Origin of the sequence: Citreicella sp. C3M06 (assembly GCF_018860705.1) — a bacterium.
In the GTDB taxonomy this organism is placed as follows: Bacteria; Pseudomonadota; Alphaproteobacteria; order Rhodobacterales; family Rhodobacteraceae; genus Salipiger.
Window position 1 is genome coordinate 55,801 of sequence record NZ_JAHKQA010000047.1, and the last position, 226,581, is coordinate 282,381.

215 protein-coding genes and 6 pseudogenes (2 of these 221 cut by a window edge) are annotated in these 226,581 nt (G+C 65.4%); 110 read left to right on the forward strand and 111 right to left on the reverse strand.

Annotated elements, in window-relative coordinates; genetic code table 11:
* Positions 1-365, forward strand: the 3' end of a protein-coding gene (locus KO516_RS10555; RefSeq protein ID WP_216003752.1) for a formimidoylglutamate deiminase. Its footprint begins 952 nt before the window's first position; only the last 365 of its 1,317 coding nucleotides appear in the window; the start codon falls outside the window, past its left edge; the stop codon is at positions 363-365.
* A 7-nt stretch (positions 366-372) separates the two neighbouring features.
* Here the strand turns inward: KO516_RS10555 and KO516_RS10560 are convergent, their stop codons facing one another.
* From KO516_RS10560 to KO516_RS10585, 6 genes are read right to left on the reverse strand one after another with little or no spacing between them, the layout of a single operon-like run.
* Positions 373-1,374, reverse strand: coding sequence for a LacI family DNA-binding transcriptional regulator (locus tag KO516_RS10560; protein ID WP_216003753.1), 1,002 nt, complete (start codon positions 1,372-1,374; stop codon positions 373-375).
* On the reverse strand, positions 1,371-1,943 hold the full coding sequence (locus KO516_RS10565) for a dual specificity protein phosphatase (RefSeq protein ID WP_216003754.1): 573 nt from the start codon (positions 1,941-1,943) through the stop codon (positions 1,371-1,373). The genes KO516_RS10560 and KO516_RS10565 overlap by 4 nt, the downstream gene beginning before the upstream one ends.
* A gap of 3 nt (positions 1,944-1,946) precedes the next feature.
* The gene (locus tag KO516_RS10570) at positions 1,947-3,014 is read right to left on the reverse strand and encodes an MBL fold metallo-hydrolase (RefSeq protein ID WP_216003755.1); all 1,068 of its coding nucleotides are present in this window, start codon (positions 3,012-3,014) and stop codon (positions 1,947-1,949) included.
* Complete coding sequence (locus tag KO516_RS10575) at positions 3,002-4,738, reverse strand: iron ABC transporter permease (RefSeq protein WP_216003756.1); 1,737 nt, start codon at positions 4,736-4,738, stop codon at positions 3,002-3,004. Before KO516_RS10575 ends, KO516_RS10570 begins: the two co-directional genes overlap by 13 nt.
* A gap of 4 nt (positions 4,739-4,742) precedes the next feature.
* Positions 4,743-5,708, reverse strand: a complete 966-nt coding sequence (locus tag KO516_RS10580; protein WP_216003757.1) for an ABC transporter substrate-binding protein — start codon at positions 5,706-5,708, stop codon at positions 4,743-4,745.
* A gap of 30 nt (positions 5,709-5,738) precedes the next feature.
* Positions 5,739-6,809 carry an ABC transporter ATP-binding protein gene (locus KO516_RS10585; protein WP_216003758.1) on the reverse strand — a complete coding sequence of 357 codons (1,071 nt, stop codon included), beginning with the start codon at positions 6,807-6,809 and terminating at the stop codon, positions 5,739-5,741.
* 185 nt (positions 6,810-6,994) lie between these two features.
* Here KO516_RS10585 and KO516_RS10590 point away from each other — a divergent pair, with 185 nt between their 5' ends.
* A complete protein-coding gene (locus KO516_RS10590; protein ID WP_216003759.1) occupies positions 6,995-7,318 on the forward strand; it encodes a PRC-barrel domain-containing protein in 324 nt (107 codons plus the stop codon).
* A gap of 107 nt (positions 7,319-7,425) precedes the next feature.
* On the opposite strand, the gene KO516_RS10595 is transcribed toward KO516_RS10590, so the two are convergent.
* The 5 genes from KO516_RS10595 to uxuA form a co-directional block, all read right to left on the reverse strand.
* Entirely contained in the window at positions 7,426-8,733 is a 1,308-nt protein-coding gene (locus KO516_RS10595) for a TRAP transporter large permease (protein ID WP_216003760.1), read from the reverse strand.
* Positions 8,730-9,224, reverse strand: coding sequence for a TRAP transporter small permease (locus tag KO516_RS10600; RefSeq protein ID WP_216003761.1), 495 nt, complete (start codon positions 9,222-9,224; stop codon positions 8,730-8,732). The genes KO516_RS10595 and KO516_RS10600 overlap by 4 nt, the downstream gene beginning before the upstream one ends.
* 88 nt (positions 9,225-9,312) lie before the next feature.
* A complete protein-coding gene (locus KO516_RS10605) occupies positions 9,313-10,308 on the reverse strand; it encodes a TRAP transporter substrate-binding protein (RefSeq protein ID WP_216003762.1) in 996 nt (331 codons plus the stop codon).
* A 156-nt stretch (positions 10,309-10,464) separates the two neighbouring features.
* Positions 10,465-11,955 carry a mannitol dehydrogenase family protein gene (locus tag KO516_RS10610; RefSeq protein WP_216003763.1) on the reverse strand — a complete coding sequence of 497 codons (1,491 nt, stop codon included), beginning with the start codon at positions 11,953-11,955 and terminating at the stop codon, positions 10,465-10,467.
* Positions 11,952-13,169, reverse strand: coding sequence for a mannonate dehydratase (uxuA, locus tag KO516_RS10615; protein WP_216003764.1), 1,218 nt, complete (start codon positions 13,167-13,169; stop codon positions 11,952-11,954). Before uxuA ends, KO516_RS10610 begins: the two co-directional genes overlap by 4 nt.
* Before the next feature lie 112 nt (positions 13,170-13,281).
* Here uxuA and KO516_RS10620 point away from each other — a divergent pair, with 112 nt between their 5' ends.
* The 3 genes from KO516_RS10620 to KO516_RS10630 all read left to right on the forward strand — a co-directional run bounded on the left by KO516_RS10620 (position 13,282) and on the right by KO516_RS10630 (position 15,654).
* Positions 13,282-13,989 carry a GntR family transcriptional regulator gene (locus KO516_RS10620; protein ID WP_252737528.1) on the forward strand — a complete coding sequence of 236 codons (708 nt, stop codon included), beginning with the start codon at positions 13,282-13,284 and terminating at the stop codon, positions 13,987-13,989.
* On the forward strand, positions 13,986-15,203 hold the full coding sequence (locus KO516_RS10625; RefSeq protein WP_216003765.1) for an AGE family epimerase/isomerase: 1,218 nt from the start codon (positions 13,986-13,988) through the stop codon (positions 15,201-15,203). Before KO516_RS10620 ends, KO516_RS10625 begins: the two co-directional genes overlap by 4 nt.
* Before the next feature lie 127 nt (positions 15,204-15,330).
* Positions 15,331-15,654, forward strand: coding sequence for a hypothetical protein (locus KO516_RS10630; protein ID WP_216003766.1), 324 nt, complete (start codon positions 15,331-15,333; stop codon positions 15,652-15,654).
* Between the two features lie 197 nt (positions 15,655-15,851).
* Here the strand turns inward: KO516_RS10630 and KO516_RS10635 are convergent, their stop codons facing one another.
* From KO516_RS10635 to KO516_RS10660, 6 genes are all read right to left on the reverse strand, one after another.
* Positions 15,852-16,568 (reverse strand): GntR family transcriptional regulator, encoded by a 717-nt coding sequence (locus KO516_RS10635; protein ID WP_216003767.1) that lies wholly within the window; start codon positions 16,566-16,568, stop codon positions 15,852-15,854.
* 178 nt (positions 16,569-16,746) lie between these two features.
* Entirely contained in the window at positions 16,747-18,261 is a 1,515-nt protein-coding gene (locus KO516_RS10640; RefSeq protein ID WP_216003768.1) for an aldehyde dehydrogenase (NADP(+)), read from the reverse strand.
* Between the two features lie 2 nt (positions 18,262-18,263).
* The gene (locus KO516_RS10645; RefSeq protein ID WP_216003769.1) at positions 18,264-18,998 is read right to left on the reverse strand and encodes a ribonuclease activity regulator RraA; all 735 of its coding nucleotides are present in this window, start codon (positions 18,996-18,998) and stop codon (positions 18,264-18,266) included.
* Positions 18,999-19,039: 41 nt separating this feature from the next.
* Entirely contained in the window at positions 19,040-20,566 is a 1,527-nt protein-coding gene (locus tag KO516_RS10650; protein ID WP_216003770.1) for a tripartite tricarboxylate transporter permease, read from the reverse strand.
* Positions 20,567-21,049, reverse strand: coding sequence for a tripartite tricarboxylate transporter TctB family protein (locus tag KO516_RS10655; protein WP_216003771.1), 483 nt, complete (start codon positions 21,047-21,049; stop codon positions 20,567-20,569).
* Positions 21,050-21,120: 71 nt separating this feature from the next.
* Positions 21,121-22,125, reverse strand: a complete 1,005-nt coding sequence (locus KO516_RS10660; RefSeq protein ID WP_216003772.1) for a tripartite tricarboxylate transporter substrate binding protein — start codon at positions 22,123-22,125, stop codon at positions 21,121-21,123.
* 248 nt (positions 22,126-22,373) lie between these two features.
* On the opposite strand from KO516_RS10660, the gene KO516_RS10665 reads away from it, so the two are divergent.
* Positions 22,374-23,375, forward strand: coding sequence for a Gfo/Idh/MocA family protein (locus tag KO516_RS10665; protein ID WP_216003773.1), 1,002 nt, complete (start codon positions 22,374-22,376; stop codon positions 23,373-23,375).
* 22 nt (positions 23,376-23,397) lie between these two features.
* Positions 23,398-24,093, forward strand: coding sequence for a FadR/GntR family transcriptional regulator (locus KO516_RS10670; RefSeq protein WP_216003774.1), 696 nt, complete (start codon positions 23,398-23,400; stop codon positions 24,091-24,093).
* A gap of 40 nt (positions 24,094-24,133) precedes the next feature.
* Here KO516_RS10670 and KO516_RS10675 read toward each other — a convergent pair whose 3' ends face one another.
* Both KO516_RS10675 and KO516_RS10680 read right to left on the reverse strand, forming a co-directional pair.
* Positions 24,134-24,859, reverse strand: a complete 726-nt coding sequence (locus tag KO516_RS10675) for a class II aldolase/adducin family protein (RefSeq protein ID WP_216003775.1) — start codon at positions 24,857-24,859, stop codon at positions 24,134-24,136.
* Positions 24,856-26,004 carry a TauD/TfdA family dioxygenase gene (locus KO516_RS10680; RefSeq protein ID WP_216003776.1) on the reverse strand — a complete coding sequence of 383 codons (1,149 nt, stop codon included), beginning with the start codon at positions 26,002-26,004 and terminating at the stop codon, positions 24,856-24,858. Before KO516_RS10680 ends, KO516_RS10675 begins: the two co-directional genes overlap by 4 nt.
* A gap of 132 nt (positions 26,005-26,136) precedes the next feature.
* On the opposite strand from KO516_RS10680, the gene KO516_RS10685 reads away from it, so the two are divergent.
* The 7 genes from KO516_RS10685 (at position 26,137) to KO516_RS10715 (ending at position 33,963) form a co-directional block, all read left to right on the forward strand.
* Positions 26,137-27,027 carry a LysR family transcriptional regulator gene (locus KO516_RS10685; protein WP_216003777.1) on the forward strand — a complete coding sequence of 297 codons (891 nt, stop codon included), beginning with the start codon at positions 26,137-26,139 and terminating at the stop codon, positions 27,025-27,027.
* A gap of 373 nt (positions 27,028-27,400) precedes the next feature.
* Positions 27,401-27,760 carry a hypothetical protein gene (locus tag KO516_RS10690; RefSeq protein WP_216003778.1) on the forward strand — a complete coding sequence of 120 codons (360 nt, stop codon included), beginning with the start codon at positions 27,401-27,403 and terminating at the stop codon, positions 27,758-27,760.
* Positions 27,757-29,346, forward strand: coding sequence for an ABC transporter substrate-binding protein (locus KO516_RS10695; RefSeq protein WP_216003779.1), 1,590 nt, complete (start codon positions 27,757-27,759; stop codon positions 29,344-29,346). The genes KO516_RS10690 and KO516_RS10695 overlap by 4 nt, the downstream gene beginning before the upstream one ends.
* Before the next feature lie 4 nt (positions 29,347-29,350).
* Positions 29,351-30,310, forward strand: coding sequence for an ABC transporter permease (locus tag KO516_RS10700; protein ID WP_252737544.1), 960 nt, complete (start codon positions 29,351-29,353; stop codon positions 30,308-30,310).
* Positions 30,307-31,125: an ABC transporter permease gene (locus KO516_RS10705; protein WP_216003780.1), complete on the forward strand. Its 819-nt coding sequence runs from the start codon at positions 30,307-30,309 to the stop codon at positions 31,123-31,125. Before KO516_RS10700 ends, KO516_RS10705 begins: the two co-directional genes overlap by 4 nt.
* Positions 31,118-32,749 carry an ABC transporter ATP-binding protein gene (locus tag KO516_RS10710; protein WP_216003781.1) on the forward strand — a complete coding sequence of 544 codons (1,632 nt, stop codon included), beginning with the start codon at positions 31,118-31,120 and terminating at the stop codon, positions 32,747-32,749. The genes KO516_RS10705 and KO516_RS10710 overlap by 8 nt, the downstream gene beginning before the upstream one ends.
* A gap of 221 nt (positions 32,750-32,970) precedes the next feature.
* A complete protein-coding gene (locus tag KO516_RS10715; protein WP_216003782.1) occupies positions 32,971-33,963 on the forward strand; it encodes an NAD(P)-dependent oxidoreductase in 993 nt (330 codons plus the stop codon).
* A gap of 90 nt (positions 33,964-34,053) precedes the next feature.
* Here KO516_RS10715 and KO516_RS10720 read toward each other — a convergent pair whose 3' ends face one another.
* Genes KO516_RS10720 through KO516_RS10730 form a run of 3 tightly spaced genes read right to left on the reverse strand, consistent with a single transcriptional unit; the run spans position 34,054 to position 38,364 of the window.
* Positions 34,054-35,496: an aldehyde dehydrogenase family protein gene (locus tag KO516_RS10720; protein WP_216003783.1), complete on the reverse strand. Its 1,443-nt coding sequence runs from the start codon at positions 35,494-35,496 to the stop codon at positions 34,054-34,056.
* 12 nt (positions 35,497-35,508) lie between these two features.
* Positions 35,509-36,717 carry a mandelate racemase/muconate lactonizing enzyme family protein gene (locus tag KO516_RS10725; RefSeq protein WP_216003784.1) on the reverse strand — a complete coding sequence of 403 codons (1,209 nt, stop codon included), beginning with the start codon at positions 36,715-36,717 and terminating at the stop codon, positions 35,509-35,511.
* A gap of 24 nt (positions 36,718-36,741) precedes the next feature.
* The gene (locus KO516_RS10730) at positions 36,742-38,364 is read right to left on the reverse strand and encodes a GMC family oxidoreductase (protein ID WP_252737529.1); all 1,623 of its coding nucleotides are present in this window, start codon (positions 38,362-38,364) and stop codon (positions 36,742-36,744) included.
* Positions 38,365-38,508: 144 nt separating this feature from the next.
* On the opposite strand from KO516_RS10730, the gene KO516_RS10735 reads away from it, so the two are divergent.
* Positions 38,509-39,390 carry a LysR substrate-binding domain-containing protein gene (locus tag KO516_RS10735; protein WP_216003785.1) on the forward strand — a complete coding sequence of 294 codons (882 nt, stop codon included), beginning with the start codon at positions 38,509-38,511 and terminating at the stop codon, positions 39,388-39,390.
* A 31-nt stretch (positions 39,391-39,421) separates the two neighbouring features.
* On the opposite strand, the gene phnE (KO516_RS10740) is transcribed toward KO516_RS10735, so the two are convergent.
* The 10 genes from phnE (KO516_RS10740) to KO516_RS10785 form a co-directional block, all read right to left on the reverse strand.
* Positions 39,422-40,234 (reverse strand): phosphonate ABC transporter, permease protein PhnE, encoded by an 813-nt coding sequence (gene phnE, locus KO516_RS10740; RefSeq protein ID WP_216003786.1) that lies wholly within the window; start codon positions 40,232-40,234, stop codon positions 39,422-39,424.
* Positions 40,231-41,037, reverse strand: a complete 807-nt coding sequence (gene phnE / locus KO516_RS10745; RefSeq protein WP_216003787.1) for a phosphonate ABC transporter, permease protein PhnE — start codon at positions 41,035-41,037, stop codon at positions 40,231-40,233. The genes phnE (KO516_RS10740) and phnE (KO516_RS10745) overlap by 4 nt, the downstream gene beginning before the upstream one ends.
* Positions 41,034-41,837, reverse strand: a complete 804-nt coding sequence (phnC, locus tag KO516_RS10750) for a phosphonate ABC transporter ATP-binding protein (RefSeq protein WP_216003788.1) — start codon at positions 41,835-41,837, stop codon at positions 41,034-41,036. The genes phnE (KO516_RS10745) and phnC overlap by 4 nt, the downstream gene beginning before the upstream one ends.
* Before the next feature lie 65 nt (positions 41,838-41,902).
* The gene (phnD, locus tag KO516_RS10755; RefSeq protein WP_216003789.1) at positions 41,903-42,859 is read right to left on the reverse strand and encodes a phosphate/phosphite/phosphonate ABC transporter substrate-binding protein; all 957 of its coding nucleotides are present in this window, start codon (positions 42,857-42,859) and stop codon (positions 41,903-41,905) included.
* Positions 42,860-43,358: 499 nt separating this feature from the next.
* Entirely contained in the window at positions 43,359-44,312 is a 954-nt protein-coding gene (locus KO516_RS10760; RefSeq protein WP_216003790.1) for a LysR family transcriptional regulator, read from the reverse strand.
* On the reverse strand, positions 44,309-45,289 hold the full coding sequence (locus KO516_RS10765) for an ABC transporter ATP-binding protein (RefSeq protein WP_216003791.1): 981 nt from the start codon (positions 45,287-45,289) through the stop codon (positions 44,309-44,311). The genes KO516_RS10760 and KO516_RS10765 overlap by 4 nt, the downstream gene beginning before the upstream one ends.
* On the reverse strand, positions 45,279-46,289 hold the full coding sequence (locus tag KO516_RS10770; protein ID WP_216003792.1) for an ABC transporter ATP-binding protein: 1,011 nt from the start codon (positions 46,287-46,289) through the stop codon (positions 45,279-45,281). The genes KO516_RS10765 and KO516_RS10770 overlap by 11 nt, the downstream gene beginning before the upstream one ends.
* A complete protein-coding gene (locus KO516_RS10775) occupies positions 46,286-47,185 on the reverse strand; it encodes an ABC transporter permease (protein ID WP_252737530.1) in 900 nt (299 codons plus the stop codon). The genes KO516_RS10770 and KO516_RS10775 overlap by 4 nt, the downstream gene beginning before the upstream one ends.
* Before the next feature lie 10 nt (positions 47,186-47,195).
* Positions 47,196-48,206 carry an ABC transporter permease gene (locus KO516_RS10780; RefSeq protein ID WP_216003793.1) on the reverse strand — a complete coding sequence of 337 codons (1,011 nt, stop codon included), beginning with the start codon at positions 48,204-48,206 and terminating at the stop codon, positions 47,196-47,198.
* Between the two features lie 64 nt (positions 48,207-48,270).
* Positions 48,271-49,842 carry an ABC transporter substrate-binding protein gene (locus KO516_RS10785; protein WP_216003794.1) on the reverse strand — a complete coding sequence of 524 codons (1,572 nt, stop codon included), beginning with the start codon at positions 49,840-49,842 and terminating at the stop codon, positions 48,271-48,273.
* 397 nt (positions 49,843-50,239) lie between these two features.
* Between KO516_RS10785 and KO516_RS10790 the strand changes: the two genes are divergently transcribed.
* The 12 genes from KO516_RS10790 to KO516_RS10845 all read left to right on the forward strand — a co-directional run bounded on the left by KO516_RS10790 (position 50,240) and on the right by KO516_RS10845 (position 61,527).
* Positions 50,240-51,361 (forward strand): DUF917 domain-containing protein, encoded by a 1,122-nt coding sequence (locus KO516_RS10790; RefSeq protein ID WP_216003795.1) that lies wholly within the window; start codon positions 50,240-50,242, stop codon positions 51,359-51,361.
* A complete protein-coding gene (locus KO516_RS10795; RefSeq protein ID WP_216003796.1) occupies positions 51,358-52,914 on the forward strand; it encodes a hydantoinase/oxoprolinase N-terminal domain-containing protein in 1,557 nt (518 codons plus the stop codon). The genes KO516_RS10790 and KO516_RS10795 overlap by 4 nt, the downstream gene beginning before the upstream one ends.
* Positions 52,911-53,591: an AroM family protein gene (locus KO516_RS10800; protein ID WP_216003797.1), complete on the forward strand. Its 681-nt coding sequence runs from the start codon at positions 52,911-52,913 to the stop codon at positions 53,589-53,591. Before KO516_RS10795 ends, KO516_RS10800 begins: the two co-directional genes overlap by 4 nt.
* A gap of 47 nt (positions 53,592-53,638) precedes the next feature.
* Complete coding sequence (locus KO516_RS10805) at positions 53,639-54,289, forward strand: flavin reductase family protein (RefSeq protein ID WP_216003798.1); 651 nt, start codon at positions 53,639-53,641, stop codon at positions 54,287-54,289.
* A gap of 267 nt (positions 54,290-54,556) precedes the next feature.
* The gene (locus tag KO516_RS10810; RefSeq protein ID WP_216003799.1) at positions 54,557-55,264 is read left to right on the forward strand and encodes a GntR family transcriptional regulator; all 708 of its coding nucleotides are present in this window, start codon (positions 54,557-54,559) and stop codon (positions 55,262-55,264) included.
* Positions 55,265-55,266: 2 nt separating this feature from the next.
* Positions 55,267-56,271, forward strand: a complete 1,005-nt coding sequence (locus KO516_RS10815) for an ADP-ribosylglycohydrolase family protein (RefSeq protein ID WP_216003800.1) — start codon at positions 55,267-55,269, stop codon at positions 56,269-56,271.
* A complete protein-coding gene (locus tag KO516_RS10820; RefSeq protein WP_216003801.1) occupies positions 56,268-57,170 on the forward strand; it encodes a PfkB family carbohydrate kinase in 903 nt (300 codons plus the stop codon). Before KO516_RS10815 ends, KO516_RS10820 begins: the two co-directional genes overlap by 4 nt.
* A gap of 52 nt (positions 57,171-57,222) precedes the next feature.
* On the forward strand, positions 57,223-58,257 hold the full coding sequence (locus tag KO516_RS10825) for a PotD/PotF family extracellular solute-binding protein (RefSeq protein WP_216003802.1): 1,035 nt from the start codon (positions 57,223-57,225) through the stop codon (positions 58,255-58,257).
* Positions 58,258-58,341: 84 nt separating this feature from the next.
* Positions 58,342-59,205, forward strand: a complete 864-nt coding sequence (locus tag KO516_RS10830; protein WP_216003803.1) for an ABC transporter permease — start codon at positions 58,342-58,344, stop codon at positions 59,203-59,205.
* Positions 59,202-59,987: an ABC transporter permease gene (locus KO516_RS10835; protein ID WP_216003804.1), complete on the forward strand. Its 786-nt coding sequence runs from the start codon at positions 59,202-59,204 to the stop codon at positions 59,985-59,987. Before KO516_RS10830 ends, KO516_RS10835 begins: the two co-directional genes overlap by 4 nt.
* The gene (locus KO516_RS10840; protein WP_216003805.1) at positions 59,987-60,997 is read left to right on the forward strand and encodes an ABC transporter ATP-binding protein; all 1,011 of its coding nucleotides are present in this window, start codon (positions 59,987-59,989) and stop codon (positions 60,995-60,997) included. Before KO516_RS10835 ends, KO516_RS10840 begins: the two co-directional genes overlap by 1 nt.
* Positions 60,994-61,527, forward strand: coding sequence for a cysteine hydrolase family protein (locus tag KO516_RS10845; RefSeq protein ID WP_216003806.1), 534 nt, complete (start codon positions 60,994-60,996; stop codon positions 61,525-61,527). Before KO516_RS10840 ends, KO516_RS10845 begins: the two co-directional genes overlap by 4 nt.
* Before the next feature lie 95 nt (positions 61,528-61,622).
* On the opposite strand, the gene KO516_RS10850 is transcribed toward KO516_RS10845, so the two are convergent.
* Both KO516_RS10850 and KO516_RS10855 read right to left on the reverse strand, forming a co-directional pair.
* Positions 61,623-64,010, reverse strand: coding sequence for a hypothetical protein (locus KO516_RS10850; RefSeq protein ID WP_216003807.1), 2,388 nt, complete (start codon positions 64,008-64,010; stop codon positions 61,623-61,625).
* A gap of 380 nt (positions 64,011-64,390) precedes the next feature.
* Entirely contained in the window at positions 64,391-64,819 is a 429-nt protein-coding gene (locus KO516_RS10855) for an organic hydroperoxide resistance protein (RefSeq protein WP_216003808.1), read from the reverse strand.
* Positions 64,820-64,924: 105 nt separating this feature from the next.
* On the opposite strand from KO516_RS10855, the gene KO516_RS10860 reads away from it, so the two are divergent.
* Positions 64,925-65,359: a MarR family winged helix-turn-helix transcriptional regulator gene (locus KO516_RS10860; protein ID WP_216003809.1), complete on the forward strand. Its 435-nt coding sequence runs from the start codon at positions 64,925-64,927 to the stop codon at positions 65,357-65,359.
* Positions 65,360-65,503: 144 nt separating this feature from the next.
* Here the strand turns inward: KO516_RS10860 and KO516_RS10865 are convergent, their stop codons facing one another.
* The 10 genes from KO516_RS10865 to KO516_RS10910 form a co-directional block, all read right to left on the reverse strand.
* A complete protein-coding gene (locus KO516_RS10865) occupies positions 65,504-65,899 on the reverse strand; it encodes a CBS domain-containing protein (protein WP_216003810.1) in 396 nt (131 codons plus the stop codon).
* On the reverse strand, positions 65,896-66,069 hold the full coding sequence (gene nqrM / locus KO516_RS10870) for a (Na+)-NQR maturation NqrM (RefSeq protein ID WP_216003811.1): 174 nt from the start codon (positions 66,067-66,069) through the stop codon (positions 65,896-65,898). Before nqrM ends, KO516_RS10865 begins: the two co-directional genes overlap by 4 nt.
* A gap of 74 nt (positions 66,070-66,143) precedes the next feature.
* Positions 66,144-67,367: an NADH:ubiquinone reductase (Na(+)-transporting) subunit F gene (gene nqrF, locus KO516_RS10875; RefSeq protein ID WP_216003812.1), complete on the reverse strand. Its 1,224-nt coding sequence runs from the start codon at positions 67,365-67,367 to the stop codon at positions 66,144-66,146.
* Positions 67,364-67,966 (reverse strand): NADH:ubiquinone reductase (Na(+)-transporting) subunit E, encoded by a 603-nt coding sequence (nqrE, locus tag KO516_RS10880; RefSeq protein ID WP_216003813.1) that lies wholly within the window; start codon positions 67,964-67,966, stop codon positions 67,364-67,366. Before nqrE ends, nqrF begins: the two co-directional genes overlap by 4 nt.
* Positions 67,963-68,625 (reverse strand): NADH:ubiquinone reductase (Na(+)-transporting) subunit D, encoded by a 663-nt coding sequence (locus KO516_RS10885; RefSeq protein ID WP_216003814.1) that lies wholly within the window; start codon positions 68,623-68,625, stop codon positions 67,963-67,965. The genes nqrE and KO516_RS10885 overlap by 4 nt, the downstream gene beginning before the upstream one ends.
* The gene (gene nqrC, locus KO516_RS10890) at positions 68,622-69,431 is read right to left on the reverse strand and encodes an NADH:ubiquinone reductase (Na(+)-transporting) subunit C (protein ID WP_216003815.1); all 810 of its coding nucleotides are present in this window, start codon (positions 69,429-69,431) and stop codon (positions 68,622-68,624) included. Before nqrC ends, KO516_RS10885 begins: the two co-directional genes overlap by 4 nt.
* Entirely contained in the window at positions 69,424-70,206 is a 783-nt protein-coding gene (locus KO516_RS10895; protein WP_216003816.1) for an RnfABCDGE type electron transport complex subunit D, read from the reverse strand. Before KO516_RS10895 ends, nqrC begins: the two co-directional genes overlap by 8 nt.
* On the reverse strand, positions 70,203-71,459 hold the full coding sequence (locus KO516_RS24745) for a hypothetical protein (protein WP_216003817.1): 1,257 nt from the start codon (positions 71,457-71,459) through the stop codon (positions 70,203-70,205). Before KO516_RS24745 ends, KO516_RS10895 begins: the two co-directional genes overlap by 4 nt.
* Positions 71,460-71,472: 13 nt before the next feature.
* Entirely contained in the window at positions 71,473-72,552 is a 1,080-nt protein-coding gene (locus tag KO516_RS10905) for a cytochrome c3 family protein (RefSeq protein ID WP_216003818.1), read from the reverse strand.
* A 639-nt stretch (positions 72,553-73,191) separates the two neighbouring features.
* On the reverse strand, positions 73,192-73,707 hold the full coding sequence (locus tag KO516_RS10910; RefSeq protein WP_216003819.1) for a helix-turn-helix domain-containing protein: 516 nt from the start codon (positions 73,705-73,707) through the stop codon (positions 73,192-73,194).
* Between the two features lie 160 nt (positions 73,708-73,867).
* Here KO516_RS10910 and KO516_RS24195 point away from each other — a divergent pair.
* The 5 genes and pseudogenes from KO516_RS24195 to KO516_RS10935 form a co-directional block, all read left to right on the forward strand.
* Positions 73,868-73,972 (forward strand): annotated as a pseudogene (locus tag KO516_RS24195) (IS110 family transposase); the annotation flags it as partial.
* 580 nt (positions 73,973-74,552) lie between these two features.
* A complete protein-coding gene (locus KO516_RS10920; RefSeq protein ID WP_216003820.1) occupies positions 74,553-75,479 on the forward strand; it encodes a TAXI family TRAP transporter solute-binding subunit in 927 nt (308 codons plus the stop codon).
* Between the two features lie 76 nt (positions 75,480-75,555).
* Positions 75,556-77,439 carry a TRAP transporter fused permease subunit gene (locus tag KO516_RS10925; RefSeq protein WP_216003821.1) on the forward strand — a complete coding sequence of 628 codons (1,884 nt, stop codon included), beginning with the start codon at positions 75,556-75,558 and terminating at the stop codon, positions 77,437-77,439.
* 13 nt (positions 77,440-77,452) lie between these two features.
* On the forward strand, positions 77,453-78,046 hold the full coding sequence (locus KO516_RS10930) for a cupin domain-containing protein (RefSeq protein WP_252737531.1): 594 nt from the start codon (positions 77,453-77,455) through the stop codon (positions 78,044-78,046).
* A gap of 43 nt (positions 78,047-78,089) precedes the next feature.
* On the forward strand, positions 78,090-78,776 hold the full coding sequence (locus tag KO516_RS10935) for a GntR family transcriptional regulator (protein WP_216003822.1): 687 nt from the start codon (positions 78,090-78,092) through the stop codon (positions 78,774-78,776).
* 10 nt (positions 78,777-78,786) lie between these two features.
* On the opposite strand, the gene KO516_RS10940 is transcribed toward KO516_RS10935, so the two are convergent.
* Positions 78,787-79,818, reverse strand: coding sequence for a YHYH protein (locus KO516_RS10940; RefSeq protein WP_216003823.1), 1,032 nt, complete (start codon positions 79,816-79,818; stop codon positions 78,787-78,789).
* 62 nt (positions 79,819-79,880) lie between these two features.
* Here KO516_RS10940 and KO516_RS10945 point away from each other — a divergent pair, with 62 nt between their 5' ends.
* Positions 79,881-80,339: a MarR family winged helix-turn-helix transcriptional regulator gene (locus KO516_RS10945; RefSeq protein WP_216003824.1), complete on the forward strand. Its 459-nt coding sequence runs from the start codon at positions 79,881-79,883 to the stop codon at positions 80,337-80,339.
* A gap of 4 nt (positions 80,340-80,343) precedes the next feature.
* Here KO516_RS10945 and KO516_RS10950 read toward each other — a convergent pair whose 3' ends face one another.
* The 6 genes from KO516_RS10950 to KO516_RS10975 all read right to left on the reverse strand — a co-directional run bounded on the left by KO516_RS10950 (position 80,344) and on the right by KO516_RS10975 (position 85,765).
* Positions 80,344-81,210: a dioxygenase gene (locus KO516_RS10950; RefSeq protein WP_216003825.1), complete on the reverse strand. Its 867-nt coding sequence runs from the start codon at positions 81,208-81,210 to the stop codon at positions 80,344-80,346.
* 9 nt (positions 81,211-81,219) lie between these two features.
* Positions 81,220-82,524, reverse strand: a complete 1,305-nt coding sequence (locus KO516_RS10955) for a TRAP transporter large permease (RefSeq protein ID WP_216003826.1) — start codon at positions 82,522-82,524, stop codon at positions 81,220-81,222.
* Entirely contained in the window at positions 82,521-83,081 is a 561-nt protein-coding gene (locus KO516_RS10960) for a TRAP transporter small permease subunit (RefSeq protein WP_371742073.1), read from the reverse strand. The genes KO516_RS10955 and KO516_RS10960 overlap by 4 nt, the downstream gene beginning before the upstream one ends.
* Entirely contained in the window at positions 83,078-84,145 is a 1,068-nt protein-coding gene (locus KO516_RS10965) for a C4-dicarboxylate TRAP transporter substrate-binding protein (RefSeq protein ID WP_216003827.1), read from the reverse strand. The genes KO516_RS10960 and KO516_RS10965 overlap by 4 nt, the downstream gene beginning before the upstream one ends.
* Positions 84,146-84,245: 100 nt before the next feature.
* Positions 84,246-84,896 (reverse strand): malonic semialdehyde reductase, encoded by a 651-nt coding sequence (locus tag KO516_RS10970; RefSeq protein ID WP_216003828.1) that lies wholly within the window; start codon positions 84,894-84,896, stop codon positions 84,246-84,248.
* Positions 84,893-85,765, reverse strand: coding sequence for a fumarylacetoacetate hydrolase family protein (locus KO516_RS10975; protein WP_216003829.1), 873 nt, complete (start codon positions 85,763-85,765; stop codon positions 84,893-84,895). Before KO516_RS10975 ends, KO516_RS10970 begins: the two co-directional genes overlap by 4 nt.
* 83 nt (positions 85,766-85,848) lie before the next feature.
* Here KO516_RS10975 and KO516_RS10980 point away from each other — a divergent pair, with 83 nt between their 5' ends.
* From KO516_RS10980 to KO516_RS11010, 7 genes are all read left to right on the forward strand, one after another.
* Complete coding sequence (locus KO516_RS10980; protein WP_216003830.1) at positions 85,849-86,235, forward strand: YciI family protein; 387 nt, start codon at positions 85,849-85,851, stop codon at positions 86,233-86,235.
* Positions 86,236-86,376: 141 nt separating this feature from the next.
* Positions 86,377-87,669 carry a malonyl-CoA decarboxylase gene (locus KO516_RS10985; RefSeq protein ID WP_216003831.1) on the forward strand — a complete coding sequence of 431 codons (1,293 nt, stop codon included), beginning with the start codon at positions 86,377-86,379 and terminating at the stop codon, positions 87,667-87,669.
* Between the two features lie 9 nt (positions 87,670-87,678).
* On the forward strand, positions 87,679-89,187 hold the full coding sequence (locus KO516_RS10990; RefSeq protein ID WP_216003832.1) for a malonyl-CoA synthase: 1,509 nt from the start codon (positions 87,679-87,681) through the stop codon (positions 89,185-89,187).
* A gap of 35 nt (positions 89,188-89,222) precedes the next feature.
* Positions 89,223-90,248 (forward strand): TRAP transporter substrate-binding protein DctP, encoded by a 1,026-nt coding sequence (dctP, locus tag KO516_RS10995; RefSeq protein ID WP_216003833.1) that lies wholly within the window; start codon positions 89,223-89,225, stop codon positions 90,246-90,248.
* A 54-nt stretch (positions 90,249-90,302) separates the two neighbouring features.
* A complete protein-coding gene (locus KO516_RS11000; protein WP_216003834.1) occupies positions 90,303-90,905 on the forward strand; it encodes a TRAP transporter small permease in 603 nt (200 codons plus the stop codon).
* Position 90,906: 1 nt separating this feature from the next.
* On the forward strand, positions 90,907-92,235 hold the full coding sequence (locus KO516_RS11005) for a TRAP transporter large permease (RefSeq protein ID WP_216003835.1): 1,329 nt from the start codon (positions 90,907-90,909) through the stop codon (positions 92,233-92,235).
* Positions 92,236-92,246: 11 nt separating this feature from the next.
* Positions 92,247-92,732 (forward strand): heme-binding protein, encoded by a 486-nt coding sequence (locus KO516_RS11010; RefSeq protein ID WP_216003836.1) that lies wholly within the window; start codon positions 92,247-92,249, stop codon positions 92,730-92,732.
* A 269-nt stretch (positions 92,733-93,001) separates the two neighbouring features.
* Here KO516_RS11010 and KO516_RS11015 read toward each other — a convergent pair whose 3' ends face one another.
* Complete coding sequence (locus tag KO516_RS11015; RefSeq protein ID WP_216003837.1) at positions 93,002-93,679, reverse strand: GntR family transcriptional regulator; 678 nt, start codon at positions 93,677-93,679, stop codon at positions 93,002-93,004.
* 116 nt (positions 93,680-93,795) lie between these two features.
* On the opposite strand from KO516_RS11015, the gene KO516_RS11020 reads away from it, so the two are divergent.
* The 12 genes from KO516_RS11020 to KO516_RS11075 all read left to right on the forward strand — a co-directional run bounded on the left by KO516_RS11020 (position 93,796) and on the right by KO516_RS11075 (position 108,106).
* Positions 93,796-95,895 carry a hydantoinase/oxoprolinase family protein gene (locus KO516_RS11020; RefSeq protein WP_216003838.1) on the forward strand — a complete coding sequence of 700 codons (2,100 nt, stop codon included), beginning with the start codon at positions 93,796-93,798 and terminating at the stop codon, positions 95,893-95,895.
* Positions 95,892-97,481 carry a hydantoinase B/oxoprolinase family protein gene (locus KO516_RS11025; RefSeq protein WP_216003839.1) on the forward strand — a complete coding sequence of 530 codons (1,590 nt, stop codon included), beginning with the start codon at positions 95,892-95,894 and terminating at the stop codon, positions 97,479-97,481. Before KO516_RS11020 ends, KO516_RS11025 begins: the two co-directional genes overlap by 4 nt.
* 61 nt (positions 97,482-97,542) lie before the next feature.
* Entirely contained in the window at positions 97,543-99,075 is a 1,533-nt protein-coding gene (locus KO516_RS11030) for an ABC transporter substrate-binding protein (RefSeq protein ID WP_216003840.1), read from the forward strand.
* A 9-nt stretch (positions 99,076-99,084) separates the two neighbouring features.
* Positions 99,085-100,041 (forward strand): ABC transporter permease, encoded by a 957-nt coding sequence (locus KO516_RS11035; protein ID WP_216003841.1) that lies wholly within the window; start codon positions 99,085-99,087, stop codon positions 100,039-100,041.
* A gap of 1 nt (position 100,042) precedes the next feature.
* Positions 100,043-101,893, forward strand: coding sequence for a dipeptide/oligopeptide/nickel ABC transporter permease/ATP-binding protein (locus tag KO516_RS11040; protein WP_216003842.1), 1,851 nt, complete (start codon positions 100,043-100,045; stop codon positions 101,891-101,893).
* Entirely contained in the window at positions 101,890-102,885 is a 996-nt protein-coding gene (locus tag KO516_RS11045) for an ABC transporter ATP-binding protein (RefSeq protein ID WP_216003843.1), read from the forward strand. Before KO516_RS11040 ends, KO516_RS11045 begins: the two co-directional genes overlap by 4 nt.
* Positions 102,882-103,595: an SDR family NAD(P)-dependent oxidoreductase gene (locus KO516_RS11050; RefSeq protein ID WP_216003844.1), complete on the forward strand. Its 714-nt coding sequence runs from the start codon at positions 102,882-102,884 to the stop codon at positions 103,593-103,595. The genes KO516_RS11045 and KO516_RS11050 overlap by 4 nt, the downstream gene beginning before the upstream one ends.
* A 117-nt stretch (positions 103,596-103,712) precedes the next feature.
* A complete protein-coding gene (locus KO516_RS11055; protein ID WP_216003845.1) occupies positions 103,713-104,522 on the forward strand; it encodes a creatininase family protein in 810 nt (269 codons plus the stop codon).
* A 52-nt stretch (positions 104,523-104,574) separates the two neighbouring features.
* Positions 104,575-105,567: a TRAP transporter substrate-binding protein gene (locus tag KO516_RS11060; RefSeq protein ID WP_216003846.1), complete on the forward strand. Its 993-nt coding sequence runs from the start codon at positions 104,575-104,577 to the stop codon at positions 105,565-105,567.
* The gene (locus tag KO516_RS11065) at positions 105,564-106,127 is read left to right on the forward strand and encodes a TRAP transporter small permease subunit (protein WP_216003847.1); all 564 of its coding nucleotides are present in this window, start codon (positions 105,564-105,566) and stop codon (positions 106,125-106,127) included. Before KO516_RS11060 ends, KO516_RS11065 begins: the two co-directional genes overlap by 4 nt.
* A 3-nt stretch (positions 106,128-106,130) precedes the next feature.
* A complete protein-coding gene (locus KO516_RS11070) occupies positions 106,131-107,417 on the forward strand; it encodes a TRAP transporter large permease (protein WP_216003848.1) in 1,287 nt (428 codons plus the stop codon).
* An 11-nt stretch (positions 107,418-107,428) separates the two neighbouring features.
* Entirely contained in the window at positions 107,429-108,106 is a 678-nt protein-coding gene (locus tag KO516_RS11075; RefSeq protein ID WP_216003849.1) for an RraA family protein, read from the forward strand.
* A gap of 3 nt (positions 108,107-108,109) precedes the next feature.
* Here KO516_RS11075 and KO516_RS11080 read toward each other — a convergent pair whose 3' ends face one another.
* Positions 108,110-109,015 carry a LysR family transcriptional regulator gene (locus KO516_RS11080; protein ID WP_216003850.1) on the reverse strand — a complete coding sequence of 302 codons (906 nt, stop codon included), beginning with the start codon at positions 109,013-109,015 and terminating at the stop codon, positions 108,110-108,112.
* 50 nt (positions 109,016-109,065) lie between these two features.
* On the opposite strand from KO516_RS11080, the gene KO516_RS11085 reads away from it, so the two are divergent.
* Positions 109,066-109,998, forward strand: a complete 933-nt coding sequence (locus KO516_RS11085) for a glyoxylate/hydroxypyruvate reductase A (protein ID WP_216003851.1) — start codon at positions 109,066-109,068, stop codon at positions 109,996-109,998.
* 37 nt (positions 109,999-110,035) lie between these two features.
* Here the strand turns inward: KO516_RS11085 and ggt are convergent, their stop codons facing one another.
* The 4 genes from ggt to KO516_RS11105 all read right to left on the reverse strand — a co-directional run bounded on the left by ggt (position 110,036) and on the right by KO516_RS11105 (position 116,054).
* On the reverse strand, positions 110,036-111,691 hold the full coding sequence (gene ggt, locus KO516_RS11090) for a gamma-glutamyltransferase (RefSeq protein ID WP_216003852.1): 1,656 nt from the start codon (positions 111,689-111,691) through the stop codon (positions 110,036-110,038).
* Between the two features lie 353 nt (positions 111,692-112,044).
* Positions 112,045-113,442 (reverse strand): FGGY family carbohydrate kinase, encoded by a 1,398-nt coding sequence (locus KO516_RS11095; protein WP_216003853.1) that lies wholly within the window; start codon positions 113,440-113,442, stop codon positions 112,045-112,047.
* Positions 113,443-113,445: 3 nt separating this feature from the next.
* The gene (locus KO516_RS11100; protein ID WP_216003854.1) at positions 113,446-114,669 is read right to left on the reverse strand and encodes an NAD(P)/FAD-dependent oxidoreductase; all 1,224 of its coding nucleotides are present in this window, start codon (positions 114,667-114,669) and stop codon (positions 113,446-113,448) included.
* On the reverse strand, positions 114,666-116,054 hold the full coding sequence (locus tag KO516_RS11105) for an NAD(P)/FAD-dependent oxidoreductase (protein WP_252737532.1): 1,389 nt from the start codon (positions 116,052-116,054) through the stop codon (positions 114,666-114,668). Before KO516_RS11105 ends, KO516_RS11100 begins: the two co-directional genes overlap by 4 nt.
* Positions 116,055-116,234: 180 nt before the next feature.
* On the opposite strand from KO516_RS11105, the gene KO516_RS11110 reads away from it, so the two are divergent.
* Complete coding sequence (locus tag KO516_RS11110; protein WP_252737533.1) at positions 116,235-119,069, forward strand: FAD-binding and (Fe-S)-binding domain-containing protein; 2,835 nt, start codon at positions 116,235-116,237, stop codon at positions 119,067-119,069.
* Here the strand turns inward: KO516_RS11110 and KO516_RS11115 are convergent.
* The 7 genes from KO516_RS11115 to KO516_RS11145 form a co-directional block, all read right to left on the reverse strand.
* Positions 119,066-119,875 carry a DeoR/GlpR family DNA-binding transcription regulator gene (locus tag KO516_RS11115; RefSeq protein WP_252737534.1) on the reverse strand — a complete coding sequence of 270 codons (810 nt, stop codon included), beginning with the start codon at positions 119,873-119,875 and terminating at the stop codon, positions 119,066-119,068. The two genes, KO516_RS11110 and KO516_RS11115, sit on opposite strands and share 4 nt — an antisense overlap.
* Before the next feature lie 195 nt (positions 119,876-120,070).
* Positions 120,071-121,900, reverse strand: coding sequence for a heavy metal translocating P-type ATPase (locus tag KO516_RS11120; RefSeq protein WP_216003856.1), 1,830 nt, complete (start codon positions 121,898-121,900; stop codon positions 120,071-120,073).
* 65 nt (positions 121,901-121,965) lie between these two features.
* Positions 121,966-122,925 carry an N-carbamoyl-D-amino-acid hydrolase gene (locus KO516_RS11125; RefSeq protein WP_216003857.1) on the reverse strand — a complete coding sequence of 320 codons (960 nt, stop codon included), beginning with the start codon at positions 122,923-122,925 and terminating at the stop codon, positions 121,966-121,968.
* A gap of 149 nt (positions 122,926-123,074) precedes the next feature.
* Positions 123,075-124,865: an IlvD/Edd family dehydratase gene (locus KO516_RS11130; RefSeq protein ID WP_216003858.1), complete on the reverse strand. Its 1,791-nt coding sequence runs from the start codon at positions 124,863-124,865 to the stop codon at positions 123,075-123,077.
* 10 nt (positions 124,866-124,875) lie between these two features.
* A complete protein-coding gene (locus KO516_RS11135) occupies positions 124,876-126,189 on the reverse strand; it encodes a TRAP transporter large permease subunit (protein ID WP_216003859.1) in 1,314 nt (437 codons plus the stop codon).
* Positions 126,189-126,749, reverse strand: coding sequence for a TRAP transporter small permease subunit (locus KO516_RS11140; protein ID WP_216003860.1), 561 nt, complete (start codon positions 126,747-126,749; stop codon positions 126,189-126,191). The genes KO516_RS11135 and KO516_RS11140 overlap by 1 nt, the downstream gene beginning before the upstream one ends.
* Positions 126,750-126,818: 69 nt before the next feature.
* Positions 126,819-127,847 (reverse strand): TRAP transporter substrate-binding protein, encoded by a 1,029-nt coding sequence (locus tag KO516_RS11145; protein WP_216003861.1) that lies wholly within the window; start codon positions 127,845-127,847, stop codon positions 126,819-126,821.
* 204 nt (positions 127,848-128,051) lie between these two features.
* Between KO516_RS11145 and KO516_RS11150 the strand changes: the two genes are divergently transcribed.
* The 3 genes from KO516_RS11150 to KO516_RS11160 are packed head-to-tail and all read left to right on the forward strand — an operon-like array spanning position 128,052 to position 130,707.
* Positions 128,052-129,083 carry a LacI family DNA-binding transcriptional regulator gene (locus KO516_RS11150; protein WP_216003862.1) on the forward strand — a complete coding sequence of 344 codons (1,032 nt, stop codon included), beginning with the start codon at positions 128,052-128,054 and terminating at the stop codon, positions 129,081-129,083.
* A 56-nt stretch (positions 129,084-129,139) separates the two neighbouring features.
* Complete coding sequence (locus KO516_RS11155) at positions 129,140-130,069, forward strand: 2-dehydro-3-deoxygalactonokinase (RefSeq protein ID WP_216003863.1); 930 nt, start codon at positions 129,140-129,142, stop codon at positions 130,067-130,069.
* The gene (locus KO516_RS11160) at positions 130,066-130,707 is read left to right on the forward strand and encodes a 2-dehydro-3-deoxy-6-phosphogalactonate aldolase (RefSeq protein ID WP_216003864.1); all 642 of its coding nucleotides are present in this window, start codon (positions 130,066-130,068) and stop codon (positions 130,705-130,707) included. Before KO516_RS11155 ends, KO516_RS11160 begins: the two co-directional genes overlap by 4 nt.
* On the opposite strand, the gene KO516_RS11165 is transcribed toward KO516_RS11160, so the two are convergent.
* Entirely contained in the window at positions 130,698-132,470 is a 1,773-nt protein-coding gene (locus tag KO516_RS11165; protein ID WP_216003865.1) for an SLC13 family permease, read from the reverse strand. The genes KO516_RS11160 and KO516_RS11165 overlap by 10 nt on opposite strands.
* Before the next feature lie 261 nt (positions 132,471-132,731).
* Here KO516_RS11165 and sbmA point away from each other — a divergent pair, with 261 nt between their 5' ends.
* A complete protein-coding gene (gene sbmA, locus KO516_RS11170) occupies positions 132,732-134,057 on the forward strand; it encodes a peptide antibiotic transporter SbmA (RefSeq protein ID WP_216003866.1) in 1,326 nt (441 codons plus the stop codon).
* 12 nt (positions 134,058-134,069) lie between these two features.
* On the opposite strand, the gene KO516_RS11175 is transcribed toward sbmA, so the two are convergent.
* On the reverse strand, positions 134,070-135,236 hold the full coding sequence (locus KO516_RS11175; protein WP_216003867.1) for an iron-containing alcohol dehydrogenase: 1,167 nt from the start codon (positions 135,234-135,236) through the stop codon (positions 134,070-134,072).
* Positions 135,237-135,247: 11 nt separating this feature from the next.
* Positions 135,248-136,561 (reverse strand): glutamine synthetase family protein, encoded by a 1,314-nt coding sequence (locus KO516_RS11180; protein WP_216003868.1) that lies wholly within the window; start codon positions 136,559-136,561, stop codon positions 135,248-135,250.
* Positions 136,562-136,730: 169 nt separating this feature from the next.
* Here KO516_RS11180 and KO516_RS11185 point away from each other — a divergent pair, with 169 nt between their 5' ends.
* The gene (locus tag KO516_RS11185; RefSeq protein ID WP_216003869.1) at positions 136,731-137,390 is read left to right on the forward strand and encodes a helix-turn-helix domain-containing protein; all 660 of its coding nucleotides are present in this window, start codon (positions 136,731-136,733) and stop codon (positions 137,388-137,390) included.
* Here KO516_RS11185 and KO516_RS11190 read toward each other — a convergent pair.
* From KO516_RS11190 to KO516_RS11205, 4 genes are read right to left on the reverse strand one after another with little or no spacing between them, the layout of a single operon-like run.
* On the reverse strand, positions 137,359-138,966 hold the full coding sequence (locus KO516_RS11190) for a hypothetical protein (RefSeq protein ID WP_216003870.1): 1,608 nt from the start codon (positions 138,964-138,966) through the stop codon (positions 137,359-137,361). The genes KO516_RS11185 and KO516_RS11190 overlap by 32 nt on opposite strands.
* Entirely contained in the window at positions 138,963-139,991 is a 1,029-nt protein-coding gene (locus KO516_RS11195) for a glycosyltransferase family 2 protein (RefSeq protein ID WP_216003871.1), read from the reverse strand. The genes KO516_RS11190 and KO516_RS11195 overlap by 4 nt, the downstream gene beginning before the upstream one ends.
* Positions 139,969-140,361 (reverse strand): GtrA family protein, encoded by a 393-nt coding sequence (locus KO516_RS11200; RefSeq protein ID WP_216003872.1) that lies wholly within the window; start codon positions 140,359-140,361, stop codon positions 139,969-139,971. The genes KO516_RS11195 and KO516_RS11200 overlap by 23 nt, the downstream gene beginning before the upstream one ends.
* Positions 140,362-140,364: 3 nt before the next feature.
* Positions 140,365-141,060: a class I SAM-dependent methyltransferase gene (locus KO516_RS11205; RefSeq protein ID WP_216003873.1), complete on the reverse strand. Its 696-nt coding sequence runs from the start codon at positions 141,058-141,060 to the stop codon at positions 140,365-140,367.
* Positions 141,061-141,310: 250 nt separating this feature from the next.
* Between KO516_RS11205 and KO516_RS11210 the strand changes: the two genes are divergently transcribed.
* The 4 genes from KO516_RS11210 (at position 141,311) to KO516_RS11225 (ending at position 143,800) form a co-directional block, all read left to right on the forward strand.
* Complete coding sequence (locus KO516_RS11210) at positions 141,311-141,499, forward strand: hypothetical protein (RefSeq protein ID WP_216003874.1); 189 nt, start codon at positions 141,311-141,313, stop codon at positions 141,497-141,499.
* A 344-nt stretch (positions 141,500-141,843) separates the two neighbouring features.
* Positions 141,844-142,113, forward strand: coding sequence for a type II toxin-antitoxin system ParD family antitoxin (locus tag KO516_RS11215; RefSeq protein WP_216003875.1), 270 nt, complete (start codon positions 141,844-141,846; stop codon positions 142,111-142,113).
* Complete coding sequence (locus KO516_RS11220; protein WP_216003876.1) at positions 142,103-142,450, forward strand: type II toxin-antitoxin system RelE/ParE family toxin; 348 nt, start codon at positions 142,103-142,105, stop codon at positions 142,448-142,450. Before KO516_RS11215 ends, KO516_RS11220 begins: the two co-directional genes overlap by 11 nt.
* A gap of 138 nt (positions 142,451-142,588) precedes the next feature.
* Positions 142,589-143,800, forward strand: coding sequence for an MFS transporter (locus tag KO516_RS11225; RefSeq protein ID WP_216003877.1), 1,212 nt, complete (start codon positions 142,589-142,591; stop codon positions 143,798-143,800).
* A gap of 277 nt (positions 143,801-144,077) precedes the next feature.
* On the opposite strand, the gene KO516_RS11230 is transcribed toward KO516_RS11225, so the two are convergent.
* The 4 genes from KO516_RS11230 to mdeB all read right to left on the reverse strand — a co-directional run bounded on the left by KO516_RS11230 (position 144,078) and on the right by mdeB (position 151,173).
* On the reverse strand, positions 144,078-145,283 hold the full coding sequence (locus tag KO516_RS11230; protein ID WP_216003878.1) for a ferredoxin reductase: 1,206 nt from the start codon (positions 145,281-145,283) through the stop codon (positions 144,078-144,080).
* A 324-nt stretch (positions 145,284-145,607) separates the two neighbouring features.
* A complete protein-coding gene (lpdA, locus tag KO516_RS11235) occupies positions 145,608-147,254 on the reverse strand; it encodes a dihydrolipoyl dehydrogenase (protein WP_216003879.1) in 1,647 nt (548 codons plus the stop codon).
* A gap of 8 nt (positions 147,255-147,262) precedes the next feature.
* Positions 147,263-148,501 (reverse strand): 2-oxo acid dehydrogenase subunit E2, encoded by a 1,239-nt coding sequence (locus KO516_RS11240; protein ID WP_216003880.1) that lies wholly within the window; start codon positions 148,499-148,501, stop codon positions 147,263-147,265.
* Between the two features lie 11 nt (positions 148,502-148,512).
* Positions 148,513-151,173: an alpha-ketoglutarate dehydrogenase gene (gene mdeB / locus KO516_RS11245; RefSeq protein WP_216003881.1), complete on the reverse strand. Its 2,661-nt coding sequence runs from the start codon at positions 151,171-151,173 to the stop codon at positions 148,513-148,515.
* A 137-nt stretch (positions 151,174-151,310) separates the two neighbouring features.
* Between mdeB and KO516_RS11250 the strand changes: the two genes are divergently transcribed.
* From KO516_RS11250 to KO516_RS11260, 3 genes are all read left to right on the forward strand, one after another.
* On the forward strand, positions 151,311-151,775 hold the full coding sequence (locus KO516_RS11250) for an Lrp/AsnC family transcriptional regulator (RefSeq protein WP_216003882.1): 465 nt from the start codon (positions 151,311-151,313) through the stop codon (positions 151,773-151,775).
* A 303-nt stretch (positions 151,776-152,078) separates the two neighbouring features.
* A complete protein-coding gene (locus KO516_RS11255) occupies positions 152,079-152,831 on the forward strand; it encodes a FadR/GntR family transcriptional regulator (protein WP_216003883.1) in 753 nt (250 codons plus the stop codon).
* 55 nt (positions 152,832-152,886) lie between these two features.
* A complete protein-coding gene (locus KO516_RS11260) occupies positions 152,887-153,207 on the forward strand; it encodes a cupin domain-containing protein (protein WP_216003884.1) in 321 nt (106 codons plus the stop codon).
* A gap of 204 nt (positions 153,208-153,411) precedes the next feature.
* On the opposite strand, the gene KO516_RS11265 is transcribed toward KO516_RS11260, so the two are convergent.
* The 3 genes from KO516_RS11265 to kduI all read right to left on the reverse strand — a co-directional run bounded on the left by KO516_RS11265 (position 153,412) and on the right by kduI (position 156,904).
* Positions 153,412-154,272, reverse strand: coding sequence for an amidohydrolase family protein (locus KO516_RS11265; protein WP_216003885.1), 861 nt, complete (start codon positions 154,270-154,272; stop codon positions 153,412-153,414).
* A gap of 1,067 nt (positions 154,273-155,339) precedes the next feature.
* On the reverse strand, positions 155,340-156,080 hold the full coding sequence (kduD, locus tag KO516_RS11270; RefSeq protein ID WP_216003886.1) for a 2-dehydro-3-deoxy-D-gluconate 5-dehydrogenase KduD: 741 nt from the start codon (positions 156,078-156,080) through the stop codon (positions 155,340-155,342).
* Entirely contained in the window at positions 156,080-156,904 is an 825-nt protein-coding gene (gene kduI / locus KO516_RS11275) for a 5-dehydro-4-deoxy-D-glucuronate isomerase (protein WP_216003887.1), read from the reverse strand. The genes kduD and kduI overlap by 1 nt, the downstream gene beginning before the upstream one ends.
* Positions 156,905-157,259: 355 nt before the next feature.
* Here kduI and KO516_RS11280 point away from each other — a divergent pair, with 355 nt between their 5' ends.
* The 5 genes from KO516_RS11280 (at position 157,260) to KO516_RS11300 (ending at position 162,485) form a co-directional block, all read left to right on the forward strand.
* Positions 157,260-158,570 (forward strand): extracellular solute-binding protein, encoded by a 1,311-nt coding sequence (locus KO516_RS11280; RefSeq protein ID WP_216003888.1) that lies wholly within the window; start codon positions 157,260-157,262, stop codon positions 158,568-158,570.
* A gap of 69 nt (positions 158,571-158,639) precedes the next feature.
* Positions 158,640-159,521 carry an ABC transporter permease subunit gene (locus tag KO516_RS11285; protein ID WP_216003889.1) on the forward strand — a complete coding sequence of 294 codons (882 nt, stop codon included), beginning with the start codon at positions 158,640-158,642 and terminating at the stop codon, positions 159,519-159,521.
* A 7-nt stretch (positions 159,522-159,528) separates the two neighbouring features.
* Positions 159,529-160,419 (forward strand): ABC transporter permease subunit, encoded by an 891-nt coding sequence (locus KO516_RS11290; protein ID WP_216003890.1) that lies wholly within the window; start codon positions 159,529-159,531, stop codon positions 160,417-160,419.
* A gap of 24 nt (positions 160,420-160,443) precedes the next feature.
* A complete protein-coding gene (locus tag KO516_RS11295) occupies positions 160,444-161,487 on the forward strand; it encodes an ABC transporter ATP-binding protein (protein ID WP_216003891.1) in 1,044 nt (347 codons plus the stop codon).
* Entirely contained in the window at positions 161,484-162,485 is a 1,002-nt protein-coding gene (locus KO516_RS11300; protein ID WP_216003892.1) for an endonuclease/exonuclease/phosphatase family protein, read from the forward strand. The genes KO516_RS11295 and KO516_RS11300 overlap by 4 nt, the downstream gene beginning before the upstream one ends.
* 18 nt (positions 162,486-162,503) lie before the next feature.
* On the opposite strand, the gene KO516_RS11305 is transcribed toward KO516_RS11300, so the two are convergent.
* The 9 genes from KO516_RS11305 to KO516_RS11340 all read right to left on the reverse strand — a co-directional run bounded on the left by KO516_RS11305 (position 162,504) and on the right by KO516_RS11340 (position 171,134).
* On the reverse strand, positions 162,504-163,844 hold the full coding sequence (locus tag KO516_RS11305) for a sigma-54 dependent transcriptional regulator (protein ID WP_216003893.1): 1,341 nt from the start codon (positions 163,842-163,844) through the stop codon (positions 162,504-162,506).
* 13 nt (positions 163,845-163,857) lie between these two features.
* Positions 163,858-163,983 carry a hypothetical protein gene (locus KO516_RS24565; protein ID WP_256444170.1) on the reverse strand — a complete coding sequence of 42 codons (126 nt, stop codon included), beginning with the start codon at positions 163,981-163,983 and terminating at the stop codon, positions 163,858-163,860.
* Positions 163,984-164,064: 81 nt separating this feature from the next.
* A complete protein-coding gene (locus tag KO516_RS11310) occupies positions 164,065-165,288 on the reverse strand; it encodes a formate dehydrogenase subunit gamma (protein WP_216003894.1) in 1,224 nt (407 codons plus the stop codon).
* Between the two features lie 168 nt (positions 165,289-165,456).
* Entirely contained in the window at positions 165,457-166,050 is a 594-nt protein-coding gene (fdh3B, locus tag KO516_RS11315; RefSeq protein WP_216003895.1) for a formate dehydrogenase FDH3 subunit beta, read from the reverse strand.
* A 12-nt stretch (positions 166,051-166,062) separates the two neighbouring features.
* Positions 166,063-169,047 (reverse strand): formate dehydrogenase subunit alpha, encoded by a 2,985-nt coding sequence (locus tag KO516_RS11320; RefSeq protein ID WP_216003896.1) that lies wholly within the window; start codon positions 169,045-169,047, stop codon positions 166,063-166,065.
* A gap of 135 nt (positions 169,048-169,182) precedes the next feature.
* Positions 169,183-169,377: a twin-arginine translocation signal domain-containing protein gene (locus tag KO516_RS11325; RefSeq protein WP_216003897.1), complete on the reverse strand. Its 195-nt coding sequence runs from the start codon at positions 169,375-169,377 to the stop codon at positions 169,183-169,185.
* A gap of 64 nt (positions 169,378-169,441) precedes the next feature.
* Complete coding sequence (locus KO516_RS11330; protein ID WP_216003898.1) at positions 169,442-170,050, reverse strand: molecular chaperone; 609 nt, start codon at positions 170,048-170,050, stop codon at positions 169,442-169,444.
* The gene (locus KO516_RS11335; RefSeq protein WP_216003899.1) at positions 170,047-170,601 is read right to left on the reverse strand and encodes a DUF3306 domain-containing protein; all 555 of its coding nucleotides are present in this window, start codon (positions 170,599-170,601) and stop codon (positions 170,047-170,049) included. Before KO516_RS11335 ends, KO516_RS11330 begins: the two co-directional genes overlap by 4 nt.
* Positions 170,598-171,134, reverse strand: a complete 537-nt coding sequence (locus KO516_RS11340) for a DUF3305 domain-containing protein (protein WP_216003963.1) — start codon at positions 171,132-171,134, stop codon at positions 170,598-170,600. The genes KO516_RS11335 and KO516_RS11340 overlap by 4 nt, the downstream gene beginning before the upstream one ends.
* Positions 171,135-171,506: 372 nt before the next feature.
* Between KO516_RS11340 and KO516_RS11345 the strand changes: the two genes are divergently transcribed.
* From KO516_RS11345 to KO516_RS11360, 4 genes are read left to right on the forward strand one after another with little or no spacing between them, the layout of a single operon-like run.
* Entirely contained in the window at positions 171,507-173,453 is a 1,947-nt protein-coding gene (locus tag KO516_RS11345; protein ID WP_216003900.1) for a 4Fe-4S binding protein, read from the forward strand.
* 14 nt (positions 173,454-173,467) lie between these two features.
* Positions 173,468-174,541 (forward strand): Mrp/NBP35 family ATP-binding protein, encoded by a 1,074-nt coding sequence (locus KO516_RS11350; protein ID WP_216003901.1) that lies wholly within the window; start codon positions 173,468-173,470, stop codon positions 174,539-174,541.
* Positions 174,538-175,242: a biotin/lipoate--protein ligase family protein gene (locus KO516_RS11355; protein WP_216003902.1), complete on the forward strand. Its 705-nt coding sequence runs from the start codon at positions 174,538-174,540 to the stop codon at positions 175,240-175,242. The genes KO516_RS11350 and KO516_RS11355 overlap by 4 nt, the downstream gene beginning before the upstream one ends.
* A 2-nt stretch (positions 175,243-175,244) precedes the next feature.
* Positions 175,245-175,736: a DUF6505 family protein gene (locus tag KO516_RS11360; RefSeq protein WP_216003964.1), complete on the forward strand. Its 492-nt coding sequence runs from the start codon at positions 175,245-175,247 to the stop codon at positions 175,734-175,736.
* A 248-nt stretch (positions 175,737-175,984) separates the two neighbouring features.
* Here KO516_RS11360 and KO516_RS11365 read toward each other — a convergent pair whose 3' ends face one another.
* The gene (locus KO516_RS11365) at positions 175,985-176,566 is read right to left on the reverse strand and encodes a TetR/AcrR family transcriptional regulator (protein WP_216003903.1); all 582 of its coding nucleotides are present in this window, start codon (positions 176,564-176,566) and stop codon (positions 175,985-175,987) included.
* Between the two features lie 95 nt (positions 176,567-176,661).
* Between KO516_RS11365 and KO516_RS11370 the strand changes: the two genes are divergently transcribed.
* The 16 genes from KO516_RS11370 to KO516_RS11445 all read left to right on the forward strand — a co-directional run bounded on the left by KO516_RS11370 (position 176,662) and on the right by KO516_RS11445 (position 192,113).
* Entirely contained in the window at positions 176,662-177,117 is a 456-nt protein-coding gene (locus tag KO516_RS11370; protein WP_216003904.1) for a cupin domain-containing protein, read from the forward strand.
* Positions 177,118-177,413: 296 nt separating this feature from the next.
* Positions 177,414-178,526, forward strand: coding sequence for a zinc-binding dehydrogenase (locus KO516_RS11375; RefSeq protein ID WP_216003905.1), 1,113 nt, complete (start codon positions 177,414-177,416; stop codon positions 178,524-178,526).
* A 709-nt stretch (positions 178,527-179,235) separates the two neighbouring features.
* Complete coding sequence (locus KO516_RS11380; RefSeq protein ID WP_216003906.1) at positions 179,236-180,843, forward strand: ABC transporter substrate-binding protein; 1,608 nt, start codon at positions 179,236-179,238, stop codon at positions 180,841-180,843.
* A 62-nt stretch (positions 180,844-180,905) separates the two neighbouring features.
* The gene (locus tag KO516_RS11385; protein ID WP_216003907.1) at positions 180,906-181,598 is read left to right on the forward strand and encodes a cysteine hydrolase family protein; all 693 of its coding nucleotides are present in this window, start codon (positions 180,906-180,908) and stop codon (positions 181,596-181,598) included.
* Entirely contained in the window at positions 181,595-182,281 is a 687-nt protein-coding gene (locus tag KO516_RS11390) for a cysteine hydrolase family protein (protein ID WP_216003908.1), read from the forward strand. The genes KO516_RS11385 and KO516_RS11390 overlap by 4 nt, the downstream gene beginning before the upstream one ends.
* Complete coding sequence (locus KO516_RS11395) at positions 182,278-183,291, forward strand: ABC transporter permease (protein WP_216003909.1); 1,014 nt, start codon at positions 182,278-182,280, stop codon at positions 183,289-183,291. The genes KO516_RS11390 and KO516_RS11395 overlap by 4 nt, the downstream gene beginning before the upstream one ends.
* A complete protein-coding gene (locus KO516_RS11400; RefSeq protein WP_216003910.1) occupies positions 183,284-184,162 on the forward strand; it encodes an ABC transporter permease in 879 nt (292 codons plus the stop codon). The genes KO516_RS11395 and KO516_RS11400 overlap by 8 nt, the downstream gene beginning before the upstream one ends.
* Entirely contained in the window at positions 184,159-185,130 is a 972-nt protein-coding gene (locus tag KO516_RS11405; RefSeq protein WP_216003911.1) for an ABC transporter ATP-binding protein, read from the forward strand. The genes KO516_RS11400 and KO516_RS11405 overlap by 4 nt, the downstream gene beginning before the upstream one ends.
* Entirely contained in the window at positions 185,127-186,098 is a 972-nt protein-coding gene (locus tag KO516_RS11410) for an ABC transporter ATP-binding protein (RefSeq protein WP_216003912.1), read from the forward strand. The genes KO516_RS11405 and KO516_RS11410 overlap by 4 nt, the downstream gene beginning before the upstream one ends.
* The gene (locus tag KO516_RS11415) at positions 186,095-187,555 is read left to right on the forward strand and encodes an amidase (protein WP_216003913.1); all 1,461 of its coding nucleotides are present in this window, start codon (positions 186,095-186,097) and stop codon (positions 187,553-187,555) included. Before KO516_RS11410 ends, KO516_RS11415 begins: the two co-directional genes overlap by 4 nt.
* Positions 187,556-187,558: 3 nt before the next feature.
* Positions 187,559-187,768 (forward strand): hypothetical protein, encoded by a 210-nt coding sequence (locus KO516_RS11420; RefSeq protein ID WP_216003914.1) that lies wholly within the window; start codon positions 187,559-187,561, stop codon positions 187,766-187,768.
* On the forward strand, positions 187,765-189,177 hold the full coding sequence (locus KO516_RS11425; RefSeq protein ID WP_216003915.1) for an AtzE family amidohydrolase: 1,413 nt from the start codon (positions 187,765-187,767) through the stop codon (positions 189,175-189,177). Before KO516_RS11420 ends, KO516_RS11425 begins: the two co-directional genes overlap by 4 nt.
* Complete coding sequence (gene hpxZ / locus KO516_RS11430) at positions 189,174-189,572, forward strand: oxalurate catabolism protein HpxZ (RefSeq protein WP_216003916.1); 399 nt, start codon at positions 189,174-189,176, stop codon at positions 189,570-189,572. Before KO516_RS11425 ends, hpxZ begins: the two co-directional genes overlap by 4 nt.
* Positions 189,569-190,258, forward strand: coding sequence for a GntR family transcriptional regulator (locus KO516_RS11435; protein ID WP_216003917.1), 690 nt, complete (start codon positions 189,569-189,571; stop codon positions 190,256-190,258). Before hpxZ ends, KO516_RS11435 begins: the two co-directional genes overlap by 4 nt.
* Before the next feature lie 15 nt (positions 190,259-190,273).
* Positions 190,274-190,687: a hypothetical protein gene (locus tag KO516_RS11440; protein ID WP_216003918.1), complete on the forward strand. Its 414-nt coding sequence runs from the start codon at positions 190,274-190,276 to the stop codon at positions 190,685-190,687.
* A gap of 10 nt (positions 190,688-190,697) precedes the next feature.
* Positions 190,698-192,113: an amidase family protein gene (locus KO516_RS11445; protein WP_216003919.1), complete on the forward strand. Its 1,416-nt coding sequence runs from the start codon at positions 190,698-190,700 to the stop codon at positions 192,111-192,113.
* Here KO516_RS11445 and KO516_RS11450 read toward each other — a convergent pair.
* The 3 genes from KO516_RS11450 to KO516_RS11460 all read right to left on the reverse strand — a co-directional run bounded on the left by KO516_RS11450 (position 192,110) and on the right by KO516_RS11460 (position 195,058).
* The gene (locus tag KO516_RS11450) at positions 192,110-192,739 is read right to left on the reverse strand and encodes an HAD family phosphatase (protein WP_216003920.1); all 630 of its coding nucleotides are present in this window, start codon (positions 192,737-192,739) and stop codon (positions 192,110-192,112) included. The two genes, KO516_RS11445 and KO516_RS11450, sit on opposite strands and share 4 nt — an antisense overlap.
* Positions 192,736-194,217 (reverse strand): FGGY-family carbohydrate kinase, encoded by a 1,482-nt coding sequence (locus tag KO516_RS11455; protein ID WP_216003921.1) that lies wholly within the window; start codon positions 194,215-194,217, stop codon positions 192,736-192,738. Before KO516_RS11455 ends, KO516_RS11450 begins: the two co-directional genes overlap by 4 nt.
* A gap of 73 nt (positions 194,218-194,290) precedes the next feature.
* Positions 194,291-195,058: a DeoR/GlpR family DNA-binding transcription regulator gene (locus tag KO516_RS11460; protein WP_252737535.1), complete on the reverse strand. Its 768-nt coding sequence runs from the start codon at positions 195,056-195,058 to the stop codon at positions 194,291-194,293.
* Between the two features lie 153 nt (positions 195,059-195,211).
* Between KO516_RS11460 and KO516_RS11465 the strand changes: the two genes are divergently transcribed.
* The 5 genes from KO516_RS11465 (at position 195,212) to KO516_RS11485 (ending at position 200,228) form a co-directional block, all read left to right on the forward strand.
* Positions 195,212-196,012 carry an SDR family NAD(P)-dependent oxidoreductase gene (locus KO516_RS11465; protein WP_216003923.1) on the forward strand — a complete coding sequence of 267 codons (801 nt, stop codon included), beginning with the start codon at positions 195,212-195,214 and terminating at the stop codon, positions 196,010-196,012.
* Positions 196,013-196,062: 50 nt separating this feature from the next.
* Complete coding sequence (locus KO516_RS11470) at positions 196,063-197,169, forward strand: ABC transporter ATP-binding protein (RefSeq protein ID WP_216003924.1); 1,107 nt, start codon at positions 196,063-196,065, stop codon at positions 197,167-197,169.
* Entirely contained in the window at positions 197,166-197,969 is an 804-nt protein-coding gene (locus KO516_RS11475) for a carbohydrate ABC transporter permease (protein ID WP_216003925.1), read from the forward strand. The genes KO516_RS11470 and KO516_RS11475 overlap by 4 nt, the downstream gene beginning before the upstream one ends.
* Positions 197,970-198,053: 84 nt before the next feature.
* Complete coding sequence (locus tag KO516_RS11480; RefSeq protein WP_216003926.1) at positions 198,054-199,292, forward strand: ABC transporter substrate-binding protein; 1,239 nt, start codon at positions 198,054-198,056, stop codon at positions 199,290-199,292.
* A gap of 54 nt (positions 199,293-199,346) precedes the next feature.
* Positions 199,347-200,228 (forward strand): carbohydrate ABC transporter permease, encoded by an 882-nt coding sequence (locus tag KO516_RS11485; protein ID WP_216003927.1) that lies wholly within the window; start codon positions 199,347-199,349, stop codon positions 200,226-200,228.
* Here the strand turns inward: KO516_RS11485 and atzF are convergent.
* On the reverse strand, positions 200,225-201,592 hold the full coding sequence (gene atzF, locus KO516_RS11490; protein WP_216003928.1) for an allophanate hydrolase: 1,368 nt from the start codon (positions 201,590-201,592) through the stop codon (positions 200,225-200,227). The two genes, KO516_RS11485 and atzF, sit on opposite strands and share 4 nt — an antisense overlap.
* A gap of 120 nt (positions 201,593-201,712) precedes the next feature.
* Between atzF and KO516_RS11495 the strand changes: the two genes are divergently transcribed.
* The 4 genes from KO516_RS11495 (at position 201,713) to KO516_RS11510 (ending at position 205,222) form a co-directional block, all read left to right on the forward strand.
* Positions 201,713-202,603, forward strand: a complete 891-nt coding sequence (locus KO516_RS11495; RefSeq protein WP_216003929.1) for a LysR family transcriptional regulator — start codon at positions 201,713-201,715, stop codon at positions 202,601-202,603.
* Between the two features lie 96 nt (positions 202,604-202,699).
* Positions 202,700-203,380, forward strand: coding sequence for a cysteine hydrolase family protein (locus KO516_RS11500; protein ID WP_216003930.1), 681 nt, complete (start codon positions 202,700-202,702; stop codon positions 203,378-203,380).
* A complete protein-coding gene (locus KO516_RS11505; RefSeq protein WP_252737536.1) occupies positions 203,377-203,718 on the forward strand; it encodes a cupin domain-containing protein in 342 nt (113 codons plus the stop codon). Before KO516_RS11500 ends, KO516_RS11505 begins: the two co-directional genes overlap by 4 nt.
* 703 nt (positions 203,719-204,421) lie before the next feature.
* Positions 204,422-205,222 carry a BtpA/SgcQ family protein gene (locus KO516_RS11510; protein ID WP_216003931.1) on the forward strand — a complete coding sequence of 267 codons (801 nt, stop codon included), beginning with the start codon at positions 204,422-204,424 and terminating at the stop codon, positions 205,220-205,222.
* A gap of 95 nt (positions 205,223-205,317) precedes the next feature.
* Here the strand turns inward: KO516_RS11510 and KO516_RS11515 are convergent, their stop codons facing one another.
* The 5 genes and pseudogenes from KO516_RS11515 to KO516_RS11535 all read right to left on the reverse strand — a co-directional run bounded on the left by KO516_RS11515 (position 205,318) and on the right by KO516_RS11535 (position 208,294).
* Positions 205,318-205,953, reverse strand: a complete 636-nt coding sequence (locus KO516_RS11515; RefSeq protein WP_216003932.1) for a transposase — start codon at positions 205,951-205,953, stop codon at positions 205,318-205,320.
* A gap of 239 nt (positions 205,954-206,192) precedes the next feature.
* Positions 206,193-206,915 (reverse strand): annotated as a pseudogene (locus KO516_RS11520) (transposase).
* Between the two features lie 165 nt (positions 206,916-207,080).
* Entirely contained in the window at positions 207,081-207,479 is a 399-nt protein-coding gene (locus tag KO516_RS11525) for a hypothetical protein (protein ID WP_216003933.1), read from the reverse strand.
* On the reverse strand, positions 207,476-207,880 hold the full coding sequence (locus tag KO516_RS11530; protein ID WP_252737537.1) for a hypothetical protein: 405 nt from the start codon (positions 207,878-207,880) through the stop codon (positions 207,476-207,478). Before KO516_RS11530 ends, KO516_RS11525 begins: the two co-directional genes overlap by 4 nt.
* Before the next feature lie 48 nt (positions 207,881-207,928).
* Positions 207,929-208,294 carry a hypothetical protein gene (locus KO516_RS11535; RefSeq protein WP_216003934.1) on the reverse strand — a complete coding sequence of 122 codons (366 nt, stop codon included), beginning with the start codon at positions 208,292-208,294 and terminating at the stop codon, positions 207,929-207,931.
* A 9-nt stretch (positions 208,295-208,303) separates the two neighbouring features.
* Between KO516_RS11535 and KO516_RS11540 the strand changes: the two genes are divergently transcribed.
* Positions 208,304-208,564, forward strand: coding sequence for a hypothetical protein (locus tag KO516_RS11540; protein ID WP_216003935.1), 261 nt, complete (start codon positions 208,304-208,306; stop codon positions 208,562-208,564).
* A 42-nt stretch (positions 208,565-208,606) separates the two neighbouring features.
* Here KO516_RS11540 and KO516_RS11545 read toward each other — a convergent pair whose 3' ends face one another.
* The 5 genes from KO516_RS11545 to KO516_RS11565 form a co-directional block, all read right to left on the reverse strand.
* Positions 208,607-208,837: a hypothetical protein gene (locus KO516_RS11545; RefSeq protein ID WP_216003936.1), complete on the reverse strand. Its 231-nt coding sequence runs from the start codon at positions 208,835-208,837 to the stop codon at positions 208,607-208,609.
* Positions 208,834-209,160, reverse strand: coding sequence for a DUF6525 family protein (locus KO516_RS11550; RefSeq protein ID WP_256444171.1), 327 nt, complete (start codon positions 209,158-209,160; stop codon positions 208,834-208,836). The genes KO516_RS11545 and KO516_RS11550 overlap by 4 nt, the downstream gene beginning before the upstream one ends.
* Complete coding sequence (locus KO516_RS11555; RefSeq protein ID WP_216003938.1) at positions 209,157-210,368, reverse strand: GTP-binding protein; 1,212 nt, start codon at positions 210,366-210,368, stop codon at positions 209,157-209,159. Before KO516_RS11555 ends, KO516_RS11550 begins: the two co-directional genes overlap by 4 nt.
* Positions 210,365-210,526 (reverse strand): hypothetical protein, encoded by a 162-nt coding sequence (locus tag KO516_RS11560; protein WP_216003939.1) that lies wholly within the window; start codon positions 210,524-210,526, stop codon positions 210,365-210,367. The genes KO516_RS11555 and KO516_RS11560 overlap by 4 nt, the downstream gene beginning before the upstream one ends.
* A 203-nt stretch (positions 210,527-210,729) precedes the next feature.
* Positions 210,730-211,773 (reverse strand): zinc ABC transporter substrate-binding protein, encoded by a 1,044-nt coding sequence (locus tag KO516_RS11565; RefSeq protein ID WP_216003940.1) that lies wholly within the window; start codon positions 211,771-211,773, stop codon positions 210,730-210,732.
* A gap of 56 nt (positions 211,774-211,829) precedes the next feature.
* Here KO516_RS11565 and KO516_RS11570 point away from each other — a divergent pair, with 56 nt between their 5' ends.
* Genes KO516_RS11570 through KO516_RS11580 form a run of 3 tightly spaced genes read left to right on the forward strand, consistent with a single transcriptional unit; the run spans position 211,830 to position 213,900 of the window.
* Positions 211,830-212,348, forward strand: a complete 519-nt coding sequence (locus KO516_RS11570; protein ID WP_216003941.1) for a transcriptional repressor — start codon at positions 211,830-211,832, stop codon at positions 212,346-212,348.
* A complete protein-coding gene (locus tag KO516_RS11575; protein ID WP_216003942.1) occupies positions 212,345-213,112 on the forward strand; it encodes a metal ABC transporter ATP-binding protein in 768 nt (255 codons plus the stop codon). Before KO516_RS11570 ends, KO516_RS11575 begins: the two co-directional genes overlap by 4 nt.
* The gene (locus KO516_RS11580; RefSeq protein WP_216003943.1) at positions 213,112-213,900 is read left to right on the forward strand and encodes a metal ABC transporter permease; all 789 of its coding nucleotides are present in this window, start codon (positions 213,112-213,114) and stop codon (positions 213,898-213,900) included. Before KO516_RS11575 ends, KO516_RS11580 begins: the two co-directional genes overlap by 1 nt.
* 52 nt (positions 213,901-213,952) lie before the next feature.
* Here the strand turns inward: KO516_RS11580 and KO516_RS11585 are convergent, their stop codons facing one another.
* On the reverse strand, positions 213,953-214,330 hold the full coding sequence (locus KO516_RS11585; RefSeq protein WP_252737538.1) for a hypothetical protein: 378 nt from the start codon (positions 214,328-214,330) through the stop codon (positions 213,953-213,955).
* A 289-nt stretch (positions 214,331-214,619) separates the two neighbouring features.
* On the opposite strand from KO516_RS11585, the gene KO516_RS11590 reads away from it, so the two are divergent.
* Complete coding sequence (locus KO516_RS11590; RefSeq protein ID WP_216003944.1) at positions 214,620-215,060, forward strand: hypothetical protein; 441 nt, start codon at positions 214,620-214,622, stop codon at positions 215,058-215,060.
* On the opposite strand, the gene KO516_RS11595 is transcribed toward KO516_RS11590, so the two are convergent.
* The 4 genes and pseudogenes from KO516_RS11595 to KO516_RS11605 all read right to left on the reverse strand — a co-directional run bounded on the left by KO516_RS11595 (position 215,057) and on the right by KO516_RS11605 (position 217,386).
* A complete protein-coding gene (locus KO516_RS11595; RefSeq protein WP_216003945.1) occupies positions 215,057-215,536 on the reverse strand; it encodes a phosphoribosyl-AMP cyclohydrolase in 480 nt (159 codons plus the stop codon). The two genes, KO516_RS11590 and KO516_RS11595, sit on opposite strands and share 4 nt — an antisense overlap.
* Before the next feature lie 26 nt (positions 215,537-215,562).
* A complete protein-coding gene (locus KO516_RS11600; RefSeq protein ID WP_252737539.1) occupies positions 215,563-216,024 on the reverse strand; it encodes a hypothetical protein in 462 nt (153 codons plus the stop codon).
* Between the two features lie 13 nt (positions 216,025-216,037).
* Positions 216,038-216,130: pseudogene (locus tag KO516_RS24750) on the reverse strand (hypothetical protein); the annotation flags it as partial.
* A 107-nt stretch (positions 216,131-216,237) separates the two neighbouring features.
* Positions 216,238-217,386 (reverse strand): GTP-binding protein, encoded by a 1,149-nt coding sequence (locus tag KO516_RS11605; protein WP_216003947.1) that lies wholly within the window; start codon positions 217,384-217,386, stop codon positions 216,238-216,240.
* A 270-nt stretch (positions 217,387-217,656) separates the two neighbouring features.
* Between KO516_RS11605 and KO516_RS11610 the strand changes: the two are divergent.
* Positions 217,657-218,395, forward strand: a pseudogene (locus KO516_RS11610) (transposase); the annotation flags it as partial.
* On the opposite strand, the pseudogene KO516_RS11615 reads toward KO516_RS11610, so the two are convergent.
* Positions 218,376-219,021 (reverse strand): annotated as a pseudogene (locus KO516_RS11615) (transposase); the annotation flags it as partial. The pseudogenes KO516_RS11610 and KO516_RS11615 sit on opposite strands and share 20 nt — an antisense overlap.
* A gap of 750 nt (positions 219,022-219,771) precedes the next feature.
* Between KO516_RS11615 and KO516_RS11620 the strand changes: the two are divergent.
* Together KO516_RS11620 and KO516_RS11625 are read left to right on the forward strand one after the other, a co-directional pair.
* Positions 219,772-219,915 (forward strand): hypothetical protein, encoded by a 144-nt coding sequence (locus KO516_RS11620; RefSeq protein WP_216003948.1) that lies wholly within the window; start codon positions 219,772-219,774, stop codon positions 219,913-219,915.
* 15 nt (positions 219,916-219,930) lie between these two features.
* On the forward strand, positions 219,931-220,191 hold the full coding sequence (locus KO516_RS11625) for a transposase (RefSeq protein ID WP_216003949.1): 261 nt from the start codon (positions 219,931-219,933) through the stop codon (positions 220,189-220,191).
* A 461-nt stretch (positions 220,192-220,652) separates the two neighbouring features.
* Here KO516_RS11625 and KO516_RS24755 read toward each other — a convergent pair whose 3' ends face one another.
* Together KO516_RS24755 and KO516_RS24205 are read right to left on the reverse strand one after the other, a co-directional pair.
* The gene (locus KO516_RS24755; protein WP_371742076.1) at positions 220,653-220,883 is read right to left on the reverse strand and encodes a transposase domain-containing protein; all 231 of its coding nucleotides are present in this window, start codon (positions 220,881-220,883) and stop codon (positions 220,653-220,655) included.
* A gap of 3 nt (positions 220,884-220,886) precedes the next feature.
* On the reverse strand, positions 220,887-221,183 hold the full coding sequence (locus KO516_RS24205; protein ID WP_371742075.1) for a transposase: 297 nt from the start codon (positions 221,181-221,183) through the stop codon (positions 220,887-220,889).
* Between the two features lie 115 nt (positions 221,184-221,298).
* Between KO516_RS24205 and KO516_RS24210 the strand changes: the two are divergent.
* A pseudogene (locus KO516_RS24210) lies at positions 221,299-221,466 on the forward strand (IS5/IS1182 family transposase); the annotation flags it as partial.
* Positions 221,467-221,584: 118 nt separating this feature from the next.
* On the opposite strand, the gene KO516_RS11635 reads toward KO516_RS24210, so the two are convergent.
* Positions 221,585-226,581, reverse strand: the 3' portion of a protein-coding gene (locus KO516_RS11635; protein ID WP_216003950.1) for an autotransporter outer membrane beta-barrel domain-containing protein. 2,680 nt of this gene lie beyond the right edge of the window; the window shows 4,997 of its 7,677 coding nt (coding positions 2,681-7,677); its start codon lies beyond the right edge, outside the window; the stop codon is at positions 221,585-221,587.

A 226,581-nucleotide genomic window follows, 5' to 3' on the forward strand; every position in this document is an offset into this window, starting at 1 on the left:
TGGACGAGGAATTGCGCCTGCTGGAATACGGCCAGCGCCTGACCCACCGGGCGCGCAACCTGCTGACCGATGGCGGCGGCGTCGGCACGCGGCTTTATGCGCGGGCGCTGAGCGGCGGCACGCAGGCGCTTGGCGCGCCAGCGGCGCAGATCGCGCCGGGCGCACCGGCAGATCTGGTGGCGCTGTCCGATCCGCTCGGGTTGGGCGAAGGGCTGATCGAACGCTGGATGTTCGGCAATGACGGTGCGGTCAGCGACGTCTGGGTCGCCGGGCGGCAGGTGGTGACAGAGGGTCGCCACATCGCCCGCGAGCGCGTGGCCGAGGCCTTTGCCCGCACCGTGCGGCGGGTGGTGGCTGAGGCCTGAGCGCGCTTTACAGCTGGTCGCGGATCGCCGGGGCCACGCTGCTGCGTTCGACCAGCGACACCGGCAACAGCACCCGGCGCGGCGTGCTGCCCGCGCCGCGCTCGATCGCCGTCAGCGTGGCCTCGGTCAGGGTTTCCAGCGATTGGCGGATGGTGGTCAGCCCATGGCTGGCCCAGTCCGACACTGGCGCATCGTCAAAGCCGATGACCGACAGATCGCCCGGCACCTTGCGCCCCATTTCGGCGCGGGCGGTGTTCAGCACCCCAAGGGCCAGCTCGTCGGTGACGCCGAAGATGCCGTCGATGCCCGGCTTTGCCAGCAGCGCGCGGGCGGCGGCGCAGCCGGTTTCGTAGCTGTTTGGGCCTTGGGTCCAGCGGGTGACGGAGCGGCCCGCCTGCGCCATCTCGGCGCAGAAGGCCTCGGCGCGGTCCTGCTTGGCACTGGTGCGCGAGGCGGAAATCACCACGGCGACGCGTCGGCACCCCGCCGCGATCAGGCGACGCGCCGCGATGCGCCCGCCGCTGGCGCTGTCGGCAAGGATCAGATCGGCTGGCAGGCCCTCGGGCGGGGCGGGCCTGCCGATCAGCACCATATGCGCGCCGTTGCGGGCGCACAGGCGGATCAGCTCTTCGGGCGCCGCACCGGACAGCAGCACCACCGAACGCACGCGATAATCGAGCAGCGCCGCAAGGTCTCCGTTGCCGCCGCTGTTGAGCAGCAGGCATTGCAGCCCGCGCCGTTGCAGTCCGGCGCTCAGCGCATCGAGCTGCGCCGAGATATAGGGGTTGCCCAGATTGCCCCCGACCACGCCCACCAGATCCGAGCGGGTCTGGTGCAGCGTGCGCGCCAGCCGGTTGACGCGGTAGCCAAGCGCGTCGGCGGCCTCGTGAATGCGCTCGCGGGCGGTCTGCGACACCTGCGCGCCGGGGGTAAAGGCGCGCGACACCGCTGAGCGCGACACCCCTGCCAGCCGCGCCACATCGGCAGCCGAGACAAAGCGGCGGCTCATCGCAGCAGGCCTTGCGCCAGCACCTCGCGGGCCAGCGCGATCATCGGCGGCAGCGGGTAGCTGTCATCCTGCCCGCGCAGCGCACGCATCGCGTCCAGCGCGCTGTCGAGCGAGGGATAGCGTGCGCGTTGGCGCCAGTGCAGCCACAGCGCCAGCACCCCGACCGAGCGCGACCGCCCGCCCCGGCAATGCACCAGCAACCCGCCGCGCCGATGCCCCGGGTAATGCGGCTTGCCAGCGGTGTAGCACTGGGCCAGCCCGTCGATCAGCATCACTGCGGCGGCAAGCGTTTGCGGCGCATTGCCCGGCCCGTCGATCATGCCGATCTGGTAGCGCCGCATATGGGTGCCATCGGGCAGGATCAGCGGCCCGGGAAAGATGTTCATCGCAAGGTTCACCGAGCCGGTGATGCCAGCTTGCGCCAGCGCCGGGGCATCCTCGGCGGCGGTCAGGTTGCCCAGCCACAGGGCGCTGAGGCCGGGGGTCTGCGTGTCCGGAACCGCGAACAGCAGCGGGGTTTCATCTTCGGCGCGCTCAAGGGCCGGGGTGTTGCTTGGCAGGAAATGCATGGATCAGACCTCTAGACTGCTGTCTTGGCACAGGCGCGCCCCCAGCGCCTGCGACAGGCGCGGTGCCTGCGCCAGATCGACAAAGGCGGGCAGGATGCGGCGGGCACCGGTTTGTTCGGCAAGGGAAAGGATGTCGCGCAGCCTTGGGTGAACGTTCCAGCCGCTCCACTGCGCGCGGCCGCTGTCGATCATCGCCCATGCCGGGCTGCTGCGCGGCACATGGCTGGAAAACACGAAGCGAAAGCCGGGGGTGTTGCGCAGCGCCGCCGGAAGCCCGCGTTCGGCATTGGGGCCGGTGGCGATGATGATGTCGCGCGGGCTAGCCGTGGCTGGCGAGACGGTGTCGGGGCGGGTGCCGGTAAGACGGGCGCAGTCGTCGGCCACCTCGGCGCAGGTTTTTACGCTGAGGCCACGCGCGCTGAGCGCCGTCACCATGTCGGCGCCGCGCCCATGCGGCGGGCAGGGCAGGATCGCCCCGTCGGCGCAAAGGCTGGCCAAGGCGTCGATCTGGCCGCGCAGGGCCTCGTCGCGATCGCCGTAAGAGGCATCGGCAATCACCACCTCGGCCCTCGGGAAGGGATCGCAGGGCAGCAGCGGCGCCTCGACGCTGAAATCGCCGGTATAGAGCAGCCCGCCACGGGTTGGCAGCCGCATCCAGATGCCGCCGGGCGCGTGACCGGATCGGCCAAGCAGCAGCGGCAGGCCCAGCACCTCGGCCTCGCCCTGTTCGGGCAGGGCGTGGGCGGCGGGCAGGCGCTGGCCGAGCTGGCGCAGGGTTTCGGCGCTGGCAAACACCGGGGGGCTGCCGATCTCGGGCAGGCGATCCAGCCCGCCTGCGTGGTCTTCATGGGCGTGGCTCAGGATCACCGCGTCGATCCTGCCAGCGCCGCTCAGGTCCGGGCGCTCGCCCGCCTCCAGCCCATCGCCCAGATCCAGCAGCAGGCGGCGGCCCTCCAGTTCGAGCAGGAAGACGGCGGCGCTTTTGCGGCCCATGCCGCTGAGCGCGGTCAGGCGGGCGTTTGCAGCCGCGCTCTGCGGTGCGGGCGCTGAAAATGCGGTCAGTCCCGCCATGGCAACACTCCTTCGGGCAGGCGTCGCCCCAGCAGCAGGCTTAGCCCCATCAGCGCCAGCACCAGCGCCACCATCAGGCAGCCCACGGCGGCGGCGAGGGTCGAAGAGCCTGCCTCGTCGAGAAAGATGATCATCGGCCCGATGGTCTGCGCGCGCGATGACACCAGCAGCACCGAGGTCTGGATCTCGTTGATCGCGGTCATGAACACGAGGATCGCGGCGGCCATCACCGAGGGCGCCAGCGAGGGCAGCACCACGTCGCGCAGCCGCGCAAAGATGCCCGCCCCGGCCAGCTGCGCCGCCTCGTCTAGGCCGCGCTCGATCTGGGCATAGCCGCCAAGGATTGGCCGCAGCGCGAGGGCGAGGAAATTTGACAGGTAGGCGGCAAAGATCACCCAGACCGTGCCGTACAGCCCGGTGCCGATGAACGGCAGGGGGCGCAGGAAGAACAGGATCATCGCCACGCCGATGATGATGCCCGGCAGCGCATAGGCCAGCTCGGAGGCGACAGCCAGCGCCCGCGCCACCCAGCCGGGCCGCCAGCACAGCACATAGCCAAGCGCCACCGCCACCGGGATCAGCACCGCCACCGTGCCCAGCGTCAGCAGCAGCGAGGTGCCAAAGGCCTGACGGATGCCATCGTGGTGAAACAGCGCGTTGCTGAAATTTTCCAGCGTCACCGTGTCGCGCGTCAGCGGCTGGCCGACGCCGCGCACCAGCGCCGTGCCCAGCAGCGCCGACAGCGGCAGCGCAAGACAGGCCAGCAGATAGGCCCAGGCCGTGGCCTCGATCGGCAGCCGCCAGCGCCCCAGCGCGCGGCGCGGCGGGCGGCGGGTGGCATCGACGCGCTGGTCGCTGCGCCGCCCAAGCCATGCGGTCAGCGCCATGCCTAGCACCGTCAGCCCGGCCAGCAACAGCGCCAGCAGCGCCATGTCATTGAGCGCCGAGGAGCCATAGGAATTGAGCTGCCGGTAAATCAGTGTGATCAGCGTCGGCACGCGGGCGGGGATGCCCAGCATCGCCTGAATGCCGAAATTGCCAATCGACGAGACAAAGGCCAGCGCCGCCCCGGCAAAGATCCCGCCCCGCGCCAGTGGCAAAACGATGTCGCGGATCAGTGGAAAGCCGCGCGCGCCCTGCGCCTGCGCCGCCTCGAGCATCGACGAGGGCACCCGGTAGAGGCTCGCGCGCACCGACAGGAACACCAGAGGCGCGTTATACAGCCCGAGCAACAGGATGATGCCGCCCATGGAATACAGCGGATGGCGGGTGCCCGCAGGCAGCGCAAGGCCAAGCGGGCCAAGGATCGGAGAGGCGGGCGAAAACGCCTGAATCCACGCCAGCGCAATGACTTGCGGCGGGATCATCAAGGGGAGCACGAAGCCGAAAACCCACAGCGTGCGCGCCCGCATGTCGCTGAGTGCGCTCAGCAGCGCCGCCAGCGTGCCGACGACGGTGGCCAGCAGCGTCGCGGCGATGGAAATCCATATTGTGTTGAGCGTCGCTTCGAAGATCCGGCGATTGCCGAGGATCTCGACGATGCGCGTCGCGTCAAACACGCCCTTGGGGAACAGCGCCGCATAGGCCAGCCGGCCCAGCGGCAGGATCGACAGCGCGCCCACGAACAAGGCCAGCGCGATCAGCAGGCCGCGCTCGCCGCGCAGGGCTGCCGGCAGACGAAGCGCCCGCAGGGGGCGCTTCGCAAGGCTATGTGCGAGGGGCACCTGATCAGAGCCCGAAGATATCGGCGAACTTGGCGCGCACGTCTTCGTTGGACTTCACCGCCGCGTCGGCATCGTAGCCAAGCAGGGTCATGTCTTCGAGCGCGGGAAAGCCTTCGGGCGCGGCGACGCCGGGCAGCAGCGGCAGGTTGCCTTGTTCGGCGACCAGCTTCTGGGCCTCTTCCGAGAGCAGGAAGTCGATGAACAGCTTGGCTTCTTCCGGGTGCTCGGTGCTGGCCATGATCGCGGCGGGTTCGGTGATGAAGCTGACGCCATCGTCAGGCACGATGTAATCGACGGGCGAGCCGTCGGCCTTGGCGCGCAGGGCGTTGCCATCGACGATCAGCGCGTATTTGACCATGCCGGTGGCGACGGCGTTGGTCGCCGGGCCGTTGCCGCCCTCGGGCACGATGTCCAGATCGTTCAGCCCTTCGTAGAACGCCCAGCCGATATCGGAATTGATCAGCGCGTGCAGGTGGTTCAGCGCGGCGCCCGAATACAGCGGCGAGGGCACGGCGATCTGGCCGCGGTTTTCTTCGCTCAGCAGCTCGGCCCATGTCGAGACCGGCTCGGCGATGTTGGTGTTATAGGCGATGCCGGTGGTCAGCGCCTTGGTGCCAAAGAAGGTCATGTCGGGGTCATAGGTTTCGGGCGCATAGGCTTGGATCGGCGCCTCGGGATAGGCCATCAGGTGGCCGCCGGCCTTCAGCTCGCCAAGGTTGATGACGTCGGCCACCAGCAGCACGTCGGGCTGGATCTGGCCGGCCTCGATTTCTGCGCGCATGACGTTCATCAGCGCCGAGGTGCCGTTGCGGGTCCATTCCACCTTGATGTCGGGATGGGCGGCCTCGAAGGCATCGACGGTCTGCTGGGCGGTCTCGGGGGCCTGGCTGGTATAGAGGGTGAGGGTGGTGTCGGCATAGGCGGCGCTGGAAAGCAGCGCGGCGGCAAGCGTCAGGGAGAGGCGCATCATGTCTGGCGTCCTTTTGTGGGGGAGAAAGTATCAGGCGGCGGCGGGAAGCACCCAGCCGTCGCGCAGGGCGATGGTGATCCGCTGGCCCTGCGTCAGCGACGCGGGCGCAGGAATGTTGAGTGTGAACGGAATGTCGGCGCGCGGCCCGGCCATGACCTCGGCGCGCAGGAAGGCACCGCGATAGCTGGCGCGGATGACATGGGCGGGGATGCCCTCGGCCTCGGGCACAAGGTGCAGATCGCCGGGATGAAAGCTGACCCGCGCGCGGGGTTGGGCGCGCTGATCGGGTCGACAGCGCAGCGGCGCGTTGCGCCCGAGCAGCTCGGCGCGGGCGCGCCCGGCGCCCATCGGCTCTAGGCTGCGCACGTCGATGACGCGGCCCTCGCCGATGAAATTCGCCACGGTCTCATCGGCCGGTTCGCTATACAGCGCGCGGGGCGCGGCGAATTGCAGGATGCGGCCCTTGTCCATCACCGCGATGCGATCGGCGAGGGCCAGCGCCTCGGATTGATCATGGGTGATGTAGAACATGGTGGCGCGCGATTGCGCATGGAAGCGGGCGAATTCCTCTTCGAGCGCGGCGCGCAGATGCACGTCGAGATTGGCCAGCGGCTCGTCCAGCAGCACCACCCGGCTTTGCATCGCAAGGCAGCGCGCAAGGGCGACGCGCTGGCGCTGACCGCCCGACAGATCGGCGGGGCGGCGATCGGCCAGCGGGCCAAGCTCGACGGTGTCGAGCACCTTTGCGACCCGCGCCGCGCGCTCGGCCTTGGCCAGACCGGCGATCTTCAGCCCGTAGGCGACGTTCTGCGCCACCGTCATATGCGGCCACAGCGCATAGTTCTGGAACACCACGCCGATGCCGCGATCTTCGGGGGGCGTATGGCGCCCCGGGCTGGAAACGGTCCGCCCACCAACGGCGATGGTCCCGGCGGACAGGCGTTCGAACCCGGCGAGACAGCGCAGCAGTGTGGTCTTGCCGCAGCCAGACGGCCCCAGCACGGCGACGAATTCGCCCTCGTTGATGGCCAGTGACACGTCGTGCAGCACCTGTGTGTTGCCGAAACGTTTGCCAAGAGTATCGATGCGAATGTCGCTCATCTGCCGGTCCTGTCCAAGGCACTGCACAGCTGTGCAGTCGCGGCGACAGATGCCCCGCCGAGTTAAAACCGGCGCGACAGTTTGCTGAAGCTTTCATGACAGTTGGCGGCTTTGCGGTGTCAGGTGGAACCTTGACGCCGCGCATCGGTTGTAGGGGCAGAGACATCCAGAAGAACGGAGATCACATGACCCGCACTATCCTTCCCGCGCTCGCCCTTATCCTTGCCGGTGGCGCTGCCACAGCTCAGGGCCTGAACGTCGATCTGCTGCGCTCGGTGGATGATATCGACATCATCGGCCCTGATGGCAATCAGGTCGGCGAAGTCGAGGATATCCTGATCGATGCCGACGGCGCGCCGGTGGCTGCTGTTATCGAAGTTGGTGGCTGGCTCGACATCGGCGACGAGGACGTGGTCATTTCGCTGAGCGAGCTGACCTATCAGAACGGCGCCTACACCACCACCATGACCAGCGACATGCTCGAGACCCTGCCCAAGTGGGACGACTGAGCCGGATGCCTACGGATTGCACTGGCCCGGCATGACCCGCTGACGATGCTTGCCAATAAAAACGCGCCCCCGGCCGGAACCGGGGGCGCGTCTGGGCGTGGGGGAGGTTAAACCGCGCCCGGCATGAGCTTGCGTGGGAGCCACAGCGCAAGCTCGGGAAACAGGATCACCAGCAGCAGGATGATCAGCATCGGGATCAGGATGATGATGACGTCGCGCATCACCTTCATCACGCTGATCTCTCCGATCGCCGCCGAGATCAGCAGGCACAGCCCGTAAGGCGGTGTCACAAGGCCAAAGGCCAGCGAGATGATGCCGATGATCGCGAAGGTCACCGGGTGGATGCCCGCGGTGGCCGCCACCGGCATCAGAACGGTGCCGAGGATGATGATCGTCGGGATGGCGTCGATGAACAGGCCGAACAGCAGGAACAGCAGCGCGATCAGCAGGCCGGTTTCGAACGGCCCGGCTTCGAACATGGTCAGCCAGCCGACGATGAGGCCCGGCACCTTGTAAAAGGCCAGCAGCCAGCCAAAGGCCGTCGCGGTGCCGATGGCGAACAGCGAGATCGAGGCAAAGCGCCCGGTGTCGTAGAAGATCTCGCCAAGCTGGCTGAAGCTCACGGTGCGATAGACGAACAGCCCGAGGATCATCGAATAGAACGCCGCGATGATGGCGCTTTCGGTCGGGGTCACGATGCCGCCTATGATGCCGCCAACCACAAAGATCGGGGTGAGCATCGCAAGGATCGCGCCTTTGAACGCGCTCCAGAAGCTCGACAGGGTGGGGCGGTCGCTGATCGGGTAGCCGTAAATCCGGGCGTAGACATAGACGGTGCCCAGCAGGGCAGCGCCGATCAGCAGCCCCGGAATGGCACCGGCAAGGAACAGCCCGCCGACCGAGATCTGCATGACCCCGCCCCAGACCACCATCAGGATGCTGGGCGGGATGATCACCCCCATCACCGACGAACAGGCGGTGATGGCGACGGCAAAGCGCAGATCGAAGCCTTCGCGCTTCATCGCCGGAATCAGGATCTTGCCGCAGCCCGCCGCATCGGCGGTCGAAGAGCCGGAAATGCCCGCGAACAGCATCGAGACCATGACGTTCACATGGCCCAGACCGCCCGGCATCCAGCCGGTCAGCACCCTAGCGAGGTTGATCAGCTTGTCGGTGATCTGGCCTGAATTCATCAGGTTCGCCGCCAGCAGAAAGAACGGCACCGCCAGCAGGATGAAGGAATTGTAGGACTGGAACATGCGGTCCAGCAGGATGAACGGGGTCAGGCGCAAATCAAGCAGCACCACCGGCACCGTGGCCAGCCCGAGGGCAAAGGCAACGGGCACGCGCAGCATGACAAGCAAGAGGAAACCGCCCACGAGCAGGGCACAGGCCAGTGCGGTCGAGACGATCATTGTGCGGCGCTCCTTGCATCGCGATAGGTGGCGACGGCTTGCGCCAGCCGGTAGGTTGCAAAGATCGCCCATGCGGCGCCAGCGATGGGCACGGACACATGGGTCAGCGCCATGTTGGCGTTCATCATCACCGAATGCTGGATCGCGCCGAATTTGGTGTATTCGATGCCGTAGATTGCAAAGATCGCGCCGAAGATGATCAGCAGCACAAAGACAAAGCCGTTCTGGATCAGCGTGCCAAGCGGAGAGGTCGCGTCCGGGATCACCAGCACCGCGAAATGCGTCCCGTCCCAGACCGCGATCATCGAGCCGATCATCACGACCCAGACGAAGATGAAGGTCGCCAGCTCTTCGGTCCACAGGTAAACGGGGATGATGCCGGTGTAGCGCGCCAGCACCTGCGCCGCGACGGGGATGGCCAGCGCCATGGTGAGGATGCCGATGATCACCCTCAGACCAAGGCAGAACCGCTCGAGTATCTTGCCGATCATGTCGTATTGCCTTTGTGTTCAGCGGCGAAGCTCGCCGGGGCAGGGGCAATCGCGCCGGGGAAATGCCCGGCGCGACCGGTCTTGCGCCTTACTTCGCGCGGATCGCGCTCAGCAGCTCGGTGGCGCCGAGCTCTTCGGCATAGGCGTCCTGCACCGGAACCACGAGATCAAGCATCGCATCGCGGCCCTCGAATTCGGTGACGGTGATCTGGCCCGCGTCGACCATCTGCTGCAGCTTCTCGCCGTCCTCGCGGCTTTCCAGCTCGCGGCCATAGGCACCGGCGGCGGCACCGGCATCAAGCACGGCCTGCTGCAGATCCTCGGGCAGCTTGCGGAAGGTCTTGCCGCTCATCACCACGGGGCGCACGGTGATCGTGTGCTTGGTCAGCGTGACGTTCGGCGCGACCTCGTAGAACTTGAGGTTCTGGATCGACGCGGCCTCGTTTTCGAAACCGCCGATCACGCCGGTCTGGATGGCGTTATAGACCTCGTTATAGGCGATGGCCGAAGGCGCCGCGCCAAGCGCCGAAAAGATCTTGGCCTGAATCGGCGCGCCCATCACCCGCATCTTGTGACCGGCCAGCTCGTCCATGTTGGAAATCTCGCCGTCGGACACCAGATTGCGCGTGCCGCCCCCGGCATAGCCGATGACCTTGATGTCGGCCTTATCATAAAGCTCGTCTTCAAGCGGCTTGAGCACGTCCGAAGACAGCACGGCGTTCCAGTGATCGAGATCGCGGAACAGGAACGGCATGTCCATCAGCGGGATCGACGGTGCAAACACCGCCATGTTCGCCGGGGCCATCACCGCGTAATCAATCGCGACGCCCTGCTGCAGGAAGGTGACGAAATCGCTCTCGTCGCCCAGTTCACCGTTGAGGTGCATCTCGAATTCCAGCTCGCCGTCGTAGTTTTCGGACAGCTGCTTTTCGAATGCGCGCAGGGTCTTGGTGTAGGCGTGCTGTTCGTCGAACATGCTGGCGCCGCGCAGCGTGATCTCTGCCGAGGCCGCGCCGGTCAGGCTCGCGGTTACGGTCGCGGCAAGCGCGATGGCCTTCGCAAGGCCCGTTGCTTTGATGGTCATGGAGTTCCTCCCTTTGGAAAAGTCTGGCAGTCCGTTGGCTGCCGGTTGTGCCCTGTCTGGCCTGTCCCTCCTCAGGATACAGCGCCGGGCGGTGGTGAGCATTCTAGTATACCAGATCAGTCTTTGACGCGACGCACAATCGTTTTTGCCCCTGTTTCAGACGTGACTGTAAGTGTTTGCGCTCGCAGCTTCCTGTTCCACACAGGCAAGGCTACCCTGTTCAAGCGCAACCGTCAGTATCTCTTCGATGGCGGCGCGCCAGTCCGGGTTCTTGCCCAGGGTTTCGGGAATCAGTCCGGGCAGGCCATGCAGCGCGGCGGACAGGCTTGCGGCGTCGGGCTGCTCGGGCAGGGCCGCCTTGATCTGGGCCGCGCGCGGGTCGCGCAGCTCGTAAAGGGTGCCATCATCCTGCCGCCCGAGGCAAAAGCGCATCCACATCGCCGCCGCAAAGGCAAAGGGGCGCAGCGGGCGGCCTTGCGCAATGGCCAGCAGCGCCGGTTCAAAGATCCGCTGCGGCAGTTTCTGCGTGCCATCGGTGGCGATCTGAAAGGTCTGATGCGCGATCGACGGGTTGGCAAAACGCTGCGCCAGCGCCTCGGCATAGGCGTCGAAGGGGGCGCCGGGCAGCGGGTCGAGCAAGGCCGCCGCGGCCGCCATATGACGCCGGACCAGCGCCGCAAGCGCCGGGGTCTGCATGACATCGCGCACGTAGGTGCAGCCGGTCAGATGCCCGGCATAGGCCAGCATCGAATGGCTGCCGTTGAGCATGGTCAGCTTCATGCGCTCGTAGCCCGCCACATCCTTGACGAACAGCGCGCCGCCCGCGTCCCACTGCGGGCGACCGGTTGGAAAGCTGTCCTCGATCACCCATTGCACGAAAGGTTCGGTCTCGATGGCGGCGCGATCCTCGCAGCCGGTCAGCCGCAGCGCCTCGCTTGCGGTCTCGGCAGAGGGGGCCGGGGTGATCCGGTCGACCATCGAGCAGGGAAAGGCGATGGTCTGTGCGATCCACTCGGCAAGGGCATCGCCGCGCGCCGCGCGGGCAAAGCCGATTACGCCGTCGCGCAACACCACGCCATTGGCCGGAAGATTGTCGCAGGACAGGATGGTCAGCGGCAGATGCCCGGCCTCGCGGCGCAGGCGGCTTGCCTCGACCAGCAGGCCAAGCACGCCGCGCGGCGCCTCCGGCGTTGCAAGATCGGCGGCCACCGCCGGGTCAGCGCGGTCGGGCGCATGGCTGGCCAGATCGATACCATAGCCTTTTTCGGTGACGGTGATCGTCACGATGCGGATTTGCGGGGCGCAAAGCGCGGCGAGCGTGGCGGCGGGGTCGGCGGCGATCACCCGGCTTACGGCGCCGATGATCCGGGCGCGGCTGCCCGAGGCATCGCGTTCGATCACCGTGTAGCGCGCATCCTGCGCGTTGATCTCGCGCGCAATATCGGCAGAGCGCAGGCTGACGCCGACGATGCGCCAGTCTGCGGGGGCTGCGGCCAAGGCATCATCGGTGTACACCGCCTGATGCGCCCGGTGAAACGCCCCGAAGCCAAGATGCACGATGCCTTCGCCGCGCTGCTCGGGATCATAGGCCGGCGCCTGCACCAGCGGCCCAAGCGCGGCCTTGGTGCCAAGTCTTGCGGCGCTCATTGGATGGTTCCTTCTTGCGGGTGGCTCAGCGCGGTCATGATGCCGCGCAGCTCTGCCAGCCCCTTGAGCCGCCCGATCGCCGGATAGCCCGGCTGGGTGCGCCGGGTGAGATCGTCGAGGATGTTCTGCCCGTGATCGGGGCGGAACGGGATCGACCAATCGGCCCGGCCTGCTTCGCGGCGCTTGCGTTCCTGGCGCAGCACGGCGGCGACCAGCGCCACCATGTCGGTGCCGCCGCCCAGATGTTCGGCCTCGTGAAAGGAATTCACCGCGGCGTCGCCTTCGATGCGCACGTTGCGCAGGTGCAGGAAATGCACGTGATCGCCAAGCCGGTCCATCATGCCGGGCAGATCGTTGTCATGACGCGCGCCAAGCGAGCCAGAGCACAGCGTGATGCCGTTTGCGGGCAGATCCGCCATGTCGAGCAGGGCGCGATAATCCGCTTCGGTCGACATGATGCGCGGCAGCCCAAGCAGCGGGAAGGGCGGATCGTCGGGGTGGCAGCACAGCCGCAGGTTCAGATCCTGCGCAACGGGGGCGATTTCGGCAATGAAATCCGCCATATGGGCGCGCAGCCGCTCTGGCGCGATATTGGCATAGACCGCAAGCCGGGCGCGCAGATCGTCCAGTGTCAGGTGTTCGGCGGCGCCGGGCAGGCCGCTGACGATATTGCCGGTCAGCGCGACCTTGTCGGCATCGGTCATGCCCGCATGGCGGCGTTCGGCCTCGGCGACCACGTCTTCGGCAAAGCTCTCGGCGGCGCCGGGGCGCTGCAGAATGTGGATGTCGAAACAGGCGAAATCCACCAGATCAAAGCGCATGCAGGTCGCGCCGCCCGGTAGCCGATGCGCAAGGTCGGTGCGGGTCCAGTCGATCAGCGGCATGAAATTGTAGCAGACCACCTCGATCCCGGCCTGTGCCAGATTGCGCAGGCTTTGCTTGTAGGTGTCCAGATGTTCGCGCCAGTCGCCGGTCTGGCGCTTGATGTCCTCGGAGACGGGCAGGCTTTCGACCACATCCCAGCGCAGGCCCGACGGGCTGCCGTCGTGCAACTGCGCCACGTCGGCCTGACGCTGCGCAATGTCCTCGGGCTGCCAGAGCGCGCCGGGCGCGATCTGATGCAATGCCGACACGATTCCCTCGACCCCGGCCTGCCGGATGTCATCGATGGAAACCGGGTCATTTGGCCCGAACCAGCGCCATGTTTGTTGCATTGCGTCTTTCCTTCCCTCGTGCAGGCGGCGTCGAATTGTCGGTCAGCCTTGCACAAAGATTTCTAGTATGGAAGTATGCAAGCTGTCAAACCCGATCTTGAAAGGACGCGGCATGATGCCCGGCATTCCGATGATCCAAACCGCCGAAGGCGCCGTTTCCCCGCAGGTTTACGGGCGGCTGCGCGAGCGGATCGTGCGCGGGGCGCTGGCGCCGGGGCAGCGGCTGTCTGAAACCGAGGTCGCGGCAATCTACGACGTGTCGCGCCAACCCGTGCGCGAAGCCTTCATCCGTCTCGCCGCCGAGGGGTTGCTGGAGATTCGCCCCCAGCGCGGCACTTTCGTGCGCAAGATCTCGGTGGCGGCGGCGCTGACCTCGCGGCTGATCCGCGAGGCGGTCGAGGCAGACCTCGTGCGCGCCGTCGTGGCGCGCCGCACCCCCGAGATCGAGGCCGAGCTGCGCGATCACATCGCCCGCCAGCAAGACATTGCATCAACCGGCAGGCCGGCGGAATTCATGATGCTGGACGAGGCGTTTCACCGGGCGCTGGCGCAGGCCGCCGGGGCGCCGGATGTCTCGACCTATCTCGAGGCGCTGAACGTGCAGCTGAACCGGGTGCGCCACATGACCGCCCGCGAATTCGCGCCGGATATTCTGGTGGCGCAGCACAGCGCCATTGTCGATGCCATCGCGGCAGGCGACGCCGACGCCGCCGATGCGGCGATGCGGCGCCATCTGCGCCAATTCAATCAGGATCTGCCGACCATCGTGCAGAGCTATCCCAACAGTTTCGACGATATCGAGGCATTGAAGACCGAATGACACATGATCTGACGCTCGGGGCCGTTGCGCCCCAGACCCTGCCCGCCGATGCAGACCCGGCCGCATGGGTCGACTGGTACTGGTGCGAGGCGCTTCCGGCCTGGGTCGAAGCGGCCCGCGCGCCGGGGGCCATCGGCTTTCACGATGTGCTCGACGAGCGCGGCGCGCCGACCAACCCGCGGCGGCGCACCATTCTGGCGCAGGCCCGGCTGTTGTTCGCCTTTTCCCACATTGCCCTGCAAAGTGGGGCGCCGCGCTGGCACGGCGCGGCGCAGATCGCCCGCGACGCCGTGGCGGCCTTGCGCAAGGCGCCCGGTCTTTATTGCCTTGCCCGCAGCGAAACCGAGGCGCCCACCGGCGATCCCGCCGATGAGGTGATGCGCAGCTACGATCTGAGCTTCGTGATCCTTGGGCTGGCCACATGGGGGCGGCTGTCGAAAGAGGATGTGTCGGGCGAGCTCGAGGCCTGCTGGCGCGCGGTTGAAACCGTGCTCACCGATCCGGCCACGGGGCTGATGCTGGAACATGATGCGCTGAGCGATCCAGCGGCGCCGGATGCGCCGCCGCGCGCGCAAAACCCGCATATGCACCTGTTCGAGGCCTGCCTTCAGGCCTTCGAGATGACCGGCGCGCCGGACTGGCTGCGCCGCGCGGGGCGGATGCGCGCCAAGGGGCTGGAGTATTTCTTCGACGATGAGACCGGCACGATTGCCGAATTCATCGCGCCCGACCTGTCGCCGCTGCCCTCGCCCGAGGCAGAGCGGCGCGAGATCGGCCATCAATGCGAATGGGCGTGGCTGCTGCTGCGCGAGGCCGATCTTGGCGGCGATCCGGCCTCGCGGCAGATCGCGGCGCGGCTGCTGAGTTTTGCCGATCGTGTCGGATATGAAAGCAGCGGGCCGATGGCCGGTGCCGTCTTTGACGCGGTGTCGGCGGATGAGACGTGGCGCGAAGATCGTTTCCTGCTCTGGCCGCAGACCGAGGCGATCAAGTCCTGCGCCGTGCGGGCACAGGACCCGGTGCAGGCGGATCGGGCGCGAGCGCTGGCGGGGCGGATGTTCCGCAGCTTCTTTGCCGGGCGCTGCCATTACGTGAACCAGCTCGACCAGCAGGGCGGGGTGATCTGGCCTGAGGCGCTGTCGCGGCTGCAATATCACACGGTGCTGGCGCTGACCGAAGGCGCGCGGGCGGGGCTGTGGCGCGGCCCGGCCTGAGCATCGCTGCGCGCCGGGGCTAACCTGCATCCTGTCTTCACATTTCCTGCAAACCGGCTGCACCGGATGGTGCGACTGGCGGGCAGGGCACCGTCTGGTGCCGCATCATAACGTGGAGTCCCATCCGATGAGTCAGAACCCTGTCCGCCCCGCGCGCCTCTTTGCAATCATTGCCCTTGCGGCGGCCAGCCTGACGGCGCTGCCGGTGAGCGAGGCCCGGGCCGATGCCTCTGACAGCTGGGTGCAGCTCGCCCAGTCGGGCGAAAAGCCAGCCCGCCCGCCCAAAGAGGCCATCGATGCCTGTTCGGGCAAGAGCAACGGCGCATCCTGCAAGGTTTCCGGCAAGGATGGCAAATCCATGAGCGGCACCTGCAAGGCGCCGGATTCCAAGGCTCCGGCAGCCTGCGCCCCGGAAGGGGCCCCGGCGGGAGGCGCCCCCAGCAAAGGCTGATCCGCCAACAACGAACGTCCTTGTGGCCCTCTTCGCCAGAGGAGAGGGCCGCTTGACCGGCTGGTTTCGCGCGCCGCCATGATGCCGCTCCGCAGACCGGCGCGCCGGGATTCGCGGGCGCCGATTGCGATCAGAGCAAACCTGCACAGGCAGGCCGCGATGCCCCCTCCGGAAGGGGGCTCAGCGCTCCGGCAATGTTACAGGGGCCGGGCCGGTGCCTGTGGCTCTTCATCCGGATCGAAATAGGCGCTGTTCTTCTCGCGGATCGCCGCGATGGTCGAATCGAGCCGCGACAGGTGCAGCTTGCCGGCCGCGACCGCCGCATCGGGGTCATGGGCGATGACGTGACGGGCGATCGCCGCGTGATCCTCGATCAGAAGCGGCATGCCGCGCTCTTTGGACAATGCCAGCATGCACAGCCGGTCGAGTTTCGATTTCTCGCTCCGGATCACGTCGAAGGCATATTCCGTGCCGGCAATTTCGCACAGCAGCCTGTGAAAGTCGTAATCCATCTGTCCGAATGCGTCGAAATCCGCGTTCTCCATCAGCGCTTTTTGCGCCGTGATCGCCGCGTCAAGCGCTGCGGCTCCGGCGCTGTCGCAATGGGTTGCGGCGCGGCGCAGCACCTCGGCCTCGATCGTGGCCCGCACGAAACGGGCTTTTTCGATGGTGCGGTTCGAAAAGCGTTTGACCTCGGTCGCCTTTTGCGGCCGGATCAGCAGAAGATCCATGTTGGCAAGGCGGGTGAAAGCGTCGCGCACCGGCTGGCGCGACACGCCGAAACGGGTCGCGATCTCGGCTTCGGAGATCTTGCTGCCGGGCAGCAACCGCAGGGAGACAATCTCTTCATATAGATGGCTGGTGACGATATCGACGCCGGTGCGCCGGTCCCAAGTCTTGGTCATATCTGCCATTTAGCTCTCCTGATAGCGTCTCATAGCCACAAGGTCTGATGAAATCCAGACGTCAGAAGGCTCGGTGTTGCGCCAGCGCCAGGGCGAAGGCGCTTTTGGCACAGGGCTTGCAAAAAGGCCCGGCGCCACCTTGGGGGGACGCCGGGCCTGAGATCAGAGCGATGCCGGGGCGTCGCCTTTAGCGCAGATCCTCGGGCAGCAGCGCCGCAGGGATGTTCTGGTAGCACACCGGGCGCAGGAAGCGCCGGATCGACAGGGTGCCGACCGATGTGGCGCCAAAGTTGGTCGAGGCCGGGTAGGGGCCGCCATGCACCATGGTATCAGACACTTCGACGCCGGTGGGGTAGCCATTGGCCAGCACCCGTCCCGCCATCTTTTCAAGCACCGGCAGCAGGGTGCGGCCAAGCTCGGTGTCGCCATCGTCCAGTTGCAGCGTCGCGGTCAGCTGGCCGACAAAGCTGCGGGCGATCTCGTCCATCTGCGCCGCATCCTTGACGCGCACGATCAGGCCAAGCGGGCCAAAGACCTCTTCGGCGAGCGCATGATCCGCCAGCCATGCCTCTGCCGAGACCTCGAACAGCTGCGGCAGCGCGGCCCGGCCTTCGCAGGGCTTGCTGAGCAGCGTGGTCACCCCGGCGCTGGCCGCAACGCGGGCGGCGCCATCGTCAAAGAACGACGCCATGTTGTCGGTGAGCATGGTCTGCGGCGCGGTGGCTTTGAGCGCGGCAACGGCCGCGTCGCGGAACGCATCGGCCTCGGGGCCGTCGATGATTACGGCAATGCCGGGGTTGGTGCAGAACTGCCCCGCGCCCATGGTCAGCGATCCGGCCCATGCCTTGCCGATGTCGGCGCCGCGGGCGCTGGCCGCCTGCGGCAGCACGAACATCGGGTTGACGCTGCCAAGCTCGCCGTAGAATGGGATCGGCTCGGGGCGGGCGGCGCACAGATTGAAAAGCGCGCGACCCCCGCCGAGGCTGCCGGTGAAACCAACCGCCTTGATGCGCGGGTCTTGCACCAGCGCTTCGCCGACAGCGCGGTTGCCGCCCTGCACGAGGCTGAAGATGCCCGCATCCATGCCAAGCTCGGCAATGGCGGCGGTGACGGCATCGGCGACGATCTCGCCAGTGCCGGGATGCGCGCCATGGCCCTTGACCACCACCGGGCAGCCTGCGGCCAGCGCGGCGGCGGTGTCGCCCCCGGCCACCGAGAAGGCCAGCGGGAAGTTCGACGCGCCAAACACCGCGACCGGGCCGATCGGGCGCTGCATCATGCGCAGGTCGGGGCGCGGCAGCGGTGCACGGTCGGGCAGCGCCGCATCGAAGCGACGATCCAGATAGGCGCCGTCGCGGATATGCGCCGCGAACAGGCGCAGCTGGCCGGTGGTGCGGCCACGCTCGCCCACAAGGCGGGCCTCGGGCAGGCCGGTTTCCGAACTGCCGACGGCGGTGATGGCATCGCCGCGCGCATCGATCTGATCGGCGATGGTTTCAAGCAGCACGGCGCGCCGCTCGCGGCTGGTGGCGGCAAAGCCTTCAAAGGCGGCATGGGCAGCGGCGCAGGCGCGCGCGACCAGATCGGGGCTGCCAGAGGAGAAGGCCGCGCCCATGCCGGTGGCCGGCGACGAGGAGAAGGTCGTGTCCGAGGTCACGCGCTCGCCGGCAATCAGGTGGGATCCGTGGAAGTGATAGGTCATGTTCAGCGTCCCGTTCGCTCACGCCATTCGGCGTATTTGGTCAGGTTTTCTTCGTCGGTCGCGGGGTAAAGGCCGATGATCCCGGCCCCGCCCTCGACTTGCTCGAGCACGAAATCCTCGAAGGATTCCATGCCGGTGCATTCCTCGGCGATCTCGTCGGCAAGATCCGCCGGGATCACCATCACGCCGTCGCCATCGCCCAGCATCACATCGCCCGGAAACACCGGCGCATCGCCGCAGGAGATCGGCACGTTGATGTCGATCGCCTCGTGCAGCGTCAGGTTGGTGGGCGCAGACGGGCAGGCGAAATAGGCCGGCATGTCCAGCGCGCCGATGCCAGCGGCATCACGCACCCCGCCATCGGACACCACGCCAGCAGCGCCGCGCTTGGCAAGGCGGGTGATCAGGATCGACCCGGCAGTGGCGGCGCGGCTGTCCTTGCGCGCATCCATCACCAGCACATGCCCCGGCGGGCAGGTTTCGATGGCCACGCGCTGCTTGTGCTCGCGGCTGCGGAAGGCGGTGATCGGGTTGCGGTCTTCGCGCGCCGGGATGTAGCGCAGGGTGAAGGCCTGCCCCACCATGGTGACCGGCTTGCGCTCTACCGGCACCACGCCTTGCACGAACTGGTTGCGCAGGCCGCGCTTGTAAAGGGCGGTCGCAACCGAGGCGGTCGAGACCTTCATCAGCTTGTCCCGCGTTTCATCGGACAGGATGTAGTCTGCCTGGTCTTTCATTTTGGGGTCCATCCTTCGATAGGGGGGTAAGGGTTACGGGGTCAGTGCGTCTGATTGACGGGCGGCGTGGCGGGTTTGCGGCGCTGGCGCACCGCCTTGTAGATCGAGACCGCCCAGAGCAGCAGCACGCAGACCCCGAGGGTGGCCGCGATGGGCCGCTCGAAGAAGGCGAGCAGATCGCCGTTGGACTTGATCATCGAGGTCATGAACATGCGCTCGAACATCGGCCCAAGCACCAGCCCGAGGATGATCGGCGCGACCGGCACGCCGTTTTCCTCAAGGATCCAGCCGGTGATGCCCATGCCCAGCATGATGACGATGCCGAACACCGAGTTGGTCATTGCAAAGGCGCCGACGATGCACAGGCTCATGACGATGGGCAGCAGCACGCGCGAGGGCACGCGCAGGGTCTGCTTGGCCACTTTCACCGCGCCCCAGCCCAGCGGCACCATCATCAGCGTGGTCAGCACGAAGATCATGAACACCGCGTAGATCAGCTGCGGGTTCTGCAGGAACACCGTCGGGCCGGGGTTCATGCCCTTCATGTAGAGCACGCCGATGACGATGGCGGTGACGCTGTCGCCGGGGATGCCGAACACCAGCGCCGGGATCCACGAGCCACCGATGGCGGCATTGTTGCCGGCAGAGGCATCGACCAGCCCTTCGACATGGCCGGTGCCGTATTTCTCGGGGGTCTTGGAGAATTTCTTTGACACCGCATAGGACATCCATGCGGCGATATCGGCGCCAGCGCCCGGAAGCGCCCCGATCAGCACGCCCATCAGCGAGCCGCGCATGACGTTGGTGGGATGGCGGCGGATGATGCCGCCGACGCCCTTGAACAGCGGGCCGGGCGTGACGCGCATCTCGGTCGGTGCCGCGCGGCCATGCAGGCGGATGACGCCGCGCATGACCTCGGCCAGCGCAAACAGCCCGATCATCGCGGGGATGAATTCGATCCCGGCCAGCAGGTCGGTCATCCCGAAGGTAAAGCGCGGCACGCCGGTGGTCGGGTCAAGCCCCACCGTCGCCAGCGTCAGCCCCAGCAGCAGCGCGACGGCCGCTTTCAGCGGATCGCTCGAGGCCACGAAGATGGCGCAGGACAGGCCCAGCGTCGCCAGCCAGAAATATTCGTAAGAGGTGAAGCGCAGGGCGAATTCGGCCAGCATCGGTGCCGCGACCACCAGCACCGCGATGCCGATCAGCCCGCCGATGCAGGACACTATGAGGTTGGTCCCAAGCGCCTCGTTCATCTTGCCGCGCATGGTCAGCCGGTAGCTGTCCTCGACATAGGCGGCAGAGGCCGGTGTGCCGGGAATGCGCAGCAGTGCGCCGGGGATGTCACCGGCAAAGATCGCCATGCTGCTGGCCGAGACGATGGCCGCCAGCGCCGGGATCGGATCCATGAAGAAGGTCAGCGGCACCAGCAGCGCCGTGGCCATGGTGGCGGTCAGCCCGGGCATGGCGCCCACGAACATGCCGAAGGCTCCGGCCAGCAGCGCGGTCAGCAGAACTTCGGGTGACATCACCAGAAGGAAGGCTTGCGAAAGAATATCGAGTCCGGGCATTTACAGCACCCCGTCCAGAAAGCCGCGCGGCAAGGGCACGCGCAGAAGGTCGACAAACAGCCACCAGCAGACCACCGTTGTCGCCAGAGCGAGCAACAGCGCCTTGATGGCGGACAGGCGCAGCACCAGAAACAACACGCTTAGCCCGATCACCGACACCGGCAGGAAGCCCAGCATCGGAGACAGCCAGATCTGTGCCAGAATGTTGCCGAGCACGGCAAACAGCGCCGGGGCACCGCCCTCGCGCAGGTCGGGAACCAAGGCGAACGCCGGCCCCGCGCCGCCAGCCGCGCTGCGCCGCAACCGCAGCTCGCGCAGCATCATGATGGCGCCGCACAGGATGAAGCCCACCGCAAGGATCGACGGCAAAAGCGCCGCGCCGTAAGGCTGGCCCTGAAAGGACGGAAACTGCGACGCCAGCCACAGCACCGCGATCCCGAGCAGGACGAAAAAGCCGCCCAGCAGAGCGTCGGAAAGTTTCATGGAGTCCCCCCGGGGTCATTCAGAACGGGCGACCGGGCCGCGGGGCCCGATCGCGCTGCATTGGATGGCGATCAGCCGGGCTGCTTGATCAGGCCGGCGGCGGCCATGGTCTCGCCCATCTGCGCGTCGGCGTCGGCCATCATCTGGGCGTGTGCCGCCGGGTCGAGATAAGAGATGTTGAAGCCGCGCCCGTTCATGAATTCGACGAATTCGGGGTCGACCACGATCTCGGCCAGCGCAGAGGATACCGCGTCGGCGGCCTCTTGCGGCATGTCCTTGGGGCCGCAGATGCCGCGCCATGTGGCAAGGGCGAAATCGGCGGCGCCGGTTTCGATCAGCGTCGGCACATCCGGGTGGCTCGAGGCGCGCTCGGAGCCCATCAGCGCGACGTTGACGGCGCGGCCAGCGTCGACCATCGCCTTGGTCTCGCCCAGAGACACGGTCACGATGTCGATGCCGCCCGCGATCAGATCCTGCATCGCCGGGGCCGAGCCTTCGGAGGGCACCCAGATCACGTGGTTGCCATCAAGCCCGAGCGATTGCAGCCAGCCCACCAGCGCAAGGTGCCAGATGCCGCCCTGCGAGGTGCCCGATGCCTTGAACGTGCCCGGCTCGGAATTCACCACGGCTTCGGTCAGGCTTTCGATGTCCTGATAGTCGCTGTTCGACGATACGGTGATCGCCGGGCTGTCGGCGTTCATCAGGCCAAGCGGCGTGTAATCTTCGTGGGTCAGCTGGGTCAGGCCGAGGTGATGCATCATCGCGATCTCGACCGTGACAACGCCAAGGTTGTAGCCATCCGCCGGAGCGGTGGCGATGGCCGAGTGACCGATGACGCCAGCGCCGCCAGTGCGGTTGACCACGGTGATCGGCTGGCCAAGGCGCCGCTCGAGCAGCGCCGAGATCATCCGTCCGGTGGCATCGGTGCCGCCGCCCGCACCCCAAGGCACGATCATCGTGACCGGGCGCGTCGGGTAATCCGCGGCCAAGGCCGGACCGGCCATCAGGCCAAGCGCCGAAACCGATGCGGCACCAGCCAGAAAGCCCCGGCGCGAGGTATTATAAGAATCTGTCATGTCATCCTCCCATGGATCACGTGCCCGGCTTGGGCAAATTGGACGGCCCGCTCTGTGTCCTCGCGCGGTCCGGCCAGTTTCATACCGCCGCAGCCAAAGCTCCCCCTCGGCTGCGACAGGCGTCGCACACCGCCGGCTGGAGACTCTCCGTTCGGCGATATTTGTAAGGATGTGTCACATGTCGCCTTGATATGTCAAGACTAGTATTCTAGTACTCGCTGAAAGAACGGTTCAGGGGAGGTCCGGCAATGGGCTACGACAGGCTCAAGGTTGCAATCACGGGTGCGGGGGCGATCAGCCAGTTTCACCTCAAGGGGTGGCAGGCGCAGCAAGGCGTCGAGATCGTGGCGATCTGCGATCCCGACCAGAGCAAGGCAGAGCAGCAGGCGGAGGCCTTCGGCATCCCCGAGGTGTTCACCGACATGGTGCAGATGCTGGACGCCACCCGCCCCGATGCGGTCGACATCATCACCCCGGTCGGCAGTCACGCGCCGCTGGTGCGGCTGGCGGCGGATCGCGGCGTGCATGTGATGTGCCAGAAGCCGATGACCCCGACGGTGGCCGAGGCCGAGGCGCTGATTGGCGATGTCGGCGAGCGGGTGCGATTCATGATCCACGAGAATTACCGCTTTCGCCCGCATTACGCCGAACTGGCGCAGCGCATGGCTGCGGGGCAGGTGGGCCGGTTGCGCCACGCCCGCCTGACGGTGCGGGCCTCGGCGGTGCTGGACTATCCGGGCAAGCAGCCGTTCCTGCTGGGCCGTCAGCCCTATCTTGCCGATTTCCGCCGCCTGCTGGTGTTCGAGGTGCTGATCCACCATCTGGATGCGCTGCGCGCCATTCTCGGAGAGATGCGCGTCGAAAGCGCCACGCTCGACCGGATGAACCCCACGCTCAAGGGCGAGGACGTGGCGCTGATCCAGCTGCGCTCGGACGACGGGGCGCTGGTGGTCATCGATGCCGATATTGCCGCGCCCGGTCATCCGCCGCTGCCAGCGGACCGGCTGGAATTGCTGGGCGAAACCGATACGCTGATCTATGATCGCGACCGCATCACGCTGCTGTCGAGCCCCGATGACGTGTCGCTGCATGACCTTGCCGCGAATTATCAGGCCTGTTTCACCGGCGCTGTGACGGATTTCACCGAAGGGCTGCGCAGCGGACGGGCGTTCCAGACCGATCGGCTGGACAATCTGAAGACGTTGCGGCTTATGGAAGACATCTATCGCGCGGCGGGTGTCGCGATCTGACCCCGCCAAACAGGAGGAAACGGTGACCGACGCCGGGAAACCATCGCTGGCCGACCAAGTCTACGATCAGCTCTTGGCGCGGATCACCGACGAAACCTACGAGCTGCACAGCCGCCTGCCCAACGAAGAGGCCCTGCGCCACGAATTCGGCGTCTCGCGCCCGGTGGTGCGGGCGGCGCTGGCAAGGCTGCGCAGCGATGGCATGATCCAGTCGCGGCGCGGCTCTGGCAGCTATGTCATCCGCCGCCCCGACAGCAAGGTGGTCAGCTTTGTGCCGCTTGGCTCGATCACCGACATCCAGCGCTGTTATGAATTTCGCATCGACGTCGAGGGGGCGGCTGCCGGATGGGCGGCGCGGCGGCGCACCGACGACGACCTCGTTCAGATCGAGCAGGCGTTTCAGGCGCTGGAAACCACCTACAACGACAAGCAGCCCGGCATCGACGCCGACCAGCGCTTTCACCTTGCGGTGGCGCGGGCGACGCACAACCTGTTCTTTGTCTCGACGCTGGAATCGCTGCGCCAGCAGATCGCCTTCGGGGTGGAGCTGTCGCGCTCGCTGACCATGCTCGATGCGCCGCAGCGGCAGGAACGGGTTCTGGCCGAGCATCGCGCGGTGATCGAGGCGATCCGGGCAGAGCAGCCAGTGCAGGCCGAGGCGGCAATGCGCGCCCATATCACCGCAGCCAAGAATCGCATGTTCATCGGGCAGGAATAGGCGCAAGCCAGCGGCCCCCCGAAAGGGGCCGCCGCGAAGCTCAGGTCAGCGCTGGCAGCTTGCTGCGCAGATAGGCGAAATGCTTTGCCGCCATGCCCCGGTAGGGGCGCCAGCCATCGGCGGTGTTCTGCGCCACCGCATCGGACAGCACCGCCAGCGGCGCCCCGGTGGAGCGGGCAAGGATCAGCGTCTGCGCCGCCTTTTCGAAGAAATACAGATCCTCGAACGCATCGGCGACGGTCTCACCCACGATGGTGACGCCGTGGTTGCCCATCACCAGCACGGATTTGTCGCCGATGGCATCGGCAATCCGCTCGCCCTCTTCGGTGGCATCGGCAATGCCGCCGAAGGACAGGTCATAGGCGGTGCGCCCGTAAAAGCGCGCGGTGTTGTTGTCGATCGGCACGATGGTGGGATCGGCAAGGCAGGCCAGCGCCGTGGCATAGGGCGAATGGGCGTGCAGCGCCACGCGCGCCTCGGGCAGGCGGCGGTGCAAGGTGCCATGCACGCACCAAGCCGAGGCATCGACGCCCTCGGGGGTGGCTTCGTTGCGGCTGTCGAGCAGCAGCAGATCCGCGGGCGCGATGGTGTCGAAATGCTGCCATTTCGCGTTCAGCAGGAATTGCTGCCCATCCGCCGACACAGCAGCGCTGAAATGGTTGCCGACGCTCTCGGACCAGCCGAGCATGTGGCAGATGCGAAACGCATCTGCCAGCTCGGCGCGCAGCTGCGCCTCGGTGTTGGTGGGGGTTACCGGGGCGTTCATGCCTTGAACCGCCCTTCGCTGACCAGCGCGCGATAGGTCGAGCGCATTTCCGAACGGTCGACATAGCAGCCGCGCAGGTAGCGATCACCGCTGGTCGCGGTATAGGCGGCGCGGCCATGCACGATGCGGTGGTTGTCGAACACCATGCATTCGCCGCCCTTCATCAGGAAGCGCATCATGTACTTGTCTTCCTGCAGCATCCGGCCAAAGCGGCAGAAGGCCGGGTAGTAATCATCCAGCAGCTTCTGGTCGAGGTCGAAGATATCCGCCATGTGCTGGCTGATGGTCAGGCCGGACACTTCGCCATACTGGTCAAGCTCGATCACGTATTGCCGCGAGCGCGCGTCATAGGTGTCATGCTCGCAAAAGAAGGGGATGGCGATCTCGGACAGCAGCTTGAAGCCTTCGGGGTCGCGCTTGCGGAAATCATTGGCCACGGCGACGCCATCGGCATAGAGGCTCTCGCCGCCCTGCACGGTGTTGGCGCGGCAATGCAGGAACTGGATGCCCGGCGCGAATTCCTCGGCGGGGGTGTCGGTGTGCAGCTCCAGCGCGCCAGCGGTATAGGCGGTGTTGGTCGGGTTGATGTGGGTTTTCACATCGAAATAGGTGCCAAAGAAGGTCGGGCGCACAAAGCCCATCAGCTCGGCGGTCTGGGTTAGGCCTTCGTCGCTGTCGGGCATGTCGGTGACGATGGTGAACCCGTGCACCAGCATCGCCTCGATCCACTTGGCGCGGGTCTCGTTGCTGGCGACCAGCTCGGGCTGCGAGAAGCGCGGCACCGACGGGTAATGATCGCCGAACCACGGGGTGCGCGACAGGTCGGCCGGGTCCTTGCGGGTGCCGCCATTGGCATAGGTTTCAAGCCAGGAGAGCGGCATCCGGGTGACGTGGTCTTCGCCGTCCCATGCGATGACCAGCGCCTCGCCCTCGACCACGGCGGAGGCAGCGCGCGGTGCCGTCTCGAGGTGGAAGATGTCGAAGCTGCGCTCGCGCGTCACCGGGCTGAACGAGCTGGGGCAGTTGTCGCGCAGCCAGTAGTAGTTGAAGTAATGCGCCTTGCCGTCGGGCAGGGTGATGTCGAGCCCCTTTTCGCCAAGCGTGATGGCATGGGAAGCGGTGATCGGAGAGCTGAGGTCGTTCATCTGCGGATCTCTCTGCGTTTCATGAGGGAGGAGGGAGGCGGTTTTGACAGGGTGGAGCATTCCATCAATTCCCGTTCGCCAACAGATCGGTTAGTCTGAAGATAATATAAGCCACAGCTTAAACTGGACCGCATGGAACGCCTGCCCCCCCTTCGTCTTCTGGTGACTTTCGAGGCGCTGTCGCGCCATGGCTCGATGCGCGATGCCGCGGCCCGTCTGAACGTGACGCAACCGGCTGTCAGTCAGGCGTTGCGGGCACTTGAGGATCATGTGGGGGTGGGGCTGATCGATCGCTCGGTGCGACCCGCGCGGCTGACCGAAGCTGGCGAGATGCTGGCGCGGGGGGTGCGCGAGGGGCTGGCGCGGATCTCGTCGACGCTGGAAGACATCCGGGCGCTCAACACATCGGTCGATCGTCAGGTCACCGTATCCTGCACCTTCGGCATGGCAACCTATTGGCTGATGCCGCGTCTGCCGTCTTTTTACGCAGCGCATCCGGAGATCACCGTGAACGTGCAGGCCCCCGCGACGGATCTGCCGGTGCTGACACCGGGGATCGACGTCGCCCTGCGCTACGGCACCGGCGGGTGGCGCGAAGGGAAGACGCGCAAGCTGTTCGACGAGCTGGTCTGCCCGGTCGGGGCGCCCGCATTGGTAGAGCGCCTGCTGGCCGAGGGGGTCGGGCTTTCGACGGCACCCTTGATTCATGTGCGCAGTCCGTATAATCAGCATTGGGCCGGTTGGGAGGATTACTTTCAAGCAACTGGCACCTCGCGCCCTCGTGGTGGCGGGCAGAGTTTCAACAACTACGTTCAGGCCGCACAGGCGGTCTATGATGGGCGTGGGCTGATGCTGGGCTGGCGCTCGATCACCGGGCGGGCCGTACAAGAAGGCGCGCTAAGGCACTGGCCGGGGGGAACGGTCGATCTTGGCACTGCCTATTATGTCTCGACCGCGGCCGTGCCATCGCAAGATACGCGCGTCTTCGTCGACTGGGTCTGTGAGGAAACGGATACGCAATGATCCCGACGCAGACCGCCGCCGGGCTGCGTGGTCTGCGCATGGCACGGGCTGCGACAAGGGGGCTGGCCCAACCAGAGCGACCCCATTGGGTCAAATGACATTGCTTTACTGGGTTTTGGATCTGTCTCAGGTTCATCGCCAACCCGACAACAAAGAGAACGAAAGCCCGTGCGCCTGACGAAATTCAAATACTTCGCCATTGGCGCCTTGCGGCACGATCTTTGGAAAAGCACGGTTCTGCCCCGCCTGATACGGCTGGCCGGAACGGGCAACGGGTCCATCACACGGTGCCAGCTTTGATCGCCTGCGGTGTCCTTTTTGGCGGCGCTGCGCCATGCCCGGCTGCCACGTCTTGCGCGCAGGGGGGCACCCGGTGAGCGCAACGGCAGATCCTCCTCTGGCTTATATTGAAACACCCTTTCTGCGCGGTGCCCTGCCAACCGCAAGCGCGAGCGCCCCGGGGCGAGGCCTGTGCGGCCCGCGCCAAACCGCCCAAAGACTGCGCATCGGCCAGACGCCGCAGCGGATCAGGGCACAGTTGCAGCCCCTCGGCGATACCCTCGCCTTGAAAGCCCGGCTGCGCGGCTTTGAAAATGACCATGACATCCCCCCGCGTCTTTATGATGACGCCATTCCACGTCTTTATGGACAGGTCCACATGCCCCCGGAACACCGCGACAGGGCGACGCGCAAACAGATCAACAATCCAACAAAAACAGGGAAAAAACCATGACTGACAAACTGAAAAACCTTCGGGACACAACTGCGCTGCCCGGCATCAGCCGCCGTGGATTTCTTGGAACCGCGTCTGCCGCCGCCATGACAGTGGCCGGTGCCAACCTGATGTTCGCCGGCAAGGCCAACGCGCAGGAACCGGTCAAGGGCGGCACGCTCAAGATGGGCCTTGGCGGCGGGCAGAGCAGCGACAGCCTTGATCCGGCGCTGGCGGCCAACTCGGTTACCTTCCACGTGCTGCGCACCTTCGGGGAAACCCTTGTCGACGTAAGCCCCGACGGTTCGCTCGACATGCGCATTGCCGAAGAGATCGAAAGCTCGCCCGACGCCAAGACATGGCGCTTCAAGATCCGTCAGGGCGTCGAATTCCACAATGGCGAGATGGTGACCCCCGAAGACGTGCTGGCCACGCTCGAGCGCCATTCCGACGAAGAGTCGCAATCGGGTGCGCTTGGCGTGATGCAGGGCATCGAGTCGATGAGCATCGATGGCGACTGGCTGGTGGTGAACCTTGACACCGCCAACGCCGACCTGCCCTACCTGTTCTCGGATTACCACCTGCAGATCCAGCCCGGCGGCGGACGTGACAATCCGGCGGACGGCATCGGCGCTGGCGCCTACAAGCTGGTCAGCCACGAAGCCGGCGTGCGCTATACCTTCGAGAAGCACGAAAACTACTGGGATGACACGCGGGGCCATTACGATGGCGTTGAATTCCTGATCATCAACGATTCCACCGCCCGGATGGCGGCGCTGCAATCGGGTCAGGTGCATATCGCCAACCTCGTCGAGCCCAAGGTCGCCAGCCTGCTGTCGCGCGCGCCCAACATCAATGTCACCAATGTCGCGAGCCGCGGACATTACGTGTTCATCATGCATTGCGACACCGCGCCCTTCGACAACAAGGACCTGCGGCTGGCGCTGAAATACGCCATCAACCGTCAGGAAATGGTCGACAAGATCCTTCAGGGATATGGCACGATCGGCAACGATACCCCGATCAACGCCGCCTATCCGCTGTTCTCGGGCAAGCTCGCGCAGCGCAACTACGACATCGAAAAGGCCGCAGAGCATTACAAGGCGTCCGGCCATGATGGCAGCCCGATCGTGCTCAAGGTCGCCGATGGCGCCTTCCCGGGGGCCGTCGATGCCGCCGCGCTGTTCCAGCAATCTGCCGCCGCCGCGGGCATTCCGCTGGAAATCCAGCGCGTGCCCAATGATGGCTACTGGTCGGAAGTCTGGAACAAAGAGCCGTTCTGCGCCTCGTACTGGGGGGGCCGCCCGGTTCAGGACCAGATGTATTCGACCGCCTATCTGTCGACCGCCGACTGGAACGATACCCGCTTTTCCAACGAGGCGTTCGACGCGCTGCTGCTCGAGGCACGGGCCGAGCTGGACGAGGAAAAGCGCATCGGGCTTTACGATCAGATGGCGGAAATCCTGCATGACGAAGGCGGCGTGATCTGCCCGATGTTCAACGATTTCGTCGAAGGCATGAGCACCAAGGTTCAGGGCTGGGTCGCCGACGGCGGCCAGGACACCATGAACGGCCTCGCTCCGCACAAGACCTGGCTGGTCGGCTGACGTGTTGCGACATCCTATCGTGAAACTTCTGGCCCAGCGTCTTACGCTGGGCCTGCTGCTGCTGCTTGCCGCCTCGGTGCTCATTTTCATGGGCACCGAGATCCTGCCGGGCGATGTGGCGCAATCGATCCTAGGGCAAAGCGCCACTCCTCAGGCGCTGGCCAATCTTCGTGAACAGCTGGGCGTGAACGAACCGGCGATGACGCGCTATTTCGACTGGCTGTTCGGGGTTTTGCGCGGAGACCTTGGAACCGCGCTGACCAATGGTCAGGATATCGCCACCGCCATGGCTGGCCGCCTGTCCAACACGCTGTTCCTTGCCTGTTCCGCCGCGGTGATCGCCGTGCCTCTGGCCATCATCCTTGGGGTGATCGCGGTGCGCTATCGCGGGCAATGGCCCGACAAGCTGATCTCTGGCGTCACGCTGACCTCGGTGTCGATCCCGGAATTCATGCTCGGTTACATCGCCATGTATTTCCTGACGGTGAAATTTCAGATCTTCCCCTCGGTCTCGACGATCCACGAGGGCATGAGCTTGCTCGACAAGTTTCAGGCCATCGCCATTCCGGTGCTGGTGCTGGTGCTGGTGGTGCTGGGCCACATGATGCGGATGACGCGCGCCGCCATCCTGAATGTCATGCAATCGGCCTATATCGAAACCGCCGAGCTCAAGGGCCTGCGCCCGATCACGGTGATCGCCCGCCACGCCTTTCCCAATGCTATCGCGCCGGTGGTCAACGTGGTGATGATCAACCTTGCCTATCTTGTGGTCGGGGTTGTCGTGGTCGAGGTCGTCTTCGTGTTTCCCGGCATGGGGCAATATCTGGTCGACCATGTCACCAAACGCGATGTGCCGGTGGTTCAGGCCTGCGGTCTAGTGTTTGCCGCCGTCTATATCGGCCTGAACATGCTGGCCGACATTGTATCCATCCTTTCCAACCCACGTTTGAGGCATCGAAAATGAGGAGCATCCCCTTATCCGCTCTGGTCGGGCTGCTGTTCGTGGCCCTGTATTTCATCGGGGCGATCTTTGCTGATCTCATCGCCCCTTATGGCATGGCCGAAGTCGTCGGCGATGTGTGGGAGCCGTCCTCGGCAGAGCATTGGCTCGGCACTGACAGCATCGGGCGCGACCTGCTCAGCCGGCTGATCTATGGCGGGCAGACCACGATTCTGGTCGCCACCGCCGCGACCCTGCTCAGCTTTGCCGTCGGGGCCACGCTTGGCCTGACGGCTGCGGTGATGGGCGGCTGGGCCGATCAGGTGCTGTCGCGCTTCATCGACCTGATGATGTCGATCCCGACGCTAATCTTTGCGCTGGTGGTGCTGTCGGTGATGCCGGTGACACTCCTCGTGCTGATCCTCGTCATGGGCCTGCTGGATTCCACCCGGGTGTTTCGCCTCAGCCGCGCCGTGGCGGTCGATATCAACGTGATGGATTACGTCGAGGCGGCCAAGCTGCGCGGCGAAGGCCGCCGCTGGGTGATCTTCCACGAGATCCTGCCCAATGCCCTGTCGCCGCTGGTGGCCGAAATGGGCCTGCGCTTCATCTTTATGGTGTTGTTCATCTCGACCCTGTCGTTCCTTGGCCTTGGCGTGCAACCGCCGCTGGCCGACTGGGGCGGCATCGTGAAGGAAAACAAGGATGGCATCATCTACGGTATTCCCGCCGCGCTGATCCCCGCCTTTGCCATCGCGACGCTGGCCATTTCGGTCAACCTCGTGGCCGACTGGATCCTGAACAAGACGACCAGCCTGAAAGGAGGCCGCGATGGGTGAGATCCTGCTTGATGCCCGAGACCTGAAAATCGGCGCAACGGTCTATCCGGCTGGCGAGCCGCCAAAGGACATCACCATCGTGCATGGCGTGTCCTTCACCCTCGAAAAGGGCAAGGTGCTGGGGCTGATCGGTGAATCCGGCGCTGGCAAATCCACCATCGGCCTGTCGGCCATGGCCTACGGGCGCGGCGGCGTGCGGATCACCGGGGGGCAGATGTTCCTCAATGGCCGCGACATCCTGAGCGAGGGGCCGAGCGGCCTGCGCGAGCTGCGCGGCGGCGAGGTGACCTATGTGGCGCAATCCGCCGCTGCGGCCTTCAACCCGGCGATGCGGCTGATCGATCAGGTCATCGAAACCACCCTGCGCCGTGGCCTTGCCAACCGGGAAGAGGCGGAAAACCGGGCGATCGACCTGTTCCGTCAGCTCGGCCTGCCGAGCCCCGAAACCATCGGCAAGCGCTATCCGCATCAGGTCTCTGGCGGCCAGTTGCAGCGGGTGATGACGGCGATGGCCCTGTGCCCGCGCCCGTCGCTGGTGATCTTTGACGAGCCGACGACGGCGCTGGATGTGACCACCCAGATCGACGTGCTTGCCGCGATCAAGAAGGCGATCCACGACACCGGGGTGGCGGCGCTGTACATCACCCATGACCTTGCGGTGGTGGCCCAGGTCGCTGACGAGATCATGGTTCTCAAGAGCGGGCGGACGGTTGAGCACGGCGATGTGCAGCAGATCATCGAGGCCCCGCGCGAGGATTATACCCGCGCGCTGGTTTCGGTAAGATCCATCGACCACGAGGCCAAGCCGCCTGCGGCCGAGCCGCTGTTGCAGATCAAGAACCTGACGGCGCGCTATCCCGGCCTGTCTCAGGATGTGCTCAAGAACGTGTCGGTCGAAATCGCGCAGGGGCAGACGCTGGCCATCGTCGGGGAAAGCGGATCGGGGAAATCGACCCTCGCCCGCGCCATCACCGGGCTGCTGCCCCCTAGCAAGGGGGCGATCACCTTTGCGGGCCGCAGGCTTTCGGACAAGCTGGAAACCCGCACGCGGGATGATCTGCGCGAATTGCAGATGATCTACCAGATGGCCGATGTCGCGATGAACCCGCGCCATACCGTCGGCACCATCATCGGCCGGCCGCTGGAATTCTACTTTGGTCTGCGCGGGGCGCAAAAACGCAAGCGCGTGCAGGAGCTTCTCGACCAGATCGAGATGGGCAAGAATTTCATCGACCGCTACCCCGCCGAACTGTCGGGCGGGCAGAAACAGCGCGTGTGCATCGCCCGCGCGCTGGCCGCCAAGCCCAAGCTGATCATCTGCGACGAGGTCACCTCGGCGCTTGATCCGCTGGTGGCCGACGGCATTCTGAAGCTGTTGCTGGATCTGCAGGCGCAGGAAGACGTGGCCTACATGTTCATCACCCACGATCTGGCCACGGTGCGGGCAATTGCCGATGGCATTGCGGTGATGCATCGCGGCAAGGTGGTGCGCTACGGGCCCAAGGCGCAGGTGCTGAGCCCGCCCTTCGACGATTACACCGACCTGCTGCTTGCCTCGGTCCCCGAGATGAAGCTGGGCTGGCTGGAATCGGTCATCGAGCATCGCGCCGGCGCGCAGGACTAGGCCCGCCGCCAAGATCAAGCCAGCGCCCGCCCCGGAACCCGGTGGCGGGCGTTGGTGTTTTCAGGGCCGCCCTAGCAGGGGCGGGCCGTTTCCGGCCAGCGCCCCTGCCCGCAACAGAACTGGCCCCATTGGGCCAAATGCCGTTGCTTTACGGATGTTTCGAACTGCCTCAGGCTGCGGGGCGAAGAACATACCAAACCTTACAAAAGGACTCTCCACAGATGAAAATCGGCTTCGTCGGTCTTGGCAATGTTGGCGGCAAACTTGCAGGCAGTTTGCTGAGAAACGGTTTCGACCTTACCGTGCATGATCTTGACGAGACGCTGGTGGCGAAATTCGTCGCGCGTGGCGCAAAACCCGGCACCACGCCGCTGGCGCTGATGCAGGATTGCGACGCGGTGATCACCTGCCTGCCCTCGCCCGCGGCCTCTGCGGCGGTGGTCGAGGCGATGCTGCCGGCGGTGACGGCGGACAAGATCTGGATGGAAATGTCGACCACCGATGCTGGTGAGGTCAAGCGCCTGTCGGATCTGGTCAAGGCGCAGGGCGGATCGGCGATGGAATGCCCGGTTTCGGGCGGCTGCCACCGGGCCGACACTGGCAATATCTCGATCTTCGCGGGCTGCGATCGCGCCACGTTCGAGCGTATGCTGCCGACGCTGACCACGCTTGGCCGCCGGGTGCTGCACACTGGCGATATCGGCACCGCGTCGATCCTCAAGGTGATGACCAACTACCTTGCCACCGCCAATCTGCTGACCTGCTGCGAAGCGCTGGTGACGATGAAGGCGGCGGGCATGGATCTCAACACCACCTACGAGGCGATGAAGATCTCGTCGGGCACCTCTTTCGTGCATGAAACCGAAAGCCAGGTCATCCTGAACGGCTCGCGCGACATCTCCTTCACCATGGATCTGGTGAAGAAGGACATCGGCCTGTTCCAGAAGATCGCCGATCAGGCCGGTGTGCCGCTGGAAATCAGCCCGCTGATGGTTGAAATCTTCAACGACGGAATCGCCCGTTTTGGCGAGCGCGAACTGTCGCCCAACATCATCCGCCGCCTCGAAGAGGCCACCGGCCTGTCGATCACCGCGCCGGGCTTCCCCGCCGAAATGACCGATGACGAACCCGAAGAGCAGGGCTACGAGGTGATCCCGACCGGCCTGTCAGCGCCGCTGGCCACGCTGATCGGCGCGAAAACCGCCGCGGAATGATCCCATGCCCCCCGGCTGCGATGCCGGGGGCGCGCAACAGGAAACGGGCGCAAGATCACTCTTGCGCCCGTTTTTGTTTCTGGGCGGGGGTTACACCGCGAAGGGTGGGCGCACCTTGACTTCAAGGTAGTCTTCGAGCCCGAAGCGGCCGCCTTCGCGCCCGTTGCCCGATTGCTTGAAGCCGCCGAAGGGCGAGCCGTAATCCGATCCGCGCCCGTTGATATGGATGCCCCCGGCCCGCAGGCGGCGCGCCACGCGCAGGGCGCGGGCCTCGTCGCCGGTCGACAGATAGGCATCAAGGCCGTAATCGGTGTCATTGGCCAGCGCGATGGCCTCTTCCTCGGTGTCGAACGGCGCCATCACCAGTACCGGGCCGAACACCTCTTCGCGCCAGAGCGTCATCTCGGGGGTGACATCGGCAAAGATGGTCGGGCGCACGAACCAGCCGGTTTCAAGCCCCTGCGCCAGCCCGTCGGGCCGCCCGAGACCGCCCGCGAGCAGCCGCGTGCCCTCGTCGATGCCGGTCTGGATCATCGCCTGCACCCGGTCATACTGGATCTGATCGAACAGCGGGCCGATGTGATCGCCCTCAAGCGCCGGATCGTCCACCGCCTGATGTTCTGCCGCGCTGCGGGCGACCTCTAGCGCGCGGGCATAGGCGCTGCGTTCCACCAGCATCCGGGTGGGGGCGTTGCAGGACTGGCCAGTGTTGTCGAAACATTCCGCCACGCCTTGGGCCACCATGGCATCCACATCGGCATCAGCAAAGATGATATTGGGGGATTTTCCGCCCAGCTCCAGCGTCACGCGCTTGATGGTGGCGGCGGCGTCGCGCGACACCGCGCTGCCAGCGCGGGTCGATCCGGTGAAGGACATCATCGCCACGTCGGGATGCTGCGACAGGGCGGCGCCGACGGTGGGGCCTTCGCCAAAGACCAGATTGAACACGCCCGCCGGGTAGCCCGCCTCGTGGATGATCTCGGCATAGATCTGCGCCGACAGCGGCGTGTGCTCGGACGGTTTAAGCACGCAGGTCGCCCCGGTGGCCAGCGCCGGAATGACCTTGAGCGCGATCTGGTTGATCGGCCAGTTCCACGGCGTGATCAACCCGCAGACACCGATCGGCTCGTAGCTGACGATATCGCCATTGGGCAGGGTTTCTTCCTCGTCATGCGCTTCGAGCGCGGCGATGAACGCCTCAAGATGGCCCAGCCCGGATTCCGCCTGCACCGCGCGGGCCATGGTGGCGGGCGCGCCCATCTCCATCGAGATCGCCCGGCCCAGATCATCAAGCCGCGCCCGCGTGACGTCGGCCAGACGGCGCAGCAGCGTCAGGCGATCGTCCTTGCTGGTCAGGGAAAACGTCTCAAAGGCGGCCTTGGCGGCGGCGACGGCGCGGTCGACATCGAGCGCATTGCCAAGCGACACCACCCCGACCTGCGCATTGGTCGATGGCGTCAGGATCGGCATGTCCTGCGGCGCGTGCGGGCTGACCCATTCGCCGTTGATGTAGAATTTATCGAGGGTAATCATATTCTTCCTCCGTCAGGGGGTGACGTGCGATTGGTCCATGTTCAGATGGAGATCGGTTTCGGTGTAGGGCATGCGTGCGATGGCCTCGTCATCGAGTTCCAGCCCGAGGCCCGGCTTGCGCGACGGGATGACATAGCCGTCTTCCCAGTCGATCCCGCCCTTGACCGCCTGCATGTAAGGGCCATCAAAGGTGCCGATGCTTTCAAGGATCAGGAAATTCGGCGAACAGGTGGCGATCTGGATATTGGCGGCGGCAACGATCGGCCCGCAGTACAGATGCGGCGCGATCTGCGCCTGCCGGGTTTCCGCCATGCCAGCGATCTTCTTGGCCTCAAGCAGGCCCCCGACGCGGCCAAGGTTCATCTGCAGGATCGACGCGGCGCCGGCTTCCAGCAGGCGGGCAAATTCATATTTGGTGCACAGCCGCTCGCCCGCCGCCACCGGGATCGAGGTAAAGGCGGCGACCTGCGCCATGTCGGCAGGGCTTTCGGGGGGCAGGGGTTCTTCGAACCACAGCGGATCGAACGGTTCGAGCGCCCGCGCCATACGCTTGGCCCCCGACACGGTGAACTGGCCATGGGTGCCGAACAGCAGATCGGCCCGCTCGCCCACGGCGGCGCGGATTTCGCGGCAGAAGGCAACGCTGAGGCTGATGTCTTCCAGCCGCGGCTGGTGGCCATCGAAGATGGTATAGGGGCCGGCGGGGTCGAATTTCAGCGCGGTGAAGCCCTGATCGCACATATCCGATGCGATCTGCGCCGCAATCGACGCATCATTGTAGCTGTTGGGGGTGTTGGGGTCGGGATAGACGTCGCCGCTTTGCGGATAGATGTAGGAATAGCTGCGCAGCCGGTCGTGCACCCGCCCGCCCAGCAGATCGTAAACCGGCTTGTCGGCGGCCTTGCCCAGAATGTCCCAGCAGGCCATTTCCAGCCCGCTGAACGTGCCCATCACGCTGACATCCGGGCGATGGGTGAATCCCGCGCCATAGGCCTTGCGGAACAGCAGTTCGATCTGCTGCGGATCGGCGCCTTCGAAATGGCGCGTGAACATGTCGCGGGCCATGGCGCAGCAGACATCCGGGCCAAAGGTGGCGTTGTAGATCTCGCCCACGCCGGTGATGCCGCAGGCCGTGGTCAGACGCACGAAGATGAAATAGCGCCCGCCATGGCGGGGCGGCGCGTTGCCGACCACGAAGGTTTCAAGTTTGTCGAGGCGCATGTGCCCTCCTGTCTTTGGCGCGGCTCAGCCCGCGTCCTGTAGAATTATGTCCGCCGCCCGCAGCGCAAGCATCATCGTTGGGGCGTTGGTATTGCCCGAGGTGATGTTGGGAAACGCCGAGGCGTCGGCGATGCGCAGGCCGGGCACGCCATGCACCCGGAGCCGCGCGTCGATCACCGAGTCCTGCGCATCCCGCCCCATCCGGCAGGTGCAGCTGGGGTGAAAGACCGTCGAGGCCCGGTTGCGGAATTCGTCCAGCATGGCGGCATCATCCATGGTCTCAAGCGATGGCAGCTTGGCCGCAGATGTCACCGAGCGCAGCGCATCGGTTTGCGACAGCGCATGAAGCACCCGGCTGGCGCGCACCGCCGCGTCGCGATCCGCCTGTGTGGCCAGCGAATTGGGGCGGATCGCCGGGGCCTCGCGGGGATCGGCCGAGCGGATCCGCACCGAGCCGCGGCTGGTCGGGCGGCAGGGCTGCGCCGACAGCAGGTAGCCCGGATCGCGGTCCAGAACCACCTTGCCGTCGGGGGTGACCTCGTAAGAGGCCGGGTTGCAAAACAATTGCACATCCGGGGCCTCCGCCCCAGCCGAGCGCACAAAGCCCCCGACCTGATTGACCGGCACCGCCAGCGGGCCGCGCCGCGTCAGGACATAGCGCATGCCCGCCAGCAGGCGCCCGCTGCGCCGCCCGAGGATGGCGTTGAGCGTGTCTTGCGCGGCGCGGAACTGGTATGACACCGCCAGATGATCCTGCAAGCCTTCGCCGACCTGTGGCAGATCGCGGTGTACCTTGATGCCATGTGCCTTCAGCAAAGCCGCCGGGCCAAGCCCCGACAGCTGCATGAGCTGCGGCGAATTGATCGCACCGGCGCTCAGGATCACCTCTTTATGGGCCGTGACGCGATGGATCTTGCCGCCTTGCTCGTAGCTCAAGCCGTTGACGCGCGCGCCGTCGAATTCCAGCCGCAGCACATGGGCGCGCTGTTCCAGCGTCAGGTTCGCCCGTTTCAACGCCGGGCGCAGGAAGGCATCCGCCGCCGACCAGCGCATGCCGTTGCGCACATTGCTGCGGTAAAACCCCAGCCCTTCGGAATTGTCCTGATTGAGATCATCGAGCGTGCGGTAACCGGCCTCGCGCGCGGCGGCGAGGAAATGATGCGAAAACGGGTTCATCTGGTCCGTCAGGTTCTGCACCCAGACCGGGCCACCGGTGTTGGGGCGATCCGACTGTGTCTCGATCCGGGCATAGGCGGCGCGCACCGCTGCCCAATCCCAGCCCGAGGCCCCGGCGGCGGCCCAGTCATCGAAATCCCGCGCCTGACCGCGCATATAGGCCATGGCGTTGATCGAGCTTGACCCGCCAATGACCCGTCCGCGCGGCCAATAGCTGGCGCGCCCGTTCAGCGCGTCTTCGGCATCGCTGTGATAGCCCCAGTTCAGCGCCGGGTTGGCGTAGTTGATGGCGTAGCCGACCGGCACCTTGACCCAGAAACGCCGGTCGCTGCCGCCCGCTTCCAGCACCAGCACCCGCAGCGCCGGGTTTTCCGAAAGCCGGTTGGCCAGCACGCAGCCAGCCGATCCCGCCCCGACGATCACATAGTCATAGTCACTGGTCTTCATCGCATCGCCTTCCGCATGGCGCATTCGCCGCCTCTGCAACAAGACAGCTGCCCGGAATAAGTACAAACAACGGCTTTGACCGCTGAGGCCCCATAGGTTTTTGAGCAGATCGCGTTGCCAATCCGGGGCGCACGCCCCATGATCGCGCCGAATTACAGCGGATCCTTCATGCGCAGGTTGCCCCACGTCACTTGGCTTCGCTCCTTCGAGGCGGCGGCCCGTCACAGCTCGTTCAGCTCGGCCGCGGATGAGCTTAGCCTGACCCCCGCGGCGGTCAGCCAGCAGATCCGGCTGCTGGAACAGCATCTGGGGATTCAGCTGTTCAAACGGCTCGCCAAGGGGGTGCAGCTGACCGATGTCGGGCTGGCCTATGCGATTCCGATCCGCAAATCCTTTGTGGAAATGCAATCGGCGACGGATGGGCTGTTTCGCATTCAAAGCAAATCGGTGGTGCGGGTGCGCTGTTCGATTTCCTTTGCCGCGCTGATCCTTGCGCCGCGCCTGCACGAGTTCTCGCGCCTGCATCCGGAGATCGACGTCGAACTGTCGACCGCCGTCTGGTCCGACCGGATCACCGGCGCGGGGGTCGATCTTGATATCCGCTTCGGAGAAGACGGCTGGAGCGAGCAGAACGTGCATCCGATCCCGGTGCGCGATGCCACCATCGTCTGCCACCCCGATTACGCAGGCAGCCTTGGCACGACGCTGAGCCATGAGGCGCTGCAGGATGCGGCCATCGTCACCATCGTTGGGTCCGAAACGGACTGGGACCGGTTGTTCCTGAAATATGGCCTCGACGGGCCGCGCCATGATCATTGGATCAAGGCGGATTCCTCGCTGATCGCCTTGCAGATTCTTTCGGCCGGGCGCGGCTGCGCCATCATCAGCCGCAGCTTTGCCCAGAGCGATCTTGACGCGGGCCGCCTTGTGGCGCCGTTCGACCTTGATCTGTCGATGTCGTCGAACTTTACGCTGGTGGAACGCGATGACATCCGGGGCCGCAAGGATATTACCGCCTTTGTCGACTGGATGCTGGCGCAATCGCTGTAGCGGGCGCAACTCACGCCCGCCCCGTTGAGGATCAGATGATCGCCTTGCGCAGCTTGGCCGACAGCGCTTCGCTCAGCACGACGGTGCCAAGGATCAGCAGCAGGATCACGGTGATCTGATCCCATGCCAGAACCGCCAGTGAGGCATTCATCTTGAGCCCCAGCCCCCCGGCGCCCACCAGCCCGAGGATGGTGCTTTCGCGGATGTTGATATCCCAGCGAAACACCGAGATGCCCCAGAACGACGGCATGATCTGCGGCACGATGCCATAGGTCAGCACCTGCGCCGGGCCAGCGCCGGTGGCGGTGATCGCCTCGATCTGGCGGGCGTCGGTTTCCTCGATCGCCTCGTAAAGCAGCTTGCCCACAAAGCCGATAGAGCGCAGCGCGATGGCGATGATCCCGGCCAGCAGGCCGGGGCCGATGATCGCCACCAGCAACAGCGCCCAGATCAGCGAGTTGATCGAGCGCGACGCCACGATGATGAACAGCGCGACAGGGCGCAGGAAAGTGGCCGATGGCGTGGTGTTGCGCGCCGCCAGAAACGCCACCGGCACCGCCATGATGACGCCGCCCACCGTGCCCAGCGTGGCGATGTTCAGCGTGTCCCACAGCGGCAGCATCAGCTCGGGCAGGTAGCCCCATTCGGGCGGCAGCATCCGCGATCCGATGTCCGCCGCCTGATCGGGGGCATCCAGCACAAAGGCCCAGATGGTGCTTTGTGTCATCACCTGCCAGCACCAGACGAACAGCGCCACCAGCGCCAGCCAGCCGAGCCAGAGCAGCAGGGACTGGCGCGATGTGCGGCGCATCCAGACGGGGGGAATATGCGCAGGCGTGCTCATTGCAGGAACTTTCGCAGATAGCTGGAGCTGTATTCCGCCACCATGACGATGGCGATGATGATCAGCAGGATCGCGCCCGCACTGTCGTATTCATAACGGTCGATGGCGGTGTTCAGCGTGGCGCCAATGCCGCCCGCGCCGACGATGCCGATCACCGCGCTTTCGCGGAAATTGATGTCGAGCCGATAGAGCGACAGGCCGATGATCCGGGGCATCACCTGCGGTTGCACCGCATAGACCAGCAGTTGCGGCCATGTGGCGCCGGTGGCGCGGATCGCCTCGACCTGAGAGGCGTCGATTTCCTCGATCTCATCCGCAAGCAGCTTGCCGATAAAGCCGATGGTGGCAAAGGTCAGGGTCAGGAACCCGGCAAACGGGCCAAAGCCGAACATCGCCACCAGAAAGATCGCCACGATGATTTCCTGCAACGCGCGGCTGACCGCGATGATCGAGCGGCAGACCAGATAGACCGGGCGCGGCACCATGTTGCGCGCCCCGCCGATGCCGATGGGGATCGACAGCGCCACCCCGATCACCGTCGAGGTCAGCGTCATGGTCAGGCTTTCCACCAGACCTTGCTGGATGTCGCGCCAGCGGCTGGTGAAATCCGGCGACAGGAAGCCCATGACGAAGCGCTGGCCGCGCTCTAGGCCCTCGAAGACCCGCAGCCAGTTGACCTCGATCGACCCGACCGCCAGCACGAGATAGATCAGCACGCCGATCTGGATGGCGATGCGGATGCGCCGGTTCGCAAGGATCTGCGGCGGGCGGCGCCAGGTCTTGGGGTAGGCGGGGGCCGTCATGCGGGAACCTCGACCGGCGCTCGGGCGGGTTCGGCGGGGGTTTCGGGGCGCAGGGCGTTCCAGTCCTCGGCGCCGTAGATCTCGGTCAGCACGGTTTCATCCAGCGCCTCGGCGACGCCGTCAAACACCACCGTCCCGGCGCGCAGCCCGATGATGCGCTGCATGAAGTGCTGCGCCAGCGGCACGTCATGGATGTTGACGATGGCCGGCAGCCCGCGTTCAGAGCAGATTTCCGTCAGCAGCCGCATGATCTGGCGGCTGGTCTTGGGATCGAGGCTGGCGGTGGGTTCATCGACCAGCAGCAGGTCGGGGTCCTGCATCAGGGCGCGCGCGATGCCGACCCGCTGGCGCTGACCGCCCGACAACGCATCGGCGCGCTTGTCGGCATGTTGCAGCAGCCCGACCCGGTCGAGCAATTCATAAGCGCGCTGGATGTCGTGGCCTTCGAAACGGCGCAGCCAGCTGCGCCAGAACGGCACATAGCCAAGGCGACCGGACAGCACGTTTTCCATCACCGACAGCCGCTCGACCAGCGCATATTCCTGAAAGATCATGCCGATGCGCCGCCGCTGCCGACGCAGATCGGATTTGCCAAGCGTCACGAGGTTGACCTCGCCCAGCCGCACCTCGCCGCCCGTGGGTTCGACCAGACGGTTGATGCAGCGGATCAGGGTGGATTTCCCGGCGCCGGAGGGGCCGATCAGACCGATGATCTGGCCCTTGTGGACCTCGAAACTGACATCGTTCAGCGCCTTGTCCCCTGTCCGATAGGTTTTCGACAGGTTGGTCAATCGAAGCATGGCGGTTTTCCCGAATTGAAAACAGGCGGGCATGGGGCCCGCCTGCCGGTGTGTTGTGAACGCGCTTATTGGCAGTCGTAGGCGACGCCATTGGCATCGTCGATCTTGCGGATCACATCCCAGTCTTTCTGGAACGAGATCTCGATGAACTGCGCTTCGCCGCTTTTGCCGAATTCCTCGGCCAGCGCGGAACCTTCCCAGTCGAAGCTAAAGAAGGCGTCCTTGATCTTGTCCTGAAGCTCGGGCGTAAGGTTATGCGCCACGCCGTAGCCGGTCGTCGGGAAGGTCTGCGAGGTGTAGATGACGTTGAACTGATCTTCGCTGACCACATCGCGTTCGATCATCCGGCCCTTGACCGAATTGGCGACGGCGGCGGCGGGGTAATCCTTGTTGGCAACGCCGAGGATCGAATTGTCGTGCTTGCCGGAAAAGACCGGTGTGAAATCGCGGCCCGCTTCCATGCCGAAATCGGCCTTGAGGATCGCGGAGGGGGCCTTGAACCCGGAATTGGAGGTTTCGGTGGTAAAGGCCAGATCGCCGCCGGCGATATCCTTGACCTCTTCGATGCCCGAGCCGGGGTAGGTGATGATTTCCATCTCATACCCGAAAGAGCCATCTTCGGCGGCCATCATCGCAAACGGGCGCAGACCGGCGCAGGCCACGGCCAGCGGGTTCGATCCGGTGTTGAACCCGGCGACATGCAGGCGACCGGCGCGCATGGCTTCGATCTGGGCGGCGTTCGACTGAACCGGGAAGAACTGGACTTTCTTGCCGGTCACCTCGCTCATGTGATCAAGGAACCCCTGCCAGACCTCGGCGTAAACAGCGGGGTCTTCGACCGGGGTATAGGCAAAGATCAGCGTCGAGGGATCGAGCAGATCGGCGGCATCGGTGGGGATATCGGCGATCAGGTCGCCATCGGCATCGCTGTAGCGATCGCTGAGCTGGAAATCCGCAAAGGCAGGCGCGGCCATGGCCGCAAGAATGGCGGCCGCCGAAGCAGCATTGGTCAGGTAAGTCATGGTGTCTCCGAGAAAATCAGAAAATTTGCGAAGCGGTGACGCGCGGGGTTCTGGGGGATTGCACCGGGTGTCTGCAGGTGTCCGGCGCGATTTCTAGTTAATTCAATAATTCATAAAATATTGATACGTCAATCGGGCAGGGGCCGCAAAACCCGTGGAAATCCCTATTTTACAAAAACTTCACAGAGCCGCCTTGGTGCGGGCAGCGTCGTCGAAACGCGCTTTGGGTGCTGCGCTTGATCTCGGCTTGGCCGAGGCCGTTGACGCGGGTCATGAGGGCGATGCGGGGGATTGCGGCGGTTTGGCCCTTGCCGGGCAGTGCATCACGACGTGATGTCACGAGAGGGGATCAACAGGTTCAGATTCCGGCGCTGATGGTCTTTTGCCCAGCCTCGCTGACAGCGCCGCGCCAGTATCCGCCGCGTTCGCATCGGCGGGCGCAGATATCCGCCCGCCGATGCCCAGCCCAGCCCAGCCCGGAGCGCTTGGTCAGGGCCGCTCAGCTTTCCGAGCGCGGCACCGGTCTTGCCGCCAGCCCGGCGGCCTTGAGGTGGTCGAGCAGCGCGGCTTCCACCGGGATCATGTGGCGTTCGACATCGACCAGCGAGAAAACGTCGATCAGCGGCGCCTGCGCTGGCACGGGAATCTGCCACAACCGCGCGCCGTAGCGCAGCGCGTGGCCCCGCGCCATGCAGCCGATGGCGGTGCCGCTTTCCACCAGCTCTGACAGATCGTCGATCCCGGTTGCCGCAGCGATGACCCGCTCGCCGACCCCGTGACGCACCCGCCACAGCGCCAGCGCCGAGAGGGCGCCTGCCATGCGGTCTTCTTCGTAGCCGACCACATCAGAGGCGGCGAGGATTTCGGGGTCGACCGGCGATCGCCGGTACAAGGGGTGGCGCGGCCCGCAATAGACGCCGAATTCCTGCGCCTGCAAGGCTTGTGCCCGCAACCTCAGGATGGTCGGGTCGATCTGCGTGCAAAAACCGACCGAGGCCACCCGCTGTTGCAGCGCCTGCGACACCTCGCGGCAAGAGGCGGAGCGGATCGACAGGGTGACCCTTGGGTGCTGCTGGCGAAACTCCTCGAGGGCGGGGGTGATGGCATCCATCTCGAGATGCGAGGAGCGATAGATCACCACGTTGCCCGACAGCGACTGGCCCTCGTTGGCGGTCAGATCGTTCAGCCGCACGACGCCGCCGTAGATTTCCAGCGCCTCGCGGTAGACGAATTCGCCCGAGCGGGTGATCACGAAGTTCTGCCCGCTGCCCCGTTCGACCAGCCGCAGATCCAGCCGCTCTTCGAGGCGGCGCAGGGCGGCAGAGACCGATGGCTGCGACAGGTTCAGCCGCAGGGCTGCCGCGGTGATCGAGCGTTCCTGAACGATGACCATATACGTCCGCAGCAGGTTCCAATCGAGTTGGAGCGCCAATCGGTCGAGCGGGAAGCTCATTCCTGTCCTACACCTTTCGTGTGATCCGCAAAGTGACACCGTGCCTGCCGATCCGGGCCAAGGGCGACCGGAACCGGGGCGATGGTATCGCAGGTTCCCTTCTTAGCGATCGGGCAGCGGGTGTGAAAGGCGCAACCTTTCGGGATGTCGGTGGGGCTGGGAATGTCGCCGGTCAGGCGAATGCGGTCGGGGCGTTTCACCGCCGAGGGCACCGGCACCGCCGACAGCAGGGCGCGGGTGTAGGGGTGGCGCGGGTCTTCGAACACCTGCTCGACCGGGCCTTCCTCGACGATCTTGCCAAGGTACATCACCGCGACGCGGTCGCACAGAAAGCGGATGACCGCCAGATTGTGCGAAATGAACAGCTGGGTCAGCGCCGGGCGGGTGATCCGCAGATCCTTCAGCACCCCGAGGATCTGCGCCTGCACCGACACGTCCAGCGCCGATGTCGGCTCGTCCAGCACCAGCAGATCGGGGTCAAGGACCAGCGCCCGCGCGATGCAGACCCGTTGTTTCTGCCCACCCGACAGCTCGTGCGGATAGCGGTGATGGAACTGCGCCGGAAGGCCCATGGATTCCAGAATGGTCGACACCTTGTCGTGCAGCGCCGCGCCGCGCAGGCTGGTGTTCAGGATCAGCCCCTCGGCCACGGCCCGGTGGATCGTCATCCTTGGATTGAGCGAGGAATGCGGATCCTGAAAGATGATCTGGGCCTTGCGCCGCAGGGTCTTCAGCCCTTTGAGGCTGGCCTTGCGCACATCGACATCGCCGATGCGGATCTCGCCCGAGGTCGCTTCGACCAGCCGCAGCACGGTCTTGCCCACGGTGGTCTTGCCCGACCCGCTTTCCCCAACCAGCCCGACGGTTTCACCCGGTTTCAGCGATAGCGAGACGCCATCGACCGCGCGCACCACCTGCCCGTTGGGCATCGGGAAATGCACGTCGAGGCCGCGGATGCTCAGCATGTCAGTGCTCATGAACGGGGTCTTTCATCGGGGTGTCTTCGAACAGGGTGCAGGCCACCGTGTGCTGCGGTGCCACGCGGCGCAACCCGACCGGGGCATCGCAGGCGGCGTGGGCGCTGGCGCAGCGTTGGGCGAAGCGGCACCCCTTGGGCGGGTTCAGCAGGTCCGGCAGGGTGCCGGGGATCGATGCCAGCCGCTCGACCCGCTTGAACGGGTGGGGCAGGGCGTCGAGCAGGCCCTTGGTATAGGGATGGGCGGGGGCGTCAAAGATCTGGCCGATGGGCGCGTCCTCGACGATCTTGCCCGCATACATCACCGCCACCCGCGAGCAGACCTGCGCCACCACGCCCAGATCGTGCGAGATCATGATCATCGTCAGGCCCATGTCCTCGACCAGCTCGGCCATCAGGTCGAGGATCTGCGCCTGAATGGTGACATCCAGCGCCGTGGTCGGCTCATCCGCGATCAGCAGCTTGGGCTTGGCGGCCAGCGCCATGGCGATCAGGATGCGCTGGCGCATGCCGCCCGACAGCTCGTGCGGATAGGCTTTGAACTGGCGTTCGGGGTTGGGCAGATGCACCTTTTCCAGCATGCCAAGCGCGATGTCGCGGGCTTCGGCGCGTTTCACCTTGCCGCCCGATTGCGCCCGGATCGCATCGGTCAGCTGGGTGCCGATGCGGAACACCGGGTTGAGATAGGTCATCGGGTCTTGAAAGATCATCGCGACATCCTTGCCGCGCACGCCCCGCAATTCGCGATCCGACAGGCCCAGAAGCTCGCGCCCATCGAGCCGCACCGAGCCCGAGGTGATCCGGGCGGGCGGGCTTGGCACCAGCCCGAAGGCGGCGCGGGTCAGCACCGATTTGCCGCAGCCGGTCTCGCCGACAAGGGCCACCGCCTCGCCTGCGGCCAGCGAAAGATCGACCTTGTCGATGGCGTGATAGGCGCCGTCGAACGTGTCGAAGACAAGCGAGAAATCCCGGATGTCGAGGATCGGTGTGCTGTCCATCATCGTTGCCTCGGGTCCAGAACGTCACGCAGCCCGTCGCCCATCAGGTTGAAGCCAAGGACGGTGAAATAGATCGCCAGACCGGGGAACAGCGTGCACCACCACCAGTCCGGCAGGTAGGAGCGCCCGGTCGAGACCATCGCGCCCCATTCGGGATAGGGCGGCTGCGCGCCCAGCCCGAGAAAGCCCAGCGAGGCCGCCGCAAGGATCGCCAGCCCCATGTCCATCGACGCCTTGACGATGATCGGCGACAGGCAGTTGGGCAGCACATGCACAAACACCACCCGCAGCGGCCCGGCGCCAAGCGCGCGGGCGGCATCGACATAGGTTTCGTTGCGCTGGCTCAGGGTCTTGGCCTGCACCAGCCGGACGTAGCCGGGCCACCACACCAGCGCGAGGGCAACCATGGCATTGCCGATGCCCGGCCCCAGCGCGCCGACAATGGCAATCGCGAGGATCAGCCCGGGGATGGACAGGAAGATATCGGTCACGCGCATGATCGCTTCGGGAAGCCAGCCGCTGGTCATGCCGGCGATCATCCCCAGCGGCACGCCGATCAGGATGGCGATGCCGGTCACGGTCAGGCCGATCTGCAACGTGGTGCGGGCGCCAATCAGAACCCGCGACAGGATGTCCGAGCCAACCTGATCGGTGCCGAACCAGTGCTCGGGCGAGGGCGGCAACAGCTTGGCCGAGAAATCCACCGCGCCGTAAGCATCCTCTGGATAGGGCGCAAGCAGCGGGCCAAAGGCGGCGATCAGCAGGAACAGCGCCACGATCACCAGCCCGACCATCGACGAGAAGCTGCGCGAATAGGTGCGGATCAGCCGGCGGGTCTCGCGGTATTTCATCGGTCGGCGGGCGGTCGGCGTGGCCGAAGCGGAACTGGCGGATGTCATCTGTTCTACCTCAGACTTGGTTGCGCACGCGCGGATCAAGCACTGCATAGGCAAGGTCGATCAGCAGGTTGGTGAACATGAAGGCGGCGCCAAGGATCAGCGTCACCGCCATGATCGGCTCGAAGTCCGACGAAACAGCGGCCTTGGCGGCATAAAGCCCGATGCCGGGAAAATCGAAGACCCCCTCGACCAGCACGGTGCCGCCCAGCATCCAGCCAAAGCGCAGACCGATCATCGCCAGCGACGGCAGGATGGCGTTTTTCTGGGCATAGATCGCGGTGATGCGCAGCGGGCCTATGCCCTGCGCCTTGGCGTTGATGACATAGTCGCGGCCCAGCACCTCGAGCATCTCGGCGCGGTTGACGCGGATGATCGCCGCCAGCGCCGGCAGGCTGAGCGCGGCGGCAGGCAGAACCATGTACCAAAGCGCGGTAAGCGCGGTGCGCGGATCGCCGTTCAGCAGCGCATCGATGGTGATCATGCCGGTGATCTGCGGGGGCACGTCGTCGAACACCCCCAGCCGCCCGCCAAGCGGGAACCAGCCAAGTTCCAGCGCAAGGTACCATTGCAGCATCAGGCCCAGCCAGAACATCGGCAGCGCCGCGCCGGACACCGCGATCAGCCGGATGCCGTGATCGGGAAAGCGGTTCTGCCAGAGCGCGGCCAGCGTGCCCAGCGGGATGCCAAAGACGATGGCGATGGTGATCGCGAAAAAGACCAGCTCCATCGTTGCCGGCAGGAACTGGGCAATGTCATCGGAGACCGAGCGCCCGGTATAGACCGAGGTGCCCAGATCGCCGCGCACCAGCTGCCCGACATATAGGGCAAATCGCACCGGAAGCGGTTTGTCAAAGCCGCGGGTTTCGCGGATCTGTTCGACCATTTCCGGGGTGGCATCAGGACCGGCGGCAAGACGCGCCGGGTCTCCGGGCGCGATGTTGGCGATAGAGAAGGTGATGATGGCGAGGCCCAGCAGCATCACCACCATCATTCCCAGGCGCTTGAGGATCAGTCTTGTCATCGCGGTCTCGATTCTGAGGGGTCCGGGCAGCCCGCCAAGGCCGCCCGAAGCGGTGTTTGTGGGATCAGGGCTGGATGTAGATCGGGTAGAGGTCGATCTCCGAGGACATGCGGATCGGGGTATCGACAAAGCCTTTCACATAGTCGCGGTGGGCGAACTGGCGCATCCGCAACATGCCGAAGATCTCGGGCTGGATGTCGACGATCTTTTGCTGGATCTCGGCATAGATCGGCGCGCGCTCTTCCCAGTCGGACAGCTTGCGGCCTTGATCGATCAGCGCGGTCAGCTCGTCATCCTGAATGAAATGCGAGCCATAGTATTTGCCGTTCGAGATCGGGTGATACTGGATCGCCACCGCGTCGGGGTCGGTCGACACCGGCGTGGCAAAAACCGCCATCAGGTCGGGGCTGGTTTCGGCGCTCGAGGCGCGGGCCACCATGTTGGACCATGTCAGCGGCACCATCTCCAGCTCGATGTTCAGCTCTTTCAGGCTGTTGAGCAGCGACAGGCCCATCTGGCGCTGTTCTTCGAGCCCCTGCACATAGACATATTCCAGCGTGATGCCACCTTCGGGCCAAGGCGTCTTGGACAGGTAGTCCTTGGCCTTTGCCATATCCTGACGCGGCATGTCGATATCGACCTTGCCCTTGATCGCATCCGCGAAAGGCGAGGTCTGAAGCGTTGCCTTGCCGTTGTAGATCTGCAGCAGCGTCTCGTAGTCAAAAGCGTAGGCGACAGCCTTGCGCAGGTTGATGTCAGACATCAACTTGCCCTGCGTGTTGATCTTGAGACCAAAGGTCGCCAGCATCGGCGAGGCGGTGACCTCGATGTCCGGGCGCCCGGCCACGACGTCGAATTCCTCGGGGGTCAGATCGCTGACCAGATCGGCCTCGCCCGACATCAGCGCGGCGCGCTGCGACGAGCTTTCCTGAATCATGCGATAGATGACGCCGCCCATCTCGTCGGACTCATAGGGAAAGCCCTTCCAGTAATCCGCATCGCGCGCCAGCCAGTACGCGGTGCCCTGATCGAAGCGCTCCATCTCGTAGGGGCCGGAGCCGGCGTCGTTTTCCGCCAGCCACGCCTTGCCGTAATCGCCATCGACGACATTGGCTTCGACCTGCGCGGGGTTGACGATGAACCACCACGGCAGGAACGACAGGAACGGCGCATAGGCGCGGTCCAGCGTGAATTCGACGGTATGCGCATCAAGCGCCTTGATGTTCTCGGGCTGAAGAATGTCCGAAAGCATCCAGGATGCGCCCTCGTTCAGCTCCAGAACGCGCTTGTAGGAATAGACCACGGCCTCGGCCGTCACCGGATCGCCGTTGTGGAACGTCGCCTCGGGGGCGAGGTTGAAGGTCCAGACAAGGCCATCCTCCGAGGTGGTCCAGTCGGTGGCCAGCCACGGTTCGACCTCGGGCGGGTTGCCGGTGTATTTCACCAGCCCGTCATACAGGGCGAGGGTCATCATGCGGATGGAATAATCATAGGACTGGCCGGGATCGATATGCGACACCGCCTGCCGGCTTCCGATTACCATCCAGTATTTGCCGTCGCGTTTCTCTGCCGCCGATGCTGGGGATACCAGCATGGCGAAAAGGGCAGCGGCCGAGGTCAACAGTTTGAGTTTCATGTCTGCTCTCCGTCTTCGGGGCCCATCGGTGGGCCGGTCTCGTCGAGGGAAGCTCACCTTGCCGAGCCCGCCTGCAGGGCCCATCAATTCAGAACAGACCCTTCAGGAAAAAGAGCAATCCCCAATGCCTATCATCAGCCTGAGCTATGATTGGATTTTTGGGTGCCTGAAAAACAGGCGAGCACAGGGCGTTTGATCGCATTGCAGGCATCGTTCGCCTTATGTTCTGTTTCGAATGGCCGCATCATAAGCCCGGGGGATCGTCTTCATAGTCAAACGCTATTTGCGAAGAGGGGGTATGGAAGCGGAAGTTTCGAGCAACGATGGCCCGAATTGCGAGCCGACATGAGCTGGGGCCACGGCACTGACGGCCGTCGCCCCTACGAGAGGATGACACATGAACACCCTTGTCCAGAGGTCTCCCAGCCAGACCCACAGAACCCTGACGGCAGATGACATCGAAGCGCTGGCCGTCGGCGCGTGGATCCTGGGCACTGGCGGCGGCGGCGACCCCTATCAGAAGCTGCTCAACATGCGGCTGCTTTACGACGCTGGCCGTCAGGTCACGCTGATGGACCCGCTTGCGCTGGATGACGATGCGCTGGTCGCGGTGCTGTCCAACATGGGGGCGCCGCTGGTCGGGCAGGAACGGCTGTCGGACCCGGAATTCGCGCTGAAGCCGCTGCGGATGATGGAAGAATACCTTGGCCGCAAGTTCGACGCGGTGATGTCGCTGGAAATCGGCGGCGGCAATGGCGTGCACCCGATGATGGTCGCCGCGCTGACCGGATACCCGGTGGTGGATGCCGATACCATGGGCCGGGCCTATCCCGAGGCGCAGATGACCTCGGTCGCGGTGGCCGGGCTGCGCTGCTACCCGCTGACCATGGCCGATATCCGCGACAACGAGGTGATCATTCCCCGCGCCGCCTCTTGGCGCTGGATGGAGCGGATCTCGCGCAAGGCCTGCACCGAGATCGGATCGATCGCCGCCACCTGCAAGGCGCCGCGCTCGGGCGCCGAGGTCAAGCAGCATGGCGTGCTCTATTCGGTGTCCAAGGCGATCAACCTTGGTGTCAACGTGCTGAAGGCCCGCGCCGAACATTCCGACCCGATCGAGGCGGTGCTGTCGGCGGCCAACGGCCTGCGCCTGTTCACCGGCAAGGTCGTGGATATCGAACGGCGCACCACCGAAGGCTTCCTGCGCGGTCAGGCCCGGATCGAGGGGCTGAATGATTTCGCCGGACAGGAAATGGTGGTGCATTTCCAGAACGAATTCTCGGTGGCCTATCTTGATGGCGAACCGATCGTGATGACGCCGGATCTGATCTGCCTGCTCGACACGGTGTCGGGCGATGGCATCGGCACGGATTCACTGCGCTTTGGTCAGCGGGTCAGCGTGCTGGCGCTGCCGGCCCCGGCGGTTTTCCTCAGCGAGAAGGGCATCGCCGCCGTCGGGCCGCGCGCCTTCGGCTTCGATCTGGAATTCAAATCGGTCTTCGAGGAGTCCAACACATGAAACGCATCGGGATCGATGTCGGCGGCACCAACACGGATGCGGCGCTGCTGGATGGCGACAAGGTGATCGCGGCGGTCAAGACCTTCACCACGTCGGATGTGACCAGCGGTGTGCGCACCGCGCTCAAAGAGGTGGTCGCCAAGGCCGGCGACGCCGCGCAGGATATCGTTGCGGTGATGATCGGCACCACGCATTTCACCAATGCCGTGGTGCAGCGCCGCGATCTTGGCCGCGCTGCGGCGATCCGCGTGTCGCTGCCGGCCTCGGCCAGCCTCGTGCCGTTCTGCGACTGGCCCAAAGACCTCGCGTCGAAGGTGAACGGTGGCGTCTATCTTGTTGAAGGCGGTCACGAATACGACGGTCGCCCATTGTACCCGATGGACGAGCAGGCGATCGCCCGCGCCGCACGCCAGATCGCGCAGGACGGTGTCAAAGCCGTGGCGATTTCGGCCACCTTCTCGCCGCTGACCGCAACCTGCGAAGAGCGCGCGGCCGAGATCGTGCGCAACGAAGCCCCGGATGTGCATGTCACCATGTCCTCGACGCTGGGCCGCATCGGTCTGCTGGAACGCGAGAACGTCGCGCTGATGAATGCCTCGCTGATCGGGCTGGCGCGCGAGACGACGCAGGCTTTTGTCGATGCCGTGGCCGACAGCGGTCTGGGCGCGCAGCTCTATATCACCCAGAACGACGGCACCGTGGTGCGCGCCGATGCGGCGCGGGAATACCCGGTGTTCTCGTTTGCGTCGGGGCCGACCAATTCGATGCGGGGTGCGGCGCTTTTGGCCGGGGTCGAGAACGCCATGGTCTGTGACGTTGGCGGCACCACTGCCGATATTGGATGTCTGATCAATGGCTTCCCGCGCGAAGCTAACAATGTGGTCGAAGTTGGCGGCGTGCGCACCCTGTTCCGTATGCCCGACCTGCTGTCCATCGCCGTGGGCGGTGGCACCAAGATTGGCCGCGACCCGCTGACCGTCGGGCCGGAATCGGTTGGCTACCGGCTGGCGCAAGAGGCGCGGGTGTTTGGCGGCGCGCAGATCACGGCGACGGATATCGCGGTGGCGGCGGGGCTGATCTCGCTTGGCGATGCGTCGAAGGTGGCGGATCTGCCGGCCGATTTCGTCGCGGCGGCGCTGGCGCGCATCCATGCCGATATCGCCGAGGCGGTGGATCGCATGAAGACCGACGCGACCGAGGTGCCGCTGCTGGCAGTGGGCGGTGGCGCGCGGCTGATCCCGCAGGAGATGCCCGGCATTTCCGAGGTGATTCAGGTCGAACACAGCGGCGTTGCCAATGCCGTCGGCGCGGCCATGGCGCAGATCTCGGGCGAGACCGACCGGATCTACCGCGACATGGATCGCGACGATGCCATCGCGGAGGCACGCAGCGCGGCGATTGCTGCGGCCATCGCGGCTGGGGCAGATGAAAAGACCATCAAGGTGATCGACGTCGAGGATCTGCCGCTGTCCTACCTGCCGGGCCGGGCGATCCGCGCCCGGGTGCGTGTTGTCGGCGAAGCCGCCGCGCTGACCGAGGCGGTGCCAGCGTGAGCCGCCCCGTCGTTGGGCTGCTGGTTATCGGGCAATCGCCCCGCCCGGCCTTGCAGGAAGAGTTTCGCCACGTGTTGCCTGCGGGCGCGGCCGAGCTGAAGCTGCTTGGCGCGCTCGACCATCTTGACGAGGCGGGCCTTGCCGCCGCCGCCCCGACAAGCGACGCCGACACGCTGTATACCACGCTGCCCGACGGGCGCTCGGTGTTTGTCAGCAAGGCCGCCGTCACCGAAGGGATGCGCGCCCGGCTGGACGATCTGGCGCGCGAGACCGTCGATGTGGCGCTTATCGCCTGCACCGGCAAATTCCCCGGCCTTGAGGCCCCCGGCGTGCATTTTGCCTCGGACCTGATCACCGGGGCGGTGGATGGTTGCCTGCCCGGCGCTGGCCGGCTTGGCGTCTTCATCCCCTCGCCAGCGCAGGCCGCCGCTTGCCTGAAGCGCTGGGAGCGGCCGGGGCGGACCTGTTTCGCCGTGCCGCTGCAACCCGACGCCGATGAGGCGAGTGTGCGCGCGGCGGCGCAAGAGATGGCCGCGCAGGCCCCCGACCTCGTGGTGCATGACTGCATCAGCTACACCCGTGCCAGCCGCCAGCTTGCGGCCAGCATCCACGGCAAGCAGGCGATCCTTGCGGCAGCGATCTGCGCCCGCTTTGCCGCCGAGCTGAGCGGGGCCTGAACCGCCCTGCAAGACCTTCCTTCACTCATCTGAAAGCGACGACGCCCATGGAACTTGACCTCGCCCGGCTGAACCCGAAAGACCGCTACAAGCTGCTGAGCGCCACGGTCACGCCGCGCCCGATCGCGCTGATCTCGACCGTCGATGCCAATGGCGTGCTGAACGCCGCGCCGTTCAGCTTCTTCAACGTCTTCGGCGAAGATCCCGCCACCTGCGTGATCGGCTTCGCGCGGCGCGACGACGGCACCAAGCGCGACACCGCCCGCATCATCGAGGAAAGCGGCGAATTCGTGGTGAACATGGTCGATATGGACATCGTCAACGGCATGAACATCTGTGCCATTGATTTTGCACCGGAGGTGGACGAGTTCGAACGCGCCGGTTTTACCCCCGTCGAAAGCCGCTTCGTGGCGCCGCCGCGGATCAAGGAATCGCCGGTATCCTTTGAATGCCGCCGCACCGTGACGCTGCAACTGAGCAAGGGGCGCGACCTTGTGGTGGCAGAGATCCTGACCATGCATGTGCGCGACGGGCTGATCGACCCCGAAAAGCTGTATCTCGACCAAGAGCAATACAACGCCGTTGGCCGCCTTTATGCCGACCTCTATACCCCGGCGAACGAGGTGTTCTCGAAGCGCCGCTGGCAGCCCGAAGACTGGGAGGCCGGTCTGGTGCAAGAGGTCGAAAAGGCCGGGTGACCCTTAGCGGGCATCGCGCGCAGGCGAACCCATATCGCCACCTTTGCCCGGCAGAGGTAGGGCAGGGGTTTGCCGCCCTTTCATGGCGCGGTCCCTTGGGTCTGTGTGCCGGGGCCTGCCAAGGCAGGCGATGTTTTCAGCGCTCGTAACATCGCCGCGTGATGCGATACCGGGCATGGTTCGAAAAACTTTCAGCCCGCCGCCGTATTTCTTGGACAGACCTGTCTGCACCTGTTTAGCATACAGGTATAGACAGGAGTGTTCGAGATGCACGGGATCGGACCAGAGAGCAAACCGCAGAAGATCGCGCGTCTTCTCGAAGAGGAAATCCGCTCTGGCGCGTTGCATGACGGCGCGGCTCTCTCCAGCGAAAACGCCCTTGTCGAACGCTTTGCCGTGTCCCGCGCGACGGTGCGCAAGGGCCTTGGCATCCTGTCGGCCAAGGGGCTGATCCAGACAAGGGTGGGCATCGGGTCTTTTGTGACCTACGGCGGCGCGGTGCTGGACAACAGCGCTGGCTGGAGCATCTCGCTGTCCGACAGCGGGGCGCGGCTTGGCGCGCGGATCATCAATATCGCCCGCATTCCGATGGATCTCAGCGCGCCGGGCTTTGATGCGCCCGAGGTGCTGGCGTTGGACCGCATCCGCTTTCGCGAGGAAACCGGCGTCGCGCTGACGCTGGAACGCTCGCGGGTGCCGTGGCGGGACGGGTTTGCCAGCATCCTGACCGAGGGTCTGGAAGAGGGCTCGCTCAGCCGCACGCTGGAAAATCGCAACATCGTCGCGGCCTCGGGCGAGGAATGGGCCAATGTGCTGCCCGCCCTGTCTCACGAAGATGCGCTGTTGCTCAAGCGCCCTGCGGGCTCGGCGATGCTGCGCCTGCGCCGCCTGACCCGCACCGCGTCGGGCGAGGTGATGGAATATGTCGAAAGCCTTCTGGATCCAGAGCTTTTCGGCCTGCACATGGAGTTCTGAAGATGACCACGACCGCCGCCGCGCGCGCCCGTGCGATATCTACCCTGCTGGGCCTTGCGGCGGGCGATGCGCTTGGCATGCCCGCCCAGACCTTGCCGCGCGCCGAGGCCCGCGCCAGATATGGCCGCATCGAGCGCTTCCTTGCGCCTTTCGAGGGGCATCCGGTGTCGCACGGGCTGAAGGCCGCGCAGGTCACCGACGATACCGAACAGACGCTGCTGCTGGCCAAGCGGCTGATCGCGCAGCCCGATACCTTTGACGATGCCGGCTGGGCACGCGATCTGCTGGAATGGGAGGCCGAGATCCGCGCCAAGGGGTTGGCCGACCTGTTGGGCCCGTCTTCGCGGCGTGCCATCGACGCGCTGCTGGCCGGAGCATCGCCAGAGGAAACCGGCAAGGCGGGCACCACCAACGGCGCCGCCATGCGGATTTCCCCCATCGGGCTGATGATGCCGCCAAGCCGGCCCGCGCTGGTGGCGCGGGTCGCCCGCACCTGCCGGGTTACCCACAACACCGGAGAGGCCATCGCCGCCGCCGCCGCCGTTGCCATGCTGATCAGCTGCGGCATCGCCGGGCAATCGCTGGAGCAGGCGCTGAGCGCCGCGCTGCTGGCCTGCCGCGACGGGCAGGCCCTTGGCTTTGCCGTGGGCGAGCCGGACATGGCGGCGCGGATCGAGCTGGCGCTGACGCTGGCGGAACAGGGCGAAGAGGCGCTGATTGCGGGCATCGGGACCTCTGTTGCCAGCCGGGAAAGCGTGCCGGTGGCCTTTGGCATCCTGAAACTGGCAAGGGGCGATCTGTGGACCGCGCTGGTGATCGCCGCCAACGCGGGCGATGACACCGACACCATTGGCGCCATCGTCGGTTCGATGTGCGGCGCGCTTGGCGGAACCGTCCCGGCGCAGGCTGCGGCGCAGGTGATGGCCGCCAATGATCTGGACATCGAGCGCATCGCCGACGGCCTGCTGGCCTTGCGCGCGCACGCCGTGCAGGGCGCCGTGGCATGAGCCTGCTGTTGCAGCTGACCGGGCCGGTGGTCGACATGATCTACAACGTCCGGGCGCTGCCCCCGTCGGGGGGCGAGGCCGAGGTCAGCGGGTTCTCCATGGCGCCGGGCGGCGGGTTCAACGCCATGGTTGCGGCCCGCGCCGCTGGCATGGCGGTGCGGCTTGGCGGATCGCTGGGCAGCGGGCCGATGGCGGCGATGGTCGCGGCAGAGTTGCAGGCGCGGGGGATCTCGCTGGCCCGCCCAGCCCTGAAGGATCGTGATCAGGGCTGCTGCACCGTGCTGCTCGAACCCGATGGCGAACGCAGTTTCATCAGCTTTCCGGGCGCTGAAGGCGACATCAGCCGCGCGGCGCTGGATCAGATCGACCTGTCCGCGGTCAGCCATGTGATGCTGTCGGGATATTCGCTGCACTACCCGCAGGCGCGCCGCGATCTGGCGGGATGGATCGCCCAGCTGCCGCGCGCAATCACGGTGGTCTTTGATCCCTCGCCGGTGGCGGGGCTGCTCGACCCGGCCTATCTGCAACCGGTTCTGGCGCGCGCCGACTGGATCAGCGCCAATGCCGATGAGGCCGCCGTGCTGAGTGGCGAGAGCGAGGCTCTGCCCGCCCTGCGCGCGCTGGCCGCGAACCGCCCGGGCGCGGTGCTGCGGCAAGGCGCAAACGGCTGCCTGCTGTGCACCGGGGATCAGGTCAACCAGCTGCCCGCCCACCGCGTTGCCGCCATTGATACCAACGGCGCTGGCGATTGCCATATCGGCAGCTTCATCGCCGAGCTTGCCGCCAGCGGCGATGCCCTGCGCGCCGCCCGCTACGCCAATATCGCTGCCGCCCTGTCCACGACCCGGCCCGGCCCGGCAACCGCCCCCGCACGCGCAGAGGTCGAGCCCCTGCTGTGAGACCAAGAGAGGGGCGCCAAGCCCCCGCAACCCCCAATCTGGAGACCCAAAGATGAAGACCTTCCTGCTTTCCCTGTCCGTTGCCGCGCTAAGCGCGACCGGCGCCTTGGCGGATGAGATCCGCGTGCTGAACTGGCAGGGCTACGGCACCGATCAGGACTTTGCCACCAAGCCCTTCGAAGAGGCCACCGGCCACACCGTCGTTCATGAATATTTCAACTCTGAACAGGAGATGCTGACCAAGCTGCGCACCAATCCCGGCGCCTATGACGTGGTGATGATCAACGCGACCTTCACCGAGCAGGCCGCCGCCGAGGGGCTGATTGCCCCCATCGACACCGCCGCCCTGCCGAACTTCGATGGCATCCCCGCCAAATTTGCCGATGACCCGATGCAGAAGATCGACGGCGCGCAATATGGCGTGCCCTGGACATGGGGGCTGACCTCTTTTGCGATCAACGCCCAATCGGTCGACGAGGCCCCGAGCAGCATCGAGGCGCTGTGGGATCCCAAATACGAAGGCCATGTCTCGATCCGCGATGACGCCATCGAGGCGATGCAGATCGGGGCGCTGGCCACCGGTCAGGACATCAACGACATCAAGGATATCGAGGCGGTCAAGGACAAGCTGGCGGCGCTGTTGCCCAACCTGCTGACCTTTTGGGGCAGCGAGAACGACTGGAACCAGTCCATGGCCTCGGGGCAGCTTGATATTGCGACCTACTGGTCCGGCTCGGCAGTGCGCTCGATCGCGCAGGGGCTGGAGATCGAATTCGTCATCCCCGAGGAAGGCGCCATCGGCTGGCTGGATGCCCTGTCCATTCCCGCCACTTCCGAGCACAAGGCGGCGGGCGAAGCCTTCATCAACTGGATGATCGACCCGGAATTCTACGTCGCGTGGGACAAGGCAGGTTCGCCGGCCCCCGCCAATGCCAAGGCCGCCGCAGCGCTGCCCGAAGAGGCGTTCAACCGCCGTGTGCTGGGCGATCCCGAGGTGCTGGCCCGCGTCCAGTTTCAGGTTCCTGTCGAGGATGCCACCAAGGAGCAGTATCTGGAAATCTGGCAGACGCTGAAGGCGCGCCAGTAACGCAGGCGCCTGCCAAAGCGCTGGGTCCGGGCGTTCAGCCCGGGCCCGCCCCACTAGACCGCCCCGCAATGCAAGGAGATCGGCATGACCGAACTCACCGCTTCGGCGGACCGCAGACGCCTGTTCGCGCTTTTGTCGCCGGCCTATCTCTGGCTGACGCTGGCGGTGTTCCTGCCGCTGTCCGCCATGCTGTTCTTCAGCTTCCTGACGGATCTGCCGCAGGACAACCCGGACTGGAGCGCCACGTTCGACAATTATGCGCGCTTTCTGACCAATCCGACCTATGCCATCCTGATGTGGAAATCGGTGAAGCTGGGGCTGATGGTCACGCTTGGCTGTGTGCTGATCGGCTATCCCTGCGCGCTGGTGCTGGCGCGCACCATCAAGGGCCGGGCGCGCGAGACGCTGTTCCTGCTGGTGATCCTGCCGTTCTGGTCCAACTCGCTGGTGCGGATCTTTTCTTGGGCCATCGTGCTGCGGGGCAACGGCATGCTGGAACACGCGCTGAACTGGCTGCTGCCCTTCGAGCTGCGGCTCGAGCTGATGTTCACCACCCATGCCGTGGTGATCGGGCTGATTCACAGCTACCTGCCCTATGTCATCCTGACCTCGTATCTGGCGCTTCAGGCCATCGACGACGATCTGGTGGATGCCGCCCGGTCCATGGGGGCGTCGAAGCTGACGATCCTGCGGCGCATCCTGCTGCCGCTGTCGCTGCCGGGGCTGCTGGCGGGCGCCGTTCTGGTGTTTGTGCCGGTGGTTGGCTCTTTCATGGAGCCGCGCATCCTTGGCGGGCGCATGGGCACCTATTACGGCACGCTGATCGAGGATCAGTTCGTTTCGGTCTACAACTGGCCGCTTGGCGCGGCGCTGTCCTTTACCCTGCTGGCGGTGGTTCTGCTGATCCTTGCCTGTGCCAGCCCCATCCTTGGAAAGGCCCGGACATGAGCCGCTCTCTGCTGCCGCTGATCGGGAAACTCTGGCTTTTCGCGATCCTGTTCTTTCTCTACGCGCCGATCCTTGTGATGGCGGCGATGTCGTTCAACGCCTCGCCGTTCTACCAGCTGCCCTTTGAACTCTCGACCCGCTGGTATCAGCAGATGGCGGGCAATGGGCAGATCCTCAGCGCGGCGCTGCGTTCTGTCGGTATTGCCATGGTCACGACGCTGGTGGCGACCGCCCTTGGCACGGCGGCGTCGATTGGCCTGTTCCGCTATGATTTTGCCGGCAAGAAGGTGCTGATGGTGCTGCTGTTCCCGCCGATCGCCATTCCGTGGCTGATCACCGGCACCGCCATGCTGATCTTTTTCTTTGCCATCGGCATCGGGCGCGGCACGCCTGCGGTGATCATCGGCCATGTCGCGCTAGCGCTGCCCTATGTCATCGTCACCGTCACCGCCCGGCTGTCGAGCTTTGACATCACGCTGGAAGAGGCGGCGCGCTCGATGGGCGCAAACAGCTGGACGGTGCTGCGCCGGGTGACGCTGCCGTGGATCGCGCCGGGCGTGGTGGCGGGGGGGCTGTTTGCCTTTGCCGTCAGTTTCGATCAGTTCGTGGTCAGCTACTTTCTGTCGGAACCGGGCGACAGCACGCTGCCGGTGCTGATCTACACCGCCATCCGCAAGGGGTTCACCCCCGAGATCAACGCGATCTCGACCATCATCATCGCCGTCTCGATGCTGATCATGTTCCTTGCCACCCGCTATTCCAGATTCGCAGGAGACCGCTGATGTCCGCCGTCGACGTACAGAATGTGACCAAGAGGTTTGGCCAGACCGTGGCGCTGGACGATGTGTCCATCAGCTTTGAGGATGGCGGGTTCTTTGCCCTTCTGGGCCCCTCGGGGTCGGGCAAGACCACGCTGCTGCGCACCATCGCGGGGTTTCACTTTGCCGAAACGGGGGCGATCCGCATCGGTGATCGCAACGTCGAAAACGTGCCGGTGGAAAAGCGCGACATCGGCATGATGTTCCAGAACTACGCCCTGTTTCCCAACATGAGCGTGGCCGACAACGTCGGTTTTGGCCTGCGGGTGCGCAAGGTTGCCGCCGCCGAGGAAAGACGCCGCATCGCCGAGGCGCTGGAGCTGGTGCAGCTGGGCGCCATGGCCGAGCGCCGCCCAAGCCAGCTTTCGGGCGGGCAGCGGCAGCGGGTGGCGCTGGCGCGGGCCATCGTGACCAACCCCAAGGTGCTGCTGCTGGACGAGCCGCTTTCGGCGCTCGACAAGACCCTGCGCGTGGATATGCAGATCGAACTGAAACGCATCCAGCGCGAGATCGGCATCACCACGATCTTTGTGACCCATGATCAGGAAGAGGCGCTGACCCTGTCGGACCGCATCGGCATCCTGAAGGACGGGCGCATCGTTCAGGTCGGCCCGCCGCGAGAGGTCTATGACAAACCGGTCGACGCTTTCACCGCCGGTTTTCTGGGCGATGCCAACTGGGTTCCCGAAAGCTGGCTTTCGGCGCTGAGGCTGCCGCAGCCTGCCAACGGCCACAGCTTTGCGGTGCGGCCAGAAGCGCTGTCGATGGCTCAGGCGCGGCTTGATGGCATGAACGCCGTGGCGGGGCGGCTGACGCAGCGGGTCTTTGCCGGGGCCATGGCCACCTGCCTGATCGAGGTCGAGGGCCAGAAGTGGAAGCTGATCGCCCGCGATCGCGACATCCCCGAAATCACCGGCGATGGCGCGGTCTGGCTGAACTGGCGCCCCGAAGACACGATGGCGGTGCGGGCATGAACGACTGGCTGCTGGTGATCGACATGCAGCCGGGCTTTGGCGCGGCTGAAAGCCCGTGGTGCACGCCGGGCTATGAGCGCTGCGCCGAGCGCATCGGGCAGATGCTGCCACTGTTCGAAGACCGGGTGCTGTTCACCCGCTTCGTGCCGCCAGAGTCCCCCACCGGCGCATGGCGCGCTTATTACGCGCAATGGGAGTTTGCGGTTGCGCCCGGATCGGACTGGCTGTGGCAGGTCGATGGGCGCTGGCAGGGCTATCGCTCGATCGCCAGCCATCGTTTCGCCAAGTGGCGCGAGGCGGAACAGGTTCTGCCCGCCGATGCCAGCCTGACCCTGTGCGGCGTCGCCACCGATTGCTGCGTGCTGGGCACCGCTGTCGAGGCGGTGGACGCCGGGCGCAACCTGCGGCTGGTCGAGGATGCCTGCGCCGCCGGGACCGAGGCCTTGCACCGCGCGGCAGTGGCGGTGATGGCGGATCGCGCCCCGATGTGCCGTGTGGTGTCGACCGCGCAAGTTCTGGCGGGCGCTTAGGCGCGCGCGCGACACCAGATCTTACGACGCGAACGGCCCTGCCGCGCCTTTGCCGCCGCGCATTTTGGGGCAATGGCGCTGCGGCGTACAACGCATCAACTGGCGCCGTCGCGGATCAGCAGCGGAGGCTGCGTCAGGCCGCTGACATCCGGCCAGCCCGGGCCTGCAAATGGGGTATCGGCGTAAAACGCGTTGGCCATGGTGTTGAACACCGCGATCCGCAGCAGGTGCGGGCCGGGGGCAAGCAGCCCGAGGCGGACGCGGAACGGCGCGTGGTAACATAGCCCCATGTCGCGCCCGTCGAGCGTGACGCGCGCCGCGCAGGCAAGCCCCGGCAGCAGTAGCGCCAGATGCTCCGCCGCCTTAATGACAAAGTGGCATTGGTAATGGCCGGTGCCAGAATAGGCCGGATAGCCCTGCGCCTGCCATCCCGATGTCACCCTGACGGGCTGGGTCCGCCCGCCGATCTTTAGCGTCCAGCCGTCGTCGAGCACCTGCGCCACGGATGACGCAGCAGAGGGCGCCGGGATCCGGGCGCCGCCATCGGCGGGCAGCGTCAGGCAGCGCAATTCCTGCGCTTCCAGCGCCAGCTCGCGCGCTGCACCGGCGAAGGCGATCTGCGCGGTCAGCGGGGCCGTGCCTTCGTTGAACAGCACGATGCGCCACTGGCCCGCCGCATCAACACCCGCCACCAGCGCGCGCAGGCCGGGCTGCGCGGCGACGAGGGGCGAGGCGCTCAACAGCGGCTCCTCTGGCGGGGAAGTATAGGTCGCAAGGCCATGCCGGACCGGATCGCGCAGGGTGACCGGCCCGGGCAGGGCAAGGGCGGCAAGGCGCGTGCCGTAAAGCCTGCCGCCCTGCACTTGCGCCAGCCCGTGCTCATCCACGATCAGCGGGCGATGGCCCTGCGCCAGAAGCCAGTCACACCAGCCCCCGAAACGGCGCGCATGGTCATGGCGCGGCCCTTTGCGCAGCGCCGTCTCATAGGGGTAGAGCAGCGCCACCTGTTCCGGCGGGCTGGCACCTTCGATGAAATCCGCCAGCCTTGCGGCCTCGGCGCCGATCGCGCCCATCACCGGCCACCAGGGTTGCAGGTTGTAGCCCGGCGCGAAATCAAAGCGCATATTGGCCAGCGGCTCTGGCCGCGCATCGCCCGCCTCGGCGAACAGCGCATGCAGGATCACCCGGCTGGCCCCCAGCATGTGCAGCCGGATCAGCTGCGCGCGCAGCGCCTGCGGGGTGATTTCCCACTGGCCGATGGCGCGGTGCTCGCTGCGCTGCGAGGTCAGGTAGAGCTCTGTCCACGCGCCGCGCCGCCCAGAGGCCCGCGCGATGCTGTCGCCAAGCAGCGGGGCCAGCTGCGCCCCGAGATTGTTGGCATCGACCGAGGTCTGGTCCCGCCACAGATCGGTGCCGAAGAAATCCGCCGCCATCGCCACCCGCGGGTCGATCGCCGAAAACCCGCCGTTCAGCGCCATACTGGCGACATGGGGCAGGATTTCATGGCCGGTCAGGGTCAGGCCATGGGCCTCGCAGAACGCCCGCAGCGGAGCAAAGAACGCCTGCTGCATCATGCTGGTCACGGTCCGATAGACACGTGCCCGGATGAGGCCTTTGCCCGGCGCGCCATCATCGAGCAGCGCCCAGAGCTGCGGCGCGAGCGGGCCGTGCATTGCCAGCTTTTCGGCCAGCGCGTCGCTCCACGGCAGGGAGTTGCGCAGATTGCCAAACCGCCCCTGCCAGTCAAGCAGGCTCGGGGCGGGCTGGTCGTAGAACAGGCAATCGACGGTGCGGCCCAGATGATCGCCCAAGGCCTCGGCATAGGGGCGCAGGCCGGTTTCGACAAAGCGCGCGCCAGCCTCTGGCATCAAGTAGTTGATGATCCGCGAATTGCGCAGCCGCGCCGCGGCAAAGACCGTCCAGCGCGCGCCTTCGGGCAGCGGACGCGACAGGCGGAACCGGCCAGTGTCGCCCTGCGCGGTGACATGGGCGCTCACGTCCTCGGTTCTGCCATCGGCATGTTCCAGCACGGCGCCCACGGGCTGCCACGCGTCGCAATCCACCGTGCCGCCCTCATGCGTCCAGTCGCGCACCGCCGGGCCAAGCGCGGCCCCAAGCGTGGCGCGGATCTGGTGGATCGTTAGCTCTGGCACAGCGCCGCGGGTCCAGAAGACATGGCGTTCGCGCAGGTGATCGCCGCCCTCGACGGTGCGCCCTCCGGCCTGTCCGCTGGTCCATGCGTAATCATCGTAAAGCCCGGCCTTCAAGCCGAGATCTGCCATGATCTCAACCGCCTGTGCGTAGGTCTTAAGGTAGGCCGGCGACAGGTAGACGGCTCTGGGCATGGACAGCCGGGCCTGAATGTAGATCCGGGCAAAGCCCTGATCGCGGAACGCCGTCAGTTGGCGGCGCAGCCTGTCCGGCGAGGGCAGCGCCCCCCAGAAATAATAGGCATCAAGGCGGGACGCAGCATGGGCGGGCACGGGCTAAGACCTTTTTCTGGCATCCGGTTGGGTGGGTCCGGCGGGGGTGCGATTGTTGTCTGTCAGGTTGACGGACGGCAGGGCCGGTTTGATGCAAGTGGGTTTCATCACCCGGACCTTTGACGAGGCGTCAGGCAATCTCTCCAGTGAAGAATACTCAAAGATATTCGTATGCAAATGGATTTTCGCAGGATTTCAAGCGCGGTGACGCCGGGCAGCAGTTTGTGAAACCGGAAGACAAAGCCGATGGCGCGGTTGCGGGGTTGGTGACCATAGCTTGTTAATCCATCGGATTAAATACGCCCCGCAAAGTATTGCGGAGCGGTATGAAATGAGATTCCGACGGTGCAGCTTGCGCCGATCCTTGAGACAGGCGCTGGTCACAGCAACGAGGTTGTGACCTCGATATTGCCGCTGACAGCGTTGGAATAGGGGCAGATGGCATGTCCGCGCTCGACGATCTTTTCGCCGGTGGCGCGCTCGACACCGGGCAGGGTGACCGACAGCGCGACCGTCAGCCCAAAGCCGCCGTCGCTGCGCGGCCCGATGCCGACTTTCGCCTCGACCCGGGCGTCCTGCGGGACGGTCCCGAGCTTTTCGCTGCGCGCCGCGAAATGCATCGCGCTGAGGAAGCAGGCCGCGTAGCCGGTTGCGAACAATTGCTCCGGATTGTGGCCTGCGCCCGATCCGCCGAGCTCCTTGGGGCTGGTCATCGTTACGGTCAGGGTTCCCGACGTCAGCCCGGCGAGACCATTGCGTCCGCCGCCCGTTGCATAGGCTTCTGTCCAGTATTTCACATCGGTGGTCATGGGGTATCCTTCGTGGTCGATTAGATTGTGTGCGATACATATGGCGCGCCCTTGAGAGCATTCAATAGCTTGCAAATGAATAGCGCGCGATATAAATTGCCCACCATGACCAGACCCATTGATGACATGCTCTGCCACGCGCTTTATTCGGCCAGCCTTGCCATGCAGCACGCCTATCGCGATATGCTGGCGCCGCTGGGTCTGACCTATCCTCAGTTTCTGGTCATGACAGTGCTCTGGACCGGCCCGGAATCTCCGACGGTCAAAGAGATCGGCGCGCAGGTTCATCTTGAATCCAGCACGCTGACCCCGCTTCTCAAGCGGCTGGAGAAAGCCGGACTGCTCAGCCGCCAGCGCGATACGGTGGATGAACGGCAGGTGCGCATCGCCCTGACCCCCGCCGGACGCGCGCTAGAGGCCCGTGCCGAAGGGGTGACCCGCTGCCTTGAGGATCGGTTGAGCGGGCAGTCTGACGATTTGCGCCAGACACGGGATGTGCTGCTGCGACTGGCCGGGCATCTGCGCGCCCTGGACAGCTGAGCGCGCGGAGGCAGACATCCCGCTGGCCTCTGGGGTCGGGCGGATCAGGTCTGCCGGCGCAAAATCGGCCCCGGATTTGCAAGACCGTCTTGCGGGTCTGGCCCCTGCGCGTCATCGCGCCGTGATGAGCGACGAGGCTGGGCGCTACCACTGTTCCAGCAACGCACGCAGAAGATCGCCGCGGCTGACCTGCCCGACAAGCTTGCCGTCGCGCAGCACCGGAAACCGGCGGAACTCGCTGGCGAGGAACCGCTCGGCGGCGGCCACCAGATCGAGATCGGCGTCGAGCGTCACGGGATCCTTCGTCATGTAACGCGCGACCCGCCCGCCCCATTCCTGATGATAGGCGCCATGCAAGGCGGCGCGCAGGCAATCCTTCGTGGACAGCACCCCGATGAGGCGTTCCTTGGCGTCCACCACGGGCGCGCCAGAAATTCGGTGTTCCAGCAGGGTCTTCATCGCATGCAGGATTTCCAGATCCGGCCCGAGCAGGATGAGATCGCGCGTCATGTAATCTGCAATGCGTGGCCGCTTGGTCATGGCTGATCGCCCCTTTTGGTGCGGTTCGGGCAGGCCGCGCAATCCGCGCCCGCAATGCAGGACAGCCCGCCGCAAGACCCTTTGATCGGCGCGCGGCCAAAGATCGCTCCGATGCCAAGCCCGGCGAGGGCGCAGAGCAGCACGCCAAGGGTGATCAGGAACTCTGCCATTGCCGCCCCAACCCCAGATGATCCGGCCCGTGAACCGGTATGTCACAAACCCAAGCTTGGCACAGCGGCATGGGTCAGGCTCCGAAATCGTCGTTGAAGATCCGCTCGCGATCAACGCCCAGCTCGTCGAGCATCGACAGCACCGCCTTGATCATCATCGGCGGGCCGCACAGGTAGTAGTCGCAGTCATGCGGGGCGGGATGCGCGGCCAGCCCACCGCGCAGCGCCACCTCGTGGATAAAGCCGGTTTCGCCGTGCCAGTCGTCATCCGGCGCCGGATCGGACAGCGCCACGGTCCAGCGGAAATTGGGGAATTCTGCCTGCAACCGCGAGAATTCCTCGTCATAGAACAGGTCCACGCGGCTGCGCGCGCCGTACCAGAAGCTGATCTTGCGGGTGCTGCGTTGGCGTTCGAGCTGGTCCGAGATGATCGCGCGCAGCGGTGCCATGCCGACGCCGCCGCCGATCAGGACCATCTCGCGCGTGCTGTCCTGCGCCGCGAAACTGCCGAACGGGCCGGTCACGCTGACAGGATCGCCGGGACGACGCCCGAACAGCCATGACGACACGACGCCCGGCAAGGCGTCCGGCGCCCCCGGCGGTGGCAGGGCCAGCCGGATCAGCAGCACGATGTGACCGGCATCCGCTGCGGCGTGGTTCGCGATGGAATAGGCGCGTGACACACCGCCCGGGCCTTGCGCGCGCAGCGCATCAAGGCCCTGCTGATCCCACGCGGCGCGATGCTCGGGCGCGATGTCATAGTCGCTGAAGGCCAGATCATAGGCCGGGGCCTCGACCTGCACAAAGGCACCGGGGGTGAAGGTGAATGGCGCATCGCCCATCGGCGCCAGCACGATCTCGCGGATGATCGGGGCCACCGTGCGGCTGGAAACGACCCTGCACGCCCAGCTGCGGGCGCTCAGCATGGTTTCGGGCAGGGTCACGGCCAGATCGGCGCGAAGCGTTGTCTGGCAGGCCAGCCGCAGTCCGGAGGCAAGATCGGCGCGCGACAGCAGGGCGGCCTCGGTCGGCAGGGCAGGGCGGCGGCCTTCGTCGATCCGCACCCGGCACTGCCCGCAGGTTCCGCCCCCGCCACAGGCCGCAGGCACGGCGATGCCGCCGTCGGCCAGAGCCGTCAGAAGCCGCTCGCCGCTGCGCGCGCCAATGTCCATGCGATCATTGATCCGAATGGTAACCGGGGCCGAGGGCAACAGAAACGCCCGTGCCAGCAAGATGACGCAGGCCACGATCAGCACGATGGCGACAAAGACCGCGCTGCCAAGAGCCACTTCGCTCATGGCTGGCCCAGCCCGGCAAAGGCCGAGAACCCCATCGACATCAGGCCGGTGACGATGAAGGCGATGCCCAATCCGCGCAGACCTTCGGGAATATCGGCATAGCGCAGCCGTTCCCGGATCGCGGCAAAGGCGATGATGGCCAGCGCCCAGCCGATGCCGCTGCCCAGACCATAGATCACGCTTTGCGGCAGATCGTAGCGCCGGTCGACCATGAACAGGCTGCCCCCGAGGATGGCGCAGTTCACCGTGATCAGCAGCAGGAAGATCCCGAGGCTGCGGTGCAACCCCGGTGCGAACCGATCCAGCGTCATTTCAAGGATCTGCACGATGGCGGCGATGACGCTGATGAAACAGATCAGTTTGAGATAGCTCAGATCGACCTCTGGCAATCCCGCCCAGGCCCAGGCGCCCTCGATCAGCAGGCCGCGAAAGATCAGGTGGTTCACCGGAACCGTGACCCCCTGCACCACGATCATCGCCAGCCCGAGCCCCAACGCGGTATCAACCCGCTTGGACACCGCCAGAAAGGTGCAGATGCCCAGAAAGAACGACAGTGCAAGGTTCTCCTGAAAGACGGATCGCAGGAACAGCTCGCTCATGGCCGATCCCCGCCCGACCGCTCGCGAAGCGGAAATTCATCGGGTTCGACCTGCTCGGGGCGGCGGGTCCGGATCGCCCAGATCAGCAGGCCGATGATGAAAAACGCGCTGGGGGCAAGCAGCATGAACCCAAGCGGCTGAAACCAGCCACCGCTTGAGGCCAGTGGCAGCAGCTGCACCCCAAACAGCGCGCCCGCGCCAAGCCCCTCGCGGATCGCGGCAACAAGCATCAGCACAAGGCTGTAGCCAAGCCCGTTGCCAAGCCCGTCCAGAACGCTGGGCCAGACCGGGTTGCGCATGGCAAAGGTTTCGGCCCGGCCCAGAACGATGCAATTGGTCACGATCAGCCCGACAAAGACCGACAGTCTTTGGCTCATCTCGAAGGCATAGGCGCGCAGGATCTGGTCGGCGACGATGACCAGAGAGGCAATGATGGTGATCTGCACCACCAGCCGGATCGCATTGGGCAGATGATGGCGCACAAGGCTGATGAGCGCGCTGGCGGTAGTCAGCACAACGGTCAGCGCAAGGCTCATGGTCAGGGCGGTGGCCATCGAGGTGGTCACGGCGAGCGCCGAGCAGATCCCGAGGATCTGCAACGTGATCGGGTTGCCGTCGATCAGCGGCGCGGTGAGGTGATGCAGGGCGCGCTTGCTCATCTTTCTTCTCCCGAACGCAGGGCGGCAAGGAACGGGCCAAAGCCATCGGGGCCGAGCCAGAACTGCACAAGCCGCGCCACGCCCATGCTCGAGCGCGTGGCGCCGGAAATACCGTCGATCTCGCGCAGGCCCGTGGCCCCGCCGCGCACCACGGCGATGACGATCTCTCCCGAGGCGTCCACGGCCTGTTTGCCTGACCAGAGCGCCTGCCAGCCCGGATCGGTGATCCGCGCGCCCAGCCCCGGCGTTTCGCCCTGTTCATAGATGCTGAGGCCCGCGATGGTGGTCAGATCGGCCGCTAGGGCAAGATAGGCGCGGATCGTCGATTGATAGCCGGCCCCGTAGACCGGCAGCACCACCAGCGCCAGACCATCCCGCCCGCGCAGCAGATAGGCCGGGGCAAGGTCCGGGCGGCGTGCGATCCCGGCGATGTCCTGTTCGGGGCTCAGCGCCGTTATCCGGGCGGCATCGCTCTGCGCGGCGAGGAAATCGTAGCTGTGCGGATCGGCGTCTTGGCGGATCGTGCCGCTTGCCAGATCGACCAGAACGGCCTCCAGCGTTTCGGCCCCGGTCTCGCGCAGCAGATCGCCCAAGCCCGGCAGCGCAGCGATCATTCCCGCCAGCTTTGCCTCGCGCGCCGCGTCAAGATGGGCCTGCTGGCGTGGTTCGAGCAGCACCGAGGTCACCGAGACGCCAAGCGCCGAGATCAGCGCCACGAGGAACGCAACGCCCAGCGTCTTGCCCCGGCTGTCATTGGGCAGCGCCAGAAACCGGCGCCACAGGGAGAGAGGGGACCGCTCAGCCATGTCGCTGCCTGCGCGCGCGTCGCCGCACGTTGTCCCAGATCACCCCCTGATCGATCAGCGACGCAAAAATCCCCGCCAGCAGCGCGGCAAAGACCACCGAGGACAGCGCGCCGCCGCCAGCCGTTTCCAGCAGCGCGACCAAGGCCCCCGCCAGCGCTCCATAGACCCAGCGCCCAGCATTCGTGCAGGCAGCCGCCACCGGATCGCCGATCAGAAACACCAGCCCAAGGATCAGCGTCGCCCCCGGCAGGGCGGGCCAGCCCGGCTGCAGCAGCTGCAACGCGGCCATGGCCAGCGCAAACCCGGCAACCACCCGCCACGACAGGACCCGCGCGAGCAGCAGCGCCGCGCCGCCTGCCAGCGCGGCAATGGCGCTCGCGGGGCCGGGGGCGGCGCCTGCGCTCACCGGGAAAGAGAACAACGCAAAGGCCAGAGCAACCGCCGCCGGGCTGAGAAAGCCGCGCCCGCGCCCGCCAAAGACCAGATCGCCCATCACCAGCCCGAAGGACAGCGCCAGCCCCTGTTGCCAGAGCGGCAGCGCCTCTGGAACCAGAACCGCAAAGATCGCGGCCGTCACGAGGCCATCCCAGCCCGTCCAGCGCCGCCTGATCCGGGCAAAGACCAGATGCCAGAACGTTGCCAGCCCCAGCCCGAGCGCCAGAAAAACCAGCCGCGCCGGCCCCTGCTGCAGGATCGTCGCGACGAGCGGGGCGGAGACGGCCACAAGGGTGACAAGCGCCTCGCTGCCGCTCCAGAGGCGGGGGGCATCGCTCATGGCGCGCGCTCCTCGGCGAGCCTGTCGAGCGCACGGCGCAACAAGCTGCCGTAATCGCTGCCGGACGGGCAGCGCCAGCTTAGCAGGGCCAGATCCTCTTCCAGCAGTTCCAGCCCGCCGAGCCGCTCCACCGTCTCGATATCGCCCACCGCAAGGGCGCGCATCAGGGGCACTGGCAACAGATCAAAGGGAAACAGTCTTTCAAAAGCCTCGCTTGGCAGGGTTGCCCCGGTTCCGCTCTGGCGCAGCCAGGCAACAAGGCCCCGCACTGCCCCGCGCGGCGCGTCTGAAGCCGGGGTCATCACCGTCACCTCAAGATCGTGGCGCCCCAGAAACCGCTGCTCGCGCCCGGTGAGGGCCGACCCCGAGATCAGCCGCTTTTCGCTCTGCTGCGTCTCGTCCAGCAGCCCGGCCAGTTCGGCGCCAAGCGGCGCGCGCAGCAGCCTCGCCCTGTCACAGCCGGGACCCGCCACCGAGATGCTGCGGTCGACGCTGATCCGGCCGGTGCTCAGCAGATCGCCGATCGCTGCCACATCCTGATAGCCGATCTGCCAGACCGAACGCTGCGCCGACACCGGCCAGAGGCGGTGGATATGCGGCCCCGGCAGCCCGCAGGGCTGCGGACCGCAAATCGAGGCGATCCGCAGCCGTTCCCTTGGCGTCACCAGCGCCGGGCCGGGGGGCTGGCAGACAAACACCGCGCCTTGGGTCAGGCGTAGCAAGGCCTCAAGCCCGCGCGCGAAGGCGTCCAGTTGCGGTGCAAGAACCTGCGCCGGATCGGGCGCAAGCGGGGTGCCTGCGGTCGCGGTGACAAAGATCGCCGAAGGTTGATCTGCGGGGGCGGGGATGCGACCGAACGGGCGGGTGCGAAACGCCACCCAAGCGCCGCTTTGCAGCAGCAGAGCCCGCAGCGCCGCATCATCCGTCTGCGCCGGTTCAACGTCAAACCGGCACTCCTCGTCGCCCTCTACCGCGATCTCGATGGTCTCGATCCGGCGCCGCGCGCCCTTGCGAATGCGGCTTACCCGCCCCGCCGCACTGGCGACAAAGGCAATCTCGGGGTGATGTCGGCTGACGCACAGGGTCTGGCCCCGGCGCAGCGGGTCGCCCTCGGCCACAAGCGCATCGACGATCAGACCGGGAAACCCCCGAAACTCCAGCCCGACCCGGCGCACCGCGCGCACCGCCGCGGGCGTATTGGCCGCAGCCGGACCCATGTCGAAATCGCGCCCCTTGCGAAACCTGATCTGCACCGGGCGGGTCCCCTCAGGGCCGGACCAGCCCGGTCACGTCGACCGGTGCGACCTCGGCGAGGTCGGTGATGCTGTCGATCAGCAGCTGCATTGCGTAATGCGGGTTATGCGCAAAAGCGCCCCGATCCTTGCTGACGAACTGGTAATTATAGGCGGCCCGCAGCAGCCGCGGTGTCCAGCTCTGGTAGCGGTTGGGGTAGGCTGCCTCGCCCTCCGTCACGGCGCCGTCGGCGTTCAGATCGTTGAAGAAATAGGGGTAGGCGTGGTCAGCATAGATGATGGGCGCGCTGCCAACCCCAGAGGCATAGGCCATGATCGCAGCCTCGAGCCGCGCGTGCAGATCGTCGATGACGATGGCGATACCGCTGCTGATATCGCCGGTGCCCAGCACATCGGTCGGCGTGGTGCGAATGGCGCGCAAATCGCTCACGCCCTGATGGCAGCTTGTGCAGGCGCTCAGCTCGATCGTGATTTCATGGGCGTCATGGCAGCTGACGCAGGTGTTCAGCCCCTCGACATGGGCGAAGGCCCCGGCATAGTCCTGCCCGGGATATTCGAACCCACCGCGCACCACGCTGCCAAGCTGCGTCGAGGCGGCGGCAGCGTAGTGGATATTGATGAAGGCAATGTCGGCCGAGACCTCATCCTCGGCGCGCCCGCCTAGCGCCGCGGCAACGGTGTCGGCCGAGGTCCGCCCCTGATGGCAGACCGTGCAGATGGCCGAGCCGTCGGCCATCGCGATGGTCTGCCCGCTGGGAAACAGCACCTCGCGCAGCGCCTCTGCGCCGGGATTATGGCAGGCTGCGCATTCGACGGTGGTGCCGATCGGGACCGGGTGATCGATCACCCCGGCGACGGTGGGAAAACTTGCAAGGTAATCCGTGACACCCGTGGTCGAATGGCAGACGGCGCAATTGCCGGGGATCTCACCTTCGGTATCCCAATGCCGGAACGCCTCGCTTTGCGAGTTGGCATGCGGAGAGGTGAGCCATGCGCTCAGGATCTCCTCTGGAGACGGGGGCGTCTGGCCAGACGCGATACCGGCGCAAGCGGCAAAGAGACCTGTTATCAAAGCAGACGGGACACGGTTCACGGGGCTGGTCCTTTCGCGAAGATCAAAAACGCTAGCCGTGACCAAAGGATCGCGCTGCGTAGAGAGGCAGCCCGATCCGCGCAACCCCGACAGGCTCGGGGCAGACAGCGGCAGCTAACAGAAACGTTTACAGCACTCACACCCGGCCAACCTGCCTGACGGGCCCGGCAGCGAAATGGTCGCTCATCAGAGGCGTCGCGACATTGATCTATGACATTGCGCAATCGACATTGCTCTGAAGAGCACCTTGCGTCAGCACTTCACGGCGAATAACCGCGTGAGGCGCCGGGGCCGAATTCCGGCCATTGCCGCGCGAGGGGGGATCGCGGTCGCGACACTCCCCCTCCCTGTCTGAGAGTTTGCGCCAGGTAGCGGTGCCGATGCGCACGCACCGCCACCGGGTTTGCCGCAGGCCATTGCTTGCCCCGGCCCCGGCATTGTCGCAGGATTCCCCGACAGGGTTTGGCCTACTTGAAGCGCGGCTTCCATTGCCTGCGAAGGTAGGGGCGTCGGCAGATCTCTTGCACGCTCTTTTCGCGGAAGACCTCCCCCGCGGGTCTCCAGCCGAGGCATTTGCGGGGCGTATTATTGGGCTGGTCGCAGAGTTGCTTCGGCACGAGCTCTGTCGTGACAGCAACGTCACGCTGCCTTGGAAGCCAGCGGCGCGCCCGCCGGTTGGCGGTCTCGACGGTGCCTTTTTGGCAGGGCACAGCCGGATGGTAAAACCACGTCTGCGGGCCAATCTGGGCCTGCGAGCGTAGCCATGGCACCAAGGGGGACTGTTTCTGGCGCCGTCTGCAGACGGATCGCCGCGGGATCTGACTTGGCAGCGTCTTTCAGGCGCTTCTGCGTCTCCCTGATCTTGGTGTCGAGACTGTAAATCGATTCCTGCGGCGGCCGACAAAAGTCCATGACGCCCGATGGGAGAACGCTTTCAGAAAAATCGCCCTGCGCCTCCAGCTTCCTGACCAATGTCCGCCCCGGAGGCGCAATCCAGTTCCGCTTGATCTCGCGGTGGCTCGTGGCTTTTGAACGCTGCAACACGCCCGCCATCTCCCGGACGTGGATTTTCACCAGCTTCCAGCGTTCGATCTGGACAGGTTCCTTGACGCTCAGTTGCCTGTTGCCCAAGTTGGCGTGGCAGACTCCATCCATTGGATAAGCATCTGTTTTTATATAGGGAGCCGCAGTTGAAATCGGCGCGCATCTGCTGGTCTGCCTCTAGCGTCTAATCCCAATTATGTAATATATTGTATATCGTCACAACGATGATGCCCTCTGAATAAAGCAGATGGGGTGGATGGCTCTCGCTTGGGATTTCGTCCTGCGCCAGCGCACCCAGTTAATCAACATGCTGCGGAGCTTGGCGGCAGAGTTCGGCATCGCCATCGCTCGGAGCATCGCGCGCGCCATCGATTTGTGAAAGGGATCATCGATGGCAAGCAGCCCGGGCTGACTGATCTGGCCCAGGACGTTTGGCTGACGAAGCTGCTGCAGAGAAAGCCCGCAAGGCATGCGATCGTCGCCATGACGAACAAGACGGTCCGGGTCATGTGGTCTGTATTGACCAGAGACGAGCCCTGCAAGCCGCACGCCGTATGAGACGGCGTGCGCCCACGAGATCGCAAGACCAACGATGTGATGGTGTGCCCTTCAGCCGCAACGATCAGGACGCTGCGAAGAATGTCCCGGGCGCCATTGCCCGCAAAGCAGATAGGAACCTGATCCGCGGATCCCATCCACTGCCCGGCAGTGCTTGTTTACACGCACGAGAGGGAGGGCAAGCGGCAATGACCGCGTCAACAGGCCGGACACAAACCCTCTTCTGAAAAGCTACACGCAGTCTCACTTAAGCCTTGCTATGCGGGAGCCGTACACAAAGGGCATTCGATGCGGGCCGCGAGTGGCGGAGGGTAAATTTCTCGACACGTAAAAAATCGATAATGTGTGTTGCTATGACATAAACTCGGTATTACCCTCGCTACTCAGGGAGGATCATCATGAAAAACACCATTCGCGGGGCATTTGTCGCCGCATCTTTCGCCGTGCTGGCACAGACCGCGCAGGCCGAGGAATACCGCATCGGGACCGCCAGCCTTGGTGGCGCGTTCTTCCCGATGGGACAAGGCATTTCCAACCTCGTCAACAAATACGCCGGCGATGGCATCGACATGGTGCCGATCGTCACGCAAGGCTCGGTGCAAAACCCCCGCCTCGTGGCGCAGGGCGAGGTTGAGCTGGGCATCACCAGCGCCAATCTTGCCGCCGATGCGGTGGCCGGGGCTGGCGCCTATGACGGCAGCCCGATGGACCTCAGCGCGCTCGGCCCCCTGCACCCCAGCGTGCTGCACATGGTGGTCACCGATGGATCCGACATTCAGACCTTTGCCGATCTCAAGGGCAAGCGCGTCGCGGTTGGCCCGGCGGGCGGCGGCACGATGGGCTTTCTCAACAACATGCTGCCGGTCTACGGGCTGAGCCTTGATGACATCACGCCCAGTTTCCTCAGCTACGGCGACGGGTTCAGCCAGTTGTCGGACGGCAATGTCGACGCGGCGCTGGCACTGTCGGGCTATCCGGCGGCGGCGGTGATGCAGGCGGCGGCCTCGGGCAAGCTGCGGATGATCGGCATGGAGGCCGACAAGCTGGAGCAGATCCTGTCCGGCAATCCCGCCTACAGCACTTTTGATATTTCGGCCGATGTCTATGACATGGACGAGGATGCGCAGGTTCTGGGGGTCACCAACATGCTGGTGGTGCCCGCCGACATGGACGCAGGCATCGTCGAGAGCATCGCTGCGGCGATCTACGATCACCTTGATGAATTCGCTGCCGAAAACGCCAATGCGCGCCAGATCGACAAGGCACGGGCAAGCGCGCTTGCTATCGATCTGCACCCGGGCGCCGCGGCCTATTTCGCCAAGTAAGCCGCCGAGCAAGCAGACCCCCCGGCAGGGGTGCAATGCCCCTGCCCCATCCCCCTTTTTCCAGAAAGGACGCGCCATGACTGCGTTGCGCGATATGATCACCCCTGCCCGGGTGCTGGCCGTTGTGGCCTTTGCCTTTGGCGCCTACCACCTGCTGATCGTGTCCGGCCTGATTTCCATGTCGACGATGGAGATGCGGCTGACCCACCTGATGCTTGCGCTGACGTTGTTGTTTGCCCGCACACCGGCAACTTCGGCGGTGGATCGCAGCCGGGTGTCTCTGGCTTTTGACGGCGTGTTGATCCTGTCGGGCATCATCGCCAGCGTGTGGCTGTTGTCGCGCTGGAAGGCGATTGCCTTCAGCGGTGGCATGACCAACACGCAGGATTACTGGGCCGGGCTGGTCATCGTTGCGCTGGTGTTCGAGGCCGCGCGGCGCGGCATCGGCAGCATCCTTGCTGGCATCACGCTGGTGTTCTTTGTCTACCCGTTCCTCAGCCCCTACCTGCCGGGCGTGCTGAATGGGCGCGGCTATGGGCTGGAACGGGTGGTGACCTTTCTGACCACCGACACCCAAGGCATCTATGGCATTCCGATCGGCGTGGCGGCGACTTATATCATCACCTTCACCATCTTTGGCGCGCTGTTGTCGCGGCTGGGCGCGGGGGAATTTTTCTTTGAAATCTCGTTCCGCCTGACCCATGGCATGCGGGCGGCCTCGGCCAAATCGGCGGTGCTGTTTTCGGCGCTAATCGGCATGGTGTCGGGCTCGGCGGCGGGCAATGTCGCGGTGACCGGCACGCTGACCATTCCGCTGATGAAACGCGAAGGCTACGCCCCGCACCAGGCCGCCGCGGTCGAGGCGGTTGCCTCCACCGGCGGGCAGATCATGCCCCCGGTGATGGGCGCCGCTGCCTTCATCATGGCCGAGGTGGTCGGGGTGAGCTACACCGAGATCATGAAGACCGGCCTGCTGCCGGCGCTGCTGTTCTTTGGCACCGCCTTTGCGGTGGTGCATCTGCGCGCGGTGCGCAGCGGCATCGCGCCGGTGACAACCCCCACCACCGATCCGCGCAGCACGGCGCGAGTGTTGTGGGACGGGATGCCGTTCATCATCGCCTTTGCGCTGCTGCTGGGCATGATGCTGATGGGCTATTCGCCGTTCAAGGCATCGCTCTGGGCGATGGGGGCGATGATCCTCTCCACGGTGATCTGGAACCGCAAGATCGACACCGACCTGCTGCGCAAGATCAGCGGCGCGGTGACCGAAGGCGCGCAGGGCGTGGTGACGATTTCCGCCGCCTGCGCCGCTGCGGGCATCATCGCCGGGGTGCTCGGGCTGTCGGGCCTTGGATCGAAGATCGCGGTGCTGATCGACATGGGCTCGGGCGGCAGCTTGCTGATCGCGCTGGTGCTGACCATGTTCGTATCGATCATCCTTGGCATGGGCCTGCCGACAACGGCGGCCTACCTGATCCTTGCCACCGTGGTTGCCCCGGCGCTGGTCAAGATGGGGGTGCCGGTGCTGACCGCGCATTTCTTCGTCTTCTACTTCGGCTGCATTTCCACGATCACCCCACCGGTGGCGCTGGCCGCCTATGTGGCGGGAGGCATCGCCAAGGCCGACATCAACAAATGCGGCTGGACCGCCGCCGCCTATGCCGCGCCAAGCTTCCTGCTGCCCTTTGCCTTTTGCTACGGCCCCGGCCTGCTGCTTCAGGGCGGCTGGTTCGAGAACATCGAAGCCATCGTCACCGGTATTCTGGGCGTGTTCGCCATCGCCGTCGCGGTGATCGGGGTGCTGGGCCACCGGCTGAACGCGCTGGGGCGCGGCGCGGCGGCGCTCGCCGGGTTGCTGCTGCTGTTTCAGGACCTGCTGAGCGCCGCGCTCGGGCTTGCCCTGCTGCTTGGGCTCTATGCCATCACCGAATTGCGTGCCCGCAAGGGCCAACTGATCTGAAAGGACACCTCTCATGAACATGACCGAATTCCGCCGCGTGGTCACGGGCCACGACGCCACCGGCAAAGCCATCATCGAAAGCGATCAGACCGCCAGCCAGTTCCTTGAACGGCCCAACCGGCCCGGTGTGCGGCTGACCAATTTCTGGATCTCGGATGGCACGCCGGCCGAATATGACGGCGCCACCGAAACCTGCACCGGTGATTTCACCCTGCACCCGCCCGCCATGGGCAGCGTGTTCCGCTGCGTCGAATTCCAGCCCGAAGACCCCGAGGTGATGGCCAAGCTTGACGGCCCCAGCGCTTTCGCCGAAATGGGGGCTGCCGCGAATATCGTGCAAAACGCCCGCCACCCGTTCATGCATCGCACCAACAGTGTCGATTATGCCATGGTGATCACTGGGGAAATCTGGATGCTGATGGATGATCCGGCGGATGATGTGCTGCTCAAGGCGGGCGATATCTGCGTGCAGCGCGGCACCAATCATGCCTGGTCGAACAAGGGGACGGAAACCTGTATCATCATGTTCGTGTTGAACGATGGCGTGACGACGCGCGCGGCGACGGGCGATGCGCGGGTTGGCATCCCTGCCCGCCCCGCACCGTGAGCGCGCCCTGTCGGCCCGCGGGGGCCAAGGTTAAGAGGACGGTATGAGTATTCAGGATTTCGATGTCGGGGCAGACCCGGTGGCCCCGACATCGGCCACGCAATCGACCTATCAGGCCATCCGGCGCATGATCATCACCGGCGCGCTTGCGCCGGGCGAAAAGCTCAAGATCGAAACCCTCAAAGAGCGCATTCAGGTCGGCGCTTCGCCGATCCGCGAGGCACTGACCTTGCTGGTGGCCGACAAGCTGGTCGAACGCATCGACCAGCGCGGGTTTCGCGCCTCGCCCGTCAGTCAGGACAATTTCGCCGAGATCCTGCGCCTGCGCTGCGCTTTGGAAGACATGGCCCTGCGCGAATCCATCGAAGCCGGGGACGAGGCATGGGAAGAAGCGCTGGTGCTGGCCCATCACCGCATGGCGCGGGTCGGGGGCGCGGATGTGGCGATCTTCGAAGAGGCGCATAAGACCTTTCACATGGCGCTGCTGGCGCGCTGTTCCTCGCCGATCCTGCTGGGCTATTGCAGCCAGCTCTATGATCTGAACGTGCGCTATCGCTACCTTGCGGGGCGCTCGCGCCATTACGGCACCCGCGACGTGCCCGCCGAACACCGCGACATCCTTGCGGCGGCGGTGGCGCGCGACGTCGATCTGGCCTCGACCCGGTTGCTGCACCACTACCAGCAGACCGGCATGTTCCTACGCGAAACGCCCGATCTGCCAGAGGGTTAGACGGCTTAGTTTAGTCTGCCGGCGGCGGCGGCGGCGCGGGGCGATCGCCATTGGCGCCCGGAGGCGGGCCGCGGCGGGCGTCAAGCGAGGCATTGCAGGTGCCGCCTTCTTCCAGCGTGCAGCCGACCTCGGCCACATGGCAGCCAAGGATGGCGTTGCTGCCCGGCGCACCGGCGTAATAGTGATAACCGACGCCGTCGATCATGATGCCGTTGCAGGCGTCAAGCTCGTCATCGATGCCCTCGATATGGCCCATGATCGGAAACCCGTCCATCGCGATGCCGATCTGCGTGCCGTGATTTTTCAGCGCGGTGGTGCTTGCGGGGGGCGTGTTCAGGCAATCGGTCACGGCATGGTAGTGATAGCCGACATGGGTGTTCACATGGCCGCCGCAATCGTCGAAGGGCGCGATTGTATGGGCCGACGTGATCGCCTCCAGCGGGGCCGGCCCGTCAAGGCGCACGCCGTTATAGGCCACCCCTGCGCCGCCGCGCGTGCTGTCCGCCGGCTCGTCTAGCATCACCGGGCGCAGCGGGATCACATAGGTGACCGAGGCCTCCTCGGGCAGGTATTCCGGCAGGCACTGGACGCAGTAATTGTTATAGGCCTCGTCGACATCGGGGCGGGCCGCGGCCTCGCAGGCCTCAAGCGTGCCGGTGTAGCGCACATCGCCGGTGGCCTCGTCATAAAGCTTCCACTCGGTGTCGCCGTAGATCTCGGCGAGACGGGTGATAAACGCGCCATCCACGTCATTGGCCTCGCCATCGACGATCCAGATACCGCCCGCCTCGGCGCCATCCGCGATATTGGTCGGGCACCATGGGCCGGGGGTGTAATCCTGCGGATCCGGCTTGACGGTGATGGAAAAGCAGGTGGTTTCGGTGCCGCCCGACAGCGTGCAATCGACCAGTTCAGGCCCCGACACGACGTTGGCATCGGCAAAGAACGCCGCGACATGGGCCAGCGGATCGTCATGGGCCGCAGCGGGAAGGGCCGCCACGGCGGCGATCAGCGTGGCAGCGGCGCGGTTTGGTCGAATCATCGGATCATGGCTCCGTTATGGAAGGATTGTCGCCTTTTGCTTAGTATGCTATCTATATCAGAATGAACAGCCGACGCTACCTTTTTCATCTTCTGCTGCATTCCGCCGATCTGATCGAGGCAGAGCTTGCCGCGCGGCTGCATCCCCTTGGGCTGCGTCCGCGTCAGGCGCTGGTGATCGATGGGCTGGCCCGCATGGGCACGGTGTCGCAGGCGCGGCTGGCGCGGGAATTCACCGTGACGCAGGCCAGCATGAGCACGATGACCGCGCGGCTGATCTCGGGGGGGTACATCCTGCGCCGCCCTGATCCCGAAGACGCGCGCGGCAATCTGCTGAGCCTGAGCGACAAGGGCTGTGCGCTGCTTTCGCAAATCCATCAGGTCTGGGCCGAGATCGACGCGCTTGGCGCGCAAACCCTTGGGGCCGAACGTTACGGCGCCCTGATGCACGGCGCCGGGGCGCTGCGCGACGGGCTTGGCGGGGTGGGTCCGGGCGACAAGGCCGCGCCGCCCGAACCGTGACGCCCTAGCGCGCCACCAGTTTGAAATCGAAATCCACCCGCGACCACGCGTCATCGACCTTGCCCGACAGGGCGAAGCCTTCGGGAAAGCTTCCCGCCGGTTGCGGCGCGTAATGCATCACCAGATCTTCGCGCACGCCAAACACCGTATCCTGATCAAGATAGGGATCATCGGCGGGGAACACCTCGGTCACCAGATCGCGAAAGCCGGGCGCCTTGATGATGAAATGCAGGTGCGAAGGCCGCCACGGATGGCGCCCCGCCGCGTCGAGGATCTGGCCCACCGGGCCATCGGTCGGCACGGTGTATTCGACCGGGCGCACCGTGGTGAAGGCGTAATAGCCATCTTCATCGGTGGTCATCAGCCCGTGAAACGACATGATGTCCTGATCCGGGTCCTGGCTGGAATATAGCCCGTTGGGCGCGGTCTGCCAGATATCCAGCTGCGCGTGCGGGATCGGTTTACCGTTCAGGTCGCGCACATGGCCCTGCACCAGCACCACCTCGCCGGGGAAATCGGCGCGCAGGTCGGCGCCAAGCGCCATCGGCGGCGCATCTGACACATGGAACGGCCCCAGCACGCTGGAACTGGTGGCGCCGGGGTGCGAATTGATCATGTCGACCAGCGACGACAGCCCCAGCACATCCGACATCAGCACGAATTCGTTGCGCTCGGGCGTGGTGATCTGCCCGGCCCATTCCATCGCCTTCAGCCCGGCGCGCCATTCGTCATGGGTCAGCCCGACCTCTTTGGTGAAGGCGTGCAGATGGCGGGCCAGCGCGCCCATGATCTCGGCAAAGCGCGGATCGGTGTCGGGGCCGAAATAGCCGGTGAAGACCTCGGTGATATTGTCGGGTGTTACGTTGCGCATGTCAGCTCCTTACAGAAGGGCAAGGGAAAGAGAGGGAAAGGCGATCAGCAGCGCCAGCACCAGCAGCATCACCCCCGCAAAGGGCAGCGCGCCCATGAACACGTCCTTGAGCGTGATGCGCGGGTCATCCAGCGTCGCCTTGATGACGAAGCAGGAAATCCCCAAAGGCGGTGTCAGCAGGCCGATTTCAGCCCCGATGACGGTGATGATGCCAAACCACACAAGGCTAAGGCCCATGGGTTCGATCAGCGGCAGGAACAGCGGCACCACGATCAGGATGATCGACGAGGTGTCGAGGATGGTGCCCAGAAACAGCATCAGGATCACATAGAACACCATGATCAGCACGAAGCTGAAATCGCTGGCGGCAAGGATCGCCTCAAGCTCGCGGGGCAAACCGGCAAGACCCAGCATCCGGCTGTAGATCGACGCGGCGGTGATCAGGAACAGGATCGCGGCGGTGATATGGCCGGTTTCGATCAGCGTCTCCCAGAGGTTGCGCCACGACATGGTCCGGCGCACCGCCGCGATGATCAGCCCCAGCGCCGCGCCCGCCGCCCCCGCCTCGACCGGGGTCATCCAGCCCAAGTAGATGCCGCCGATCACCGTGACGATCAGCAACAGCATCGGCAAGGTGCGGCTGGTGACCTCGCGCCACGGCATCGGCTCGTAATCATCCGCCGGGCGCCCGCCAACAAAGCCCGGCGTAAAGCGGCCCATCAGCCAGATCGCGCCGATATAGGCCACGGTCAGCATCAGGCCGGGGATGACACCGGCGATGAACATCTCGCCCACCGATTGCTCGGCGACAAAAGAATAGATGATCAGCATCGCCGAGGGCGGGATGATCATCCCCAGCACCGACGAGCCCGCCACGACCCCCACCGCAAAGCGCGGGTTGTAATCGTATTTCTGCATTTCGGGGACGGCGACCTTGGCAAACACCGAGGCCGAGGCGATGGAGCTTCCGGTGACGGCGGCAAAGGCGGCGTTGGCCCCCACCGTGGCCATGCCGATGCCGCCCTTTACCCGCCGAAATCCCGATGACATGACGGCATAGATATCCGTCCCAAGCCCCGCCTTGGACACCACCAGCCCCATGAAGCTGAACAGCGGGATCGTGGCAAAGGGGTATTCCATCGCGCTTTCGCCGATGGTGATCTTCAGCAGGTTCATCGCCAGCGTGAAGTTGTCGCGCATCAGCCAGATCGAGACAAACGATACGGCGGTCAGCGCGATAGGGATATAGACGCCCAGATAGATCAGCAGCACGATGGCTCCGACCGAGATGGCGCCGACTTCGATGGGGGTCAAGGCTCTTGCTCCGGTCCGGGTCTGAGGGTTTTGAGGGCGAAGATGATCGCGCACAGGGCCGTGCTGGCCAGAACGGTCAGCTTGATCGGCCACCACGGGGCGGTGAACACGCCCGGAATGCCGAAGTAATCCTGCGAATGCCACATCTCGATGAACAGCGGAAAGGACGCGATGGCGAGCAGCGCCATGATGGCAAAGGACAACAGGTCGATCAGCCGTTGCAGCAGGCTTGCGGCGCGCGGGGCGCGGATGGCCAGCATCCCCAGAAACCCGTCAGAGCGGGTCAGCCGCCCGGCCCGGATCACGTCGGGCAGTTGCAGGAACACGATCAGCACCATGGCGAATTGCACCAGCTCGATGGTGCCATGCAGCGGACGGCTGGCCAGCGTGCGCGCCAGCATGTCGTAATTCACCACCACCACCAGCGCGAGCACCATCAGCGTGCCCGTCGCGTTCGCCCCCAGCGCCGTGCCGCGCACCAGCGTTGACAGCGCGCCGTGCAGCCGCCGGTAGCCTTTCGCTACCGGCGCGCCGCCTTGATCAGGGGCGCCTGTCACTGCCCGAGGCCTGCCGTCCAGTCGCGCAGCGGTGCATCATCGCCGCTGAGCTTTTCAAGATAGGTCGCCAGCATCGCCGATCCGGGTTGCCCGTCGGCATCCAGATCCGCCGCCCATTCCGCCGCGATGTCGGGCAGCGATGCCGCCCATGCGCCGCGTTGCTCGGCGCTCATCGGCACGATTTCTCCGCCAGCATCGGTATAGGCCGCGCGGGCTTCGGCGGCGCGGTCCATCGCCACTTCGGCGACGTGATCGCGGTAGGCGGCGGCGCTTTCGCGGATCGCGGTCTGAACCTCTTCGGGCAGGGCGTTCCAGAAATCCTTGTTGGCGGACAGGGTCTTGGTGTTCACCGCGCCCAGATCGGCGGCCAGCATGAACGGCCCCACCTCGGAGATCTTGAAGGTTGCCGCCGCCTCGGGCCAGAGCATCGCATGTTCGACCATCCCGGTTTGCAGCATGTTGTAGAAATCGGTCAGCCCGCCGCGCACGCCGGCGGCGCCGGGGATGCCCTCGACGTAGCGCAGGTTCATGCCCGCGCCCGCGATTTTGGCACCTTCGAGATCGGACAGCGTTTCGACCCTTTGCGACGAGAACAGCTGATAGGTGTCCAGCACCACGCCGGTGGTCAGGTAGACTTGGTTCTGCGCGTCGAATTCCGCCTGCATGGTGGGGAATTCCTGCGCGATCTCATCCACCGCCTTGGCCACGAGGCGGGCATCGGACGAGACAAAGGGCGTCACCGCCGAAATCGCCTGACTGGGCAGTTTCGAGCTGTGGAAGATCGTGGTGACGATGCCGATATCGCCAAGGCCCAGCTGAAGCCCTTCGAGCACGCCGCCCGGCTTGACCACGGTGCCGCCGTAGCTTTCGCGCCAGTCGATGCTGTAATTGCCGGTTTGCGCAAGGCGCTTGTCGACCTCTGGAATGAAATATTCGGTCAGCTCCTGCACCCACATGGCGCGCGCCGGGTAGCCATCGATCACGTTGATGGTGATGGAATCCTGCGCGAGCGCGGGCGCAGCCGCCCCCGCAAACAGCAGGGCTGTCACAGTCATGAAACGCATTTGGGGTTCCTCCTCCCGTATGGTTCAAAGTGCCGGATCTGCTCCGGCGGTCAGTGCGATGCGGGCGCGGCTCCTCTTCCGCGCCCGCATCGATGGTTTGTCAGATCACGCTGCACACCTCGTCAAAGCCAAGGCGCGGCAGCTTGCCGAACAGCGCGGTCTCATCGGCGTAGCCAATGTTGCACAGGAAATTCGATTTCCAGCCATTTTCCGCAAAGAATTCCGCATCGACGGCGGCGTTCGAAAACCCAGACATCGCCCCCACATCCAACCCCAGCGCCCGCGCCGCGATCATGAAATACGCGCCCTGAAGCGATGAGTTGCGCAGGGCGGTGATGTCGCAATGCTCGGGCTTGCCCTCGAACAGTGGGCGGCGGTCCTCGTGCGGAAAGGTCTGCGGCAGGCGGGTCCAGAACATCGGATCATAGGCGATGATCGTCGTCACCGGGGCCTGCCGCATCTTGGCGATGTTCTTGTCCTTGAGCGCCTTGGCCAGCCGGTCCTTGGCCGCCGCGCTGCGCACATGCACAAACCGCGCTGGCAGCGTGTTCATGCTGGTCGGCCCGTTGATGGTGATCTCGTGCAGCTCGCGCAGCAGGGCGTCTGGCACCTCGCGATCGGTCCATGCGTAATGCGAGCGGGCATCGCGCAGGATCAGATCGATCGAGGCCGCATCCAGCGCCCCGATGCGCTGGCGCAGCGACCGCACGGCCGCCTGCGCCTGCTGCCGAGGATCGGCCAGCGCCGTCATTGTGCCGCCTTAACCAGATCCGCCTCGTCCCTGATCGGGCTGGCGCAGATGCCGATGCCTTCGATTTCGATCTCGACGATCTCACCGGGCTTGAGCCAGCGCGGCCCCGGCTTTTTCGCGTGGCCAACCCCCGGAGGCGTGCCAAGCGCAATCAGATCGCCCGGTTCCAGCGTGGTGAACTCGGACATGATGGCGATGGTCTGCGCCACGCCCCAGATCATGTTGCCGGTGTTCGAGCTTTGCAGGATCTCGTCGCCGACCCGGCTTTCGATCTTCAGCCCCTTGGCGCCTTCGGGCAGGTCTTCGGGGGTGACCACATAGGGGCCGATGGCGCCGGTCTGGTCAAAGTTCTTGCCCGGCGTCCACTGGTGCGTCTTGCGCTGGAAATCGCGCACCGAGCCGTCGTTGAACACGGTATAGCCGAACACGTGGTCAAGCGCGTGGGCTTCGGAGATATGCCGCCCGCCCTTGCCGACGATCAGCATCAGCTCGGCCTCATAGTCCAGCTGCTCCGAACAGGTCGGACGCACCAGCGGCGCACCGGCGGCCATGATCGACTGGCGCGTGCGCAGGAACATCGCCGGGTAGTCGGGGATGTCGTAGCCGCCTTCCTTGATGTGTTCGATGTAGTTCAGCCCAAGGCACAGGATCTTGCCCGGCGCATCCACCGGCAGCTCTGGCGTGATCTCGGCCAGCGGCACCGCATCGCCCGTGACCTTCGCCGCCTGTGCCAGCAGATCATCAGAGCCGATCAGCGCCTGCAAATCGCTGCCGATCTGCGGCAGGGCGGCTGTCAGATTGATAGCGGTATCGCCCTCGACGCGGAACACCGACATCTCTCCGCCCATGGTCCCAACCAGAAGTTTCATAGTCTCTCCTCTCACATTTCCCTTTCTTTTGACGACAAAAAAGGTGTACGTCAATAAATATCGATTTTCTGGGAGGAGAAAAGATGCCGGACTGGAAGACATACCAAGACAGCGCCAAGGCCCGCGGGGCGCTGGCGCTTGAGCTGTTCATGGTACACACGGTGCCCATGGCGGGCGGGCCTGCGGTGCCCGAGGTGCTGCCCGCGCATCTGGAATATCAGCGCAAGCTCGAATCGCAGGGCAGCCTGTTTCTGGCCGGTCCGCTGTCGGATGAGACCGGAACGCAGATCGAGGGCGCCGGGCTGGTGATCTTGCGCGCGGAGTCGTTGGAGCAGGCCCGCGCCCTTGCCGACGCCGATCCGATGCACAGCCGCGGCGCGCGCAGCTACACGCTGCGTCGCTGGCTGGTGAACGAGGGCAGCCTGACGCTGACGGTCGGGGTGTCGACCGGGACGGTCGCACTGTCATGACTGCCCGGGACGGTCGCGCTGTCATGAACGCCCGGGACGGTCGCGCTGTCATGAACGCCCGGGACGGTCGCGCTGTCATGACTGCCCGCAGCGGCCGCGCACTCATCACTGCCCCCTCCCTGATCTGACGGAGCACGAGCCATGCAATTGATCCAATCGACCTATCTGATCGACCTGCTGTCCACGATCACCCAGCGCAATCGCCCCGCGCCGCGTGGCAGCGACAGCCGCACCCCGCGCGAGTTGGCCGAGCTGTTGCTGACCGATCTGGGGGATGTGTCCTCGTCCAAGGTCTCGCGCGCCTTGCTGGCGCAGTACCGCGATATGAGCGAGGATCAGAAACACGCCTTCTTCGACATGCTGGCCAGCGATTTCGACATCAACGGCCCGGTGCTGGCCGATCTGGCCCGCGCTTATGGCGAAGACCCCCAGCCCGAGACCCTCGCCGCGCTGACCGAAGCCGCAGAGCCGCGCCGTCAGGAAATCTTTCGCCGTTTGAACCGCGTGCCGGGCGCCACCGCCGATCTGGTCGCCATGCGCTGCGATCTGTTGCGCATGGCAAGAGAGGCGCCGCGCCTTGCGGTCATCGATCAGGATTTCCTGCACCTGTTCCGCTCGTGGTTCAATCAGGGCTTTCTGGTGCTGCGCCACATCAACTGGGACAGCCCCGCCAGCATTCTGGAAAAGATCATCGAATACGAGGCGGTCCACGCCATCCACAGCTGGGACGATCTGCGCCGCCGCCTGCTGCCCGAAGACCGGCGCTGCTATGCCTATTTCCACCCGGCCATGCCCGAGGAGCCGCTGATCTTTGTCGAGGTGGCGCTGACCGATGGCGTTGCCGGCAACATTCAGGCGGTGCTTGCCGAAGACCGCCCCGCCCTGCCCGCCAAGCGCATCAACACCGCGGTGTTCTATTCGATTTCCAACTGCCAGAAGGGGCTGCGCGGTATTTCCTTTGGCAATTCGCTGATCAAGCAGGTGGTCGAGGATCTGAAATCCGCGATGCCGGAACTGACCACTTTCGTCACGCTCTCGCCCATTCCGGGCTTTCGCCGCTGGGCCGATCAGCGCCTGTCAGAGCTGCCCGCCGAAGATGCCGCCCGGCTCGCGGAGGCATTGCGGGACCGGGGCGCGGCGCTGCGCCCCTATGTGGCGCAATACCTGATCCGCGAACGCCATCCGCGCGGCGGCCCGCTGGACCCGGTGGCGAAGTTTCACCTCGGCAACGGCGCGCTGGTGCACGAGGTGCATATGGGGGCCGACAAATCCGACAATGGCTTGCGCCAGTCCTGCGGTGCGATGGTCAACTATCTGTACGATCTCGACCAGATCGATGCCAACATCGAGGGCCATTCCACCAAGGGGACAATCGCCCATGCCCGCGCGCTGGCCCCGCTTTTGAAATCCACCGCCGTTCCGGCCAAGACCTGAGTGAATGCCATGACCAACCATCTTTTCGACCAGCTTTTCGGATACCACGCCGGCAGCGATGCGCCTTTCGTGACGCCTCTGGGGGGCGCGGCGCTCAGTCATGACGATTTTCTGGCGCTCTCGGCGCGGATGGCCAATGTCTTTGTGGCGCAGGGTCTGCAAAAGGGCGACCGGGTGGCGGTGCAGGTGGGCAAATCGGTGCCCGCGCTTGCGATCTATGCCGCCTGCCTGCGCGCCGGTCTGGTGCTGTTGCCGCTCAACACCGGCTATACCGTGTCGGAACTGGCGTATTTCCTCGGCGATGCCGAACCGGGGCTGGTGATCTGCGATCCTGCCAAGGCCGAGGGGCTGAGCCCGATCCTGCCTGAGGGGGCGACGCTGCTGACGCTGGACAATGCGGGCAACGGCAGCCTGATGGATGCCGTCGCGCAGGCCGATGCACAGCACGACCCGCTGCCCTGCGGGCCGGATGATCTGGCGGCGATCCTGTATACCTCGGGCACCACGGGGCGCAGCAAGGGCGCGATGCTGAGCCATGACAACCTGTTGTCCAACGCCCGCGCCCTGACCAACCTGTGGCGCTTCAGCGCGGACGATGTGCTGCTGCACGCGCTGCCGATCTTTCACACCCACGGGCTGTTCGTGGCGGTGAATGTCTGCGCGCTGTCGGGGGCGTCGATGCTGTTCCACCCCGGTTTCAACCTTGATGACATCATCGCCGATCTGCCAAAGGCCACCACGCTGATGGGCGTGCCGACCTTTTACACCCGGCTGCTGGACGATCCGCGCTTCACCCCGATGCTGACGCAACACATGCGGCTGTTCGTGTCGGGCTCGGCGCCGCTTCTGGCGGAAACCCACGAGCAGTTCGAACGGCGCACCGGGCATCGCATCCTTGAACGCTACGGCATGACCGAAACCAACATGAACGTGTCCAACCCCTATGAGGGCGAGCGCCGCGCCGGCACGGTTGGCTTTCCCCTCGCGGGCACCGAGCTGCGCATCACCGATCCCACCACCGGCGCGCCCCTGCCCGATGGCGAGATCGGCATGATCGAGGTGCGCGGCCCCAATGTGTTCAAGGGCTATTGGCGCATGCCGGAAAAAACCGCCGAGGAGCTGCGCGGCAACGGGTTTTTCATCACCGGCGATCTGGGGCGCATCGACGCCGATGGCTATTTGTCCATCGTGGGGCGGCAGAAAGACCTGATCATCTCGGGGGGCTACAACATCTACCCCAAGGAAATCGAGGTGGTGCTGGACGATCTGCCCGGCGTGCTGGAATCGGCCGTGGTCGGCATCCCGGATGCGGATTTCGGCGAGGCGGTGATTGCCGCCGTGGTGCCCGCGCCGGGGGCCACGCCCGACCCCGAGGCGCTGATGGCGCTGCTGCGCCCGCAGCTGGCCCGGTTCAAGCATCCGCGCGCCATTCGCATCCTGGATGAACTGCCGCGCAACACCATGGGCAAGGTGCAAAAGAACCTGCTGCGCGAGGCCTTTGCCGCAACGCCCGCCTAAGCACAGGCACAACACAATCATAGGGAGGAGAAACTATGAGAAACCCCATCATCCTGTCGGCGCTGGCCGCACTGAGCCTAGGCACCGCCGCCCCCGCCGCCAATGTCGATGGCCCGTCGGTGTTCTGGAAAATCTCGATGTACGGCAACGCGCGGGCGCTGACATCCGGGATGGAGGCGCTGGCCGAAAAGGTCGCCGCCGAAACCGACGGCAAGTTCCAGATCCGCATCTTTTACGCCGAACAGCTTGGCCCGGCGCGCGAGGCGCTCGACGCGATCAAGCTCAACGCCTTTGAGGGCGCGGGTATCTGCAATTTCTACCACCCCGGCAAGAACCCGGCGTGGATGGTGTTCTCGTTGCCGTTTTTGCCGATCACCAGCCCGGCGGTGGATCTTTACGTGCGCAAGCGGATGTTCGAACACCCGGCCATCGTCGCGGATATGGAAAAGTGGAACGCGCTGCCCTATGCGTCGGGCCTCTTGCCGCAATACGAGATGATGGGCCGGGGCGAGCCGCCGCAAACGCTCGATGACTGGGCCGGGCTACAGGTGCGCGCGGGCGGCGGGCTTGGCGATGCGATGGAACTGCTGGGCGCAACCAAGCAGACGCTGTCGGCGGGCGAAACCCTGACCGCCTTCCAGAACGGCACGGTCGATGTGGCGGCCTTTCCGTTCACCTATGCGCATGTCGCCTTCAAGATCAACGAAGAGGCCGACTGGTACACCGCCAACCTGTCGCCGGGCTCGTCTGAATGCGGCTGGGTGTTGAACAAGACCGCCTTCGAGGCCCTGCCCGAACAATATCAGGCGCTGGTCTGGGACAACCGCGATCTGGTGCTGGAAACCGAACTGGCCGCCTATGCGGCGCAGGATGAAAAGAACATCCCCCTGTTCGAAAAGACCCTGACCAAAATCGAATATGACGACGCCGCGCTGGAAGAATTCCGCACCCGCGCCGGCAGGCCGATCTGGGACAAATGGGTTGCCGACAATCCCGATTTCGATGCGCAGGGCGTGCTGGATGCCTTCCTTGGTTACGCCAACGAGGCGCACACGCAATAATCCCCTCTGGCGGCGCCACAGCTGGCGCCGCCCCCTGCCCCACGGATTTCCCCGATGACCTACCCCCCTGACACGCGCGGCCCCGTGGCCCGCGCCGACCGGCTGTTGTGCCCGGTCGAAGACGCCACGAACTTTATCGCCGCGCTGTTCGTGTTCGCGCTGATGTGCCTTGGCATTGCGCAGATCGTCATGCGCACGCTGTTTGACATGCCGCTGACCGGCTATGTCGATCTTGTCGAACTGTCGATGGCGGGCATGGCCTTTCTGGGCGCCGCCTATACCCAGCGCATGGGCGCGCATATCCGCATGGAGCTTTTGCTCGGCGCGCTTACAGGGCGCAAATACTGGGCCGCCGAGATCATCGGCGCCGCCGTCGGCATGGCGATCATCGCGGTGCTGATCTGGTACACTGGCGCGCATTTCTGGCGCTCTTATCAGCTGGGCGACACCACGATTGATGCCGAATACCCGGTCTGGCCGTCCAAGCTGGCGGTGCCGGTGGCGTTCTCGATCTGGTTCCTGCGCCTGTCCATTCAATTCGCCGGAGCCATCCGCATGTTCATCGACCCGACCCGCACGCCCATCGGCGTGGCCACCATCAAGGACGTGGCCGAAACCGCCCGCGAAGAGGCGGACGCCGCCACAGAGGAGCGCTGAGATGCTGATCGGACTTGGTTTCGAACACCCGCTCGCCGTTGGCCTGATCGGCGTCGGCCTGTTGATCGTCCTCGTGGTGCTGGGGGTGCGCGTGGTGTTTGCCGCCGCCATCATCGGCCTGCTCGGGCTGGTCGAGCTGATCGGCTGGGGCCCGGCGGCGGGCGTGGTGGGCATCGTGCCGCATGCCAAGGCAACCACCTATGCGCTGTCGGTGCTGCCGATGTTCATCTTCATCGGCTTTGTCGCCTTTCATGCGGGCATGACCACGCAACTGTTTGACGCGGCGCGCAAATGGCTGGGCTGGATGCCCGGTGGCTTGGCGGTTGCGACGGTGTTTGCCACCGCGGGCTTTGCCGCCGTGTCGGGGGCCTCGACCGCGACCTCGGCGGTGTTTGCCCGCGTCGCCATTCCCGAGATGTTGCGCCATGGCTATGACAAGCGCATGTCGGCCGGGGTTGTCGCCGCAGGCGGTACGCTGGCCACGCTGATCCCGCCCTCGGCCATTCTGGTGATCTATGCGATCATCGTCGAAGAATCCGTCGGTCGCTTGCTGCTGGCAGGGTTCCTGCCGGGCTTTGTCTCGGCGCTGGTCTATGCCGCCATCATCGTGGTCTGGGCGCTGCTCAAGCCCGAACAGGCCCCTCGCATCGCCAAAGCCGAGCGCGCCACTTGGCCCGAGCGGATCACATCGCTGCCGCCGCTGCTGCCGATCATGGCGGTGGTGTTCATCATCATCTCAGCGATCTACCAGGGCTGGGCCACCCCGACCGAAGCGGGCGCATTGGGCGCGGGCATCATCTTTTGCGTCGCGCTGGCGCGGGGCACCGGGCTGAAGCCGATCACCGAAAGCCTGATGGAAACCGCCAAGCTGACGGTGATGATCTTTTCGCTGATCTGGGGTGTGACGGTGTTCGTGCGCTTCCTCGGGTTCTCGGGACTGGCCGAAGCCTTCACCAGCCTTGTGGTCGGCATCGATGCGCCGCCCATGGTCATCATGGTGTGCATCCTTCTGGCCTATGCGGTGCTGGGCATGTTCATGGATGCCATCGGGATGCTGCTGCTGACGCTGCCGGTGGTCTACCCCGCCGTCATGGCGCTGGGGTTCGATTCCATCTGGTTCGGCATCATCGTGGTCAAGATGGCCGAGATCTGCCTTGTCACCCCGCCCATCGGGCTCAATTGTTTTGTCGTCGCCGCCGTCAGGCCGGACATATCGCTGCCGGATGTGTTCAGGGGCATCACCTGGTTCTTTGTCGCCGACGTCATCACCATCATCGTGCTTCTGGCCTTTCCGGGGATCGTCACCTGGCTGCCGGACCTCATGCGCTGAAAGGATATCTCATGAAACTTGCCTCTTCGCTTTCTCTCGCTCTGGCGGAAACCATCGTCGACAATGTGCTGGCCATCGGCAAACGCGAGGGGATGAAGCCGCTGACCGTGGTCGCATTGGACAGCGGCGGGCGCATGGTCTGCATGAAAATGTCGGATGGTTGCGGGCTGCTGCGCTTCAACATCGCGCTTGGCAAGGCCTATGGCTCGCTTGGCATGGGGTTTTCAAGCCGCACGATCCGCGACTACCTGTCGGCGCGCCCCGCCTTTCAGAACGCCATCGCGGCGGCCTCCGAAGGGCGGTTCATTCCGGTTCCCGGCGGGGTGCTGATCGAAGATGCCGACGGCATGACCATCGGCGCCGTCGGGGTCAGCGGCGATGCTTCCGAGCGCGATGAATATTGCGCCATCCACGCCATCCGCGATGCGGGATATACGTCGAACCCGTCTGACGAAGCGCCCAACTGGCGCGCGGCATCGCTGTCGGACCAGCACTAACAGCGCGCCGGGGGCGGAGCATCGCCGCCCCCGCAACCGGTTCGTGGCCCGGCGTAAGGATCGCCGCTGCCCGCCTCTGGCTTGGCGCGCCGCAATGGCCCGGCCCTGCCCGATAAAAAATTCGAGCCATGTCATAAATCTTTTGAATTAGACGAGGCCGCCGAAAAGCGGATCAGATCGGGGCAATCCGGCGCGCGCCGGAGCTTGCACAACCCCGGTGTCCCACGATCATGCTCTTCCCTGACTGTTTTCGCCGCCTCCGGCGCCTGTCATCGCTGAAGCGCCGAAACCAGCCGTGGCATCAGATCGAGATGCCGCTTGACCAGATCCACGATGGCGGCTTCGTCATGGGCGCTCAGCGCCGCGATCATCTGGCGATGTTCATCTTCGATGATGTCGGTCTTGCCGACGCCCTGTTGCAGCGACAGCATCGCCACCCGCGCCAGCGGCGCCTGCAAGCCGTCGAACACCTGTACCAGCACCGTGTTGCCCGCCGCCGCCACGATCGCCTGATGAAACAGCCGGTTGATTTCCACGCAGTCGAGAAAATCATCCGGCGATGTCGCCTCATGCCGCTCGCACAGAACCGTCAGCTCGGCCGGGACGACGCGCCTTTCGCGGCAGATCTTGCGCACGGCATGGGTCTCGACCATCAGCCGCACCTCGTAAAGATCGCGCAATTCCGCAGCGTTCAATCCGCGCACCATCGCGCCCCGGCGCGGGTGCAGTTCCAGATAGCCCTCTGCCGCGAGTCGGTTCAGCGCCTCGCGCACAGGCGAGCGCGACACGCCAATCGCCTCGGCCGCCGCCACCTCTTCGATAAAGCCCCCCGCCGGAAAATCACCGTTCAGCAGCTTGGCCCGAATGCCGCGATAGGCCCGTTCGCGGGCCGAGATCCCTTTTGCCGCGTCCGTCTCTGCGCCGCCGCTGCCCTGCTGCCCATTCATTCGTCACCTCACTGCCAAACTCGCCCAGTCCTCGCGGGAAAATAAAACGAGGGCTGGACAGAATCGAATCCCTCTTCTTGTATACACGAAGAAGACACAATGAGGACACACAAGAAATGATGGACGGATCGCAGGATATCGCCCGCAACGGCACCTGGCGCGTCGGCGTCGATTCGGGCGGCACCTTCACCGATGTGTGCATGTTCGACGAAGCCAGCGGTCAGATCGCCATCTGGAAAGTGTCCTCGACCCCCGATGACCCCTCGCGCGGCATTGCGCAGGGCGTGCAGGAAGGCATGAGCGAATGCGCCGGCGGCGGGGCGTCGCCCGCGGCGGCAGTGTCCTATCTGGGCCATGGCACCACGGTCGCCACCAACGCGCTGATCACCCATCGCGGCGCCAAGGTCGGCCTGCTGACCACCGGCGGCTTTCGCGACCTGCTGGAAATCGGCCGCCAGAAACGCCCCGACCTCTACGATCTGTTCGCCGAAAAGCCGCAAACGCTGGTCCCGCGTGAGCTGCGGTTTGAATTGCCCGAGCGGATGCTGCGCAACGGCGATGTCGACGTGCCGCTGGACGAAGAGGCGGTGCGCGCCGCCGCCCGCGCCCTGAACGAGGCCGGTGTCGAGGCGGTGGCGATCTGCTTTCTCTATGCCTTTGTGAACCCGGCGCATGAACAGGCCGCCCGTCGCATCGTCGAGGAGGAAATGCCCGGCGTGTTCATCTGCGCCAGCCATGAGATCGCGCCGGAATTCCGCGAATTCGAACGGCTGTCCACCGCCACGGTCAACGCCTATCTCGGCCCGATCATGCACCGCTACATTCACCGGCTGACGCCGCGCCTTGCGGATCTGGGCCTGCCGGTCGCACCGCACCTGACGCAATCCAACGGCGGCGTCGTGCGCTTCGAGGTCGCGGCGCAAACCCCGGTGCGCGCGGTGCTGTCCGGCCCCTCGACCGGCGTGGTGGCGGCGCAGGCCATTGCCAATGCATCCGGCCACGGCGACATCATCACCTTTGACATGGGCGGCACCTCTTCGGATGTGGCGCTGATGGCGGGGGGCGAGACTAGCCAGACCAACGAGGCCTCGGTCCACGGCTACCCGATCAAGGCGCCGATGCTCGACATTCACACCGTCGGCGCGGGCGGCGGGTCGATCGCGCGCATCGACAGCGGCGGCTTGCTCAAGGTCGGGCCCGAAAGCGCTGGCGCCGACCCCGGCCCGGTCTGCTACGGGCGCGGCGCGACCGAACCCACCGTGACCGACGCCAATATCGTGTTGCAGGTGCTCAACCCCGTCGAGATCCTTGACGGGCGCATGAAGGTGCATCGCGATATGGCCGTCGCTGCCATTGGCGAGATGGCCGACCAGCTTGGCATGGGCACGATGCAGGTGGCGCAGGGCATCATCTCGGTCGTCACCGCCAATATGGCCAAGGCGATCCGGGTGATTTCCGTGCAGCGCGGCCATGATCCGCGCAACTACGCGCTGATGGCATTTGGCGGCGCGGGGCCGTTGCACGCAGTGCGGCTGGCGCAGGAATTGCGTATGTCCACCGTGATCATTCCGCGCAGCCCCGGCATTCTTTGCGCCATGGGCCTGTTGCTGACCGACCTGCGCGCCGATTTCTCGGCCACCCGCCTGACCCCGCTGGACAGCGACAGCCGCGAGACCATCGCCGAGGCCATGGCCCGCGTCGATGCCGATGCCGCCGACTGGTTCATGCAGGAAGCCATTCCCGCAGATCGCCGCGTTCTGACCCGCCGCATCGACATGCGCTATGACGGGCAGAATTACGAACTGTCGATCCCCCTGCCCGACGGCCCGGTCACCGACGAAACGCTGGACGCACTGCGCAGCGGCTTCACGCAGGCGCATGAACGGATGTACGGCTTTGCCGTGCCGGAGGAACGCATCCTTTGCGTCACCTTCCGCGCCGAGGCCACCGGCCTTGTGCAAAAGGCCCGGCTGAGCGAGCGCCCCGAGGGCGACGCCGATGCCTCGTCCGCCGTGATCGGGGCGCGCGATGTCTGGTACCCCGAGACCGGCGAATTCACCGAAACGACGCTGTATGCGCGCGACCGTCTGGCGCCGGGCATGGTCTTTGCCGGGCCTGCCATTGTCGAGCAGATGGACACCACCACGCTGATCCCGCCCGGTGTCACCGCCCGCGTCGATGCCATCGACAATCTTATTCTGGAGCTGCCCCGATGAGTGCCCCCCTGCTTGATCCGATCTCGGTCGAGGTGATCGGCGCCGCGCTTTCGTCCATCGTCGAGGAAACCGGCGAGGCGCTGGTGCGCGCGTCCTATTCCACCAACATCAAGGAACGGCGCGATTGTTCGACCGCACTGTTCGACCGGCAGGGCCGCACCCTGTGTCAGGCCGAACATATCCCGATCCACCTTGGCAGTTTCCTTGATTTCATCCCGATGCTGCTGGCCGATCATGACGAGGCAGACCTGCGCCCCGGCGACGTGTTTGTCGGCAATGACGCCTATCGCGGCGGCGGCACCCATCTGCCCGACATCGTTCTGGCCGAGCCGATCTTTGTCGATGGCGAACTGGTGGCCTGGACGGTGAACCTTGCCCACCATTCCGATTTCGTCGATCGCGCCCATGCCCATATCTATCAGGAAGGCCTGCGCATTCCGCCGATCCGCCTGTACCGCGCGGGCGAGCTGCAAAAGGATGTGCAGGAAATCATCCTGCTGAACTGTCAGGTGCCGCGCGAGCGGCTGTCGGACCTGCGCGCGCAGATGGCCGCCAACCGCGTCGGCGTGGCGCGGTTTCAGGAGCTTTGCGCCCGCTACGGCACGGCCACGGTGCTGGCCTCGGGCGAGGCGCTGCTGGATTACGCCGAGCGCAAGATGCGCGCCGGGATCGCGGCGCTGCCCGATGGCAGCTGGCGGTTCGAAGACGTGTTCGACAATCTCGATTTCGACGAGCCGATCCCCTTTGCCGTTACGGTGACGGTGGCGGGCGACGAGCTGAGCCTTGATTTCGAGGCCCCCGCCCAGATCCGCGCGCCGATCAACATGACCCGCACCGCGCTGCTGGCCACGGTCTATTACATCGTCAAATCGGTGATCGACCCCACGGTGCTGCCCAATGCGGGCCTTGCGCGCCCGCTGACGGTGCGCGCGCCGCACGGCTCGATCCTCAACTGTGCCCACCCGGCGGCGGTCAATGGCCGGGTGCAGACCTGCCAGCGGGTTGCGGACCTGATCCTTGGGGCGCTGGCGCAGGCGGTGCCAGAGCGCGTGTCGGCCTGCACCAATTCGACCTGCTCGGTCGCGGTGTTCTCGGGCACCCGCCAGTCGGGGCCGGATGCGGGCAGCTATTGGGTGTACCTTGAAACCATCGGCGGCGGCGGCGGCGCGCGTCCCACCGCTGACGGGCTCGACGGCATCCATGTGCACGCCACCAACACATCGAACCTGCCGGTCGAGGCGCTTGAGGGCGAATACCCCCTGATCCTTGAACGCTACGAGCTGGTCGACGGCTCGGGCGGTGCGGGCAAGCATCGCGGCGGCATGGGGCTGCGCCGGGTGTACCGCGCCACCGAAGACTGCATGGTGCACGTCGATGTCTCGCGCAACAAATCCCGGTCCTGGGGGCTGAAGGGCGGCGGCGCGGGCGGTCACGGCAGCTATGTCACCAGCCCCGACTGCGACCCGTTCGAGCGCGGCTACGGCACGTTGCGCGCCGGCGAATGGCTGGAAATCATCACCCCCGGCGGGGGCGGCTATGGCGTGGCGGATCAAAAAGACAACGCAGCGCCGATCGCGGCAGAATAACCAAATAAAACCCTCGGGGCCGTCAAGAGCCTGCAACAAAAACCGACAAGGAGACTGGACCATGACGACCAAGATGAACCGGCGCGGCTTTCTGGCGACCACCGGCGCGGCGGCTGGAACGCTGAGCTTTCTGGGCACCAAGGGCGCCTTTGCACAGGATGGCGGCACGCTGCGTTTCGGGCTGTCGGCCTATCCGCCTAGCTTTGACATCTGGACCTCTAGCGGCACGGCGGCGGGCACCATCAAGATGATGTGCCACCGCGGCCTCGTGGGCTATGACAAGGACGGCGTCATGCAGGGCGAACTGGCCGAAAGCTGGGAAGTGTCCGAGGCGGGCGACTGGACTTTCCACCTGCGCGACGCGCTGTGGCACGATGGCACCCCGGTCACCGCCGAAGACGTCGCCTGGACCGTGCTCGAGGCGCAAAAGCCGGATTCAGCCGCCTATCTTCAGGGCCAGCTTGCCAGCATCACCTCGGTGGAAACCCCCGACGCCAAGACCGTCATCATGAAGACCGCCGAACCGCAGGCGGTGCTGCCGGGCTGGTTTGCCAGCTACAACATGTGCATCGCCAAGAAGGGCTCTGAACGCGACAGCCTGATGGGCGCGGGGCCGTTCAAGCTGGCCTCGGTGGATCGCGGCGTGTCGATCAGCGTCGTCGCCAACCCGGATTACTACAAGGAGGGTATGCCCAAGGTCGCGGGCATCGACGCCATCGTCTATGCCGATGAAAACCTGCGCGTCGCGGCGCTGGAAGCGGGCGATGTCGATGTGGTCGAATACGTGCCGTGGCAGGCCATGGCGCAGATCGACGACAACGCCGAATTGCAGCTCGACACCACCTTCGGGCCGTTCATGTACCTGACCTTCAACGCCACCAAGGCGCCGTTCGACAACCCGCTGGTGCGCCGCGCCATCGGCCACGCCATCAAGCGCGAAGACATCGCCGCCGCCGCGTTTTACGAACGGGGCGCGCCGCTGGAACATCTGCCGATCGCCGATGCGTCGGAATTCTACAACGCCGATCTGGCCAACGAATGGTCCTATGATCCCGAAAAGGCCAAGGCGCTGCTGGCCGAGGCGGGCTATCCCGACGGCTTTGACTGCACCATGCTGTCGACCGCGCAATACGGCATGCACCAATCCACCGCCGAGGTCTGTCAGGCCTATCTGTCGATGATCGGCGTCAACGTCACGCTGGACCTGCCCGAATGGTCGACCCGGGTGAAAAAGGGCAACGAGGGCGCCTATGACATCGCCGTCATGGGCACGGCGGCCGACAACAACGACCCCGACGGGCTTGCCAATGTGGTCGATGGCGCGCTGCCGCTGAGCTATGTGCGCAGCTACGGGCTGGAAACCCCCGAGATCTCGGCGCTTTTTGCCAAGGGGCGCGCCAGTTTCGACACCGAAGAGCGCAAGGCGATCTACAAGGAACTGGAACAGATCGCCATCGACACCGCGCCGATCATGGGCCTGTGCTGGCGCGAACAGGGCTACGGCCTTGCTGGCAATGTCAGCGGGTTCTCCAACATGCCCGGCCAGCTGACCTTCTATTCCGGCTTCACGCTGGAAGCGGCGATGCTCGGGTAAGCGGAACCGATGCTCAGATACATTGCTTTCAGAAGCCTTGTCGCGCTGTTCCTTGTCTGGATCGTGGTGACAATCGTCTTTCTTCTTTTGCACCTGATCCCCGGCGATCCGGCGGAATTGCTGCTCAGTGGCGGCAACGTCGCCGCCGATCCGCAGGCGGTGGCGGCGATGAGGGAAAAGATGGGGCTGAACGCTCCGCTCTGGCAGCAGTATCTGGACCATATGGCCGGAGTGCTTTCCGGTGATCTCGGCGTGTCGTTTCGCGACGGCGCGCCGGTGATCGAACAGATCGCCCTGCGCCTGCCCCGTACGCTCGAGGTGATCATCGCCGCCGCGCTGATTGCCACCGGCATCGGCGTGCCGCTGGGCACCTACGCGGCGATCCGCACCGATGGCAAGGCGGATGCGGTGATCTCGCTATTCGCATCGGCAGCGCTGTCGACGCCGGTCTTTGTGGTCGGCTCGGTGGTGATCCTGATCTTTGCGCAGCAATTGCGCTGGTTGCCCGCCGGGGGGTTCGTGGCCTTTACCGAAGACCCTGCCGAACATCTCAAACTGCTGCTTTTGCCCGCCGGTACCGTCGCGCTGAGCCTGCTGGCGGTGATCACGAGGATGAGCCGCGCCTCGGTGCTCGAGGTGCTGCAACGCGACTATGTGCGCACCGCCCGCGCCAAGGGCCTGCCCGTGCGCGCTGTGCTGCGCCGCCACGTGGTGCGCAATGCGCTGATCCCGGTGCTGACGGTGCTGGGGCTGGAAATGGGCACCCTGATCGGAGGCACCGTTCTGGTGGAATTCGTCTTCAACTGGCCGGGTCTGTCTGGCTACCTCGTTTCGGCTGTCGATGCGCGCGATTACCCCGAGGTGGTGGGGATCGTGATGACCATCTCGGTGCTGTTCGTCTTGCTCAACCTCGTGGTCGATGTGGTGAATGCCGCGCTTGATCCGCGCATTTCGCTGGGGCGCTAAGATGAAAAGATCGACACGCAAATTGATCATTCCGGGCACCATCGTTGCGCTGGTTTTCGCGCTGGTGGTTCTGGCCCCGGTGTTGCCGTTGCAAGACGTGCGCGGCATGGATATTCCCAATCGTTTTTCCGGCCCCTCGGCGGCCCATTGGCTGGGACAAGACGGGTTTGGCCGCGATGTGATGTCCCGGCTGATCTGGGGCGGGCGGGCATCGTTGTTCATCGCCGTCGGCTCGGCCCTGCTGGCCGCCATCGCGGGGACGATGCTGGGCCTGCTGGGGGGCTATTTTCGCGGCGTGGTGGAATTGTTCACCGTGCGCGCGGTGGAGATCATCCTGTGCCTGCCGCCGCTGTTGCTGGCGCTGCTGGTGGTGGCGATTTTGGGCGCGGGCACCTGGCCGCTGATCCTGGCGCTGACCATTCTGTATACGCCCAACTACACCCGCGTGGTCTATGCCGCGACGCAACAGGTGCGCAGCCTTGATTTTGTCACCGCGCAACAGGCGATGGGCACCCACCCCATGAAGATCCTGCTGCGCACGATCCTGCCCAACGTGCTGCCGCCGCTTTTGGTGCAGATGTCGCTGGTGGTGGCCTCGGCCATGGTGATCGAAAGCGGGCTGTCGTTTCTGGGCCTTGGCGTGGTGCCGCCGACCCCGTCCTGGGGCCTGATGATCCGCGAGGCGCGCGGCGCGATGGAGCTGGCCCCCCTGCTGCTGGTCTGGCCGTCGCTGGCGCTGGCGGGCACGATCCTGACCTTCAACCTGTTGTGCGACCGGCTGCAATCGGCGCTGGACCCGCGCGCGATCACCGCAGGCGGCGCGCTGTGGCTGCGCCCGCGCGGCCCGAAGAAACCCTTAACGCCGCTTCCTGCGCCGCAGGATGCCCCGCTGCTGCAGATCACCGATCTGTCGATCGCCGCCCGTGACCTTGAACTGGTGCGCCGCGTCACGCTCAGCGTGCGCCCCGGAGAGACCATGGCGCTGGTCGGTGAAAGCGGTTCTGGCAAGACCCTGACCGGGCTTGCGATGACGGGCCTGCTGCCCGACACGCTGCGGCTGACTGGCGGTTCGGCGCTGTATACCCGCCGCGACGGGACGCGCATCGACCTTGCCACGCTTGATGAAGAGGCGATGCGCCAGTTGCGCGGCGATGAAATCTCGATGGTGTTTCAGGATGCGGCGGCCTCGCTCAACCCGGTGCTGCGCATCGGCGATCAGGTGGCCGAGGCGATCACCGCGCATACGACCCTGTCGGGCGAGGCGCTGAGCGCGCGCGTCGTCGCGCTGTTGCGACAGGTCGGCATTCCCGACCCCGAACGCCGCCTGCGCGCCTACCCGCATGAGCTGTCGGGCGGGCAACGGCAGCGCGCGATGATCGCGGTGGCGATTGCCGGTAACCCCCGCCTGCTGATCGCGGATGAGCCGACCACCGCGCTCGACCCGACCATTCAGGCACAGATCCTTGCGCTGTTCGCGCAGTTGCGCCGCGATACGCCGGGGATGGGGATGATCTTTGTCACCCATGACCTTGCCGTGGTGGCCGAAATCGCCGACCGCGTGACGGTGATGTACGCCGGCGAAATCGTCGAAGAAGGCCCGGTGGCCGAGGTCTTTACCCGGCCTCGTCACCCTTACACCGCCGCGCTGATCGCCTCGGTGCCCGAAAGCGGCGCCACAAGGCTGACCGCCATCCCCGGCGCGGTGCCCTTGCCCCATGCCATGCCGACGGGGTGCCGGTTTGCCCCACGCTGCGCCCATGCCACGGAGCGCTGCCGCGAGCGCGCCCCCCAAGCCGCATCACCCGCCCCAAACCGCATCACCCGCTGCTTGCGCTGGGAGGAGGTCACATGACCCATCACACCCCGAACGCCCCCCTGATCGAAGCCAGCCACCTTGGCCGCAACTTTCCGCAGCGCCAAGGGCTGCTGGGCCGGGCCCGCGATGTCTGGGCGGTGAATGACGTAAGCCTCAGCGTGGCCAAGGGGGAAACCGTTGGCGTTGTTGGCGAATCCGGCTGCGGCAAGTCTACGCTCGGGCGCATCCTGATGGGGCTGGACGCGCCGTCTCGCGGCGGCGTGCGCTTTGACGGGCGCGACCTTGCCACCCTGTCCGGCGCGGAACGGCGCAAGCTGTCGCGCCGCATGCAGATGGTGTTTCAGGACCCGTTCGGCTCGCTCGATCCGCGCCGCACCATCGGCGCACAGATCGCCGACGGGCTGATCACCCACGCCATCGTGCCCCGCGCCGAGGTCAACGCCGAGGTTGCCCGCCTGCTCGAACAGGTCGGCCTGCCCGCGGGGGCCGCCGCCCGCCGCCCGCATGAGTTTTCCGGCGGTCAGCGCCAGCGCATCGCCGTGGCCCGCGCCCTGTCGACCCGCCCCGATTTCATCGTCGCCGATGAGCCGGTCTCGGCGCTTGATGTGTCGATTCAGGCGCAGGTGGTGAACCTCTTGATGGATCTGCGCCGCGATCTGGATCTGGCGATGCTGTTCATCAGCCACGATCTGCACGTGGTGCGCCATCTGTGCACGCGGATCGTGGTGATTTATCTGGGGCGCATCGTCGAAGAAGGCCCCGCCGAACAGGTGTTTGGCAGCCCCGCGCATCCCTATACCCGGGCGCTGCTGGCGGCGACGCCCTCGTTGCATCCGCGCGCCGACAGCGCCGATGGCGTATTGCCCGGAGACCTGCCGAGCCCAGTCAACCCGCCCTCGGGCTGCGCGTTTCGCACCCGCTGCCCGCTGGCCGAAGAGGCCTGTGCGCGGGCCGTGCCGCCGCTGACGTCGGTGGGCACCGGCTGGAACGCCGCCTGTATCAAGGCCACACCCGGAGGAAAGCCATGACCCCTGTTGCGATGATCACCGGCGGCAGCCGCGGCATCGGGGCCGCCATCGCGCATGATCTGGCGGCGCGCGGCTATCGGCTGGCGCTGGGGCTGCGCGACCCTGCTGCGCTGCCTGATGATCTGGCCGCACATGACCCGCTGGTGGTGGAGTATGAGGCGAGCGACCCCGCCGCCGCCCGCCGGTTTACCGATGCAACCCTCGCGCGCTATGGGCGCATCGACGCGCTGATCAACAGCGCCGGGATCAGCGGCCCGCTGGAGCTGATGCCCGACACGCCCCAGCCCGATGACGAGATGGAAGCCGCGCTCGAGGCGCTGCTGTCGGTCAATATCAAGGCGCCGTTCCGCCTCACCCGCGCCGCGCTGCCAGCGCTGTGTGCGTCAGGACAGGGGCGGGTGATCGTGCTGGCCTCGGCGTCGGGCAAGCGCGTGCTGGGGCTGAACGCGGGTTACCAGATGACCAAGCACGCCGCCGTGGCGCTGTCTCATGCGGCGCGCCGCGCGGGCTGGGATCAGGGCGTGCGCGCCTGCGCCGTCTGCCCCAGCTTTGTCGCCACCGACATGACCTTGCGCCATGACGAATTGCCCCGCCACGAGATCACCCAGCCGCAGGATCTCGCCCGGCTGGTGGCCGAGGTTGTCACCCTGCCCAACAGCGCCAGCGTGTCCGAACTGCTGGTCAACTGGCGCTATGAGCCGGGGCTGTAACCGGCCCCGCGCCCGGAAAATTTCTTCTATCGGGGGGCAACCCGTTTGAATTGGACGCCCCCCGCGATGACCGCTTCAGTGGCCGCAACGAGACATGACAGGCAAGGAACCAATCACATGATCGACAAGATCCGCATGGCAGAGCTGACCTCACAAGAGGCCCGCGAGGAGCTGACCTCAGAGGCCGTGGTGCTGCTGCCCATGGGCTCGCTCGAAGATCAGGGCATCCATGCGCCGATGGGCGATTACATGGCCGCCGACCTGATGGCGATGGAAATCGCCAAGACCGCCCGCGCCGATGGCGTGGCGACCTTTGTCGCGCCGGTGATCCCCTTTGGCGGCAAGGATTATTTTGAATCGAGCCACGGCGGCATCTCGATCAGCCACGCCACGCTGTGCGGCATTCTGGATGACATGTTCGGCTGCCTCGACCGACACGGCATTCGCAAGCTGATGATCGTCAACGGCCATGGCGGCAACGTTCCGGCCATCACCGAGGTGGCGCTGCGCTGGCGGCAGAAGGCCGGGCTGTTCGTGCCCTCGATGTACCTGTGGCAGGTGGCGTATGGCGAGCTGCCCGGGCTGATCGGCGCCGACAAGGCCAAGGCCAGCTCGGGGCATGGCGGCGATCCGCTGACCTCGGTCGGCCTGCATTTCTACCCCGACCTAATCCGCAAGGATCTGGTGCGCGAGGCGCCCACCGGCAGCACCATCAAGGGGCTGGATATCGGCGGCTTTTCGTCCATCGTCTATGACGGCGCCAAGATTCAGGCCCCGATCGAGGCGCTGGAAGCGACCGAAACCGGCGCTTACGGCTGCAACCCCACGCTGTGCTCGGCTGAAACCGGCGATGTGCTGATCAAGCGCCTTGCGCAGATCGGCGCCGGGCTGGTGCGCGACCATGTCGCCAAGGGCCTGCACGATTGATCCCAACCAGACCGGCCAAAGCCGGCACCATCCCCCAACACGGAGAAACCACATGACCCGCACCATCCTTGGACTTGCCACCATGGCCACGCTGCTGGGCAGCGCCGCCTTTGCCGAGACCACCTGGAAGATGGCCACCAAGATGCCCGTCGACAGCCCCGAGGGGCAGGTGTTCGAGAAATTCGCCGAGCTGACCGAGGAATACACCGGCGGCGAGCTGAAGATCGCCGTCTATCCCAACGAACAGCTGGGCAAGGAAAACGCCGTTCTGGAACAGCTTCAGGCCAATATCGTGCAGGTCTACGCCGAAGGTTTTGGCTACATGAAGAAATGGGAGCCGGCGCTTGGCTGGCTTGCTGCGCCCTATGCGTTTGACGATTACGACCATTGGCGCCGGTTCATGAACTCGGATCTTGTCGCAGGCTGGTTCGACACTGCCGCTGCGGCCTCGGGCGTGCGCCCGCTGGGCGATCCGACGCTGGTGCTGCGGGGCCCCTACCGCGTGACCGTGTCCAACGTGCCGATCAATTCAGCGGCGGATTACGAGGGTCTCAAGATCCGCATGCACGAAAACAAGATCGCCATCGACACCTGGGATACGCTGGGCACCGAGGTTATCACCCTGCCCTGGACCGAGGTCCACCAGTCGATTTCCAAGGGCATCGTGCAGGCGGTGAATTCGCCCATCGCGCTGGTGGAATCCATGCGCTTCAACGAGGTCGCCCCCTATATCACCCGCATGGATGAATACTGGCAGTCGATCGGTTTCATGGTCAATGAAAGCGCGCTGGAGGCGCTGGACGATGAAACCCGCGCCGGGCTGATGCAGGCCTATGAAGAGGTCGGCGCGATGTCGCGCGATCTGATGTTCTCGGTCGCGGATGAAAGCATCGAGCGCATGGTCGCCGATGGTGCCACCTTTACCGAAATCGACATCTCGCCGCTCGTCGACAAGATGACGGCCTATTACGAGCAGATGGCCGCTTCGGGCGAATTGCCCGAAGGCTTCCTTGAAGGCATCGACGCCACGCGGGTCGCGCAGTGATCCCCGCAGAATTCCAACCAGAGGGTCCGCTACAGCGGGCCCTCAACCGGCTTGACCGGCTGAACTGGACGATGGGCGGCGCGTTTCTGTGGGTGTCCAACCTGTGCCTGCTGGCGATGCTCGGCCTGACGGCGGCGACCATCGTGTTGCGCCCGATGAGCCTTGCGCCCTACTGGATGTGGCCGTGGACCATGGTGTTCTTCATCTGGCTCAGCTTCTTCGGCTTCTTCGCGCTTTATGCCCGGCTGAAAGACGTGCGGGTGGATTTCGTGGCCGAACGGCTCGGCGCCGCTGGCATGGTGGCAACCCGCATCATCTCGGACGCGGCGACGCTGCTGGTTGCAGGGGTGTTGCTGCTGCAACTTCCCAAGGTGATCGCCACATCGAACGGCATCTATGACGGCGCGATCCTGCCTGCGGGCGGCGAACTGCCGCGGCTGGCGTTGTCGGTGCCGCTGTTCCTGTCGACCGTTCTGGTGGCTCTGAGCGCCCTTCTCGACATCGCAAAGCTGGCGGCGGGCATGCCCGAAAACGTCACGGATCATCACCCGGAAGCATAACTCATGGCCTGGATTCTCTTCGGCACCTTCATCGCGCTGATTCTGGCGCGGGTGCCCATTTCCATCGCGATCGGCAGCGCCACGGTGCTGACCTTTCTGACCTCGGATTTCTCCAACGCGTTGCAGATCATCCCACAGCAGATGCTGGAGGGGGTGAACAAGGCCTCGCTGACCGCCGTGCCGTTCTTCATCATGGCCGGAAACCTGATGAACGCCACCGGCGTGACCGAGCGTATCTTTGCCTTTGCCAATGCGCTTGTCGGGCATCTCAAGGCGGGTCTGGCGCAGGTCAACATCCTGTCGTCGATGATCTTTGCGGGGATTTCCGGCGCCGCCGTGGCCGATTGCGCCGGGCTTGGCGCGATCGAGATCAAGGCGATGCGCGAACGCGGCTACAAGCCCGATTTCGCCGCCGCCATCACCGTGGCGAGTTCGGTCATCGGCCCGCTGATCCCGCCCAGCATCGGGCTGGTGCTCTATGCCTTCCTTGCCCAGCAATCCATCGAACGGATGTTCCTTGCCGGTCTGGTGCCGGGCATCCTCGTGGGGCTGGCGCTGATGCTTTATGTGCGCATCCGCGCCCAGTTCGAAGACTTCCCCACCCAGCCGCGCGCCACCTCGCGCGAGGTCGTGGCAAGCGCACAGCACGGCTTTCTGGCGCTGGTCGCTCCGGCGATCATCCTTGGCAGCATCATGTTCGGCTTCGTCACCGCGACCGAGGCGGGCGTGCTCGCCTGTATCTACTGCATCGCCATCGGCCTGTGGTATCGCGAACTGAACTGGCGCTCGTTCTTCAACGCGCTGTCGGACACCGCCATGATGACCGCAGTCATCATGATCATCATCGCGTTTTCCATCGCCATGGGCTGGCTTCTGGCCATCGACCAGACGCCGCAGAAGCTGGCGGATTTCACCTTTGGCCTGACCGAAGACAAGAACGTGTTCCTCGCCCTGCTGCTGGTGTTCATCATCCTCGTCGGCTGTGTCGTCGAAGGCGTGCCCGCCAAGCTGATCCTTGTGCCAACGCTGCTGCCGCTGATCGACGCCTATGGCATCGACCGGGTGCATTTCGGCATCATCATCCAGCTTGGCCTGCTGCTGGGCATCGCGACGCCCCCCATGGGCATCGGTCTTTATATCGTCGCCGAGGTCGGCCGCGTGCGGTTCGAAAAGGTGACGATGGCCGTGCTGCCCATGCTTATCCCGCTGATCGGCGTGCTGATCCTGCTGACCTATGTGCCGCAGACCGTGACCTTCCTGCCCGATCTTATTCTTGGCCCTCAAAACTGAAAGCCTGATCCATGACCAACCTGACCTACAAACTCAATCCGATGCCGGCGAAGATCCCGCAGGAGAAACTCGACCGGCTGGCCAAGCTGGAAACCGCGACCATCGGCCATTTCTACCACTTCGGCTTTGCCGCCCCGGCGATCCAGCCGGTGCTGCCGGGCAAGGTGATCGCCGCCACCGTCGCCACCCTTGCCATTCCGGGGCTGGACAGCACGCTGCTGCACCATTGCCTTAGCGAATGCGGGCCGGGGTATTTCCTTGCCGTGGACCGGCTGGGCGATACCAAATACGCCTGCTGGGGCGGCGGCGTGACCCGCATGGCCGCGATGATCGGGCTGGAGGGCGGCTGTGTCGATGGCCCCCACACCGACACCGCCGAGATCAAGGAACAGGATTTCGCCATGTGGTCGCGCGGGCCCTCGCCCGTCACCACGCGGCTTTACAACACCGGCGGTGGCTTCAACGTGCCTGTGTCCATCGGCGGCGCGGCGGTGCTGCCGGGCTACGCGGTGCTGGCCGATGAATCCGGCGTGCTGTTCATCGCCCCCGAAGACCTTGACGCGGTGCTGGCCGAGGGCGAGCTCAAGACCGAGCGCGGCCTGATCAACGAGGCCAAGATCACCGACGGGCTGCATCTGGGCAAGATGTCGGGTGCCTCGACCATGGTCGCCGACAAGCTCAAGGGCTAAGCCCTACAACTCGATGAAAGAGGCAAACCGCCCATGCCCTGCACTCCACTCGAACGCCGCATCCCGCGCCAGGCTCAGCACCTTGCCGACCTGTTTGCGCCGGGCGCGGTTGACGTGGGTGCAGGCCACATGCAGCGGCGGCAATGTCTCGGTGGCCGGGATCTGCACGACCCGGCCCGCATCTATGTCGCGCTCCATCGCCGTCAGCGCCAGCGCCGAGGCCCCGTAGCCAAGGCGCACCATTTCCGCGATGGTCGACAGCGAATTGCCGAAATGGCGCGGCGCAGGGCGGTCGCGCATATCCTCGACATATTCCGCCACCGGCATGAACAAGGGCGAGGTTTTCGGATACAGCACCAGCGGCAGCAACCGCAGCTGGTCTGGCGACATCGGGAGGGGCAACCCGTCGATCACGTCGGGCCGCGCCACCCAGCCCACATCATAGCACATCGCGAAATCCGCGCCGACCCGGTCGCCGGTGGCGGTAAAGGCGGCATCCAGCGTGCCCGAATCCACAAAGCGGCGCAGTTGCAGGTCGGACCCGGCGTAGATATCCAGCTCCAGATCCGGGTCAGCCTCGGCGGCGGCGCGCAACAGCGGCCCCCAGGTCAGCGCCGCCATGCCCGCGAGCCCGATGCTCAGCGTGGTTTTGCGATTGTCGCGCAACCGCCCCATCATCGCCTCGCGCAGGTTGAGGAATTGCAGCGCGAATTCCGCCACCTCGATGCCCTGATCGGTCAGCGCAAACCCCGGCGCAGCGCGGTCGATCAGCCCCTTGCCCAGATCCTTTTCCAGCGACTGAATGCGCGCCGAAACCGCTGGCTGCGTCAGCCCCAGAAATTCCGCGGTCTGGCGGTGATTGCCGAACTGGCTGAGCCAGTAGAAGGCTTCAAGCTGCTTGAGATTCACCCGACATCCCCCATGAACGAAACAGTTTCAGACAAGATCAAGGAAACAACATGACCGTTGCCGTTTACCTTCCCGCCGAAGACAAGACCCAGTGGTGGGTGGATATGCTGGCCGGCCTGCTGCCCGGCTGGACCGTCAAGGCGCTGGACGCCGTGAGCGACCCGGCCGAGGTGCAATACGCCGTTGTCTGGCGCCCGCGCAGCGGCGATATCGCCAAATTCCCCAACCTGCGCGCCGTGGTGTCCATCGGCGCGGGCATCGACCATGTGCTGGCCGATGAACAGCTGCCCAGCGGCATTCCGATCATCCGCACCGTGGGCGACGATCTGACCCAGCGGATGCGCGAATACGTGGCGCTGCATGTGCTGCGCCATCACCGCGACATGCCCCGCCAGTTGCAGGCGCAGGCCGAGAAGGACTGGCACGCCATCGTGGTGCCCGTTGCGCCCAACCGGGTGGTGGGCGTGATGGGGCTTGGCAATCTGGGCGCGGCGGCAGCGCAGACCCTTGCGGGGCTTGGCTTCACCACGCGCGGCTGGTCGAAATCGCCCAAGGATATCGCCGGCGTCGACACCTTTGCCGGGCCCGAAACGATGGATGCGTTTCTGGATGGCTGTGAAATTCTGGTGAACCTGCTGCCGCTGACCGCGCAGACCACCGGCATTCTGAACGCCGATCTGTTTGGCAAGCTTGCGCCCGGCGCCTGCGTTATCAACTGCGCGCGCGGTGGGCATCTGGTGGATGGCGATCTGATCGCCGCGCTCGACAGTGGGCAGATCAAACAGGCGACGCTGGATGTGTTCCATGTCGAACCGCTGCCCACGGACAATGCGTTCTGGGATCATCCGGGCATCACCGTAACCCCGCATGTGGCCTCGCAGATCGATGCGGGCACCGGAGGGCGGATCATCGCCGCCAACCTGAAGACCTTTGCCGACACCGGAACCTGCGCCGATGTCGCCGACGCCGCGCGGGGCTACTGACCCCGCACGCAATGGGTTCGCTTCGGCCCCCATCCTGTCAGATGTGAAATGAAATACCGGCGGCGGCCAATCCGCCGCCCATCGCCGCCACCGTGCCATCGGCGCGCCAGCAGGCCGCGCCGATCATCTCGCCCTCGGGCGCAAAGGCGATCATGTTCATGCCCCCGCCGATATGGGGCACGAGGGTGACAGTATGGCCCGCCGCTTCGAGCGCCGGTTTGTGATGGGCGTAATCCGGTTCCAGTTCCACATGCGCGCCCTCGGTCCAGATGCGCGGCGCCTCTACCACCTGTTGCGGCGTCATGCCAAAATCGATCATGTTGACGATGGCCTGCATGGCGGATGGGAAAATCCGCACCGCGCCGGGCAGCCCCAGCGCGAAACTGGGCGCGCCGTCCTTGAGCACGATCATCGGCGCCATAGAGGTCGGCACCCGCTTGCCCGGCGCGATCGACAGCGCCTTTCCGGGGTGCGGGTCGAAATTATACATGTAGTTGTTGGGGATGATCCCCGTGCCCGGCACCACAAAGCGCGCCCCGAACAGCCCGTTGATGGTGTGGGTGGCCGACACGATGCGCCCGTCGCGGTCGGCAACGGTGATATGGGTGGTGTTCTGGCTTTCATAGCCCGGCGGCACCGCGCCCTCTCCGCCAAGAGCACGCATCCGCGACTGGCTCGCCGCCGCGTACTCCTTGGAAATCAGTTTTTCGACCGGGATATCGACGAAATCCGGATCGCCCGAGGCGGCGCGCCGATCCTCAAAGGCGATGCGGATGACCTCGGCTAGCAGGTGCAGCCGTTCGGCGGAGTCAAACCCCATCCCCGCCATGTCGTGGCTTTCCAGCATGTTGAGCATCTGCGCCACATGCACCCCCGAAGAGGCTGGCGGCGGTGGGCCGACGATCTGATGCCCCCGATAGCTGGCAAAGATCGCCTCGCGTTCGCGCGCCACATAATTGATCAGATCCTCCATCGACACCGACCCGGTCTCGCCCAGCCGATCCACCAAGGCACGCCCCAAGGCGCCGCCATGCAGCGCCTCGGCGCCCTCGGTGGCGATCAGCCGAAGGCTTGTCGCGTAATCCCCCTGCACCAAGCGGTGCCCAACGGGCGCAGGCGTGCCGCCGGGCAGGAAGATCCCAGCGATTTCAGCGTCCTGCGACAGGTCTTCGGCGTGGCGGGTGATGTTGGACGACAGGTAAGGCGTCACCGCAAAGCCGCGCTCTGCCAGACGGATCGCCGGAGCGATCACATCGGCAAAGGGCAGCGCGCCATGGGCAGCGTGCATCGCGCACCAGCCGCGCAGGTTGCCCGGCACCGCCACGGCCCCCGCCCCGACAAGGTTGGCCCGCCCCGCGGTTTCCATGTAACCGGGCAGCGCGTCCGACACCGGCGTATACATGTCGGGCCGCGCCGAGGCCCCCGCCTGCGACAGGCAATCATAGACCGTATGTGACCCATCCGGCAGGCGCAGATGCGACACGCCGCCGCCCGCGATGCCCACCATCATCGGCTCGACCACGGTCAGCGCCAGCAGCGCCGCAACGGCGGCATCGACCGCATTGCCGCCATAGGCCAGCATTTCCTGCCCCGCCGCCGTGCCCAGCGGATGGTTGGTCACCACAACGCCTTGCGAGCCCCGCGCGGGGGATTTGCGACAGGTGAAGGGCAAGGGCTGGGCTGCACTGGGCATGAGGGGTCTTCCTTTTTCGCTATCACCACTCTGGCAAAGCGGCCCAACGGCGGGCGGCCAGATCTGCGCCAATTGTGGTTTCGGGCAAGCTATCTACATGATTTGCGAAGGTCATCAAGAAAGATGGGCTGGAGCCAACATCTGCGCGGATTCGACGGTTTCGGTGCAAAAACGCTCCCCGTCAGCGGATTCTGGCGTGCCAACCCTGCCCGATAAGGGGCAGCAGGTGCCCCCAAGCCGCCAGAGCAACCGGAAGTATCGGCTTCTCTGCCGGTATATACGCGCGAACGGTCACTCATTAAGTCTGAATGCTGACCGTTCGTGCAACTCGCTCACTCGCACCAGAACTTGCGCTAAGGCGCCGCGCGCCAGCCTTGGGCACGATCCACCGCCTGCGCGAACCGCGCCATGCGGGCAGACCGGTCGCAGGTGCGCGGCGCAACCTCTCCCCGCGCCGGTGGCCCCGGCAGTGCACCGCCCCGCCCAAGCGCCGCCAGCTGCGCGCCCCCCAGCGCTGTCAGCTCATCGGTGCCCGGCAGGATCAGGTGCATCCCCGTCACATCCGCCAGAAACTGGCACAGATACGGCGATCGCGACAGGCCTCCGTCCACCGACAGCCGCGTCAGCGGCCCCAGCCGGGCAATCACCTCGGCAGCGCGCAGTGCAATGCCTTCGATGAGCGCCTGCGCCATGTCCGCGCGCGTGGTGGCCCCTGTCATGCCGATGAACAGCCCCGCCGCCGAGCCATCCCAATGCGGCGCACCAAGCCCCGACAAGGCGGGCACGAACACCAGCCCCCGGTCGATCGCGGGCGGCGCGGAGAACCCGGCAAGCGCCTCGGCCGTGTCGAGCAGGCCGATCCGCATGGCCCATTCCACCGCCGATCCCGCCGCCTGCACCCCGCCTTCCAGCGCATAGGCGGTGCGCCCGCCGATTTGCCAGGCCACCGTGGGCAACAGGCCGCTGTCTGCGGTTTCGGGCCGCGCGCCATCGCTCAGGGCCAGCGCAAAGGCCCCCGAGCCAAAGGTGATCTTGGCGTCTCCGGGCGCGCGGCAGCCATGCCCGTAAAGCGCGGCCTGCTGGTCGACCACCGCCGCGGTGACGGGGGTGTCATTTATGCTGCCGAAATCGCCAACCGTCGGGCGGATCTCGGGCAGGCAGTCCATCGGCACCCCGAACAGATCGCATAGCGTTGGATCCCATGCGCCGCTGTCCAGCCCCATCAACGAGCTGCGCGATGCGGTGCTGATATCGGTCTGCGCCCGCCCTGTCAGGTTCTGCAAAAAGAACCCATCCGTCGTGCCCAGCCGCAGCCGCCCGGCGCGATGCGCCGCCTGCACCTCGGGCACATTGTCCAGCAGCCAGCCCAGCTTGGCGGCGGAAAAATACGGATCAAGCGGCAGCCCGGCACGCTCGCGCACCAGCGCCGCGTGTCGGGACATGGCAGAGAGACGGGCCTGCGTGCGCCGGTCCTGCCAGACGATGATCGGCGAGAGCGGCGCGCCGCTCAGCGCATCCCACGCCAGACAGCTTTCGCCCTGATTGCTCAGCGCGATGGCGTCCACCGGCCCGGCCGCCGCAATCACCGCGCGCAGATTGGCCAGCAGTTCCGCCGGGTCGTGTTCGACCCGGTCCGCCTGCGGAAAATGCTGGGCATGGCGCAGCGCCAGCACGATCCGGCTGTGTCCCGCGTCATCGGCGACGATCCCGCGTGTCGAGGTTGTGCCCTGATCCAGCGCCAGCACCCGCATCGCTCAGCCCTCTCTCTCCAGCCTCAGGCAGAGATCGCCCGCCAGCGCCGCCCTGTCCAGTGCGGGCACCTGCAGCCGCAGCGATTGTTCGGGGTGACTGCGCAGGCTGGCCACGGCCAGTTCACGCCCCGCGCCATCGCTGAGAACCAGCCGCCCCCGCAGGGCACCATTTGCGCGCAGAACCAGCGTGCAGGGGGTTTGCCCCGCGGCAATCCGCTGCGGCACGACATAGCGCAGCCCGTCGCCAAGAAGGATATCGACCGCCTCGCGCCGCCGCGAGCCCTGCGATAGATCCTGCGCGACACGGCGCGCGACATGGCGTCCTTCGGCCCAGCAGCGCCCGCCGGTTTCCACCGGGTGCAACACGTTGCCCGCCGCGAACACATGCCGGTCCGAACTGCGCCAGCCCGCATCGATCAACGGCCCTTGCGTGCCGGGATCAAGCGTCAGGCCGCTGTCGCGCGCCAATGCGGCCTCGGGGGTGAAACGCCCGGAAAACACCACGCCGTCACAGGCCAGCGCCCGCTCGCTGCCATCGCGCAGGCGCAGGCGCAGCCCCGAAACCCGCGCCGCGCCGTCGATCGACAGCAGCGTCGCCCCCATCAGCACCGGCACCCCAAGCAGCCTGCACAGCGCCATAAAGACGCCCCGGCTGCGCGGCCTGTCTTCGGTCTCGACAAGCGCCGCAGGGCGCATGCCGTGGCGCGTGCAGCTCAGCAATGCCGAAAATGCCACCAATTCGCTGCCGATGATGACAGGGCGGCGAAACGGGCGGCGCTGTTCCAAGGTGAGGAACGCTTGCAACGCCGCGGTGTTCATCACCCCGAGGGGCCGCATCCCCGGCGCAAGCCGCTGCGCGCGGGTCTGTTCACGGGCCCCGGTGGCAAGCACGATGCGCGCCGCGTCGAGGATCATCGCCCCGTCGCGCGTTGCAAGTTCCAGCCGCCCGTGCGGGCGAATGCGCGTGACGGTGGTGCCGGTTCTGATCTCGACCCCGGCGGCCAAGGCGCGGGCAACAAGGCGGCGGGCATAGGCCGGGCCGCCAAGAAAGCGGCGAAATTCCCGCATCCCCCACAGCGGATGGGCACAGTGGCGCGCCATGCCCCCCGCCTCGTCAAAGCGTTCCAGCACCACGATACGGCCCACCCCGAGCCGGCGCAGTTCGGTGGCGCAGGCCAGCCCGGCCGGGCCAGCGCCGACGATGGCGACATCGCAAGCCTCGCTCATCTGCGATCCTCCGGCAGGATCGGATCGCGCAGGCGCCCTTCGGTCAACGTCGCGATGCGGGCAAGGCAATTGAAGCCCTGACAACGGCCCATGGCGCAGCGGGTGCGCCGCCGCAGCCCGCCGAAATCGCCCGGTGGCACAGGGCTATCTAGCGCGGCGCGCAGCTCGCGCAGGGTGACCATCTCGCAGTGGCAAACAATGCCATCGTGGCCGGGGCGCTGCCAGTCGCGGGTCAGACCTTCGGCAAGGTTGGGCATGACGGGCACTGGCGGATCAGGGGGCGCGACGGGCCGCGCCGCCCGCGCCCAGAGCGCGAACACATGGCGCGCGATCCCCAGCGCGGCGGTCAGCCCGGTGGACCGGATGCCCCCGGCGCAGAAATAGCCCAATTCGTGATCGGCGTGGATGCGGTATTCCTTGCGCTCGCTCGCGGGGCGCAGCCCGGCGTAGACCGCCGTCACCGGCATGTCGCGCAGGCCGGGTACCAGCCGCGTCGCGGTGTCGATCAGCGTGCTCAGCTCTGGGGTGGTGACATCGGGGCGCTCGCGCGCCTGCTGTTCCTCGGCGGTGGGGCCGACCAGAAGGTTGCCAAAGACGGTGCGGGTCAGCACCACGCCCTTGGTCCGCTCGTTGGGCACCGGCAGCAGGATGCTGGTCAGGCAGCGGGCGGCGGCCTTGTCGAACACGACGAACTGCCCCTTGCGGGGGCGAATGTCGAAGCGGGAGGCGCCAGTCAGCAGGGTTTCGATTCGATCCCCGTACAGTCCGGCGCAGTTGATGACGCTGTGGGCGCGGATCTCTCCGGCGGCGGTTGTCAGGTGCCACAGATCGCCGCTGCGCCGCGCGCCTGTCAGGGCGGCGTTGAACAAAAGGCGCGCGCCGAGCATCTGCGCCTGCGTGGCATAGGCCAGCGGCGCGGACCACGGATCAATCACATGTTCGCGCGGGACCAGAAGCGCGCCGCGCAGCCGTGAGGACAGGTGCGGCTCGCGCGCGCGCGCCTCGTCGCGGCTCAGCAGGCGCGCGTCGGGCACGCCATTGGCATGGGCCTGCGCCAGCAGATCCGGCAGGCGCGACTCTTCGTCGTCGTTCCAGGCGGCGACCATCGCGCCGCATTCCAGCAGCGGCAGGTTCATCGCGCCCCGGATCTGCAGGTATTCGTTATAGCCCGCCTGCATGCAGGCCAGCTCGAGCGATCCGACCGGCGCATCGAACCCGGTGTGCAGGATGGCGCTGTTCGCCTTTGACGCCCCGGCGAGAATATCCGGCGCCGCTTCGATCAGCACGCAGCTTGCGCCTTCCAGCGCAAAGCGACGCGCCATGGCGCAGCCCACGACACCGGCCCCGATGATCGCGACATCCGCTTCCGCTGTCTCAAGGGTCAAGCGCCACCTCCATCGTCAGCCCCAAGGGCATATTGACTGAACGTGCATTTTGCTAACCGAATACACAATATCGGCCCCATTTAATTTGCCGCGATTGTTGCACTCGGTCACGCTCTGCGTCAAAATTCCGCGCACCGCGGCGCTGCCGCCCCAGCCGAAAGCTCTGCGATGACGCGCCACATGCCCCCGCCCACCAAGGCCGAGCGACACTTTGCCCAAGCCCTGACGGCTCAGGGGTTTGCGGGCACCGTCTCCATAGCCCCCGGCGACCGGGTGGTGATGGCGACGGACAATTCGATCTATCAACTGCTGCCCGGCGCCGTGGTCTATCCGCGCGATGAAGCCGACCTTGCGCTGATCGCCCGCCTGCTCGACCAGCCCGAGTTTCACGGCGTTACCGTGCGCCCGCGCGGCGGCGGCACCGGCACCAACGGGCAATCGCTGGGCGGCGGCATCACGGTGGATTGTTCGCGCCACATGACCCGGATCCTTGATATCGACGTTGCGGCGCGCCGGGTGCGGGTGCAGCCCGGCGTCATCAAGGACCAACTGAATGCAGCGCTGCGCCCGCATGGGCTGTTCTTTGCGCCCGAACTGTCAACATCGTCGCGCGCCACGATCGGGGGGATGATCTCGACCGATGCCTGCGGGCAAGGGTCCTGCGCCTATGGCAAGACCTCGACCCATGTGCTGTCGCTGCGCGCCGCGCTGATCGGGGGCGAGGTGATCCAGACGCAGCGCGCGCCCCATGTCCCCGGAACCGGGCGCAGCGGCGCGGTGCTGGAAACGCTTGATACCCTCAGTCGCGATCAGGCAGAGCTGATCGCGCAGCGCTTTCCCAAGCTCAACCGCACGCTGACCGGCTATGATCTGGCCCATATCCGGCAGGGTGACAGCATCGACCCCGCGGCGGTGATCTGCGGATCAGAGGGCACGCTGGCCCTGATCAGCGAGGCCACGCTGAACCTGTTGCCGATCCCCGCCGCCACCGCGCTGCTGCTGGTGTTCTACCCCGATTTTCAGGCCGCGCTGCGCGATGCGCGCGAGATGGCGAGCCTTGGCGCGACCTCGGTCGAAACCATCGACAGCCGGGTGCTGGGGCTGGCGCGCGAAGAACCCGGCTTTGCCGCCGTGGCGCATCTGTTCCCGGTGGCGGATGCGGCGGGGGTGAATATCGTCGAATTCACCGGCGATGATGCGGGCGCGTTGACGGACCACGTGACAACCCTGCGCGACAGGCTTGCCGCCGGACCGGGGCGGCTTGCGGTGACACAGACCCAAGGCGCGGATGTGGCGCGGGTCTGGGGGCTGCGCAAGGCGTCGGTCGGCCTGCTGGGGCGGGCGCGGGGCAGCAAACGCCCGCTGCCCTTTGTCGAAGATTGCGCCGTGCCACCCGAACGGCTGGAACCGTTCATCGCCGGTTTCAGGGCCATATTGGACCGCGAAGGGCTGGATTACGGCATGTTCGGCCATGTGGATGCGGGCGTGCTGCACGTGCGCCCGGCGCTGGATCTGACCGACCCGGCGCAGGAAGTCCTAATCCGCCGCATCACCGACGAGGTGGTGGCGCTGGTGCATCAGCACGGCGGTTTGCTGTGGGGCGAACATGGCAAGGGGGTGCGTTCGGAATATGTGCCCGAGGTGTTCGGCCCGCTGTATCCCGCCTTGCAACAGATCAAGGCGGCGTTCGATCCGCGCAACCAGCTCAATCCGGGCAAGATCGCCACCCCGGATGACAGCGCCCTGTGGCAGATCGACGGCGTGCCGACCCGTGGCCAGATGGACCGTCAGGTGCCCGAGGGGCTGCGCGCGGATCATGCCTCGGCCTTTGCCTGCAACGGCAATGGCGCCTGTTTCAACCGCGACGCGGGCGATGTGATGTGCCCGTCCTACAAGGCCACCGGCGATCGGCGCCATTCCCCCAAGGGCCGCGCCTCGCTGATGCGCGAATGGTTGCGGCAGGGCGGGCCTGATGGTGCCGCCGATCCCGATTTCGAGGCGGATGTGAAACAGGCGATGGACGGCTGTCTGTCCTGCGCCGCTTGCACAACCCAATGCCCGATCCGGGTCGATGTGCCCAAGCTGCGCGCGGGATTCCTGCAAAGCTATCACGCCCGGCATCGCCGCCCGCTGCGCCACTACGCGCTCGACCAGCTTGAGGCGCTGTTGCCCTATGCCGCCCGCCTGCCCCGGCTGGCCAATCTTATGACCCAAGGGCCGGGGGCGGCGCTGATGCATCGCATCGGCCTGACCGCCCTGCCGGCGCTGCCGCTGCACAGGCCGCCGCTGGACCAGTTGCGAGACCTTGAAACGCTGGACCCGGCGCGCGACGTGGTGCTGGTGCCCGACGCCTTTACCCGGTTCTTTGAACCGCAGCTGGTGGCCGATCTGGCCGAGGTTCTGGACAGGCTGGGCCACCGCCTGCGCGTTGCGCCCTACCGCCCCTCGGGCAAGGCCCGCCAAGTGCTCGGGCGTGTGCGCGGGGCCGCCGCGCAGGCCCGGGCTCAGGCCGATCTGCTGCGCCGCATCGACGCCACCGGCACCCGCATGGTCCAGATCGAACCCGCGATAACCGCCTGTTACAAAACCGATTACCCCGAGGGCACGCCCCGCCCCCTCAGCCCGCAGGAGCTGCTGGCAACGCTGGTGAACGACACGGTGCAAGCGCCGCCGATGCGGGTGCGGCTGCTGCCCCATTGCTCGGAGCGGGTGCAAGGCGCGGCAGGACATACGGGCTGGCGAGAGGTCTTTGCCCGCTTCGGCATCACGTTGCACATCCCCGCAACGGGCTGTTGCGGCATGGCCGGTATGTGGGGGCATGAGACCGTGAACCGGGCCACATCCGAGACGATCTTTGCCCAGTCGTGGCAGGATGCCACCGCACCAGCGACCGGGCCGGAGCCGGATATCATCCTTGCAACGGGCTATTCCTGCCGCTGTCAAAGCGCCAAGGTTGCGAACCGCGCGTTGCAGCATCCGATCAGCCTGCTGCGTCAGCTCATGGCCGCGGGCTAGCGGCCCACCGGGGCGACGATAACCTCGACCCCGGCGCTGCGCAGCGCGGCGCCCATCTCGGGCGACGGGGCGCGGTCGGTCACCAGCCGGTCGATGCTGCCAAGCGAGGCCACTTCGAAGACGGCGGCGCGGTCCAGCTTGCTGTGATCGGCCAGCACCGTGACGCTGGCGGCGCGGGCGATCATGGCGCGGGCCAGTTCGGTTTCGCGCAGGTCGTAATCCATGATCCCGTCCGGCGTCATGGCGCCGATGGTCAGCACCGCATGTTCGGCTCTGAATTGCTGAAGCTGCTGGATGGCCAGCGCGCCCAGCGTCTCGCGCCCCTCGGCGGCGATCTCTCCGCCCAGCAGATACAGGCGGTGACGGCCGTCGGATTGCGCCAGCGCGGTCGCGATCTGCGGAGAATTGCTGATCACTGTCAGGCCCCGGCGGCGGGCCAGCGCGCGTGCAAAGGCGATGGTGGTCGATCCGGTGTCGACAAACAGCGTGGCGCCTTCGCCAAACAGCGTGGCGGCGCGTTGGCCGATGGCGTCTTTTTCGACCCTCAGCGTGGCAAGCCGGGCATCCAGCGGGCCTTCGGTCAGGCCCGGTTCGCCCGGCGCGGCGATGCCGCGCGCCCCGCCGTGAAACTTGCGCAGCCGCCCGCTGGCATCCAGCGCGCTCAGGTCGCGGCGGATGGTCTCTCGCGAGCTGCCATAGCGTTCCGCAAGCGCATCCACATGCACCTCACCCAGCGTTTCGACAAGCTGCACGATCAGTTCCCGCCGTTGCTCCGGCTTCATGCCGCGTCCTTTCGAAAGGGTCATACTGGGCTCTGCGCAATGCCCGAACGGTCACCCCATGCGCCCGCTCGTCTATTGTGTCGCAAGCGCCGCACAGACGCAATTGCCGACAGGGCTTGCGGGGCGATGGCGCGGTTTGGGCCGCGCCCCGATACCGCCGTCGTTCCTGTCGACCCGCGCGCATTGTCTCTGCCGTTTGCCCGAAGATGCCGGGTGCGGTCAGACCCGTGGCACGATCCGCAGCGCCCGCAGCGCGTTGAGGATCACCGCAACGTCGATCACCTCTTGCAGCAATGCCCCCTGCACCGGGCTGAGCGCGCCAAAGGCGGCGGCGATCATCCCCAGCACCGACAGGCCGATGCCCGCCACTACGCTTTGCAGGGCGATGCGGCGCGCGCCCCGCGCGATGGCAAGCCCCGCGCCAAGCCGGTCGATCCGGTCCACCAGCAGCACCACATCCGCCGCCTCGGCCGAGGCCGCCGCGCCGCGTGCCCCCATCGCCACGCCGACATCCGCCGCCGCCAGCGCCGGTGCATCATTGACCCCGTCGCCAACCATCATCACCGGGCCCTGCGCGCGTTCGGCCTGCACCAGCGCCACCTTGCCGCCCGGGGTCATCCCGGCGCTCAGCCCGTCAAGCCCAAGCCCCTGCGTTACCCTCTCGGCCACCTCGCGCCGATCGCCGGTGGCCAGCACGATGCGGGCGATGCCTTCGCGGCGCAGCCCGGTCAGGATCTGCGCCATGCCCGCGCGCAGCGGATCGGCCATCACCAGATGCCCGGCCATGCGCCCGTCAATCGCCACCGCCACCAGCAGCGCGCCCGCATCCAGCGCCGTGCTACCGGGGCTGGCCCCGATCTGCGCCGCGACAAAGCCTTCGCCGCCCACGATCACCCGGTGTGCCTCGATCTGCCCGACAAGGCCCTCGCCGGGATGTTCCGTCACGCCCGATGGCACCGGAAGCGCCAGTCCGCGCGCCTGCGCCGCGGCGACGATGGCCTGCGCCACCGGATGTTGCGAGGCCTGATCCAGCGCGGCGGCAAGGCGCAGGATCTCGGCCTCGGTCTGCCCGCCAAGGCAGGAGATCGACACGATCTGCGGCCGCCCGTCGGTCAGCGTGCCGGTCTTGTCGAGGATCAGCACCCGCATCCGCGCCAGCGCCTCAAGCGCCGGGGCGCCCTTGATCAGCACGCCGTAATGCGCCGCCCGCGACAGCCCCGCCACCAGCGCCACCGGCACCGCAAGGATCAACGGGCAGGGCGTTGCCACCACCAGCACCGCCACAGCGCGGATCGGATCGCCGCTCAGCGCCCAGGCCGCGCTGGCGATCAGCAGCGTCACCGCGAGAAATCCCAGCGCCCAGCGATCCGCCAGCCGCGCCATCGGCGCGCGCGCCCGCTGCGCCGCTTCGACAAGGCGCACGATGCCAGCATAGGTGCTGTCGCGGGCCGGGCGGGTGGCGATCATGTCGAAGGCCTCCCCGACGTTGGTGGCGCCGCTCATCGCCTCAGCGCCGCGCTCCAGCCGAATGGGCAGCGATTCCCCGGTCAGCGCCGAGGCATCGACAAAGCCAGTGGCCGAGGCCAGCGTGCCATCCACCGGCACCACGTCGCCCTGCCGGATCAGCAGCCGATCGCCGGGGGCAACCTCGTCAAGCGGGATCTCTTGCAGCGCGCCATTGCGGTGCCGCGTGGCGCTGCGCGGCACCCGCGACAGCAGCCCCTGCATCTCGCGCCGCGCGCGGCCCTCGGCAAAGCCTTCGAGGAAGGTGCCCCCCGAATACATCACCGCCACCACCGCCGCGGCGAGAGTTTCACCAAAGCCAAGCGCCGCGCTCATCGACAGCGCGGCGACGATATCAAGCCCGGTTTCCCCGCGCCCGAGGCTGCGCGCTATCTCGATCACCAGCGCGGCCAGCGCCGGCAGCACCCCGGCCCACCACGCCAGCGTCGCCAGCCCTGCCTGCCCCGACAGATGCAGCGCCAGCCCCGCGATCAGCCCGGCGAGGGCCAGCAGCAAAATGGCGGTCTTCACGCGGGTCACGCCCATAGCTGCCCCCTGTTGCCCACGGGGGCGATCATCCCCCGCAGGGCGCGCCGCGTCGAGATGGCATTTCAGCGCGTAGTGCGATCGGCCATGGTATAGGCCTCGCGGGTGGCGGCGCGGGTCTCGGCGCCCTCGCAGATCGGGCCGTAATCGCCCGGCTCGCGGTGCAGCGCAAAGTTGAAGATGTTGCGGCGCAGTTCGGTGCAGCGATCAAGGTCGATCTCGGCCACCGCCACCTCGTCGCCGCGCCCCTGCGTGCGGGCGACGATCTCGCCCGTCGGGGCGATGATGCACGACCCGCCGATCAACTCGCAGCCTTCCTCGAGCCCCGCCTTGGCGGTGCCGATCACCCAAGCGCCATTGGCATAGGCCCCGGCCTGCATCGACAGGTGGTTGTGGAAATCCTGCAAATGGTCGTGTTCGGGGGCCTGCGGGTAATGCTGCGGCGTGTTGTAGCCCAGCATCACCAGTTCTGCCCCGCGCAGCCCCAGCACGCGGAAGGTCTCGGGCCAGCGCCGGTCATTACACAGGCACATGCCAAAGCGTCCGCCCATGGCGTTGAACACGCCAAAGCCCAGATCGCCATGTTCGAAATAGCGCTTTTCCAGATGCTGGAAGGCGCGCCAGTCTTCGAAATTGTAATGCCCGGGCAGGTGAATCTTGCGGTATTTCCCGGCGATTTCGCCATCCGGGGTGACAAAGATCGAGGTGTTGAACCGCTGCCCGTCCGGCGTCAGCTCGGCGTAACCAAGGTAGAACCCCACCCCCAGCTCGCGGGCGCGGGTGAACAGCGGCTGGGTGTCTGGCCCCGGCATCTGCGTTTCGTAAAACGCATCGAGCGCCGCGCCCTCAAGCAGCCAGCGTGGAAAGAACGAGGTCAGCGCCAGTTCGGGAAACACCACCAGCCGCGCGCCGCGGGCATGGGCGGTTTCCATCAGCGCAATCAGCCGGGCGACCACCTGTGCGCGGGGTTCGGTGCGTTGAATGGGGCCAAGCTGGGCGGTGGCGGCAAGGATGGAACGGGTCATGAGGTCTCTTTCAGGCTGCACGGGCGGCGGATCTGCTCCGCCCGTGCGATGTTGCCTGTCAGGATCCGCGCCGCAAGCGGGTTCCGGCGCGGGCCGCGTCGAAGCGCGCAAGGGATGCGCGCGTTGCCGCGCGGGGCAGCAGTTGCGCCCTAGTGGCTGTGGCGCGGCATCGTGGCATTGCCGATGTCGCGGAATTCGTCCGCCCCATCCAGCACCATGCCATCGGCGAACTGGCGCACCCGGTCGCGAAAGATCGCCTGCCATGGCGACTGGCTTTGCGGCACCTGATAGCCACCGGCGGCCTCCAGCGCGGCGCGGCGTTCGGCGATCTCGGCATCGCTGACCATCAGCTGCACGGTGCGGGTGTTCAGATCGACGCGCAGCATGTCACCATCGCGCAGGATGGCAAGGTTGCCCCCCGCCGCCGCCTCGGGCGAGGCATTGAGGATCGAGGCCGACCCGGAGGTGCCCGATTGCCGCCCATCGCCAATGCAGGGCAGCCCGCGGATGCCCTGCTTGATCAGATAAGACGGCGGGCGCATGTTCACCACCTCGGCGCCGCCCGGATAGCCGCGCGGGCCTGCGCCGCGCATCACAAGGATGCTTTGCGCGGTGATGCCAAGCGCCGGATCGTCGATGCGCTTGTGGAAATCCTCGGGGCCGTCGAACACGAAGACCGGCCCTTCGAAGGCCATCGGATCGGCCTCGTCCGACAGGTAGCGGCCACGGAATTCCGGCGTGATGACCGAGGTCTTCATGATCGCGGTGTCAAACAGGTTGCCGGTCATGTTGAGGAACCCGGCATGCGGCGTCAGCGCCTTGTCGAGCGGGCGGATCACATCGGTGTTCTCGCAAGGCGCATCGGCGTAAAGCCCGGCAAAGCTGTCGCCGGTGACGGTGCGCGCGTCGGGGTGCGGGATCAGCCCGCCGCGCAGCAGTTCGGCCACCACGGCGGGAAGGCCGCCCGCAAGGTGGAAATCCTCGGACAGGTAGGCGCCCGCAGGCTGCACATTGGCCAGCAGTGGCACGTCATAGCCGACGCTTTCCCAATCCTGATTGGTCAACTCGATGCCCAGATGCCGGGCGACGGCCACAAGGTGGATCGGCGCGTTGGTCGACCCGCCAATGGCGGAATTGACCACGATGGCATTCTCGAACGCCTCGCGCGTCATCACCTGCGACGGGCGCAGATCCTCATGCACCATGTCGACGATGCGCTTGCCGGTAGCATAGGCCATCTGGCCGCGCTCGCGGTAGGGCGCCGGGATCGAGGCCGAGCCGGGCAGCTGCATCCCCAGCACCTCGGCCAGAGAATTGAGCGTGCTGGCGGTGCCCATGGTGTTGCAATAGCCCACCGACGGCGCCGAGGCGGCAGCCATGTCGAGGAACTGGTTGCCGTCGATCTCGCCGGCGGCGTATTTCTCGCGCGCCTTCCAGATCACCGAGCCAGAACCGGCGCGCTCGCCCTTGTGCCAGCCGTTCAGCATCGGCCCGACGCTGAAGGCAATGGCGGGGATATTCACCGTGGCGGCGGCCATCAGCAGCGCCGGGGTGGTCTTGTCGCAGCCGATGGTCAGCACCACGCCGTCGATCGGATAGCCGAACAGGCTTTCGACAAGGCTCAGATAGGCAAGGTTGCGATCCAGCATCGCGGTGGGCCGCTTGCCGGTTTCCTGAATCGGATGCACCGGGATTTCCAGCGGCACGCCGCCAGCGGCGATGATGCCGTCGCGGGTGCGCTTGGCCAGCTCGATGTGGTGGCGGTTGCAGGGCGACAGGTCACTGCCGGTCTGGGCGATGCCGATGATCGGCTTGCCCGAGCGCAGCTCGTCAAGGGTCAGCCCGTAGTTGAGATAGCGTTCTAGATACAGCGCCGTCATCTCGGGGTCGCCAAGATCGTTGAACCAGCTTGTCGAACGCAGCTTGCGGGGGTCGGTCATGACAAGGCTCCTAGTGTCCGGTGATGCCGGGGAAGATGATAAGCAGCGCGACGGCCAGAACCTGCATCGCGATGAACGGCAGCAGCGAGCGGAAAATGTCGCCGAGCGAGATATCCGGCGGCGCCACGGATTTGAGATAAAACGCCGCCGGGCCAAACGGCGGAGACAGGAAACTGACCTGCATGTTCATTGCGAACACCACGCCGAACCACACCGGGTCGTAGCCCATCTCGCGCACGATGGGAACGAAGATCGGCATACACAGCAGCGCGATGCCGACCCAGTCAAGGAACATGCCCAGCACGAAGAGGATCAGCATCATGAACAGGATGACCACGATCGGCTCGTCGGAAATGCCGGTGATCAGGCTGGAGACGAAGTTGATGCCGCCCATCAGGTTGAACACCCCCACCAGCGCCGATGCGCCGATGCCAATCCACACGATCATGCCCACGGTTCGCAGCGTCTGCTTGGCGGCGCCGATCATCAGCTCGACGCTGAATTCGCCCCGGATGATGGTCGACAGCGTGACCCCGATGACCCCGATGGCCGAGGCCTCGGTGACGGACGCGATGCCGCCGTAGATCGAGCCCAGCACAAAGATCACCACGAGGATCGGCAGGAACAGCCCCTTGAGCAGGCGCAGCTTTTCGCGGCGGCTGATGTCTTCGTGTTCGGCGATGGGGGCCAGCGCCGGGTTCAGATAGGCGCGGATCAGGATATAGGCGGCATAAAAGCTCGCCAGCATCAGCCCCGGAATGAAGGCGGCGCTGAACAGATCGCCCACCGAGACGTTGGCGGTCAGCCCGTAGATGATCAGCACGATCGACGGCGGCACCATGGTGCCAAGCGCGCCGCCCGCGCAACACACGCCAATGGCAAGGTTGCGATCATAGCCCAGCCGCAGCATCTGCGGCAGCGCCAGCAGGCCCAGCAGGATGACCTCGCCGCCAATGATGCCCGACATCGCGGCCAGCACCACCGCCACCAGCAGCGTCTGGATCGCGACGCCGCCGCGAATGCGCCCGGCCAGCACCTTCATCGCATCGAACAGATCGCGCGCGATGCCGGATCGGTCGAGGATCGCCGCCATCAGCACGAACATCGGCACCGAGACGAAGACAAAGCTGTTCACAAAGCTGAAGATCCGCGAGGTGATCAGCGGCACCGCCATCGGCCCGAACCACCCCAGCGCAAAGATCAGCGCCACCAGCAGCGTCACGAAGGCCAGCGGCATCCCGGTCAGCAGCAGCACCAGCAGCATGATGAACATGGCCAGCGTCGCGCCGCCAATGCCCATCGCCTGAAAATCAAGGAATTCCATCAGTCGGCTTTCTTGCGCAGGTAATTGACCGTGAAGATCGCAAACTGGATCGCCAGCAGGATCAGGATCACGAAGAGAAAGATCTTGAGCAGCCCCGGATAGGCCGGGTTCCACGCAGAGCCCGAGGTTTCCAGCCGGAACTCGCCCTGCGGTGTCCATGCGGCCCGCTTCACGCTCAGCCACGCCGCCCAGGCAAAGAACACCGACGCCACGAGGCAGATCACCGAGATCCCCACATCGAACAGCCTGCGCAGCCCCTCGGACATGCGATCGTAAAAGATCACCACGCGGATGTGCTTGTCGATCGCGGCGGCATAAAGCCCGCCGTAGACAAAGGCGATGGCGCTCAGGAACACCACGGTTTCATGCACCCATTTGGTCGGCGCGTTGAACGCGTAGCGCAGCACCACCTCATACATCAGCAGCGCCGCCGAGGCGAGAATGCCGATGGCAAACAGCACCCCCACCGCATTGACAGCCCGGCCAAACGCCCCGGCTTCGGGGGCGGCCTCGGGGGTCTTGTTATGATTGGCGAGTGTCTCGTCGATGATGTCGGACATGGCGGCCTCGGGTGGGAAAACGGAAAACCCCCGGCCAGAGGGGGCCGGGGGCAACGGGCAGGATGGGGATTATTCCTCCATCAGCCCTTTTTCGATCAGATAGGCGGTCAGCAGGTCATAGACCTTCTGGCTGTTGGCCGAGGCCTTGGCGGCATCTTCCCACTGGCTGCGGGCGATGGCGCGGAACTTGGCGCGCTCTTCATCAGACCAGTCGTGAATGGTGATCTCACCGCTGGCTTCGGCTTCCTTGGCGGCTTCCATGTCGCGCTCATGCACGGTCTGCGACTGGTAGACGGCGAATTCCGCCACCGACTCTTCCATCGCGGTCTTCAGATCGTCGGGCAGCGAATTCCATTTCGACAGGTTCACCGACACTTCGATCAGCGGCATCGAATGGAAGCCGGGATAGACCGGGTGCTTGGCCACGTCATGCAGGCCCTGCGCGGCGTTGGTCGAGAAGGTGTTATAATCGGCGGCGTCGATCACCCCCTTGTCGAGCGAGGTGAACACCTCGGACCCCGGCAGGTTCACCGGCGCGGCGCCAGCGGCGGCGAACACGTTCTGCACCATGCCTTCGGGGGCGCGCAGCTTCAGACCCTGAAGATCGGCCACCCCGTCCAGCGGCACCTTGGCCACGAAGGCTTCAAGCCCCGGCGTGGTCGCGCCGATGAAATGCAAACCATAAGGTTCGAGCATTTCGTTCATCAGCTCCTTGCCGCCGCCATTCGCCATGAAATCGAACATCTGGCTGGGGTCCGACCATGCGCCGACCGGGTTGGCGATCAGCCCGAAGGCCGCATCCTTGCCCGAGGCATAGGAGGTGTCGGTGAAATGGCCATCAAGGATGCCCGCGGCGACCGCGTCCATGGTTTCGGAATGCGCCACGATGGTTTCCACCGGCATCATTTCGACAGCGATACGCCCGTCGGTCTTTTCCGACACCATCTGCGCCCACTCTTTTTGCAGCAGGAAGTTGGTGTTGCCCGCCGGGTCCGACGACTGGATGCGGAAGGTGTATTCCTGTGCCTGCGCGGTGCTGGCAAGGGCAAGGGTCATGGCAACGCCTGCGAACAGGCTGCGACGGGAAAGAATGGACATGCTGGGCTCCTCCAAGAATCCATGGCCCGGGCACATGGCTCTGCGCGCCGGGTCTGGGCGGACCATAGGACAGCATAAATGACAGCGCAATCATTATCTGAGGCCGCAGTTTTTCGCCCGCCCACGATCCACGGCGCAAAGCGGTTTCGCTTGAACCATCGCGATATTTCAGCAAGAAAGACAGTAACAAAAGGATCACGGCCCATGCCCAGAAAATCGCGCGCAGGATCAGACCGCCCCACCCTTGCCGATGTTGCGCGCGAGGCTGGTGTTAGCGCGATCACTGTTTCCCGCGCGATTCGCTCGCCCGGAATCGTGTCGCAGAAAGCCCGCGCCAAGGTCGAAGAGGCGGTGCGCAAGCTGGGCTATACCCCTGACCCGGCGGCCTCGGCGCTGGCCTCGCGCAGCACCTCGACCATCGGGTTGCTGGTGCCCTCGCTGACCAACAACGTGTTTTCCGACGTGCTGCGCGGGGTCTATGACGGCGCGCAGGACACGCGCTTTTTCATCCAGATCGGCAATTACCGCTACAGCGCGCTGGAAGAAGAAGGCCTGATCCGCGCCTTTCTCAGCCAGCGCCCGGCCGGGATGATCGTCTCGTCGCGCGATCAGACCGATGCCGCGCGCGCCCTGCTTGAACAGGCGAGCTGCCCGATCGTGCAGATCATGGAAACCTCGGATGACGCGGTGGATATGTGCGTCGGGTTTGACCAGCTGGCCTCGGTGCGGGCCGGGGCAGAGCATCTGCGCGCCTGCGGCTACCGGCGGCTGGGCTTCCTGTCGGCGCGGATGGACCCGCGCGCGCGCCGCCGTCTCGAGGCGTTTCGCGACGCGGCCAGCGCCGCCGGGCTGCATGACGAGGCGCGCATCGTCACCACGCCGCTGCCCTCTTCGGTGGGGCTTGGGCGGCAGCTTCTCGAACAGCTTCTCGACCGCGCGCCCGACACCGACGCGGTGATGTGCAACAACGACGACCTTGCCGTCGGCGCCCTGATGGAGGCGCGCGCCCGCAACATCGACGTGCCGCGCGAGCTGGGCATTTGCAGCTACAATGACATCGAGATGGCGCGGCAGATGGTGCCCTCGCTAAGCGCCGTCGCCACGCCGCGCCGCGAGATCGGTTCGCGCGCCATCGCCATGCTGCTGGCCGAGATCGAAAGCCCCGGCTCGGTGAGCGAGCGGCGCGTCGATCTGGGCTTTGCGATGATGGCGCGCGGCTCGACCTCGCCGCGATGACGCCGCCCGCAACGGCCGCAGCGCGCGGCCCGCACGACCCTTGAATGGAGAGACAGATGAGCGACACCGCGCTGATTGCGCTTGATTGGGGCACCTCGAGCCTGCGCGCCTTTCGCATCGCGCCGGGGGGCGGTGTGCTCGAGACCCGCGCCTCGGGGCATGGCATCCAGCATCTGCCGCAGCCCGGCGCCGATGGCTTCGCCGCGGCGCTGAATGCGCTGACCGATGGCTGGCCCGACGCACCGCTGGTCGCCTGCGGCATGGTCGGCAGCGCGCAGGGCTGGGCCGAGGTGCCCTACCTGCCCTGCCCCGCCGATGTCTCGCAGCTGAGCGGTGCCGCCGGGCGGGTGCAGACCCCGCGCGGCGAGATGCTGATCGCGCCGGGGCTGATCCATGCGCCGACGGGCGCGCCCCCGGATGTGATGCGCGGCGAGGAAATCCAGATCGCAGGAACCATCGCAGACCACCCGGACCGGCAGGCCAGCGCCACGCTGATCCTGCCCGGAACCCATTGCAAATGGGCGCAGGTGCAGGGCGGCGCTGTCACCGGCTTTGCCACCTACATGACCGGCGAGATCTTTGCCGTGCTGCGCGCCCATTCCATTCTTGGGCGGCTGATGCCCGACGAGAGCGCGCCAGACCCCGACGCCTTTGCCCGCGGCGTCGCCGAGGCCGCCAGCGGCGGCGCGCTGAGCCATCAGCTGTTCAGCGCCCGCACGCTGGGTCTGACCGGACAGCTGCAAGGCGAGGCGTTGGCCGAATATATGTCGGGTCTGCTGATCGGGCATGAGGTCGCCGCCGGGCTTGCGCAGCACGCGGGCGGTGCGCTGCTGCTGGTTGGCGGCGGCGCGCTTTGTGCGCGCTACGATGCGGCGCTGCGCCAGATCTGCGGCGCTGGCGCTGCGGCGCTGATCGAAAACCCCGCCCCGCTGGGGCTGTATCATTTCGCCCGCGCCGCCGGGCTTATCCCTGAAGGACAGTCATGACCGATCGTGCCCAACGCCTTGATGCGGCCTGCGCCGCCCTGCCCCTTGTCGCCATCCTGCGCGGGCTGACCCCGCCCGAAGCGGTGCCCGTCGCGCAGGTGCTTTTCGACGCCGGGTTCCGGCTGATCGAGATTCCGCTCAACTCGCCCGAGCCCTTCGACAGCATCAAGGCGGTGCGCGACGCTCTGCCCCACGAGGCGCTGGTCGGGGCGGGCACCGTCACCACGCTGGCCGATGTCGACAGGCTGGATGCCATCGGCGCCGATCTGGTGGTGATGCCCCATGCCGATACCGCGGTGATCGGCGCCGCCGCCACCAAGGGCATGATCTGCATTCCCGGCATCGCCACGCCAACCGAAGCCTATGCCGCGCTTCATGCCGGGGCGCGCGGGCTCAAGGTGTTTCCCGCCGAGCTTGTCGGCCCCGCCGCGATCAAGGCGATCCGCACCATCCTGCCCGTGGGCACGCGGCTGTTTCCGGTGGGTGGCATCACGCCGGGCACCATGGCCGATTTCCTGCCCGCCGGGGTGGCCGGGTTTGGCCTTGGCTCGGCGCTGTATAAGCCGGGCGATGACGTGGCGACGGTGCGCGCCAAGGCCGAGGGGTTTGTCACCGCTTGGGCCGCGCTTCAGGGCTGAAGCGGCCAAATCAGCGGCGCGACCAGCACCGTGACCGCCCCGGCGATCAGGTTCATCGGCAATCCCAGCCGCAGGAAATCGGTGAACCTGTAACCACCGGCGTTATACACCATGGTGTTGGTCTGATAGCCGATCGGGGTGGCAAAGCTGGCGCTGGCCCCGAACATCACCACCACCACAAAGGCGCGCGGGTCCAGCCCGAGCGTCTGGGCCACGCCCACCGCCACCGGCGTCATCAGCACCGCCACCGCGTTGTTGGTGACGATCTCGGTCAGCACCGAGGTCACCGCATAGATCAGCGCCAGCGCCAGCAGCGGGCTGAGATGGCGCAGCGGCCCCGAGATTGCCTCGACGATCAGCATCATCGCGCCGCTGCGCTCCATCGCGGTGCCCAGAACCAGCATCCCCACGATCAGCAAGAGCAAACGCCCGTCGATGCTGCCCAGCCCCTCGTCGGCCTCGACGCAGCCGGTCAGCAGCACAATGGCCGCGCCGATGATCGCCAGCGGCAGGATCGGCGCCAGCTCCAGCGCCGCGCCGACCACCACCAGCGCCAGCACCGCCAGCGCAATCGGCGCGCGGCCACGGCGAAACGCCCGCGCCTGCATCGGCGCCAACAAGACCAGATCCTCGTCGCGGGCGAGCCGGGCGATATCCTCGCCCGCGCCATCCAGCAGCACCGTATCGCCGGGGCGCAGATGCAGCGCCTCATCCGCCAGATCGACCGAGCTGCCGTGCCGGTGCACCGCAATCGGATAGACCCCGTGGCTGCGCCGCCAGCCAAGGCTGGCAAAGCGCCGCGTGCGGGTCTTGATCAGCGCCTCGACGATCTGATGGCGCCGCGCCGTGGCGGCCTGCGTGCCGGAAATCGCAAGGCTCTTCGAGCCGTCGCGAAAGCCTGCGATTTCGGTATCCGGGGCGTGCAGCACGATGCGATCCCCCGCCGCTAGCCGCGCCTCGCCGATCTCGCGGCGCAGCGAGACATCGGCGCGGATCAGGTCGACCAGCCGGGTGCCGGGGCGGCGGAATTCGGACACATCGGCGGGGCTGCGCCCGATCAACGGCGAGCCCACCGGCACGAACAGCTCGACCTGCCAAGAGCGCGCCGCGCCGCCGCGCATCTGCGCCAGCGGCGTGCGCTCGGGCAGGAAACGCGGCGCGGCCAGCGCCAGAAAGCCGCCGCCGACCAGCGCCAGCACCAGCCCGAGCGGCGCGATTTCCAACAGCGCAAACGGTGCCAGCCCCTGCTGGCGCGCCACCCCGTCGACCAGCAGGTTGGTCGAGGTGCCGATCATCGTACAGGTGCCCCCCATGATCACCACGTAGCTGAGCGGCATCAACAGCCGCGAGGCGCTGGTGCCCAGCTGGCGCGACAGCGCGAACACCACCGGGATCAGGATCATCACCACCGGCGTGTTGTTCATGAAGGCCGAAGCAATTGCGGCCAGCACGAAAAACGCCAGCACCGTGCGGCGCGGGCGACGCTCCATGCCGCGGCCAAGCGCCCCTGCCATGGCTTCGAGCACGCCGGTGCGCACCAGCGCGGCGCTAAGCACGAACATCGCGCCAATGGTGGCGGGCGCCGGGTTTGACAGGGCATTCAGCACATCCTCGACCTGAACGAGGCCAAGGACCAGCGCCACCGCGACCCCGGCAAGGGCCACCACCTCGGCGGGAAAGCGTTCCACCGTGAACAGCGCAAACACACCGCCCACCAGAAGCATCGCCCCAAGGGGCGCATAGGAACCGGGATCAAAAAACATGGAAGCACCCGCTGCATCGCCGCGCTGGAACGCGCCACCGGCAAGGCGCAGATCCGCGCCCCCGAGGGCGGCGCGAAGTCCGGCTCGCAGTATGCCACGGCCCGCGCGCGCCGCCTATTGCCTCACGATAATTTTTTCAACGCCCTGCCACGCGCCGAAACGTGAACATCGGGCGATTTGACTTTACCGGCGCTGGCGTGACAGTCACGCTCATCGACAACATGCGCCCTGGCTGCGCCTTCTCCCCCGAGGTTCTTTCGCGTGTTCGAATCGTTCTTCCCCAAGCCGAAACTGTTCTTTGTCTCTGCGCTGATCTGGACGGCGCTCGGAATGCTGCTGTGGTACGGCCCCGGAGACAGCATCGGCGCGGCGTTGGGGTTCGATCTGCCCGAAACCGGCGATCCGGTGGTCGGGATCTCGTATTTCTACACCCCGTCCTTTCTGTGGTTCTACGTGGTCTATATCGTCTGGGTGGCGCTGTTCGCGGCGGCGTGGTTCATCCTGAGCCCGCACCCGTGGCAACGCTGGTCGATCCTTGGCTCGGCCTTCATCCTGCTGACCACCTATCTGGGCGTGCAGGTCAGCGTGGCCATCAACAACTGGCGACGGCCGTTCTTTGACCAGTTCCAGACGGCGCTGTCGGGCGATGGCACGGTGAGCGCCGCCGATCTGTACGGGCTGTTGGTGATCTTTGCCGAAATCGCCATGATCGCCACGCTTGTCTTTGTGATCACACGGTTTTTCGTCAGCCATTACGTGTTTCGCTGGCGCACCGCGATGAATGATTTCTACATGTCGCGCTGGCCGCGCATCCGCAAGATCGAGGGTGCGTCGCAGCGGGTTCAGGAAGACACCATGCGCTTTGCCACCATCATGGAGGGGCTCGGCGTGTCGGTGGTCGATGCGGTGATGACGCTGATCGCGTTTTTGCCGGTGCTCTGGAGCCTGTCGCAATATGTCACCGAATTGCCGCTGGTCGGGGTGATCCCGCATCCGCTGTTCATCGCGCTGATGTTCTGGGCGGCGTTTGGCACCGGGCTGCTGGCGCTGGTGGGCATCCGGCTGCCGGGGTTGGAATTCCTCAACCAGCGGGTCGAGGCGGCCTATCGCAAGGAACTGGTCTACGGCGAAGACGATGCCAGCCGCGCCAGCCCACCCACCGTCACCGAGCTGTTCGGCAATGTGCGGCGCAACTATTTCCGGCTGTATTTCCACTATATGTATTTCAACGTGGCGCGAGGGCTGTATCTTCAGGCCGACAATATTTACGTCAATATCATCCTCGTGCCGACCATCGTGGCGGGCCAGATCACGCTGGGGCTGTGGCAGCAGATCCTGACCGCCTTCGGGCAGGTCAGCAACGCCTTTCAGTTTCTCGTCAATTCATGGACCACGATTGTCGAGCTGCTGTCGATCTACAAGCGCCTGCGCGCCTTCGAGGCCGCCTTTCGCGGCGAGGAGCTTTCGGGCATCGAACAGACCCCCGAAACCGGCGGTATCGTGCCCCCGCCCGCCGATCCCGAACCGGGCGCGGGCGGGCATCAGCGCACCCATGGCGTCAGCACATCAGGCCCGCGCCGCGGCTAGCCGGGCGGGCGCTTACCCCAGTGCCCGCCGCAGCATGGTCCCCGCGAGTTCGGCATCAAACGGCGCCGGGTTGGCGACGGCGCAGGGGTCGCGCAGCGCCAGCGCGACAACCTCGTCCAGCCGCGCCTCGTCCACCCCCAGCGGGCGCAGAGAGGCCGGGATGTCCAACGTATCGCGCAGCGTTTCAAGCCAGTCGATGACCGCCTGCGCCCCTTGCCCCGGCAGATCCAGCAGCCGCGCCAGTTCGGCCAGCCGGGCCTCGGCTGCGGGCATGTTGAGCGCGGTGACATGCGGCATCAGGATCGCGTTCAGCAACCCATGCGGCAGATCATACACCGCCCCCAGCGAATGGCTGAGCGCATGCACGCCGCCCAGCCCCTTTTGCAGCGCCACGCAGGCCATGCCCGAGGCGATCAGCATGTCGGCGCGCGCCGCCAGATCGGTGCCATCGGCAAAGGCGCGCGGCAGGGCATCCTTGATCATCCGCAGCGCCTGAAGCGCCAGCCCGTCGGCCATCGGGTGAAAATTCGGGGTGATCCATGTTTCGAGCGCGTGGCACAGCGCATCCATCCCGGTGGAGGCGGTCAGCGCCGGGGGCAGGCCCACGGTCAGCTCGGGGTCGAGAATGGCGATCTGCGGCATCATGATCGGGTGAAAGATGATCAGCTTGCGATGCGCCGCGCTGTCGGTGATGATCGACGAGCGGCCAAGCTCGGACCCGGTTCCGGCGGTGGTCGGGATGGCGATGACCGGCACGGTCCGGCTGGTATCGACCCGCGTCCAGTTGTCGCCGATGTCTTCGAAATCCCAGATCGGGCGGCTCTGGTGCACCATCAGCGCCACCGCCTTGGCCGCATCCAGCGCCGAGCCACCGCCAAAGGCGATCACCGCGTCATGGCCCCCGGCGCGAAACGCCACGACGCCCTGTTCCACCGAAACGCCGGTGGGGTTGGGCTGCACCTCGGCAAACACGCCATGCGCCATGGCGGCATCCTTCAGCACCGCCAGCGCGGCCTGCGCCGGGGGCAGCGGCAGCAACCCCTCGTCGGTAACAAACAGCGGGTTGCTTGCGCCCAGCTCGCGCAGCGCGGCGGGCAGATCGCTCAGGCGCCCGGCGCCAAAGCGGATAGCGGTCGGCCAGGACCAGCTACGATCGGGGGGGCAGGATGTGTCCAGCATGGGGTCTTCCGTCAGAAAAGCTCGATATAGCGTTTGATTTCCCAGTCCGAGACGTGGCGCAGGTAATCCTGCACCTCGAAGCGGCGCGAGCGAACCCAGTGATCGACAAAGGTATCGCCGAGCAACTGCCGCGCGGTGGTCGAGGCCTCCAGCCGGTCTGCCGCCTCGATCAGATCGCGCGGAAAGCGCTGCGCTGGCTCTGGCGTCACGTCATAGGCGCTGCCGGTGGTGGGTGGCGGCGGGGTCAGCCCCTGTTCGATGCCGTGCAAACCGGCGGCAAGGCACAGCGCCATCACCGCATGGGGGTTGCTGTCGGCGGCGGGCACGCGGAATTCGATGCGCGTCGCCTCGGGGGTGTCGTTGACGATGCGCACGGCGCAGGTGCGGTTCTGCACCCCCCAGCTGGCCCATGTCGGGGCCCATGCGCCGGGCACGAGGCGCTTGTAGGCGTTGACGGTCTGCGCGGTGAGCACCAGCATTTCGGGCATCAGCTGCAACAGCCCGGCCAGAAAGGCATGGGCGGTCTGGCTCAGCCCGTCGGGCGCGGCAGGGTCGCTGAACGCCGGGCCGTCCTTGTGCAGCGAAATATGGAAATGCCCCGATTGCCCCGACAGGCCGGGATCGAGCTTTGACATGAACACGCTGGTCAGCCCTTGGCGCGCAAAATACGCCCGCGCGAAATTGCGGAACAGCGCCGCATCATCGGCGGCCTTGAGCCCCTTTGCCACCGCCAGCGGCGCTTCGAAACAGCCCGGCCCCAATTCGGTGTGCAGGCTGTCGAGCCCGATATCGAGCGTCTCCATCACCGCGCGCAGCCCGTCGAACAAATCGCCATGGGCGGCGGCGGATTGCAGCGAATAGGTGCGGTTGTTCTTGGCGAAATGGTCCAGATCGCGGTAGTTTTTCGCGCGCAGGCTGTCCGGAGTCTCGGCCAGCAGGAAGAATTCATATTCGAACGCAGCGGTGACCTCGAAGCCCATGGCGGCGGCTTTGTCCAGCTGCCGCGCGGCCTGATTGCGCGGCGAGAGCACGCCGTAATCGCCGGTGAAATCGGCGATCATCAGCCCGGCATCGGGGCCAAAAGGCCAGCGGCGCAGCGTGTCGGTATGGATCTTTGCCGGGCGGTCGATATAGGTGCGATGATCGTCCCATTGCACTTCGGCGCTGTCCCACGCGTGGATCACATCGCAGAAACTATAGCCCTTGTCGGCCAGTTTCGCGGCTTTGCGCCCCTGCATCAACTTGTGGCAGAACAGCCCGTCAAGGTCGAACAGCCCGACATGCATATCCTTGAAGGCGCTCATTTCTGGCAGGTCTGCTGTCATGCTGTGGCTCGGTCCTTGTTGCAAAATCTGCCCTGACGCTAGGCGCGGGATGCGCAAAACGTCAACACCTGTGCAATAGATTTGCATCCCACGCAAATTCCCTGCCGCTTTTCTTTGCATTATACCGCCCGCACCTTAGCCTTTCCCGGCGCAGACAAAGGATTCCGGCTTGAGCAAGACAGACCCCCCAGACGTCGACCGGCTGCGGCGCGACCACGCCGAGGCCTTTGAACGGCGCAGCGTCGCGGTCAGCCCGATGCCGATGGAGCAGCGCCTTGGCCGGGTGATCCGCCACACCCGCCAGCAGCTAAAGCTGACGCTGGCGGATCTGGCCGCGGTGGCGCAGGTTTCGGTGGCGATGCTGTCGCGGCTGGAAACCGGGCAGACCTCGGCCTCGCTCGACGTGCTGATCCGCATTGGCGGCGCGTTGGGGATCGAGCTGTCAGAGCTGTTCCGCCTTGCCGAAACCCGCCCCGGCGCGGCGCAGCAGATGAAAGCCGCCGATCAGCCCGAGGTGGTGCGCACCGGCACCCGCCACGGCCATGCCTACCGGCTGCTCAGCGGGCAATTCGGCGGGCGGCGGCTGTTCGAAAGCTACCTGATCGACATGAAGGACGATGCCGCCCCCTATGCCCGCTTCCAGCATCCGGGGCAGGAGTTCCTGTATATGCTGACCGGGCGAATGCGTTACCGCTCGGGCGACGAGCTGTTCGTGATGGAGCCGGGGGATTCCCTGACCTTTCTGGCCGAGGTGGTGCACGGGGTCGAAGAGATGCTCGACCCGCATGTGCAGTTCATCAGCGTGCTGGTCGAGCCTGCGGCGTCATGACGGCGACACGATCGCCGGGGCCGGGGTGCACCGCGAACAGCGTCATGCGGCCTTGCCGGGCGATGGGCCTCAGCCGCGGGTCGGCGGGATCATGGGCATCGAACAGCAGCGCATAGTGATATTTGCGCTGCCAGTCGCGGGCGAATTCGGGCGCAGCGCCGGTCAGGAAGATCGGCGGCAGATCCGGGTCGTCCGGTGACAACGCCCGGCGCAGGTCGATGGAAAACAGCGCCGGGTGGGCGTGATCGGCCCATTGCGGTTTCAGGCTCAGCGCGTGAACGCCTTGAAACAGCGTCGGCACATAGACATCGCGCCGCGCCACCAGCAATGCCTGCGCGTGGTGGAACAGCCGGTCGTTTTCCATGCCCGGCGCGCGCAGCGGTAGAACCCGCGCCCCCGCCGGCAACGACTCGGCGATGCTGTACATGTCTTCGATATCGGCGGAATAGCGCGCCGCCATCCGGTCGAAATACAGCCCACGCCCGGCGATCAGCACCGCGAACACCGCCGCCAGCAGCCAGCCGCCGCGCGGCGAAAGCCTCTGCCATGTGGTTCCGGCAAAGATCGCCGCCAGCAGCAGCACCGGCGCGCGGATATCGACCAGCGCCACCCCGTTGAGCCATTGCGGTGCCAGCACCGACACCGCCGCCAGCGCAATCACCGCCCCGCGCATCCGCGCATCGAGTACAAGGCGCGGCCCGCTGCGGGCAAACAGCCGCAACCCCAGAAGCCCCAGCAGGCAGGTTGCCGCGAGGCCCAGCAGGTTGATCGGGTCGGACAGCGCGGCATCGGGGCTGAGCAGCAGATGCCGCCAGCGCAGCAGCCAGCCCTTCAGCGTCAGCCAGCTGGTAAAGCTGCCGGAGGCGGCGGGCGGCGCGCGCAGTGTCGAGACGATCAGCCAGCCCAGCGGCAGCACAAACGGCAGCGCCAGAGCAAACCGGCGCGCAAACCCGCGGCCGCGCGCCTCGATCAGGGTCTGCACCTCGCGGCCCAGCACCATGGCGGCAAAGAAGGCGAAGGCAAAGAAATGCGCCAGATACAGCGCCAGCGCCACCGGCACGAACACCGCCACGCGCAGCCATGTGGCGCGCGGCTCCAGATGCAGCCACAGCATCAGCGCATACAGCCCGAACGGCAGCGACCAGACGAAATTCTGAAACCCGAACAGAAACGCCATGTTGTAGACCACAAGACCAACCCCGGCGGACCACAGCGTCCAGCGGCCATGCAGGTAGCGCGCCAGCACCATGGTGCCCAGCACGAGGTTCAGCGCCGCGCTGGCCATCACCAGCCCGGCAAAGCGTTCGACCTCGGTTGGATGCCCCAACCCCTGCCAGAGCAGATCGGCGGCGGAATTGGGCACCAGCGCAAAGGCATAGCTGAAATATTGCGCCATCGGGCCATCGCTGGCCGTGGCCGCCAGATGCAGCCGGGCGATATGGTTGGGCAGATCGACCAGCGGCAGATGCGCGTGGCGCAGCAAGGGCAGAACCGTGCAGAGCAGCACGAACCCCAGCGCCAGCGCCGCCGGGTTGAGCGCGACGCGCCCCCGCAGCATTGCGGCGGCGGCGATCATCGCGCCATGCTTTTCAGGGGCGGCGCGGCGCGGGTGGCGCCGTCATGGCTGGCGATCTCGTCGATGATGTAGCGCGGGCGGCGTTTGGTTTCGTGGTAGATCTTGCCGACATATTCGCCGATCACCCCCAGCGCGATCAGATGCATCCCGCCCAGCAGGCTTAGCGGCAGCACGATCGACGCCCAGCCCGGAGTGGTGCGCCCCATGGTCCATTCGACAAAGCTCCACAGGCCAAAGCCAAAGGCCAGCCCCGCCACCAGCATCCCGGCCAGCACGATCATCCGCAGCGGCTTGACCGAGAACGAGGTCAGCCCCTCGATGCCAAGCGAGAGCATCTTGCCAAGGCTGTACTTGCTTTCGCCCTCGGAGCGGGCGGCGCGGTCATAAAGCACGATCTCGGATTGAAAGCCCAGATCGCGCACGAGGCCGCGCAGGAACAGGTTGCCCTCGCCGTAAGCGGCCAGCGCGCTCAGCGCCTTGCGGCTCATCAGGCGGAAATCGGCGTGATCCTGCAGCAGATCAACGCCAAGCCGGTCCAGCAGCGCGTAATAGGCGCGGGCCGAGCGGCGCTTGAACCATGTGTCGCTGTCGCGCCGGTCGCGCACCCCGAACACGATCTCGGCGCCGCGCCGGTAGGCGCCCAGCATCTCGGCAATCGCCGCAGGGTCGTCCTGAAGATCGGCGTCCATGCTGACGACCACCTCGGTCTGTGCCTGCATCAATCCGGCAAGCAGCGCGGTCTGGTGGCCCCGGTTGCGGGCAAGGCGCAGGCCCTGCACCGGCAGCGTGGTGCGGGCGCGCTCGATCAGCTCCCATGTGCGGTCGTTCGAGCCGTCATCGACCAGCAGCAGCCGCAGCGGGCGGGTCAGCTGCCCCTGCCCGAGCAGATCGTCATTAAGCGCCTCAAGCCGACGGAACAGAGGCGGCAGCGCGGCTTCCTCGTTGTGGCAGGGCACGACAATCGTCAGCTCGGGCACCGCGCGCAAAGCGGCGGGCGCGGGGTCAATGGCTTGCAAATACGACATGGCGGGCTCCGAAAAAGACAATGGCACTGTAAAGGCACACGCCCGCCGCCTGCGCGGGCAGATAGGGCAAGCCCTGCGCAAGCGCCCCGGCGACCAGAGACAGGCTGATGCCAAAGGCAACCAGCACAAGCGCGCCGTAGGCGACAAGGCTGCGCCGCACGGCGCCGCGATGGCGGAAGGTCCAGCGCCGGTTGAGTTGATACGAGATCAGCCAGCCGCACAGGTACCCGGCCGCGTTGCTCGCCGTCAGGCCAAGGCCAAGCCCCAGATGCAGCGCGGCAATCAGCGCCAGCCCGAAACCGGTGTTGACCAGCCCGACAGCGCCATAGCGCCAGATCTGGCCGGTCAGAGGCGTGGCGGCGGCGCTCATCGGTCAGCCCCTTTGCGCATAGGCGGCGTATTGCCCGCCAAGCGGGCACCAGCGCAGGGCGTTTTCCAGCCCCCGCAGCCGGGCCAGCGCGCGGGGAAAGAACACATGGTGATCGACCTTCGGCGCGTCCCAGCCCGCCGCGACCATACGCGCGCGCATCTCGCCCGATCCGATCAGCACGGCATTGGCATCGAACGGGCAGATCCGCACCGCGTGGCGGGTCAGCGGGTTCAGCGGGTTGTGTTCAAAGATCACCAGCCGCCCGCCGGGGCGCGTCACCCGGCGCAGTTCGCTTAGCCAGCGCAGATGTTCGGCCTCGGGGATGTGGTGGAACACGCAGGCGGTAAAGCTGATGTCAAAGCTGCCATCGGGGGCGGGAATGCCGCCCGCACCGATCAACAGCTGCGCCTCGCGCGCGCCGTGCAGACGCTGCGCGGCGGCAAGGCTTTGCGCCGACACATCCGCCGCGCTGATCTTCGAGCCGGGGAAATATTTGCGCAGGCCGGGCAACGAGTTGCCCATGCCGCTGCCGAAATCGAGGATCTGCGGGTCGCTATAGCCCCAGCCCCGCGCCATGCGGGCCAGTTCGCGGATCTTGTACTCGGCGAAATAGCCCGGGGTTTCCCCCGACAGGCGAATGCTTTGGGCGTGCTGCGCGGCGTACTCGCCAACATAACTGTCGAATTCTGCGTCAAGCATGCCGTGTCCTTCGGAAATTGGCGGGCGAGTACGGGTATCGCCCCGAACTTGGGCGAGAGTTTGTCGCATCGCGGGTGAATTCATGCGCCCGCCGCCGCTGCCTTTGCGGGGACTTGCCGGCTGCCCGGCGGTGGCGGGGTCGCGTTTCGCCATGCACTGAGCGCATGGCGGCAAGACCCAGCGTTCGGTGGTGCTGCGACGCAGCATGCCCTAGATTCGAGGCAACAAAGATTCTGCACGGAGCGCCGCAATGGCCCATCTCGACCTGACCCACTTCCCCCGCGTCCACTTCAACCCGTTTGGCTTTTTTGCCCGGTTTGGCAAAGCCTTCAGCGAAGCGCTGCACATGAGCCGCGTCGCGGAAGATGCCATGGCACGCGGCGAAACCGGTGAAGCACTGCACAAGACCCTGCAGCGCGAGTGGAATGCTCTCAACTGATCGGCTTGCCACTCAGCGGGGCCGCTATACTGTCAGGCCCCGCCTGTGCCGTCTTGTTGCGTAGGCGCTGATCGCGCCGCCGTCGCGCCGCGCAAGACCGGATCAACGCAAGCGACCACGATCAGCCCGCGCCCGGCCGCAGCGCCAAAGCGCTACGGGCCAAGGCGCTGATCAAAGACATGACCTCCCCTCCCTATTCCCCCGGTTGTGACCGGCGCTGATCCGTCCTCGGGCGCGCCTTGTGCGTCGTGGCAACGTGGCGTGGCCACTGGCGGCGCTTGCAAGGCTTGCCAGCGCCGGGGTGCGCTCCTATACTACTCAGTAGCACCAACGGGAGGCACACCATGTCCGTCAAGGCTTCGGTTTCCATGTCCGACCAGCAAGATGCCTTTGTCCGGGCGCTTGTGCAGCAAGGTCGTTTTGCCAGCGCCAGCGCGGTGGTGCAGCGCGGGCTGGATCTGCTGCAACAGGAGACCGAACGCGAGGCGGCGGAACTGGCCGCGCTGCGCGCCTTTTTCACCGAGCGCGCCAATGGCCCGTTCGATGACACCGAGACCGCCCGCAGCGCCGCGCAAGACATGATCGCCCGCAAACGCGCCGCGCATGGTCTATGAGATCCGGCGCGCGGTTGCCTGCCGCCGGGATCTCGAGTCGATCTTCGACCATCTGCTGAACGCTTACGGCGATCTGGGCGCATCGCCGCAGGAGGCCTTTGATCAGGCGGTGAACCGTCTGCACGGCATCGAAGAGGACATCGACGCGCTGGCCCGCCAGCCGCATCAGGGCACGCTGTGGCCCGAGGTGATGGACGGTCTGCGCTGGGTCACCCGGCGCCGCGCGATCTTTTACTTTCGCATCGACGAGACCGCCCGGCGCATCGACCTTCTGGCGGTGTTCTTTGGCGGGCAGGATCACAAGGTGCAGATCCTTGCGCGGATCCGGCAGGGCTGACCCCGATTCCGCCCCGCGCGGGTGCATCAGCCCTTGCGCCACGATCGGCGCGATTTTCCGATGACACGCAGAGATTTGAGGGATTGGCGCGGCCCCCGGCGCGGCGTTACATCGGCGCAGTTTTGCGAAAGGATCGATATGAACCGCTGGGCCGTCCTAGGCAATCGCGGCTACCCGAGTTTTCTGGCGGCGCTGTTTTTCAACGGGCTGTCGGTGCAGGTGCAGACCGTCGCCGTGGGCTGGCAGCTTTACGAGCTGACCGGCGATCCGATGGATCTGGCATGGGTCGGGCTGTCGCAATTCCTGCCGGCGCTGGCGCTGGTTCTAATCACCGGGGCTGCCGCCGACCGCTTTCCCCGGCGCAGGCTGATGGGGATCTGCCTTGGCGTGATGGCGGCGATTTCGATGGGCTTTCTGTGGCTGACGCAGGCGGGGCAGCTGTCGGCCGGATATGTGTTTGCGCTGATGGCGCTGTTTGGCGCCGCGCGGGCGTTCTATAACCCGGTGCGCCAGTCGCTGGCCCCCAACCTGGTAATCGCCCGGCATCTGCCCGCCGCGCTGGCGCTGAACAGCTCGGCCTTCAAGATTTCGATGATCGTCGGGCCGGTGCTGGGGGGCATCCTGTATGGCCTCGCGCCGGGGCTGGCCTATGCGGTGGCGGGGGCGGCATCGCTGGTGTCGGTGGGGCTGGTGTTGCTGGTGCCAAAGCCGAAGCACAGCGGCGCCCCCCGCAAGCAGGGCCGGGACGAGCTGACCGCTGGCATTCGGTTCATTCTGGCGCAGCCGATCCTGCTGGGGGCGATCTCGCTCGATCTGTTCGTGGGGCTGGTGGGAGGCGCGATTGCGCTGTTGCCGGTCTATGCCAGCGATATCCTTGGCACCGATGCCACCGGACTTGGCATCCTGCGCGCCGCCCCGGCGGTGGGGGCGATCATCGTCGGAGGCTGGCTGGCATCAAAGCCCATCACCGGCGGCGCGGGGGCCAAGCTGTTCTGGTCGATCGCGGTGTTCGGCATCGCTACGGTGGTGTTCGCGCTGTCGGCCAACCTGTGGCTGTCGGCGCTGGCGCTGGCGGTGCTGGGCGGGGCCGACATGATCAGCGTGGTGATCCGCGCCTCGCTGGTGCAACTGAACACGCCCGATGGGCTGCGCGGGCGGGTCAACGCGGTGAACGTGCTGTTCATCGGCGCCTCCAATGAGCTGGGCGCGTTCCGGGCGGGCAGCATGGCGGCGTTCCTTGGTCCGGTGGTGGCGGTGGCAGCGGGCGGCGTTGCCGCGCTGGCGGTCTGCGCCGTGTATCTGCGGCTGTTCCCCGGCCTGCGCCGCGCCGACCGGCTGGGGCCCGATTGAGCTGATCGCCCATGCGGCCCGCACCATGCCTGACAGCCGTGCCGTCACATCACATACGCTGGCGCGGGGCGGCGGGGCCGAGGGGGCGCTGCCCCCGCCCTGCGGGCCCCCCGGAGTTAATCTGGCAAGATGAAGGGCGCGGCTCTGCAACAAGCCCAACGCGCGGCCGTATCGTTCCACCGGCCCCAGTTCCCCGCCGCTGTGCTAGATCACCTTCAGTGCCTCGCCAGGCCTTTTGGTGACATTGCCCCCCCATGGCTGGAGCGCCACGACAACATCAGGATGGGGGGCGTGAAGCTGGCGGACGTCTTGTGTTTGGCGGTGCCGCTCGGCGTAGGTATCGGGGTGGTGCCAACGCGCAACAGGGCGTCGAGGTCACCGTGACGCGCCTATCCCATGGGCTCGCCGCTTGAAGAGGGGGAGCCATGTTTGACCACGGCGCGTTTAGGGCGCGCCAGCCAGAGCATGCGGCGCAACCGGGCATTGCCGTTCTCAGCATCGCGGATACATCGAGGCGCGGCGCGGCTTGATTGTCGAGATAGATGCCGATCCGGTCGGCAAAGGGCAAGCTGTTCAGGCCGCCCCCAAAGGGCGCCCGGTCGCGCGAGCGTGCCGAGAAATGGCATTCGAACGGCTTGCCTTGCCGGTGCAAAGCCCAGGCCATTGCCAGCACCGGCGTCATGCCGATTCCGCCGCCAAACAGGATACTTTGCGCGGCGGCCTTCTCCTGCGGGAAATTGTTGCGCGGCGAGCTGATCGCCATCGCCCTACCGGGCGCAAAACGCGCGTGCATGGCGATGGAGCCACCGCGCGATTTCGGCTCTTTGTGCACAGCGATCCGGTAGGCCGCTGCGGTGTCATTGATCAGCGAATACTGCCGCACCAGCCCGTCGCGGATATGCCCATCGATGTGGGCGCCGGGGCTTGCCTTGGGCAGCGGGCGCCTTGCGTCGAGGTCAGCATCAGCGCCAAGATACCTGCCGCGACCTGCTCGCGCGCCGCAGCCCTGACGCAGTGCCTCGTGCACCGCAGAGCGGCAAAGATCCGGGTTGTCGCGCAGCCTGTCCCAATCCGCAGGATTTTGCGACAATTGAGAGATCGGCTGGACGGTGAGCGAAATCGTCGGATCGATGTCATCGCGGAGCGCAAAGGGTGCGAGATCGACATCCAGCTTGCCCGGATCGAGCAGATCAAGGATGCAGTAGGTCCAGTTGCCCGGCTTCGGCGTATCAGGGTTCACCTGACTGCTGATGAGGGCGCGCATTTTCTTTTTGGCCGCGACCGGCTGCGTCCCACGCTCGTTCCTAACGCCCAGAACGTCAAAGGCCGCTGCGGCCCATTTCAGCGTGTTCTCCTTGTCGAAATCCGGCAGCCCGACCAATTGCGACACGATCATGGGCGGCAGATGCTGCGACTGGTCCGAGACCGCGATAAAGGTCACCTGACCGGTGGCGTCGCGAAACCGCGCTTTCCAGCGGTTCAAGTCGGCGCAGCAAGCTGAGGCGTCAGGAACCCGGTTCGTATTGGCGATCGCTGCGCGATGGCGCTGCTGCGAGGGGCATGAGGGAATGATGCGCCTGCAACGCCGTCATCCCGGCCAGCGCGGCGAGATCCTTGACGCCAAGCGGTCTTTCAGAGCGTTCAAAGGCGCGCAGCCCGTCATAGGCCCGGATCCCCCTTGCGGGTGTCCAGTTCGGTCAGCTGTTTTGGACCCGATCCTGATGTATGTGCCATGACGCGCCCGATCCCGTGCTTTTCCCAGCGCCAGCCCGGCCCCCGGATTTTGCAACACTCGGGGGCCGTGCGTTTAAAGGTCGGTCAATGTGCCAAGATAGGCTTCGGCGGCGAATCCGATGGTTTCCGACAAGGTGGGATGGGGGTGAATGGTCAGGCCGATGTCTTCGGCATCCGCGCCCATCTCGATCGCGAGGGCGATTTCGGCGATCAGATCGCCCGCATGTGGCCCGACGATCCCGGCGCCAAGCACCCTGCCGGTGTCGGGATCAAAGATCAGCTTGGTCACCCCGTCATCGCGGCCCAACGACAGCGCACGCCCGGATGCCATCCATGGGAACTTGCCGGTTTTCACCTTTATCCCCTTTGATTTCGCGTCATTTTCCGTCAAGCCGATCCAAGCGACCTCGGGGTCGGTATAGGCCACAAAGGGGATGCAGGTCGCGTCGAACGCCGCCTTTTCGCCGCAGGCCACCTCGGCGGCGACCTTCGCCTGATGCACCGCCTTATGCGCCAGCATCGGTTGCCCGACCACATCCCCGACGGCGAATATATGCGGCTGGCCGGTCTGCATCAGCGCGTTCACCGGCAGGAACCCGCCCGCATCCATCGCAACGCCCGCCGCTTCGGGGGCGAGTGTCGCGCCATTGGGCCGCCGCCCCACCGCGACCAGAATCCGGTCATAGGCGAGGGTTTGCACGCCCTCTGGCCCCTCCAGCGTCGCGGTCAGGCTTTCGGCCGCCTCGACGCGCGTGACCTTGGTGCGGGTGCGCAGCGTGTAGGCTGCCTCGAGCCGCTTGGCCAAGGGTCGGACGATATCGGCATCAGCGCCCGGTATGATCTGATCCGCCAGTTCGACGATGTCGATGTCACTGCCAAGCGCGGCATAGACCTGAGCCATTTCCAGCCCGATGATGCCGCCGCCGATCACCAGCATGCGCTTGGGGATCTCGGCGAGGTCCAGCGCGCCGGTGCTGTCGATGATGCGGGGATCCTCGGGCAGGAACGGCAGGCGCACGGGCTCGGACCCGACCGAGATGATCGCCTGATCGAACCCCAGATCCAGCCCGCCGTCGGCGGTATCGACACGCAATTGATGCGGCCCGGTGAACTGCGCGGTGCCGCGAATGAGCCGCACCTTGCGGCGCTTTGCCAGCCCCGCAAGCCCGCCCGTCAGGCGCCCGACGACGCCATCCTTGAAGGCGCGCAGCTTGTCCAGATCGATCGCAGGGGGCGCAAACCCCATGCCATGTTCGGCGGCCGCCATCGCATCGCTGCTCAGTTTCGCCATATGCAGCAGGGCCTTGGACGGGATGCACCCGACATTGAGGCAGACCCCGCCAAGACTGGCGCGCGGATCGATCAGCACCACGTCGCGCCCCAGATCCGCCGCGCGAAACGCCGCCGTATAGCCCCCCGGCCCGGCCCCGATCACCACCAGCGAGGCGTGATCGGCTGCCGCCGCTGCCGCCTGAGCGATCGCCCCTGTCGCCTCGATCCGCATGATCAGGCTGCCTTCGCTGACGCGCTCGCCTTCGGTGACGAGGATCTCGGTGATTATTCCGGCAACCGGGCTGGGAATATCCAGCGTCGCCTTGTCGGATTCCAGCATCAGGATCAGGTCATCCACCGCGACCACATCGCCCACGGCGACCGCGATTTCGATGATCGGCACCTCGTTGAAATCGCCGATTGCCGGGATCAGAATATCTGTTGTCATCACCGCCCTCACACCGACAACCGGCGGAAATCGCCAAGGATCGTTGACACATGCGCAAGGAAGCGCGCCGCAAGAACCCCGTCCACGACGCGGTGATCCCAGCTCAGGCTGAGCGGCTGGATCAGGCGCGGCAGGAATTGCGCGCCGTCCCAGACCGGCTGGATCGCCGCCCGCGTCATGCCCAGTATCGCAACCTCGGGCGCGTTGATGATCGGGGTAAAGCCCGTGCCGCCAACGCCGCCGAGCGAGGAAATGGTGAAGGTCGCGCCCTGCATATCGCTGGGTTTGATCTTGCCCGTCCGCGCGGCGCTGGCAAGGTCAGCCATCTCGGCCGCGATCTCGCGCAGGCCCTTCTGGTCGGCCTGCCTGATCACCGGCACCACCAGCCCATCGGGCGTATCGGCGGCAACGCCGATGTTCCAATAGCGCTTCATCACCAAGCTGTCGCCATCGAGCGAGGCGTTGAATTTCGGGAAGGCCTTCAAGGCCGAGACCACCGCTTTGACGGTAAAGGCCAGCATGGTGAGCTTGGCCGCGTCGCTCGCCTCGGCGTTCAGCGTCTTGCGAAAGGTCTCCAGATCGGTGACATCGGCGGCGTCGAAATTGCAGACATGCGGGATGATCAGCGCATTGCGCGCCAGAGCGGGGCCGGAGAGTTTGGCGATCCGCGACAGGGGCTGGCGATCAACCGGGCCGAATTTAGCAAAATCGACCTGCGGCCAGTCGGGCAGACCCGCCGTGGCAGAGGGCGCGGCCAGGGTTTCCGCCCCTTTGGTCAGTTCGGCTTTCACGAAGGCTTCGACATCTTCGCGCAGGATCCGGCCTTTTGGCCCGGTTCCCGCAATCCCCGCAATCGCCACGCCAAGGCTGCGCGCAAATTTGCGCACCGAGGGCGAGGCGTGGGCGGGCGCGCCCGTTTCGTGCATCTGCGGTGGCAGCGGCGCCTTAGTCTCTGGCGCGAGCGGCGCCGGGGCGTGCTTTGACGGCGCAGGCGTTATCATGCTGCCCTCGCTTTCCAGTCGCAAGATCAGCGTGCCTTGGCTCACCTTGGTGCCTTCGGCCAGTTCGATTGCCGCGATGCGCCCCGCCTGCGGGCTGGGGATGTCCAGCGTCGCCTTGTCGGATTCCACGATCAGGATGATGTCTTCCGCCGCGATCACATCGCCCACCGACACCGGAATTTCGACCACGGGAACGTCGGAGAAATCGCCGATATCGGGGACGTGAATGTCGATCGTTTGTGCCATGCTCATCCCCCTCAGACCAGCCACGGCGCGTTCGGCGCGGGCTCGATCCCCATGTCGCCCATGGCGCGCGACAGGATCGAAGCGTCGATGTCGCCGCTGCGCAGCAAGGCCTCGATTGCACCAAGGGCGACATGCTGGCGATCCACCTCGAAGAAGCGGCGCAGCGCCTTGCGGCTGGCAGAGCGGCCAAAGCCGTCGGTGCCAAGGATCGTCATCCGCGTGTCGAGATAGGGCGCGATCTGCGCGGGAACGGCGCGGACATAATCGCTGGCGGCGATGATGGGCGCGCACCCGGGCAGCAGGGTTTCCACATGCGAAACGGTTGGCGTGCCAAGCCGCGCGCGGCGCTCGGCCTCGGCGGCGTCGCGGGCCAGTTCGCTGAAGGATGTGACCGAATAGATGTCGGACGCAATGCCGTAACCCGCCAGAAGATCTGCCGCCGCGATCACCTCGCGCAGGATCGTGCCAGAGCCAAGCAGCCGCACCCGCGGCCCCGTGTCGCCGCGGCTGTCGAACAGATACATGCCCTTGATGATATCCGCCTGCGTGCCGTCTTTCAGGCTGGGCTGGGCGTAATTCTCGTTCATCACGGTGATGTAGTAAAATTCGTCGCGCTTCTCATCCATCATCCGGGTCATGCCGTGATCCATGATCACCGCCAGTTCACCGGCGAAACACGGATCATAGGCCCGGCAATTGGGCACGGTTGCCGCCATAAGATGGCTGGAGCCGTCCTGATGCTGCAAGCCTTCGCCCGACAGGGTGGTGCGCCCCGCCGTCGCCCCGAACAGGAACCCGCGGGCGCGTTGATCGGCGGCGGCCCAAATCAGATCGCCAACCCGCTGGAAGCCGAACATCGAATAGTAGATGTAGATCGGCAGCATCTCGGTGCCATGGGTCGAATAGGCCGTCGCCGCCGCTGTCCACGAGCTGAGCGCGCCGGCTTCGGTGATGCCTTCTTCAAGCAGCTGCCCGTCGGTGGATTCCTTGTAATACATCATCGACCCGGCATCTTCGGGCTCGTAGGTCTGGCCTTTTGGCGCGTAGATCCCGACCTGTCGGAACAGGTTTTCCATGCCGAAGGTGCGCGCCTCATCCGCGACGATGGGCACGATGCGCGGGCCGAAGGCCTTGTCGCGCAGCAGCCCGCCCATCATCCGCACCGCTGCCATGGTGGTGGACATCTCCTTGCCCTCGGCCATGATCGCGAACTTTGCGTAGGCGTCCAGCGCCGGGCGCTGCGGGGCGGGCGCATCGGCGACAAGCGGGCGGCTTGGCAGATAGCCGCCAAGGCTGGCGCGCCGCTGCTGAAGGTATCTGATCTCGGCGCTGTCCTCGCCGGGATGAAGGAATTCAAGCGCCTCGACCGCCTGATCCGACAGCGGCAGCTTGAACCGGTCGCGGAAGTTCTTCAGCGCTTCGATATCGAGCTTCTTGGCCTGATGAGCGATCATCCGGGATTCCCCCGCCCCGCCCATGCCGTAGCCCTTTTTCGTCTTGGTCAGGATCACCGTCGGGCGGCCCTGATGCGCCTTGGCGGCGGCAAAGGCGGCGTAGAGCTTCTTCAGATCATGGCCGCCCCGCTTCAACTGGTGGATTTCCTCATCCGACATATGCGCGACCAGCGCCGCCGTCGCCGGATCGGCGTCAAAGAACTTGGCGCGGTTGTAATCGCCGGCCTTGGACCCAAGGTTCTGGTATTCGCCATCCACCGTTTCGGCAAAGCGGCGCAGCAAGACGTTGTCGGTGTCGCTGGCGAACAGGGTATCCCATTGCGACCCCCACAGCACCTTGATCACATTCCAGCCCGCGCCGATGAACAGGGATTCCAGTTCCTGAATGATCTGCCCATTGCCGCGCACCGGCCCATCGAGGCGCTGCAAGTTGCAATTCACGATGAAGGTCAGGTTATCCAGCCCCTCGCGCGCGGCGAGGGTCAGCCCCGCGATAGATTCCGGCTCGTCCATTTCGCCATCGCCAAACACCCCCCAGACATGGCGCTCTTGGGTGTCGGCCAGCCCGCGCGCTTGCAGATAGCGCATGAAGCGGGCCTGATAGACCGCAGACAGCGGCCCGATCCCCATGGAGCCGGTGGGCAATTGCCAGAATTCATTCATCAACCACGGATGCGGATAGGAGCACAGGCCATTGCCCGGCTCTTCCTGACGGTAATTGGCGATATCGTCCTTGCTCAGACGGCCTTCGAGAAAGGCGCGGGCATAGACGCCGGGCGCGGAATGGGGCTGAAAATACACCAGATCGCCGCCGAAACTGTCGGTTTTGGCGCGGAAGAAATGGTTGAAGCCTACCTCGAAAATCTCGGCAGCCGAGGCGTAAGAGGCGATATGCCCGCCCAGTTCGCCGTACGCCTTGTTGGCGCGCACCACCATCGCCAGCGCATTCCAGCGGATCATTGCGGTGAGGCGTTCCTCCATCTCCTGATCGCCGGGATAGGCGGGCTGGCGCGCAAGCGGGATGGTGTTGCGATAGGCCGAATAGGGCAGGCCGGAAGTGGTCACGCCAAGGCGATGCGCATGATCCTGAACCTGGCGCAGCACGAATTGCGCGCGATCCGCGCCGCAGGTCTGGGTGATCGCCTCGAAGGCGTCAAGCCAGTCGGCGGTCTCGACGGGGTCTTGATCGGGACGTGCTTTGGAAACGGATGTATTCATTCTGGCCTCCTGCCTTGGGCGAAGTGTCGCTGAAAATCCGTGGTGAAGCTGGCCAATCTTGCCATGGTTTTTCGATTTTTTAGCTGATATCTGTCGTGTTTGGCGGCATTACGCCCCAAATGAACCAGGATTTCAGTATGGCCCACAAGCTCGACGAAACCGATCTGAAGATCCTGCGAGAGCTGCAAAACAATGCCCGCCTGTCGCATCACGAGCTGAGCGAGCGCGTCGGCCTGTCGCCCTCGCCCTGTTCGCGGCGCATCCGCATCATGGAGGGCAACGGCATCATCAACGGCTATGGCGCCCGCGTCGACGAGCGCAAGCTGGGCTTTGCCATGAGCATCTTTGTCTCGGTGAAACTGGATCGGCAGATCGACGACCGGCTGGTCAATTTCGAACGTGACATCGCGCTCTGCCCCGAGGTTGTGGATTGCTGGTTGATGACCGGCAACCGGGATTATCTGCTGCGCATTTCGGTGCGCGACCTTGAAGAGTTCGAGAGCTTTCTCACCGCCCGTCTGACCAAGATTGCCGGTGTGGCCTCGCTGGAATCCTCGATCCCGATCCGGCGCGTCAAAAGCGGGCAAGCGCGGTTGCGCTGAGCCCTGCCGCCGTTGATCCGCGGTCGGGCTGCGCTCTCGATCATCCTTGGGTCAGCGAGCGGACGCCTTTTTAAGGCAGCCACAGGAATGGATGTTCAGCCACCTCATACCTCGCCCGGTTGTGCCAATGGCGGGGCCAGCGCCACGCCCAGCACCACGGCCTGCCCGGCAATAGCCGACGCAGATTTCACCATGTTGAACCCGGGCTTCGGCCCTGCGGCGAAAGCCGGGTTGCATGGACAAGAAAAATCGCAAATGTCATACTTCGCATCGCACGCCTGTATGAGAAGTAAGCCCGCCAGAATGGATACGCCAGCAAAGCCGCGCCGTAGCCCTCGCCCGGCCTCCGGGCGCACCCTTGTCGAAAAGGTGCGCAAGACGCTGCACAAGCAGATCCTGTCGGGCAGCTATCCGCCGGGCGCGCGCCTGCCGAGCGAGGCGCAGTTGACCCGCGACTTCGGCGTCAGCCGGACGGTGATCCGCGAGGCCGTCGCCTCGTTGCGCTCCGATGGGCTGGTCGAGCCGCGTCAGGGTGCTGGGGTCTTTGCGCTGACACCACCAACGCCGGTCGATCTGCCGTTCCAGAACATCGACTTCGTGCGGATTTCCTCGATGATCGAATTGCTAGAACTGCGCACCGCGGTGGAATGCGAAGCCGCCGCGCTGGCGGCGCAGCGCCGGTCTCCGGCGCAGGAAGAGCGGATCATCAGCGCCCTGCACGAGGTGGCCCGCGCCGCCGCCGCGGGCGAACCCACGGTCGAGGCGGATTTCGCGCTGCATCTCGCCATCGCCGAGGCCACCAACAACCCGCGCTTCGGCGATTTCCTGTCGATGCTTGGCTCGAACCTGATCCCGCGCAAGGCACTGAGCGATGCCACCCCCGACCCCGCGCCCAAGGAGTATCTTGAGCTGATCTGCAACGAGCACCAGATCATCGTGAACGCCATTCTCGATGGCGACGAAGACGCCGCCCATGCGGCGATGCGCCAGCATCTCAAGAGCAGTCAGGCGCGGTATCGCGCCATTCTGCGGGCCGGATCCGCCGGGCTATCCTGAGGCCGGAATACGTCATACATCTTTTCGAAACAGACCTGACAATGGAGAAAACAGCATGAGCGAGCCGGTCCAAAGCTTTCCCGAGATCTCTCCCGGCCCCGGCGTCTTGCGCCAGGTTCTGGCGGATGCACCCGAACTGATGGTGGTCTCCTTCCGCTTCGAGGCGGGCGCTATCGGCGCGTTGCACGACCACCCGCATGTGCAATCGACCTTTGTCGAAAGCGGGCGGTACCGGTTCTTCCTTGACGATGAGACCTTCGAAGTCGGCCCCGGCGACAGTTTCGTCATCCCCTCGGGCGCGCGGCACGGCTGCGAATGCCTCGAAGCGGGGCGGCTGGTGGATTGCTTCACCCCGCGCCGCGACGATTTTCTGTAAGCATCCCTGCTGGCGCGGGGGTGCCCTGCGCCATTGGCGGATCATCGCACAACGGCACGACCATTCGCAGAGCGGCGCGGCCCTGTCATTCGCGTGATGCGATAGCGGCCGCTTTCGCATCACGCGCGGTTGCTGGCAGAGCGCCCGGCCCATCGCCAAAGCAGCGCGGGGATCAGGACCGGGCTGCCTGCGCCGGGGCTGTCGTCATGCCGGACCAAAGCCGTAAAGCGCGCGCGGCGTGTCGACCAGCGCCGCGCGGCGCGCTGCATCATCCGGCAGCCACGACATGGCCAGATCAAGCAGATCTGCGTCGTCGGGGTAATCCTCGCTGCGCTGCGCGCCGTTGTGCGGCCAGTTGGTGCCCCAGACGATGCGCTCAGGCGCGTGGGCGCCGATCTCGCGGGCCACCGCGCCGATGTCGGCAAAATCCGGGCCGCCGCTGCGCGAGCTTTCATAACAGGCCGCGAACTTGAACCAGCAGCGCCCGGTGTCGATCAACCGCTTGATCACGGCGATATGGGCCGGGGTCGCACCGTCAAGGATCTTGGCGTGATGGTCGAGCACCCAGCGCGATTTCAGCGCGGCAAGGCGCGGCTCTAGCGCCACAAGTGCCGAGCCGTCGAATTGCACCGCCATCATCCAGCCCGCATCGGCGGCGATGGCATCCACCGCTTCGAGCGCGTCAAGCCCGACGGCCCCGCCCGGAAGATCCATGATCCGCGCCCCGACGATGCCGCCATCCGACAGGCGGGCGATCTCTGCCTGCGGCGTATCAGGCGAAATCGCCGCAACGCCCCGGGCGCAATCGCCCATCGTCGCAAGGCAGGCCAGCAGGTTGGCGCTGTCGGTGCCATGGGCGTTGCCTTGGGTGATCACAACCGATTCCAGCCCCAGCCAGCGCATCGTCTCGCGGTACATATCGGGCGTGGGCAACGGGTCGGCGGGGCGGCCAAGCCCATCGCCGCGCATGGCAAAGCCCGGCAGATACATATGCATCTGCGTATCGACGGCGCCCTTGGGCATGGCTGTACGCGGCGCGGATCCGGTCAATTTACGGGTGATCATGATATCTCCGGTGCAGAGCGTTCCGGGGCCTCGCCCAGATCTTTTCGGTTTTCACATGCGGGGCTGCCAGCCTGCATGGGCAAGAGCCATGGGCAGACGCTGGCGGTGTTCCTTTATTGGCCTCGACAGGATCTTGCAGGCGCTCTTGGTCTTCGCCGTTCAGCCCCGCCAGAGGCGAGCCTATATCGCCAGCTTCAGGGCCTTCAAGCCTGACGCCCGCGTTGCGGGTAGAACGTGCTGATGAGGATGGCTTCGAAGACGGCATGGTCCTCGGCGTGCCGGGCGATGTGGCAAGGCCGCCTCGGGCCCCCTCGCGCTGATCTTGGGCCCGCGCGCCTCGCTGGCCTCGTGGGGTGGCGATTGAGCTCTGGCGTGCCAACAAGCGCTTGGCGGATATCCCGGCGAGGGGAACTGTTCGAGACCCTCTTGTGGGCGTCGATTGGGCAATGGGGCGGCAGCAGAACGCCCTCGTCGCCAATCTTTGCCACCGATCCCGCGATGGAAGCGTCGATTGGCCTCGCCTGTGAGGGCGGTGTTGCCATCCGGGATCGCGAGAAGACTTCACCGACGCGCCAGACCTCGCCCCTATTCGATGCGAGGCTTTGAGGGTTTGGGCGCGAGTTTGTCATCCACGCCGACGGGGGGCGCTGCCCCCCAAGCCCCCCGGGATATTTCAGGCCAGAAGAAGGGGGTGGCGTCAGCTCTCGCCGGAGGGCATCAGCCTGTCGGAGGTGTTCTATTCGTGGATCTTGGCGTTGGCAGGGATCAGGGCCTCGCCCGCGAGGGAGGTTTGCACCAAGGCGTTGCCGGGCTTGGCAGCGAATGGCCCGCGCCCGTGGTCGGGCGCGCGGGGCCAGATTGCGCCGGGTTCTGCGCCCCCGGGCATCACGCACATCGGATTGGCGCTGAACAGGTCGCACAAGACGGGGGGGCGCGGTTCGGGGTGGGCGCTCCTGTCCGCAGATGCGGCCGCATATTTCAGGCAGTCATATGATAGGTTCGCAGGGTCTTACTGCAAATGGACCCCGCCAGCGCCAGCGGGGCCTTTGCCTTATCTCGCGCAGCGATCAGCGCGCCAGCCAGCCGCCATCGACGTTCAGCACCGCGCCGGTGATGTAGCCAGCAGCGGGCGAGGCCAGAAATGCTGCTGTGCCGCCGATATCGGACGGATCGCCCCAGCGCCCGGCGGGAATGCGATCTAGGATCGCTCTGGAGCGCTCCGGATCGTCGCGCAGCGCCTCGGTGTTGTTGGTGGCGATGTAGCCCGGTGCGATGGCGTTCACGGTGATCCGGTGCGGCGCCCATTCGTTGGCGAGGATCTTTGTCACCCCCGCGACCCCGTGTTTGGACGCCGTATAGGCGGGCACCCGGATGCCGCCCTGAAACGACAGCAGCGAGGCGATGTTGACCACCGCCCCCGGCGTGCCTTCCGCGATCAGCGCCTTGCCGAACGCCTGACAGGTGAAGAACAGCGCCTTGAGGTTGACGTCCATCACGTCATCCCAGTCGGTCTCGGAATACTCGACCGACTCCGCGCGGCGGATGATGCCGGCATTGTTGACAAGAATGCTGTAGCCCGCCCCGTCGAAGACATCTTTCGCTGCCATCGGGTCGGCGAAATCCAGCAGCAGTGCGTCTGCCGACCCGCCTGCCGCGGTGATCGCGGCGACGGTCTCGTCGCAGGCGCGGCGCCCTGCGCAGACCACATGCGCGCCTTGCCCTGCCAGCGACAGGGCGATGGCCTGCCCGATGCCGGTATTGGCCCCCGTCACCAGCGCGCGGCGACCTTCCAGAGAAAATGGTCCCATTACATCAAGTCCTTGGGTTGAATGACATCCATGTCGGTGAAATCGACGTTATCGCCCGCCATCGCCCAGATAAAGCTGTAGGCGCCGATCCCCGCCCCGGAATGCACCGACCAGCTGGGCGAGATCACCGCGTCTTCGTTGGCGACGAACAGGTGGCGGGTTTCCTGCGGCTCGCCCATCAGGTGCAGCACGCGGGTGGTCTCCTCCATGCCCCAGTACAGATAGGCCTCCATCCGGCGGTCGTGAATGTGGCTGGGGATGGTGTTCCAGACCGAGCCCTGCTCGAGCGTGGTATAGCCAAGGATCAGCTGGCAGCTTTGCATCACCTGCGGGTGGATGAACTGCTGGATGGTGCGCTTGTTCGCGGTTTCCGGCGCGCCCAGCTGCAGCTTGACGCAGTCCGCCACAGTCACCAGCCGCGACGGCAGCGCCCGGTGCGCCGGGGCCGAGGTGATGTAGAACCGCCCCGCGCCTTCGAAGGTCACCGCGCCGCTGCCCATTCCAAGATACAGCACATCGCCGCAGTTCAGCCGGTAGGTTTCGCCCGCGGCGCTGACGGTGCCGGTCTCGCCGATGTTGACGATGCCCATTTCGCGCCGGTCAAGAAAGCTGTCGGTCCCGGATTGCGCCACCTTGTCCAGCGTCAGGCTGCCACCCGCAGGCACCGCGCCGCCAAGGCTGAAGCGGTCGTAATGGGTGTAGATCAGGCGGATTTCACCGGGTGCGAACAGCCCCTGCCCGAGAAAATGCGCCCGCAGCGCCGCGGTATCCATGCCCTTGGCGTGCTCTGGGTGGACGGCGTGGCGGGTTTCGACGGTCAACATCTGGCGTCCTTTCTGCGTGTCGCGATGGCCCAAAGTGGCGGCGCGGCCAGCGCCTTGGGCGCGTGTTGAACGATGGCTGTCACAACTTGTATGACAAATCAATGGGCCCAAAGGCGGGGCGGCGCAAACCGGGGCCGCCGTGCAGAGATCTGCCATGACGGCGGGCGGGCGGGCCGCCGATGGCCCCGCCCGCGCCGCGCAGGCACCGGGGCGCACACGATGGAAAACTGTCATGCATTGGTCATGGTGCCGTTACAGACGCGGCCTAGGCGGTGGTCTTCATGGGGGCCCACCCCCTTGAACCCATTCCCGCCTGCCCCGTCGCGGCAAGGCCTCCAACCACCGGAGACTCTTCATGAAACAGGTCATCCAGTTCACCGCCGCTGCCAGCCTGACGCTGAGCGCGCAGGCCGCATGGGCCGAAACCGACATCACATGGTGGCACGGTATGGGCGGCCATCTGGGCGAGGTCGTTGGCGAGATCGCCAAGGGCTTCAACGAAAGCCAGGACGATTACACCATCACCCCGGTGTTCAAGGGCTCGTATGAGGAAACCCTGACCGCCGCCATCGCCGCCTTCCGCGCCGGTGAGCAGCCCAACATCGTGCAGGTGTTCGATGCCGGCGCCGCCACCGTGATCGGCGCGCAGGGCGCCACCATCCCGGTGCAGGATCTGCTGGAACAGAACGGCGTCGATTTCGACATCACCGATTATATCGCCGGGGTGCGCTATTTCTACGCGGGCAGCGACGGCACCATGATCGGCATGCCGTTCAACTCGTCCTCGCCGGTGCTGTATTACAACCGCGACGCGCTGGCGAAGGCCGGTGTCGAGGCCCCGGCGACCTATGAAGAATTTGCGCAGATCGCCCCGGCGATCAAGGAGGCCGGCTATACCCCGCTGGTGCAGACGCACCTACCGTGGGAATTCGTCGAGAACTTCCACTCGCGTCACAACCTGCCGTTCGCGACCAACAACAACGGCTATGACGGTGCGAGCGACACCAAGATCCTGATCAACTCGCCCGAGATGAAGATGCATTTCACGCAGGTGAAGCAATGGCTCGACGATGGGCTGTTCGGCTTCTACGGAACCTCGTGGGATGACAACAAGGCGCATTTCACCGATGGCGATGCGGCGATGTACATCGGCTCTTCGGGCGATTTCGGCGGTCTGACCGCGCTGGACCTGCCCTTTGGCTGGGCCTCGACCTACCTGCCGCACTGGGCCTCGATCACCGACGAGGGCTACCAGTCCTTCATCGGCGGCGCGGCGCTGTTCGCCATGTCGGGCAAATCGGCCGAAGAGAACGCCGCCTCGGCCGCGTTCTTCCAGTACCTGACCTCGCCCGAGGTGCAGTACATGTGGCACCGTGAAACCGGCTATGTGCCGGTCACCGAAGCCGCTTATGAACTGGCCAAGTCGGATGGCCACTACGACCGTTTCCCCGCCGCCGAAACCGGCATCAAGCAGCTGATGCTGCCCGCGGGCGACAACACCCAAGGCTACCGCATGGGCTTTTACGTGCAGATCCGCGACGTCGAAAACCGCGAGCTGTCGCGCTTCCTGAACGGCGACATCAGCGTCGACGAAGCGCTTGCCAACATCGAAGCCGAAGGCAACCAGCTGCTCGAGCGTTTCGCCGCGAGCATGGCCAACAACTGAAGCCCGCAAGACTGACACGAACGGCGGCCCCCGTGGCCGCCGTTCCCCGTTTGCAAGGAATGCCCAACCGTGAAACGCGCCGCTTTCGACAATCGCTGGCTGCCGATCTTGCTGCTGTTGCCGCAGCTTTCGATCATCTGCCTGTTCTTTTACTGGCCCGCATGGCAGGCGCTGCGCTCGTCGTTCTTTCTGCAGGACCCGTTCGGCTTTGGCGAAACCTTTGTCGGCTGGGCCAATTACACCCGGCTGTGGACCAGCAGCGAATACCTGAAAAACGCCGGCTTCACCGCGATCTTTTCGCTGTCGGTGACGGGTCTGTCGCTGGCCATCGCGCTGCTGCTGGCGGTCAAGGCCGACACGGTGCTGCGCGGCGCCAAGACCTATCGCACGCTGCTGATGTGGGTCTATGCGGTGGCACCGCCAATGGCCGGGTTCATTGCGCTGATCCTGTTCAACCAGCGCTGGGGGCCGATGACCGACTTCTTCGCGATGTTCGGCTGGGACTTGCAGGTGCGGCTGGATTACTTTGACACAGGCTTTGTCATGGTCGTTGCCTCGGTCTGGAAACAGATCCCGGTGAACTTCATCTTCTTCCTGTCGGGTCTGCAATCCATCCCGCGCGCGGTGCGCGAGGCGGCGCTGATCGACAATGCCTCCGGGTTCAGCCGGTTCTGGACCGTCACCTTTCCGCTGCTGGCGCCGACCGGGTTCTTCCTGCTGATCATCAACATCACCTATTCGCTGTTCGACACCTTCGGGCTGATCGACACCATCCTGCGCAACAACCCCGGCGATAACCCGGTGACGCTGGTCTATCAGGTCTATCTTGACGGGTTCCGCGGGCAGGACATCGGCGGCAGCTCGGCGCAATCGGTGGTGCTCATGGTGCTGGTGCTGGCGCTGACGATCATGCAATTCCGCCTCGTCGAGCGGCGCATCCATTACACCTGAGGTTCCCATGGCCGACCTGACCCAGACCGCCCCCGCCCGGACCACACGCAGCCCCATTCGCTGGGCGTCCGTGCTGGACCACGCCATCCTGATCGCTGGCGCGGCGCTGATGATCGTGCCGCTGCTGATGATGCTTCAGATGAGCACGATCCCCGATGCGCAGGTGATGCAGCACGGCCCGTCGTTGCAGATCGGCGGTGAATTCTGGGACAACCTCCGCAAGGCGCTGTTCCAGTCCATGAGCTTTTCCGGCGAAACCACCGGCCTTACGATGTTTCGCAACTCGTTGATCCTTGGGCTTGGCTTTGCCATCGGCAAGATCGTCGTAGCGATGCTCGCGGCCTATGGCATCGTGTATTTCCGCCTGCGCTTTGCGACGCTGGCGTTCTGGCTGATCTTCACAACGCTGCTGCTGCCGCTCGAGGTGCGCATCGTGCCCAGCTACGAGATCACCCAGAAGCTGGGCCTGCTCAACAGCTGGACCGGCCTGATCGTGCCGCTGATCGCCTCGGCCACGGCGACCTTCTTCTTCCGGCAGTATTTCATGTCTGTCCCCGAAGAGCTGGTCGAAGCCGCAAGGATCGACGGCGCTGGCCCGGTCCGGTTCTTCATCGACATCCTCGTGCCGCTGTCGCGCACCATGATCGCGGCGATGTTCATCATCATGTTCGTCTATGGCTGGAACCAGTATCTGTGGCCGCTCATGGTTTCGACCCAGGAAGACAAGGTGACGCTGGTGCAGGGCATCAAGCAGATCACCCAGAGCCTCGAGGGCAACCACATTCCCGAATACGGCCGCTCGAACGTGCTGGCGCTGCTGGCGGTGCTGCCGCCGGTGCTGGTGGTGCTGTTCTTCCAGCGCTGGTTCGTCAAGGGCCTCACCGAGTCCGACAAGTAAGCCCTGCGGCAAAGGAAACCGAAAATGGCAAATGTAACGCTGAACCAGATCCGCAAGGTCTATGGCAACGGGTTCGAGGCAGTCAAACCCTGCTCGTTCCGCATCGAGGATGGCGAATTCCTTGTTCTTGTCGGCCCGTCGGGCTGCGGCAAGTCCACCCTGCTGCGGATGATCGCCGGGCTGGAAGACATCACCGAAGGAGAGCTTTCCATCGGGGATCGGCTGGTCAACACCGTCGATCCCGCCAACCGCGACATCGCGATGGTGTTCCAGAACTACGCGCTTTACCCGCATATGACGGTGCGCAAAAACATCGGCTACGGGCTGAAGAACCGCAAGACCCCGCCCGCCGAGATCGCCCGCAAGGTCGATGAGGCGGCGGCGATGCTGAACCTTGGCGCCTATCTTGATCGCAAGCCCTCGCAGCTGTCGGGCGGGCAGCGCCAGCGCGTCGCCATGGGCCGCGCCATCGTGCGCGACCCGGCGTTGTTCCTGTTCGACGAACCGCTGAGCAACCTTGATGCCAAGCTGCGCAACCAGATGCGCATCGAGATCAAGGCCCTGCAACGCCGCCTTGGGGTGACGTCGATCTATGTCACCCATGATCAGGTCGAGGCGATGACCATGGCCGACCGCATCGTGGTGCTCAACGGCGGCGTCATCGAACAGATCGGCACCCCGTCCGAGATCTATCATTCGCCGAACTCGACCTTTGTCGCCAGCTTCATGGGCGCGCCGCCGATGAACCTTGTAAAGGCGCAGCTGGATGAGGGCACGGTGCGGCTCGATTGCGGCACCGCCGTGATGGCCGCGCCCGCCGGGCGATCCGGCCCGGTCACGCTGGGCATCCGCCCCGAGGACGTGCGCATTGGTTCGGGCGCGGCACGCTTCGATATCGCCCTGATCGAAGAGCTGGGCGCCCACCGCCTGCTGCATGGGCAGGTTGCGGGGCAGCCGTTTACCGTTCACGTCGCCAAGGAAACGCAGGTCAGCCACGGCCCGCAGCCCATCGAACTGCCGCCGGCGGCGATGGCGCTGTTCGATACCGCCACGGGGGCGCGGCTATGATCGCTGTCGTCGATGCCCTGCCGCTGGTGAGCGACGCCGAGCGCGCGCAGCTTTTGTCCGCCCCGCGCAGCGCCGAGGCCCATCGCGAGCTGATGGCACAGGTGCCCGCGATGCGTATGGTGCAGACCGGTGGCAGCGCCCATCCCGGCCCCCTGCCCGCGACGCTTTCGGTGGTTGCATGGAACGTCGAGCGCTGCCTGTTCCCCGAGGCCAGCGCCGAGCATCTGCGCCCGCTTGCCCCCGATGTGGTGCTGCTCTCCGAGGTCGATCACGGCATGGCCCGCAGCAAACAGCGCCATACCACCGCCGCCATGGCCGAGGCGCTGGACATGACCTATGCCTTTGGCGTCGAATTTCACGAGCTTGACCTTGGCGGCCCGACGGAACGGGCTTTCTGCGAGGATGATTTCAACGCCTGCGGCTGGCACGGCAACGCCATCCTGTCCAAGGTGCCCTTCGAACGTGTCACGCTGATCCGGCTGGACGATCATGGCCACTGGTATTCTGCCGAAGTCGGCGCCGATCCCGAACAGCCCCGGCTGGGCGGGCGCATGGCGCTGGCCGCTGTCCTCGCCACACAGGAGGGGCCGGTCTGTGTCGTCTCGACCCATTTGGAAAGCAACGCCGATGGCGCACACCGGGCCGGGCAGATGCAGATCCTGCTTGATGGCATCGACGGTTTCGCCCCCGGTATCCCGGTGCTGATCGGCGGCGATCTGAACACCGGCAACCACGTTCCGCCGGATTTCGACTGGCGCGGCGAGCCGCTGTTCGACCTCGCCCGCCAGCGCGGCTATTCGTGGGACTTCACCGCCGATGGCATGACGACCCGCCCCAGCCTCATCACCCCCCATCCGGGCCGGGTGATGAAGCTCGACTGGTTCGCCGGGCGCGGCTTTGCGCCGCTGGATCGCAAGGTGATCGCGTCGGTTGCCGCCGATGGCACGCCGCTGTCGGATCACGATGCCGTCTGGTGCCAACTGCGCCGCGACAGTTGAACAAAGCTGGCGCCGCGGTCAGTCGTGGGACCAGAGCGCCAGCTTGCGATCGACGGTCTTGCGCGACACGCCAAGCCGGCGCGCCGCCTCGGCCCGGTTGCCGCCGCATTGCGACAGGATGTGCAGCATATGCCGCTGCATCACCAGATCGAGGCTTTCGATCGCCGCCGCACCGGTGACGCTGCCCTGCCCGGCAAATTCCTCGGGGAATTCGCCAAGAATGACCGAGCGTTCCAGCATATTGCGCAGCTCGCGCACATTGCCGGGCCAGTCATAGCGGCGCAGCTTCATCAGCGTGCCGTCATCCAGCGCCAGCCCCGTCATCCCCAGCGTGGCCTGAAACTGCGACAGGAACAGCGCCGCAAGGTCGGTGATGTCTTCGGAGCGTTCGCGCAGGGGGGGCATCTCGATGCGCATGATGTTGATGCGGTGCCACAGGTCGGCCCGGAATTTGCCCGCCGCCACCAGCGCCGGAAGGTCGGCGTTGGTGGCAAAGACAAAGCGCAGATCCAGCGGGATTTCCCGCTCGCCGCCCTCGGGGCGCAGGCGCTGGTCTTCGAGCACCCGCAGCAGCGCCGCCTGAAGCGGTTCGGGCATCTGCGCCACCTCGTCAAGAAACAGCGTGCCGCCATCGGCCAGCAGCAGCAGGCCGGGGCTGGGCCGCTCGCGCCCTTCGACGGTGCCGAACAGTTCGGGCACGATGCGATCGGGCGCGATGGCGGCGCAGTTCACCGCCACGAAGGGCCGCTCGCGCCGCGCCGAGAGCTGGTGCAAATGGCGCGCCGCCAGCTCCTTGCCGGTGCCGCTTTCGCCGGTGAACAACACCGGGGTCGGCAGCGGGGCAAGCTTTTCCAGCATGGCGCGCACCGCCAGCATCGGATCGGACTTGCCCAGCAGCTTGCCCGCGCCGCTGCCACCGGCGTGCAATTCGCGCCGCAACAGCGCGTTGTCGCGCCGCAGCACCCGGCGATCAAGCGTGCGCGCCACCGCGCCAAGGATCTGGTTGGCGCGAAACGGCTTCAGCACGAAATCCCCGACCCCGACCCGCAGCGCGGCAATCGCCGTATCCAGATCGGCATAGGCGGTGATCAGGATGGTCTCGGAGAACAGTCCCAGACGGCGCTGCTCTTCGAGCCATTGCAGCCCGGTGCGCCCCGGCATGATGTTGTCGATGATCACCAGATCGAAATGCCCGGTATCGAGCATCCGCGAGGCTTCGGCGGGCGATCCGGCCTGTTCCACCCGCTTGACCCGCGGGCCAAGGATCTTGGTCAGGAAATTGCGCATCCCCGGCTCGTCGTCGATCACGAGGATCGACGCGCCACCAAGTTTCCCGCCGTATTCGTCCTTGTCGCTCATGGCCGCCTTCGTGTCAGTCGACCCTTACGTTCGGGCTGGAATACACCTCTTGCGAGGAGAACCCGAGCGATTCAAGCGTGAAATAAGCGCCGACGCCGATGATGACGATGGCGACAAACCCGCTGAGCATGGCTTTCATGAAAAACACCCTCCTTGAGGGGACATAGTCGTTGTGAGGCATGGCGAAAGGCCCGCGCGGGGCCTTTCTTGGGCGTAGCGGTTACTCGGCGGGATCGGTCCGGATCTTGCCCGGCTTTTCTTCCTTGATCTCGTCAAGCCACAGCGAGTGGTGCTGGTGCGCCCAGTTCTCATCCACAAGGCCAGAGCCCATGGCATCATAGGCGCCTTCCATGCCCAGCGTGCCGATGTAGATGTGGCCAAGGATCACCGCCATCATCAGGAAGGCCACGATGGCGTGCCAGAGCTGCGCAAATTGCATTTCCTCTTGCGGGGCAAGGTTCACCGGCAGCGCATCAAAGCCGAACCAGCCCGGAACGCCCCAACCGTTCAGCACCTCGAACGTGTGCGAAAACAGCGGCAGTTCGAACGGGAACAGCAGCGAGATCCCGGAGACCGAAACCGAAGCGCCCAGCACGATCACCGACCAGAAGATGATCTTTTGCCCGGCGTTGAATTTCTTGGCGGGCGGGTGGTTGTTGCCGATGATGCCACCGGCCTGCTTGAACCATGTGATGTCGGTCTTGTCGGGAATATTGTGCCAGACCCACATCACGAACACCATCGTAAGGGCAATCATGAAGGCCCAGCTGACGTTGTTGTGGATGAACTTCGAGCCGGTGAGCAGCACCGAGTTGAACTCATGACCAAAGGCAGGGATCAGGTATTTGCGCCCGAACAGCGTGAACAGCCCGGTAAAGCCCAGCAGAATGAACGAGCCTGCCAGCACCCAATGCGCCATGCGTTCGATGAACTTGAACCGCAGCACCACGGTGCCGGCCTTGCCGCCATCGATGCGGATGCGCCCGCGGATCAGGTAGAAAACCGCCAGCACCGCAATCGTGCCCAGCAGCAGCCAGCCGCCATAGGTCCGCAGCGGCCCCTTGCGCAGGTTTTCCCACCAGATGCCGCCGGTCTGGATCAGCACATCGCCATTGGGGTTGATCGTGGAGTTGCGGATGTCGCCATCGTTAAAGCGGATCTGACGCCAGATATCGGAATCCGAAGCCCCCCCCAGCGGGCCCATGCCCGGCGCGCTCAGCGCGTCGCCGCCAAGATCTTGGCTGCGCACCGGGTTGGCGGGCTCTTCGCCGCGCTGGCGCGCGAGGATGTCTTCCAACGTCTGGCGCCCGGTGCTTGTGGCGGGGGAATCGTCGACGCTGGTGCCGGCGATGGGCTCGTCCGACGTGGGGTCGGTCTGCGCCGGGGCCGCCATCGGCAACGCCAGCAGCGTTAGGGTGAGTAGTGCCATCAGATGGCGCAGCATGGGAAGCTCCCTGGCATGTCGTTCGGAACGGCGCGGGGTCTGCATCGCAAACCCGGACACTGTGAAAATACGCGGCAGCGGCGAGGGTCTTCGCCGCTGCCCGGTTGCAGCAGATAGCGCCCTGCTGCGCGGCTGAAAGGGGGGCGACGCGCGCCCCCCGGCAAAGGCTTACGGAGCCTTCTTTTCATAGGCGGTGCCCCAGCCCCAGGCGCCCGAGCCAAAGCCGCGCGCCACGACGCGTTCGCGGTAGATCGCCGACACCATGTCGCCGTCGCCAGCGAGCAGGGCCTTAGTCGAACACATCTCGGCGCAGATCGGCAGCTTGCCCTCGGAGATCCGGTTGCGGCCATATTTGCGGAACTCGGCCTCAGAGCCGTTTTCCTCGGGGCCACCGGCGCAGAAGGTGCATTTGTCCATCTTGCCGCGGCTGCCGAAGTTGCCCGCTTGCGGGTACTGCGGCGCGCCAAACGGGCAGGCATAAAAGCAGTAGCCGCAGCCGATGCACAGATCCTTGGAATGCAGCACCACACCTTCGTCGGTCTGATAGAAGCAATCCACCGGGCAGACCGCCATGCAGGGCGCATCAGAGCAATGCATGCAGGCGACGGAAATCGACCGTTCGCCCGGCTTGCCGTCTTCGATGGTCACGACCCGGCGGCGGTTGATGCCCCACGGAACCTCGTGTTCGTTCTTGCAGGCGGTGACGCAGGCGTTGCATTCGATGCAGCGTTCCGCGTCGCAGAGAAATTTAGCGCGTGCCATGTGTGTCTCTCCTTACGCCGGCATGATCTTGCACAGGGTGGCCTTGGTTTCCTGCATCATGGTCACCGAGTCATAGCCATAGGTCTGTGCCGTGTTGGTGGATTCCCCCAACACGATGGGGTCGGCGCCTTCGGGGTAGTTGTCGCGCAGGTCCCGGCCTTCCATGTGACCGCCGAAGTGGAAGGGCATGAAGGCAACGCCCTCGCCCACCCGTTCGGTGACCATGGCCATGACCTGAATCCTGCCGCCCTCGGGGCCTTCGACCCAGACATTGGCCCCGTCGCGCACCCCAAGATTGTTGGCATCGCGCGGGTTGATCTCGATGAACATGTTCTGCTGAAGCTCGGCCAACCACGGGTTGGACCGGGTTTCATCGCCGCCGCCCTCGTATTCGACCAGTCGGCCAGAGGTGAGGATGATCGGATAGTCCTTCGAGAAATCGTTCTTCTGGATCGACGCATACAGCGTCGGCACCCGCCAGAACGAGCGGTCGTCATAGGTGGGATAGTCTTCGACCAGATCGCGCCGGCTGGTATACAGCGGCTCGCGGTGCACTGGCACCGGATCGGGGAAGGTCCAGACCACGCAGCGGGCCTTGGCGTTGCCGTAAGGCGCGCAGCCATGCAGGATCGCAACGCGCTGGATGCCGCCCGAAAGGTCGGTCTTCCAGTTGACGCCGCCGATCTTGTCGGCCCAGTCCGACGGGTAGGGCCCGGTCTGCGATTGCTCGCCAAGCTCGGTGTCGGTCTCTGGGCGCGCCTCGAGATAGCCTGCGACATATTCGATCATGCCGCGCTCATAGGCGGTAAGATCCTTGTCCCAGCCAAGGTCGATCAGCATCTGCATGGTGAATTCGGGATACCCATCCTGAATTTCCGAGCCCACCGTGTAGGTGCCTTCGGCCAGCAGGTTTTCGCCGTCGCGCTCCACGCCAAAGCGGGCGCGGAACGGCAGGCCACCCTCGGCCACCGGCAGCGACAGATCATAGAGGTTGGCCGAGCCGGGATGGTTCATTTCCGGCGTGCCCCATGCGGGCCAGGGCATGCCGTAGAAATCGCCATCCGCCGGGCCACCATTGGCGCGCAGCGTGGTCTTGTCGAAGGTGTGCTGGTTCTGCATGTGCATCTTCATCCGCTCGGGGCTTTGCGCCGTATAGCCGATGGTCCACATGCCGCGGTTGAATTCGCGGGTGATGCTTTCGATGCTCGGAGTCTCGTCGTCCTCCATCTCGATGTTGCGCAGCATCCGGTCGGCAAAGCCGAACTTCTTGGCGAACTTCGTCATGATGATGTGGTCGGGCAGCGATTCAAACAGCGGCTCGACCACCTGCTCGCGCCATTGCAACGACCGGTTGGACGCGGTGACAGAGCCGCGCGTTTCGAACTGCGTCGAGGCCGGCAGCAGGTACACACCATCGGTGCGATCGTTCATCACGGCCGAAACGGTGGGGTGCGGATCGACCACGACCAGCAGGTCGAGCTTTTCCATCGCCGTCTTCATTTCCTTGAGACGGGTCTGCGAGTTCGGCGCGTGGCCCCAGAACACCATGGCGCGGGTGTTGTCGGGCTGCTCGATGTTCTCTTTCGCTTCCAGAACACCGTCGATCCAGCGCGACACGGTGATGCCCGACAGGCCCATCATGTCCTTGTCCTTGCCATCCTTGCCTTTCAGCGTGGCAAAGCGGCTCTTGAGCCAGTCGAGGTCTTCGTCCCAGACCCGCGCCCAATGCGCCCATGCGCCGGCGGTCAGGCCGTAATAGCCCGGCAGCGTGTCGGCCAGAACGCCAAGATCGGTCGCGCCCTGCACGTTGTCATGGCCGCGGAAGATGTTGGTGCCGCCGCCCGCGGTGCCCATGTTCCCCAGCGCCAGCTGAAGGATGCAATAGGCGCGGGTGTTATTGTTGCCGTTGGTGTGCTGCGTGCCACCCATGCACCAGATCAGTGTGCCGGGGCGGTTGTTGGCCAGCGTACGGGCGACGCGCTCAACTTGCGATTCCGGCACGCCGGTGACGCGCTCGACCTCGTCGGGGGTCCAGCGGGCGACCTCGGTGCGGATCTGATCCATGCCCCAGACGCGGGTGCGGATGAATTCTCGATCTTCCCAACCGTTTTCAAAGATGTGCCACAGGATCCCCCAGACCAGCGCCACGTCGCTGCCGGGCCGCATCCGCACATATTCGTCGGCATGGGCGGCGGTGCGGGTAAAGCGCGGATCGCAGACGATCAGCGGCGCGTTGTTCTGTTCCTTGGCCTTCAGCAGGTGCTGAAGCGACACCGGGTGCGCCTCGGCGGGGTTGCCCCCGATGATAAAGATCGACCGGCTCTTGTGGATGTCGTTGTAGCTGTTGGTCATGGCGCCGTAGCCCCATGTGTTCGCAACGCCCGCAACCGTGGTCGAATGGCAGATCCGCGCCTGGTGGTCGACGTTGTTGGTGCCCCAGTAGGCGGCGAACTTGCGGAACAGATAGGCCTGTTCGTTGCTGTGCTTGGCAGAGCCCAGCCAATAGACCGAATCCGGGCCGCTTTCCTCGCGGATCGACAGCATCTGGTCGCCGATCTCGTTGATGGCCTGATCCCAGCTGATGCGCTGCCATTCGCCCCCGACCTTCTTCATCGGGTATTTCAGGCGACGCTCGCCATGGGCATGTTCGCGCACCGATGCACCCTTGGCGCAATGGGCGCCAAGATTGAACGGGCTGTCCCAGCCGGGCTCTTGCCCGATCCAGACACCGCCCTGTACCTCGGCGATGACCGTGCAGCCCACCGAACAATGGGTGCAGACGGATTTCTTGATCTCGATAGCGCCGGTGGCGGTGGCGGTGGCGGCGTTTGCCTGCTGCACCGTGCCGCCCGTCGCGGCGATGGCGGCAAGGCCGCCGATGGCCAGCCCCGAGCCACGCAGAAACGCGCGGCGATCGACCGAGGCATTGGCCACGTCAGACAGGAGTCCGGTCCGCTGGGGGCGTCTCGCAACCCCGTTGGTCTTTTTCCTCAACATGGTTCTCACTCCCTGGTGGCAGGAACTGGGCCCTGCACCTTAGGTGGCTATTGGGTGGCGCGTGCAGTCGGGCGTTTCGCAACCAGTCGCAGCGTGCCGTGGTATCGAGGTCCGGCGAGGCCGGGCCTTCGGTCTTCAGAAACGCGCGGAGGCGTAATAGGCGCGGGTATGCGCCGTGTCCTGCATCTTGTCAGATGACAGGTCGGGTTCGGCCGGAGCGGCGTTCGCCTGCGATCCCGCAGTGGCCACGGCGACGGCGGCAGCGGGCGCAACGGTGCCCGCGAGCTTGAGGAAATCGCGGCGGCTGTTGCCTTCGGTCTTTCCGGTCATGTGCAAGTCCTCCCCTGTTGGTTCCTTGCGGCAATGGCGCGCATGCGCCGGGTATGCGCGCGGCTCACGCTGCGCTCATTCGAAATGCTTCGGCCTCGATCTGCATGAAGCAGCGGCCCACGGTGCCCACGGGCACGTAGAACACCGAGCCCTTGGCGGCCTCGAGATCGGCAAAGAAATGCCCGGCCCAAGGCGCGATATGCTTGTTGAAAAACGTCCTTTGCTGATCGAGGCTGGCGGGGGCGCCAAAGCGGCCCACGATCATCGCGCCCATCATCTCCATCAGCGAGGCGATGTTGTCTTCGGGTTCGAACACGTTGTCGGCCCGCGCCAGCCCCCGCGCCGCCATATCCTGACGCAGCGCCGCCAGCGGCTTTTCGTTCAGGAACCCGGTCAGGTAATAGCTGGCATAGGGCAGCAGCTCGCCGCGCCCCAGCCCGATGAACAGGCGGTTGAATTCGCTTTGCACCGTGGCGGGGCGGGTCAGGCGCGCCAGCTTGGCCAGCGTCGCAATGCCCTGCCCCAGATCGCTGGCATCGCCGCTCAGCGTTGCGGTCTGGTCAAGCAACATGCGATCGGGCGGGCCGCTCAGCAGCAGGCCAAGGAAATTGTAGAGATCCGCGCGCAGGCGGTCTTCTTCGGCGATGCGGGGGGTCTGGGCCGGTTCGGTCATGCGGTGCCCTCTGTGTCGAACTGAAATGTCATCCGGCGCAGCCGGGGCGGGGCGAGGGCGTCGTCTTCGACGGGTTCAAACTCGGGCAGCGCGGCGGTCTGGATCGGCGGTTCGGGCGGGGTCGGATCATCTTCGATCTCTGGCTCTGGCTCGGGCAGCTTTTCGGCCACCTCGACCACCCGCTCGGCAAAGCCGCGACCGACCTGATAAAGCGTCGCGATCCCGTCCTTCACCACGGCGGCGTCGGTGAAATCGTCCTCGTAATCGTTCAGCCCATCAAGGCAGGCCAGCACCGGGTTGCTGCGCCACAGCGCCCGAAGCGCCCGCCGCTTGAGCCGCTGCGGCAGTTGCGCCGCCAGAAAGCGCCGCAGCTCTTCGCCGCCCACCAGCGTTTCGGGCTCGGGCAGGCCCAGCTCGGCCAGCAGCTCTTCATCGCTGCGCTCTGCCAGCGCCGCCTCGGTTTCAGCCTGCGCGCGGGCGGCCTGCGCCTGTGCCTCGGCCTGCTCTTCGGCGGCAACCGCCGCGCGCCGGTTTGTCCAGAAGCCGCTCATGACAGCCGCCGTTTCTGCAAGCTTGGCGAGGCGTAGACATCGCCCAGCCCACCGATCCGCGGATCGCCGATGCCATCCTCGACCTTGTCGATCCGGTCGCGGTGACGGCGGCGCTTGATGAATTCCTCATCCTCGTGGAAGCGCTCGACGAAATCGCGCACCCAAGCCTCGAGCCCCGGAGTCATCGCCACCTTTTCCACCAGCTCTTCGCCAGTGTCACAGTAATCCTGCGCCTCATAGGGCGAGGCGGTGATCAGCAGCAGCTCGAACGGTTTATCCGGGTCGGGCATCGCGCGCATCACCACGTAGACGCAGGGCACCTGCGCGCCAAGCCCATGCACATAGGCTTCGGTTTCGGCGCCGAACAGTTCCAGCGTCACGGTGCCGGCGTGAAATTCCACCACCTCGCCGTCGCGGCGCAGCTCGCGCCAATCGGCCTCCGCTGCGCCGGGCAGGATCGCGGTGGCCTTCCAGCTGTGCTTGGCCCAACGGGTAACGCCCGGCTGTCGTTTGACCACGACGCCGATGGGCATGTTCCGGTAGGGGCGATCTGGATCGGTCACGGCATCTCCTTGCTCAGTGCCCAAATTGAAGGCTTTGACGACACCGCGAAAGGGCAATTAGCGCTCAGCTGTGAAATTTCCTTGACGGACGGACGATCTGGGCAGACTTGCGCACCCCGCGCGCGCCTGAGGGACATTTTGTCCATCTTGAGTATTTTTGTCTGAATACGATGGCATACCGCCCACGCAAAAGCGACTTGCGAATCACCCTGATTCGGGGCCTTCCGGTGCTGTTGCGCGATCCTGCGAAGCCGGTTGCCCAAGCTTGGACAATCAGCCTAGCCTGCGCACAGACCACAGCCGAACGGGGCCAGAAACAGGCCTCAGCCAAGGGGAAAAGACATGGCCAAGACGTTGATTACATGCGATTGTCTGGGCAGCCAGAGCATCGACGCCGCAGCGCTTGCGCAGGCCACCGGGCTGGATGTGCGCCCCCCCTGTTCGGCGCTCTGCACCAGCCAGATCGACCGCGCCGCCAAGGCGCTGAGCGGCGAGTCGGGCGAGGACGTGGTGCTCTGCTGCACCCAGGAAAGCCGCCGGTTCGAAGATCTGGCCGAAGATCTTGGCCTCGCCTTTCCTGCCCTTCTTGACCTGCGCGATCGGGCCGGATGGTCCGCCGATCCCGCGCCGAAACTGGCCAAAATGTCCGCCCTCGCCGCCGAGGCCCTGCTGCCCGCGCCGATGGGGCGGATGATGGATGTCACCTCGCACGGGGCCTGCCTTGTGCTGGGCGCGCCCGAGGATGCGCTGCCCGCCGCAGATCAGCTGAGCGATTTCCTTGCGGTGACGGTGCTGCTGGACAGCGGCGCCGAGATCCCCGACGCCCCCGGTTACGACGTGATCACCGGCACGCTGCGCCGCGCCACCGGGGCGCTTGGCGCCTTCGACATTGCCATAGACGCGCTGCAAACCGTCGAGCCGGGCGGGCGCACCCCGACCCTGACCGCCCCAAAAGATGGGGCGCGCAGCCAATGCGATGTCATTGTCGATCTGCGCCGCGCGCCGCCGCTGTTCCCGGCGCATGAAAAGCGCGAAGGCTACCTGCGCGCCGATCCCGGTCGCCCGGCAGCGGTGAGCGCGGCGGTGCTGGCGGCCTCGCATCTTGTCGGCACCTTCGAAAAGCCGCTGTATATCCGCGCCGATCCGCTGCTTTGCGCCCATTCGCGCGCCGGGCAGACCGGCTGCACCCGTTGTCTTGATCTGTGCCCCACCGGCGCGATCACCCCGGACGGCGATCACGTCACCATCGATCCGCTGATCTGCGCCGGCTGCGGCGCGTGTTCCTCGGCCTGCCCGTCAGGCGCGGTCAGCTACGATGCGCCGCCCGTCGATCTGACGCTGCGCCGGGTGCAGACGCTGGCCAGCGCCTATCTGGAGGCGGGCGGCGTGGCCCCCCGCCTGCTGGTGCATGATGCCCACGGCGCCGAGATGATCCGGCTGGCAGCGCGCCACGGGCGCGGCCTGCCCGCCGATGTGATCCCGATGGAGCTGCCGGTCATCGGTGCCTTTGGTCATGCCGAGGCGCTGGCCGCGCGGGCCGCCGGGTTCGCCGCGGTGACGCTGCTGCCGGGGCCGGGGGCCGACCGCGACGCGCTCGCGGCGCAAACCGCGCTGGCCAGCGCCATGACCGGCGGCATCGACATCCTCGACACCCCGGACCCCGACGCGCTGAGCGATGCGCTCTACGCCGCAGAGCCCCCGGCCCCGAGCCATGCCCCGGTGCGCCCGATGGGCAGCCGCCGTCAGGTTGCGCGGCAAGCCGCCCGCGCCCTGAACCCCGAAGGCGGCACACTGCCGCTGCCCACGGGCGCGCCCTATGGCGCGGTGCTGGTGGATACCGACGCCTGCACCCTGTGCCTGTCTTGCGTCTCGCTGTGCCCGTCGGGCGCGCTGCTCGACAATCCCGATCTGCCGCAGCTGCGCTTTCAGGAAGACGCCTGCCTGCAATGCGGCCTGTGCGCCACCATCTGCCCCGAGGACGCCATCACCCTCGACCCCCGCATGAACCTCGACCCCAGCGCCCTGTCGCAAGAGGTGCTGAACGAGGAAGAGCCGTTTGCCTGCGTCGAATGCGGCACGCTGTTCGGGGTGAAATCCACCATCGATCGCATCACCGACAAGCTGCGCGACCACGCCATGTTCGACGGAGACAAGCTGCGGATGATCCAGATGTGCGATGACTGCCGCGTCAATGCGCAGTATCACAGCGCCGGCAACCCGCTCGCCGGGCGCGAACGCCCGCGCCCGCGCACCACCGACGACTACCTGTCCAAGCGCCGCGACCACTGACCTCAGGAGACCCCATGACCGACGCCCCCACCCGCGACGCCATCCTTGCCGCGCTGAAAACCATCGACGACCCGGTGGCAGGCGGCGACATCGTTGCCAGCGGCGCGATGCGGGCGCTGAATGTTTCGGGCGGCGCGGTGCGCTTCGTGCTTGAAATCGCGCCCCGGCACGCCGCCGCCTATGACACCGCCAAGACACGCGCCGAAGAGGTGCTGCGCGCCCTGCCCGGCGTTGCCTCTGTGTCGATCGTGATGACCGGCCACACCGAAAAGGCGCCGCCGCCCGATCTCAAGCCCCAGCGCGCCGCCGCCCCCAAGGGCCCGCAAAAGGTGCCCGGAATCGACCGCATCCTTGCCATTGCCAGCGGCAAGGGCGGCGTCGGCAAATCCACCGTCTCGGCCAATCTTGCCGTGGCGCTGGCGATGATGGGGCGGCGCGTCGGGCTGCTCGATGCGGATGTCTACGGGCCAAGCCAGCCGCGGATGCTGGGCGTGTCGGGGCGGCCCGCGAGCCCCGATGGCAAGACCATCCTGCCGATGCGCAACCACGGCGTGACGATGATGTCGATCGGCCTGATGACCAATGACGATCAGGCGGTGGTCTGGCGCGGCCCGATGCTGATGGGCGCGCTGCAACAGATGCTCTCGCAGGTGCAATGGGGGGCGCTTGACGTACTGATCGTCGATCTGCCGCCCGGCACTGGCGATGTGCAGATGACGCTGGCGCAAAAGGCGCAGGTCGACGGCGCGGTGATCGTGTCGACCCCGCAGGACGTGGCGCTGATCGACGCGCGCAAGGGCATCGACATGTTCCAGCAATTGCACGTGCCCATCGTCGGCATGATCGAGAACATGAGCACCCATGTCTGTTCCGCTTGCGGCCACGAGGAACATGTCTTTGGCCATGGCGGCGTCGCTGCCGAAGCGGCCAAGCTGGGCGTGCCGCTGCTGGCCGAGGTGCCGCTGGATCTGCAGATCCGGCTGGCCTCTGACGGCGGCGCACCCATCGCCATCAGCCAGCCCGACAGCCCGCAGGCGCAGGCGTTTCACACCATCGCGCGCGATCTGGTGGCGCGGGGGGTCGCATGAGCACGCTGAGCTTTCCGCCGCTGATGTATGGCGAAGAGGTGAGCGCGGATGCCTTTTCCCATGCCTGCATGAAGGCGACCATGGGCTGCGATGCGGGCATGATCGCCCATGCCTTTGCCCCCAACCGGATGGAGGCGGCGCTGGTCTTTGCCCCCGAGGTGCCGTTGCGCCGCGCCATGGCGATGCTGCCGCTCTGCGGGGTCGGCTTTCAGAACGCGCTTGGCGCGCTGGCCCCACCCGAGGTGGCGGTGCATCTGGGCTGGGATGGCACGCTGTATCTGAACGGCGCGCGCTGCGGCGGGTTTCGCGCCATGGCCTCGGGGACAGACCCCGAGGTGGTGCCCGACTGGCTGGTCATCGGCGTCGCCCTGCCGCTCTGGCCTGAAACCGACCGCCCCGGCGACACGCCCGATCAGACGACGCTGTACGGCGAAGGCTGCCCCGACGTGATGCCGCCGCAGCTGGTCGAGGCCTGGGCGCGCCACACGCTGCACCATCTCAACAGCTGGGAACAGGACGGCCCGCGCGCGCTGCATGCCGATTGGCGCGGCCTTGCGCAATCGCTCGGCGAAGACATCACCCAAGGCGCGGCCAGCGGCACTTTTGTCGGCGTCGATGAAGATTTCGGGATGCTGCTGCGCGATGCCGACGGCGACACCCGCCTGATCCCCCTCACCACCCTGCTGGAGACCGCCTCATGAGCCTGCACCTCGCCCGCGCCATCCATTTCGACGAAAGCGACATGCGGGTGTTTGCCAGCCCGGCGCGCACCGGCGAATGGTGCCTGTCCGGCGGGTTCGAGTTTTCCGACTGGACCGAGGCCGATCTGACCGGCAAAGCGCGGCAGGCCTTTTCCAATGGCTGGCTCGGGCTGGAGACCTTTGGCCGGGTGACCTTTGTCGCGGTGACGCAGGTCGAGCCCGCCGAGTTTGACACACTGACCGATCTGCTGGCGCAGCATTTCGTCACCTATTACGGCGCGCCCTCGGTCGATGCCGCCCGACCGGTCGCCGCCGAGGAACTGGCGCAGATGGCCGAGCTTTGTGCCGGGCACGCGCCCAACACCCTGCTGACCGTGGCGCGCGAGCTGACGCCATCGGGCGTGCGCGAGGCGTTCCGGGTGATCGAACCGCAGGCCGCCGAACTGGATCTGTTCGCCGTGCACGGCGCGCTCGACGATCCGCACGAGCACTAGAACCGGCAGGTGACATCGCCCATGTGACGGTTTCATCACAACCGGCGCGAAGAGGCCACGCTCACCGGCGCGAGCTTTGCGGGGATCGGGCGTCGATCAGCCTGCCGCTGTGAGCACCAACGGCCAATCGCCCGCGATCCCCGAACCGTCGATGCAGGCCGCCAGCTGCGCACGCCTCAAGCCGGCCCCCTCCGATACCTCCTCCTCGGGTCCAAACCGCCGTCCCGCCATACAGCAGCGACGGGGCCTCAAAGCAGCCGGTCGAGCATCGCATCGACCATGAAGCCAACGGCCTCCCGCGCCTGATCGGGCGTTGCGCGAGCAACGTCGACGAGGGCAATCATCGCCTCCATTCCCGTGGCGGCGGACAGGCCGCGGACAAGCATCTCTGTCTGATCATCGGACAGCCCGGTGTCATGCTCCGACAAGGCGCGGCGAAACATGCTGATGCGGCGCGCCCCCCGGGCGGTCGCGTGGTTCTGCGCCTGCCAATCGCGCAGTGTCGCGGCGAGGAATTGCCGGAAGCCGGTTTCATTCTCGAGCGCAAGATCCAGAAAGTACAGGCAGATCGCCTTGAGCTTGCCGCGCAGGTCAGGCTGATCGCCGACGACGTCCTCGTAGGGCTTCACCGCAATGTCGAGCACCGCCTCTGCCACCAGCACATCGGGGGTGGAAAAATAGCGATAGCTGGTCGCCTTGGACACGCCATTTTTTGCGGCGGCGGCGGCGACCGTGACGGGCTTGCCTTCCAGCAGCAGCTCCCGCGCACCATCCAGAATGGCCTGACGCGTGCGCGCGCGCTGTGAGGATCGGTCCGGGGAATTGGTCATACGGCCTTCCGTGCCCTGCGTTATATAGGACTCTTGTCTTATTTTGAGACTCATGTATCATTTTAGTTGAACAGGGTCAAATACGGAGTATCGGCATGACAACGCTTCCACGCACCTATGACGTTCTGAACATCCTGTTGAAGTTTCACGCCTTTCCCGAGGAGGTCGACGGCAAATACTGCCTTGTCGAATGTCTTGTCCCTGTCGGTGCCGGAGCGCCACCGAACCATCACGCAGGTGAAACCGAGGGGTTCTTCATTCTAGAAGGTCAGGTCGCCTTCAACATCGCCGGCGAGGATCGGCTCGCGGGGCCGGGCGACTTTGTTGCCATTCCCGACGGGGCCATGCACGCGTTTCAGGCCATCGGCGATGGACCGGCGCGGCTTTTGATCCTCAATGCTCCGGGGCAGATGCACAAGGCATTCTTCACCGGTATCGGCACGGCGCTTCCGGACACTCAGACCACCCTGCCAGAGCCGTCCAAGCCCGATCTGGCCGCTGTCCTGAAGGTTGCGCAACAGGTGGGCATGACGATCCCGGCGCCGCAATAGGCCGATGTTAAGGCGCAAGGCGGGCGCAGGCTTGCTGCGCCTCATCAGGCGCTTTGCGCTGCCAGCCGGCCTTCGATGATGCGGGGGCGAGCGCCGGTGCGCCGAAGGGGTTGTTTGTCGACAAATGAGTGCCGTCGCGTCCGGCGGGCAGGATTGACGGCGTTTTCCGCTCGCTTCGGGCAGTGGCAGTGCTATCTGCATGCACCATACAGAGGAGGGCCGACAGCGCGCCCCGGCTCAGCCCGGCGCGCCGATCACCAACCCTCCTCGCGACACCGACTTTTGGAGACTGCAAAATGGCGACCACCGGCAAGCAATTGTTCACGACATTGGACGCGGACGGAACGTTGACCGTCGCGATCGAAACCGTGTCCCTGCCAGATCCGACCGGCAATCAGGTGCTGGTGAAAATGGAAGCGGCGCCGATCAACCCGTCGGACCTCGCCATTCTGGTCGGGGCGGCCGATATGGAAAATGCCAGCTATTCGCCCGGCAAATTCGTCGCAAAAATGCCCGAGACAGCCAACGCGGGCTCCAAAGCGCGCCACGGGCTCAAGCTGCCAGCCGGGAACGAGGGCGCCGGAACGGTGGTCGCGGCTGGCGACAGCGACACGGCCAAAGCCTTGGTCGGACAGCGCGTTTCCTGTGTGCCGGGCAATGCTTACAGCCAGTATTGCCTCGCCGATGCGGCCATGTGCCTGCCGCTGGGCGATCATTCTGCCGAGGAAGGCGCAAGCGCTTTCGTCAACCCGATGACCGCGCTGGGGTTCGTCGAGAATGCCAAGATGGATGGGCAGGACGCGATCCTGCACACGGTCGGGGCCTCCAACCTCGGCCAGATGCTGACCCGCATCTGCAAGGAAGATGGCATCGGTCTGGTCAATATCGTCCGCAAGGACAGCCAGGTCGACCTTCTCAAAGAGCTGGGCGCCACCCATGTCGTCAATTCCTCGGACAGCGACTTCATGCCCCAGCTGTGCGCTGCCATCGATGACACCGGCGCGTTTTATGGCTTTGATCCGGTTGGCGGCGGCCAGACGGTGGACACGGCCTTCAAAGCCATGGAGCAGGTCGCAGTCAGCCGGATGACAGAATATTCGCGCTATGGCTCGACCCAGCCCAAGCGCATGTTCATCTACGGGCGTCTGGACACGGGCCCCACGACCCTGTCGCCGAGCTACGGCTTTGGCTGGACCCTGTCGGGCTGGCTGCTGTTCCCCTTCCTGCAATCGGCTGGGCAGGACACCGTCAGCCGTATGCGCAAACGCGTGCGCGACAACCTCACCACCACCTTTGCCAGCCATTACAAGACGCGCGTCAATCTTGAAGAGATGCTGACCAAAGAGGCCGTGACCGATTATCGCGCGATGAAAACCGGTGAGAAATACCTCGTTACGCCCTGGTCGTAAGGCTCCGTCGCCGAAGTGGTCCGGTTGTGTCCGGGCTACTTCGGCATCAAATTGACCAGCAGCGGCGCGGGCAAGACTTGGCCTGCTGTACGCGCGCAAAGAGGAGCGCCAGCGAACCGGGCTGGCGCTTTTCAAGGAACAATATGTGGCACGACCCGGTGGTGGTCGGTGCCACAGCGCCGCGAGAAGGCATCTGAGCGCTGGCGCTGACCACGACCGCGCAAAGATCTCTGGCCCTTGCGTGCGTGGCGATACGCCCCTTGCGCTTGCGATGCGACGGGCGGGCGCTTGCGACCCAGCCTTTCCCGCATCAGGCAGCAGCAAATCTGCCTAAATCCTGTTGAAAATTACAGGGCTCACCCCGTCCCGATCTCCACAACCAACTGGCCCTGCGCAGCGCATCCGCCCCGAGCGTCACAGGTTCTGGGCGCGTCGCCCTCTGTTTGCTCTCAAAATAGAATCAAACATAACGATCAGATCGAACGCACACCCCCGATCAGATCTGCCAAATGTGCACATAACGATTCATAATTAATCAAACATTGCATACACGAATATACTTTACGCAAAAATTGTGGCGACCTCGGGCGGTGGCCTAGCAAAGCTTCGCAGCGGCCCCCGGCCCGCCTTTGGTGAACTGCGAGACCAACAGGGGGTCACCCCCTGCCCCAAGAAAAAGAGTCTCGGACCGATCCAACAGGAGCTTGAAATGACCATTTCTGCCTCGATCAAGGCGCTGAGCATCAGCGCGCTGATCGCCTCCTCGGCGGCCTTGCCCGCCATGGCGCAGTCGCGCAACGATGTGATCATTGCCGTGGGCGAACAGGGGCCGAACTCCCTTGACACCCAGACCCCCACATCAAACGACTACACCCGCATGGTGGCCTTGCAGGTCTATGACCGGCTGGTGAAACATGGCGTAAAGACGCTCGAAGACGGCACGCAAGTCTATGACAAGACCGTGGTTCTTCCCGAACTTGCCACCAGCTGGGAGGTCAGCGAGGATGGCAAGGAACTGACCTTCCATCTGCGTGATGACGCCACCTTTCACGATGGCTCGCCGGTCGAGGCCAAGGATGTCGAATGGTCCTTTGCCCGCGCCGTCGCCGCCGGGGGCTTTCCGCTGATCCAGATGGGCGCCGGGTCGATGACCGAGGCCGACCAGTTCGAAGCCGTCGACACCCACACGTTCAAAATTCATGTCCCCGATGGCAACAAGCTGGCGCTGCCGGATCTGACCACGCCGATCCCCATCGTGCTCAACTCCGACCTCGCGCTGGAACATGCCACCGAAGATGATCCTTGGGCGACCGAATGGCTGGCCAACAACACCGCCGGCGGCGGCGCCTATAATGTCGCGCGCTGGACGCCGGGCAACGAGATTGTCTTTCAGCGCTTTGACGACTGGAAGAACGGCGATCTGCCCGCGATGAAAACCGTGGTCTATCGCCAGATCGCCTCTGCCGGCACCCGTCGCGCCCTGCTGGAAAGCGGCGATGCGGATGTGTCCGTCGGCCTGCCCCCCAAGGATTTCGCCGAGCTAGGCGCAGGCGACAAGGTCAAGGTCATCGGCGTGCCCAAGCAATCGGCCATCGTGAACCTTGAGATGAACGTCACCATGCCGCCGTTCGACAACCCCTTGGTGCGCGAGGCGATGGCCTATGCCATTCCCTATGATGCGATCATGGAAAACGCCTTTTATGGCCGCGCCACGCCGATGTATGGCGCCGACAGCACCGAGTATGACGCCGCATGGCCCGTGCCCAGCCCCTATTCCACCGATCTGGACAAGGCCAAGGCGCTGCTGGCCGAAGCGGGCTATGCCGACGGGTTTGAAAGCACGATCTTTCTGGATTTGTCGCGCGCCACGGTGCGCGAACCGATTGCCCTGATGATCCAGCAGAACCTCAAGGAAATCGGCGTCGATGTGTCGATCGAAAAGGTGCCCGGCTCGAACTGGTTCTCCAAGATGTTGGAAAAATCCATGCCGATGGCGGTGACCAGCTTCCACGCATGGCTCGACTGGCCGGAATACCATTTCTACTGGACCTATTACGGCGCCAACAATTCGGTGTTCAACGTCGCCTCGCATGTGGATGACGCGCTGGATGCACAAATCCAGAAGGCCCGGTTTGAAACCGACCCCGATGCCTATGAGAGCGAAATCAAAAGCATCATCGGCACCGTCATGACAGAGCTGCCCAAGATCCCGATCGCGCAGGATTACATGGACGTGGCGATGCAGAACGACATCGAAGGCTATGTCTACTGGTTCCACACCTTCCTTGATTTCCGCACCATCTCGCGCGCGGACTGACCCTGCCCTTGGGGGCGGCCCGCGTCGCCCCCTTCATGCCCTTTCCCGTTAGGAGCAGCCCCATGACCTCGCATGTTTCGGGCCTTTATCCCTGGCCCTTCGACGGTGACTTGCGCCCAGAAAACACCGCCCTGATCATCATCGACATGCAGATCGATTTCTGCGGCGTCGGTGGCTGGGTGCATTCGCGCGGGGTCGATCTGCGCAACACCCGGCGCGCCATTGCGCCGCTGCAAACCCTGCTGGACGTGCTGCGCCCCGCCGGGGTGACGATCATCCACACCCGCGAAGGCCACCGCCCCGATCTGAGCGACTTGCCCGCCAACAAGTTGTGGCGCTCGCAACAGCTGAACGGCAATGGCATTGGCGCGCAGGGACCATTGGGGCGCTACCTGATCCGGGGCGAGCCGAACTGGGACATCATCCCCGAACTGGCCCCCGCCCCCGGAGAGATCATCATCGACAAGCCCGGCAAGGGCGCCTTCATGGGCACCGATCTGGACACGGTGCTGCGCAACCGTGGCATCCGCAACCTGATGATCGCCGGGGTCACCACCGATTGCTGTGTGCAATCCACCCTGCGCGACGCCAATGACCGGGGCTTTGAATGCCTGCTGCTCGAGGATTGCTGCGGCGCCGCCACCCACGCCAACCATGACGCACAGGTCGAGATGCTGCGCCTGTCCAACGGGCTGTACGGCTCGATATCGACATCGGGCGCGGTCATCGCCACCCTGACCGGAGCCGCCGCATGACCGATTTTCCGCAAGTGAATTCAGCCCCCTACCCGTGGCCCTTTGACGGGCGGTTTGCACCCGCGAACACCGCCTTGATCATCATCGACATGCAGCGCGATTTCTGCGACCCCGATGGCTGGGTTGGCCAGCACGGCGCTGATGTGGCCCCGATGCGCGCCATGATCGCGCCGATCCGCGCGGTGCTGGACCGGATGCGCGAACTGGGATTTCCGGTCATCCACACTCGCGAAGGCCACCGCCCCGATCTGGCCGATCTGAATGAAAACAAGCGCTGGCGCTCGGCGCGCGAGGGCGCTGAAATTGGCACCACCGGCCCCTGCGGGCGGATGTTGACGCGGGGCGAGCCGGGCTGGGAAATCGTGCCCGAGCTGACGCCTTTGCCCGGCGAGCCGATCATCGACAAGCCCGGCAAGGGCGCGTTTTACGCCACCGATCTGGAACAGATCCTGCACGCGCGCGGCATCCGCAACCTGATCTTTACCGGCGTCACCACCGATTGCTGTGTGCACACCACCATGCGCGACGCCAATGATCGCGGTTTTGAATGCATGTTGCTCGACGATTGCTGCGCCGCCTCGGCCCGGCATAACCACGCCGCGATCCTGACGTTCACCACCATGGGCGACGGGCTGTTCGGCACCGTCGCGCCCTCGGCCCGGTTGTTCGAGGCGCTGGCATGATCAAGCTGATCGCCAAGCGGTTCCTCAGCGCGCTGCCCAGCCTGATCGGGGTGATCATCGTCACCTTCGTGATCAGCCATTCGCTGCCCGGCGACCCGGCGGCCTATTTCGCAGGCCCCTCGGCCACGGCGGAATCGATCGCGGAAACCAAGGCGCGGCTGGGGCTGGACCAGCCGCTGCCAGTGCAATTCGTCGCCTATGTGGGCGATCTGATGCAGGGCGATCTGGGCCGCTCGTTCAATTCGGGCCAGCCGGTGCTGACCGACCTCATCCGCCGCCTGCCCGCGTCGTTCGAGCTGACGCTTTACGCGCTGGTGTTTGCGATTGTCGTCGCGGTGCCGCTGGGCCTGTGGGCGGCGGTCAATCCGGGGTCGTGGATCGACCATCTGTGCCGGGGCACGGTGACGGCGGCGGCGGCCTTCCCGTCGTTCTTTACCGCTCTGGTGCTGATTTTCGTGTTTTACTATAAACTTGGCTGGGCCCCGTCGCCCATCGGGCGGTTGGCGATCTACTTCCCGCTGCCCCCCACGATTACCGGCTTTTTCACCATCGACGCGCTGATCGCCGGGGATTTCGCCACCGCGCGCGCAGCGTTGGGGCAGCTTATCCTTCCTGCCATCTCGCTGGGACTGTTCGCGCTGGCCCCGCTGGCGCGGATGACGCGCGCCTCGATGATCGGCGTGCTGGGCAGCGATTTCATCACCACCGCCAAAGCCGGAGGCCTGCCGCGCCGCACCATCCTGTGGACCTACGGGTTTCGCAACGCGCTGCTGCCGGTGGTCAATATCCTTGGCATGATCTTTTCCTTTCTGCTCGGGGCGAATGTGCTGATCGAACAGGTGTTTGGCTGGCCCGGCATCGGCTCTTACGCGGTCGAGGCGGTACTGACATCGGACTATGCCGCCATTCAGGGCTTTGTCGTGATGATGGCCATTCTCTACATCCTGCTCAATCTGGGCGTGGATATCCTCAACATGATCGTTGATCCAAGGGTGCGCTACGATGACTGACCAGATTGCCCATCCAGAGCCCTCGCGGCTGGCCAATATCTGGTCCGGCTTTGCCCATGCGATGAAAAGCAACCCGCTGACCGCCTTTGCCATGGCGCTGTTCTTGCTGTTCGTCATCGCCGCCGTGCTGGGGGAAACCATCGCGCCCTACGATCCGCTCGCCAGCACCGGGGCGACGCTGCAACCGCCCAGCTGGGCGCATCCCTTTGGCACCGACCAGCTGGGCCGCGACGTGCTGAGCCGCACCATCGTCGCCGCCCGCGTCGATTTCGGCATTGCCATCGCGGCGGTGTCGATCTCGTTCCTGCTTGGGCTCGGGCTGGGGGCGGCGGCGGGCTATTATGGCGGCTGGACCGACCGGATCGTGGGCCGCATGGTCGACACGATCATGGCCTTTCCGCTGTTCGTTCTGGCGATGGGGGTGGTGGCGGCGCTTGGCAACACGGTGTGGAACATCGTCTACGCCACCGCCATCATCAACCTGCCGTTTTACATCCGCTTTGCCCGCGCCGAGGTGAATTCCCGCCGCGATGCCGGTTTTGTCGAGGCCGCGCGCCTCAGCGGCAATGGCTCGGTGCGCATTCTGGCGGTGCATCTGGTGCCCAACATCCTGCCGCCGATGATGGTGCAGGTGTCGCTGAACCTTGGCTGGGCGATCCTGAACGCGGCGGGGCTGTCGTTCATCGGGCTCGGGGTGCGCCCGCCGACCCCGGAATGGGGGATCATGGTGTCCGAAGGCGCCAATTACATCTTTTCGGGCGAGTGGTGGATCTTTTTCTTTCCCGGCATGGCGCTGGTGCTCGCGGTGTTCTGTTTCAACCTGCTGGGCGACGGGCTGCGCGACATCATCGATCCGAAAGGGCGCACATGACCCCGTTGCTTGATATCCAGAACCTCAGCGTCGATTTCGCCACCCGTGACGGCACGGTGCATGCGCTGGAAAACGTCTCGTTCCAACTGGCGCGCGGCGAGACCATGGGCCTTGTCGGAGAAAGCGGCTCGGGCAAATCGGTGTCGGCCTATGCGGTGATGCGGCTGCTGGGCGGCTCGGCGCGGGTGCGGGCGGATCGGATGATCTCGGGCGGGGTCGATTTGCTGACCGCCACCGACGCCGAGGTCGCCGCCCTGCGCGGCAAGCGCATGACGATGATCTTTCAGAACGCCCGTTCGGCGCTGAACCCGATCCGCCCGATCGGGCAACAGATCGCCGATGTGCTGCGCGTTCACCGTGCCATGCCGCGGCGCGCCGCCAAACAGGCCGCCATCGCCGCCCTGGCCGAGGTGCGCATACCCGACCCCGAACGCCGCTATCACGCCTATCCGTTCGAGCTGTCGGGCGGCATGTGCCAGCGGGTGATGATCGCGCTGGCCTTTGCCAGCGAGCCGGAACTGCTGATCGCGGATGAGCCGACCACTGGCTTGGATGTGACCACGCAGGCCGTCATCATGGACCTGATCCGCGAGAAATCCTCGCAGCGGCGCATGTCGACCATCCTGATCACCCATGATCTGACGCTGGCGGCGGAATATTGCGACCGCTTCGCGGTGATGCACGCGGGCCATGTGGTGGAACAAGGCACCACTGCCGACATCTTTGAACGGGCAGCGCACCCCTATACCGGCCTGCTGATGAAGGCGACGCCGCATGGCGCATCCAACCTGTCGGACCTTGCGGCGATCCCCGGATCGCTGCCCGATCTGCGCCGCGATCTGCCGCCCTGCCGCTTTGTGCATCGCTGCGCGCACAGCGCCCCGGCCTGCGCCGCCGCCCTGCCGCGCGTGCCGCTAGAGCCCAGCCACGAGGTGTCCTGCCACATGCCATGGAAGGTTTCCGCATGAGCGATCCGCTTCTTGAACTTGACGCCCTGCAAAAGATCTACCCCACCGGGTCGGGCCAGTTGCACGCGGTGGATGGCGTCAGCCTGACGCTGAACCGGGGCGAAAGCCTTGGGTTGGTAGGGGAATCCGGCTGCGGAAAATCAACGCTGGTGCGGGTGCTCGCCCGGCTGATCGACCCGAGCGCCGGGGCGATCCGCATCGATGGGCAAAGCATCGGCGACATCCCCGCGCGGCGCTTTGGCACCCACCCGCAGCGCAAGCGCATTCAGGTGGTGTTCCAAGACCCGACCGATAGCCTCAACCCGCAGTTTCGCATCTTTGACAGCATCGCCGACCCGCTGCGCCGACTGGGCGGGCGCAAAACCCGCACCGAGGTCAGCGACGCCGTGTACGAGGCCGCGCGCATCACCCGCCTGCCGCCCGAACTGCTGATGCGCTATCCCCACCAGCTATCGGGCGGCCAAAAGGCCCGCGTCGGCATTGCCCGTGCTATCATCTTGCGCCCCGATGTGCTGATCCTTGACGAGCCGACATCGGCGCTGGATGTGTCGGTGCAGGTGGTGATCCTGCAATTGCTGGGCGAATTGCGCGAAACGCTGGGCATGAGCTATCTGTTCGTCAGCCATGATCTGAACGTGGTCAAGCTGGTCTGCGACCGGGTGGCGGTGATGTATCTGGGCAAGATCATAGAATGCGCCCCGGTGGATCAGATATTCGCGCGCCCCGCCCACCCCTATACCCGCGCGCTGCTCTCGGCCATTCCGGGGGCGCGCGACACCGCCCGCATCCGGCTGGACGGAGAGCCGCGCAGCCCCATCGACCCCGCCCCCAACGTCTGCCGTTTCTACGGGCGTTGCCCCATGGGTCAGGATCTGTGCGCCCAAAAGGCCCCGCCCCTGACCAATATCGGCGCCCATTCCGCCGCCTGCCATTTCCGACTGGACACAAGACAAGAGGTGCTCGCATGAGCCTGACCCATCAAGATTACGCCACCCTGTCCGCCGCCGAGATCGCCGAGGCGGTCGCGAGCGGCAAATATTCCGCTGCCGAGGTGAGCGAGGCCGCCATCGCCCGGATGGAGCTGACCGAGCCGCATCTGCACGCCTTCTGCAACCCCGCACCAGAGCTCGCGCGCAAAACCGCTGCCGCAATCGATGCGGCACGCGCGGCGGGTGAAACGCTGGGTCCGCTGGCGGGGGTGCCGGTGGGGATCAAGGATCTGGTCGCGACCAAGGATCTTGTCACCGCCATGGGCTCGACCATCTACCGCGACTTCCTGCCCGAAGACGACGATATCGTGGTCGAACGGCTAAAGGCCGCCGGCGCGGTGATCATCGGCAAGACCAACGTACCGGAGTTCGGCTACAGCGGCGTCGGCCACAACCCGGTGTTCGAAACCACGCGCAACCCGTGGAACACCGAATTGACGCCCGGCGGGTCCTCGGCCGGGTCGGGGGCATCGGTCGCGGCGGGGGTCACGCCTTTTGCCATCGGCTCGGATGGCGGCGGATCGGTGCGCATCCCCTCGGCCCATTGCGGGCTGGTCGGGGTCAAGGCGTCGATGGGCCGCGTGCCTTTGTGGCCCGGCTGCCGCGATGAACGCTTTCCCGGCGTATCCAGCTGGGAGAGCCTTGAACATATCGGCCCGATGGCGCGCACGGTATCCGACGCGGCCCTGATGCTGTCGGTGATCACCGGCCCTGACATGCGCGACCGCCACAGCATCCCGGCGGATGTGGACTGGCTGGAGGCGGCCAAGGCGGGCGATCTGCCCAAGCTGCGCATCGCCTTCAGCGAAGATTTCGGCTATCTGGCGGTCGACCCCGAGGTGCGCCGCGTGGTGCGCGAGGCCGCCGCGGTGTTCGAGCGTGATCTGGGCTGCGAGGTGGTCTCGGCCGATCCCGGCTGGAGCGATCCGGGCAATGATTTCTGGGGCCTCGTGCTGGCCGACAGCGACCTTGCCGGGATGCGCGCGTGGTTGCCCGAACACGGTGCCAACATGTCGCCGCATCTGGTGCAGATGTTACAGACCCGGCACGATGACGAGGCGCTGACCAATGCAAACATGGCCCGCAAAAAGCTGTGCAACATCGCGGCGCGGTTCTTTGGGCAGTACGATCTGCTGATCTCGCCGACGCTGACGGTGCCGCCCTTTGCGCTGCACATGCAGGGGCCGGAAAAGACCGAAGGGCGCATCGTCGATCCATCAGCCTGGCTGGGCTTCTGCTTTCCGTTCAACATGACCGGCCAGCCGGCGGCCTCGGTTCCGGCGGGGCTGACCAGCGATGGCCTGCCGGTGGGTTTGCAGATCATCGGGCGGCATCTGGACGACCCGCTGGTGCTGCGCGCCGCCGCCGCCTTCGAGACCGCGCGCCCGTGGTCGGCCCTGCGCCCGCCGTTGATCGACATGCTGGAAGGGGCGTAACCCATGGCCCATACCGTTGACGACGCCCGCCGCGCGCTGGCTGCGCTTGGCTTTCACCCTGCCGCAGACCGTCTGCCTGCCATCGCCGCGATCCTTGATCAGAACGCGGCGGCGGTCAGCGTGGTGATGAACGCGCCGCTGCGCCCGGCTTGCGAAAACGCCCCGGTGTGGCGTGTGCCGGTCTGGGACCAAAGCGGAAAGGACACCGCATGACGACCGCCTGGATCGACCTTTCCGCCCATGAAATCGCGGCACAGGTCCGCAGTGGCACCATGACCGCGCGCCAATCGGTGCAGGCGGCGCTGGCGCGCCTGCGTGAAACCGACCCCGGCCTGATCGCATTCACCACCGTGACCGAGGCCCGCGCCCTTGCCCGCGCCGATGCCATCGACGCACAGCTTGCCGCGGGGCAGGATCCCGGCCCGCTCACCGGCGTTCCCTTCGCGGTCAAGGATCTGGTGGATGTGGCTGGCGTGATCACGCGCGCAGGATCGAAGATCAACCTCGACAATGCCCCCGCAAGCGCCGATGCTCCGGTTGTCACCCGGCTGGAAGCGGCGGGCGGCATTCTCATCGGCGCGCTGAACATGGGCGAATATGCTTATGATTTCACCGGAGAAAACGCCCATGTCGGGTCCACCCGCAACCCGCGCGACCCGTCGCGGCGCTCTGGTGGGTCATCGGGCGGGTCGGGCGCGGCGGTCGCCGCGGGCATGGTGCCGCTAGCCGTGGGGTCCGATACCAACGGGTCGATCCGGGTGCCATCGAGCTGGTGCGGGCTGTTCGGGCTCAAGGCGACCTATGGGCGGGTGCCGCGCACCGGCACCTTTCCCTTTGTCGACAGCTTCGATCACATCGGCCCGATGGCGCGCTCTGTGCAGGATCTCGCCATCGCGCTGGAGGCGATGCAGGGCGTCGATGCAGGCGATCCGGCAAGCCAAGACCACCCGCCCTGCCCGGCGCTGAGCACGCTTGAAACCGGCATCGACGGGCTGCGCCTTGCCCGCGGCGCCGGGCATTTCGCCCCCGCCCCCGGCCCCGCCAAGGACGCGCTGGATCGTTGCTGCGCCGCGCTTGGCATCACCGCCGAGATCACCGTGCCGGGCGTGGCCGAGGCCCGCGCCGCCGCGATGATCATCACCGCGGTCGAAGGCGCGGCGACGCATGTGGAATCGCTGCAAACCCGCCCCGAGGATTTTGGCGCCCCGATCCGCGACCGTCTGATCGCGGGCGCGCTGATCCCCGGCGTGGCCTATGTGCGCGCGCAGCGCCTGCGCCGCCAGTTTGCCGAAGATATGGCCCGCGTGTTCGAAAGCATCGATGCGATCCTTGTGCCCACCACGCCTTTTGCCGCGCCGCCCATCGACGATGACATGATCGTGGTGAACGGGCGGCCCGAGAATTACCGCGCCCATATCGGCCCCTATGTGCAGCCCATCAGCTTTATTGGTCTGCCGGTGGTGTCGGTCCCGGTGCAGAACGCCGACGGGGCGCTGCCCATCGGCGTGCAGATCATCGCGCCGCCTTGGCGCGAAGACATCGCCCTGCGTATCGCCCGCGCGCTGGAAGCCTCTGGCACCTGCGCCGCCCCCACTGCCCAGATCAAAGAGACCACCGCATGACCCGCGACGACATCAACCTGCCCGGCCCGCTGGCCGAAATCACCGCCGCCTTCAACCGTTATGAGGCGGCGCTGATCGGCAATGACGTCGAGGTGCTCGACGAGCTGTTCCTGATCGATGCGCGCACCATTCGCTATGGCATCGCCGAGAACCTCTATGGCCACGCCGAGATCGCGGAATTTCGCGCCTCGCGTCCCGCAACCGGGCATGAGCGCAGGCTGGATCGCACGGTCATTACCTCTTATGGCAGCGATTTCGCCACGGCGATGACCCTGTTCCACCGGGGCGGCGGCGATCGCATCGGGCGGCAATCGCAGACATGGGCCCGCATCGATGGCAACTGGCGCATCGTCGCGGCCCATGTCAGCGTCATTCCAACCCCGGAGGCTGTATGAGCGACACACCCCCACCGCTGCGCCTTGCCCCCGGCGAAACCCGCACCGCCGCGCTGGTGCGCGAGCTGAGCGCGCAGATCGTTTCGGGCAAGCTGCCACCGGGGAAGAAACTGGACGAAGCCGCCATCGGCGATCTTTTCGGCCTGTCGCGCACCCCCGTGCGCGAGGCGCTGCGCGAGCTGGCGGTGATCGGTCTGGTCGAAACCCGCCCGCATCGCGGCGCCTATGTGGCCGAGGTCTCGACCGCGCAGATGATGGAAAAGTTCGAATTCATGGCCGAACTCGAAGGTCTGTGCGCCGGCTATGCCGCCCGTCGCATGACAGTGGATGACAAGGCGCGGCTCGACAAGATCCACGATGGCGGCATGGTGCTGGTCGAACGCCGCGACCGGGCAGGATATCGCGCCCACAACACGATCCTGCACGAGGCCATCTATGAGGGGGCCCGCAACGACAGCTTGCGCGACGCCACCCTGTCGATCCGCCGCGCGGTGGCCGCCTTTCGCGCCGCGCAGTTCGATCTCAAGGAACGGATCGGCAATTCGCAGGTCGAACATGGGCTGATCATTGCCGCGATCCGCGCTGGCGATGCGGATCAGGCGAGCCAGCTGATGCGCCGCCATATCCTGACCGTGATGCAGGCCGCCGAGGCTTATCTGCGCGAAAAACGCGTGATCCCCATCTGACAAAAGGCCCCAGCAATGACCTCTTCTTCCCCCGACACCCTGCTGTTGGCCGTCTGCGGCGCGCATATGCGCGGCATGGCGCTTGAATCCCAGATGCAGAGCTGCGGCGCGCGCTATGACAGCGATGCGCAAACCGATGACAGCTATCGGTTCTACGCGCTGACCGCCAAGGACCCGATCCGCCCCGGCCTGATCCGGGGCATGCCGGGCAGCGGCGCGCCGATCGCGGTCGAACTGTGGGCGATCTCACCCGCCGGGCTGGGCAGGCTGATGAGTATGATCGACGCGCCCCTTGGCATCGGCACCGTGACGCTGTCCGACACGCGCCGGGTCAAAGGCTTTGTCTGCGAAGCCATCGCCGCCACGGCGGATGCGCAGGACATCACCGAGCTTGGCTCTTGGCGCCGCTTTCTCGCGACCCGAACATAAAGGACCCCCCATGACCAATTCCCCTTGGGACCGCGCCACCGGCGCGCTGGATATCGCCACGCTCAAGGCCTGTTATGCCGATGGCCGCCTGACACCGGAAACCCTGATCGACGCGATTTATGACCGCATCGCCGCGCGCGGCGAGGATCACGTCTGGATTCACCTGATCGCGCGAGAGACATCAAAGGCGCGCGCCCGTGCGCTGATGGCCGACCCTTGCGCCGTCGATCTGCCACTGTATGGCATCCCTTTCGGCATCAAGGACAATATCGATCTGGCGGGCCTGCCCACAACCGCCGCCGTGCGCGCCTGGGCCCGGATGGCCGACACCACCAGCCCCTTGGTGCAAACCCTGCTGGATGCGGGCGCCATCCCCATCGGCAAGCAGAATCAGGACCAGCTGGGCATGGGCGTGGTCGGCGTGCGCAGCGATTATGGCATCCCGCAATGTTGCTTTGACAGCCGTTACATCAGCGGCGGGTCGACCTCGGGCGGGGGTGTCAGCGTCGGTGCGGGGCTGGTCAGCTTTGCGGTGGCCAATGATGCCGCCGGATCGGGCCGGGTGCCCGCCGCGCTGAACAATATCGTGGGCTACAAACCAACGCCGGGGCTGATCCCGCGGGCGCGGGCCTCATTGGCGGGGATGGTGGGCACCGAGAATTTCCTGACCCTGACCATGGCCGACAGCGTGCTGCTGACAAACCTGTGGTTCGCCTATGAGCCGAGCGATCCGTTTTCCAAACCGCAAGCCGATGGGTTTCGCATCACCACCAACCCCGCCCCCGACACGTTCCGTTTTGCCATTCCCGATGAGGCGACGCTGGACACCGATGGCGATGGCGACTCCGAACGGCTGTTTCGCGAAAACGTCGCGCGGCTGTGCGCGCTTGGCGGCACGGCGGTGCCGATCGACATGACGCCCTATCTGACAGCGGCCCGGATGCTGTATGACGGCCCGTTCATCGCGCAGCGCTATGCCAATTTTGGCGATAAGTTCGATGGCGACGAAGACGCGCTATGCCCCGCCACCCGCGAAATCCTGTCATGGGGGCGCAACTATACCGCCCGCGACGTGTTCAAGGCGCAATATGTCATTGCCGGCTACAAGCAGCAGATCCGCGCGCTGTTCAAGGATGTCGATCTGCTGGTCACGCCGACCTCGCCGTCGACCTATACGATCGAGGCGGTGCTCGCGGACAATATCGCGCTGAATGCCAGAATGGGCACCTATACCAACTTTGTGAACCTGCTCGATCTGCCCGCCGTGTCGATCCCCGCAGGGTTTCGCAAAGATGGCATTCCGCTGGGCACCATGCTGATCGGCCCGTCGCTGGGCGACGATCTGATTTGCCGCATCGGCGGGGCGCTGCATGCCGCACTTGGCATTGCGCCGGGGATAGCAGGCAGACCCGCGCCCGCCGCCTAAGCCCAGCCCACGCCCAGCATCGGGGGAATGTCGCGCAGCCCGGAGATCTCCTGCGCACCGGGTTGTGGCAGTCCCAGAGCAGCAACAGCGAGCCCGGCAGCAAGCGCTGACAGCACCCCGGTGGCGCTGTCCTCGACCGCGAGAACCTGCGCTGGCGGCAGGCCGAGTGCGCGCGCGCCGCGCTCATAGGGCTCGGGGTCGGGCTTGCCGTTGCGCACATCGTCCAGCGAGATCGACGTCGTCAACAGCTCGGCCACGCCAAGCGCCGCCAGATTGGCATCCACCACCTGCCGCCCGGAATTCGACACCGCAACCTGCGGCACCCCGGCCTGTGCCAGCGCCCGGATCACCGCGACCGCATCGGGGATCTGGCAAAGCTCCTGCGCGCGCGCGACATAGCTGTTCTGGATCGCCTCCATCCATGCCGCGCCCGACAGCCCCTTGGGCAGATCCGGGGCAAGGGCGGCCCAGACATCCTGTATATGCACCCCAAGGAACCGGTCGACCGGATCGTCACGCAGATCCAGCCCGTGCGACAGGCAAACGTCGATCAGCACCCGGTGGTGCAACGGCTCGCTGTCCACAAGCGTGCCATCGATGTCCCATGCCACACCGCGCAGCCTCATGCCCGCATGCCTTTCAGCCGCGCGTATAGCTCGTGATAGCGCGCATAGCCCGCATCATAGACCGCGCGGTTTTCAGCCCGTGGCTGGATCAGCTCGGCGTTGGACACAAAGGCGGAAATCCCGTGCCAATCGGCCAGATCGCAGCCCACCGCAGCGGTCCACGCCGCGCCAAGGCACGACCCCGGATGGCTGCCGAGCCGCTGCACCGGCGCGCCGATGATATCGGCGACGATCTGCATCCAGACCCCACTGGCCGCGCCGCCATCCGACACCAGAAAGCGTTGCGGCTCGTGCCCCATGTCGCGCAGCACATCGACGTGATGGCGCAGCGCATAGCCATAGCTTTCCAGCACCGCCCGCCACAGATGGCCCAAGCTATGCGACAGGGTCAGGCCTTCGATCACGCCGCGCGCCGCAGGATCGTGGATCGGAGTCTTTTCGCCCAGAAAAAACGGCAGCACGCTCAGATCGTCGGCCCCCGCAGCCACCGCATCAGCAAGGCGGTCCAGCCCTGCATGGGGGGACCCGCCGAAATCGCGCCCCTCGCAAAAGGTGCGCACAAACCAGTTCAGCACCGACCCGCCGGTCGACATGCAGCCGTTGGGCATGAACAGCCCCGGAATAAGATGGTAATCCAGATACAGCCGCGCATCGGGAACCGGCTGATCGGTCGCGGTCATCACATCGACCGCCCCGCCGAATTTCAGCAACACATCCCCCGCTTGCGTCACCCCGGCCCCCAGCGCCGAGGCGATCATGTCTGCCGCGCCCCCCGTCACCGGGGTTCCGACGGCAAGCCCGGTGGCGGCGGCGGCGGCGGCGCTTACATGGCCCTGCACCGCAGTGCTTTCGATCCGGGGCGGCAGCGCCTCCCACGGCACGCCGGTCATCTCGGCCAGTTCAGGCGACAGGGCTGCGGTGGCGATTTCGGTCACGCCCGCCTCCAGCGCCCAGTTCTGTTCCACGGTTTTCACCTCGGTCAGGCGCCAGTTGATGTAATCGTAGGATCCAAACACCGTGGCGATGCGCGCGTGGATGTCAGGTTCGTGCCGGGCCAGCCAGCGCAGCTTGGCCCCGACAAGCTGCTGGTTCACACCATTGCCAGCGCGGGCGAGAAACGCGTCCTCGTCGATCTCATTGCGCAGCTCGGTGACCTCGGCGCCGCAGCGCCCGTCGCTTTGCTGGATCGACGGGCGCAATACGGCGCCGTCCTCATCCAGTAGCACCACGGCGGGCAGCATCCCCGAAGTGCCGATGGCGGCGATCTCACCGGCCTCGCGCCCGGTTTCGGCCAGCAGCTCCGGCACGATCTCGCAGACGTTGCGCCACCAGTCGGCGGGGTCTTCTTCGGCCCAGCCCGGGTGGGGCGAGCGCAAGGTCACCGGGCGCGAAGCCACCGCAAGGATGCGGTCGGGCAATTCCAGCAGCAGGCCGATGGTCGAGGTGGTGCCAATATCAAGGCCCAGAACAAGCGTCATGGGCGCAGCCCCACGGTGGCGACGCGGAAAACATCGACGGGCATTCAGTTACTCCTGTTGGGGGGCAAGGTGGTCAGGGTTCTTCGGCCACCCGGATTTCGACACCCGCCCCGGCCAGCGCCGACGCAAGGTCAGACGGGGGCGGCGCATCGGTGATCAACACCGATGCTTCGGACAAGGCCGCGACGCGAATGGTCGACAGCCGCCGGAATTTTGTTGAATCGCACAAAAACACCCGCTGGGCCGAACGTTGCAGATAGATCTTCTTCAACTCGCTGTCTTCGATGGAGTAATCATAGAACCCCTCGTCCGACAGGCCCGAAACGCCGATCACCGCGACTTCGAAATGCAGCTTGGAAAAACTCTCGATGGCGCTGGGTCCGGTGATCGACAGCTCATTGGGGCGGGTGCGCCCTTCGGGCAGGTAGACTTCGGTTCCCAAGGCCCCCAGAGATGTCGCGACCCGCAGGCTGTTAGTGAACACGTGGCGCTGCCCGGGGCGCCGCGCCAGCGCTTCGGCGGCGAACAGGCAGGTGCTGCCGACATCGATGGCAACAGAGCGAAATCCCGCCAGAAGATCAGCAGCTTCGGCAGCAATCAGCCGTTTGGCCGAAGCGTTGTGCGAGACCCTCAGATCGAAATTCGGTTCGATATCGTCGATCACCTTGAGCGGGCCGGACGCGCGCCGCCGCGCACCGCCATGCACCCGTTCCAGCAGGCCTTCGCGTTCCAGTTCGGCAAGGTCGCGCCGCACGGTCATGTCGGACACATCAAAGTCGCGCGCAAGATCAGCAACGGCGACCGAACCGCCCTCATACAGGCGTTTGAGGATCGCATTCATGCGCGTCCGCGCCGGCGTTCGCAATTTTGTATCCATCGTCAGCGCCATCCCTTCTTCATGTTCGATTTTACCGAGCAAACCAACATTAGTAAACAAATTACTTGCCTTTTGCGTTCGGTTTTGTTTCCTTTTCCCAAAAGGAGTCCCCAACTTATGCCGCAAAACCAGCTTTCCGAACAGGTGCACCCGGATCTAAACAAGAAACGTGCGTTTCTGACCGGGGGCGCTACGGGTATCGGCAACGCCATCGCACGCGGGCTGGCAGCGCAGGGCGTCACGGTGGCCATTGCCGATCTTGACGAAGCCGCCGCCGTGAAAGCCGCCGAAGCGCTTGGCGACGGGCACATCGGACTGGCGGTGGATGTGCGCGAGCGCGCGTCGGTCGAGGCGGCATTTGCCGCGGCGCTGGACCGTCTGGGCGGCATCGACATCTGCATCGCCAATGCCGGCGTGTCTTCGATGCGCGCCGCCGTCGATCTGACCGACGACGATTGGGATTTCAACATGAACGTCAATGCCCGCGGCGTCTTCCTGACCAATCAGGCCGCGGCGCGCCATTTCAGCGCCACCGGCAGCGGCGTCATCGTCAACACCGCGTCGCTGGCCGCCAAGGTCGGCGCGCCGTTGCTGGCCCACTACAGCGCATCGAAATTCGCCGTGGTCGGCTGGACGCAGGCGCTGGCCCGCGAACTGGCCCCCATGGGCATCCGCGTCAACGCGGTATGCCCCGGCTTCGTCAAGACCGGCATGCAGGACCGCGAGGTCGCATGGGAGGCAAGCCTGCGCGGCATGACCGGCCCGCAGGTCGTGCAGGATTACATCGATCAGACCCCGCTTGGCCGACTGGAAACCCCCGAAGACGTGGCCAATGTGTCGATATTCCTGTGCTCGCAAGCCGCGCGGTTCATGACCGGGCAGGCGATCAACGTCACCGGCGGCGTCTACATGACCTGATCCGGACGGATCGCACCCCCCTTTAGCATCGGCAGCAAGGAAACAGCGTCATGGCCAGCATCACCCTGAAAGGTGTGTCCCGCGATTACGGCAGCGGCATTTATGGCGTGAAAGACGTGGATCTCGAAATACGCGACGGCGAATTCATGTGCTTTCTCGGCCCGTCGGGCTGCGGCAAATCCACCACGCTGCGGATGATCGCCGGGCTCGAAGACATCACCTCGGGGGTGCTGTCGATCGGCGGCAAGGACATGACCCACACCCGCCCGCGCGATCGCAACGTCGCAGTGGTGTTTCAGAGCTACGCTTTGTATCCGCATATGTCGGTGCGCGACAATATCGCCTTTGGCATGAAGATGCGCGGGGTTGATCGGGGCGAACGCGACAAGCGGGTCGCGCAAGCCTCGGCAAAGCTGGGGCTGGACAAATACCTTGATCGCCGCCCTGCGGATCTGTCCGGGGGCCAGCGCCAGCGCGTCGCGCTTGGGCGGGCCATCGTGCGCGATCCGGATGTGTTCCTGATGGACGAGCCGCTGTCGAACCTCGATGCCACGCTGCGCGCGCAGATGCGGCTGGAACTGGTGCGGCTGCACCGTGAGCTGGGCAAGACCACGGTGTTTGTCACCCATGATCAGGTCGAGGCGATGACCATGGGCGAGCGCATCTGCATTCTGCGCGATGGTCAGGTGATGCAGGTGGGCCGCCCGCTCGATGTCTATGACAACCCGGTCAATATCTTCGTGGCGCGCTTCCTGTCGTCGCCCCCGATGAACATCCTGCCCGCCAGCCTGACGGATGGGCGCATCGCCTGCGGGCTGGCAGAGTTCGCGCTCAGCTCCGGTCAGGCCAGCGCCTATGCGCAAGCCAATGGCCGTGCCCTGAAACTTGGCATTCGGGCCGAGGATCTTTACGCCCAGCCCGGTCCGGGACGGGTGCCGATCACCGCAGAGCTGCGCGCCATCGAGGCCCTGGGCGCGGAAAACATCCTGTTTGCCGCCATCAACGGCCATGACATCGCCGCGCGCGTCGATCGCCGGATGCTGCCCGCCGTGGGCGAGCAGATCACGCTTTACCTTGATACCGCCGCCCTTCACCTGTTCGACGCCAGCACCGAACAAGCCTTTGCGCGCCCCGATCCCGACACGGTGCGCACATGAAGATCGGAGCGGCCCTGCGCCATGTCGCGCTGATATTTTTCTGCCTCTGCGTGGCGCTGCCGATCTTCTGGCTGGTGCGCACCAGCCTTGTGCCGCCCGAAATGTCCTATGATGCACGGCTGTGGCCCGCCTTCAGCACCGCGAATTATCAGGGGCTGTTTGCCGACAACGGCTTTGGGCGCAACTACCTCAATTCGCTGATCGTGGCCTGCGGCTCGGTGCTGATCGCCACGCCTTTTGCCGCGCTAACGGGCTATGCCTTTGCGCGGTTCCGCACCGGCGGGCGCGCCGCGCGCTTTGCGGTTCTGGCGACGCAGATGCTGCCCCCCGTGGCGCTGGCGCTGCCCACGTTCATGATCTACCGGCAGGTCGGGTTGACCAATTCGGTAAGCGGGCTTGTCATTGCCTATGCGGTGGTGAACCTGCCGTTCCTGACGTGGATCCTGATGGGCTTCTTCGAAGGCATCCCCAGCGATCTCGAAGAGGCCGCCATCACCGACGGTGCCACCGACTGGCAGGCCTTCCTGCTGGTGGTGCTGCCCGTGGCGCGCCCCGGCATCGCCGCCGCGCTGGTGCTGGGGTTCATCCTTGCGTGGAACGAATTCCTGTTCGCGCTGATCCTCAGCGGACCGTCGACCGCAACGGTGCCGGTCGCTCTGGCGGCGCTGCAAACATCGAACGGGGTCGAAATCGGCAAGGTCGCGGCCGGAGTGGCGCTTGCCATCGTGCCGCTGATGATCGTGTCGCGCTTTATCCAGAAATACCTTGTCCGGGGCCTGTCCTTTGGCGGCGTCGGCTAGACAATCCCGTCTGCGGCAAAGCGCAGACCAATAAGGCCGCATGAACCGGCCAGTTCCAACCTCATCAACAGGAAAACCATTGCCATGAAACATCAACTGACCCGTGCCTCTGCCCTAGCGCTGCTAGGTGGCCTCGCAGCCAGCCCCACCTTCGCGCAGGACATGACCGTGCGCGCGCTGATGGAAGACGTTCCCGAAACCCGCATCATCGAAGCCCTGCTTCCCGAATTCACCGAACAGACCGGCATCGCCGTGGAATTCGAAAAGGTCGGCTATGGCGACATGCATGACAAGCTGGTGGCGCAGTTGGTCGGCGGGGAATCCTATTACAACCTTCTGTCGGTCGATTTCCTCTGGGCCGGTGAATTCCCCGAAGCCGGCTGGCTGAGCGATCTGACCCCCTTCGTCGAGGCCAGTGATTTCGACATGTCCGGGTTCATCCCGTCGATGCTGGATCTTCTGGGCGCAAGCGAAGACAGCCTGCCGATCATCCCGATGTACAACTATTCCATGGGGCTGATCTATCGCACCGACCTGCTGGAAGCCCGCGGCGCCACCCTGCCCGACACGCTGGAAGGCTATGTCGAGCTGGCCAAGGCGGTGTCCGCCGATGGCGAGGTGGTCGGCGCGGCGATGCAGGGCCAGAAGGGCGATCCCAACGCCATGGAGTTTTCCAACTACCTTTACGCGGCCGGAGGCAGCTATCTGGATGACGCAGGCGCGGTTGCGCTCGACAGCGATGAGGCCGTCACGGCGCTGACGCTTTATACCGACGCGATCCAGAACGCCGCTCAGACCGGCGCGCTGTCGGCGACGCTGGATGACACCATGCGGCTGATGTGCTCGGGCGAAGCGTTTTCGATGGTCACCTATTGGTGGATGCTGCCGCAGCTCGACAATGCGCAAACCTGCCCCGAGGTGTCGGGCAAGCTGGCACTGTCAGTCATGCCCGGCGGCGCGGGGGAATCCGGCGGCTGGGGCTGGGGCATCCCGTCCAACGTAAGCGATGCCGACAAGGACGCCGCGTGGCAGTTCATCGAATGGGTGCAAAGCAAGGAGGTCGCGATCAAGCGCGCGGTCGAAGGCCACGCCCCGGTGCAGTCGGATGTGTTCTCCGCCCCCGAGGTACTGGAGGCGCACCCCTATTACGCCGATGGCCAAGCGGTTGTGGAAGCCGGGAAATCCTTTCCGATCTTCACCTATTCCGCGCAATACGAAGACGTGCTTGGCACCCAGATTTCGCTTGCCGCCAGCGATGATGCCAGCCCGGCCGATGCCATCGCCGCAGCGGCCAGTGGCCTTGCGGACCTGATGGACCAGTAAACCGACAGCGCCCCGCCTATCCCGGCGGGGCGCCCTTTGACCGACGAGGCACCCATGTCCGATTTCAGCATCACCCGCGCCCGCCGCCGCCTTGGCCGGGTGTTTGCCGCGCCGGGCCTTGGCCTGCTGGTCATCACCATGGGCCTGCCGCTGGGCTATGCGCTGGTGATCTCGCTGTCGAACATGACGCTGATCCGCCCCAGCCTCAGCCCGTTTCAGGGGCTGGAAAACTATATCGAGATCCTGAGCGACCCGATGTTCTGGTCCTCGCTTGGGGTGACACTGCGGTTTTCTGCGGCCTCGGTGATCGGCGAATTCGTGGTCGGGCTGGCCATCGCGCTGCTGCTGACCAAGGTGGTGCACATGCGGGCGCTGTATTTCGCCATTCTGACGCTGCCGATGGCCATGTCGCCGGTGGCCGTGGCGCTGATCTGGAAGATGCTGCTGCAGCCCAACCTTGGCATCGTGAACACCACGCTGGTCGGCCTGGGCCTGCCGGCGATCGACTGGCTGGGCGATCCCGATCTGGCGCTCTCGACGCTGGTGTTCGTGGAAATCTGGCAGCAGACCTCCTTTGTGGTGCTGTTGCTGTCGGCGGGGCTCGCCTCGCTGCCCCGCGATCCCTACGAGGCGGCCGAGGTCGATGGCGCTGGCCCCATCGCGCAATTCTGGTACATCACGCTGCCGATGCTGCGCCCGGTTGCCGCCATCGCCATCGTGATCCAGCTGATCAACGAATTCCGCACCTATGATCTGGTCTATGTGATGACTAAGGGCGGCCCCGGAATTTCCACCGAACTTCTGTCGTTTTTCGCCTATAAACGCGCCTTTCAGGGGCTGGCCATCAACGAAGGCAACGCCGCTGCCTTCCTGCTGTTGCTGGTGGTGCTGGCCATCACCGTGGTGTTTTTCTGGATCCTCGAACGCCGCCGTTAGGGGCGCGCCCAGCCGGTTGCGCCCAGACTGCGGTTGCCGGCGCTTTCCAGCCCCAAGGCCATTTCGGCCAGCAGCGCGTCGTCGCCCGCCTGCCCCAGCAGGGTCACGCTGCCCGGCCGCCCGTCGCTGCGTGGCGGCACCGGCACCGCCAGCGCCGACATGTCCAGCAGGTTCACGAAATTGGTATAGGTGCCAAGGTTGGCATTGGGCGTGATCGGATCGGCCTGCAGATCCGCGACCGAATAGAACGTCGGGATGCTGGGCACGCAAAGCAGATCGACCGCCGACAACGGCGCCTCGACCGCCCGCGCCAGCGCCTTGAGCCGATAGAACCCGCGAAACGCATCCGTAGCGCTCAGCGTGGTTGCCTTGGCTATGATCTGGCGGGTCACCGGCAGCACGGCCTCGGGGTTTGTCGCCAGCAGCTTGTCGATGACGCTGTGGCGCTCTGCCACCCAAGCGCCATTATAGAGCATGTCGGCCACGTCATAAAACGGCGTGAAATCCATCGGCACGATGCTGTGGCCCGCCGCCTCGAGCAGGGCCAGCGAGGCGGCAAAGGATGCCTCTTGCACGCTATCGCCGAAACAGCGCAGCGAGGCGGCATCGGGCACCCCCACCCGCAGCGCCGTGGGCGCGGCTGTCAGGGCGCGGGTCTGCACCGGCTTGGCGTAACAATCGGCGGCATCATACACCGCGCCAACCCGAAACACCGCATGGGCATCGGCCACAGTCAGCGCCAGCACCGAAATCGTCTCCACCGACCGGCAGGCCGGCACCGACCCCGAGGCCGACCAGCTTCCAAGCGTCGGCTTCAGCCCAACGATATTGTTCAGCGCCGCTGGCACCCTGCCCGACCCGGCGGTGTCTGTCCCAAGCGCAAAGCTGACCATGCCCTGCGCCACCGCCACCCCCGACCCGCTGGACGACCCGCCCGGCACGATCAGCGGATCATGGGCGTTTTTCGGCACGCCATAGGGGCTGCGCACCCCCACCAGCCCGGTGGCGAACTGGTCGAGGTTGGTTTTCCCGATCACGATGGCGCCCGCCTCCCGCAGGCGCGCCACCGCGAAAGCATTCTGTTCGGGCTGGTATTCCCACGCCGGACAGGCGGCGGTGGTGGGCAGGCCAGCCACGTCGATGTTGTCCTTGACCGCAAAGGGCACGCCCCACAGCGGCTTGTCGGGATCATGCGCGCCCAGGGCCTTTGCTTCGGCCAACGCATCAGCTTCATCCCGCAGGGTGATGAAAATGCCCGGGTCGTTCACCTCTCGGATGCGGGCGTAGACCTGCGCGATGATGTCAGCGGGCGCGGTGCCACGGGCATAGGCATCGGCAAGGGCATCAAGGGTCAACGGTGTCATCTGGGGCGTCATCTGGGGCAATCTCCTGTCGGCTGCGCCAAAGGGATGCTGGAAACTGCGTAAACACAATTGCCAAGTATTCACAGAAGTGATGCACTAGATGCAGCAGTCGGAGACCCCATGCGCCATCTCAAAGATTTTCACTTCATCGAGGCCGTGATGCGCGCCGGGTCGATCCGCAAGGCGTCAGAAGATCTGAACATCACCGCCTCGGCGCTGAACCGGCGCATCCAGCGCTTTGAAGAAGACTTTGGCGCGCAGATTTTCGAACGGCTGCCGCGCGGCATGCGGCTCAACCCCGCTGGCGAGTTGGTCTTGCAGCATTTTCGCGCCCAGCAAAGCGATCTGCGCCGGGTGCAAGGGCTTGTCGCTGATCTGAGCGGAGAGCGGCGCGGCCATGTCTCCATCGCCTGTTCGCAAGCGCTTGCGCCCTATTTCCTGCCCGAACATATCGCCGCCTATCGCGCCAAGCACCCCGGAGTCAGCTTTTCCGTTCAGATCCGCGACCGCGACGCCGCCGAACAGGATTTGCGCAGCTTTGAAAGCGATCTCGCTCTGGTGCTGGAACCCGTGCATCTGGTGGATTTCACCGTGCTGAGCGCTGTCAGCCAGCCCATCCATGCCATCATGCGCGCCGATAACCCGTTGGCGAAACGCGCAGAGCTGCGCCTGCGCGATTGCCTAGATCACCCGCATGTGCTGCCCGCTCGCGCCTATGCAGTGCGCCATATGCTGGAAACGGCGCTGGCGGGCACATCGCACGGGCTGACGGCGGCGGTGGAATCGGATTCCTTCGATTTCATGCGCCATTACGTCGAGTTCGAAGACGCCATCGCCTTTCAGATCCCCATCGGGCTGCGCCTGCCGGACACGCTGACAAGCCGGCCGCTGTCGCTGCGCGATGTCGCGCCGGGGGCGCTTTTGCTGGGGCAGCTCAAGGGGCGCAGCCTGCCCGTCGCACCGGCACGCTTTGCGCAAAGCCTGATCCGGGCGTTGCAGAACATCGCATAGCGGTGCATATTTTGCACCGCCGTTGCGAAAATTGAGCATCCGAACGCGGCGCTGATCGGTGCTAGCCTTGAGCAGACCCAACAGTCCGAGGTTCCGATGCCCACAATCTCTGCCCGCCCCTATGCCTGGCCCTATAATGGCGATCTGCGCCCGGAAAACACCGCGCTGATGGTGATCGACATGCAGATCGATTTCTGCGGCCCCGGCGGCTATGTCGACGCGATGGGCTATGACCTGTCGCTGACGCGCGCGCCGATCGCTCCGATTCAAACCGTGCTCGGCGCGATGCGCGCGGGTGGCTATCCCATCATCCACACCCGCGAAGGCCACCGCGCCGATCTGGCCGACCTGCCCCGCAACAAGCAGTGGCGCTCGCGCCAGATCGGCGCGGGCATCGGCGATGTGGGGCCCTGCGGGCGCATCCTTGTGCGCGGCGAACCGGGGTGGCAGATCATCGATGATCTTGCCCCGCTGCCCGGTGAAATCATCATCGACAAGCCCGGAAAAGGCAGCTTTTGCGCCACCGATCTCGAGCTGATCCTGCGCACGCGCGGGATCGAGAACCTGATCCTGACCGGCATCACCACCGATGTCTGCGTGCATACCACCATGCGCGAGGCCAATGACCGCGGCTTCGAATGTGTCCTGCTTGAAGACTGCTGCGCCGCCACCGATCGCGCCAACCATGAGGCCGCCATCGCGATGATCCAGATGCAGGGCGGCGTGTTCGGCACCGTGTCGAGCAGCGCCGATATGCTGGCAGGGTTGCCGACATGATGCCAGCCGTGGCCGCAGGGCTTTTGTCCGGGGGATGGCGGGCGTTGGATTACGCGCCGTTTCGCCCCGGCGTGCGCATTTGCCCGCTGTGGGGCGACAAGGCCGACGGCCCGGCCTGGGCCATTCTACGCTATGAGCCGGGCGCGTCCGTGCCGCGCCACCGGCATCCGGGTCTGGAAACCATCCTTGTGCTCGACGGCGCGCAAAGCGATGACCACGGCACCTATCGCGCCGGCGACATGGTGTGCAACCCGCCCGGCAGCAGCCATGCGGTCTGGTCGGAAAGCGGCTGCGCCGTGCTGATCTTCTGGGAACGCCCTGTCGAGATACTGGCATAGCGACGGGTCTCGCGGGGCGCTGATCTCGACCCGGTGACATCCGGACAGGCGCAAAAGCGGTCGCAGGCGCGACAAGGAACAGGCAAGTGCCAAGGCGACCATTGCCGCGCCTTGTCCGGCCCCGCCCCGGCCATTCAGAATGCGACAGCGCCCCGGGTCTGCTTGGCGATGCGCTGCACGAGACTTCCGAACACCACCCCAAGACCGCTGCCGCTGCGAGCCTTCGCCTGCCGATGAGCCGGTGCGAAGCGTTCAACGCGCGGCAGGGCGCGATGATGGCGGCCAGCGGAATATGTGACCACGCTGCGCACTCTTTGGGGTGATGCGGCACGCCGACTGACGCCCGCGCCGGATCAGACAAGGGCGCTGTCACCCCGATTTTCCAGACCGCATGACGTCGCAACCGGCCTGCGCGCAAGCGACGATGGGGCGGGTTCGTGACATCTGGGCCCGGCTGCGGAAAACTTTCCGGTTGACGAACATCATCATGTTCGATCAATGTTCATTACAGCACAAAACGAACCGAAAACAAACAAACCACAGTCGCATCCGATGACAAGACCGATCCTGTCCGGTGCCGCCCAGCCTCAATGTCTTCAGGCATATGCACGGGCGTTCCCGGCCGGATCACAGCAAGAGACCGGTGCGGCGTCGGGCAATAGCGCCCCCGGACCCAAACACAAACGAACACAAGGACCACCCCATGACCTGGCTTGAAGACAGCTTTGGAACCAAGAAACCGATCATCGCCATGTGCCACCTGCAAGCGCTGCCGGGGGACCCTGCCTATGACGCGGCGGGCGGCATGCAAAAGGTCGTGGATCTGGCCCGACAGGATCTGCTGAACCTGCAGCAGGGCGGTGTCGATGCGATCATGTTTTCCAATGAATTCAGCCTGCCCTACCTGACGACGGTCAAGCCCGAAACCACCGCCGCCATGGCGCGGATCATTGGCGAGCTGATGCCCGACATCACCGTGCCCTTTGGGGTCAATGTCCTGTGGGATCCGATCGCCTCGATCGACCTTGCCGCCGCAACCGGCGCCGTGTTCATCCGCGAGATCATCACCGGCGTTTACGCCAGCGATTTTGGCCTGTGGAACACCAATGTCGGCGAAACCATCCGTCACAAGATGCGGCTCGCGCCCGATCTGAAGATGCTGTTCAACATCGTTCCCGAGGCGGCATCCTATATCGGATCGCGCAATATCATCGACATTGCCCGCTCGACCGTGTTCAACAACCGGCCCGATGCGCTCTGCGTGTCCGGCCTCACCGCCGGGGTCGAAACCGATACTCAGGTCCTGACCAGCGTCAAAGAAGCGGTGCCCGACACCATGATCCTGTGCAACACCGGCTGCCGTGTCGAAAATGTCGAACGTCAGCTTTCGGTGGCCGATGGGGCGGTGGTCGGCTCGACCTTCAAGATTGACGGCAAGTTCGACAACCTCGTCGATCCTGAGCGGGTGCGCGCATTCATGGACAAGGTGAAATCCTTGCGCTGAGCCCTACGGGGAGGCGCCTGAAACCATCGGGCCCCTCCCCGGATACGGCGCCTTCTACGCAGCATTGGCTATGATGACGAGCTTGGGCGCGCCCGCTATGACGCTGAGCTTGTTCGGCTTTTGCCTGCGTTGCGGAGCCTATCTGCGTAGGCTTTGAGTGTCGGGTTATGATGCGAGGCGCGCAGCGCCGCCTGGAACAGGACATGCCGCAGCACGTGTCTGCCGCCGGCAATGGCACGCTTGCCGCGCAGCGTTCCACTGTCCTGTGCCACCAGGTCCAGACCGGTCAGCGCCGCAGTTGCGGATTTCCGATGCTCCCAGAGCTGCGCCAGAAGCCGCTTTCGCATCTTGACCACCTGCGCCCAACCGGTGGTCAAGGCTCTGAGAAGACGATGATGTTCAGCGGGAAGGGCCCGTCCGCCGCCGGGTCTGAAAATGATGAATCGAGCAATGAGTTCGGCATCGGTCCTGTCGCTCCTAGCACGGGTTCCAAGGCTGCGCGCGAAGGCCTTAGCATGGGCCGGCGGCACTTGGCGAACGTCGATGCTTGCGCTTTTCAGAAAGGTCCAGAGGCGCCATTCCTGCCCACCCGTCGCTTCGAAACAGACAACAGCCGCCTGCTTGTGTGCAAGATCGGACACCGCGATATGTCCATCGTCAGGATTGGGGATGCGATGGCGTTGACCGCCCGGAAGGCAGTGAATATCGCGCCAGTCTCGGCTCACATCCATCCCGCTGATCCAACCAAGTGTTGCCTTCTCTATGCTCTCCTCCTTGTGATACGCGGTCCCGCAAGGGCCAGTGGCAACTGTTCGAGACAATAAAAGGGAGGCGGTGCCGGCAAGCTAGCATGCGTGGTCAGGCCACAAGGGACAGGCGCCATTCACAGCCCGGTCATCTGCCTCGGGCAAGAAAGGTGACGGGGACAAAATAGCAGGGCAGAGATACAGAAGGCTCAGGACTCGCTCTCTCAAAGCCAGAAGATGACGGTCGCAGGGAGTGCGATTGCCGAGATGACGCTTTGTGGGCAGCGGTCGTAGCGGGTGGCCACTCGCCTCCAGTCCTTGCGCCTGCCGAACATGATCTCGNNCCTTGCCCGGCAGGGCATTGCAAAGCAATGTCCCGAGAGGGGGACCGAACGGGCGCCTTCCGTTTCTTCCGACCCGGGATGCAAGGATATATCTTCTTGTCCTGAAAGACTTCTCTCAACGAGTCGGCATCGTAGCCACGATCTCCGAGCAGCCACTTTACGTTGGGCAATCCGCCGATCAGCGCAGGCACGCCGATGTAGTCTCTGACAGGGTCGGCGCTCAGGAACAGGTCGATGGGCCGCCCTTTGCCGTCACAGATGGCGTGCAATTTCGTGTTCATACCGCCTTTGGTTCGGCCAATCAGACGCCCACGCTCCCGTTCATGGCCGCACTCGAACCAATGGCGCTTGGCCATTCACCTCTAACGCTTCCAGCGGTTGTAGAGCGTCTTATGCAGGCCACATTCCCTTGGCGCATCACGCCCTCTCAAGCCATTGCAGTTGAGGAATATAATGTTGCTCACTACGCGCCGGTCATCCCTTTCGGGGCATTGCTTTGCAATGCCCTGCCGGGCAGTGAACGCAAGGCTTGCCGTGGGGCTTCGAAAATTGGGGCTCCAAGCACGCTATCTGCGCTTCGGTCAGCCCGAAGAGATCAGACATGTCATCGCTCCTTTGGAGAGCCCTGAGCCTTACCGCTAGTATTGATGCCTTTTGGGACAGACACGTATCGACAAAAACAACGGGCAGCGCTGAACCTATTTATGAAGAATAACAACAGAATCCCCAGCGGGGCCTCGCGCCAGTAGGGCAGCAATTCGACCATCATCAGCCCCAGTTCGGACGTTGGCGCACGCCTTCCCACATGCACGAACCCGAGGGCGGCAATGGACATGATCGCCGTGGCCGTGCCGGAGAGGGCATGGCGGGATCCTTGGCTGCAAGCCTCGTCCCCGTCCACGGCTCCATCGCCAGCAATCCCGGAAGCGCAAGCAGCGCATCGGCAAGACGGCAAAACACCGACCGGCCCGGATGATCATAGCCGAGGGGCGCAGCGGCCTCGGGACCGGTCAGCGCCTTCATCAGCGATTGCGCAACCGGATCGCCCGGCAGGATCAGCGGGCCAAGCAGGGACAGGGCGGCAACCAGCACGATCAGGACCACGCTGGCCAGGCGGTCCGCCGACAGCGGCGGGCGCCGAGAGGCGGTAACGTCCAGAAAGCTCATGCTGCGACCCCCGGATCCAGACGCCGCACGGCGAGGTCAATCGCGGCATTGACGGAGACGAAGCCACGAGCAAGCACCACGCTGTGCCTTGCACCATCGGCACATCGCGCATGAAAATCGCATGCTCCAGCGCGTGGCCGATGCCCGGCCAGCCAACGCAGTTGCGCGGCAAGAACCACGCTCCGAACAAGGGCCACGAGAAACTGCGGATCGGCCTTGATGCCGGTCGACGTGACCAGCAACTCCCGGTCAAGCATTCCGCCGGGCCTAAGCCTCGTGAGAACCCCCAAGGGCGTCCCGATCAGACGCGACAGCAGAATGGTCACCACCGCCAAGGACACCGACGCGCCAAGCTGGTGCGCGATTGCATCGACAACCGGCTGTTCGGTGACAAGTGACATTCCTAAATCCAACCGAGCCAGATCGCACAGCCATAGCGCCCGACCGCATCACCGGACAGGCTGCGCATCATGATGAAACTGGCGGTTCCGATCAGCGCCGCCACCATGATTGCCCGCATCCTCGGGATAGCGCAACATCTCCCCTGCGATGCCGGTGCGGCCAATGGCGAGGCTCCGGGCACGGCGCACCTCTGGTTCGGACAGGAACGGATGGCCAGCGTTCACCTTGATCAGCCGCGCGCGGGGAATGGCGCGCGATAGCCCGTCGGCACTGTCCAGCATGTTCCGCTGCGACACGCTGGCCGGATCGAGCACGAAGACGAATTCGGCGTCACCGGATTGCGCCATCAACGCCCGCGTTTTGACCCGGCTGACGGCGGAATAGCCGACATCGGCGATATGCGGCGGCGCCACGAGCAATCGGTGAATGCCGTCGCATCGAGGCAGAGCGACGGGACCATAGCGGTGATCCCCGTGCCATCCGCTGCAAAAGATGCCGGCGACATGATCTGCGAGCGCAATTCGGCAAGAACCGCCGCCAGCGGTTCGGACAGCAGAACCATGACCGCGCCATCGCCCGCCGTGGTCCAGGTGATCGGCACATCCGCCAACGGTCCGGGTTTGGCGCGCGCGATCTTCGGCGCATTGACACCCCTTTGGCGGTCATTGCGGCGCCATCGTTGAAAACACGCCATCGCGCAAGGCAAAATTTCAGGTCAGCCCGTCCTACGAGACCTCCGATGACGTGACCAGACCGGGTGTCAGGTCGTCCTCGTGGCTGGCGTTCACCAGCGTCTCAGCCATGCCCATCCGGGTGAAGATGTAGCCGCCTATCAGCGGTTCCGGCGACTGGATTTCGAACTGCGCGGCGATATCGAGCGTGCCGTCGGCTTGCGCGAGCGTTGGCATCAGGAGGCACACCGCAGCCAAAGCTGACGTGAGAAAGGGGGTTGTCATCTGTTTGAATCCCGATGAGTGCCCGGGTGATCTGCCGCGATGAGGCGGCTCTGAGCATAGCGGTCGCGGGCAAGGGTTTTCTGCTGGGCGCGATCAAGCCGCGCCAGCACGTCTTCGAGGCTCTCGCCGCGCGCCCGCGCCTTGCGCAGGATCTTGCGGCACGACGCAGGCGACCAAGGCAGCGCCGCCTGTGAAAGCCACGATCTGACGGGGGCTGGCAGCGCATCGAAGGCCTGCATCGGGTCCTCGTGGCGGCGCCTTGTCCTGAGGCTGGTCGCGCCGCGGTTCGTGGCAGCAGAGCCGGAAGCGCGCCGGTGTATCATGCCGCCTCCGCGCGCCGCCAGACCGGGAACGGATCGGGCATGTCCGGCAGGGCATCAGGGCCGGGCGCAAGATGTTCGGGCACAAGACACGCGTTAAGCCGCGCCTTGATCGCGGGCCAGTCGACACCGGCACCGATGAACACCAGCTCTTGGCGACGGTCCCCCCAGGGCTCGGACCAATGCGCGGCCATGTACGCGCGCGCGCCTTCGTGATCGGGCCAGCGATCGCTGGGAACCGACGCCCACCATGTGCCAAGCGGCTTGACCGAGGACAGCGCCCCCGCAAGGCTGAATTCGGCCACCCATTCGGGTCGTGTCGCGATCCAGAAATGCCCCTTGGCGCGGATCACGCCGGGCAGATCACCATTCAGCAGCGCCATGATCTTTTCCGGCTCGAACGGGCGGCGGGCGCGATAGACGAAGCTGGCGACGCCGTATTCCTCGGTCTCCGGCACGTGATCGGCAAACCCGTAAAGCTCTTTGGCCCACATCGGATGCTCATGCGCCTTGTCGAAATCGAACAGGCCCGTGTTCAGGATCGCATCCGCGGGCACGTCGGAATGGCTGGTCTCGATGATCCGGGCATCGGCGTTCAGGCTGCGGATGATCTTGCGCGCGGCGTCCACCTGTTGCGGCTGCGCATCTGCGACCTTGTTGAGGATCACCACATCGGCGAATTCGATCTGTTCGACCAAAAGGTCGACCAGCCGACGCGCGTCCTCCTCGCCCAGCGTTTCGCCCCGCGCACTCAGGAAGTCATGGCTGGAGTAGTCGTTGAGCAGGTTCACCGCATCGACCACCGTGACCATCGTATCGAGGCGCGACACATCCGACAGGCTTTCGCCAGCCTCATCACGGAAATCGAAGGTTGCCGCAACCGGCAAGGGTTCGGAAATACCGGTCGACTCGATCAGCAGGTAATCGAAGCGCCCGTCCTCGGCCAGCCGCCGAACCTCTTGCAACAGGTCGTCGCGCAAGGTGCAGCAGATACAGCCATTCGACATTTCAACCAGCGTTTCGTCGGTCTGGCTGAGGTTCGCCCCTCCCTCGCGCACCAGATCGGCGTCGATGTTCACCTCTGACATATCGTTGACGATGACCGCCACGCGGCGCCCCTCGCGGTTGTTGAGAACCCTGTTCAACAAGGTCGTTTTTCCAGCGCCAAGAAAGCCGGACAAAACGGTGACGGGAAGGCGGGTGTCGCTCATCTGGGGATCTCCAGTGTTGGGATGATGTCGGGAAACAGCAGCGAGGCATGGCAGGCGCTGCCCGCCTGTGCCCCGTCTGCGAGGGCAAAGTTGATATTGGGCATGGCGCGCACGACGCCGCGGGTGGCAAAGACGCCCGCAACGCTGGTCTGCGCCATTGCCGCCATCTTGACGAAGGGCCGCGCCAGAGCATCGAGAAAGGCGCAGCCCCGCCGCCTTTCCGGCCGCGGAAAACCAGCAAGACGCGTATCAGAAAAGGCAGCAGACGGCTTCATCTGTGTTATTACATTACATTCACGCGTTAAACCGGCACCCAACCCCCGCTGCGGCACGGCGTAACCGCAGCGGGGAAGAGCAGAGGTCAGAGGCAATCCGCCAGCGAGGTCGCCAGATCGCGCAGGAGCTGGGGATAAAGGTCGGCACCCGGCGTCAGGCTGGACCCGAGCGGGTCCATCACCCCGGAGCGCGCATCGGACCCATCCATGACCGAGGCCACGATGCCCGGATTGAACTGCGGCTCGGACATGATGCAGCTTACGTTCTGTTCCGCGACACGGGCCTGAATCTCGGCAATCCGGGACGGGCTGGGATCGGTCGCATCCGACACCGAAATCGCCCCCGACGCGGGGAAATCAAACGCGGCCTCGAAATACTGATAGGCGTCGTGGAAAACGATGAAATTCCCCCCGCGCACCGGCTCTAGAATGGCGTTGATCTCGGTGCGCAGATCCGACAATTCCGCACGCCCTGCCGCAGCGTTTGCATAATAGGCTCCGGCATTGTCCGGATCAGCGGCTGACAGTGCAGCAGCGATCGCGTTCAGCCACGCCGCGCCGTTATCCAACGACAGCCAGGCATGCGGATCGTGCCCACCATGATCATGGCCTGCATGATCGTCGTGATCGTCGTGGTCCGCATGATCGTCGTGTTCTTCATGGCCATCGTCGTGGTCTGCATGATCATCGTGATCATCGTGATCGTCGTCATGGCCCGCATGATCGCCGTGGTCGTCGCCTTCATGCTCATCGCTATGCTGATGCGCCTCGAACAGCGCGCCTTCCCGCGTGGGCAATTCCGTGGCGCCATCGGCCTCGATCAGTTCGACAACGGCCGCATCGCTCGCCAGCGTGTCGATGGCATCCTCCAGCCAAGGGGTCAGATCAGGCCCGACCCAAAACACCAGATCGGCGCTCTGAAGCGCCTTCGCCTCGGAGGGACGCAGGTTGTATTCATGCGGGCTGGCACCAGATGCCACGATGAGCGATGGCTCTCCGACGCCCGCCATGACGCGCGCCACAAGGGAATGCACTGGCGCAATATCGGCGGCCACATTCGGCACATCCGCAAGCGCTGTCCCGGCCAGCAGCGAGGCTGCAAGCGACAACGGGGCGAGGTTTCTGGACATTTCCAACTCCATGTGATTTTATAACGTTTCATGCCGGGTACAGGAAATGTGATAACATGACAAGTAGGCCAGAGACAGGTCATGACGCGCCGTCTGATACGGTCGGGTTCGATACTCACGACCATGCGGGTTGTATCACTGCCGCAGTGTCTGCCGCCGAAGCGCATTGCGCGACCAACGGGCTGCGCTTTACGCCGGTTCGGCGCAAGGCGCTGGAAATCCTGTTGCAAGAACATCGCGCGCTTGGCGCCTACGAGATGCTCGACCTGTTGCGTGACGCCGGGTTCGGCTCGCAACCGCCCGTCGCCTATCGGGCGCTGGAGTTCCTTGTGGCCAACGGCTTCGCCCATAAGATCGAGCGGCTGAACGCCTTTGTCGCCTGCGCCCATCCGGGAGCCAGTCATTCGCCTGCCTTCATGATCTGCAGAGCCTGCGATTCGGTCGCAGAAGCCCAGTCGGCCCCGGCACGCGGCAGCCTCGGAGACGTGGCCCGCGCGGCCGGGTTCCAGATCGAGCGGACCATGGTCGAGGCGGTCGGCCTCTGCCCGAACTGCGCAGAGAAAGCCGCTTCATGAGCCTTGTGACAGTTGAAGACATCAGCGTCGGCTACGGCGCCGACACGGTGCTGACGAATGTGTCGCTGACGATCAAGCCCGGCGAAATCGTGACCATCGTCGGCCCGAACGGATCGGGCAAAACAACGCTGCTGCGCGCCGTGATCGGCGCGGTACGCCCCGCATCCGGGCGGATCACTCACAAACCCGGCCTGCGTATCGGATATGTTCCGCAAAAGCTGCACATCGACCCCACCCTGCCGATGACGGTTGCGCGCTTCCTGCGCCTGCCGGGCGGCATACCGCGCTCTGTTTGCGCGCAGGTTCTGTCGCGCGCGGGCGTGCCGGATCTGTCGGGGCGGCAGATGTCCGGCCTGTCGGGCGGCCAGATGCAACGGGTGCTGTTGGCCCGTGCGCTGGTCAATGACCCCGAGATTCTGCTTCTGGACGAGGCCACCCAAGGCCTCGATCAACCCGGTTCCGCAGCCTTCTATCGCCAGATCGAAGAGGTGCGCAAAGACACGGGCTGCGCTGTCCTGATGATCAGTCACGAATTGCACGTCGTGATGAGCGCCTCCGACCGCGTGATCTGTCTGAACCGGCATATATGCTGCGAAGGCACCCCCGAAATCGTTTCGGCGGCACCGGAATATCGCGCGCTCTTCGGCTCGGGCACGGGGGGCGCGCTGGCGCTCTACCGTCACGACCATGATCACGCACATCACGAAACCTGCGATCACGATCATGGGCAGTCCCATCGCAGCAAGACCGAGGCAGCCGAATAATGCTGGACGACTTCATGACCCGGGCGACACTGGCGGGTGTCGGTGTTGCCTTTGCCGCCGCGCCGCTTGGCAGTTTCGTCGTCTGGCGGCGTATGGCCTATTTCGGTGACGCAACGGCTCATGCCGCAATCCTTGGGGTGGCGCTGTCGCTGGCGCTGAATATGTCGATCTTCACCGGGGCGGTGGCTGTCGCTCTGGCGATGGCGCTGACCGTGACGCTTCTGACGGGGCGCGGTTATGCGATGGACACGCTTCTTGGCGTGCTGGCCCATTCGGCGCTGGCGTTCGGGCTGGTGGCCGTGTCGTTCCTGTCGGGCATCCGGATTGACCTGATGGCCTATCTGTTCGGGGACATTCTGGCGGTGTCGCGCGGTGATCTTGCGGTGATCTGGGGAGGCGCCGCGCTGGTCGTCGGGCTGATCGGCTGGCGCTGGTCGGCGCTGCTGACATCGACGCTCAGCGAAGAGCTCGCCTATGCTGGCGGCATCGATCCTAGGCGCGAGCAACTGGTCCTGACCCTTGGGCTTGCCATCACGGTCGCCGTGGCGATCAAGGTTGTCGGGGTGCTTCTTATCGCGGCCATGCTGATCATTCCGGCCGCCGCCGCGCGACCTCTGTCGCGCACGCCAGAAGAGATGACCGTGATCGCCGCCGTGATCGGCAGCGGGTCGGCCATTGCCGGATTGCGGGCGGCCTATGTGCTGGATACGCCCGCCGGGCCTTCGATCGTCTGCGTTGCGGCCTTGGTCTTTCTGGCGACAAGCCTTCTTCGCGCGGCGCGTCCCTAGTGGCGAGTAGTATCGACCTCGTTTTCCATGCGCAAAAGCCACTTTCCGGCAATCATATCCCAGCCCGCCGCCAGCCTTGGCCAGCGGCGCCTCCTTCGAGATCTTTGCCACGGCAATCTCGGGCAATACGGTGTATGCGCTGAAGGTCGAGGTGCCCCTGTAGGGATGGATCATCCTGCCCTCGTCGCTGACCCGCGAGGCGCCATCGAGCATGACGCCTTGGCCTTGGGTCTTGCGGATGGTCTGGCAAAGGTTGCTCTTGCCCGACTTGATCTAGGGGCAGTTCGGGTCTTCGGGGGAAAAAGGGATGACATGCTCGCCCGGTTTGACCGAGGTCGCCCTTGCCCAGTTGCTCGACAATGCCGACGGCTTCGTGGCCGCGAACGACAGGGAAAAGCCCTTCGGGAGCGTCGCCCAGCAGCGTGAACATGTCGGTGTGGCACAGGCTGGTTGTGACGATGCGGATGAGGACTTCACCCTCTTTCGCTTCGTCGAGATCGATCTCCAGCGGACGGTTCGACCTTGGCGATGTTGTGCGCCGGTTTTTATGAAGAGTCTCGCTGTTAGCGAGGTGCTGCCGGATGGGATGTTGTCACGGCACGAGGTCGAGACGTCAGACCCCTCCATTCTGGCCAATCAACGGGCTGTATTGGCCAGAATGCGGGGCAGACATGCCGACAGATCACAAACCTGCATCAAGGCCGGACAAGCGGCGGCAGGTGGCGCTGATCGTCTATCCGGGTCCCAAGACACCAGAAGCGACGGGCCCGCTCCGCGTTCTGGGCTATGCGTCGCGGCATCTGGCCGATGCCGGGCAGGCTGGCGGATATGACATCACCATCGCCGCGCCAGATGTCGGTCACTTCCCCTCTGCTACGGCGATGTCGCTGCAGGCGACGGTTGCTCATAAAGGCTTCGGCGCCCCGGATACCGTGTTGATCGCTGGCGTCGCACGGATCGAAAAGGTCCTCGTCGTGCAGCGCGCGCTGGGGGACTGGTATCGCGGCAATGGGCTGCGCCGCGCTTTGTACCGCGCCGGATTTCGCTCGGACGCGCGGATGCGCAAAGCCTTTCGCCGCCGGTTCCCCCTGTCGCCGCGCGATTGCCGTGCACGGTTCGAGTTCGAGGATCACCGGGCGGTCTGCAGTTTCGGGGTCTAGCCTTGCGGTTGGTAGGGCAGCGACGAATGGTGCAGCACGATGCGGAGCGTGCCGGTCTCGTCCTTCTTGTAACCAAAGCTCTTGTCGACCGTGGTGACAGAGCCGTCCTTGTTGGTCAGCTTGATCCAGCCCATCCACATTGCGACATCGCCCTGAATGAAGCTGGCCGAAGGGATGCTTTGCATCGCGCGCCAGCCCATGATCGCAAACCCGTTGTCGAGCGGATATTCTTCGGAGTGGCCGCAGAAATAGGCCAGTGCCCCTGCCTTGGTCGGGCGGAAGGTCTGCGCGCCGCTCGCCATGGTCGGTTTGAACAGGACCGGCCCAAGGGAGTAGCCATAGTAGCTGTCGATATTGGCGGAGGCGACCTTGCGGGCCGCCTCGATCCCGCCCTCCTCGAAGGCCTTCGAGATGGCGATCTTGCCGTCGCCCCAGATGGTGAGGGCTTTTTCGATATCGTCCTGGGTGATCTGCATGGGATGTTCCTTGTTGCTATGCTGGCTCAGTTGGCCCTGAAAACCAGTACCAATTGGGCGGTTTGCGACACTAGTCGGGGCACCGTCAGCGCTGCCCGCCGGGCGGTTGCGCCGCTGCGTTCAGGGGCATGGTCCGGGTCTTGTCGGTTCCGCAGGGGGGCGATCAGCCTCTGGAACAACCGCCAGCCTTTGGGGTGCCAGAACACCGATCCGGGCGCGACCTCTTGGAAATGGAACGGGGTCTTCTCGCGGCCCAGCCGGCAGTGGTCGCGCTGTTCGGCTTCGGCCATCATGGTCATATGCGCGTCGAGCGCAGGTTTGTCGGCAAAGGCCACGCCATAGATGCGGCGGAGCATCTGGTTGTTGCTGTCACCGCGCCAACAGGCCCCCGCCACGCGGGTCAGTTTGAAGGCACCGCTCGCATCGCCGGTGCTGCGCATATGTCGCCCCATCGGGCAGCGGCGCGGGCAGATCGCGGATCTCGCCATCGAGAACCGCCGCAACCGTGCGCTTGGCAAGGCCCGGGCCGAGGGCCGCCGCAGGATCAGCGGCAGTACTGGCAGGATCAAGCGCGTGGGTCGCGTCGGCGGGCACACGGATATGGCTCTATTGTGGGGACTTTCCATGGCGCAGCGGATCGGTACCGGTCCTTCCCCATGAGTTGCAGGGGCGCTTTGGGCAGCGCAGCAGGCTGGCATAGGTCAGAACGGCATCTCGATGGTGTCGACCGTCATGGCCGCGGGCAGATCCTCGACGGCCGCCGCGGCCTTGGGCCGCATCAACAGCAGTGCAAGGCTGGCCTTGAGATCCGCCTCATCCATGTCCCGTGCAATGACAACGACGCGGCTTGTGCTGTCTTGGCCTGACCAGCGTTTCATTGGCACCGGCGCGTCGAAGATATGCTGCACCCCGTGAAAGACAAAGGGATATTGCAAGCCTTCGACATGCAGGATGCCCTTCATACGCAGGATGTTCGGCCCCTTGAGCGCGATCAGCGTATCGAGCCAGAAGTCGAAGACCGTCGCCGGAATGGGCTCTGTCACCTCAATGGATGCCGAGGTGATCCGCTGATCATGCCGCCCATGTGCCGCTGGCACCGATGGGCTGAAGCCCGCCGGAGCTGCGGGGTTTGGCGCGATCCCCGAAAGACCGGCCAGCGGATCGGCGCTGGCCGCCTGCGGCGGCATCCCCAGCCAGGCGTCCACATCCGAAAACGTCACGCCGTCGCGCATGGCGGACAGGCCGAAAAGCGCCCCCACCGGCACGCTGCCATGCTGCGCATGGATGCGCCGAGCCGAGGCGTTGATCGCCTCGAGCCGGGTTTCGAACCGGGCCAGATCGAAGGGCTCGACCAGATCGGTTTTCGACAGGATCAGCACATCGGCCATGGCCACTTGGCGCAGAGCCTCGAATTGCTGATCGAGCGTCTTCATGCCCGTCGCCGCATCCGCCAGCGTCACGACACCGTCCAAACGGAAGGCCTGCGCGATTTGCCGGTCCGTGGCCAGAGTGTGAACGATCGGACCCGGATCAGCGATACCGCTGGTTTCGATCACCACCCTGTCGAAACTGCAGGTTCCCGCAGCGCGCCGGGCGATCAAAGCTCCAAGCGTCTTGGCGAGGTCGCCCAGAACAGCGCAGCACAGGCAGCCCGAGCGCAACAACACGGTTTCCTCGGTCGCTTCCTCGATCAGGTCATGATCCAGCCCGACATCGCCGAATTCGTTGATGATGACCGCGATCCGTCCGGCCTCGGGATCACGGATCAGCTGGTTCAGCAGCGTGGTCTTTCCGGCCCCAAGGAAGCCTGTCAGCAAAGTGACCGGAACGCGATTGTCCTGCAGTGCCATCCTGATGCGTGCCTCTTTACATTGCGTCTGCGGTTATCGAGCCGTCTATATGTGATATCATCACATTACTCAAATCACTCATGAGGTATTGCAGCAGCCCTCCCGCGGCGGAGGATCCACATCACGAATCCATGCGGTTAGACGAGCGGCCTGAGCAAGCCCAAGCCCGTCTACGACCGCACGAGGAACAGTCCGCCGACAACGCTGCGCTCCGCTAGCGCGGGTCGCCGCCGATCCACTGCCCGGTAAGGCATGCTTGGTATGAGGGGGTGGCTGGGCAAGGAGATGGCCTGCTACGCCCCGAATGAGGGCCGCGCAGGGCGCCCGTCGGTGTTCTCGAATGCGGCGATCCAATTCTGCCCGTCCACTCCCGGCAGGGCATTGCAAATCAATGTCCCGAGAGGGGATTAAAGTGCTGTTCAAGCTGCCGCTTACGCAGACCGCCCGTATGGTCGCCAGCCTCCTGCAGCTCGCCGGGTTGGACTGGCCCGTTCCGAACTATGCGACCCTGTGCGGCAGGCAGAAAACCTTGAAGGGTCAGATTCCCTGTCGCCGTGCTGGCGGGCCGCCAAACCTGCTGGTCCCCTCTCGGGACATCACTGCGTGATGCCCTGCCGGGCAGTGGACAGCACCGGCATCAAGGTCCTCGGCGATGGTGAATCGCAAGCCCGCAAGCACGGTGTTCAAGCGCGACGCCAATGGTGCAAGGTCCATCTGGCCATGGGCACTGCCACATCTGACATCCGTGCAGTCGAGTTCACCCTAGCTGGGAAGGCGACAGCCAGTCCTGCCAGACCTTCGGGAAACAGATCCCGGACGACGAAGACAATTACACCGTGACCGCCCCCTCTGAGCAGATTGCTTTGCAATCGCCTGCCGGGCAATGGATGGTGCCTGCGACACCTACCGCTGCCACAGTGCTGTCATCGCGGGCGGTGGCACGGCGATCCTCCCGATACGCAAGACTGGCCGAGAGTGGAAGTATGATTGCCCAGCCGCTCGGGCCCGCCTTCGGTGTTGCCGCCCAATGCCAGCGTGACCGCCACGGATGCGATCCGCCCACCCTCGCGCACCTTGAGGGAGGTCGCATCGATCCAGAGGCACGGCCATTCGCCCTCGATCGGCCGTGTCAGACAGGCGTCGACACACTCGTCGATCTCCTCACACAGGCGGCTAATCCGGCTCTTCGACACCCCGGTGACAACCCTCTCGCGGTTTGCAGTCAAACCGCTGCCGGAAACTGCATGATCTGCAGCAGGTCGTCCATCGATCGCGTCGACACGCCATGGACATAGGCTTGCTGGATCACGGCGCTCAGGGCCTTCTCGACAGAGCGCCGCGGCGCACCAAACGAGGGGAAATAGGAGCCGATGCGCAGCTCGACGCTGCCCGCCCAGGTCTGCCAGTCCCGATAACGATAGCCCTCTCTCGGCAGCGTCCTGCGGAAGCGCCTGCCGAGCAGTGGTTACGCTGCGCTAGGCGCTCGCCGCACTTCTTGCCATAGTCAGCACCGGTCTTCGTGCCGACCTCCAGCACCCTCAGCAGCTCGGCAGCAAAGCCGATCATCTCGCGAAGCAGGTCGGCATCGGCGCTCTTTCCTACCAGCGCACGCAGGTTCATCATGGGTTTGATCATCGGGGGTATCCATCGGTTCAGATTGGCTCGGCAACTCGACCCTACCGAGAAACCCAGTGCCCACCGCAAGCTACACCACGCCCTGGGACGACACCTATGGCTGCGTGTATCCTGCTGACACGTGATCGCAAATTGACTTTGGCCACTTCGAGTTGGCGTATATACGAAACGTAGAGCGTCGGCCGCAAGACCGCATGTCATTTCATCGGCCCGGCTCTGCCGGATCAGTTTGTATGCTGATCGCGGGTCGGCGGTTGGCGTCCGTTTGCGATGGAGGAAGACATGCAGAACGCCCATGGAACGGTCTACGTCGAAACTAATGCGTCCAAGGACAAACTGCGATCGCGATCGAGGGTGGAGAGCGAGGTTCTGAGCCCTGGCACGTTCGGGAACACACCCGCCAGCATCGACAAGCCGCTGAAGGCTAGGCGACATCTCGGCCTGCTAGGCGGCGGCTGACGGGCCAAGGGCCTCTGCCGGCAGATACGCGCGGCCGGCTGCGAGTGCTACGTGGTCGTGGCGCCCTTGATCCCGGTCAGGGCCTGAGAAGGGGTCGACTTGATGCCCTGCGTCTTGCGTGCCTTCTGCGTGCCGCAGAATTGACCCCGGCCTGTGTCCCCGACGAGACGCATGAGGCGATGCGCGATCTCGTTCGACCCCGGAGAGCGCCGCAGAGGATCAGCGCCACGAGCGGCAGATCGTCTCGGCCTTCGTTCTGCGTCATCGGCGCGTCTATCAACGCACCGAACCATGGACGATGCGTTATCGGCGCTGGCTGCAGACCCTGGCTTCGATCACCCGGCGCACCCGATCGCGCTGCAGGAGATGTTGCAGGCAGAGCGAAACGCCTCGGAGCGGCTGAGCGGGCACATCGAGGTCCTGGTGCCGGACTGAACTCTCGCGCCGACCGTGAACGCGCTTCAGGCGCTGCGGGGCGCCGCGCTGATCAGCGCCGTCACTGTCATGGCCGAGATCGGCGATGTGCGACGGTTCGAGGCATCTGTGAAGCTGATGGCCTATCTCGGGCGCGTGCCGAACGGCAAGACGACCGGCAAGACGAGCAGGCGCGGCGGCATCACTCGCGCGGGCAACGCCCGCCTGCGGCACAAGCGGATCGAGGGGGATTGGGTTTACCGCCTGCAGGCACGGCCGGGCGAGCGGACGCTCTAAATCCCCAGAGAGCCGCCGCCGGAGGTCCAGGATACTGCTTGGAAGGCGCAATCTCGCCGGACGGCCCGATATCGCAAGCTCAGCCAGCGCGGCAGGAGACCGACCGTGTCACCGCGGCAATCGCGCGAGAGATGGTGGCGTTCATGTGGGACATCGCACCCCGCAGCATGCCCCCGCGCTGAGCCTGCCCCTCGACGCGCCCAATGGCGGGCGCGAGGTCGACGGCAGGGGAATATCCGACACTCGCTTTGTGGCCAGCTTCGCGCTGATGCCAACCCTAAGGCAGCAATAGCACCGAGACGGACAATCGGTCCTGCAGCATCCAGCCCGCACATCAGAGCTTGTTCATCGGCGTCTTCAGACCACGCGCCCCCCCTTAAGCGTCCAGATCACGACGAACGCCCGAGCGTTCCAAATCGCGTGGCCCGCCCCTTAAAAAAGACATCAGAGCGCTGCGCCGGTTACGCGGGCTTGGGGTAATTCCACGGCAGTAACTCGTCGATCCTGCTGGCCGGGTGACCAGCGGCGATCGCCTTGATGGTCGCCATGAGATAGGCGAAGGGCTCAACCCCGGTGATCTTTGCGGTGGCGATCAGCGAGGCGATGCCGCCCCAGCTGCGTCCTCCCTCGTCGTGGCCGTGGAAGAGTGCGTTCTTCCTCGCCAGCGCGATCGGGCGGATAAGATTGGAGATCGTCTAAACGCGGCCATCGTGGAGGAAGATCTGCATCCCGCCCCACCGGCGGTGGATGTAGGTCAGCGTCTCACCCGTGCGCGACTTGGCCGAGACGTGCAGGCGCTGTGCCTGCATCCAGTCGCCGAACTCGGCAACGAGGGGTGCGCAGCAGCGGGCCTGACAGGCAAGCAGGCGCTGACCCGGGCACATAGCGCGGATCTCGGCCTCGATGTGACAAAGCCCTGCAATCCGGCGTAGCCCCTCGGCAGCGATCGTCACGCCGGTGTCGTGCTTCCCCCTCTCGCACATGCTTCGCATGTGTTGCCGGGCAGCGGGACGGGCGTTCACGCCGGACTGTCTTGGGATCGACCCCGACAGGCCCGGCGCTGCGAGGTATTATGATCCCGCATCACCCGGCAGGTCAGCATGTCACTACCGCCGCCGGGGTCGCGTCGAGATAAAGACGCACTGTGTGAAACGGCTCGGCCAGCGGCTGATGGCGCGCGACTTCGACTGGCAGGTCTCAGCGGTTCAGGCGCACGTTGCGATCATGAACGGCGACACTGCCCTTGGCATCCCTTTCCCAAAAGCCGTGGGATAAATCCGTCTGGGAAAGAGAGGCCCGTTCGTCAACTGATTTGCGCAACAAGACGGTTCGAGATCGTTTTCTGGCACAGAGCAATGTCTCCCACAGGATACCCCCTTACCCAGTTGATATTTCAGAAATTTTTAGAGAGCCTGAAGTCGATCCCGACCTGCCTGGTATTCTCGGAGAATTGCCCGGAAACGCCGGCATCCATGACAAAGTTATCCGTCGACAGAATCTTGAGGCCCAGACCCACGTCGAGACTGAACTCGTCGAACTCGTCACTGATCGAGAAATTGGACGTACCGGCAGGCGATGCGTCGAACTGCATATCGGCATCCGATCCGGCTGCGTCGATCATTCTTGTCACGCCAAAGGTCATCGAAGGCCGGAACAGCGTGCCAGCGGTATTGATCCATTCACGCCCGAACTCCACCGCAGGCTGCAAGCTGAAGTAGGTGCTCGTCGCCCCGTCGATCAGGTAGTTGAAACCCTCTGCGCCGGTTTCGCTGACGGACCCTGTCCGCAGGACATGAACCCCGAGGTCGATGCGCGGTTTGGCGTACCAGGTCTGTGCTTCGAAAAGATACTCGCTCCGGACCTGACCCGATATCGACCAGATGTCCTGTTCGCCCTTTGCGGTTTCGCCGTTGAACAGATTGCGCGTGATGTCGAAGGCTCCGTATCCCACGGATAGCGACGCCGCGAGGCTTGCAGGACCGAACTGGCGCTTGGCCACGGCCCCGGCCTGAAGGATATTGCCTTCGCCCGACATAAGGCTGCCCTTTGACAGCGCCCGGTGGTTGAAAGAGAGCGCGCCGCCAAGCTGCCAATCGTTATCGAGAGCGAACTGGACGCCCCCACTGATATCGTAGGAGACCTCGTCATACCCAAGGGCCTCGTTGTTGTCGTCTCGCGTGAAGTCCGAGGCCCCAAGATGGACCCAGACGCATTCGCTTTCCCGCACGAACCGGTAGCTGCCATCCCGCTGCGAACAGCTCATCATCGCATCGCCAAAGCTGAGGCTGGCGCGCAGGGAGCTGGCTTGGGTGTCGGTGTAGATCCCACTTCCGAGCGAGGCGATGGCATTGCGGTAGGTTGTGGCATCAGAAATGTTGGCCAGCGTATTGAGCGCCTCGCGCGACACCGCCCCTGCCATGTACAATTCCTGCAAGTGCAACGACAGCGACTCGTTGGATCCATGGACCGCCGCTAGCGCCGTGGCCGCGCCGAAATCAAGCTCGTAGTCCAGCGCAACGGCGTTCGGCGTATCCCAGTTCAGGCTATACCGGCCGATCACCGAAGACTCCACCGAGAGGCCCGAATCCGTCAGCTCACCGGTCGTGGTGAGGAAGGCGTCGATCGTCTGCGCGCCGCCCATCGGGTTCTCGCCGACGTCCATGTTGACCTTTACCGATCCTGCAAGATCGGCCGATCCATCGATCTCCAGCAGGTCGGCGCTGGCGGCAGTGCCGTCTTCCTGCGCGGCGATCACGGTGATGCCCAACTGACCCTCGCCCGTCTGGGTGTAGTCCCCCAGGAACTGGGTGCTGCTCGGGGCCGCAGTGCTGCCCAGCCCCACGAAACCGGCGTTGGTCATGCTGCCACCCTCGCCAAGGCTTATCTCGGACCCGAACAGGAACGTGGCGTCCTCGGCGTTCTGAATGGTAATCGCCGCCGCCTGCATGTCATCGCTGCTCTCGCTTCGGACCGATCCTGCGATGATCCCTTGGTTGTCCACCAGCAGGGCCCCGATACCATTGGTCCGGATCACGAAATCTTCCGCTCCCGTGCCGATGCCCGCATGGACGATCGTGCCCTTGTTCGTGATGAGATTGTCCTTGCCGTCGAAAATGGCGATCGTCTCGGCCCCGTCTTCGGCCGTCTCCACGGTTGCTTCGGAGGCGATGTCGATGGTCACGCGCCCATTGTTTTCCACCGAGAGGCTGGAGCTTTGGGCAAGGATGGCGCGGCCACCTTCGCCCATCGCCGCGACGTTGCCGTCGACCGTCACCGTGACGTCGCCGCTGGTATCCGTCGCATCGACGGCGTTGGAACCGACCACCCCGCCGGAAGCCGATTGCGCAAAGATGCCGTGGGCCTGCTCGCCGGTAACGGTGATCCCGCCGTCGACAGTCACGTTGACATCCCCCGAGCTGCCCTTGGCGCCATTGCTGCCGGCAAAAGTGGTCGGCCCGCCCTCAAGCGCGCCCGAGATCGAAGAGATACCCCCGGCCCCGGCTGTCGATTGGGCCACGATCCCATGCGCCGCCTCGCCGGTGGTCCAGATCCAGCCACTGGTGACATTGACAGTGCCACTGTCGCCACCCTCCCCGGCATTCTCCTGAATACCGACCCCGGCCCCGATGTTCAGATCGAGGAAGTCAAAGGTCAGGGCCTTTTCGATATCGCCCGCCGCGCCGCCGCCGCCGCCAAGCGACTGGGCAAAGATCCCCACGCCACCGGAGCCCGTGGTGGCGATGGTGCCGCCATTGACCACATCGACCTGCGCGCCATCGCCGCCGCCGCTGCCAGAATTGCCAAGGGTGAAGATATTGAGCAAACCGCCCGACCCGGCGCCGCCGTGGCCACCGCCCCCGCCGATGGACTGGGCGAAGACACCGTAAGCGGACTGGCCTTCGGTGAACAGCTGCCCCGTGTTGGTGATGGACACCGCACCGCCATCGGCCGCTTCGCCGCCCGTTCCGCCAATCGCGATATCGACGCTGGTGCTTTGAAGGAAGCTGGGAACACCGGCCCCGACACTGTCGTCATCATCATCGCCGGTCATCCAGGTATTCGTTCCCAGATCGCCCTCGCCACCGGTTCCGCCACCGCCGCCGATGGACTGCGCATAGATGGCGTGTGACAACCGGCCCGACGTGGCAATATCCGCCGAGTTCCCGACCGTCACCACGTCGGAGTCGCTTCCAGCGCCGCCCGACCCGCCGATTTCAAGGCTCAGCTCGACCTTGACCTTGGTGTCGCCATCGGCCCCGCATTCGTAGATCGCCAACAGCTTGCTCAGCTTGCACAAGTTCCCCAGGTTGACGCTTTGGCTCGAGGCGCTGCCGCCATAGCCGCCACCGCCACCGATGGACTGCGCCACGATGCCCGACGCACTTTCGCCGCTGGTCGTGATGTTGCCGCTGTTCTGGACCGTCACGGCCCGGCCGTATCCGCCAGCCCCGCCATCGCCACCGACATCGATATTCGAGGTCACCGTAACGGTGGACCCCTTGACCAAGCCGGTCAGGTCCAGATCGAAGTTCGCGGTGTTCCCGGCGATGCCGCCGCCGCCGCCGATCGACTGTGCAATGATCCCGGCAGAGCCGTCCCCGATGGTCGTGATGGTGCCAGCGTTCGTGACGGCCACGTCATCGGCATCCATGCCGGTTCCGCCATCGCCGCCGACATCGACACCGACAGCGACAGAGCTGGCCTTTTCGATCTCGCCCGAGACACTGTAGACCGAGCCGCCAACCCCGCCATTGCCGCCGATGGACTGCGCCACGATACCGGTGGAATTGTAGCTTCGCGTATAGAGGTCGCCGGAGTTGTCGACCGTAACCGTGCCAGCGACGGCCCCGTCGCCGCCGGGTCCGCCGACATCGACATTGACCTCGCCCCCCGCTTCGGTGCTGAGATTGACATTGCCGGTAATGACGTTGCCTGCCGCGCCGCCATTGCCCCCCACAGATTGCGCGGTGATCGCCGCCGATCCGTAGTTCAAAGTCTGGATATCGCCGCTGTTGGCTACCACGGTATTGCCCGCCGCGCCGCCGGATCCGCCGCCCCCGCCCACGGTGACATTCGCCGCGCCCGAGATTTCCCCGGCCGTCAGGCTGCCTTCGATCGATAATCCGCCCTGGCCGCCTGCGCCGCCCTGGCTTTGGGCCAGGATACCCCCGGAATAGGCTCCTAGGGTCAGCACATCCCCTTCCGAGGTGACCGAGACGTCGCCCGCCGTCCCAGCGTTGCCGCCGTCGCCGCCAAAAGTGACATCAATGGCCCCGACCCCGATGGCGCCGGTGATGGCCCCCTTGGCCGTGCCGCCGCCGCCGCCGATGCTTTGCGCCGAGATCGCCTCGGAATGGCTGCCCTCGGTGATGATCATGCCGGTGTTGAACAGGGTCACATCCCCCGCCACGCCGCCATCGCCGCCCGATCCGCCAACGGTGGTGTTGACAGCCCCCACCGACAGCGAGCCGTTCAGGACCGTGCCCGACTTGCCGCCAGAGCCCGCAACGCTCTGGGCGGCGATACCGGCGCTCTGGTCTCCCGCCGTATGGATGAACGCATTCGAGGAGACATCGACATCGCCTGCCGAGCCGCTGCTGCCGCCCGATCCTCCCACGGTCGTCTGGATGCTGGCCGTGGTCAGCGCCGTGATCGAATAGGTTTCAGCGCTGCTGCCGCCACCGCCGCCGATGCTCGAGGCAAGGATCCCGTCGGAATTGTCCCCGGCGGTCACGATCGATCCATCGGCATCGACGCTCACATCCCCGCCATCGCCAGCCGCGCCGCCCTGTCCGCCGACCGTCGTCGAGACCGATCCGGTGCCGCCGATGGCCGTGATGGTGCCCGCTACCTTCGAGGCGCCGCCACCGCCGCCGATCGACTGCGCCATGATCCCGTTCGAGGCATCGCCCTCGGTCGTCAGGGTTCCGCTCGATGAGACCGAAACCGCGTCGGCGTGATTGCCCGCGCCGCCAGCGCCGCCGACCGTCGTCGCCACATTGCCCATCGTAACGCCTGTCACGCTAAGCGACTGCCCCGAAGTGCCGCCGCCGCCGCCGATGGATTGGGCCGATATGGCATCGGCGATCTGACCCGAGGTCGAGATATTGCCGGATGTATCCACGTTGACGGTGCTGCCGACGCCGCCGGACCCGCCGCTGCCGCCGACCCCGACGCTGATCGTCATCGGCCCGTTTGCGACTTCGATCGACTGGCCGCCGGACCCGCCGCCGCCGCCGACGGATTGCGCGGAAATGCCGGTGGAAAGGTTGCCGGAGGTGCTTATGTGGGCCCCGGTCGTGACATCGACCGCCGCGCCGTCGCCCCCTGCATCGCCGCTGCCGCCAACGGCAATGTTGATATCCCCCACCGTCAGCGCCTGCCCCCCGT

Coding starts and splice junctions, on each gene's coding strand:
- KO516_RS10560 (WP_216003753.1), bottom strand. CDS start 1,374: ATGAGCCGCCGCTTTGTCTCGGCTGCCGATGTGGCGCGGCTGGCAGGG.
- KO516_RS10565 (WP_216003754.1), bottom strand. CDS start 1,943: ATGCATTTCCTGCCAAGCAACACCCCGGCCCTTGAGCGCGCCGAAGAT.
- KO516_RS10570 (WP_216003755.1), bottom strand. CDS start 3,014: ATGGCGGGACTGACCGCATTTTCAGCGCCCGCACCGCAGAGCGCGGCT.
- KO516_RS10580 (WP_216003757.1), bottom strand. CDS start 5,708: ATGATGCGCCTCTCCCTGACGCTTGCCGCCGCGCTGCTTTCCAGCGCC.
- KO516_RS10585 (WP_216003758.1), bottom strand. CDS start 6,809: ATGAGCGACATTCGCATCGATACTCTTGGCAAACGTTTCGGCAACACA.
- KO516_RS10590 (WP_216003759.1), top strand. CDS start 6,995: ATGACCCGCACTATCCTTCCCGCGCTCGCCCTTATCCTTGCCGGTGGC.
- KO516_RS10595 (WP_216003760.1), bottom strand. CDS start 8,733: ATGATCGTCTCGACCGCACTGGCCTGTGCCCTGCTCGTGGGCGGTTTC.
- KO516_RS10600 (WP_216003761.1), bottom strand. CDS start 9,224: ATGATCGGCAAGATACTCGAGCGGTTCTGCCTTGGTCTGAGGGTGATC.
- KO516_RS10605 (WP_216003762.1), bottom strand. CDS start 10,308: ATGACCATCAAAGCAACGGGCCTTGCGAAGGCCATCGCGCTTGCCGCG.
- KO516_RS10610 (WP_216003763.1), bottom strand. CDS start 11,955: ATGAGCGCCGCAAGACTTGGCACCAAGGCCGCGCTTGGGCCGCTGGTG.
- uxuA (WP_216003764.1), bottom strand. CDS start 13,169: ATGCAACAAACATGGCGCTGGTTCGGGCCAAATGACCCGGTTTCCATC.
- KO516_RS10620 (WP_252737528.1), top strand. CDS start 13,282: ATGATGCCCGGCATTCCGATGATCCAAACCGCCGAAGGCGCCGTTTCC.
- KO516_RS10625 (WP_216003765.1), top strand. CDS start 13,986: ATGACACATGATCTGACGCTCGGGGCCGTTGCGCCCCAGACCCTGCCC.
- KO516_RS10630 (WP_216003766.1), top strand. CDS start 15,331: ATGAGTCAGAACCCTGTCCGCCCCGCGCGCCTCTTTGCAATCATTGCC.
- KO516_RS10635 (WP_216003767.1), bottom strand. CDS start 16,568: ATGGCAGATATGACCAAGACTTGGGACCGGCGCACCGGCGTCGATATC.
- KO516_RS10640 (WP_216003768.1), bottom strand. CDS start 18,261: ATGACCTATCACTTCCACGGATCCCACCTGATTGCCGGCGAGCGCGTG.
- KO516_RS10645 (WP_216003769.1), bottom strand. CDS start 18,998: ATGAAAGACCAGGCAGACTACATCCTGTCCGATGAAACGCGGGACAAG.
- KO516_RS10650 (WP_216003770.1), bottom strand. CDS start 20,566: ATGCCCGGACTCGATATTCTTTCGCAAGCCTTCCTTCTGGTGATGTCA.
- KO516_RS10655 (WP_216003771.1), bottom strand. CDS start 21,049: ATGAAACTTTCCGACGCTCTGCTGGGCGGCTTTTTCGTCCTGCTCGGG.
- KO516_RS10660 (WP_216003772.1), bottom strand. CDS start 22,125: ATGACAGATTCTTATAATACCTCGCGCCGGGGCTTTCTGGCTGGTGCC.
- KO516_RS10665 (WP_216003773.1), top strand. CDS start 22,374: ATGGGCTACGACAGGCTCAAGGTTGCAATCACGGGTGCGGGGGCGATC.
- KO516_RS10675 (WP_216003775.1), bottom strand. CDS start 24,859: ATGAACGCCCCGGTAACCCCCACCAACACCGAGGCGCAGCTGCGCGCC.
- KO516_RS10680 (WP_216003776.1), bottom strand. CDS start 26,004: ATGAACGACCTCAGCTCTCCGATCACCGCTTCCCATGCCATCACGCTT.
- KO516_RS10685 (WP_216003777.1), top strand. CDS start 26,137: ATGGAACGCCTGCCCCCCCTTCGTCTTCTGGTGACTTTCGAGGCGCTG.
- KO516_RS10695 (WP_216003779.1), top strand. CDS start 27,757: ATGACTGACAAACTGAAAAACCTTCGGGACACAACTGCGCTGCCCGGC.
- KO516_RS10705 (WP_216003780.1), top strand. CDS start 30,307: ATGAGGAGCATCCCCTTATCCGCTCTGGTCGGGCTGCTGTTCGTGGCC.
- KO516_RS10710 (WP_216003781.1), top strand. CDS start 31,118: ATGGGTGAGATCCTGCTTGATGCCCGAGACCTGAAAATCGGCGCAACG.
- KO516_RS10715 (WP_216003782.1), top strand. CDS start 32,971: ATGAAAATCGGCTTCGTCGGTCTTGGCAATGTTGGCGGCAAACTTGCA.
- KO516_RS10720 (WP_216003783.1), bottom strand. CDS start 35,496: ATGATTACCCTCGATAAATTCTACATCAACGGCGAATGGGTCAGCCCG.
- KO516_RS10725 (WP_216003784.1), bottom strand. CDS start 36,717: ATGCGCCTCGACAAACTTGAAACCTTCGTGGTCGGCAACGCGCCGCCC.
- KO516_RS10730 (WP_252737529.1), bottom strand. CDS start 38,364: ATGCGCCATGCGGAAGGCGATGCGATGAAGACCAGTGACTATGACTAT.
- KO516_RS10735 (WP_216003785.1), top strand. CDS start 38,509: ATGCGCAGGTTGCCCCACGTCACTTGGCTTCGCTCCTTCGAGGCGGCG.
- phnE (WP_216003786.1), bottom strand. CDS start 40,234: ATGAGCACGCCTGCGCATATTCCCCCCGTCTGGATGCGCCGCACATCG.
- phnE (WP_216003787.1), bottom strand. CDS start 41,037: ATGACGGCCCCCGCCTACCCCAAGACCTGGCGCCGCCCGCCGCAGATC.
- phnC (WP_216003788.1), bottom strand. CDS start 41,837: ATGCTTCGATTGACCAACCTGTCGAAAACCTATCGGACAGGGGACAAG.
- phnD (WP_216003789.1), bottom strand. CDS start 42,859: ATGACTTACCTGACCAATGCTGCTTCGGCGGCCGCCATTCTTGCGGCC.
- KO516_RS10760 (WP_216003790.1), bottom strand. CDS start 44,312: ATGAGCTTCCCGCTCGACCGATTGGCGCTCCAACTCGATTGGAACCTG.
- KO516_RS10765 (WP_216003791.1), bottom strand. CDS start 45,289: ATGAGCACTGACATGCTGAGCATCCGCGGCCTCGACGTGCATTTCCCG.
- KO516_RS10770 (WP_216003792.1), bottom strand. CDS start 46,289: ATGATGGACAGCACACCGATCCTCGACATCCGGGATTTCTCGCTTGTC.
- KO516_RS10775 (WP_252737530.1), bottom strand. CDS start 47,185: ATGACATCCGCCAGTTCCGCTTCGGCCACGCCGACCGCCCGCCGACCG.
- KO516_RS10780 (WP_216003793.1), bottom strand. CDS start 48,206: ATGACAAGACTGATCCTCAAGCGCCTGGGAATGATGGTGGTGATGCTG.
- KO516_RS10785 (WP_216003794.1), bottom strand. CDS start 49,842: ATGAAACTCAAACTGTTGACCTCGGCCGCTGCCCTTTTCGCCATGCTG.
- KO516_RS10790 (WP_216003795.1), top strand. CDS start 50,240: ATGAACACCCTTGTCCAGAGGTCTCCCAGCCAGACCCACAGAACCCTG.
- KO516_RS10795 (WP_216003796.1), top strand. CDS start 51,358: ATGAAACGCATCGGGATCGATGTCGGCGGCACCAACACGGATGCGGCG.
- KO516_RS10805 (WP_216003798.1), top strand. CDS start 53,639: ATGGAACTTGACCTCGCCCGGCTGAACCCGAAAGACCGCTACAAGCTG.
- KO516_RS10810 (WP_216003799.1), top strand. CDS start 54,557: ATGCACGGGATCGGACCAGAGAGCAAACCGCAGAAGATCGCGCGTCTT.
- KO516_RS10815 (WP_216003800.1), top strand. CDS start 55,267: ATGACCACGACCGCCGCCGCGCGCGCCCGTGCGATATCTACCCTGCTG.
- KO516_RS10820 (WP_216003801.1), top strand. CDS start 56,268: ATGAGCCTGCTGTTGCAGCTGACCGGGCCGGTGGTCGACATGATCTAC.
- KO516_RS10825 (WP_216003802.1), top strand. CDS start 57,223: ATGAAGACCTTCCTGCTTTCCCTGTCCGTTGCCGCGCTAAGCGCGACC.
- KO516_RS10830 (WP_216003803.1), top strand. CDS start 58,342: ATGACCGAACTCACCGCTTCGGCGGACCGCAGACGCCTGTTCGCGCTT.
- KO516_RS10835 (WP_216003804.1), top strand. CDS start 59,202: ATGAGCCGCTCTCTGCTGCCGCTGATCGGGAAACTCTGGCTTTTCGCG.
- KO516_RS10840 (WP_216003805.1), top strand. CDS start 59,987: ATGTCCGCCGTCGACGTACAGAATGTGACCAAGAGGTTTGGCCAGACC.
- KO516_RS10845 (WP_216003806.1), top strand. CDS start 60,994: ATGAACGACTGGCTGCTGGTGATCGACATGCAGCCGGGCTTTGGCGCG.
- KO516_RS10855 (WP_216003808.1), bottom strand. CDS start 64,819: ATGACCACCGATGTGAAATACTGGACAGAAGCCTATGCAACGGGCGGC.
- KO516_RS10860 (WP_216003809.1), top strand. CDS start 64,925: ATGACCAGACCCATTGATGACATGCTCTGCCACGCGCTTTATTCGGCC.
- KO516_RS10865 (WP_216003810.1), bottom strand. CDS start 65,899: ATGACCAAGCGGCCACGCATTGCAGATTACATGACGCGCGATCTCATC.
- nqrM (WP_216003811.1), bottom strand. CDS start 66,069: ATGGCAGAGTTCCTGATCACCCTTGGCGTGCTGCTCTGCGCCCTCGCC.
- nqrF (WP_216003812.1), bottom strand. CDS start 67,367: ATGAGCGAAGTGGCTCTTGGCAGCGCGGTCTTTGTCGCCATCGTGCTG.
- nqrE (WP_216003813.1), bottom strand. CDS start 67,966: ATGAGCGAGCTGTTCCTGCGATCCGTCTTTCAGGAGAACCTTGCACTG.
- KO516_RS10885 (WP_216003814.1), bottom strand. CDS start 68,625: ATGAGCAAGCGCGCCCTGCATCACCTCACCGCGCCGCTGATCGACGGC.
- nqrC (WP_216003815.1), bottom strand. CDS start 69,431: ATGGCTGAGCGGTCCCCTCTCTCCCTGTGGCGCCGGTTTCTGGCGCTG.
- KO516_RS10895 (WP_216003816.1), bottom strand. CDS start 70,206: ATGAGCGATGCCCCCCGCCTCTGGAGCGGCAGCGAGGCGCTTGTCACC.
- KO516_RS10910 (WP_216003819.1), bottom strand. CDS start 73,707: ATGGATGGAGTCTGCCACGCCAACTTGGGCAACAGGCAACTGAGCGTC.
- KO516_RS10920 (WP_216003820.1), top strand. CDS start 74,553: ATGAAAAACACCATTCGCGGGGCATTTGTCGCCGCATCTTTCGCCGTG.
- KO516_RS10925 (WP_216003821.1), top strand. CDS start 75,556: ATGACTGCGTTGCGCGATATGATCACCCCTGCCCGGGTGCTGGCCGTT.
- KO516_RS10930 (WP_252737531.1), top strand. CDS start 77,453: ATGAACATGACCGAATTCCGCCGCGTGGTCACGGGCCACGACGCCACC.
- KO516_RS10935 (WP_216003822.1), top strand. CDS start 78,090: ATGAGTATTCAGGATTTCGATGTCGGGGCAGACCCGGTGGCCCCGACA.
- KO516_RS10940 (WP_216003823.1), bottom strand. CDS start 79,818: ATGATTCGACCAAACCGCGCCGCTGCCACGCTGATCGCCGCCGTGGCG.
- KO516_RS10945 (WP_216003824.1), top strand. CDS start 79,881: ATGAACAGCCGACGCTACCTTTTTCATCTTCTGCTGCATTCCGCCGAT.
- KO516_RS10950 (WP_216003825.1), bottom strand. CDS start 81,210: ATGCGCAACGTAACACCCGACAATATCACCGAGGTCTTCACCGGCTAT.
- KO516_RS10965 (WP_216003827.1), bottom strand. CDS start 84,145: ATGCGTTTCATGACTGTGACAGCCCTGCTGTTTGCGGGGGCGGCTGCG.
- KO516_RS10970 (WP_216003828.1), bottom strand. CDS start 84,896: ATGACGGCGCTGGCCGATCCTCGGCAGCAGGCGCAGGCGGCCGTGCGG.
- KO516_RS10975 (WP_216003829.1), bottom strand. CDS start 85,765: ATGAAACTTCTGGTTGGGACCATGGGCGGAGAGATGTCGGTGTTCCGC.
- KO516_RS10980 (WP_216003830.1), top strand. CDS start 85,849: ATGCCGGACTGGAAGACATACCAAGACAGCGCCAAGGCCCGCGGGGCG.
- KO516_RS10985 (WP_216003831.1), top strand. CDS start 86,377: ATGCAATTGATCCAATCGACCTATCTGATCGACCTGCTGTCCACGATC.
- KO516_RS10990 (WP_216003832.1), top strand. CDS start 87,679: ATGACCAACCATCTTTTCGACCAGCTTTTCGGATACCACGCCGGCAGC.
- dctP (WP_216003833.1), top strand. CDS start 89,223: ATGAGAAACCCCATCATCCTGTCGGCGCTGGCCGCACTGAGCCTAGGC.
- KO516_RS11000 (WP_216003834.1), top strand. CDS start 90,303: ATGACCTACCCCCCTGACACGCGCGGCCCCGTGGCCCGCGCCGACCGG.
- KO516_RS11005 (WP_216003835.1), top strand. CDS start 90,907: ATGCTGATCGGACTTGGTTTCGAACACCCGCTCGCCGTTGGCCTGATC.
- KO516_RS11010 (WP_216003836.1), top strand. CDS start 92,247: ATGAAACTTGCCTCTTCGCTTTCTCTCGCTCTGGCGGAAACCATCGTC.
- KO516_RS11015 (WP_216003837.1), bottom strand. CDS start 93,679: ATGAATGGGCAGCAGGGCAGCGGCGGCGCAGAGACGGACGCGGCAAAA.
- KO516_RS11020 (WP_216003838.1), top strand. CDS start 93,796: ATGATGGACGGATCGCAGGATATCGCCCGCAACGGCACCTGGCGCGTC.
- KO516_RS11025 (WP_216003839.1), top strand. CDS start 95,892: ATGAGTGCCCCCCTGCTTGATCCGATCTCGGTCGAGGTGATCGGCGCC.
- KO516_RS11030 (WP_216003840.1), top strand. CDS start 97,543: ATGACGACCAAGATGAACCGGCGCGGCTTTCTGGCGACCACCGGCGCG.
- KO516_RS11035 (WP_216003841.1), top strand. CDS start 99,085: ATGCTCAGATACATTGCTTTCAGAAGCCTTGTCGCGCTGTTCCTTGTC.
- KO516_RS11040 (WP_216003842.1), top strand. CDS start 100,043: ATGAAAAGATCGACACGCAAATTGATCATTCCGGGCACCATCGTTGCG.
- KO516_RS11045 (WP_216003843.1), top strand. CDS start 101,890: ATGACCCATCACACCCCGAACGCCCCCCTGATCGAAGCCAGCCACCTT.
- KO516_RS11050 (WP_216003844.1), top strand. CDS start 102,882: ATGACCCCTGTTGCGATGATCACCGGCGGCAGCCGCGGCATCGGGGCC.
- KO516_RS11055 (WP_216003845.1), top strand. CDS start 103,713: ATGATCGACAAGATCCGCATGGCAGAGCTGACCTCACAAGAGGCCCGC.
- KO516_RS11060 (WP_216003846.1), top strand. CDS start 104,575: ATGACCCGCACCATCCTTGGACTTGCCACCATGGCCACGCTGCTGGGC.
- KO516_RS11070 (WP_216003848.1), top strand. CDS start 106,131: ATGGCCTGGATTCTCTTCGGCACCTTCATCGCGCTGATTCTGGCGCGG.
- KO516_RS11075 (WP_216003849.1), top strand. CDS start 107,429: ATGACCAACCTGACCTACAAACTCAATCCGATGCCGGCGAAGATCCCG.
- KO516_RS11085 (WP_216003851.1), top strand. CDS start 109,066: ATGACCGTTGCCGTTTACCTTCCCGCCGAAGACAAGACCCAGTGGTGG.
- ggt (WP_216003852.1), bottom strand. CDS start 111,691: ATGCCCAGTGCAGCCCAGCCCTTGCCCTTCACCTGTCGCAAATCCCCC.
- KO516_RS11095 (WP_216003853.1), bottom strand. CDS start 113,442: ATGCGGGTGCTGGCGCTGGATCAGGGCACAACCTCGACACGCGGGATC.
- KO516_RS11100 (WP_216003854.1), bottom strand. CDS start 114,669: ATGAGCGAGGCTTGCGATGTCGCCATCGTCGGCGCTGGCCCGGCCGGG.
- KO516_RS11110 (WP_252737533.1), top strand. CDS start 116,235: ATGCCCCCGCCCACCAAGGCCGAGCGACACTTTGCCCAAGCCCTGACG.
- KO516_RS11115 (WP_252737534.1), bottom strand. CDS start 119,875: ATGACCCTTTCGAAAGGACGCGGCATGAAGCCGGAGCAACGGCGGGAA.
- KO516_RS11120 (WP_216003856.1), bottom strand. CDS start 121,900: ATGGGCGTGACCCGCGTGAAGACCGCCATTTTGCTGCTGGCCCTCGCC.
- KO516_RS11125 (WP_216003857.1), bottom strand. CDS start 122,925: ATGACCCGTTCCATCCTTGCCGCCACCGCCCAGCTTGGCCCCATTCAA.
- KO516_RS11130 (WP_216003858.1), bottom strand. CDS start 124,865: ATGACCGACCCCCGCAAGCTGCGTTCGACAAGCTGGTTCAACGATCTT.
- KO516_RS11135 (WP_216003859.1), bottom strand. CDS start 126,189: ATGGAATTCCTTGATTTTCAGGCGATGGGCATTGGCGGCGCGACGCTG.
- KO516_RS11140 (WP_216003860.1), bottom strand. CDS start 126,749: ATGTCCGACATCATCGACGAGACACTCGCCAATCATAACAAGACCCCC.
- KO516_RS11145 (WP_216003861.1), bottom strand. CDS start 127,847: ATGTCCATTCTTTCCCGTCGCAGCCTGTTCGCAGGCGTTGCCATGACC.
- KO516_RS11150 (WP_216003862.1), top strand. CDS start 128,052: ATGCCCAGAAAATCGCGCGCAGGATCAGACCGCCCCACCCTTGCCGAT.
- KO516_RS11155 (WP_216003863.1), top strand. CDS start 129,140: ATGAGCGACACCGCGCTGATTGCGCTTGATTGGGGCACCTCGAGCCTG.
- KO516_RS11160 (WP_216003864.1), top strand. CDS start 130,066: ATGACCGATCGTGCCCAACGCCTTGATGCGGCCTGCGCCGCCCTGCCC.
- KO516_RS11165 (WP_216003865.1), bottom strand. CDS start 132,470: ATGTTTTTTGATCCCGGTTCCTATGCGCCCCTTGGGGCGATGCTTCTG.
- KO516_RS11175 (WP_216003867.1), bottom strand. CDS start 135,236: ATGCTGGACACATCCTGCCCCCCCGATCGTAGCTGGTCCTGGCCGACC.
- KO516_RS11180 (WP_216003868.1), bottom strand. CDS start 136,561: ATGACAGCAGACCTGCCAGAAATGAGCGCCTTCAAGGATATGCATGTC.
- KO516_RS11190 (WP_216003870.1), bottom strand. CDS start 138,966: ATGATCGCCGCCGCCGCAATGCTGCGGGGGCGCGTCGCGCTCAACCCG.
- KO516_RS11195 (WP_216003871.1), bottom strand. CDS start 139,991: ATGTCGTATTTGCAAGCCATTGACCCCGCGCCCGCCGCTTTGCGCGCG.
- KO516_RS11200 (WP_216003872.1), bottom strand. CDS start 140,361: ATGAGCGCCGCCGCCACGCCTCTGACCGGCCAGATCTGGCGCTATGGC.
- KO516_RS11205 (WP_216003873.1), bottom strand. CDS start 141,060: ATGCTTGACGCAGAATTCGACAGTTATGTTGGCGAGTACGCCGCGCAG.
- KO516_RS11210 (WP_216003874.1), top strand. CDS start 141,311: ATGGCCCATCTCGACCTGACCCACTTCCCCCGCGTCCACTTCAACCCG.
- KO516_RS11215 (WP_216003875.1), top strand. CDS start 141,844: ATGTCCGTCAAGGCTTCGGTTTCCATGTCCGACCAGCAAGATGCCTTT.
- KO516_RS11220 (WP_216003876.1), top strand. CDS start 142,103: ATGGTCTATGAGATCCGGCGCGCGGTTGCCTGCCGCCGGGATCTCGAG.
- KO516_RS11225 (WP_216003877.1), top strand. CDS start 142,589: ATGAACCGCTGGGCCGTCCTAGGCAATCGCGGCTACCCGAGTTTTCTG.
- lpdA (WP_216003879.1), bottom strand. CDS start 147,254: ATGACAACAGATATTCTGATCCCGGCAATCGGCGATTTCAACGAGGTG.
- KO516_RS11240 (WP_216003880.1), bottom strand. CDS start 148,501: ATGGCACAAACGATCGACATTCACGTCCCCGATATCGGCGATTTCTCC.
- mdeB (WP_216003881.1), bottom strand. CDS start 151,173: ATGAATACATCCGTTTCCAAAGCACGTCCCGATCAAGACCCCGTCGAG.
- KO516_RS11250 (WP_216003882.1), top strand. CDS start 151,311: ATGGCCCACAAGCTCGACGAAACCGATCTGAAGATCCTGCGAGAGCTG.
- KO516_RS11255 (WP_216003883.1), top strand. CDS start 152,079: ATGGATACGCCAGCAAAGCCGCGCCGTAGCCCTCGCCCGGCCTCCGGG.
- KO516_RS11260 (WP_216003884.1), top strand. CDS start 152,887: ATGAGCGAGCCGGTCCAAAGCTTTCCCGAGATCTCTCCCGGCCCCGGC.
- KO516_RS11265 (WP_216003885.1), bottom strand. CDS start 154,272: ATGATCACCCGTAAATTGACCGGATCCGCGCCGCGTACAGCCATGCCC.
- kduD (WP_216003886.1), bottom strand. CDS start 156,080: ATGGGACCATTTTCTCTGGAAGGTCGCCGCGCGCTGGTGACGGGGGCC.
- kduI (WP_216003887.1), bottom strand. CDS start 156,904: ATGTTGACCGTCGAAACCCGCCACGCCGTCCACCCAGAGCACGCCAAG.
- KO516_RS11280 (WP_216003888.1), top strand. CDS start 157,260: ATGAAACAGGTCATCCAGTTCACCGCCGCTGCCAGCCTGACGCTGAGC.
- KO516_RS11290 (WP_216003890.1), top strand. CDS start 159,529: ATGGCCGACCTGACCCAGACCGCCCCCGCCCGGACCACACGCAGCCCC.
- KO516_RS11295 (WP_216003891.1), top strand. CDS start 160,444: ATGGCAAATGTAACGCTGAACCAGATCCGCAAGGTCTATGGCAACGGG.
- KO516_RS11300 (WP_216003892.1), top strand. CDS start 161,484: ATGATCGCTGTCGTCGATGCCCTGCCGCTGGTGAGCGACGCCGAGCGC.
- KO516_RS11305 (WP_216003893.1), bottom strand. CDS start 163,844: ATGAGCGACAAGGACGAATACGGCGGGAAACTTGGTGGCGCGTCGATC.
- KO516_RS24565 (WP_256444170.1), bottom strand. CDS start 163,983: ATGAAAGCCATGCTCAGCGGGTTTGTCGCCATCGTCATCATCGGCGTC.
- KO516_RS11310 (WP_216003894.1), bottom strand. CDS start 165,288: ATGCTGCGCCATCTGATGGCACTACTCACCCTAACGCTGCTGGCGTTG.
- fdh3B (WP_216003895.1), bottom strand. CDS start 166,050: ATGGCACGCGCTAAATTTCTCTGCGACGCGGAACGCTGCATCGAATGC.
- KO516_RS11320 (WP_216003896.1), bottom strand. CDS start 169,047: ATGTTGAGGAAAAAGACCAACGGGGTTGCGAGACGCCCCCAGCGGACC.
- KO516_RS11325 (WP_216003897.1), bottom strand. CDS start 169,377: ATGACCGGAAAGACCGAAGGCAACAGCCGCCGCGATTTCCTCAAGCTC.
- KO516_RS11330 (WP_216003898.1), bottom strand. CDS start 170,050: ATGACCGAACCGGCCCAGACCCCCCGCATCGCCGAAGAAGACCGCCTG.
- KO516_RS11335 (WP_216003899.1), bottom strand. CDS start 170,601: ATGAGCGGCTTCTGGACAAACCGGCGCGCGGCGGTTGCCGCCGAAGAG.
- KO516_RS11340 (WP_216003963.1), bottom strand. CDS start 171,134: ATGCCCATCGGCGTCGTGGTCAAACGACAGCCGGGCGTTACCCGTTGG.
- KO516_RS11345 (WP_216003900.1), top strand. CDS start 171,507: ATGGCCAAGACGTTGATTACATGCGATTGTCTGGGCAGCCAGAGCATC.
- KO516_RS11350 (WP_216003901.1), top strand. CDS start 173,468: ATGACCGACGCCCCCACCCGCGACGCCATCCTTGCCGCGCTGAAAACC.
- KO516_RS11355 (WP_216003902.1), top strand. CDS start 174,538: ATGAGCACGCTGAGCTTTCCGCCGCTGATGTATGGCGAAGAGGTGAGC.
- KO516_RS11365 (WP_216003903.1), bottom strand. CDS start 176,566: ATGACCAATTCCCCGGACCGATCCTCACAGCGCGCGCGCACGCGTCAG.
- KO516_RS11370 (WP_216003904.1), top strand. CDS start 176,662: ATGACAACGCTTCCACGCACCTATGACGTTCTGAACATCCTGTTGAAG.
- KO516_RS11375 (WP_216003905.1), top strand. CDS start 177,414: ATGGCGACCACCGGCAAGCAATTGTTCACGACATTGGACGCGGACGGA.
- KO516_RS11380 (WP_216003906.1), top strand. CDS start 179,236: ATGACCATTTCTGCCTCGATCAAGGCGCTGAGCATCAGCGCGCTGATC.
- KO516_RS11385 (WP_216003907.1), top strand. CDS start 180,906: ATGACCTCGCATGTTTCGGGCCTTTATCCCTGGCCCTTCGACGGTGAC.
- KO516_RS11390 (WP_216003908.1), top strand. CDS start 181,595: ATGACCGATTTTCCGCAAGTGAATTCAGCCCCCTACCCGTGGCCCTTT.
- KO516_RS11395 (WP_216003909.1), top strand. CDS start 182,278: ATGATCAAGCTGATCGCCAAGCGGTTCCTCAGCGCGCTGCCCAGCCTG.
- KO516_RS11400 (WP_216003910.1), top strand. CDS start 183,284: ATGACTGACCAGATTGCCCATCCAGAGCCCTCGCGGCTGGCCAATATC.
- KO516_RS11405 (WP_216003911.1), top strand. CDS start 184,159: ATGACCCCGTTGCTTGATATCCAGAACCTCAGCGTCGATTTCGCCACC.
- KO516_RS11410 (WP_216003912.1), top strand. CDS start 185,127: ATGAGCGATCCGCTTCTTGAACTTGACGCCCTGCAAAAGATCTACCCC.
- KO516_RS11415 (WP_216003913.1), top strand. CDS start 186,095: ATGAGCCTGACCCATCAAGATTACGCCACCCTGTCCGCCGCCGAGATC.
- KO516_RS11420 (WP_216003914.1), top strand. CDS start 187,559: ATGGCCCATACCGTTGACGACGCCCGCCGCGCGCTGGCTGCGCTTGGC.
- KO516_RS11425 (WP_216003915.1), top strand. CDS start 187,765: ATGACGACCGCCTGGATCGACCTTTCCGCCCATGAAATCGCGGCACAG.
- hpxZ (WP_216003916.1), top strand. CDS start 189,174: ATGACCCGCGACGACATCAACCTGCCCGGCCCGCTGGCCGAAATCACC.
- KO516_RS11435 (WP_216003917.1), top strand. CDS start 189,569: ATGAGCGACACACCCCCACCGCTGCGCCTTGCCCCCGGCGAAACCCGC.
- KO516_RS11440 (WP_216003918.1), top strand. CDS start 190,274: ATGACCTCTTCTTCCCCCGACACCCTGCTGTTGGCCGTCTGCGGCGCG.
- KO516_RS11445 (WP_216003919.1), top strand. CDS start 190,698: ATGACCAATTCCCCTTGGGACCGCGCCACCGGCGCGCTGGATATCGCC.
- KO516_RS11450 (WP_216003920.1), bottom strand. CDS start 192,739: ATGAGGCTGCGCGGTGTGGCATGGGACATCGATGGCACGCTTGTGGAC.
- KO516_RS11455 (WP_216003921.1), bottom strand. CDS start 194,217: ATGACGCTTGTTCTGGGCCTTGATATTGGCACCACCTCGACCATCGGC.
- KO516_RS11460 (WP_252737535.1), bottom strand. CDS start 195,058: ATGAATGCGATCCTCAAACGCCTGTATGAGGGCGGTTCGGTCGCCGTT.
- KO516_RS11465 (WP_216003923.1), top strand. CDS start 195,212: ATGCCGCAAAACCAGCTTTCCGAACAGGTGCACCCGGATCTAAACAAG.
- KO516_RS11470 (WP_216003924.1), top strand. CDS start 196,063: ATGGCCAGCATCACCCTGAAAGGTGTGTCCCGCGATTACGGCAGCGGC.
- KO516_RS11475 (WP_216003925.1), top strand. CDS start 197,166: ATGAAGATCGGAGCGGCCCTGCGCCATGTCGCGCTGATATTTTTCTGC.
- KO516_RS11480 (WP_216003926.1), top strand. CDS start 198,054: ATGAAACATCAACTGACCCGTGCCTCTGCCCTAGCGCTGCTAGGTGGC.
- KO516_RS11485 (WP_216003927.1), top strand. CDS start 199,347: ATGTCCGATTTCAGCATCACCCGCGCCCGCCGCCGCCTTGGCCGGGTG.
- atzF (WP_216003928.1), bottom strand. CDS start 201,592: ATGACACCGTTGACCCTTGATGCCCTTGCCGATGCCTATGCCCGTGGC.
- KO516_RS11495 (WP_216003929.1), top strand. CDS start 201,713: ATGCGCCATCTCAAAGATTTTCACTTCATCGAGGCCGTGATGCGCGCC.
- KO516_RS11500 (WP_216003930.1), top strand. CDS start 202,700: ATGCCCACAATCTCTGCCCGCCCCTATGCCTGGCCCTATAATGGCGAT.
- KO516_RS11505 (WP_252737536.1), top strand. CDS start 203,377: ATGATGCCAGCCGTGGCCGCAGGGCTTTTGTCCGGGGGATGGCGGGCG.
- KO516_RS11510 (WP_216003931.1), top strand. CDS start 204,422: ATGACCTGGCTTGAAGACAGCTTTGGAACCAAGAAACCGATCATCGCC.
- KO516_RS11515 (WP_216003932.1), bottom strand. CDS start 205,953: ATGGATGTGAGCCGAGACTGGCGCGATATTCACTGCCTTCCGGGCGGT.
- KO516_RS11525 (WP_216003933.1), bottom strand. CDS start 207,479: ATGAGCTTTCTGGACGTTACCGCCTCTCGGCGCCCGCCGCTGTCGGCG.
- KO516_RS11530 (WP_252737537.1), bottom strand. CDS start 207,880: ATGTCACTTGTCACCGAACAGCCGGTTGTCGATGCAATCGCGCACCAG.
- KO516_RS11545 (WP_216003936.1), bottom strand. CDS start 208,837: ATGACAACCCCCTTTCTCACGTCAGCTTTGGCTGCGGTGTGCCTCCTG.
- KO516_RS11550 (WP_256444171.1), bottom strand. CDS start 209,160: ATGATACACCGGCGCGCTTCCGGCTCTGCTGCCACGAACCGCGGCGCG.
- KO516_RS11555 (WP_216003938.1), bottom strand. CDS start 210,368: ATGAGCGACACCCGCCTTCCCGTCACCGTTTTGTCCGGCTTTCTTGGC.
- KO516_RS11560 (WP_216003939.1), bottom strand. CDS start 210,526: ATGGCGCAGACCAGCGTTGCGGGCGTCTTTGCCACCCGCGGCGTCGTG.
- KO516_RS11565 (WP_216003940.1), bottom strand. CDS start 211,773: ATGTCCAGAAACCTCGCCCCGTTGTCGCTTGCAGCCTCGCTGCTGGCC.
- KO516_RS11570 (WP_216003941.1), top strand. CDS start 211,830: ATGACAAGTAGGCCAGAGACAGGTCATGACGCGCCGTCTGATACGGTC.
- KO516_RS11575 (WP_216003942.1), top strand. CDS start 212,345: ATGAGCCTTGTGACAGTTGAAGACATCAGCGTCGGCTACGGCGCCGAC.
- KO516_RS11580 (WP_216003943.1), top strand. CDS start 213,112: ATGCTGGACGACTTCATGACCCGGGCGACACTGGCGGGTGTCGGTGTT.
- KO516_RS11585 (WP_252737538.1), bottom strand. CDS start 214,330: ATGTTCACGCTGCTGGGCGACGCTCCCGAAGGGCTTTTCCCTGTCGTT.
- KO516_RS11595 (WP_216003945.1), bottom strand. CDS start 215,536: ATGCAGATCACCCAGGACGATATCGAAAAAGCCCTCACCATCTGGGGC.
- KO516_RS11600 (WP_252737539.1), bottom strand. CDS start 216,024: ATGGCGAGATCCGCGATCTGCCCGCGCCGCTGCCCGATGGGGCGACAT.
- KO516_RS11605 (WP_216003947.1), bottom strand. CDS start 217,386: ATGGCACTGCAGGACAATCGCGTTCCGGTCACTTTGCTGACAGGCTTC.
- KO516_RS11620 (WP_216003948.1), top strand. CDS start 219,772: ATGGACGATGCGTTATCGGCGCTGGCTGCAGACCCTGGCTTCGATCAC.
- KO516_RS24205 (WP_371742075.1), bottom strand. CDS start 221,183: ATGCGAAGCATGTGCGAGAGGGGGAAGCACGACACCGGCGTGACGATC.